We start from the raw sequence: 230686 nt of genomic DNA, 5'->3' as shown, positions 1-230686 counted from the left end.
GAAATCGTTGGTGGCGCAGATGGTCTTAAACTATTTAAATCAATTGTGAAGCAGTGGAGGGAACAGCATGTTAACAACTAATTTCGAACCAACACCAGAGCAAATTAAGGAAAAACGTCTCTATGCAGACATGGGGATGTCAGATGCGGAATTTGACTTAGCAATTGAAAAATTAGGTCGTATTCCAAACTGGACGGAAACAGGTCTTTTCTCGGTAATGTGGTCTGAGCACTGCTCTTATAAAAAATCGAAGCCAGTACTTCGTAAATTCCCGACAAAAGGTCCTCAAGTACTGCAAGGCCCTGGTGAAGGTGCCGGCATTGTTGACATCGGTGATGAACAGGCAGTTGTTTTCAAAATGGAATCCCATAACCATCCATCTGCAATTGAACCATACCAAGGTGCTGCAACAGGTGTAGGGGGAATTATCCGTGACGTTTTCTCTATGGGTGCCCGCCCGATTGCGATGCTGAACTCTTTACGTTTTGGAGAATTAAAATCAGCGCGCGGCAAATATTTATTTGAAGAAGTCGTAGCCGGTATTGCAGGGTACGGTAACTGTATTGGTATTCCGACAGTAGGCGGAGAAATTGCTTTTGATCCTTGCTATGAAGGGAATCCGCTTGTAAATGCAATGTGTGTCGGATTAATCGATCATAAGGATATTCAAAAAGGCGTTGCTGCAGGTGTTGGAAATACTGTTATGTACGTTGGTGCGAAAACAGGTCGTGACGGAATTCATGGTGCAACATTCTCATCTGAAGAATTGACAGAAGATACTGAAGAAAGTCGCTCGGCAGTACAAGTTGGTGACCCATTCATGGAAAAATTACTTCTTGAAGCTTGTCTGGAAGTTGTAAAATCAGATGCATTAGTTGGTATTCAGGATATGGGTGCAGCAGGTCTTACTTCATCTTCAGCAGAAATGGCTTCTAAAGCCGGTACCGGTGTAGAGATGAACTTGGACTTAGTTCCTCAACGTGAGACAAATATGTCAGCTTATGAAATGATGTTATCTGAATCTCAAGAGCGTATGCTGATCGTTGTAAAAGCAGGCCGTGAAGATGAAATTAAAGCGATTTTCGATAAATATGATCTTGATGCAGTAGCAGTAGGGAAAGTAACAGAAGATAAAATGCTTCGTTTACTTCACAAAGGTGAAGTGGTAGCAGAAGTACCTGCAGATGCATTAGCTGAAGATGCACCAGTTTATAATATGCCGGATGCTGAGCCAGCTTACTTTGCACAATATCAGGCAATGGAAAATGCAGAACCAAAAGTAACAGATTACAAAGAAACGTTAACAGCACTTTTAAAAGCACCGACAATCGCTTCTAAAGAGTGGGTTTACGATCAGTATGACTATCAAGTACGTACGAATACAGTTGTAGCACCAGGTTCGGATGCCGCAGTATTACGTGTACGTGGTACAAATAAAGGTTTGGCGATGACGACAGACTGTAATGCTCGCTATATTTATCTTGATCCGACAACTGGCGGAAAAATTGCTGTTGCTGAAGCAGCACGTAACATCGTATGTTCTGGTGGACAACCACTTGCAATTACAGACTGTCTAAACTTCGGGAACCCGGAAAAACCGGAAATCTTCTGGCAAATTCAAAAATCAGCAGACGGTATTGCGGAAGCTTGTTTAGCACTGGACGCACCAGTAATTGGCGGTAACGTATCCATGTACAATGAGCGTTCAGGCGAAGCGGTTTACCCAACACCAACAATCGGTATGGTTGGATTAGTAAAAGATTTAGCGCATGTTACAACACAGGAAGTTAAAGCTGCCGGTGATGTTGTGTACGTAATCGGTGATACAAAAACAGAATTCGGTGGTTCTGAATTACAAAAGTTAATTGAAGGCGGCATTTCAGGTAAAGCACCTTCAATCGATTTAACAGTCGAAGCGGCACGTCAACAATCGATTTTGGAAGCAATTCAGGCAGGACTAGTTCAGTCAGCGCATGATGTTTCTGAAGGTGGAGTTGCGGTTGCATTGGCGGAGAAAACATTCGCTGCAAAAGGTTTAGGTTTAGACGTAGCATTAACAGGTTCTGCAACGACGGCTCTATTCTCAGAGTCACAATCACGCTTTGTAGTAACAGTGAAAGCTGAACATGCAGCAGGCTTTGAAACAATCGTAAAAGACGCACAAAAAATCGGTACAGTAACAGACGACGCGAACATTAAAATTAGCGGAGAAACTGGTGTACTTGTTGAAGGTACTGTGGAGGAATTCCGTTCTGCCTGGAAAGGAGCAATTCCATGCTTGCTGAAATCAGAGGCTTAAATGAGGAATGCGGCGTATTTGGCATTTGGGGCAACCAAGATGCAGCGCACTTAAGTTATTACGGTTTACACGCATTACAGCATCGCGGACAGGAAGGAGCTGGTATCGTCACAACTGACGGTAATCAGCTTCAGGCTGTACGCGGCGAAGGTCTTGTAAATGACGTGTTCAATGAAGATAAATTACGTAAAGTAGTAGGGCACGCAGCAATTGCGCATGTACGATACGCAACAGCAGGCGGCAAGGGGCTGGAGAATGTTCAGCCATTGTTATTCCGTTCTTCAACTGGTTCATTGGCAATTGCCCATAATGGGAATTTGGTGAATGCTACACATTTAAAACAGTTTTTAGAACGCTCTGGCAGCATTTTTAACTCGACTTCCGATACAGAGGTTGTTATCCATCTCATAAAAAAATCAAAACACTCACCATTTCGTTCAAAAGTGAAAGAAGCATTGTCTCTATTAAAAGGTGCCTTCTCTATTATTTTACTGACGAATGACCAAATGATTGTTGCGCGTGACCGAAATGGGTTGCGTCCGCTTTCACTCGGTAAGCTAGGGGATTCTTATGTAGTTGCATCTGAAACATGTGCATTTGATTTAATCGGTGCAGAATACGTACGTGAAGTGGAACCTGGGGAGTTATTGATCATTTCAAATAATGGCCTTGAAATCGACAGCTATGTTGAAAGGGACAAACGTACGATGTGCGCAATGGAATATGTATACCTTGCACGTCCTGATTCGAATATTGATGAAGTGAATATCCATATGGCACGTAAACGTATGGGGAAAGAACTTGCAAAAGAATGTGCCCATATTGAAGCGGATGTCGTTACAGGAGTTCCAGACTCATCTATTTCTGCGGCAATCGGATTTTCTGAAGCGAGTGGTATTCCATACGAGCTTGGTTTAATTAAAAACCGCTATGTTGGGCGTACTTTTATCCAGCCGACACAAGAACTTCGCGAACGCGGTGTAAAAATGAAGCTTTCACCTGTCGTACAAGTCGTAAAAGGAAAACGTGTTGTAATGGTGGATGATTCAATCGTACGCGGTACAACATCGAGACGTATTGTACGCATGCTGAAAGAAGCAGGTGCGGCAGAAGTGCATGTAGTCATTTCTTCACCGCCAATGACAGACCCTTGTTATTACGGAATCGATACATCGACACATGAAGAGCTGATTGCATCAAGCCACAGTGTGGAAGATATACGGGTAGCAATTGAAGCGGACACGCTGACATTTTTATCGCTGGAAGGTATGGTCCGTGCAACGAACCGACCGTTTGAAGATGAAAATGGCGGACTATGTGTGGCATGCTTTACAGGTAAATACCCGACAGAAATTTTCCCGGACACAGTGTTACCACATGAAAAAGACTGTTAGAAATTAAGGAGGAGCAAGTACATTATGTCAAAAGCATATGAACAGGCAGGCGTAAATATTGAGGCAGGTTATGAAGCAGTAAAACGTATGAAATCACATGTTGAGCGTACAAACCGTTTAGGTGTGATGGGAACGTTTGGCGGCTTTGGAGGCATGTTTGATTTGTCTGCACTGAACTTAAAGGAACCAGTTCTTATTTCAGGTACTGACGGTGTCGGAACGAAACTGAAGCTTGCATTTATGGTTGATAAACACGATACAATCGGAGTGGACTGTGTTGCAATGTGTGTAAATGATATCGTTGCACAGGGTGCTGAGCCACTTTACTTCCTTGATTATGTTGCGGTAGGAAAAGCCGAGCCTGCAAAAATTGAGCAGATTGTAAAAGGTGTTGCGGACGGTTGTGTACAGTCCGGTGCAGCATTAATCGGTGGAGAAACAGCTGAAATGCCAGGGCTTTACGAAGAGGATGAGTATGATTTAGCTGGTTTTGCTGTAGGTGCTTGTGAAAAATCGGACATCATTACAGGGGAAAAGATTGTGGAAGGCGACGTTTTAATCGGTCTTGCTTCTAGTGGTGTACATTCAAACGGCTATTCATTAGTACGTAAAATTGTGTTCGCGGACAATAAAATTGCGGTTGATGCAGTAGTAGAAGGCTATGAAGATCTTGGCCCAATCGGCGAAGCACTTCTTGTTCCTACAAAGCTTTATGCAAAACCTGTTTTAGCAGCACTTAAAGCTGCAGATGTACACGGTTGCGCACACGTAACAGGCGGGGGTTTCTATGAAAACTTGCCACGTATGATGCCACAAGGTTTGGCAACGGAAATTGAATTAGGGTCTTGGCCGGTGCTGCGCATCTTTGAATTTTTAAAAGAAAAAGGTGCATTAGCGGACAAAGATTTATATAACGTATTCAACATGGGAATCGGCTTTGTTATTGCAGTTCCAGCAAGTGAAGCAGATAAAGTGATCGCAGCAGTGGAAGCTGAAGGTGAAAAAGCTTACACAATCGGTCGCGTTGTAAACGGTGAAGGTGTTATATTCAACGGCGAACATGATGGGAGCTTAGTGTAATGGGTACGAAAATTGCCGTATTCGCATCTGGAAGCGGTAGTAACTTTCAGGCCATCCAGGAAGCGATTAGTCGCGGTGAACTTAATGCGACGATCGAACTGGTAGTTACGGATAAGCCAGGTGCTTTTGTTGTAACACGTGCACAAAAATTCGGTATACCTGTTACGGAGCTTGCACCGAAAACCTTTGCCGACAAGGCATCTTATGAATCAAAACTTGTTGAACTGTTAAAAGAACGAGAGATTGAATGGATTATATTAGCAGGTTATATGCGCCTTGTAGGGGAAACATTGTTATCGGCTTATGAGCATCGGATTATCAATATTCATCCGTCGCTGCTGCCATCATTTCCCGGGAAAGATGCCATTGGTCAGGCAATGACTCATGGCGTAAAAGTTACGGGTGTGACGGTTCACTTTGTTGATGCGGGAATGGATACGGGAAAGATTATCTCGCAAGGAGCAGTTGACGTTGTCGATGGTAACCGTGAAGCGACAGAAGAGCGTATACATAAATTAGAACATGCGCTATATACGAAAACATTACAGCAATTATTCAACACAAATAAGTAAATTCGCATGAGCCGCTCCTGTGAGGGCATTGCTCACCGAAAAGATGAAAAAATTTACCAACGAATTCTATTATTTTAAGGATAGTATTTTGACTGGATATTGTTGTTTGGAGTGAAGGCGGCGACTCCTGGGGGACAAGCACGACGCCTGAGACTAGGAACAAAAGCTAAGAACGCCACGTCCTGTGGCAACGCTTTTGTGACCAACATCCTGTTGGCCTCGTGCCCCCGGAAAGCGTCCGCCGTAACGGAAAACAACATTTATAATAACAAAATTGGAGGACCTAATCGTGACGAAACGTGCACTTATTAGTGTTTCAGATAAAAATGGTATTTTAGAATTTGCAAAAGAATTAGTAGCTCTTGGCTATGAAGTACTTTCTACAGGTGGAACAAAAAGTTTATTACAACAAAACAACGTTCCGGTAACAGCAGTAGATGAAGTAACAAACTTCCCGGAAATTTTGGATGGCCGTGTAAAAACATTAAATCCGATGATCCATGGCGGTCTATTAGGTAAGTTTGATGAGCCAAGCCATGTTGCGCAAATGAACGAACATGGCATCCGCCCAATCGAAATTGTATGTGTCAACTTATATCCGTTCGTCGAAACGATTTCAAAACCGGATGTATCTTGGGATGATGCAATTGAAAACATCGATATTGGCGGTCCGACAATGCTACGTTCGGCAGCAAAAAACCATGATTATGTAACGGTAATTGTTGATGCAAATGACTATTCTGCTGTATTGGAAGAATTAAAGGCAGATGGAAAAACGACATTAACAACACGTCGTCGTTTAGCAGCAAAAGTATTCCGCCATACAGCTGCATATGATTCGTACATTTCCAATCATTTATCAAATGCAATTGGCGAAGAGTTCCCGGAAAATATGACGTTAACATATGAACTGAAGCAAACATTACGCTATGGTGAAAACCCTCACCAAAAAGCGGCATTTTATGCAAAACGTTTAGGTTCGGATTTCTCGATTGCCTATGCAACTCAATTACACGGTAAAGAATTATCGTACAACAATATCCAGGATGCAAATGCAGCATTGCAAATCGTGAAAGAATTTGAAATGCCTGCAGCGGTTGCCGTGAAGCATATGAACCCATGTGGTGTCGGTACTGGTGAAACTATCGAAGAAGCATTCAACAAGGCTTACGAAGCAGATTCAACATCGATTTTCGGCGGTATCATCGCATTAAACAAAGAAGTGGACAAAGCAACTGCAGAAAAATTATCAGGTATTTTCCTTGAAATCATTATTGCGCCAAGCTTTACTGCAGAGGCATTAGAGATTTTAACGCAAAAGAAAAATATTCGCTTGTTAACAATCGACTTCACACAGGAAAAGCAGGATCAATTCAATGTTGTTGCTGTTGAAGGTGGATTACTTGTACAGGAGCCGGACCGTTTCGGCTTTAAAGATGCCAACATTCAAGTTGTGACAGACCGTGAACCGACTGAAGAAGAGTGGGAAGCATTAAAACTGGGCTGGGCAGTTGTGAAGCATGTAAAATCAAACGCCATTGTTGTTACGGATAAACAAATGACATTAGGTGTTGGTGCTGGTCAAATGAACCGTGTTGGCGCAGCAAAAATTGCCTTTGAACAAGCCGGGGAAAAAGCACAGGGCGCGGCATTGGCTTCGGATGCATTCTTCCCAATGGGCGACACAGTGGAAGCAGCGGCTAAAGCCGGTATTAAAGCGATCATTCAACCAGGCGGCTCAATTAAAGATCAGGAATCAATCGATGCAGCAAACAAGTACGGTATTGCAATGGTATTTACAGGAGTTCGTCACTTTAAACATTAATTAATAAGTTAGCAGTAGAGAAATTATTAAATTTACGTTATAATAGAATAAAGTTTCGCTAATGTTCTGGCCGGACGTTAGCAGAAGCGTTTGCAAATGCTTTATTTATTCTTCTTTCTGGCCGGGAGAGGGGTAAATAAGACGATTGGGTGATTCTTGGCCGGGTCCCCATCGTAACCTAATTTTATTAACAACTGTATCGACTTTGGCCGGGAGATACGCTGTTAATAATAAAATAATCATTGATTGTAAGATGCACAGCACTACTTTTGGTCGGGTAGCGCAGTGTAAACGACCATTAATGAAAAACGCTCGCCTAAAATTTGGCGGGCGTTTTTTTTATCCAAATTTCTATAAAAGGGGAAGCTAATATGAACATTCTTGTAATCGGTAGTGGTGGTCGTGAACATGCGATCGCGAAGCAATTCAACAATGCACCATCTGTACAAAAGGTATTCGTAGCACCAGGAAATGACGGAATGAAGCAGGATGCACAAGTTGTTGCAATCGATGCACTGGATTTCGCAGCACTTGCACAGTTTGCAAAAGAAAATGATGTGGCTTTAACATTTGTAGGTCCCGAGCAGCCATTAGCAGAAGGAATCGTTGACTACTTCAATGAGCAGGGCTTGGTTATTTTCGGTCCAACAAAAGCGGCGGCAAAAATTGAAGGGTCGAAATCTTATGCAAAAGAGATTATGAACAAATATAATATTCCGACTGCAGCGCACGAAACATTTACAGAAGCAGATAAAGCAGTAGCTTATATTAAAGCGCAAGGTGCTCCAATTGTTATTAAAGCGGACGGATTAGCTGCCGGAAAAGGTGTAATTGTAGCCATGACGGAACAAGAGGCAATTGAAGCGGTGGAAGATATGATCGGTAACCAGCGTTTTGGCGATTCTTCTTCACGTGTTGTTGTAGAAGAATTCCTGGATGGCGAAGAATTCAGCTTCATGAGTTTTGTACATAAAGGGCAAATTTATCCAATGGTCATTGCACAAGATCATAAACGTGCATATGACGGCGATAAAGGACCAAATACAGGAGGAATGGGTGCTTATTCACCAGTACCGCAAATTTCTGAAGACATTGTAAAAGTAGCATACGACACAATCGTTGAGCCAACTGTAAAAGCAATGGATGCAGAAGGTGTCTCATTCACTGGTATCCTGTATGCTGGCTTAATTTTAACGTCTAAAGGTCCGAAAGTAATCGAGTTTAACGCACGTTTCGGTGACCCGGAAACACAAGTTGTATTACCACGTATGGCATCTGACTTCGGTGAATTTATGATTAGCTTAATGGAAGTAAAACCATTTGATCTACAATGGAAAGATGAGGCAATGCTAGGTGTTGTAGTAGCAGCTGAAGGCTATCCAGGTGATGTCGTAAAAGGCAATGCTCTTCCTAGCTTAAATGACATCGAACTACCAGTATTCCATGCAGGTACAAAGCTGGTAGATGGCCAGTTCGTTGGGAACGGCGGCCGTGTGCTACTAGTCGCAGCAGAAGCAGCGGATTTAAAGGAAGCACAGGAAAAAGTATATGCTGAGCTTGCGAAAAAAGAGTGGACGAACTTCTTCTTCCGTGGGGATATTGGGTGGAGAACGTTTAAATAAAAGAAAGGCGATACGTTTTGACGTGTCGCCTTTTCTACTCTCTCAGTTGTCTACTAAATATCGCCTTTTTTATGTTTCTCAATTTCCATGGCGAGTAATAGTAATTTATCATCAAATTCATCCAGAATACGTAATTTTTCATCAAGCTCAGTTTCAAAACTGGTTGCTTGAATGAATAAATTTTGGAGCTGGTTTTCAAGATTGATGCGGGTTATGGATTGTTCATCGGTTGGCGAATAATTACTATGTTCAGGCTCTTTGATTTGTGCCATTTCTTCAAGGGTAAATTGAATTTCATCATTCTTATTTTTAATATCCTTTAATAGATCGTGCTGTTGATGGATCGTTTCACGCAGAGAAATTAATTGTTCATTGTTATTGTTCATGAATGAACGCAGCAAATGATCCAGTTCTTCTACGGCCTGGATATAGTTTTCTGAACGGGCCTCAGGAATTTCGGCTTTAGCTGTTTTTTCGATTGTTTCTTTTAATTGTTTGTTTTCTTTCTGTAAGTTTTCTTTTTTTTCCACCAGTGATTCAATGGAAGAAATCAATTTTATTCTTTGCTCTTCGCGTAACTGAATATTTTCATGCAGCTCACTCAGCTCTTTTTCAAAGCTTTTTCTCATCATCATTAGTTCCATTGAAAGTTCTTTTTTCTCGTTTACTAACTGACTGAGTTCCTGCTCTAGACTATTTACCATTGAATAATAGTCCATACTTTGTAGGGTGGATATCTCGTTTTGATATTTCGCGATTTCTGATTTTAAAAAGATGATAGTTTGCTGCAGTTGTAGTACGTCCTTATTTTTCACACTTTCAATATCCACATGAATCCCTCCTATCATGTCATATCTTTCAGTAAGCCTATAATCTCCTGAAATTCTTTTTCATTTTCATTGATGAGCTGATTTATTTTTTCCACAGCTTTTTTTTCATCTTCTTCATTCACAGGGGATGAAGTTTCATATTTATTGTTTGATAATAAATAGGCCAATAATAAATTGAGTGAACTTTTTTCAAGAAAAATGAAGCTATTATTATTTTCCTGAAGCTCATCTTTTATCGATGAAAAATGTTCTTTCATGAATTGCTTTAATATCTTTTCAATTGTTAGTACTTCAGATTGTTCTTGTTTATCTTCAAATTCGTTTATGTTGTTTCCTCCTGTTCCAAATGAATGACACTTAAATTAATAGGGTTTACAACAGCAACCCCATCTTGAAACTGGTCACAATAAGTAAAGCCTGTAATACTTCCAGCATAAGATTTATTTGGAGACCATCTTATCTGGAAATTTGTAAAAGAAATGATTTCATTCGGTTCGATTGATGTTTTGCTCACTGGTTTAAGCCAGTACTCGTTTTTGTTTGGTGTTTTTGAAAATCGCAACCATTCATTCTGCCCTGTTAGCCGTTGTTGAAGCTTTTCGTGTACATACCGGCCACTAAATGAAAAAGGGGATGATTCAGGCAATGTTATACAAATAGAAGGGTTTAGTAATGGTTCATTACCGATATTGTAAATATGATAAGAGCCTAAACATAAACTCTCCTGATCTAATTGATGGGATATATTAAAAGTGGAAGTAAAATAACTAATAACCTTGGTATTGTTGGAGTTAGGAAGTTTTCCGATGAGTTCTTTTATTTCGTGGAGATAAGTTTGGGTTTGATTTTGCAGCGCATTTAACTTTATTTCGAAAGGGTGGGAGCTTTTGGGCACTGGAAATGCCTCCTCCTTACGGTTAAATTTTATTTGCTTATGTAAGCAAAATAAAGAAAGGGTTTTTCTCCCTTTCTTTATTATATGACGATGAAGTTGGTGATAACACTGATTCATAATATTATGGGAAAACAACAGCACAGTTGTTAGGGCGAGATGCTGGTGCACAAGCAAATGGTAAATCTGCTCGTGGTTCACAGTAGTCTGCCAAAAATTCTACTGTTACTGGGAATGTTGATTGAATGCTTTGGCAAACTGCGATTGAAAGTGATAGATTTTCGAATGTAATTGTACCGTCCCCGTTGTTGAAGAATGGACCAGTTGAGCATACGAAGCAATCAAGATCTGTATATGTTACATCAACATTTGTCCCTTTAGGTGCACACATTACAACATGTTCGCAGCGTGAAATTTCAAAGCCGTTACTTGTGTAAGTTGTTCCATTCGCTAATGTGATGCAAATTGTCACAGTGAAGTTCTTTTGAATCATAAGTTGTTGTAAATAAACAGATGTTCCGTCAATCGTAAATGTACGGTTTTCACGGCTCATAATAACAACAGGGTTAACTGCTGCTGGTACTACTTGGCATGTAACTTGAGCTCCTCCGACAACTGCATCTACTGGTAAGCCAGGAAACGTGATTGGGCTTGTTGGAGTGAATTCAAAAGACATATCTTTCACAACCCAGTCATACACCTTTTCCACATTAATACAGATAAGTTCTTGTTGCGTTGGCATTTTTTCCTTCATTGTTCTTGTCACCTCCTTCTATATTTTTATCTTTCGTTTGTATTTTATGACGCTTAAATAGAAGTGCATAGGCAAAGAAATAGTTTAGCTGATGGGAATTCCAGAATTAGGCGATGTTCAGCCGATAGTTGATCATAGCCTATTTTTGTGACTTTTTAATTAAAAACAACAGCAAAGGTGAAGTGTTTGTCACATACATGAGTTAACGTCAATAAAATATGAGGAGATGCGGATTGAAAGGTGGTGAATGAAATGGAAGAATCCACAACCTATACTCTCCAGGAAATTGAAAAGTTGAAATTAAAAATCTCTGGGTACAGAAATACATTGATGACATTGAAAATGGGGACATCGTTTGAAGATTTCCAAGTAATGAAAAATGAATTTGAAGCATTAAAAAGCCAATTAACCTATATTGAAGAATTAACGAAAACAATGGAAGAAAAACAACAAACACAAACGGTTATTTATGAAGAGCAAGCGAAACAATTTGAAATGCAGATTGCTGCATTGACTAAGACGGTTGAAAAAATGGGGAAAGAAATTATTTTAATATCGAAGAAGTTAAATGGTGTAAAAGAGGAAAAGGCGGAAGCGGAAATTAAAGTGCAGCCGTTAGTAGAAGAAACTAGTGCTCCAAAGCTTGATAGTACGATGAGATATCTTCAGAACGGGACTAAGGAAAGCGCACCTGCACCTGCTTTACCAAATCAGCCTTCATATATGCAGTTGAGAAACTTAACAAATCAAGTAATCCAACTGCAAAAAGAGGAAGAAAAACCGAAAGCGGAAGAACAGATTGAATATAAAGCAGATCAAGTTGATGAACGCTATTTTAACCAGCATTATTTCCAAAAAAATTACCATCCACCACATCAAAGTGTAAGTAGGACTTCTTTAAATAAAGCTTCGCTCAAACCAACTAAATCATCAAAAGGTGATGCAGCCTTTTTACCGACTTTAAATAAAGTTTCAGACGACTCTGAGTCAGCGAATGATCCTGAAGAAACGCCTCCAGCTCTCATTAAGAACGTAACTGAAAGTAGTATCGTAAGTCCTCAACTTCTTGAAGTTGAGTCTGTTGTAATTGAAGAGTTACAAACAGTTGATTTAGATGAAACAAACGAAGGTAGTTCAGTATGGGATGAAGAGCAGCTGGAAAGTATGGAATTAACGTTTGAAGAAAGTACGGATAATTCAGATTCTGGGGAAGAAAAGACAAAGAAACAATGGAATTCCTCGTTCTTTAATATTTTCCGAAAATAAATAGAAAAGCTTTTTAAAATCATCCTTTCACTAGGATGGTTTTTTTTTGCCCGAACAAGCTGTCGATTCGCCAATGCAAAAAACTAAAATACAAAATTTGATTACTAGTTAATTGCCCTTTGATTCTATTGATTGGTGAATAGAATAATTGCGAAGGAGGTGAAAAATATGTGTATGTGTTCTAAAAGTATGAACATGAGTAATTTACATCCGTGTGGATCAAATTGCGTAAACTTAGGACCTTTCAGAGCTGTAAGACCAGGCTGTACACCACCAAATACAGGGTCAATCATTCCATTCTCTTCCGGTATTACACCAGCTGTTTTAACTACGCTTGCCGGGGGACTAGTTGGTACAACGAGTTTGATTGGATTCGGTACTGCGATTCCTGGAGTTACAATTGTAGGGAATACAATTGACTTGTCTGGTGTTGTTACTGAAGCATTCGCGGTTCCACGTAATGGTAGTATTACAGCAATCTCTGCATCATTCACTGCATTAGCTGCCCTTGACCTTGGTTTAGGATCGGTATCGGTTACAGCTCAAATTTACCGTGCACCTGCAGGAAGTTCAGTATTCACTGCTACAAATGCTAGAGTTACGTTGACACCACCATATGAAGGGCTTATCTCTATTGGTCAAACATCTTACGGATCAGCAAATGTGCCACCGGTTCCTGTTGCACAAGGCGACCGTTTATTAATGGTTTACTCAATTACTGGAACAGGAGTTACATTAGCTGCTGCATTAACAGGTACGGCAAGTGCTGGTATTACAATTTCATAAACGCATATAAGTTATTACTGAAACCTACAAACCCGAAAGCGCTATATTCTTTCAATCGATATAGCGCTTTTTTAATTTATTGCTACTTTACTTACATAAAATTATTCCATATACCTTAGATCCACCTCTTAATCATTGACGGGCATCATTTCGTTCATCTGCTCTGATTTGGCCATTGCAACGACTGGGCAATATTGATAATATCCTTCCGCCACTTTCATCGAACCGGCAACAATCATCATTTTGCCAACCGTACATTGTGGTTTATGAGCGATTCTCCCGACACCGAATGCGGTCATGGCAACACCGCACATCATACGGATAAAAGCGTTTGTTTCGGAAATGTTAGGGGTTAGCAATTGTCGTTCACTCCTTTTTTTAGAAAATTTCAAAATTATTTTGGAAACACTTTGCTTTATGAAAGTGCTATGTTACGATTAATTCACCAAAAGGAATATTGTAGCAATTGCCTACATAAAGCAAAATATATTGAATTAAGTATGTGTTCTTCTTTTAAATCGATACGCATTAATCTAGCTTCAGCAGCTGTTAACGACAATTGCTGAAGCTACTTGAATCGCAGCAGTATATTTTTTAGAGCTGGTATAAGCATCTTGGAAAAGTTATGAGCGTCCTTATATTATGGTGAGAAAGTTGAAAGGAGTGCAGAATATGCCGGAAATTAGTTGGAAGTTAAATAGTATTAGAGAGCAAGTTAGTATCATTGATGGGCATGCTGCTCCGAGTCTAGTTTTAAAAAATGCAAAGTACTTACATAGTATGATGAAAAGTTGGGCAACGGGAAACATCTGGATATCCAATGACCGCATCGTTTATGTAGGGAAGGAACTGCCTGCAAATATTGAAGGAACAGAGGTTGTTGATCTCGCTGGAAAAGTAGTGGTACCAGGCTATATTGAGCCGCATGTGCATCCATTCCAATTGTACAACCCTCACAGTTTCGCAGAATTTAGTGCACAGACCGGCACAACCACATTCATTTCAGACAATATGACACTTGTTTCTTTAATGAAAAATAAGAAAGCGTTTTCTTTTATGGACGAGCTTGCCAAATTGCCGTTTTCATTTTACTGGTGGAGTCGCTTTGATTCGCAAACAGAGCTTGAAAATGAAAGGGAACTATACTCAAATGCCTCAGTATTGGAATGGCTTGACCGTCATGACGTACTGCTTGGCGGAGAGCTGACAGGATGGCCTCGTCTAATGCGTGGGGATGACCAAATGCTTTACTGGATTCAGGCAGCTAAGCATAAAGGGAAAAAAATCGAAGGACATTTACCGGGAGCATCTGAAAAAACATTAGCTAAAATGCGTTTACTTGGAGTCGATGGTGATCATGAATCCATGACGATTGAAGATATTGAAGCGCGCTTGCAGCATGGTTATGCTGTTACTCTCCGCTACTCTTCTATTCGCCCGGATTTACCGCTATTATTAAAAGCGGTGGTCGATAAAGGCTACGAAATATTTGATCAGTTGATGATGACGACAGATGGATCCACACCAAGTTTCCATGAAGATGGTGTGATGGATAAATGTATACGTGCAGCCCTTGAAGCTGGTGTGCGTCCGGTTGATGCCTATAATATGGCAAGTTATAATGTTGCGCGCTATTATAATATGACAAATCTGCACGGACTGCTTGCTACAGGACGATATGCAAATATTAATATTTTGGCGGACGAATATTCGCCGACACCTGAAGCAGTCATTTCAAAAGGTGTATGGCTTAAGAGAGACAATAAGGATTTGAAAGCATTTCCGGCTGTGGACCTATCACTATTTGGTGATTTGAAAATCGATTTTGATTTGCATGATGGAGATTTTCAATTCTCGATGCCGATTGGCGTTGAAATGGTGAATGATGTGATCACAAAGCCGTATAGTATAAAAAATCTCGGATATCATCATACATTATCTACAGCACATGATGAGAGCTATTTAATGCTTGTCGACCGCAATGGAAAATGGCGTATCAACTCGATGATCAAAGGATTTGCGACACATGTAAAAGGATTTGCTTCATCGTATTCCAATACTGGAGATATTATTTTAATCGGAAAATCGGTACAGGATATGCAGCATGCATTCCAGGAACTGAAGAAAATGAATGGCGGGATTGTACTTGTTGAAGACAATCAAATTGTAACAAGTATTCCATTAACATTGGCTGGTTCTATATATGATGGGTCAGTGGATGAAGTAATACCGCTGGAACTTGCATTAAAGAGTACTTTGAAAAAACGTGGTTATCACCATACAGATGCAATTTATACATTGCTGTTTTTACAATCGACACATTTACCATATATTCGAATTACGACACGTGGGATTTTTGATGTCATGAAAAATAAGGTTATGCTACCTGCTGTAATGCGATAAACCGAAAAAAATGAGAGGAGTAGCACGATGAAACGCAGTATATTTATGTTAGCGCTATTAGGCATAACCTTAACGGCAGGTTGTTCCGATAAAGAACAAACAGAGGAGCCTGTTGTAGAGATAGAAGAAACAGAGGTAGAGAAAGATATTATCGTAGCGGGGGCGGAAGAAATTTTGCCATTTGTTACACCGTTTACAGGGGAACGTGTGGCAGAAGAAGTGACGATGCGTCCAATACTTGCAACGATAAATAATCATCCGCAAGCACGTCCGCAATCTGGACTTGCACAGGCGGATGTTGTATATGAAATGCTGGCGGAAGGTGATGTGACACGCTTTTTAGCCCTTTACCAGTCTGAACTTCCTGAATCTATCGGACCGATTCGCAGTGCGCGATCGTACTTCGTTGATATTGCAAAAGGACTGGACGCATTTTATATTGCTCACGGATACAGTCCTGAAGCGAAATCGATGCTTGAACGAAGAGTTGTCGATAATATTAATGGAATGCACTATGATGGTACTTACTTCAAGCGTTCATCAACACGGGTGGCTCCGCACAATTCCTATATTTCGGGTGAAAATGTCATGGCCGGTGCCGAAAAGACGGGGACTTCACTACTTTATCAGAAAAAAGTGTCCTACCCATTCTATGAAGCCGAAGATAGTGTTAAAATAGGAACAACGGCTAATGAAGTATCGATGAAATATAATAATAGCGGTTCATTTAACAGTCAGTATGTTTACAATGCCGAAACGAATCAGTACAAGCGTTATTCTGCAAATGTAGAAACAGTCGATTACGAAACAAATGAATCCATCGAATTAGCTAATATTTTATTTTTTGAAATGCCTCATCGAATTGTAGATAGCGCGGGTCGACGCGAGATTACGATTACAGGTGGCGGCAACGCGTATGTAGCCCAGGCTGGGACGATACGTGAAGTAAAATGGAAAAATGCAGATGGCCTGCTCGTGGCAGTTGAAGAAGATGGATCGGAAGTAAAGTTAGTTCAAGGAAAGACATGGATACATTTCGTACCAACATCTCCCGGTTTAGCGGCATCTGTTATATATTCAGAGTAGAGAGGAAATGGTGGGCACATGCAAATTGAAAAAATTCGCGGTCATCAAACAGATCAGTTATTTAAAGCTGTTCTAGAGTTAAAAGATATTGAGGAATGCTATAAATTTTTTGATGACTTGTGCACGATTAGTGAAATCCAATCATTGGCACAGCGATTTGAAGTTGCACATTTATTACGTTTGAAAAAAACGTATGAAACAATTAAAAAGGAAACTGGTGCTTCAACAGCAACAATTTCCCGTGTACGTCGTTGCTTTGATTACGGAAATGACACTTATGATGAAATGCTGGGCCGTCTTTATCCGGACGAAAAGCCATTTACGTCAAAGTAAAGAAGCGCCCAATCATAAATATATGAGCAAGCTTAAAAGACTGAGCAGATTCACCCGCTCAGTCTTTTAATATTTCATCGATTTTCGTTATACTAAGAGATGGTCAATAAAAACTAAGATAATGAAAAGTTCTATATAAAATTTTTGAGAATAGGTGGATATATTCATGGAATATTTAAACTGGAGACATGTATTTAAACTGGACCCTGCAAAGGAAATCTCGGACGAAGCATTAGAGCAGATTTGCGAATCGGGTACGGATGTTATATTAGTTGGCGGGACAGATGATGTGACATTGGATGGCGTTTTGGATTTGCTCGTTCGTGTACGTCGTTTTTCAGTACCGATTGCGCTTGAAATTTCAAATGTAGATAGCATTACACCGGGGTATGACTATTATTTCATTCCATCCGTATTGAATAGCCGTGATACAAAATGGGTGAAAGATCTGCACCATGAAGCGATTAAAGAATACGGCGATGTACTGATTTGGGAAGAGCTTGTAGCAGAGGGCTACTGTGTACTGAATCCGGATTGTAAAGTGGCACAGGTGACAGATGCAAAAACGGATTTGACGGTGGAAGATGTAGTGGCCTATGCACGAATGGCCGAAAATTACTTTAAATTGCCGATCTTTTATTTAGAGTACAGCGGGGCTTATGGCGATATCGAAATGGTGAAAGCAACAGCTGAAGTTTTAAATGAAACAAAGCTCTTTTATGGAGGCGGCATTACGTCGGTAGAACAAGCGAAGGAAATGGCAGCACATGCCAATACTATAGTTGTTGGAAATATTATTTATGATGATTTAAAAGCGGCATTAAAAACCGTACAAGCAGTAAAAAGTGTTATATAATAGGAACAAATGTTCTTTAGATAGGAAGGTGCAATATGGAGCATATAGCAAAAAATTTAGTAGCGGGAATGAACCCACAGCAAGCTGAAGCGGTGAAAACAACGGAAGGCCCGCTTCTGATCATGGCGGGTGCCGGTTCTGGAAAAACACGGGTGCTGACTCACCGTATCGCCTATTTAGTCGTTGAGCGCGAAGTGTATCCTTCTAAAATTCTGGCCATTACGTTTACAAATAAAGCTGCCCGCGAAATGCGTGAACGAATTGACGGGATTTTAGGAAACGGAACAACGGAAAGCATGTGGGTATCTACATTCCACTCAATGTGTGTACGCATTTTGCGACGTAATATTAACCGTATCGGCTATTCGAAAAGCTTCTCAATTCTAGACAGTTCAGATCAGCTGACGGTTATAAAAAATATATTGAAACAGGATAATATCGATCCGAAAAAATATGATCCGCGTGCTATTTTAAATACGATCAGTTCGGCAAAAAACGAATGCATTACTGTAGACGGCTTTGAAGCGAATATGAATCCGCATAACCCATTCGAAAAGATTGTCGCGCAAGTATATAAAGGTTATCAGAAACGATTAAGACAAAATCAAAGTCTCGATTTTGACGATTTAATTATGCTGACAATAAGTCTATTCAATGAAGCGCCGGACGTACTGGAATTTTACCAAAACAAATTCCAGTATATTCACGTTGATGAGTATCAGGATACGAATAAATCGCAATATTTGCTCGTGCAATTACTGGCGAAGAAATTCCGCAATATTTGTGTTGTAGGGGATTCGGACCAATCGATCTATCGTTGGCGCGGTGCCGATATTTCGAATATATTATCGTTTGAAAAAGATTACAAAGAAGCAAAGGTTATTATGCTTGAGCAAAACTACCGTTCAACAAAGCGTATTTTACAAGCAGCAAACAGCGTCATTGAAAAGAATAAAGACCGCTATAAAAAAGTACTGCGAACAGAAAATCCGGAAGGCGAAAAGATCCAGCTTTATAAAGCTGGCAATGAGCAGGACGAAGCGCAGTATGTGGTACGCACGATTCAAAAACTCATGAAGGATGAAGATTACAAACTGGATGATTTTGCTATTTTATATCGTACGAACGCACAGTCACGTGTAATCGAGGATGTGCTCGTAAAATCGAATATGAACTACCAAATCGTTGGCGGTACAAAGTTCTATGACCGAAAAGAGATTAAAGATTTGCTTGCTTACTTACGTTTAATTGCAAACAATGATGATGACTTGTCGCTTGCTCGAATTATCAATGAACCTAAACGTGCGATCGGTGCGACTTCATTTGATAAAATGCTTGTTTATGCGATGGAACGCGACCGCTCAATTTTCGATGCGATGGGTGAGCTTGTATTTATGGGGCTTTCAGGGAAAGCAGCCAATTCCGCTGAAAATTTTTATAATATGATTCGTTCATTGAGCGAACGTCAGCATGAACTATCGGTAACAGAGATTGTGGAAGAAGTGCTTGAAAAATCAGGATACCGTCAAATGCTGAAAGCGGAAAAATCGATTGAAGCGGAAAGCCGACTTGAAAATATCGAAGAGTTTTTAACAGTAACCCAGGCTTTTGAAGAGCGCAGTGAAGACCAGTCATTAGTGGCATTTTTAACAGATCTTGCACTCATTGCTGATATTGATTCTTTAGATGAAGAGGAAAAAGCGAAAGGTACGATCATTTTAATGACGATGCATGCCGCAAAAGGGCTGGAGTTCCCTGTTGTGTTCATTATCGGGATGGAGGAAAATATTTTCCCGCATTCACGTTCATTGGAAAGTGAAGATGAAATGGCCGAAGAACGCCGCTTGATGTATGTCGGTGCAACTCGGGCAGAACAGCGTCTTTACTTATCTTGTGCGGGCTCCCGTACAATATTTGGCCGTACAGGCTACAATGCCCCATCACGTTTTTTACGTGAAATTGATGAAAATGTGTTAGAGCAAGTTTCAAAAGCAAATACTACATCTTATCGTGATGATTCATTACCATTTAAATCGAACCGTTATGACCGTATGCCGAAGCGTTCATTAGGAGGTGTGCAGGCACCTGCTTCCCAGACATCACGTCTGAATTCAACAGGCGGCGATAAGTTTGACTGGAAAGTAGGCGACAAAGCTGCCCATGGTAAATGGGGTGTCGGTATGGTCGTAAGCGTAAAAGGTGAAGGGGATGGTATGGAACTGGATATCGCTTTCCCATCTCCAACTGGAATAAAACGTCTATTAGCAAAATTTGCGCCGATTACGAAAGCTTAGGAGGAACATTGGATGAATGAAATAGAACAAAGAATTGCGGAATTGAACAAGCTTCTTCATGAGTATGGCTATGCGTATTACGTACTGGATAAACCGATAGTAGAAGATAGTGTATATGATCAGCTTTTACATGAGCTTATCGCATTGGAAGAAGCAAATCCGGAATTTATTTATCCTGATTCTCCTACTCAGCGTGTCGGTGGCACGGTGTTGGAAGGCTTTAAAAAGGTAACGCATGAAACAGCGATGCTCAGTTTGTCGAATGCTTTCAATGAAGAAGATTTGCGTGATTTTGACCGGAAAATCGAGCAGGCAATCGGCAAAAATTACTCATATGTATGTGAACTGAAAATTGATGGCTTAGCCATATCTTTGCGCTATGAAAACGGGGTATTTGTACAAGGCGCTACACGTGGTGACGGAACAGTAGGGGAAGACATTACAGCAAACCTGAAAACAATTAGGGCCATCCCATTGCGTCTAAAAGAACCCGTAACATTGGAAGTACGCGGTGAAGCTTATATGCCGAAAAAATCTTTTGAGAAACTGAATGAACGCCGTGCGGAAAACGGAGAAGAGCTATTTGCAAATCCTCGAAACGCGGCAGCAGGATCATTGCGTCAATTAGATCCGAAAATCGCAGCAAGCCGAAATTTATCGACATTTATTTATGCAGTCGGCGGAGACGGAGAAAGCTATGGAATCGATGGGCATTGGGAAATGCTCAAGTATTTGGAGGAGCTAGGTTTTCCATCAAATAAAGAACGCGAGTATTGCGAAACAATTGAGGACGTTTTGGCGTTTATAGAGAAGTGGACAGAAGCGCGCCCAAATTTATCATATGAAATTGATGGAATCGTTATCAAAGTAAATCGCTATGCCCATCAAGATGAGCTTGGCTTTACAGCAAAATCGCCTCGCTGGGCAATTGCCTACAAGTTCCCGGCTGAAGAAGTTATCACAAAATTATTGGATATCGAACTGACGGTAGGTCGCACGGGTGTTATTACTCCAACAGCGATTTTAACACCGGTACTTGTTGCGGGAACTACTGTAAGCCGTGCATCATTGCACAATGAGGACCTGATCCGTGAAAAGGATATTCGAATTGATGATACGGTCATCGTACGAAAAGCAGGGGATATTATTCCGCAAATCGTCGGAGTCGTTCTGGAACAACGCCCTGATGACGCTGTACCATATAAGATGCCGACACATTGTCCTGCATGTGATGAAGAAGTTGTACGTATCGATACTGATGTAGCACTGCGTTGCGTGAATCCTCAATGTCCTGCACAAATTGCGGAAGGTGTGAAACATTTCGTATCACGTAATGCGATGAATATCGACGGTCTTGGTGAGAAGGTAGTCGAACAGCTGCTGCGCGAAGACTATATTCAAGATGTAGCGGGACTATATGAGCTTACAGTAGAGCAACTGATTAATCTGGAGCGAATGGGACAGAAATCGGCGACCAATTTAGTTGAAGCGCTGATTCAGTCCAAGGAAAATTCGCTGGAACGATTACTATTCGGTCTTGGTATCCGTCATGTTGGGGAAAAAGCAGCCAAGATTTTGGCAGCTCATTTTGAAACAATCGATGCACTAATGGTCGCTACAGAAGAGGAATTGAAAGATATTCATGAAATTGGCGATAAAATGGCTGAATCGATCGTAGCGTATTTTGCAAACGAGCAAGTACAGCAATTAATCGAACGCCTAAAAGGATTTGGCTTAAATATGTCCTATAAAGGCAAGAAAGTTGTCGTGGAAGCAGGGGCAAATCCTTTTGCAGGAAAAACAATTGTACTGACAGGTAAATTGCAGCAATTGACACGTAACGAAGCAAAGGCGAAAATAGAACAGTTAGGTGGTACGGTTGCAGGGAGTGTAAGTAAAAAAACAGACCTTGTAATTGTCGGAGAAGATGCTGGCTCGAAGCTTGAAAAAGCCCAAAGCTTAGGCATTGAAATTTGGGATGAAGTGCGCCTAATCGAACAATTAATATAGTAAAGGGGACTTGCTCTCATGAAACGTTATCGCTGGATACCTGCGATAATTGTAGCGGCGATGTTGTCAGCGTGTGCGCCAAACCTTACACCTGATACAGAACTGACGCAAGAATCAGATACAGAACAAGCTGTGGAAACAACTATTATCCCGAACATGCAAATAAACGATAAATTTTATCGCACATTGATTCCTTATAAGGAAAGTGCAAGCCGTGGTTTAGTTGTTTCCAATATTTATACGAAGTACGATATGAAAGAAGTCGAAACAGGCTTAATGCGTATTTCGCAAAATCATTTTGATACGGAAAACTATTATTTCCAGGAAGGTCAGTATTTAGATGAAAATACATTGAAATACTGGTTAGCCCGTCCAAACCAAACAGAAGACAAAGGACCCGAGTACCAAGGTCTAAACCCATCAAGCATTGATGAGGCAACAGGCAAGGAAATGGATCCGACTGTTAAAGCGACAGAAGCACCGGTTTATTTGGCCCATATTGTGGAGCAAAATTATTTAACAAAAACCGATGAGAACAAAGTAAAGCTGGCAGGTGTTTCAATCGGTCTAGCGTTAAATTCAGTTTACTATTATCAAAAAGAGCAGTATGGCGAGTTTTTTGAACAAAAAATTCCCGATGCAAAAATAGAAGCAGAAGGTAAGAAAATTGCACAGGAAGTTATCAATCGATTGCGTGCCCGTCCGGAACTGGCAGATGTTCCGATCGTCATTGGTTTATTTAAACAAGCAGAAAGAAATGCGATTGTACCAGGAACATATACTGACTATAATTTCGCGGATAAAGGGAAAACAGAATTGGGTGAGTGGAAAGCAATCGATGAAAAATACGTTACTTTCCCTATGAGTTCGCCGGATGATGTCTACCGTGATTTGAATACGAACTTCCAAAACTTCAAACAGGATGTCGACAAATACTTCTCGAACTTCACGAGTGTGTTTGCGACTGGATTTTATCAAAATAAAAAAGTTCAGAAGCTTGATATCGAAATCCCAATCCAGTTTTACGGAACAGCTGAAATTACAGGATTTACACAGTATTTGACGGGCCTAATGCTTAATCATTTACCGCTTGACCTGTATATTTCGGTGAGTATTACTTCTGTGAACGGACCGGAAGTGCTAATTATTAAAGAACCGAATGACGATAAACCTTTTGTTCATATTTATGAGTAAAATCTTCCGAAAAATACCATACTTTTACGAGTGTGGTATTTTCTTTTTACACAGAATTTCTACTTCACCGCGTTAATGCGTTAATTTGGCGAAAAATCGTCATAAGTGGAGGATTGTTTGCTGGATTTTTTCCTAAAGCGGAGATTTTTACAAGGAAAAATGTTATCATTATGGGCATGGTTTATGTAGAATCAGCGGGTATCCAAAACAATCACTGACTCCACATATAGCCCCGGCAGATGATACGGATTTTGCTGAGGGATATTTGATTCGATAACTTGGAGGTGTAACAAATGGCAAACATTTCAAAAGAAGAAGTAAAACACGTAGCACACTTAGCTCGCCTTGCTATTACAGAAGAGGAAGCAGAGAAATTTGCTGAACAACTAGGGAAAATTACAGATTTCGCAGAGCAATTAAATGAGTTAGATACAACAAATGTAGAACCGACTTCTCATGTTTTACCTTTAGTGAACGTACTTCGTGAGGACGTAGCAAAAGAAGGCTTACCTCTTGAAAAAGTAATGCTGAACGTAAAAGAACAAGAAGCAGGTCAAATTAAAGTACCATCAATTATGGAGTAATAGGAGGAACCACTCGCATGACAGTATTTGAGCGCACATCAGCACAATTGCAAGAGAGCTTAAAGTCGGGTGAACTGACAATTGCGGATTTAACAAAAGAAGCATTTGACCGCATTGAAAAGTTGGACGGCGATGTACAAGCTTTCTTAGCATTAAATAAAGAACAAGCAACTGCAAAAGCAGCTGAATTAGATCAAGTTCCTTTTGAGGAGCGCGGTCCATTATTCGGTATGCCGATTGGCGTAAAGGACAACATCGTAACAGAAGGATTGGAAACAACTTGTGCTTCTAAAATTCTGGAAGGCTTTATGCCAATTTACGATGCAACAATCGTAAAAAAATTACGTGATGCAGGCATGATCACAGTCGGTAAGTTGAACATGGATGAATTCGCAATGGGTTCTTCAAACGAAAACTCGGCTTATAAAACTACTAAAAACCCATGGAACCTTTCACATGTACCAGGTGGTTCTTCAGGTGCATCTGCAGCAGCGGTTGCAGCGGGTGAAGTACCATTTTCATTAGGTTCTGACACGGGTGGTTCAATCCGTCAACCAGCAGCCTACTGTGGTGTTGTAGGAATGAAACCTACATACGGTCGTGTATCTCGTTTTGGTTTAGTTGCATTCGCATCTTCTTTAGATCAAATCGGACCAATTACACGCAATGTAAAAGACAATGCGTTATTACTTGAAGCAATCTCAGGTGTAGATGAAATGGATTCTACTTCTGCAGATGTGCCGGTACCAAACTATGCGGCTGCTTTAGATGGTAATATTAAAGGCTTAAAAATTGCTGTTCCAAAAGAATTCCTAGGTGAAGGCGTTGGGGAAGCAGCGAAACAGTCAGTGCTTGATGCATTGGAAGTATTAAAAGGCTTGGGTGCTACAGTAGAAGAAGTATCTTTACCGCATTCTAAATATGCATTAGCAGCGTATTACATCCTTTCTTCATCAGAAGCATCTTCAAACCTTTCTCGTTTTGATGGTATTCGCTACGGCTACCGTTCAGAAAACGCGAAAAACTTATTGGAGCTGTACAAACAATCTCGTGCTGAAGGTTTTGGCGATGAAGTAAAACGTCGTATCATGCTTGGAACATATTCATTATCTGCTGGTACGTATGATGCTTACTACAAAAAAGCACAACAAGCACGTACTTTAATTAAAGCCGATTACGACAAAGTGTTCGAAAACTATGATGTAATCATCGGGCCAACTGCACCAACACCAGCATTCGCTATTGGTGCAAACATTGATGATCCATTGACAATGTACGCAAACGACATTTTAACAATTCCAATTAACTTAGCAGGTGTACCGGCAATTTCAGTTCCATGCGGTTTTGAGAATGGATTACCACTAGGTTTACAAATTATCGGTAAGCATTTCGATGAAGAAACACTTTACCGTGTGGCATATGCGTATGAGCAACAAACAGATTTCGCAAAACAAACTCCAGCATTATGGGAGGTAAAATAAGATGAACTTTGAAACAGTCATTGGTTTAGAGATTCACGTTGAGTTAAAAACAAACTCAAAAATCTTCTCTAGCAGTCCAAACAGTTTTGGTGCGGAACCAAACACAAATACAACAGTAATCGACCTAGGCTATCCAGGTGTTTTACCAGTATTGAATAAACAAGTAGTAGATTACGCGATGCGTGCTTCATTAGCATTAAACATGGAAATCGAACAAGAAACTAAGTTCGACCGTAAAAACTACTTCTACCCGGACAATCCGAAAGCTTACCAAATTTCACAATTTGATAAGCCAATCGGTAAAAACGGTTGGGTAGAAATCGAAATTCCAGCTAAAGGTGATACACCAGGCTACAAAAAGAAAATCGGTATTACACGTCTTCACATGGAAGAAGATGCTGGTAAATTAACACATGCTGACGGCTATTCTTTAGTGGACTTAAACCGTCAAGGTACACCACTAGTAGAAATCGTTTCTGAGCCGGATATCCGTACACCGGACGAAGCATATGCCTACCTTGAAAAAGTAAAATCGATCATCCAATATACAGGCGTTTCTGACGTACGTATGGAGGAAGGTTCACTTCGTTGTGATGCAAACATTTCAATCCGTCCATACGGTCAGGAAGAGTTCGGTACAAAAACGGAGCTTAAAAACTTAAACTCATTCAACTTTGTACGTCGTGGTTTAGAGCATGAAGAAATCCGCCAAGCAGAAGTATTAATGGCTGGTGGCGTTATTGAGCAGGAAACACGTCGTTTTGATGAGAAAACAGGTAAAACAATTCTTATGCGTGTTAAAGAAGGAACAGATGATTACCGTTACTTCCCAGAGCCAGACTTAGTGCGTCTTTCAATTTCCGATGAATGGGTGGAGCGCGTACGCAACGAAATTCCTGAATTACCGGATGCGCGTAAAGCACGCTATGTTTCTGAATTAGGTTTAAATGATTATGATGCAAACGTACTTGTAGTAAACAAGGAGATTTCAGATTTCTTTGATGCAACTGTAAATGCAGGGGCTGATGCGAAATTAACAGCTAACTGGTTAATGGGAGATATTTCTGCATACTTAAACGCTGAGCAAAAAGAGTTGAAAAATACAGCTCTAACACCTGAAAACTTGGCGGGTATGGTGAAATTAATTACGGACGGTACAATTTCTTCTAAAATCGCGAAAAAAGTATTCACTGAGTTAGTAACAAACGGTGGAGACGCAGCGAAAATCGTGAAGGAAAAAGGCTTAGTTCAAATTTCTGATCCAGAAGTAATCCGTGGTTTCGTAACAACTGTTCTTGATAATGATGCAAAATCAGTGGAAGACTTCAAAGCTGGTAAAGACCGTGCGATTAAAGCGCTTCTTGGCCAAATTATGAAAGCCTCTAAAGGTCAAGCAAACCCACAATTAACAAACCAAATCTTAATGGAAGAAATTAATAAACGTTAATTTTTTTCTTATAAACGGCAGTCCATTTTCTAATTGGGCTGCCGTTTTATTTCGTTATAAAAGGAATTTTCTTGAAAAATGTCAAGCATAGGCTAATAATGGGGAATGTATAAGATGTGGTAGAGGAGGGAAATGTTCATGGAAAGTACATGGTGTATTGGACCGCTTCAAATTGTCCGGGAACAGCGGATAGAGGAGAATTGTTTTGGGGTTATTGAAGGCAAAAAAATCGTCCGGTTTTGTAAAAAAGACGAATTACCTGAACAAATCGATATTGTGGAAACAAAGTCGGCATATAAAATGATGCCGGGAATGATTGATCAGCATATTCACGGGATATCCGGTGCTGATGTGATGGACGGAACGGAAAGCAGTCTGAACACAATCAGTACAGCGCTTGCGAAATTTGGAGTGACAACCTTTTTAGCAACAACGATGACGGCAGCAGAAACCCAAATCGAGCGCGTTGTAAAATTGATTGCCGATGCGAAGAACAATGTAAAAGGTGCCAAAATTGCCGGCATCCATTTAGAAGGACCTTTCATTAATCCGATTCAAAAAGGGGCACAGTCCGATCAGTTTATAATAAAGCCTTCAGTAGAGATTTTCGATCATTTAAACGATTCTTCCCAAAACGAAATTAAACTTATTACACTTGCATCAGAGTTAGATGAAGGCCATAAGCTTACGACCTATTTAAAAAATAAAGGGATTGTAGCATCGATCGGTCATTCTGATGCCAAGTATACGGAGACAAAGGCATTATTGGAACAGCAGCTTATTCAGAATGCCACTCATTTTTGCAATGGGATGAGATCTATTCATCATCGTGAGCCGGGCTTGCAGGTTGCGTTACTGCAAAGTGAATGTATGCTGGAGATTATTGCTGACGGATTTCATATTCACCCGGACATGATTCGTTTTATTTACGACACGGTTGGTGAAGACCGAATGATATTAATATCTGACAGTATGCGGGCAACCGAATTAGCTGACGGTATTTATGATTTAGGTGGACAGGAAGTTCGTGTAGAAGACGGCTTGTGTAAATTGGTTGGAAGTGATGCGCTTGCAGGAAGTACGCTCAATTTAAATAAGTCCAGAAAAAATATGAAAGAGTGGCTCGGACTTTCAGATTTGACACTGGCCAAACTGAGTTCAACAAACAGTGCAAAACTGTTAGGATTATATGAAAATAAAGGGTCAATTGAAGTCGGTAAAGATGCTGATTTTTACATCGTAAATGAAAATGAGGATGTTATATTAACTGTTTCAGAAGGAGAGATTATTTATGGAAATAATAAGCTCTAAAAAAGAGGGATGGAAATGAATTTTGTTAAAGGAGAGGCTGTGCGCCTTAACCCCCAGCTGAAAAAAAGTTTCTTTCAACTGGCAAACGATACTTTTGGGCTGGATTTCGAACAATGGGATGAGCAAGGGTATTGGAATGATACATACTGTCCCTATACATTTGAAGTAGATGGCGAAATAGTAGCGAATGTTTCTACAAGTAGCGGAACAATGATTTTGGATGGCAGGCAGTATGAAGCTGTTCAGATTGGGACTGTTATGACAAATCCAAAATTCCAAGGAAAAGGATTATCCCGTCAGCTTATGGAAAAGGTGATGGAAGATCATGTGAATGCACATATCATATACTTATTTGCAAATAAGACAGTGCTGGACTTTTATCCGAAATTTGGTTTTGAAACGCGTATACAGTCTACTTTTACCGTGGATAAAAAGGATATTGGGCCAGTTCATACGGAAGTAAAGAAAGTGAATCTGGATGATAAGCCTACAAGAAATGTATTTTATGAAACAACGGTATTTAGAAAACCTGTCAGTCAGAAAATGAGTATGGTTCAGAATGAAAATATCGTGATGTTCCATGCATTGACGCAATACCGGGACTGCATTTACTATGTACCTAAGTTTCAGGCATTTGCCATCTTGAATGAAACTGCCGAGTATACAGAGTTAATCGACGTCATATCTAAAGAGCAGGTGGATTTACAGGAAATACTCGGTTGCTTACCTATTCGTTCTGAAAAAATCAGACTGTGCTTTACTCCCGATAATTTACAGATTCCTGTTATGCAAGATGTATTCATCGATGAGGGAGCAATGTTTGTTAAAAATCAAAAAGATATTATGTATCCGAATAATGTGCTTTTTCCATACAGTGGTCTGGCATAAAAAATGGAGACCCGCTACACTGGTGCGGGTCTCCATTTTACGGTTACTTCAATAATTTCGATGTCATGTCCAAAAGTCGCTTTTTTGCTTGGCGGGCAATTGGTATTTCTTCCAAGTCGAATCCATGTGTACATCCTTCATAAATATCAAATTGGACTTGTACACCGGACTGCTGTAGCTTATCTAGAAATTCACATACTTCCTCATAAAATATGTCATGCGTTCCGATAAACGTATAAACCGGTGGAAGTCCTTCAACATTTGCATAAAAAGGCGATGCATAAGGCGGAATCTTTTCATTATCCGGTAAATAAGCATGCCAACTTTTTTTATTTTTTTCGGCATTCCAAATAGCGGGTGAAGTAAATTTTTTGTGGAATGGCCTTTCTTTTGCATCAAGCATCGGATACAACGGTAACACCGCCGCTATTTTTGGTCCTTTTTCATCCCGTGCTTTTAGAGCAACGGCCAATGCCAAGTTCCCACCTGCACTGCCACCGCTTACAATAATTTTCGTTCGGTCTATATTCAAATCACCTGCATGCTCACTTATCCACTCTAATAATGTATAGCCGTCGTTTAAAGCAGCAGGATAAGGCTTTTCAGGAGCGAGGCGGTATTGCGGAATGAATACTACCGCTTGGAAGTTATGTACAAAATCCGTTACATAAGGTACGCTGTCATCCGGACTGCCGAACACCATCCCTCCACCATGAAACCAAATAAAGCCCGGCATATTTTGTACTGCATGTGCCGGCTGTATACGAACGACTCGTAGATTGCCTAGCATCATTTCTTCGATTAAACAATTTTCAAGCTGGTAGTTCTGCTCGGAATAATGGACAAAAGTTCTGTTTAGGATCAGTTCCTCAAATGTACGAGAATTTTTTAATTTACGTTCAATTGGTTCGACGAGTTCAGGATGCAGTCCGTTCATCATGTTGCAGCCTCCGATACTTTCCGCTGTTCAATTTTACTGAAGGAACGCAGAGAGAATTTCATAACGAACCAACTCAGTACACTCCCGGCAAATAAAGGGATTGCACCAGGCATAATATTGAAAATGCCATAGATCAATAAAACACTTAACGCATTTAAAATGACCGTGAATGGTGAAGTGATCGTAAATAAAAAAGCTTGTTTGATCATTGCCAAAAACGACAGGTCAAAATGTACATATACTGGAAAGAAGAAAAACAACGTCCCTAAAATTAAAAAGGCGATAATAAAAGTTGGTATGAGAAGGAAAGATAAGGAGTCAACCATATAAATTGCATAAAAGTCGATTGCTAAAATCAGCACGATAATATAACTAATTCCCGCATACCCATTTCCTCTAAGCCACTCGGTTTTATACACTTCCCAAAATGTTTTCGTAATTGGCTTATCAATATCAAGGTGAAACTGTCTTACTATTGTAAATAAAGCAATTGTCGCCGGAAATATACCGAAAATAAAAAGGCCAATCGCTGAGAAAAACAGCCAAAGAAAGTTTAAGTAAATAATTTTTAATAGCTTTACACCGAAACTGTAAAACCCATCCCAAAATGTCATAACAATATCCCCCTTAACTTTATTATAAAATAAAAAGTCTGAAAAATTGAGCTATTTAAATTAAGGACTTTTAATGGACTTGAGTTCCTCCTAATTTTTTTGTAGTCTGGAAAAAATAGCTATTTTGCTATTTTATACAAAGGAAAAATAAAAAGGGGGATGGGTTATGAGTAATACAATTTTTAAAAGATTAGGACTGCTCTTTTTAGTATTAGTGCTTTCTGTTGTAATGGCTGCATGCAGCGAAGATGAAACAACATCAACAAATGCGGATACAGATACGGATAGCGGAAGTGCTAGCACAGATACAGACTCTTCAGGATTGTCAGGCGAAATCACAGTTTGGGCGCACCCTTATACAGATGGCTCAACAGGTGAAGGGGATATGTGGAAAACATTTGCATCGGATTTTGAAGCTGAAACAGGGGTAAAAGTAAACTTCGAACAAATTCCATGGGCAAATCGAGACCAAAAAATCTTAACAGCATTAGCTGCTGGTCAAGGTCCGGATGTATTCTATGTAATTCCTGACCAAATGCCACAATACGCAGAACAACAATTAATTTTAGATATATCTCAATACGTTACGGATGAAGAATTAAGCGGTTTTGTACCAACTGCTATCGAAGCAACGAGTTGGAAAGGCAAACAATACGGGATGCCAATTTTACAAACAGCGGAGTCTTTAATTTATAACAAAGACATTTTAACGGAATTAGGCGTAGATGAAAACAGCCTACCGACAACATGGGATGAATTCAAAGCTTTAGCAGAAAAAGCAAAAGCAGCTGGTTATTATGCATTCTCATATGCAGGTGGCGGTTCTTTAAACAACACACTTTATCCGTTTTTATGGCAAGCTGGCGGTAATGTAATTGATGAAGATAACAACATCTTAATTAACAAGCCAGAAGCAGTTAAGTCATTTGAATTAATCAACGAAATGTATACAAAGGGCTGGATTCCGCAAGATTCAGTTACAGCGCTTGATCATGACTCGCTTTACTTGGGCGGGAAATTATTAGCTATAAACGGCTCTGGTATTTCGGTAAACCGTTTATTAGATGAGAAGCCATTTGAGTTTGTTATTGCGCCACCATTAAAAGATGCAGAGCAGTTAACTTACGGTACTGTTGGTATGTTTGTAGGTTCGGCGATTTCTAAAAATCCTGAAGCTGCAGCAGAGTTCATGAAGTACGTTACAAACACAGAAAACCAACGTACATTCAACAACATTACACAATATATCCCGACTCGTGATGAAGCGAAGGATATTTTTGATTCACAACAATATATGGCTCAATTAGCAGGCTACACAGAATTTGCGAAACCAGGTGTGATTCATCCGGAAGGACGTAATATTATGCCTTTAGTTCAAGCAGAGATTCAAGCAATGCTAGAAGGTAAACAATCTCCTCAGGAAGCTGCAGATAAAGCGGCAGAAGCAATTGATAAGTTAATTAACAAATAGTTCAAAAGGAGAGTTTGGTCGTGAAGATCAAACTCTCTCATTACTTAAAGTACAGAAAGGGTGAGGCATGTGACCTCTACAACTTCTAAACAATCATTTAGTGCACGAATCAAGAGGGAGTTAAACAAAAATTTATTAGTCTATGTCGTGCTCATTCCAGTAATCATTCATTTTCTTATCTTTCAAATCTATCCATTTGCTTTAAGTTTCTATTTAACGTTTCATGACTGGAAAATTATCGGAGACCCTGAATTTGTCGGGTTAAAACATTGGAAAAATTTATTTGATGATGAAATCGCTTGGAAAGCAATATGGAATACAGTTAAGTTTTCCATCTATTATATAGTTCCGACAATGGCACTTGGTCTAATTTTAGCAGTGATCATTAATTCGGGAGTTAAATATTCAGGATTTTTTAAAGGATTGTTCTTCCTGCCTGTAGTTACATCATTCGTAATTATCGCAGGGATTTGGGGATGGTTATTCCGCGGTACAGAAGATGGTTTTATCAACTATTTAATCGGTTTTGTCGGAATCGATCCACAGCTGTTTTTATCCAGTTCATCGCAGGCGCTTCTTGTCCTGGCAGGATTAAGTATTTTTAAAGTAGCGGGAACGACGATGATTTACTATTATGCGGGATTACAATCCATCGACCGTCAATTGTATGAAGCGGCACGGATTGATGGTGCAAGTCCGTGGAAAATCTTCTGGAAAGTTACATTCCCGATGTTAAAGCCGATCCATTTTTACGTAGCGATTACAACGACAATCGGGTCATTTCAGATTTTCGATTCGGCATTCCTGTTAACGAATGGCGGACCGAACTACTCGACAACGACAATCGTGTATTACTTATATCATCAAGGATTCACAAGCTTGAACTTAAGCTATGCAGCAGTTTTATCATATGTATTGTTCTTTATCATTCTTATTATTGCGTTAATCCAACGTAAATATATTGGGAAAGATCCAAATTATTATTAAGCTGGTGCGGGAAGGAGCAGATAAATGAAAAAAGTAATCTCTTATACAGCATTAGCAATATTAGCAATCATTTTTATAATGCCATTCATCATCATGGTGTTCGGTTCATTAAAAGAAGTGAAACAGGCACAGATTGATCCGCTGTTTTGGCTGCCGACCAATCCATCAATTCAAAACTATATCAACATATTCTCAAATGGGATTTTTATACGATGGATCTGGAACTCTATCGTTATAACTGTCATTCCGGTTATAACTCAAATGCTTTTTGCGGCATTGCTCGGTTATATTTTTGCGAAAAAGCAATTCTGGGGTAAAGAGGCGATTTTCTGGATTTTCATGGCCGTTATCATGATACCTCAACAGTTATTTATTATTCCCAAATATATTATGTTCGCCGATTTTGGATGGATAAATACATATTGGGCATTAATTGTACCTGAATTATGGGCAATCATGGGCGTATTTTTAGTACGACAATTTTTACAGGGAATACCGAAAGATTTGGAAGAAGCCGCCTATATTGACGGAGCGAACGATTGGCAAATCTTCTTCAAGATTATTTTACCATTATCATTCCCGGTAATTGCGACAGTAGGAACTTTTGCCTTTATTTCAAACTGGAATGACTTATTCCAGCCGTTAATTTACTTAACAAATGAAAAAATGTTCCCTGTTACAGTTGGTCTTGCCTCGATGCTTGGAAAAGAGGGGAACTTCGGTGTCGAAATGGCAGGTGCAACAATTTCATTTATCCCGACATTTTTAATCTTTATTTTCTTCCAACGTTATTTCACAGAAGGGATTACAATGTCAGGTATTAAATAGGGGGCTTCTATGAAAATAGGGATAATCGGAACGGATTCAACCCATGCAATCGCGTTCAGTGAAAGGCTGCAGAAAAAAGGTCACAAGCTATTCGCTTATCGGGGAGGCTCTGCAATTGATTTGAGCAGAAACCGGATTGAACGAATCTCTGCGGAGTTGAATGATAGTGGAATTCCTTTTATGACAACACTACAGGAACTGTCAGATATTTGCGATGCGTTTATCATTACATCGGCTGATGCATCACAACATTTCGGGCAATTTGCAGATTTGGCTGCTTTGGAAAAACCTATTTTTATCGATAAACCACTGGCACTAAATTATGAGCAGGCGAGTTCTATTGTAGAACTTGCCAATGAAAAGGGAACGCCCTTGATGAGCTGCTCGGCTTTGCGATTTGCTGATGAAATTCAATTGGCAAAATCTAAAGAGAGCATCGAGGCAGTGGATATCATCTCACCACTGCCGATGCTGCAGGAATTTGACTATTTCTATTATGGAATCCATGCAGTGGAAATGATCAGTGCGTTAAAAGGCACATCTGTCAAAGACATAGCCGTTACCTTTAATGAGCAGCAACACTTTATCACGTTCACCTTTCAGGATGGGACGGTCTCTTCAATTAGAGGGTACTTACAGCATCGTCAAAGTTTTCAATTTGTAGCACATACACAGCAGCAAAGTGAATGGTTTGAAATTGCTGAAGGCGATCTCCGATTTTATGATCGACTGATTGATATGATAGAACAATTTTTTATTGAGAAAAAAAGCCCTATTGATCAAACCGATATGTTGCAAACAATAAAGCTGCTGGAACGAATAACGAATATTGCCGGAGCTCACTGATTCTTTATATCTTCTAAAAACTGAATATAATAGATGCGTTTAGGACGACCGCGGTGGGCTACCTTTTCCTCGCCGATAATATCGACAAGCCCCGCATCCAGCCACTTTAACAGGATGCGATTGGCGCTGCGTAAAGTAATGTTCAATGTTTGGGCAAGTTCTTCAGCCGTATAAATAAACTTTTGATGTTTCATAATACGGCCCATTAATTTGGATATATACGAAGCAGACATCCCGGCTTTTTCAGCCCGCTCCAATAACTTCACATCTGTTATGACTAGCGGGTACTGTTCATAGTTAATAAAAACGGTCGTATCAATCGGACCGATCACACTATTATCTTCTCGCACGATATAGCATAGGTTTGGTCCATTTTCATTTGCCTGGTAGAGAGCCTGTTTGGCATGACGGCCGGAATCATTTGCATTGATTCCAAAGCCGATACCGATTGTGCAATTGATTTTCAGCTCTTCTTTGAAACGGGAAAGCAGCGGCAAATGCTTGTAACCTAATGTTTCACGCTCAAATTGCCCACGGGTCGTAATAAAACTGTATTGCAGCGGATTCAGCATAATTAAATGACCATCCATTTGCTGCGTGAACTGCTTTAGTATTTGCTCCACTTTCGACTGATCCTGGTTGGCAATCGCTTCAAATTGAATCAAACCGTATACGATTTGGCTTTCCTTGTTTTGTCGCCCTTTAGAAGCCAATAAGACCCGCTCAAAAGCGACGATCAGTTCCTGCTTTGTTGGAATTAAATAGCGACATTCGATATTACGTTCACTTAATGATTCATAGACAGAGGCAATTGTGGTAACCGGGAAATAGCCTTGTTCAGCATGCTTTATATGATTTTCCAGTATGGCATCAACCGTTTCACCTTCAGAAAACACATAGTCAATTTTATGGTGCAACTGATGTGTAATCGACAATATGGTGCTTTGTTGCAGCAGGTCAAAACAATACTGTTTCTGTTCATTCTGTATTTTATGGGTTAACAGCAATTCGTATAGCTGAAGCGCTCTGCTATTAATTTGATAAAGCTGCAAAGATGAATCATAGAATTTCAACTGCTGAAAAATATAAGGATCTGCAGCGACAAGCATTTCATATTCATAGATGAACCGCTGTAACTCGTCCGTCATTATAAAGTCCTGTGTTAAATAATAATGTGGTTGGATATTAGGGAATCCACGTAATGCTTCTTTAATTGTATCCTGCAAAATTTCAGGGACAATAATTCCTATTAAACTTTGCGAGGTATACGGAATGGCCTTATTCATTATGTCTGTGCCTCCAAAAATCCATATTAATATAATTTTACAGAAAGATTTAAGAATATTCAATTTATAAAGGGGTGACCACTATGCAAACGGTACAACAATTAGAAGAATTCATGACAAAACCATCCGAAGCATTAGTAGAGGATATTAAAAAAATAGATGGTGACATTTTGATTTTAGGAATTGCAGGGAAGATGGGGCCTACTTTAGCGAAGATGGCGAAACGTGCTGCTGAAGAGGCGGGAATCGAGAAACGGATTATCGGTGTTGCTCGATTTTCAAATAAAGAAATGAAAGAAGAGCTGGAATCCGCGGGGATTGAAACCATTACATGTGATTTACTGGATGAAGCGCAGCTTGCGCAGTTGCCGGATATTCCGAATATCATTTTCATGGCGGGCAATAAGTTCGGCACAGTTAATAACGAACACTTCACATGGGCGATGAATACATACGTACCAGGTCGTGTAGCAGATAAGTTTAAAAACTCAAATATCGTCGTATTTTCTTCAGGCAATATTTATCCATTTACACCTGTAGCAGCGGGTAACTGCGGAGAAGATGTAACGCCGGTACCTGTTGGTGAATATGCCATGTCCACATTGGGAAGAGAACGTATTTTCACGAATTTCTCCAATCGTTTTCAGACAAAAATGCTTATGTTCCGATTAAATTATGCGATTGATTTACGATACGGGGTTTTATTGGAAATTGCTAAATCTGTTTACAATAATGAGCCGGTTGATGTCACGATGGGGAGTGTCAATGTCATCTGGCAAGGGGATGCAAACGAATACGCAATTCGCTCGCTATTACATTGTGATTCACCTGTAAAAATTCTGAATGTCACAGGACCGGAGACGTTATCTGTTCGCTGGCTGGCGAAGGAGTTTGCGAAACGCTTTAATAAGGAAGCTATAATTATAGGGGTCGAACAGGAAACAGCATTATTAAATACAGCGGCCCATGCCCATAAATTATTTGGCTATCCTCGTGTATCCATTGAGCAAATGCTTGATATGGTTGCAAATTGGGTGGAATTAGATGGTGCCACATTAAATAAACCAACGCATTTCCAGGAACGGAAAGGGGCGTTTTAAATGAATGAAGCGGTAAAAAAAGCATTGTTTGACGGTGCATTTATTCCGGCACATCCATTAGCGTTAAACGAAGACAAATCATTGGATGAAGTAAGTCAGCGTGCTTTGACGAGATATTATATTGATGCGGGTGTCGGAGGCTTGGCAGTTGGTGTTCATACGACACAATTTGAGATCCGCGATCCCCAATTCAACTTGTATGAACGTGTTCTTTCAATTGCAATCGATGAAATGAAGAAGGCGCATGTACCGGAATCCTTCATTAAAATAGGTGGTGTTTGCGGTCCGGTAGAGCAGGCAAAACATGAAGCGACAATTTTAAAAACGCTTGGTTATGATCTAGCTTTACTAAGTATGGGAGGACTGCAGCATTTGTCGGAGGCGCAGCTATTGGAGCGTACGAAAGAAATCGCCAAAATCATTCCGGTAGTTGGCTTCTATTTACAGCCATCAGTTGGCGGGCGTGTATTCACTTATCAATTTTGGCGGGAGTTTGCCAATATAGAAAATGTATATGCGATTAAAATGGCGCCATTTAACCGTTATGAAACATTAGATGTAGTTCGTGCAGTATGCAATAGCGACCGCCGGGATGAAATCGCTCTTTATACAGGAAATGACGATAATATTGTCATTGATCTATTAACTGAATATGCATTTGCGATTAATGGTGAAACCGTTAAAAAGAAAGTAGTAGGCGGGCTGTTAGGGCATTGGTCGGTATGGGCGAAAACTGCCGTTCAATATTTTGAAGAGATTAAGATTATTAGAGATAAAGAGCAAATTGATGCAAGCTGGTTAACAAGAGCCATTGAAGTGACAGATGCGAATGCGGCTTTCTTTGATCCGGCCCATTCCTTTAAAGGAAGCATTGCAGGAATTAATGAAGTATTGACAAGACAAGGATTGCTGAAAGGAAACTGGTGTCTGGCAGATCATGAAGTATTAAGTGAAGGCCAAGCTGATGAAATTACGCGTGTCTATAACATGTATCCGCATTTGAATGATGATGCATTTGTTAAACAAAATTTAGCAAAGTGGAAATCAGGTGAAAAGAGTGAAAGCTTTACAAGCACATGATGGTGTCGTGAAAATAGCTGAGATTGATCAACCGGAGCTTTTTGAAACGGGAGTATTAATAGAAACCTATTATACTGCTGTATCGCCAGGGACTGAAAGGTTATTAATTGAGGGAAGCAAACAAGGTGTACGTCAGCTTGGATATAGCGCTGTCGGGAAAGTGAAGGACGTTGGGGTTAATGTCACAACTGTTCAAGTAGACGATATTGTTGCCTGCTATGGTGCCCCTTATGTCGGGCATATGGAGCAGCTTGTTGTACCGGAAACATTAGTAGCGAAATGCTCTGCCGACGTATTGCCAAAGCATGCGGCATTTGCAGCACACGGTACGATTGCCATTCACGCGATACGCCAAGGACAGCTGCAGTTTGGTGAAACGGTTGTAGTTATCGGATTAGGTGTACTTGGCCAAATGATTGCAAAGATTTGTGCAGCAGCAAGTTATGACGTCATCTGCTATGAACCTAATGAAAAAAGAGCTGAAATGCTGAAAGGTACACCAGGCATTGAAATTTTTTCGGATTTAAATGAAATGGAACAGCATATTTTGGATTATACGAAAGGGCATGGTGTAGATGCTGTACTGCTATGTGCTGGAGGAAAACATTCTGAAACTACCCCGCGCAGTCTTGAATGGGTTCGGAAGCAGGGAAGAATCGTTATTGTCGGAGATGTAGAACCACAGTTTAATCGAGAACAATTATTTATAAAGGAAGCGGTCATTACGATTTCAAGAGCAGGCGGACCAGGCCGTTATGATGCTCGCTATGAAAGAGAAGCGATTGACTATCCGTATCATTATGTTCGCTGGACAGAAGGGCGAAATTTGGCGGCCTATATTCGTTTACTGGAACGAAAGGCGATCGATGTTTCTGATTTTGTGCAACTGGAAATTCCTTTTGAACATTCAGCCGGTGTGTATGACAGATTAGAGAGCAGTGAGGCATTGACCGCCATCATTGAATATTCGGGAGGGAATTAACATGTTAAAGGTTGGCGTAATTGGAGGAGGATCTATTTCCGAGTACCATTTAAAACCTTATTTTGAAAATCCCAATGTAGAGATTGTTGCGATTTGTGATAGTGATGAACGAAGACTGCATGCATTAGGCAAAAAATACTGTGTAGAGAACTTATATTTAAAAGTGAGTGAGTTTCTTGCAAACGAGGAAATTGATGCAATCAGTATTTGTACGTGGAATAACTCCCATGCTGAAATTGCAATTCAGGCACTCCAAATGAACAAGCATGTTCTGCTTGAGAAGCCATTAAGTTTATCGCTTGATGAAGCCTATGCAGTCGAAGCGGCGGTAAAAGAGTCGGGTAAGATATTACAAGTTGGCTATGTACGCCGATTTGCAACAAATGTAGGTGTTCTTAAAAAATTTATTGATGCAGGTGAACTGGGAGAAATTTATTATGCGAAAGCTTCATGCATACGCCGATTAGGAAATCCAGGCGGCTGGTTCAGCGATATTAAGAAATCTGGAGGCGGGCCTTTAATTGATTTAGGGACGCATATGATCGATCTTTGCTGGTATTTAATGGGGAAACCAAAGCCGATTTCTGTTTCAGGTAATACGTACAAAAAATTAGGGAATCGCGCCCATATTGAAAACTTATCTTTCTATAAGGCGGCTGATTATGATGCCGAGCATAATGATGTGGAAGATCTTGCGAATGCGCTCATCCGTTTTGAAAACGGTGCTTCTTTATATGTGGATGTAAGTTTTACACTACATGCTAAACAAGACGAAGTATCTGTAAAACTATATGGTGAAAATGGCGGTGCCGAAGTAGAACCTGAACTTGCTATTGTAAAAGAGCAGCATGAAACGATTTTAAATATTACACCCCAGATCGATTTGTTAAGCTTCGATTTTGCAGGTTCATTCATCAATGAAATCAATCATTTCGTGGACTGCTGTATTAATAATGTGCAGCCTATTTCTACAGTAGAAGACGGGGTTGAAGTGACAAAAATGTTGGCGGCGATTTATGAATCGGCTGCAACAAATCAAGAAAAAAATTGTAGGTGATTCTAATGAAAATCGTATTGGAAAAAGAACAGCAGCTACTTATGCACTCCCCATTGTACCAATTTACAAATGAGAACAGTGGTGAGCCTAATACCGTAACAATTTTGCAACAGCCTGAAGCAGACGCCTATAAGCCATTTTCAACGGTAGAAAAACAGGGTTGGATATACTTCGATTTATGGTCGTATTCATTTGCGATTCCATTACATGAAGTGTTGAAAGCACATGATACGGTTAAAGGTGTCCTTCGACTAAGAAGAACGACAAATAATTTCTCGTATATAGAAGAAGATATCCTTGCTTTATCGGAATGGTTTGGAAAAGTCCGGAACGTATCGGTACGCTCGAATGAAATCGGAGAAAATCATTATACGATTGTTTTGTGTGAATTCGGTGAATCGATGATGGCCCATTTAGAATACCGGACAGGTCAGGACCGGATTGAATTTGAATGGAGCAGCCATCTGCATATTGCAGAGTTTGATAGTTTACAAATGACGGGCGACAGTGACAACAATCGAAACTTGTTCAAAAATATAGATGCAGTCCAGCAGTATGCGGTGCAATGGGATGAAGCCTATGATGAAAATCTGAATGCTGTACGACTGCTCCTGCAAAGAGGTGAACTGCGATGAACATTGGCATTATGAGTTTTGCACATATTCATGCAACGAGCTATGCAACGGCAATTCAGCGTATACCCGGTACGAAACTAACCGCTATTTATGATACGGATACAAATAGAGGTATGGATGCGAGTAAGCAATATGATGTGCCATTTTTTGCGGATATGAATGGGTTTTTAGCTGAGGATCTCGATGTTGTGCTCATTTGCAGTGAAAATGTATTGCATAAAGAGATGGTAATTGCGGCAGCGAAGGCAAAGAAACATATTTTATGTGAAAAACCGATTGCTACGAATATCGAGGATGCAAAAGAGATGATCGATGTATGTAAAGAAAACGGTGTGCATCTGTCAATCGCTTATCCAGTACGATACAGTGCGCCCATCCGGGACTTGAAAGCGGCTATTGATGCAGGCGAACTTGGCGAAATCGTGGCAATCCGTTCCACTAACCGTGGGCAGAACCCGGGCGGATGGTTTGTCGATGAGGAGTTGGCAGGCGGCGGTGCGGTATTGGATCATACCGTCCATATGGTAGATATTATGCGCTGGTACATGAACAGCGAAGCAAAAGAAATTACCGCATTTGCGAATAACTATTTCACTGATCTTGATACGGATGATGCAGGAATCATGACAATTGTATTTGATAATGGAGTGGTTGCCTCACATGATGCAAGCTGGTCAAGATTTCCGGAATTTCCGACATGGGGTGATGCGATGATTGAAGTAATCGGAACGAAAGCATCACGCAAAGTCGATGTGTTCAACGAGAAGCTTAACCTGTACGGGAAAGGCAGTAAATCACTCACACATTTATATAGCGGAAATGATACCGACTTCGATTTAATTGTCGACTTTCTAAATTCAATTCAACAACAAAAGCAACCGCTTATTTCAGGTTATGACGGACTGAAATCATTAGAAATCGCATTGGCAGCATATGAATCAAACAACAGAAAGCAAGCAGTAAAACTATAGGACAATTCAAAGGATACTCGCAGCGGGTATCCTTTTCTTTCAACAGAAGCTGCTAAGGAAAGGAATCGATGCAGATGAACAAACTAAAAAATTATAAAAATGAAATTGAACAGTTTGCATTTGAGGAACTAGAACGCTTTTATACGGGAGATAAACCAGTCGTTTTTGAACGGTTGAATACTTCTGGCACTGGTGATGAATTTGTAATTGATCACACGGAAAAAAGCTATGTGATTCGCGGGAATACAAGTCGTGCCTTGTTGTACGGAGTATATAAACTGATTGAAAAGGTAGAAGGGCTTGTTTTTCTGGACTTGGAGAAGGAGAAAAAAATCGGTATTCAAGGGCTGGCAAATACGTATGAAGGAATACCGAAATTCAGTCGTCGTGGGAATGTGTTTGAAACAATCGATGACATCCCTTTTTTAAAGAGGATGCTCGATGTCGGAACAAAGAACGGGCTAAATGAAGTGTTCTTTACATTTTTCCTATGGGATGAAGTAAAAGAGGCGCTTTTGCCGGAAATAAAAAAACGCGGGATTGATGTTACGTTAGGCGGACATAGTTTACGTTATTTATTGGCAAAGGCAAATGGAGTTAGTGTTTCCGGAAAGGCTGCTGCTGATGGGGCGGTAAATGATTTAGTTGGCGAGGAAACAGAATTTACAGCGGCCAATGCGCTAAAAAATCAGGATTTTTTACAGGATGAAAAAGCACAACAATCCGTCATCGAAGTAATCGTATCCTGTTGTGAAGCAGAGCCTGTTATTTCTCGAATCTCTCTTTGGCCGGAAGATGTAGGAGCAAAAGGTGAAGAAGCAAAGCTCTTTTTAACTCAATATATGGCTTTTACCGAAAAGCTTCAGCAAGCATTAGCCGCTGCAGGTCTACAAGTGGAAGTGGAGCATATCGTCTATAACGCCGGACTAAGTTGGGAAATGCTTGAGCGCAAAGAACAGCCGGTGAGCTCGGCCGATGTTTTATATGCTTATTGGGGTCGAAATTATGCACATAGTTATGAATCACAACGTGATGAGCGAGCTTGGGAAAGTCTAATGGATTGGCGCAGGTCAACTGATAAACAGATTACTGTTTTTGAGTATTACAGTGACCACTTTATGCTAAGTGAACTTTTCCCGCTATTATTTAAACGAATCGCGACAGATATTGAAAAGTATAAAGAAGCCGGGTGTGATGGAATGGTCAATTTAGTTGTTCCACTTCATAAAATCGCAAAGGCCCAGCCACATATGGAGCAATACGATTATCAGAAGTACCAGCAATTAAATAATGTCGTATTTGCACGATCGCTATGGGAAGGTGTAGAAACTGTCCCGTATTTACTGTCACCGCCAATGCAGCAACTAGCCGAGGAATTGGAACATACTTTTGCTCAAAACAGCCAATATAACTCCATATTTTTCCCTAGCCGTGTTGTAGAGGCCAAGAATCCGGAAGCAAAAAATGTAGTACTGGAATTATTAAATAAGATGGGGCAGTTGCTGCAACAGGGGCAAATAGAGGAACCGCTTCAACAATATGTGGAGTCATTACAGCGAGTCGTTCAGACAACGAAATTACGTTGGGAGGCTTTATAAATGTGGGAAACGGTTTATTATTACCGTAAAAGAGATAAAAGACAGCAACATTACAAGCAGGATGTTTTAATATACGGAGCGACGCCGGCAGGCATTACAGCAGCGATTACCCTGAAAAAGAAAGGATATGATGTGCGTATTGCTGAATGCAGCCGTTTTGTCGGCGGGATGACGACAAGTGGACTTGGGGCAACGGACTTAGGTGCTGAGCAGGCGATTGGCGGTTTAGCACAGCAATTTTATGACGAAATCGCACACCACTATCGTATCGAAAAATGTGTACGTTTCGAACCACATGTAGCAGAATGTATATTCAAAACATGGTTGGATGATCATAGAATTGATGTCCAGACGGAGCAATTTATTGAATCAGCTCTTATTGAAAACCGTCAAATTCAGCAAATCGTTATGACAGACGGTACCACCTATGAAGCGAGGCAATTTATTGATGCCAGCTATGAAGGTGACTTGCTGGCACATGCAGGGGTTGAATATATTGTAGGAAGAGAAGCAAGCACAGTTTATAAGGAAATTTATAATGGAGTTCAATTTGGTACACAGCATCACAAATTTGAAAGTTTTATCGATCCGTATATAGAAGAAGGCAATCCGGCAAGCGGACTATTGTATGGAATTTCAGATGAGGTTGTGAAAGAGCACAATGGTGAGGGTGATCATCGAATCCAAGCTTATAATTTCCGGATGTGTTTAACAAAGGAACAAAAAGTGCCGTTCCCAAAACCAAATGGATATGAGCGTAATCATTATGCACTGCTGTTACGCTATATAAAGGCAGGGCATTGGGACGCGATGAAGTTACATACCTCTTTGATGAATGGAAAAACCGATTTAAATAATCATGGGGCATTTTCGACGGATTTTATCGGAATGAATTATGCATTTCCTGATGCGGACTATGAAATAAGAGAAAAAATATATCAGCAGCATGTAACGTATGTTGCAGGGTTACTGTACTTTTTAGCCAACGATGAAGAAGTGCCGCTTGTTATCCGTGAGGAAGTGAGCCAATGGGGATTGGCGGCAGATGAGTTTACCGATACAGGCAATTGGCCGCGCCAGCTGTATATAAGGGAAGCAAGGAGAATGTTAGGCGAGTATGTCATGACAGAACACAATGCATTACAGCGGGTGATTTGCGAACAACCTATTGCAATCGCATCTTTTCATATGGATTCACATAATTGCCGTCGCGTCGTCGTTAATGGGCGAGTAATGAATGAAGGCGATATCCAAGTACCGGTAAAACCATTTATGATCGATTTGCGTTCGCTGTTACCGAAGAAGGAGCATTGTACAAACTTAATTGTTCCTGTATGCCTAAGTGCTTCTCATATTGCATATGGTTCAATTCGGATGGAACCAGTATTTATGATGCTCGGGCAAGGGGCCGGTACTGTAGCGTCAGTTGCACTGCAGAAAGGGAAACCAGTTCAGGATATTTCATATGAACAAGTAAAACAACAATTAATAGAACAAGGGCAAGTTGTTGAATGGGATGAAAACTTTATCGATGATCCGTTACGTCGCATGGAAGAAACGTTTGGGGGGAAATAGATGCTAAAGCCAGTAACAAAAGAATCTCACAAGGACATAGTAGACTTATGGAATATTTGTTTGCCTGACTTTAAGTTGTCGGATCGCTTGCTTGAACAAAATACTTGGCAATCACCTTATGTTTTAGATGAGGGAAGTGCGATAAAGGAACTAGACGGGAAAATTGTCGGAGTTGTCGTTGCAAAAGTTTGGCATGATACTCACGGCGTTTCTTTAAATAAAGAACATGGCTGGATTCAAATGCTGCTTGTGCACCCGGATTACCGTCAGCAAAAAATTGCGACAGAGCTTTATCAATATGCAGAAAAGGCTCTTCTTAATAATGGCATAAAGAAAATTCAGCTTGGCGGGGATTTAGGCCACTTAATATGCGGAGTCCCTCTTGGTGAGCGGGAAGGTGTTGCATTCGCCGAAAAGTTTGGCTTTAAAAGAGTTGTCGAAAGTGTAGATTTTACAAAAACGATAACAGAACCATTGTCACTGCCTGAAAAAAATAATGTTCAATTTGTTTTATTAGTAAAAGAGGAACAACAACAACTCATTGATTTTATGACCCAGTCTTTTCCCGGGCGTTGGACTTTTGAAGCTCAGGACTATTTCGCTCACGGAGGTACAGGAAGAGATTATGTCGTTGTGAAATGGGAAGGTAAGATAGTTGGCTTCTGTCGTATAAATGATGAGCATAGTGCCTGGAAAGGGCCGAACTATAATTGGGCGGAGCAGTTTGACCGATTAGGTGGCATTGGTCCACTAGGGGTAAATGAAGACTATAGAAAGTATGGCTTAGGGCGTGCGGTTATTGAAGCTGCAGAATATTATTTGCAGCAACGTGGTAAAGAAACGCTCTTTATCGATTGGACAGATTTAATCGCCTTTTATGAAAAGCTTGGCTATACGATTTGGAAAGACTACGGAATTTTTGTAAAGCAGGTGGACTAAATGTGGATTTTAAGTGCTGATATCGGAGGGACAAAATTAGCACTTGCTTTATCGAAGCAAGAACAGCCGGAAAAATTAATAAAGCAAATTGAAGTAAAGAGTCCCCAGCAATCGGAGGCATTATTTGAGGCAATTATTGCGGGTTTTCATAAGCTTCTGGAAGATGAAGAGGGGGACGTTATAAAAGTTGCGGTCGGTTTACCGGGAATATTGGATTTACAACAAGGGCTTGTAGTTTTTCAGCAAAACTTGCCATGGCGTAATTTTCCGCTCGTCCAAAGACTTAAAAAGGCATTTCCGAAAGCTCAAGTTTTTATGGAAACAGATATGATGACTGCGGCAAATGGAGAATATAAAATCCGTCATTTTGAAAAAGAGACATTCATTTATGTCACGATCAGTACAGGAATTGCATGCTGTATTATTCATGAAGGAAGGTTTTTAAGAGGTGCCGGAGTTCCCGGAGAAATCGGTTTTTCGTTAACAAGCGCAGGTGCCTATTTTGAAGAAGTATGTGCTGGACCTGGATTATTGAAGAAGTTGCAGCAGGATACAAATGCAGAAGGAACCTTACAGCAATTCTTTGACCGCTATTATGAAAAGGATGAGCGTATTGTGCCACTTATACATGAATGGCAGCAGGAAATTGCTCAGAAGATTCATAGTTTCATGCTGCTAATAGATCCGCACGTTGTGGTACTGGGCGGAGGCGTTATGAATCATCATCCGCAAATTGTGGATGAAATTTCCCGTTTAGTTGATCAGTATTTCAGCCTGCCATTCTTTGAACATAAAAAAGGCAGAGTACAAGCAAGCATAAATAAAGGCAATGCAGGACTGATAGGCGCAGCGATGCTATAAAATTAAGAAAAGAAATTGGGACCTTCATAGAATTACCGTTGAATAAGAAGAAAGCTATTATTAAGAAACGGATACTTTGAAAAATTGATTGGAATGCAGGGCGACTCCTGCGGGAAAAGCGTGACGCCTGAGACTACAGGCTCAGGCCACGCCCGCGGAAAGCGTCCCGGAATGGAAATCAATTTTAACGCACAGCAAAAAAAGCTATTTTTCTCTCAGAGAAAAATAGCTTTTTTGGATTATGTCCGAGCCTTTTCATCTAATTATTCATTAATCAGCGAATACGCATTTCAGTTGCCGGATCAAAGAAGTGTGCTTTCGCTAAGTTGAAGTTCAGTGAAAGCTCTTCGCCCATAGCAACATCTGCATCCGGATGTATTTTACCTACAAATTGCTGGTCATCAATTGACGCATAAACAATCATTTCTGCACCGGTTAATTCACTTACTTGCACTATAGTTTTAACGACACTGCTTGTGTCCTGTTTATTGCCGTCGTTAATATCTTCAGGACGGATACCTAAAATGATTTCTCGATTTGTATAGTTTTGTTCTTTTAATACTTTTAGTTTTTCATCTGGAATGCGAACTTTTTCGCCGCCGATTTCAAAATATTCCCCAACAACATTCCCACGAAGGAAGTTCATCGCCGGTGAACCAATAAACCCGCCAACAAATACATTTTCAGGTGTATCGTATACTTCACGCGGTGTTCCGATTTGCTGAATGACACCGTCTTTCATTACAACAATACGTGAAGCCATCGTCATCGCTTCCGTCTGATCGTGCGTAACATAAATAGTTGTAGTATTTAAACGATAATGGAGCTTCGTAATTTCAGAGCGCATTTGTACACGAAGTTTTGCATCCAAGTTCGATAATGGCTCGTCCATTAAAAACAGTTTCGCATCACGAACAATGGCACGTCCTAATGCAACACGCTGGCGTTGACCACCTGAAAGGGATTTCGGCTTCTTGTCCAATAAATCCGATAAACCTAAAATTGCAGCAGCTTCACGTACTTTTTTATCAATCTGGTCTTTTGAGAATTTACGCAGTTTCAACCCAAAAGCCATATTATCATATACATTCATATGCGGATAAAGAGCGTAGTTTTGGAATACCATTGCAATGTCACGGTCTTTCGGTTCCACTTCATTCACTCGTTTACCTTCGATACGAAGTTCCCCTTCCGAAATGGATTCCAGTCCTGCTACCATACGTAAAGTAGTGGACTTCCCGCAACCAGAAGGACCAACAAGTACAAGAAATTCACCCGGCTCAACCTTTAAATGGAAATTTTCAACAGCTACATAGCCGTCAGGATAACGCTTTACAATATGATCAAAATCTAACATAAAAAACCAGTCCTCCTTTTTTCATATTATAAAAGATTAAGAGGGAAAATCCTTTGTGCAATGTGCTTAAAATTTTCAGATTTCTTTTGTTAATTTATTTAATTGTGCTGCTAAATAGGCTAATAACAGGTCATCACTACGCTTTAAATCCAAAGAAGTTTCTTCAAAATACCGTTGTGTACGATACAACAATGTATTGCGATGTATATGTAATTCCTTTGCGGCAGAGGACATATTTCCATTGTGAGAAAATAGGGTTGTAATGGTGGTAATCATTTCATCATTTAAATTATTAAACAATGTATGCTGCAAGTATTGCTGTAATGGAACATTTAATTGTAATGGCAATAAAGTTAAGAAGCTTTCAGAAAAAGTATAGATTCTTTCATGTTGCCGTTCTAAGATGGCCTGAAATATTTTTTGCTCCGATGTGAAAGAGTGGTGGAGCATTTCACAAACCGGCAGCATTTGACCTATAAAAAGTTGTCCATGCAAATAAAAGTCATTTTCCAGTATGGCGATGAAACCCTCCAGTTCCTCCCGTGAATAATCTTTAAACAATATAATCCAGAAAGTATTTGGAGAAATTTCAAGAAGGTAAGCATCATCTATAAAGAAAAGTTCGATCGCATACTTTAATTGCTCGGCATCTTTATTGATATGATATTGTAAAATCCGAATAGAAGTATAAGTAAGCGGCTTTCGTACAACACCTTGCGTTAATAATAATAACCACGGATCGGTTTGCTCACTGCATTCATAGTAAAAATGTTTTAACAAAAGAGCATCTCGTTCCGTAATTTCGCTTTTGGCAATCTCATACCAGCACGCATTAGGTGAATCATAAAAAACGACAGTTGCAGAATTTTGGATTGCCGGGTATGTATGATGTTTCTTAAGGGAAGGGAATAGTTGTGCAAGTTGCATAAAGTACCTCCATTAAAAGTTTTTCCGGATATTGAAAAAACGGTATATCTTATAAAAGATCATACCGTTTTATTGATACTATTGCTCTTCTTTTAAAATACGCTGTGTTTCATTGAATTCTTCTTCGATTTCCGCATTTGGTTTATACGTCACAATACTTACTACAACTGCAACGACTAAACACGCGATGAAGCCAGGTACAATCTCATAAAGCATACTTGTTAAACTTTCCGTACGTCCCCAAACGAATGCAACTGCCGCACCGGCAACCATTCCGGCAAGTGCTCCGTAGTTTGTAAGCTTACGCCAGAACAGAGAAAGTAAAATGATTGGACCGAATGCAGCACCGAAACCGGCCCATGCGAATGCTACAAGACCTAAAATTGTACTTTCAGGATTCCATGCAACAATTGCCGCAATAATAGATACGAATAGTACTGCGACACGACCTAAAAATACATAATGTTTATCTGTCGCAGTCTTGTTGAATAAAGCTTTATAAATATCTTCAATAAGTGCTGAAGAAGTAACGATTAATTGGGAAGAAATTGTACTCATTACTGCTGCTAAAATTGCTGCAAGTATAATTCCTGCAATGAACGGGTGGAATAAAATTTGCCCTAGTACGATAAATACCGTTTCAGCATCCTTTAATTCCGTACCTTGCTGCTGGAAGTAAGCTACACCAACCAATGCTGTTGCAAGGGCACCTATTAAACTGAAAATCATCCAGCCAATACCAATACGTCGTGCGCTTTTCGTTTCTTTAACAGATGAAATCGCCATAAAGCGTACGATGATATGCGGCTGACCAAAATAGCCAAGTCCCCATGCAAGAGAAGAGATAATAGCCGCTGCAGTAACAGTAGATGGCAGAAGGCTGAACATTTCCGGATCTACCGCTTTAATAGAATCGACCGTTTCTCCAATACCACCAGTTAAGAAAATTCCGAAAACTGGAACCGCAATTAAAGTAACAAGCATAATAATACCTTGAATTACATCCGTATAACTAACAGCCAGGAATCCGCCAAATAATGTGTAGGCAACAACTACCGCAGATACGAATAAAAGACCTGTATGATAATCCATTCCGAATGAGCTTTCGAAAAACTTGCCGCCTGATACCATTCCGGAAGATACATAGAATGTAAAGAATACTAAAATGATAATCCCTGATGCGATACGTAATAGTTTTGTGTTGTCACGCAAACGATTATCCAAATAACTTGGAATTGTGATGGAATCCTTTGTTACATGTGTATAAATACGTAATCGAGGTGCTACAAGTAACCAGTTTAAATAGGCACCGACTGTCAATCCGATTGCAATCCAAGCTTCCACTAGTCCTGATAAATAGATTGCACCAGGAAGCCCCATTAATAGCCAGCCCGACATATCCGATGCTCCGGCACTTAATGCTGTTACCGCTGCACCTAGACCGCGCCCGCCTAGCATATAGTCTGTCAGGTTACTAGTTTTTCGGAAGGCATACCAACCGATACCAAGCATTGCAATCATGTAAAGAATAATGGCTAACAACTGATAGCTATAATCCGACATAAAGACAACTCCTTTATTGATAATTTTTGACTAGTTTAACATGCTTCGATAGATGGTCGTCAACGCAATAAAATATGGCGCATCTGAACTTATCTGTACTTTTTAGACATACGTCCAGCTAAAAACGCACCTGCTGCAACCGCTAAAATTGTATTTGTTTTTTTCGTAAATACTTGTTTTGTGACAAGTGTCAGGTTTTGCGGGCGTTCAGCTAAGCGACGCATAAAGTAACCATACCAATCATTACCAAACGGTACATACGTACAGAAGTTGTATCCTTCTTTAGCAAGACTCAACTGCATCTCTTTTCGGAAGCCGTAAAGCATTTGGAACTCAAATTTATCATTAGGAATATTATGCTTTTGGACAAATTGTTTAACATGATTAATGACATTGTGATCATGTGTCGCAATTGAAGTGAATTTGCCATGTAGTAAATGGTATTCAATTTGCTCGATAAACTTGCGGTCAATATCGGCTTTATTTTGATAAGCGACAGATTCATCTTCTTTGTAAGCACCTTTTACGATACGTAAGCGGTAATCTTTAAAGCGTTCGACATTTTCATCCGATTCGAAAAAGTATGCTTGAATTACTGTTCCGACATTATTGTATTCAGCGTGGATCTTTTCCAATAGCTCAAATGAAGGATGTAGACGAGCATAGTTTTCCATATCGAAGTTAACAAAAATTTGATATTCATTTGCTAATGCAACGATCTCTTTTAAATTTTCAAAGCAGAATTCAAAGTCAATATCCAACCCTAATTGTGAAGGTTTTAGTGAAATATGTGCATCAAGGTTTTCACTGTGAATGCGTTCGATTACGGCCAAAATTTGCTCTTTTGCAGCAAGTGCAGCAGACTTTTCAAACACAAATTCCCCTAGATTATCAACCGTGCAAGAAATACCTTGTGCATTTAAATGTTTGATGCTTTCTATCACTTCATCGATATTTGTACCTGCAACGACACTTTGCGCCCCCAGCTTAAATCCGTACTTTTGAGCTGCAGAATTTAATGTTTGATTCTCTGAAAGTGCGATAAAAAAATCTTTTAATGACATTTTAATCAATCCCCCTGCGTTGAAAAAAGTATTTTATTGTTATTGAGGTGAGTATAAAACAAAAAATTTAAAAAAGGAAACAAATTTTGAGAGGTTCAGGGTTTGCTAGAAGGGAAATCGAGGAATACCAACGATTTTTAACGCAAAAAAATTTTGCTGAAATACTTTATTAAAACGTTTACATTCTCTTAAATACGCAATTTATATAACATGCAATGAAATGTTGCACAAATGGAAATGAAAAAGAGACCCCTGTGTCAGGCGCCTCTTTAATGGCAAATTATAGAATATATTACCATTTCATTTGCGTTTTAAACGGTATTGTAAACCTTGCCGGTGGATGCCGAGTGCTTTAGCTGTTTGTGAAATATTTCCATCGTTTAGCTGTAAGGCATGCGAAATATAATAATCTTCAACTTTACGCATATATTCATCAAGAGGCTGCAATGTTTGTCCGGAGAAGTCGAACAATTTTTGCTCCTCGGTAGTATGCGGCACGGCTTGCTGGAGCTTCCACTTGAAATATGCTGGTATATGTATAAGTTCGACATACTCTTCCGTTGTGAGTAGTGAGCTGATATCATCCAGTAATACTTCAAGTTCTTTTAAATTTCCTGGCCAGTCATAGTTCATAAATATTTCCTCGATATCAGGTGCCAAACCTTTCACAGGGCTGCCATACGCAATACGTCGGCGAGCGAAATAATCATCCACGAAAGGTTTGATGTCTTCACGACGCTCACGTAAAGCCGGCACTTGAATAGTCAGGTTGGAGAATAAGTAGTACAGATTTTTGGAAAGGTGACCTTTTTGTATTAAGTCAATCGGGTCTTCACCAATACTTGCTATAAATACATGGTTTCGTTCGGAATGTTGCTCCAGAAGCTCCACGATACGGTTCTGTGCTTCATCTGATAAAAACTCAATCCGCTCAGCAAAAAACGTATAGTTTTTTTCTTCGGCAATATATTTTTCAATTTGAGTGAGCAATGTTTCTTCATTGCGGCGGCAAATAAGTGTAATAAAGCGTTCGTTTTTTTCTGCCAGCTCATGATGAATCCCTTCTGCTATCATATCTTTCCCTGTTCCTGATTCACCGACAAGCATGACCGGAATACGTCCCAGCGCAGCAATTTTGGCTTGCTGGATTACTTGCTTCATCGATTTTGAGACAGCAGTAATGATATCAAAAGTTAATGGAGCGCCGTAACGGCTTAAAGGACGGTCCATTAAAAATTCCTGCTGTGTAATATCGCGGGAAAATTGGATAGCGATTTTTGTCCCATCATTTAGGGTATATGGATAATAGTCATTCATCAGTGCCACTTCTTCACCACGGGCATTCCAGAACGTTTGCTTAATATGTTTGAAACTTTGACCCGAAGCTAAAACTTTTTGCAGCATATTTTGCTCCAAGTTGAAGTCTAGCGACTGTGATAAAAAGCGCTGTGTAATTTGTTCAAGTGATTCACCGGTAAGTTCGCGCATTTTTTTGTTGTAAACGATGACTCGTCCATTTTCATCAATAGCGCAAATTCCGGTTTCTATTTTTTCAATCAAAAACTCAAAAACACTAGAGCGATCTAGTTGATTCATGCGGTGTAACCCCCTCCATTTCATTTTAGCATGGGAATGTCGTATTGAGATAATTTGCGTAATTTAGAAAAAATAATTGCTTTAAGCATTATTATATTGCATAATTCAAATTAAGTAACATAATATGATGCAAAAATATATTGCACTTAATATCGGAGGTAATGATAAATGATTAACTATAAACATGAACCATTTACAGATTTCTCGGTAGAAGAAAACAAGCAAGCTTATTTGGAAGCGCTTAAAAAAGTAGAATCACAGCTTGGTGCCGACTATCCTCTAATTATCGGTGGCGAACGTATTACGACAGAAGAAAAAATTGTATCATATAACCCGGCAAAGAAAACAGAAGTGATCGGCTCTGTTTCAAAAGCTTCAAAAGACTTGGCTGAAAAAGCGATGCAAGAAGCGGATAAAGCATTCAAGTCATGGAAAAAAGTTAAACCTGAAATCCGTGCAGACGTTTTGTTCAAGGCAGCGACAATTATCCGCCGCCGCAAGCATGAATTTTCTGCCTGGTTAACGAAAGAAGCAGGTAAGCCATGGAATGAAGCGGATGCAGATACTGCAGAAGCAATCGACTTTTTAGAATATTATGGCCGTCAAATGCTTGAAATGAAAGATGGTCGTAAAGTAGAAAGCCGTCCGAATGAATACAACCGTTATGATTATATCCCTCTAGGAATCGGGATTGTTATTTCACCTTGGAACTTCCCGTTTGCTATTATGGCAGGTACAACAGTAGCGGCTGTAGTTACTGGTAACACAGTACTATTAAAACCAGCATCAACAACACCGGTTGTCGCGTATAAATTTATTGAAGTGCTTGAAGAAGCAGGTTTACCGAAAGGTGTAGTAAACTTCGTACCTGGTAGCGGAGCGGAAGTAGGGGACTACCTAGTAGACCACCCGAAAACACGTTTCATCAGCTTTACAGGTTCTCGTGATGTCGGCTTACGTATTAACGAACGCGCATCAAAATTAAGCCCAGGTCAAATCTGGATTAAACGTGTTATCGCTGAAATGGGCGGTAAAGATACTATCGTTGTTGATAAAGATGCAGATTTAGAGTTAGCTGCACAGTCCATTGTTAAATCAGCTTTCGGTTTTTCTGGACAAAAATGTTCAGCATGTTCACGTGTCGTAATCGTAAAAGATGTATATGATCAAGTTGTAAAACGTGTGGAAGAGTTAACGAACTCATTAACAATCGGTGACCCTTCAGACAACAACAACTTTATGGCTACAGTAATCGATTCGGCTGCATTCAAAAAAATCAGCGAATATATTGAAATCGGTAAAACAGAAGGCCGTTTAGTTGCTGGCGGTACTGCAGATGATTCAGTTGGTTACTTCGTACATCCGACAGTATTTGCCGATGTGGATCCGGAAGCACGTATTATGAAAGAAGAAATCTTCGGTCCAGTAGTAGCGATTACAAAAGCAGATTCATTCGAAGAAGCGATTGATATTGCAAACAATACGGAATACGGTTTAACAGGTGCAGTAATTACAAACGACCGTATGAACTTAGAGTATGCTCGTGAAGAGTTCCATGTTGGAAACCTTTATTTCAACCGTGGCTGTACAGGTGCAATCGTTGGTTACCAACCATTTGGTGGCTTCAACATGTCAGGTACTGACTCTAAAGCAGGCGGACCGGATTATTTAACATTGCATATGCAAGCAAAAACAACATCAGAAGCATTTTAATTATTAAGTTATAGTCATTGGAAATTTCCTTATTATATAGAAAGAACTCCTTCACATTGCCTCGTGAAGGAGTTTTTTATTGTTCTTTTATTTAGCCCAGTCTTTTACTTGTGATTCTGTACCAAATACGAAATGGCCAGGGCGGGCTTCGATAACTTTAGCTGCTGGATCATGTTCAACATGTTTGTACGGGATACGTGTACGATTGCGTTCGTAAGCCGGATCTGGCTGAGGAACTGCTGATAATAGAGACTTCGTATAAGGGTGGATTGGATTGTTGTAAATCTCATCCGCGCTTCCAAGTTCTAATATTTTTCCGCGATACATAACCGCAATTCGGTCTGATATATATTTTACCATCGATAAATCATGGGCGATGAATAAATAAGTTAATCCGCGTTCTTTTTGAAGCTGCTTCAATAAGTTTACTACCTGTGCTTGGATAGAAACATCAAGCGCAGAAATCGGTTCGTCTGCAATGATGAAGCTTGGGTCTAAACTAAGTGCACGGGCAATGCCGATACGTTGACGCTGACCACCAGAAAACTCGTGGGCATAACGGTTGGCATGCTCGCGTGTCAGTCCGACTGCTTCCAGCAATTCACCGATACGGGCTTGGCGTTCTTTTTTATTCTTATAAAGACCATGGATTTCAAAGCCTTCTGCAATTAATTCACCGGCCGTCATACGAGGGTTTAAACTCGCATAAGGGTCTTGGAAAATCATTTGCATTTCACGGTTGAATTGCATCAATTCTTTACGTGATTTCATTTCTGAGATGTTTTTGCCTTTGAAGGTGATTTGGCCTTCTGTAATATCGTAAAGGCGGATAATCGAGCGTCCAGTCGTTGATTTACCACAGCCTGACTCTCCAACTAAGCCTAATGTTTCGCCTTCATACACATCAAAGGAGATGCCATCGATCGCTTTGATCGGCTGTTTGGCAGTGCCAAAATATTGTTTTAAGCCTTTTACTTCTAATATTTTATTTGCCATAATTACATGCCCTCCTGTTGATAGCCTTTAATACGGCGTGCTACCGCATCAGGTACAGGCATTTTTGGTGCATCAGGATGCAGTAGCCAAGTTTTCGCGTAATGTGAATCCGATACTTTAAACATTGGAGGTTCCACTTCAAAATCGATTTTCATTGCAAACTCATTACGAGGTGCAAATGCATCACCTTTAGGCGGATCGATCAAGTTTGGCGGTGAACCCGGAATCGCCATCAACAGCTCATCCGTAGAGTTGTTCAAGTCCGGCATAGAGCCAAGCAGCCCCCAAGTATACGGGTGCTGAGGGTTGTAGAAAATATCTTCGACAGTACCGTACTCAACGATTTGACCGGCGTACATTACCGCAACTCGGTCTGCAACATTTGCTACAACACCTAAGTCATGTGTAATGAAAATAATCGACGTATTTGATTTCTTTTGAAGTTCTTTCATCAGCTCTAAAATTTGAGCCTGAATCGTTACATCAAGTGCTGTTGTTGGCTCATCGGCAATTAACAGCTTCGGATCTGCTGCAAGTGCGATAGCGATAACAACACGTTGACGCATCCCGCCAGACAGTTCGTGAGGATAAGACTTATAACGTTTTTCAGGGAAAGGGATACCTACTTGATCAAGCAGCTCAACCGCACGTTTTTTTGCTTCGTCCTTACTCGTAACTTTTTTATGCTTCAGAAGCACTTCGGTAATTTGCGTACCGATACGCATTGTTGGATTTAATGCAGTCATTGGATCCTGGAAAATCATTGAAATATCATTTCCTCGAACTTGCATCATTTCTTTTTCAGATAAAGGAATAATATTGCGGCCATTGAAGTTGATTTCACCACCGGCATAAATACCAGGTGGCTGTGGAATTAACTTCATCAGTGCATTACTCGTTACGGATTTTCCGGAACCGGATTCACCAACGATCGCTAATGTTTCGCCTTCGTATAATTCAAAGCTTACTCCGCGTACGGCTTGTACGACACCAGCGTACGTTTTGAAATTAATACGTAAGTCGTTTACTTCTAATACTTTTTTCTTCATTGCGTACACTCTCCTTATTTACGTAATTTCGGATCAAGTGCGTCACGTAAGCCGTCTCCAACTGCGTTAAATGCGAAAATTGTAATCGAGATTAAAGCTGCAGGGAACAATAATCGCCATGGTGCAGATTGAAGTGCTTTGAAACCTTCAGAGGCCATCGTACCCCAGCTGGCTAAAGGAGCCTGAACCCCTAAACCTAAGTAGCTTAAGAAACTCTCTGTGAAAATTGCACTTGGAATAGTCATTGTCATTGTTACTAAAATAGCACCCATTGCATTTGGGATTAAGTGACGTTTAATGATGTGCCATTGATTTGCGCCTAATGTACGAGCAGCAAGTACGTACTCCTGATTTTTAATTTTCAGTACTTCACTTCGTACAATTCGCGCCATGTTTACCCAACCGGTAATGGAAAGGGCGATAATCATAGGAACTAAACCAGGCTCCATAATTACCAATAAAATAATTACTACTAATAAATAAGGGATTGCCGTTAATACGTCTGCGATACGCATCATAATGTTATCGACACGGCCGCCTGCCAAACCTGCAATACTTCCCCATAAAACCCCGATAATCAAATCAATGACAGCGGCAGTAATACCGATGAATAATGAAATTCGGGCACCTTCCCATGCACGGACGAAAATATCACGCGCAAGGTCATCCGTTCCGAACCAATGTGTTGCAGAAGGAGCGGTATTGTATAATCCGACATTCTGTTCATATGTATAAGAAGAGAATATCGGCGCAAAAATTGCAAAACCTGCAATGATAATAAGAAGGGCTAATCCAACTACAGCTAACTTGTTATGAGAGAAACGATAAAATACTTCCTTCCAATAAGATACTTGCTTTTTAGAAAGGGCATCTGTATTTTCTGAACGACCGACAACATCGAACATGTCAGCTGATACTTTTGGTATTTGCTGTTCGTTTTGAGCCATTATTTTTTCGCTCCTTTCAATTTAATACGTGGATCGATGACACTGTATAAAATGTCTACGATTAATACAGCCAGCAATAAAATTAATGAATAGAACACAGTCGTACCCATAATTACCGTATAGTCACGGTTTGTAATACTTGTTACGAAATGGCGGCCAAGTCCCGGTACCGCAAAAATCTGTTCAATAACGAACGAACCAGTAATAACACCGGCAAATAGTGGACCTAAATACGTTACAACCGGTAATAATGCATTACGTAAAGAGTGCTTGAAAACAATTGTCCATTTTCCTAAACCTTTTGCACGAGCAAGCTTTACATACTCACTATTGTTTTGCTCCAACATACTAGAACGTGTAAGTTTAGCAATAAATCCGGCATGGGTAACAGCAATCGCCAATGAAGGTAAAATTGTATAGGCGAATCCTTTCCAGCCACTAACCGGGAACCAGCCGGCTTCAAATGCCAGGTAATACTGTAACAGTCCGGCCAAAATGAATGAAGGAACCGAAATCCCCAAAATTGCGAAAATTGTTGCGGCATAATCTCCAAAGCGATTATGATACAGTGCAGAAACAACGCCTAGTAAAACACCAAGGCCAATTGCCAATACCATCGCCTGAAGACCTAAAGCAAGGGATACAGGGAAGCTCTCTGCGATAATGTCATTTGTGGAACGGCCTTTATATTTCATCGACTCCCCAAAATCAAATGTCATCGTGTCTACTAAATAGTCTTTATATTGGATATACCAAGGATTATCCAATCCGTATTTCGCGTTTAACTGTTCTTCGATTGCAGGTGGCAATTCACGTTCGCTCGTAAACGGGCTACCGGGAGCAAGCTGCATTAAGAAAAACGTCGCTGTAATAATTAAGTACATTGCAAGTACGATATAAAGTAATCGTTTAATAATGAAGTTAAGCAATGTCCGTACCTCCTTTTTATACTATTTTGAAAATTTGATAAAACTATGAAAGGGAGTGCCCGAAATATCATTTCGAGGCACTCCCTATTTACGATGATTTTTTGAAAATGATTTCGACCATCGCAGGAGTAAATACTAAATAGTAAAAATTACTTCACTTTAACATATTTAAGGTTAACGTTACCTAAAGCATCTGGAACCATGTTTTCTACTTCGTCAGATACAACGTTTAAGTTCGTGTTGTAGTAAATTGGCGCTACTGGCATTTCTTCCATAATTACTGCTTCAGCAGCGAGTAATTTTTCCGTACGTTTTGCCGGATCTGTTTCAGTGATTGACTCATTTAATAATGCAGTGTACTCTTCGTTTGACCAGCCAGTTTGGTTATTGCCGTTATCGGCAGAGTTATACATTTCAAGGAATGTATACGCATCATTGTAGTCAGCGCCCCAACCAAGACGACCAATTTGGTAATCGCCATTTCCAATTTTATCTAAGTAAACTTGCCATTCCGAGTTATCAAGTTTAACAGTAATACCTAAATTCGATGACCAGCCTTGTTGAATGAATTGTGCGATAGCAGAGTGTGCTTCAGAAGTGTTGTATGAAACTTTTACTTCTAAGTCCGCAGCGCTAGCTAAGCCTAATTCTTTCAAACCAGCTTCTAAATATTTTTTCGCTTCATCGAAATTAGCATCTTTGAAGTAACCTTCGTCATCGCCGAAGCCCTCAACAGAGTTTGGCACGATACCTAATGCAGGTTCTTGTTCACCTTTTACTACATTACTAATTAAGCTTTCACGGTCGATCGCCAATGCTAATGCTTTACGAATGTTTTCGTTTTGCATTACTGGATCTTCTGTATTGAACTTGTACCAGTAAATAGATGACATATCAGAAACGTTTAATTTGTCTTCTGATTTTAAGCGGTCGATTGCATCAAGAGAAATTGTCCCATAAGGAGCTCCTAGGAAATCGACTTCTCCAGCATCGAACATTGTCATTTGAGTTGTTTCAGACTCAACCATTGCAATGTTTACCGTATCGATATCTACATTTTTTGTATCCCAGTAAGTATCGCTTTTCTCTAATACGATATCGCCTGAATGGTTCCAAGTAGTTAAATTGAATGCACCGTTCGATACATATGTATCTGCTTCTGTATACCATTTTGGATCCGCTTCAGCTGTTGCTTTATGAATTGGGTAGAACGTTTTGAATGCTGTCAATTCCAAGAAATATGGAGTTGGAGCGTTTAATGTTACTTCTAATGTTTTTTCATCGATTACGTTAATCGCCACATCTTCAGCAGTGCCTTTACCAGTATTGTAAGCCTCTGCTCCTTTAATAGGGTAAAGGATTGAAGAATATTCAGACGCATTTTCCGGGTTTAATGCCCATTTCCAAGCGTAAGCGAAATCTTCAGCTGTTACTTTTTCACCGTTTGACCATTGTGCGTCACGTAAAGTGAAAGTATAAGTTAAAAGATCATCAGATACTTTATAGTCTTCGGCAGCAGCTAAAACTGGCTCGCCATCCACCATTGTTGTTAAACCTTCAAAAGTGTTTTCTAAAATCGCACCAGAAGTTGTATCTGAAGCCAATTGTGGATGTAATGAAGGCGGCTCCGAAGTGATTAGTAAATCTAATTCTTTTTCACCATCTCCAGATGATGTAGATTTTGATTCTTCTCCACCACCACAAGCTGCAAGTAATGCAGATAATGAAAGTGCTGTAGCAGTCAATGCGACCTTTTTATTGCGTTTCATAAATAAACCCTCCTAGAAAATCATGTAAATTAAATTTTCTGATAATTTTTTGATGCGTTATTTTAATATATCAGAATATTTATAAGAAATATATACTACATTAAAAATATTTTATAGATACTAATAAATAAAATAATTAAGAAAATTTTTAATTATTTTACTATAAGGTATTATTATTTGAAAAAAACTTTAATTGATTTTTATATTCTCGAAAATATTAAATATTTGCTGTTTCGTACAACTGGTTTTGAAAATTTAGAATTGTATTATTGTGTAACAATTTTGACACATAAAACTTTCTTTTTTTCTTTAAAACGTGCAAAATAGAATAGAGAATTTGAAAGGTGGTATATATATGAAAACAGAACAACAATACTTCGAAGAGAGCACATCAATGAAGGAATATATGGATGCAATGTCCCAACTGAAAGAACAAAGCTTTGCAATTTATGAGCGCTTTGAACTTCCGGAAAATGCAGCTTTCATTGAAAAATTGAAAAATGCAAATGTCCATATTTTAGCGATTACGGAAGACTGGTGCGGGGATGCGATGATTAACAACCCGATCATCCGTAAAGTAGCGGAAGCGGCAGATGTGGAAATTCGTACAGCATTACGCGATGCGGATACAGATTTAATCGATCGTTATTTAACAAACGGCGGACGAGCTATTCCAATGTATTTAATTTTAAATGAAGCCGGGGAAGTAATTACTACATGGGGACCACGTGCACCACAACTACAGCAGCTAGTTACAGATTTACGTGCGACTTTACCGGACAAAGAGGATCCTTCATTTGAAGAAGCTCAAAAAGCGGTATATGAAAATATGCGCGGACAATATGTAAACGATTCAAAGCTGTGGAGCTACGTATATGAAGACTTTAAAAATAAAGTAAACGCAGCGATATAATTTTACTTATTCTGTTACTTTTACGAGTTCTTACTATATAATATAGTAGGAACTTTTTTCTATTTTAAACGTATTATTGAAGAGAATATCCCAGGTGCAATTGTTGCTTTTCTAAATCAGACAGCAGTATACTTTTGACAGAATGAAAAATATAATTAATCAGGATGAGATCAAAATGAAAAGAGCGAGAATTATATATAACCCGACTTCGGGTCGTGAGGCATTTAAGAGGCATCTTCCAGAAGTACTGGAGAAGCTGGAAATAGCCGGATACGAAACTTCGTGCCATGCAACGACTTGTGAAGGTGATGCGACAAAAGCGGCAATCGAGGCTGTTCGTCGTGAATTTGATGTCGTAATTGCAGTAGGTGGAGATGGTACGTTAAATGAGGTAGTAGCAGGTATTAGTCAATGTGAAAAACGTCCGAAGCTTGGTTTGATTCCAATGGGCACGACAAATGACTTTGCACGGGCTGTTCGGATTCCCCGAAATGTCGAGGAAGCACTGAACATTATTGTTGCAGGGGATACGATACCTGTAGATGTCGGCATTTTAAATGAAAACCGCTACTTTATCAACATTGCTGCAGGCGGGCGAATCACTGAGCTGACATATGAAGTTCCAAGCAGAATGAAAACGGTACTTGGACAGATGGCGTATTACTTGAAGGCGATTGAAATGATTCCTTCCATTAAAGCGACACATATGAAAATTCAAATGGATGATGAAGAGTTTGACGGGAAAGCGATGATGTTCTTATGTGGTTTAACTAACTCAGTAGGCGGCTTTGAAAAAATTGCACCGGATGCATCGATCAATGACGGACTGTTTACCGTTATGATTTTAAAGGAATGCAATATTGCGGATTTCATTCGTATTGCTTCACTTGCATTACGTGGTGAGCATTTATCCGACGAGCGTGTTATTTACCGAAAAGCAAGCCGTGTTGTCGTATCATCCGATCAGGAAGTTCATTTAAACCTGGACGGGGAGTACGGCGGCGATGCACCAGCTATTTTCCAAAATTTAAAACGACATATTGAAGTATTCGTGCCAATCAATCGAATTCGTGAAATTGAAACGGATGAAGAAGTAATTTAACTAAGGCTTGCAAGGGTAGTGGAATGCCCTTGTGAGTTTTTTGTTTTATGGGGGAGCGGGAGCGGGTGAGCTTGCGGCGGAGTTTGTTCTAATATATCGCTTAAATGTTCTAATAAAATAAATTAAGTTCTAATATATCTGCTGGATCTTCTAATATCGGGCCGAGATGTTCAAATAAACCGGCCAAATGTTCTAATATCCTTTCACCATCTTCTAATAAAGCTCCCCATTGTTCTAATATCCGCCCACCCCTATAAAAAGAGCAAACTAAACACTCTGCAGAAAGCCTATTTTCTAATTTCCCGCTCAACTTTTCTAATAAACGAAAATTTCTTCTAATATCCAACGAGAAACTTCTAAAAAACCCTCACTTCAACAATTAGAAACCGTTAAAGTGAAGGTGATTAAAAGCAATTCATTTTATAATGTAAATTTCTCCATACTTTGTTGGAGCTGTTTTGCCTGATCGGCTAAACGTTTAGACAGCTCTTCCATTTCAACAACAATTTCAGTTTGAAGTTGAGTCGCATTGGCTACTTGCTCAACATCGGTCATCGTTTTTTCAGTACCTTGCGAAATTTCGATGACAGAAGCGGCAACTTCTTCAGAGCTTGCTGAAATTTGCTGTGATGTAGCAGAAATATGTTCTACACGCTCCGTTATACTGTAAATATTGTCGGTAATCGTATGGAATGATTGACCGGCACGATCGATGACAACAACGCCATCCGTTGCACACTTGAGACTGTTTTCCACCGCTTCGCCAACATTTTGGGAATTGTGCTGAATCGTTTCGGTTAAATGCACAATTTCGTTTGCCGATTTTTTCGACTGCTCTGCAAGTTTGCGAACTTCATCTGCGACTACAGCAAAGCCTTTCCCGTGTTCACCAGCTCTAGCCGCTTCAATGGCAGCATTCAAGGCGAGCAGATTTGTCTGATCTGCGATATCGGTAATAGCTTTCGTTATTGTACTGATCTGCCCCGACTGTTCGATTAACACATTTGATAGGTTGGATATTGATTGAGTCGATGTATGCACTGTTTCCATTTGCTGCATCGCTTCATCAATAATTTTCACACCATCATTGGCAAACTGCGTTAATGTGACAGCACCGCTATGCAGGTCCTGTGTTGCACGTGCGATCGAGTTAATTCCCTGAGCTGTTTCATCTACAGCAAGTGCACTTTCATTTGCTCCAATGGTCATCGTTGAGGCTGTTTGTGCAGTATGCTCGATCAGTTCTTTAATATGAGCCGTTTCCGAAGAAATCGACCCACTGTTTCTCATAAGTGCATCCGCCGAATTGCTAAGCTGATTCGCATTTTGCTGAATACTTAACAACAACTCCTCAAAGTTACGCTGCAATGAAATAAAAGCATTCGACAGCAACCCGAATTCATCTTTTGTGTGAACCGGTTTATGTTCAACTTTAATATTTCCGTCTGCGATTTGTTCCAGATCATTTGTAATGGATTGAAGACGCTGTGTAATACCGTATTTCGTATAGACCATATAAAATCCGATGACGATAAGCGTAATAATAATGAAAACAATAGACAAAATCGTAGAAAGTGAGATCATGTCTTTCGTATTGTTTACGACTTTATCAAGCTCTTTGTTTTCGACCTGTTCTACTTTCTCCGCAAGTTCACTAGTGAATACACTCGTATATGTATAATCGCCATTTACCATAGACAAAGCGGACGAAATATCACGTGCCTGTACAGAGGAGATCACCTTATCCATTTGCCCGGCAATTATTTCCGACTGATCTTTTAAGTTTGTAATAATCGGTTTAGCTTCTGCTAAAATATTTTCTTCTTGTACTTCCTCAATTAATTGAACGAGGCTTGTTGTATGGTTGTTTAGTAAATCCAGGTTATTTTGAGAAGGGTCTACTGCATAGGCACGTGCATAAATCCCCTGCGACAATATGTGCTGCTGGATATCATTAATACGCGTAACCTGCGCCATTTGTACATCAACGGCTTTAGAAACTTCATCACCAATACGGAAAAACTGAACGGTTGCAAATCCGATTGAAAGTAGAAGAATTATTCCGATTAAAATGAAGCCTATATTAAGTTTTTTGCGAACTGACATGGTTTTCTTCTCCTTAAAATAGAATTATTAGAGCTATAAATTGAATTATATAGGTAAAACTTACTGAATACTAGAAAAAAAGGAGTAATTGGAATTAGTAAAGATATGTGAAGGAAAGTATAATAAGTGCAAAATATATGGAGCATGGTACAATAAAGTGATTGAAATGAGAGGAAGAAATGAACATGTCTGCACCAATTAAAAAAAATGATCGTCAAACAGTTTATATAGAAGATTTAACACATGATGGCAATGGCGTCGCAAAAATTGATGGCTATCCATTATTTATACAAGGGGCACTTCCTGGAGAAACTGCCGAAATTCATGTCATGAAAACATTAAAGAATTATGGCTTTGCTAAAGTAGTGAATATACTGGAAAAGTCGCCTGATCGTGTAGAAGCGCCATGTGTCTATTTCTCGCAATGTGGAGGATGCCAGTTACAGCATCTTTCATATGAGGGGCAATTGAAATGGAAGCAAAATATGGTTTCAAACGTGATGAAGCGTCTTGGTAAAATCGATGCACCTGTCCATCCGGTAAAAGGGATGGAAGAACCTTGGCATTACCGCAACAAATCACAAATACCTTTCGCACAAAACGAAGCAGGGCAGATGGTGGCAGGCTTCTATAAAACGAAGTCACACTCAATCGTTGATATGGAACGTTGTTTAATTCAAACAGGGGAAGCCGATGTTGTCATGGCAGACTTGAAACGTGAATTAGAAATTTTAGGTGTGCGTCCATATGATGAAAAATCCCATCAAGGCATGCTGCGTCACGTTGTCGTTCGTAAAGGGCGTGCGACAGGCGAAGTAATGGTCGTACTTGTTACAAAGTCCAAGAAGTTCCCGCAGGCGAGCGCGGCAATCGAAAAAATCCGTGCGCTTATCCCTAATGTCACATCGATTGTGCAAAATATAAATGGTGAGAAAACAAATGTTATATTCGGCAATGATACATTCACGCTTTGGGGCAAGGATACAATTGAAGATACAATCGGCAATGTCCGCTTTGAAATTTCGGCACGCTCGTTTTATCAAGTCAACCCTGTTCAAACAGAAGTTCTCTATAAACAGGCACTTGATTATGCACAACTTACAGGCAATGAACGCGTAATCGACGCATACTGCGGTATCGGATCCATTTCACTGTTTTTAGCCCAGAAGGCTGGTCATGTAATGGGTGTTGAAATTGTCGAGCAGGCAATCGAAGACGCGAAACGCAATGCAGCGCTAAACGGTTTTACAAACACCTATTTCGAAGCAGGCCCGGCAGAAGAAGTCATTCCACGCTGGTACAAAGAAGGTAAAGAAGCAGATGTATTAGTAGTCGATCCACCGCGTAAAGGCTGTGATGAAGCGTTACTGAATACAATTATCGAGCAAAAACCGAAGCGTGTCGTGTATGTATCATGCAACCCTGCAACCCTTGCACGCGATCTCCGCATTTTAGAAGATGGCGGATATAAAACAAAAGAAGTGCAGCCAGTTGATATGTTCCCGCACACGACACACTGTGAAGCGGTGGCGTGGCTAGAATTGTCCTAATGGGTGTTATTTAAAATCTGAAAAGCAGACGGTTTAAAATGCGGGAAAGCGCTTTTAAACCGTCTGCTTTTACTTTTAACTCATTAATAAAGTAGCGATACTTATGCAAGGCTGTTAATGGGAAAATGTTTATAGAAAGAAGTACCTAGAGCTTATCACTTTCTACATCATTTACGATAAACCCCTTTGCCATCGTTCTTAAAATACTGATAAGACGTTGTGTTATTTCACCAGGTGTTGCATCGAAGTCTTTTGCGATCCAGTCTGTTATTAAACCTGCCGTTCCGTAGGCCATATAGCGCTTTTGCGAATAATCATCTACTGAAGGTATGCCGTACAGTATATCAAATTTCGATGTCAGCAAACTAAATATTGCTTCCGGGAGTTGCTGATGCATATATGGAAGCGTGTCTTCTAAAAGTAGTAAAGTAAAGTAATTCCGGTGATCATAAATATAATAAAGCAGATCAAAGGAATTTGTCGTCATGGATTTTACATCTACACGACTTTTACTTCCATACTTAGACATACTGTAATGCTGTATGTCTTCAAATTTTTCTGCCATCAATTCTTCAACTAGGTCGTATATGTTTTTATAATATAAATAAAAAGTAGTTCGATTATATTGGGCATATCCAACGATGTCTGTCACCGTAACTGAGCTAAAACCTTTTTTATGTACCATTTCGATAAAAGCATTTTTTAAGAAGCTTTTTGTTCTTAACGCTTGGGCGGAATTGGATTTCATAATACTCTTCTCCTACTTATCAACAGATTGAATATAAGTGTTGCTTTCCTCGACATTATAGCAAATATTACGGATGGTATACAAAAATGTAGCTTAGTACACTATAGATGTTAGTAAAGTTAATTGAGGAGGTAATCATATGAAATTTGAAAATAAAGCAATTATTATTACTGGTGCAGCAGGCGGTATCGGAAGAGAAATCGCACGCAAACTTGCAGGCGAGGGCGCAAAGTTAACTTTAGTCGATCTAAATGAAGCAGCTGTGAAAGCGGTTGCAGAGGAGTTAGGGTTAGGTGAAGATCGCGTACTAACGTTAAAAGCGGATGTCTCTAAAGAAGCAGACGTAAAAAACTATGTGGATCAAACAGTAGAGAAATTCGGTCGCATTGATGGTTTTGTGAATAATGCGGGTGTTGAAGGTCCGGCAAAAGCTCTCGAAGACATCACAGAAGCAGATTTCGATTTCGTATATGGCATTAACGTAAAAGGTGCATTCTATGGCTTAAAATATGTACTACCAGTTATGAAAAAGCAAGAAACAGGTTCAATTGTAAATATGGCTTCAGTAGCCGGTCTAATCGGTTCTCCACAAATGATGCTTTATAATTCATCAAAACATGCATTAATGGGGATTAATAAAGTAGCTGCTTTAGAAGCTGCACCTTTTAATGTACGTGTAAACACAGTAAATCCAGGCGTAATTAATACGCAGATGATGCGTCAGATTGAGTCGAAGGTTGCTCCAGGTGCTGCAGATGCTGCTCAATCAGCATACGCAGAAGCAGTTCCAATGAAGCGCTATGGTGAAGCTCATGAGGTAGCAAATTTAACGGCATTCCTATTATCTGATGAAGCGTCTTATATCAACTCTTCATCATACACAATTGATGGTGCATTATATAACGTATAATCAGAAGCATTATTGAGGAATGAATATGTAAAATAACAAGCACTCTTGGAGGAGAAAAGTATGAAACGTTTTGAAGATAAAGTAGTAATCGTTACAGGTGCAGGTTCAGGTCTTGGACAATCGGCAACACTTCAATTGGCAGAAGAAGGAGCTAAGCTTGTATTGGTAGACCTTAATGAAGCAGGCTTAAAAGAAACTGAAGAAAAAGTTTTGGCAATTGCTCCTCAAGCGGAAACATTATTAATTACAGCTAACGTAGCAGATGAAAATACTGTAAAAAGTTTTGTCGATGCAACGGTTGAGAAGTTTGGAAAAATCGATGGATTCTTCAACAATGCAGGAATCGAAGGAAAGCAAAACTTAACAGAAGACTTCGAGATAGATGAATTCCAAAAGGTTGTTTCAATTAACTTAAATGGCGTATTTTATGGCATGAAATACGTATTAAAAGTGATGAAAGAGCAAGGCTATGGGTCAATTGTAAATACGGCTTCCGTTGGAGGAATTCGTGGTGTTGGCAATCAATCCGGTTATGCTGCATCGAAGCACGGCGTTGTCGGTTTAACACGCAACTCAGCAATCGAATATGGTCAATATGGCGTTTCTATTAAAGCAATTGCTCCAGGTGCAATCATGACACCAATGGTTGAGGGCTCACTTCGTCAAATGGGTGGCGAAAATTGGGAAGAAGTAGGGAAAGAATTTGTTAAACCAAACCCAATGCGCCGCTTCGGTAAACCAGAAGAAGTTGGCTACTTAGTGGCATTCCTGCTTTCAAACCATGCAGACTTCATCAATGGTGTTGTAGTACCGATTGATGGCGGTCAATCATATAAATATTAATTGTAAATTTTCAGGTATCAAATATTCAATAAAGGATGGAATTGAGTTTATTCAATTCCATCTTTTTTAGTAGGAAATGCAGTTGATTAGCGTGGTGACTATACATAGTGCACAAGGTATTGGAGAAACACTTTAATACATGCTTACGGATTTCATGTGAGTAAATGAATATATACGTTTTTGCTACAAGAAGTTTCAAAAATTATGACGCTGAAACAGAAACAATGACCTTATTAGCAGGGTTGGGCTCATGGTTGGTAATTCATTTGGAAATTTTCTTGTATATTCTATACTTAATAAAAGTATATCTTTTAAATTATTTGGTATGGATTCAAAATAATTACCAAACAGTTCTATAATCGAATTAATATACCATCTAAAAAAATCGTTTGCATTAAATATTGATGATGATAGAAATGGGTATGATAGACAATTTTTATTATTAGAAGTTTATTTATTTCTGATAATTGAATGGTCTATCAGAAGCGGCTGAAAGTGAAGCGGTGGCTTGGTTGGGGTTAGAATAAGGTGAAAAAGCAGACGGTTTAGAAGTATTGGTATCAAACTTCTAAACCGTCTGCTTTTACTTATTAATTTGTATGAAGGTAGCGGTATACCAAGATATTATGATATAGTTATAGATTAAGTTAGAAAAAGGAAAATTTAATAGGAGAGAGGGAATTTTTATTATTATGAAGCATTCTAAAAAACAAATTATTAATGGTCTTATTGTAGCAATGTTGGCGCTTTTACTTGTAGCTTGTGGAGATACCGATGATAAAAACGAGGGGACAGCAAATGATACAAGTGGAACAGGAGAAAAAACTAAGTTGTCAATTGGGTTAGACCCATATGATTATTCGACGGTACCAGCTTATTTATCACAAGTTATTTTGGAGCAAGAAGGTTTTGAAGTAGAGATTGAGGAAGCGGAAATCGGAATCTTATATGAAGCGCTTTCTAATCAGACGATAGATGCGTTTGTCGATGTTTGGAGTCCGAATTTACATAAAGATTATTTGGAGAAATATAGTGAATCATTTGAAATAGCGGGTACTTTATATTCAGATATGCCATTTGGAATGGCAGTGCCACAGTATTTAGAGGATATTAATACAATTCAAGATGTTGCAGATCATCCAGAGCTTTTTAATAATAAAGTTTATGCCATTGAGCCAGGAAGCGGTATGGCTATGACGACTGAAGAAATGATAAAAACATATGGCATGGACGACTTTAAAGTACAAAATAGTAGTGTTGCTGCAATGCTTGCCCAAGTAGATACCATGTTTGAAAAGGAAGAGGCCATTGTATTTAATGCTTGGCGCCCGCATCCTATGTTTGTTCGTTTTGACATTAAATTTTTAGAGGATCCACTTAATACATGGAAGAGCGATGATGTTCAAATTGCAGTCACGCCGAATCTTAAGGAAGAATCACCGACAGCCTATAAGTTATTTTCCAACATGGAGCTGACGTTGGATATGGTAGAAGAATGGATTATGCAATTGGATGAAGGGAAGCCGCTGAGAGAGTTAGCGGAAGTATGGGTGGAAGAAAATCAAGAAACAGTAGATAAGTGGCTAGAAAAATAAGTGCGATTATTAATCAATCCAGGTGAACATTAGCAGGATGAAATTCCGTACAATTTAAATTATATTTAGTACCGGAAGCGGATTCAGTTTATTCCTAAATATCAAGAATTACCACATCGTTCTTCATGAAGCTATCGCCCGGCCATAGTTGGTGTAATTTAAAAAGACCTAGAGGTGTAGTCTCTAGGTCTTTCTGATTGCGGGGCAGGAAATTGGCAATAAAGGAACAAGCGGTCGCCTGATTTAGGTTAGTATTGAAAAAGGACGGGATTATGGTCAATTCGTTCTTTTTCTTTCTTTTGCCCATTGTGATTTTTTGGGAATACAGTTGTTCAAACTACAGTTTCAGGCGAAAAAAATTTAGCTAATTGTCGTTCACGTTTATCAAGGACAATTTGTTCCGGTTTAATGCCTTGTTCGCGCAACACGTCGATGTTTTGCAAAATAAACTCATCACTGCCGACAACGTAGAATAGACCGTCCTGATCTGCAGCAAGTTTTTTCACTTCTTCATAGTAATCATTTCGATTATTGACATACTGTGCTGTGAAATTTTTACCTGGAGCAGATTCAAAAACATCTGTAAATAAATAGTCTTGTGTTGAATCGATTGTAAGAGAATGAATGCGGTTGATGTGATCAGGTCGTTCCATATAAGTAAGTACAAGCGGTCTGAACGTTGCGAGACCTACCCCGGAAGATAAAAGGTAAATATTTTTATCTTCTCTTTTTAGCGGTACGTTGGAATGGATTTTAAATAGTGCCACTTTATCGCCGACTTCCAGATTTCTTAAAATCGATTTAAACTCAGAGCACAGTTCTCTTATGCGAGTTGTAATCCCGACAGTCTGCTCATTTGGTAGTGTTGAGATGGACATATGACGAACTAAGCTTTTATTTGGCTGATCCCCGGCATTGAACCCTTCTAAAGCAAGGTGTGTATGTGCACCTTCTTCCCACGTGAAGCCTTCAGGGAGATCCAGCAAAAACGTTTTCACTGCTGGCGTTTCTTCAATGATTTTATTTATTTTCGTCCAGTATATTTGCATAATACATTCTCCTTAAGTAATGCTTATTTTCTTATAGTTATAGTATAACATAGATGATAAACATTCTCATTTAATTTATTTCCAGTATATTAAAGCAACAAAAAAGAAGAACGATATCCTCAATAAGGGGAAATCGTTCTTCTTAGTTTATTATTATACACCGGTTAAAGATTATCTACATTATCATTTAAGCGTGTAAGAAAATGCTTGAGTTGCTGTAATTCGCTATCCGAAAAATCTTCATAAAGATCATTCAGAAACTGATCTTTAAACATTGTACAACCTTCAAGTAATGCTCGTCCTTTATCGGAAATCGTTACAAGTACTTCCCGGTTGTTTTTCTCGTTGCGTTTACGTTCGACATATTGCTGTTCTTCAAGCAGCTTCAAATGACGTGTGATTGCCGCTTGGTCGATAGCTAAGGATTGTTGCAGGACCTTTTGAGTAACGCTTCCTTTTTTAATTAAAGAAACTAAAATTTCGTATCGCGTCAAACTGACTTCTGTTCTTTTTTCAAAAATTTGCGTTACATGACGATCTAATCTTTTTAACATCATAATCATCTGTTTTTTATCATCCAAACAAACTTCCATACTAACCCTCCCTACATTGATTGTTTTTCGTTCTAGGTATCTATCCCTATATGGTAGCATTTCCGTTTATTCGGATAAAGCATAAAAAAATTCAAACTATATGATTTGAATTACACCTGTCAGGTAAAGGAACCTGTAATCCCATTAGCTGGAGAAACGAATAATTTGTTCGAATGGCAGGCGAGATGAATTACGTGCCGGCATAGCAGCCTTTCCGATAGCGATTAAGATCATCGGCACCTCATTTGCAGGCAGTTCATATTTTTTAGCGAATGCAGCTTTATCGAAGCCGCCCATGATTACGGTATCATAGCCCATATCCTTCGCTAAAAGTACTATTTGCATAGAAATTAAACCTGAATCTAAATGGGCAATATTACTGCGTTCAGCATCGGAAAAACTGCTGTACGCCGCTTCGGAATTAGAAATCATCATATCAGCAATCTCGCGTGGCATATAGCCCAGCTCTACATTTAAATCGTTAATTTGCTTGGCATTTTTATACATTTCAATATCGCCGATTACCGCAATAATCGCTGATGATGTTTCGATTTGTTCCTGATTAAATCCGGCAATGCGCAACTCTTTCTTCTGTTCAGCATCGTCAATAATAAGGAAGCGCCAAGGCTGCAGGTTACTAGATGATGGAGCTGTTGTTGCCTGTTGAAGTATATGTTGAATTGTCTCGCGAGGAATCGCAACACCTGGTTCATATTTACGAACTGATTTACGTTCTTCCATTAATTTTTCTAAAGCTGATTTTTGTTGTAACATTTTTTTCACCCTTCTTTATCGAAATTGGAATAGGTTTTTATTTTAGTTGATGAGTCAATGATTGACAAGTCATATGTCTTATACATAAATTTCACTAGGGAAAGGTATAAAAAAATTAGCTCGCAGCACAAGAAGACCGATTATAAAATTATATCAATAATAAATTAACCCTAGTAGAAGGGGGAACCCTGCGCTTCACTGTGTTTGTATCTCCTTTGACAGCGGCTGTTACAAGTTCCGCAGCAATGACTAGGTGATCTTGAATAAGCTTAGCGTAGTAATCCGCAATCTGGTCTCCATAAAACGGGCGCAGACAATTGCCCAAGTCAGTTGCGTTTTGCAGGAGGCGCTTTTGTACAAATGGTAAATCAGGCAATTGGAACACAATGCTAATAATCGTCATCCGCGTCCAATTGACATGCTCCATCCAAAGTAATCGATTCATCGCCATATAATCGGCCTCTGTTTTACTTATACAACGCTGATCAAGAGTGCTCAGTTGCCGAATTAAAAAATGCCGAAGCGGTGCAGTGTATTGGGAAAAGGGTTGCGCATAGGAAGCGCTAAGCGGATAGGTGAAACCATTTGTATAATAAGGATACACTCATACCATTCCTCTCTACTTTTTAGTCTATAGTAAGATGAAAATTGGGCTCTTTTAATAACATACTCAAACGTATTGAGGTGTGTGAAAGTGTTCACGGGGATTTCATGGCATTTACTACAATAAATTTATAAATACTAGTCGAAGTCGAATTGCACAAAAATTTACAGCATAGCTATTGGTGAAACATTGGGATAGAAAAGTACTTTCCACACACACTGTTAGTGGAGGTGAGTTGGAATGGGGAACAATAAACATAAAAACAATAAAACTCAGGATAACAAAAAACAGCAAAATCAAAACCAAAATGCTAACAGACCACGAGCAAACAGAGAAGAATTTGCTCAGGAAGTAAACTTTGATCAAAACCAGAACCAGAACCAGAACCAAAATCGCAATAAAAACCAAAAACAGAATAAGAAGGATTGTTAAGTTTTTCATAAGAAGAAACTGGGACATAAGTAGAATAACCGATAAATAACAGGAAATCCTTTATTAAGAAACGGATATTTTGCAAAATTGATTGGAATGTAGGGCGAGTGTAGCTGACGGCTACGCCTTTCGCTACAAGCAAAGCTTCCTGCGGGAATAGCGTGACGCCTGAGACTAGGAACAAAAGCTAAGAGCGCCACGTCCTATGGCAACGCTTTTGTGACCAACATCGTGTTGGCCTCACGCCCGCGGAAAGCGTCCCGGAATGGAAATCAATTTTTAACACTCAGCAAAAAAACGCTATTTTTCTAAGAGAAAAATAGCGTTTTTGGGTTATGTCCCTGCCTCAATTTAATTTCCTATAGCTTAAATTTCGAAACAGAGTCAGTTAATTTTTCAACTTGTTTATTTAAGTGCGTAGCATGCATCGTCACTTCAGAAGTAGCGGATGTTTGTTCTTCGATTGAACTCGCAATTTCTTGCGTCTCTGCTGTAACTTCTGTTGTCATTTCATTAACAACTGCTATTGAAGAGACAACGACATTTTTTTGCTGTTGCATTGTTGATACATTATCCATCGTGTTTGAAATCGACACTTTCATATTTTTCAATGTATCAGAAAGTTGTTTAATTGCATTATCTACAGTATTAACGGCTAATTTCTGATCTTCGCTAATCTCGTTTGTCTGATTCATCACTTGAACGAGTTGCTTCGTGTCCTCTAAAATACTTAGAATGATTTGCTGAATATTCGTTGTTGCCGCTTTTGAGCTTTCTGCCAAGCTTCTTACTTCATCTGCTACAACTGCAAATCCTTTTCCGTGCTCACCTGCTCGAGCAGCTTCAATAGAAGCATTGAGTGCTAGTAAATTAGTTTGTTCAGTAATTTGGGCGATCACATCGGTTACTTTCGAAATGGATTTCGTTTTTCCATCTAACTGTTCGGTTACGACCGTCACTTCATTAAATGCGCGTTCTAAATTCGCATAGGATGTTTCCAATTGTTGTACTTTATCAATACTTGTATGCACTTCTACCAATGCTTCGTCAGCATCATTAACCATTTGCTGAGTTTTGAGCTCAATAGATTCTATCTCATCGGCCAATACGTGGATAGCTGTAGAACCATCATGCATTTTTTCAGCCTGTGTACTTGTATTCATAGCAATTTCTTCGATGCTGTTCGAGACATTATTTAATGCCTGCTCATTTTCCTTGGCAATAATAGATAAACTGTTTGAAGAATGTTGGATTTCCATTGAATTTTCATTTACTTGGTTAATTAAATTGCGAACCTCGTCTAGCATATGGTTGTATTGATTGGCTAAGTCTGCAATTTCATCATTTGACTTTGTTTCAAAACGTGAAATAAAGTCACCGCTTGCTGTTTTTTCAAATACATCATTAAAGCTATTTAAAATATCGACTAATTTTCGTGCCATGAAATAGGCGAATAAACATCCGATTATTAAACCGATCAATATTGAAATCCAACCGACAATCGATAACTTATTTAACTGTTGTGCATAACTATCTTCATCTACTAAAGAAACAATCTGCCAGTTATTCTTCTCGATAACTTGAATTTCACCTGTATAATTCACGTCATCCCATTTAAACTGTTCAATTTGGTTAGTGCCATTTTTAGCATCTGACAGCCAGTTAAACTTTTTCTCTAATTCGGAAGTATTTAATAAATCGGTAACACCAGCAATCTTGCCTGAATTATCGGCATTGATATTTGTTCCGTCCCCATCTTCGATAAATGAAGATACAATCAATCCATTTGGATCGACAATCATTAATTTTGAAGATGATTTTGCTTCAATGCCTTCGCGAATCTTACCAATTGTAGAGAAATCGATATCATAGCCGACTGCACCGACTAGCTCGTCCTCTTTAAATACCGGGGCAATAACAGAAGTCATTAACTTGTTAATACCAGTATCCAAATAGACATCCATCCATTGTAAGTTTGGGTTTGCATTCAATTTTGCAAAAGTTTGAGATTCACGTACATCCCACTCATAATCAATTGCAGGTGTTGAATGAAGTTTGCCCGATTTAAAGTCCATGAAGTAGACGGACAAATAATTTTCGTTATTTTCTTTTAAAGTGCTTGTAATTTCATCAATATGTAAATAGTCGACTTCATCTTTTTGTACGATCGTTTCGATAACCTGCTCGAATTGTAGAAGGTTTGTTTCGTAAGTTTCCAAACCTAATGACACCTGATCAACAGCATTTTCAGCATTGTTAGAAGAAGTCTGTTCATTTTCTTCTGTTAAAATATTTCGTACTGTCCACTGACTAAATAACACAGTAATGACGACCGCTGCAATAACTGCCAGTGATATCAGTACCATCCACTTAGTTTTTATCTTTAAATTTTTGAGTATATTCATTTTCATCTACCTTTTACCTATATATTGACTTTCATTCCCAAAATGAGGGTTGCAAAGACGAGTAATAGAATATATGATTGCAGGACTTTTGTCTATCTAAATTTATCGATTTTACTATATATATATATTAAAAAGTTATAATTTTTTGATTTTTGAGACGTCTTTTATACAAAAATTATTGACTAAAGGATACTTGTGGATTTTTGGTTCAAAATATCCAAGATGGGGCATAAGGAATTATTGAGGTTTTTTCTATAAAGATACTGGGAATTTAAAGAAATTAGAAACAACTATGAGTGGGTGATAAAAATGGATATATTGGATTGTATTATTATCGGCGGAGGACCGTCTGGATTAAGTGCCAGTTTAGTTTTAGGCAGAGCTAGAAGAGAGATTGTTTTATTCGACGATAATACGAATCGTAATCGTGTGACTGCAGAGGCGCGCGGATTTATTACTCGTGATCGGACAAACCCTCAGGAGTTTAGAGAAATAGGTTTGAAGGAACTCGAGAACTATCCAACAGTATCGTACGTAAACGCAACTGTTACGGAAATTACTAAGGATAAAGATAGTGACAGGTATATTGTTAAAGCTTCTAATGAGAAGGAGTATATAACGGAAAAAGTTATATTGGCTACAGGCATTCAAGAAGTTTTTTTCATACCGAGTATAAGGAATTATTACGGGAAGAGTTTATTCAGTTGTCCCTATTGTGATGGCTGGGAACAGCGGGATAAGCCTTTAGTGGTCATCGCTGAAAAAGAAGAGCATGTGCTGCATTTGACTAAGTTGATTTATAACTGGTCGCAGGATTTAGTTGTTCTGACAAATGGCCTTGAACTTTCGGAAGAGGCGACTTCGCTGTTAGAAAAACGGAATATCAAAATAATAGAGGATCAGATAAAAGCATTAATTGGTAATGACGGGTTTTTAGAAAAAATCGAGTTTGAATCGGGAGATACGCTAGAACGATCTTTTGGTTTTGTAGCACCAACGTATTACCGTCCGAATAAGCTTGTGGAAATGTTAGGTTGTGAAGTACATGAAAACGGGAAAGTCATAACTGACGGTGTTGGCAGAACATCTGAGAAAAATGTCTACATTGCAGGAGAAACCGAAACAGCACGACCTTCATCGTTAATGATTTCGGCTGCAAGAGGAAATAAAGCAGCAGTTTCGGTAAATGTAGATCTTACTGAGGAACGATTTTGAAATAGGGAGAAAAAGATTAAGCTCAATAGATTACAAAACGGATTTGAAAAAAATTCGTTTTTTTCTATTGGGGATGTCTAAACAGGTTATGCAATCTCAACTCTTACATATAAATATAGTAGAGGTTTAACAAAATAATATAGTGGCATCTATAGGTTCACTATTGATAAAAATATAAGTACGCAGAAATAGCTGCGTTAATTGGAAGGTGTATAGGATGAGTAAGATTATATTATCGACTGACAGTGGGGCAGATTTACCGCAAGAATTGGTTGAGAAATATCAAATTCAAGTGGCTCCAATGCATATCATTATGGATGGAAAAGATTATTTGGACGGGGAACTTTCTGTAGAGGAAGTCTTTGATTATTACAATCGCACGAAGAAGATCCCGTCTACTTCAGCTACTAACGTTCAGGAATATCATGATTTATTTTCAAAAATCAGAGCAGATTTTCCGGATAGTATTATTATTCATATTGGATGTACATCGAAAGCATCTGTCACTTTTCAAAGCGCGGTCATAGCAGCAGAAGACTTTGATGATCTGTATTTAATCGACTCATTAAATATAACTGGAGGACTTGCAGCAATCGTTATGCATGCAGCATTATTAATTGAAAACGAACCTTCCATTGACCATGTTCGTTTAATAAAGGAAATAGAATCCTTTGTTCCCAAAACTAGGCTTTCAATTCTACCAGGCAGTCTCGAATTTTTGAAAGCTGGAGGAAGAGTAAGCAATCTTGTATATATTGGTGGTGCACTGTTGAAAATAAAACCTTGCATTGAATTGAAAGAAGGTAAACTAGTTTCAACAAGAAACTATCGCGGGAAGATGAGTATGGTAGCAGAGAAGTTTATGCGTGATTTTTTAAATGAATATAATATTGATAAAAAACTGCTATTTTTGATTTACTCAATCGGACTTGATGAAGGTATTAAAAATCGGATGGTTGAAATTGCAAAGGGGAAGGGATTCGAAAATGTGAAATGGATGCAGGCTGGAGCTGGGATATCTGCGCATGCTGGTCCAGGGGGCGTCGGGATTGCCGGATTAGAATGTTAGCTGGCAAACCGTTGAAGCGTCGGCTTGTAACAATTTTTTTATTTTTATTTGCACTGACTATGTTATTTCGTTCGAAGAAGCTTAATTAAATAAATAAAAGAACGAATCTCACGATGGATTCGTTCTTTTTTATAGCACTATAATAGCAATGATTTATGTTGGAAAGGGCATTTCCCTTGGATCGGTACAATATCGTCGCCGATAAAGGATTGTTTCCATTCGTTATGTGTCGGATCTCCAAAGTGGCCGATATCCGGGTGCTTCGGAAGTTGATCCCAAACCTCTACACGCTTCCGTACTTTATCCCTGGACATAATACCGCCTTTTTCGGTACCTTCTAAACCTTGGAAGATTTTACGTGGCTGGAATCCGAGCACCATCGCATTTCCTAAATGGCGGGTTTTGCGCTTCTTATATGCAGGAGCATTTCCAAATACAAATATTGGTTCTCCGGCGAAGTGGAAATCCCATAAATAATGATCTGGATCACGAGGGCTGTTTTCTGGCCATTCTACTTTATCGGCTGTATGTAGATACTGGAGAATATCCCAAAACTGTTGACGGTAATCATCGAGTGCCCCTTCTTGTTCGAAAGGTTCAACAAATACAAATAGACCGTGTCTTTTATAATTGGGCTGTTTAAATAATTCTAAAAATCCTTCTACTGCTTGAGGTAAATTACTCCAGTCGTCCTGTGTAATATATGCATACCGAAGTTCGCCTTTAAGCTCGCCACTCATCCCAAAAAAACAAGGAAATGTTTTATCCGTTACTGTTTTATGAAACGTTTCGTATTCTTTATAGAGCCAACTTGGTAAATCCGTTCGATTGTGGAAATCTTCTTTCGTTAATAGAGCCTGACCCTTCGTAATCATAAAATCTCCTCCGTTAATGTTCTTCAGTTTATTCTTATTGCATTTCCATACCCTAATGAAAATTACTTGAAACAACAGTATTCACCTTATATTGATTAAAAATTGTTTATGGAAACGTAAAAATAGGGAATGGTAAAAAGGTGAATTAAGAATCTGGAGGATGACTTATGGTAAATACATTTTCAAAGCAATCCCAAATAGCATGTCAAAGCGAATATGGAACTTTAAAAAAAGTTGTATTATGTGAACCTAAATATATGGAAATTAAAGAAGTAATCAATGATGTTCAAAAAAAATATAAGCATGATAATATCGATCAGAATCTTGCACTAGCCCAGCATCAAAAGTTTGAACAAACGCTACTTAATGCTGGTGTGGAAGTAATTAAACTCCCTCCTAGTAAAGAGCACCCGGAACAAGTATTTACAAGAGATATTGGTTTTACTATTGGAGATCAGTTGTTTGTTTCGCAGATGGCAAATCCTATCCGTCAAGGTGAAGATGAAGTACTGGCACAATGGCTAAAGGAGAATAAAATTTCGTATCATAACCTTTCTAAATATTCAATTGAAGGTGGCGATGTGATTATTGACGGTCCTCGGGTTTTTGTCGGAATCAGTGATCGCACATGCGAGAAGGCTATTCAAAATTTACAAAAACAACTGCCTGATTTTGAAGTCCTTCCAATCCCGTTTAACCCAAAATATTTACATTTAGACTGTGTATTCAATATTCTTTCATCAAAAGATGCACTTGTTTTTCCGGATGCATTCGAACCGGAAGTAGTTAAACATTTATCGAGTATGTATGACTTAATCGAAGTAAGCGAAAACGAGCAGTTTACAATGGGGACAAATGTGCTTTCGATTGGACAAAATCGTGTGCTGAGCTTGCCGGTTAACAGTGATGTGAATTATCAAATGAGACAGCATGGTTATGAAGTGCTGGAAGTCGACTTTTCAGAAATCATTAAGTCGGGCGGCTCATTCAGATGCTGTTCGATGCCAATAGTAAGGCAGTAAATTAGATACCTAATAATAATGGTGCAAATTTCTGAACTGCATTTGAATTTACTATATGTATTTTATACAACACTCATTCTAAATGTTGTGCATCCCGCATTTCCTTTATAGTGTATATTTAAGGGAGATATGCAAAAAAGATGGCAGCAATGTCTGCGTTTTTGAAAGGAAGGTACAATGAAAAGAATTATTTTATCGACTGAGAGTGGTGCGGATTTACCGAAGGACCTGGTTGAAAAACATCAAATTCAAGTAGTACCGATGCACGTTATTATGGATGGGAAAGATTATTTGGATGGTGAGCTGTCAGTAGAAGAAGTTTTTGATTTTTATGATCGAACAAAGTCAATACCGTCTACGGCAGCGACGAATGTCCATGAATATGAAGAGTTGTTTACAAAGGTTCGATTGAAATTTCCTGAAAGTATCATTATTCACATTGGCTATACGTCAAAAGCATCTGCTTCCTTTCAAAGTGCGGTAATTGCAGCAGAAGATTTTGATGATCTTTTTCTGATTGATGCGTTAAATGTAACTGGTGGATTGGGGGCAGTAGTGATGTATGCAGCTCGCTTGCTTGAAGAAGAGCCTAAGATTAGCCCTGAGCATTTAATTGCAAAAATTGAATCAATCGTTCCTAAAACAAGGCTAGCGTTCCTGCCAGGAAGTTTAGACTTTTTAAAAGCAGGTGGACGGGTGAGCAATATTGCCTACATCGGTGGTGCATTGCTTAAAATCAAGCCATGTATTGAGTTGAAAGAAGGAAAGCTTGTTTCAACTAGAAAATACCGTGGCAAGATGGAAATTGTTGCAGAAAAGATGATGAGGGATTATTTAGATGAATACAATATCGATCGGGAACAATTGTATTTAATCTACTCGGTCGGACTGGATGAACAAATTAAAAAACGTCTGGAAGCAATCGCGAAGGAAGCCGGTTTTAAAAACGTAAGATGGATGCAGGCTGGTGCGATGATCTCGACTCATGCGGGTCCTGGAGGATTTGGGATTGCCGGTATAGAATCATAAAAATAAGAAAGAACCTGGATTTTTAATTCCAGGTTCTTTTTTTGATTATCACTTTTGCTCCTCCATGACACACTGCCTCGCTTTCAGATTAAATTTTAGATTGCTCCAAAATATTCTGTTTAAGCTCATTCAGTTTTTGTTGGTCCTTTTGAGATTGATCTTTCGCACTCATCGGGTTAACCCTCCAGTCACTTAGATTTGAAGTGAAATCTTTAATAGTATAGGCTGTATTTCGTTTTTTAAACGTTGATTATGAAAAATTTTTAATTTATTTTAAATTGTATTGTCTAATGATTTTAACAATAAGAAAGAACCTGGAGTTTTTAATTCCAGGTTCTTATTTTGATTACCACTTATGATCCTCCATGACACACTGCCTCGCTTTCAGATTAATTTTAGATTGCTCCAAAAATATTCTGTGTAAGCTTATTCAGTTTTTGTTGGTCCTTTTGAGATTGATCATTCGCACTCATCGGGTTAACCCTCCAGTCATTTAGATTGAAGTGAAATCTTTAATAGTATAGGTAAGATCTTATTTTTTATACAAAAAGTTTTAAAATTTCTACGGAAAATGATTTGGTTTCATAACTCTAAAAATTGTCTTCATACATTCATCAATTTTACGCAAAATAAATAAGAATCCAATTCGTTTTTAGGAGGTGAAAAAGTATGGCGAAAAAAAGTAAAACAAGCTTCACTAAGAATAAAAAGGAAAAAAAGGATACGAATCGTCGTGAAGAGTATTCAAAAGAGTTTAATCAGGTAATTCATAATAACCCACCGCAAGAAGTTACAAAGCATAGAGGAACATAAGGCTGCCATGCACCGGGATATCTTTTTGACACCCGGTGCATGTGATTTACACAACTTATTGTTATAATATGTGTAAGAAATATGAATACATAAAGGAAGATGAAAATGACATTTGAAGAAATTTTGCCTCGTTTAAAAAATGGAGAGAAGATAATCCGTAAAGGCTGGGGCGGTGCTGAACTATATGTAAAGTATGTGCCTGCAACTACATTGGATGACTTGGACATGAATCCGTATTTTGTTATTAATGTAACTGGTGAAGGGTATACGATGTTTACACCGACAGTTTGTGATATTTTAGCGGATGATTGGGAAATCGTTCTATAAGTAATTAATGCTGGCTTGTTTATTGCAAGTCAGTTATTTTTTTGGAGGGAAAACAGTGGGAAAGCAATTTGAAAATAAAGTCGTCGTCATTACGGGTGCCGCATCCGGAATCGGACGAGCACAAGCAGCAGCTTTTTTAAAAGAAGGGGCTACTGTTATTGGGATCGATATTGAAAAAGCAGTAATAACGGATGACAAGTACTATCACTATGCAGGAAGTGTAACGGATCATCAGTTTATTGAAGAAACGATTGGACAATTAGAAGTAATCGATATTTTATGTAATACAGCCGGTATCCTTGATGGTTATGTCCCGTCACTTGAAACAGAAGAATCATTATGGGACAAAATCTTTAACGTGAATGTAAAAGGGATGTTCTTTGTAACGAATGCGGTATTAAAGAAAATGCTTAAGCAAAAGCGCGGTGTTATTGTAAATATGGCATCGATTGCTGGAATGATTGCAGGTGGCGGTGGTGCAGCATATACCGCGTCCAAACATGCCGTAATCGGTTATACAAAACAGCTTTCCTATGATTATTGCAAGGAAGGGATACGTATCAACGGGATTGCACCGGGTGCAATTGAAACACCGATGAATGCGGCCGATTTTGAAGGGGCAGGTGAAATGGCGAAGTTAGTGGCAGAGCAAACACCTGCTGGCAGATGGGCGAAGCCTGAAGAGGTTGCAAACGTGACATTATTTTTAGCGAGTGAAGCAAGCGATTATATGCATGCAACAATTATACCGGTTGATGGTGGATGGATGAATAAATAAAGTATTGCCATTATTTAATATTTACTCCATAATGAATGGGTGCAAAATCACACTATGACACTTTGACAGGGTACTAGCACCCATGCTCCTTTGGTCATAGTTATCAGTAAAATAGCAACTTCATGCTATTTTATAAAGGAGGAAATTAAATAATGGAAAATTCTGTTTCATCTTCACGTGTCAACGTGCATGAAACGGCTAAAGTTGCGATCGTTGCTTCTCTTTATGTAGCAGTGACGCTTGTTTTGGCTGTCATTAGTTTCGGAGCCGTCCAATTAAGGCTGTCGGAAATGTTTAACTATTTAGTGCTATTCCATAAACGATACATAGTAGGAGTAACATTAGGTGTCGTCATTGCGAATCTCTTTTCACCAATGTGGTGGATTGATGTACCGGTAGGCGGGATTGCTACACTGATTGTCTTGATTATTTGCCGAATCGTTACAAAAAATATGAAAAACTTAGTGCTAAAAATTATTGTAACCGGTATTATTTTTACGGCATCCATGTTTACAGTTGCAGCTCAGCTGATGATCGTTTTTGATCTGCCATTTTGGCCAACGTACGGAATGGTAGCAGTGGGAGAGGCCTTTTCAATGCTAGTAGGCGGCGTCACAATTTATTTATTGCAAAAGAAAATTGATTTTACAAAATAAAAATTAACAATCCGTTAAATATAAGAAGCAGACCGTTCATTTTGAACGTGTCTGCTTTTACTTTTATGTGAAATACTCAAGTTTGGCATTCGGAAAAAATTTTTCCATGTAACTGTAAAGCTTTTCTTTCATTTCGTCCTCTTCGTTCTTTTGATAAATATACTTACTGATTCCGTATTTACCCCATTTTACACGTCTTACAGATTCATCCAGTTTCAGCTTTGTCTTCGGATAGTTTTTATTAATCACGTTTTTAGCGGCCTTTGTAAAACGGTGCTGAATAAATTCAAATGTAATATCTTCGCGGACGTCTTGGGGGAGTTCAGCATCAAGTCGTTCAAACATATGATAATAGCCATCCTGCCATCCATCATGAAGGTAAATTGGCGCTACGATAAATCCAAGAGGATAACCGGCTCTCGCTACTTTGCCGGCTGCTTCGATCCGCTGAGCGAGCGAGGAGGTACCGGGTTCAAAGTTTTTTATGACATAATCCGCATTAATACTAAAACGAAATCTTGTATGGCCATTATGTTTTGCATCGAGTAAATGATCAACATGATGGAATTTTGTAACGAACCTTAATCTGCCCAACTCGGTTTCGCCGAAATGCTCTATCGCTTTCTTTAAAGAATGTGTTAAGTGATCCAGCCCTACAATATCGGAAGTACAGGCCGCTTCAAACCGTGTGATTTCAGGTGCACGTTCTTCAATATACCGATTAGCTGCTTCAAATATTTCCTCGACATTCACATATGTCCGAATGTACGGTTTGCTTCCCATTGTTGTTTGTAAGTAGCAATAATGGCAGTGACCCATACATCCTGTAGCAAGTGGAATAGCATATTCAGCAGATGGCTTGGACGTATCGAATTTCAGAGTTTTGCGAATACCAACGACAAGTGTAGATTTTGCGATTCGATATTTTTGCAAATCATTGTCTCCGGGGAAGTTACGTATTTGGTTATGGGAGGTTGTATAACGTATCTCAATACCTAAAGCTTCAAATTTTTCTTTTAGTTCTTTGCCGAGCGGATAGTCCAATGCTTTCGGTTCGAAATATACAAGCTGCGGTACGAAAGGTTTATTCATGTTTTTTGCACAACACCTTCCTTTTATATTTGCTTTAGTTTGCCTTAAGAAAGAAACAAATATGAGGTGGTAATTATTGCAGTAGTAACGTTATTTTTCACTTCCATATGTAATTTCCAAAAAAAAAAAAGACTCCTTGTAATTCGCTAATCAGTCTTAAACCAACCAGTATCCTAAGTCCGAGTGTCGAGTGGAGTCTTGTTGATAATATATAAAATTAAAAATAATGATGATTGAATGGTAATTCTAAAAAAGGGGTACATGTTTGCTTTGTCATATTGTATTGCTTAACTGGCATCAATTCATTTTTCTCAATCATCGCGATACGATCTAATATGTCATCCGTTAACTGCTTTGAACTTGTAGAAACGACTAGATTCAGCAATCCGAGCAGTGCTGCAAAATCGAAAACTTTAAAGCGGTATCCTAGTGGAATCGCTGGGACACCTGCAGCCATTGAAAGCATGTTAGCATGGAGTTTAAAGTTTATCGTTGCAGTACACGTTGATAATTTATGAATCATTTGTTGTTCGGTATAAAGGTTTTTATCTAACTGAACATTTTCTGAGTCGCCAATTTTATTATAAAGTCTTTCGCAATGGGATCGATCGTCTGACCACATCGTATAAATCAGTATTTTATAACCCTTTTCAATTAGTCTTTTCACTGCTGCGACTAATTGTTCTTCTACTAAACTTTCATTGGCACCGTACAGACGGTTAAAAGTCGTTCCCCAATTGATTCCGATTAGTTTGTCTTGGATATGAGGTTTTATTGTGTCTTTATTTTGTAATAGTAAAGCAGGATCTCCGATAATTTTAACTTTTTCCGATTTTTCTTTCCCAACCATAATTTCGATCGCTTTTTTTGTTAAGGGACCTCGGACGCCTACAAAAAGTGCATGCTCCAAAACTTCATCCAGTACATCGATATCTTTTTGTTTAAAGTTTTGTTCCAAAGAAGTCAGCTGATCATTTATCAATAAATTCAGGTTTGACTCTTCAATCCAGTCTAACCCTGATCCCCAGATGAGTACGGACTTTCCTTTATGAATAGCGTTTTGAAGAATTTGAAGGTAGCCAGGCAATAATAAGGAGCCTCCGCCTAGTATAACCGTATCAAACTCATCGAGATTTTTTAAATCCGTTCCGGGCATAGATGGCTTAACGGTAATTTTTTCCATATCTAAATATTTGGTACATGTATCTCTGAAAATATGCCATAACAGTTCATCACCCAGGTTATTAAATCCGATCCAGCCTATATATAATACCTTTTTCATTTTTTCATCCCACCTTTTCTCGTTTTGGAATAGACCGTCAACGTTTCTTTTACTACATTATTAATATTAAATTTTTCCTCAGCTATTTCTCTGGCTGTAATTCCGTTTAGTTTCAAGCGATGTTGATCCTTCAAGACTTTTTTCAAATCATCACGTAATAAATGTCTGCTGCAAGTTGTTTTAGAACCATGATCTCCAAAATAATGGTTCCATGCATCTTCAAAATTGTTCACATCTACAATCCCGAAATATCCATGGTTGCCGACAGCAACTACTTGCTTTTCTGAAGCCATAGCCTCTAAAGCTACACGGCCTGTGCCTATAACGCAATCTGATGCAGAGTAATAGGGATGCAGATTTTTTTGTTCTCCAACGATATGAATAAAAGCTCCATCACACATTTCTTCAATCGTTCGAGCCAATGTTTTTATCTCGTTCAATTTATTGCCATCACCAACTACAATGACATGAAGATTAGGGATCGTATTTAATTTAAGATCTTTGCATGCTCTTAAAAAAATAGAACAAACTTGTGCTTTTGCCCATGTGATTCTGCTCGCATAGAGAAGAACGGGCGCATCTTTAGGTATTTGTAATTCACTTCTTATATCTTTTACTTGGGAATTTCTTGGGTAATCGTTTAAATTGATTCCATTTGGTATTAAATAAGGGTTTTCTATTTCAAATGTTTTTACATAATTGCATAAAGGAGGGCTTACACAGATGACTGCATCGGATAATTTAAGGAGTTCCTGTATTTCGTGATTTGGATAATATGTTCCGTGTATCGTGATGATCGTAGGGATATTTTTATTTTCAGCCGCTCTTCCTGCTAAATATCCGGAAGGTGTCTGATGAATATGAACATGGGTAATATTTTCGTTCTCCATAATTTTTTCAAGTTCCTTCACTAATGCCAATTCATGATTTTTTTCTAAAGGAATCGATTTTGGAAACTCGATTGAGTAAATAGGGCAATTTAATGCTTCAAATGCCTCAACTAAACTACCGGTTTTATTTGCAGCAATCGCCACAAAGACATTATTTTTAACTAGTTCTTTTGCCAAGGCTAATACATGGGTTTCGGTTCCTCCGATATATAAAGCATCTATCACTAGTAAGATCCTTTCATCAGCCACTCTTATCACCTCCATAAAAAGTTTTGGAACGTTGTTGCTCATGTTTCCGATAGAAATATAAAATTTCCTTCAGATTCTCGATTTTTAATTTTGCATTTAAAAATTTAACGATGAATTCATAGTCTTCTGCACCTACAATTCTTCGAGTGGGGCCGCCAAGCAAATCAAAAACTTTTCCGCGAAATAAAATTGTTCCGTGACAGACACAGTGACCGCCTGCTTCGTAACATTTCCGTATTGACTCGCCATACTTCAACCAGTCGGCAACTTTACCGAGTGATTCCAAGTTCCCGTCATAAAATACTTGGTAATTTGATCCGACTAAATCGTAATCGGGATTGTTTAACAAAAAATCCACTTGCTTTTCTAAACGCAGAGGGTGCGAAATGTCATCTGCATCATTAACGGCAATATACTCGCCGGAGCTCATAAAATAGCCGATTGTCAGAGCCCCTGCAAAGCCTGTATTTACAGGTAAATTACATACAATAACCGGAAAAGGGGGGGGTGTATTTTCCAGCCAGTCTTCAACTATTTTTGATGTATTGTCAGTTGAAGCATCATTTACAAGAATAACCTCCATTTTTTTGTATTTTTGTGACATAAGACCGTCTAGGCAATCTACTATAAATGGCGCGGCATTATAGCATGGAATAACTACACTTACTAAACCTTCATGTCTTTCCTTCATACTTCTCACCTCAGTAGTATGATATGAATCTTATTTCACAATAATTGTGCGACATAATTAGATTTTTTTGGGAATCTTGAAAAATAGAATAATTACCCAAACAAGTTTCTCCGGCAAACATATCCTTTTAACATAACATCATAAAGGGGGGTAAATATGTGGCAATTACGTAATATTCTCGAAACTTTAAAAGGATCGAGTCTCACAGTTGCAACGGAGTATGGAAAAGTCACGGGTACTTTATTAGAAGTAAACTTTGACTATATAACACTTTCTTCAGGCACGAATTTTCTGTATATTCCGGTAACGAGTATTAAAAATATAGCTTACTAAAAAAGGAGGGGATTAGATTGAATAGCATTTTGTATATTCAGCTTTTGAGGTTATTAAACCAAGAAATAACTGTTGCAGTTGGTGAGGAACTTATTACCGGAACACTGGAATCGGTAAATCAAGATTTACTGACTTTAATAGAATCTACAGACACGTATGAAAGAGAAACTACAACAAGAATTATCGTTTTAGAGCAAATCAGTTATATTCAAGTACCGATGTTTGGTTAAGCGCGTAAGTGATGAGGCAATGGACGAAGTAGACTATGAAGAAAAATACAATCAGAATTGGGACAAGCACCCTAAAGGGATAGCTTTGAAAAACGCAAAAAATATCACTTTTTTCCTTAGAGAAAAGTGATATTTTTTATATTAAATTGTCTTTGCATTCGGAAGTATCATTATATAGCAATAAGTCAAATTAATTAAAGAGGTCTGCCGCCTTCATTTTCCCAGCGGTTCATATCGCTGCTTTCATCAATTGCATCTTCGTCAAATGGATGGGAATTTGTACATGCCACAATAGAGCTCACCATTTTCAGCAATGTCATTTTAATATCATCCTTTTTGATTATCGTTCTACTCTAGTATATGCGGCAGTGAAAGATTAGTGCGGTTCCCAATGAGGCATAAAGCGTCAACGTTCTTAATTTTTCTTGAGGAAAGTATAGATTGCCTCTACAAATTCTTTTTTAGGATACGTAAAATATAATTCGGTCGCTAACCGAACCGTATCACCGAAGAAGAAACGTTCGTATTGTGTTTGCCTCGTACCAAATGAACTCATCGTCAAATCCCAAGCTAACCGGAATATTTTCACCCGTTCTTCAGCAGGTTTAGTTGCGGCTTGAAGATATTGATCCAAATCGGCTCTGATGGGGGAGTGAAATGCCTTTTCTGTTGGTAGTGTTATTATTCCGCTTGCACCGATAAGCTGGATAATTTCAGTGAGCCGTGGATAAATCTTCGAAAACGTATAACCGGCAACTTTTAATGGGAAAATTGCTGGTCGCAAATAGCCATATTCATCAAGTGCTGCATCATTCTCCGATTTCTCCAATAATGCCTTCATTGTTTCCAATCCTGCAATAATTTCTGTCATCTTTTCATGGATATGCTGATATTCATATACTTTGATCGTTTCGATGAGAAGTTCGGCAATTCCTAATATAAATTCCGTTTTCACAATTTGCCTGATTAAAACTTGATACTTGGCAAAATGATTAAAGGCACTGTGAATAAGGAATTTTTCTGCAACCTCCACATTGTTATAAAAAAAGACCCGTTCCCATGGCACTAAAACATTGTCAAACACAACGATGGAATCCATTTCTTCATATTTTGAACTTAAAGGATGGTCAAATGCAGACTCTCCGCCTATAAAGGAATCTCTGCAAATGAATTTTAATCCTTTCGTATTCGATGGGACCGCAAATGAAAAAGTTTCATCTTCGCCGAATACAAGCTTACCGACATTAAATACAAACACTTCATCAGTTAAACCGCCTTGTGTCGCTAACAGACGTGCACCTTTTATAATAAGGCCATCTTCAGTCTCCGCGACAACCTTTGCAGAAATCGGTTCATTCGTATTTTCAATATAACTTTGAGAACGATTAACTTGAGGTGTAATAAATGTATGGGTAAGAGATAGATCATTTTCCCTGACCATTTCAAAAAATGTCCGGAGATTATCTGGGAAACAGTTTTCCTCGTCTTCAAGAAGTGCTGCAGATGAGGTGAACCCCATTAAGACAGAATTCAAATAATCGGGACTTCTACCTAGAATTCCATGTGTATGTTTCGCCCAATGCTCCATCATTTTTCGCCGTTTTATTAAATCCTCTTTCGTTTTAGGCATCAAATATGAAAGGCCGACACGTTTTCCTGAAAGGGGGGATACGAAAGTCATTTCATCAATTATTGTAGGGTCATGCTGTAAATCGTAGAGGGAAGCTTTCGTCTGAATAAGACCTTTAAATACGGGATGTTCAGATAACGGCCCTTCCACCTTTTCTCCGTCCAGCCATATTTCATTATTCAACGAATTTAATCGGTTAATATAACTTTCACCATTAATTGCACCCATTCATCCACTCCTTAAGATTCATGATGATCGTCCAGCCATTTACTTACTTATATGCAAGTACAGGATTGAACTAAAACAAGGCATGTTTATATATACGCAACATATGTGAAGTCTGACAGTAAAGTGCTTTGTGACGAGTAAATTTTAAAAAGGAGGCTAAGAGGGGTGGGTCATTCTTTTTGTGAAGAAACAAAAAAACACCCATTTCGGACGTGTATTTACACAGTCAAAACGGATGTCTACTATAATTTTAATGGATAAATATTTTAGTTGACTTAGAGCAAAATTTCATTTTAACCTAACGGAAAATAAAATGTCAATAAATTTTTTGTATTTTTTGATAAAAAATGTTATAATGGTCTTACAATTGTTTTCGGTGCGTATTATGTATTTCTTTGTACTTTTTTATTCACTATAAAGGATGCGTTTATATGTACTTTTTTTATTCAAGAGAGCAAAAATTTTAACAGTTGTCAAAGCTCTAAACGGGGTTAATTATTGACCGGCAATTGAACGTAACTGTGTTTTTATTTTACAAGGAGGATTTAAATAATGAATCTAATCAATAAAAAAGTTACACATAAGCATTTCGGAATGGGTAGTATCGTTAAACAGAATGAATCTAGTATTGAAATACATTTTGCATCGGAAAGTAAAAAATTCGTTTTCCCTGATGTATTTGGAAAGCACTTAGTACTTCACGATAAAGATGATGTGCAAACACTCGAAAAAATTATTCAGAAAAAAGAATTAGAACGAAGAGAAGAAGAGTGGCAAAAAGAAGAGAATTTAAAACTCCAACGTAAAAACCAGGAAATTCGTTTAATACATGAAAAACATATGAAAAATTTCAAGCTTCACCCAGAGTCACAATTAGTTTTTTGGTGTGATGATGAAGAAAAACGAACTGCCTTTTCAGATTGGAAGGTTTTTTCGGGATTAACGAAAAGCGGTGTAAATAAAGGGAAGCCTGTAAAACCGATTCGCCTGCATTTAAACAGTGCTGTTTTGTTAACGGCAGTAGATGAAAATTCTTCTGAAAAAGAACGACGTATTTTAGGTATGTATATGGTAGAGGAGAACTTTATCGGGAAATTGAGTGAAGATGGCTATATTCCGGCACATTCAAAGTACCGAATTGAACTGACTGAAGAGGAAGCAGAGAAGATGCTGTTCTGGAACTATTACGTAAACGAAAAGTTCACTCATAAAATGACATGGAATACTGGTAAACATCGCTATTTCAACAATTTATGGATGGCTCAAATTTTACGTGATATCATCTCCTTGAAAACAGATCCTCAGGAAAAAGAGCTTGCTCAGCAATTCTTCACACATTTCTGTAAAATGAATGATATAACAGCAAGTGAATTGCCACAGCCTAATGGTGCCTTGAAGCGTATATAAATTATATAAAAAGAACGAATTCCAAGGGATTCGTTCTTTTTTGTCGTGTACATTGCTATTGCTTTAATCAAATATATAGCGGATAACTTCCATTGCCTGATCAACAGTTTCCACCGTTACATTTGCTTTATTGGATAGCTCTTTTAAAGGGTGAATTAAAGACTCGGGACGGATGATGATTGTCGGTTTGTCCATTGCAATTGCTGTACTTACATCCATAGCGGTATTCCATTGTTTATATTTCTCTCCGAATAATGCAATGACGATATCCGCTTTCTGCATTAATACCTGAGTCCGGAAATTATTAATATCAGAAGCAGCATTGTCCTTATAATATGCTGATGGCTGGATTCCTAAAATTTCCTCGCCGATATTGTCTGAACGGTCATGGTCTGTCTGCGGTGCTACAAAGTGTAAAGGCAGATTTTTTTCCTTAGCCTTTTGTGCAACTTCTTCCCGCCAATTATCATGAATTTGTCCTGCTAAATAAACTGTTAGTTCCATACGAATGCCTCCTCTTATTTTTGCCTTATATTCATACTAACGAATTCACTTATATAATTGAAGTAAACCCTCTGATAAAAGGATGGGAGAATGCATTGCTGAAATTATGATATGGTTGTAGAAGAGTGCAATAGAAAATAAATAATGATTTATAGGAGGTACATATGAAAGTCGGTTTAATTGGCGCGGGTGCAATAGCTCATTTTCTTTTGGAAGAAATTAATGAAAAGCAGCTAGAAAACTTGCGGATCACAAGCGTCTTTGTAAGAGATAAGGAAAAGCATCAATTGCTAGAATCCAATTATGGTGTAAAGCTGTACACGGAAATAGATGCATTTTTAGAATCGGAAATTGATATAGTTGTGGAGGCCGCAAATATTGAAGCGGTGCATACATTGCTTCCGGCTGCAATCAGAAAAATAGATGTTGTCGTGATTAGTATTGGTGCATTAGCGGATGAAGAGCTGTTGACATCGCTAAACAACTTAGCGAATGAATACAACAGGAAACTTTACTTGCCATCAGGTGCAGTCGGCGGATTGGATTTACTGCAAAATGCACATGCGCTTGGTACAGTTACATCCGTTGAGCTAACAACACGCAAACCAGCGAGTTCTTTAGTTGATGAAACACTCGAGGAAGCGAAAGTAATCTTTAAAGGGAATGCGGCAGAAGCGATTAGACGTTATCCGAAAAATATGAATGTATCGATTGTGCTTGCAATGGCGAGTATTGGGTTTGACGAAACGAAAGTAACATTAGTGGCGGATCCGGAAATTGATAAAAATATTCACCAAATTGAAGTGACAGGGGACTTTGGAGAGGCAACATTTACTATTACGAATAATCCGCTTCCAGCAAATCCGAAAACGAGTTACTTAGCAGCGATGAGTATTTTAGGAACGCTAAAAAGGATAAACTGCAAGCTGCTAATCGGTTGATGGAACAAATAATTATTCTATTTATTAAAAGACTGCTTTTTAAATCATCTGCTTTTACTTTTCTGCACTATTTACGCTAATATTGTTAGAGGAAATTTAAAAGTAATAACGATGATTGTTTGTAATGAGAGGAATTGAACTTAACATATGAAAGAGAATTTTTGGCAGGAGCTACCGAAACCATTTTTTGTACTCGCGCCGATGGAAGATGTAACAGATTTAGTATTTCGCCATGTAGTAGCTGAAGCAGGAAGACCGGATGTATTCTTTACGGAGTTTACTAACTCTGAAAGTTACTGTCATCCTGATGGAATCAAAAGTGTCCGCGGTCGTTTAACATTTACAGAAGATGAACAGCCGATCGTTGCACATATTTGGGGAGACAACCCTGAAAACTTCCGCAAGATGAGCATTGGTATGGCAGAATTAGGCTTCAAGGGAATTGATATTAATATGGGTTGCCCGGTACCGAATGTTGCAGGCCGAGGCAAAGGCAGCGGTCTGATTTTGCGTCCGGATGTGGCAGCAGAGTTAATAGAAGCTGCTAAAGCAGGTGGTTTGCCAGTCAGCGTGAAAACACGACTTGGTTATAAAGAAATCGACGAGTGGAAAGAGTGGCTTACTCATATTTTAAAACAGGATATTGCAAACCTTTCCATTCATTTACGCACACGAAAAGAAATGAGTGCCGTTGATGCACATTGGGAGCTTATCCCGGAAATTAAAGCGTTGCGTGATGAGATTGCTCCAAATACACTGTTAACAATTAACGGTGATATTCCGGACCGTCAAGTTGGTTTAGAGCTTGCAGAAAAGTACGGAATTGACGGAGTAATGATTGGACGCGGTATTTTCAAAAATCCGTTCGCTTTTGAAAAGGAGCCAAAGGAGCACAGTCCTGAGGAGTATCTTGACCTTCTGAAACTGCAGCTTGATCTGCAGGACAAGTATGCCGAAGAACTTCCGCGTTCAATGTCAGGACTACACCGCTTTTTCAAAATTTATGTAAAAGGCTTCCGAGGTGCCGGCGAACTGAGAAACCAGTTGATGAATACAAAATCTACCGACGAAGTGCGTGCATTGCTTAATAGCTTTGAATTAAATAAAGAAGAATAAAAGGCAGGCATGATTCCGATAGATGGAATCATGCCTTTTTGCTAGTATTGAAGGTTTTTACCAAATGGGTGACCATGTTTTTAAAAATTGAGTAGTCCGCTCTTTTCCGATGCCCATCAATTTATTTTTAGTCGCCTCATCTAAATCAAATTGGGTTGCACTATATTCTTCAACCGGTATAAAGATAATATCTTTCTCGTGTCTACGGGAAATATAACGGTTATCATGTGCAGTTTGCATTGTACTAAATAGCGCTTCAAAAAGTTGAATCCCATTATTAATATCATGAGGCTTCATATCCTCGCTTGAACTACTAAGTTTCATACCAAGAACTGGCCGCTCTTTATTTCCATTATCGTAAATCCACATTGGAAAATTACTCAAAACCCCACCATCTACAATAACAGACTCGCTTTTCCCGTTTTTTAGATAGACAGGCTCAAAGAAAAATGGAAGACCGCAGCTCATCCGTAATGCGCGGGAAACCGGAAAAGTATTTGGATCGATATTATAGTGATGCAAATCATCGGGGAGTACTAAAATCTTGCCGTTCGTTAAATCGGAAGCAACTAGTTTTAAAATACCTTTTGGTAAATCTCCGAATGTGTAGATACCTTTTGTCGCCAGTTTCTCGAGAAACCAGTTTTCCAGAGATTTACCGCGATACAATCCCAATCTTTTATATAAATTAAGCCATTTTAAAAATGGAAGTTCGATTATAAATTTCGGGGGATCGAGTAAAACTTTTAAATTCAGTTCGTCAAAAATTTCCTCCAGTTCTTTCGTGTTAAATCCTGCCGCGATAAAGGTGGCTAATATAGCACCCGCACTCGTGCCGGCAACACGCTCGAATTTAACGCCCCTTTCTTCAAGCACCTGAATGGCCCCTACATATGCAAAACCTTTAATACCGCCGCCTGAAAAAACCCCGTCTACAATCATCCGTTCTCTCCTTTCTTTTATAATAATTCCGTCAAATACAATGAACAGGTAGAATTTGAAAGTTTAGTACACTGAAACGATACTTAAATTTGTCGTTATAACAGTATATGTTGGTAAAAATAAAATGGGTTTATTAATTAAGGAAGAAAGTGAAGGAATACTTTATTTATTGGTGTAATTCTTATTTGGGGATAAATGGTTTGTTGTTAACAGATGATGGACATCAGCGTTTCGGGGGCGTGAAGAGTATGGCGACAATATATATTCGTTATTTTTGACTAGCGCATGTCCGAAACTTTATTTCGGACATGCTTTTTACTGTTCCTGTATAAACAGGACCCGCTCAAAGCTGCACTCTTTGCAAACGAGTATATGCGGGCATATCTCGTCTTTAGCGGTATTTGGATAGCCGTCAAAAAGCTTAATAGTATTTTCATCATTATAATGTCCGTATGGATCTGAATAATCGGCTACCTTTCCTCCATCCTGCAGCGGACTGTTACAAGTCGGACAATCCATACTGACTTTTTCTAATGCATTGCATAACGGGCAAATCGCCATAAGTACACCTCTATTTTTATTGTTTATATGTAATATGTCTCTTTCCTGCCCATAAATAAACGTAAATGATCAATGAAGTTATTTTTAGAATGGGCTTACTAACATTGGGCCATGATTTATAGAATCTAGGCGAATAACATAAAAACTAAAAAAATATATATTGTTACTAGGCGCTCACAACCTCTCTTTTCTCCCCATATGCTAAGTAAAAAGGAAAAGAGGTAGAGTATGGGGATTGAAATAACAGCTCTCCACTGGATCTATGTTGTTTTCATCATGCTGATCATTATCTTTATGGTGAGGCGTCTGGATACAACATTGATTAGTATTGTCGGGATTTTCGTTATTGCTTTCGTCGCGACAGGGGATTTTGTTTCTTCAATTGGCGGGGTTTTTAATAGCTTTATTTATGCAATAACCGAACTTTTATCTACTATTTTAATTATTTCAATTATCGTTGCGATGAGCCGGGTACTAACTAAAACGGGAATAAATGAAGTAATGATCGCCCCTTTTACAAAGATTATTAAAAACCCGACACTAGGATTTTGGACAATCGGGATATTAATGATGATTATTTCCTGGTTTTTCTGGCCATCACCTGCAGTAGCGCTGCTTGGAGCTGTTTTATTACCTGTAGCAATAAGGGCAGGGCTGCCGGCATTAGGTGTGGCTATGGCAATGAACTTATTCGGTCACGGGATTGCGTTATCCAGTGATTTTATTATTCAAGGTGCACCGAAGCTAACGGCTGATGCCGCCGGACTTCCTGTAGGAGATGTCATATCGGCAAGTATTCCTCTTGTCATAACGATGGGGGTTGTGACGACAGCTGTAGCATTTTACTTTTTGAAACGCGATATGAAGCGCGGCACTATTCCTTTAGTCGGAACGTATGATAATAGTACAGAGCAAGAGCTGGAGCAAACGGAAAATCTATTATCGATGACTCAGAAAAAAATTTTCGCCATTTTAATTCCGGTCGCCTTTGTACTGGATGTAGTTGCAATGGCTATTTTCGACCTCCAAGGGGGAGACGCAACAGCGCTAGTAGGAGGCACTTCTGTATTTATCCTGCTGATTCTTTGCGTGATTGCTTATAAAAAGAAAGGTCTCGACGAAACGACAAGCTATTTTATTAAAGGGTTCCAGTTTGCTTTTAAAGTATTTGGGCCGGTTATCCCGATTGCGGCATTTTTCTATTTAGGGGACGCGGGTTTCCTTACAATTCTCGGTAATCATCTGCCTGAAACGTCACATGGTATTGTGAATGACCTTGGTATGGGACTTGCGGCGCTTGTCCCGTTAACAACGGAAATTGCAGTCGTGACATTGACAGGTGTTGGGGCAATTACAGGACTGGACGGATCCGGATTTTCAGGGATTTCTCTAGTCGGATCACTAGGAAATTTATTTGGTACTGCAATTGGGGAAGGGACGGCTACATTGACTGCTCTTGGTCAAATTGCGGCCATTTGGGTAGGTGGCGGGACACTTGTTCCATGGGCGCTAATTCCTGCGGCAGCCATTTGTAATGTTAGCCCGTTTGAGCTTGCACGAAGAAATCTTGTACCGGTAATCATCGGTTTAATCGTGACGACGATTGTAGCGCTTTTCATTATTTAACATTGGAAAGGGACGTATAAAATATTCACTTGGCAATCCATTACAAGTATGAAAAAGAATGTACTATATTTTGAACTGAAAAATATAGTACATTTTCAATTAACATTAACCGTTAGTCGCCAATCTGCCGAGCGGCCCGGATTCATCAATAATATCTGCCAAATCAAAAACAGAAATCGGAAACATTGGAAGACCTACAACATATGGAGTAATCTCGTATAACTGAAAATAAATTACGAGTGTTTTATCTGCAATATAGAAATCCTGATCCGGACTTATACCCGGAAAATCACCTAATGTAGGGAGATCCCGCTCTTGTATTTGAATATCGACAAGCGCAGAAAGTCTTCTTACATAATTGGCGCCAGGTTTAAATAAATCCTTGAGTGTACATAGCTTCTTTTTTTCTATATCAAATGTCAGTGATTCAATTGTCGTCATCCCGTGTGCGGCCTTTTCATGATACGTATAATTGGATAGGCTCAAGCTTAATACTTGCCGCTGATTATTTTTTATTTCATATAGCCCGAGCATTTCTTCTACAGTTGTCGGCATATCGCCAACTTGCTGTGCAATCTGTTTTTTTACTAGCTCCTTAATCGCCTCATTCATCTCATTTTCCCATGAATGATCCCACTTGTAAGTAACATGGGGATAATATACCAACTGATTCGGTCCATAATCTAATCGAACAGTACTAACCGGCATTGGACCAATTTGAAGAATAGTTTCACTTCCTTCACCGTTTTTTTGTTGAATAAAAACATGCAACTAACCCTGCATACTGTTATTTATATGTAGGGTATATAACTTTATGAAAGTGTTGGTCTCAAAAGATAAGGAGTAGAGTAATTTCATAAAATGAATATGAAATCCAAATGGTTAAAGAAAAACTTTTATGGGAGTAGTGATGATTGGAAAAACAAAATAGTAAGTACAGGTGGATAGTATTTGTTTCAGTATTGCTTACGTATTTATTGATGGCCAGTCAGCGGACAGCACCCGGTTTGATTACGGATCAGCTGATGCACGACTTTAATATTACTGCTACGACAATCGGTTTAATAACAGGGGTGCAGTTTTTTGTCTATACCAGTCTGCAAATACCAATGGGAATTTTGGCGGATCGGTTCGGTCCTAATTTCTTTCTTATTTGTGGTGCGGTCCTTACCGGAGTCGGGACAATAATTTACAGTGTTGGAACGCATGAGTCGGTATTATTTATTTCAAGGATTTTTACCGGAATAGGGGATGCGACAATTTGGGTCAATATGATGCTTATATTAGGCCAATGGTTTTATAAGAAGGAATTTGTCCGTTTAGTCGGTTTCGCCGGGATGACAGGCAGCTTAGGGTTCTTATTGGCAACTGTTCCATTTTCGGCTTGGATTGGACTTTTGGGATGGAGATGGGCATTTTTCTCGTTAGGACTTCTTGTAAGCATGTGCGGGATACTGCTATATATGATACTCATAAAACAGGCAAAAAGGATTTTTCCTCAAACTATGCCAGTAGTAACGGAGCCCGTTCAACGTGAAAAAACAGCTGGTATCGTGAAAAGGGTTTTTTCAAGCCGGCAAGCGTGGGCATTATTTTTATGCCACTTTGGAGTAGTTGGTGGATATGTCGGTTTTATCAGTTCATGGGCTGTGCCATATGGAATGGATCTTTACGAAATGAGCCGTTCCCAGGCGAGTCAGTTAATTATGGTTGGTCTAGTCGGAGCTATTATCGGAGCACCAGTTATAAGCTGGATTGCGAGTATGTATGAATCGATTAAAAAACCTTATATTGCGGTGCAATTGATTGTTTTTTCCAGCTGGTGTATGTTCCTTTTATTTCAAGGGTATCCATCTTTAGTTGGGCTCATCGTTCTTTTCTTCTTGATTGGTTTCGGATATGGGGCGAGTGCATTGACATTTGCTGCTGTGCGTCAGTCGTTCCCGATGACAGAATCCGGCATTGTATCGGGATTTGCCAATACAGGAGGTTTTTTAAGTGCTGTATTATTGCCGATTTTTTTAGGCGCAATTTTGGACTATGTTCAGGCAAGCTCATTAAATATACAGTCTGGTTATTTTTACGGCTTCATCATTCCGGTTCTGTTTTCTATAGTCGGTTTAATTGGAATTATGCTATACAAAGAAGTACGTGTTCCGGAAACATTGTAGATCTGATTAACTAATAGTTACATAAACAATTATTCATCGTACATCCTAATAGTTGAGGAGGTGGATGAATGAGCGAAAAAAATTTCACACAAGCAGGAACAGATGTTAATGAAGTCAAGCGTTTGAATGCCGCTTCAGGTCCTTCGTATAATGAAACACTTGCTATGCTTGCCAAAGAACAGGAAGTAAAGACGACTGATGAAATGCCGCTTCGCCCTTTAACGGAAAATCTGGAAGTCGACAGTGGTACTTACAAGGTTAATGAAGTGCCTGGCAATGGACAGTTAGGTGGTAACGGCCCGCATTAAATCATTAATAAAAAGGAAGCTGTCTAAATAAGTGGTATACACTTTCTAGACAGCTTCTTCAAAATTACTTAGTGACGCTTTTCTGCATCTTTTTTACAAATAAAGGTTTTGCAGCAAGTGTCGCTAGAAGACTTGGCTTCTTTTTGTTTAGGGGCTTGCAAATCAAAGTCAGAAGCAAATTCCGACCGCTCTTTTTTGTTGGTTATACTTTCCATATCGATTTCAATTTTTTCGGCCCCACAAAAATTCCCCTTAGCATGGAAAAAGCAATCTGATACAGTACATTTCACCTCTAAAGCTGGCATAGTTTTTCCTCCTCTTTGATTTAGCAATTGTGAAGTAAAAGGCGCATGATTGCTTTCCTTTTGTGTCTTCATCATTAATTTGTCCACTCTGAATGTTTTTATGTTCAAATAAAATGGATCAATTAGCTTTATTTGACAACTAGCTTATCCAAAATAAACCTTTATCATTCGCGGATTTTAAAATTTTCAAATAGGTGCTAAAAAATAAACAACAGAAAATATTGCATTAAGCAGCTTGAAATTGTTAAAATTTAGAATATTAAGATATTTGTATAATGAGGGGGATTTTAAATGACAGTTTTACAGGCATTAGTTGAACAAGCTCTGAAGACACCGAATGCAACGGCTATTCAATTTGAAAATGAAGTATGGTCATATGAAGAGCTTTTGAGTAACTCGCGAAAAATTGCTGGTTATCTGATCGTCAAAGGTTTTCAAAAAGATGATATAGTAGCAGAGTTTGCGCTCAATTCCCATTTATTTATGGCTGTCTATTATGGTGTGCAGCTCGCAGGCTTAACCGTAATGCCTGTAAATACAAAGCTGGCTCCTCCTGAAGTGGACTTTATTTTTAAGCATTCAGAGGCAAAAATTTTAGTATATGATGAAAAACTGCAAGCGACGATTGATCTTACGACACATGGTTTTCAGGAAATCCTTTCGCTTTCAAAAATTAAAGAAATTATTAATGGAAGTAGCGTTTCTTCAACATTGCCGCAGTTAGAGCTAGAAGACACGTCCGTTGTGATGTATACATCCGGAACGACAGGAAAACCAAAAGGGGTTATGCTTAGTCACCGGAATATTTTGGAGACAGCGCAAATCTGGTCAGACTCAATGAATATGACGAATGAGGACCGCATGTTTATTTGTACACCTTTATTCCACTGTGCAGGGAGCCATGTATTTGCGGTGCCGACAATTTATAAAGGGGGAGCAGTTCTTATAGAAGAAGCTTTTTCACCGGATCAGACATTGAAAAATCTAGTTGAAACAAAGGCTACTATTTTCTTTGGTGTGCCGGCGATGTATACAATTTTATTGAACAAACCTGAGCTGCAGTCCTATGATTTTAGTCAATTGCGACTGTTCTGCTATGGGGCGGCACCGATGCCGTATGAGCTTGTTAAGCGTCTGAAGGATACATTCCCGAATGTAAAAGTACAGAATTTGTACGGGCAAACGGAAAATACACCTGCAGCGAGTTCTTTGCTCGATGATGCAGCACTATTTAAGATCGGTTCAGTAGGTAAACCGTTAGCGCGGACTGAAATTCAGCTGCGTGATGCAAATGGAGATCTTGTGCCATTAGGAGAAGTCGGTGAAATTTGCGTAAAAGGTCCTCAAGTAATGAAGGGATATTTGCGCGCACCGGAGGAAACTGCAAAGTCGATTCAAGATGGCTGGCTGTATACAGGAGATTTAGGCCGTTTTGATGAGGAAGGCTATTTATATATTGTAGACCGTAAAAAGGATATGATTATCCGCGGCGGTGAAAACATTTACCCGATCGAAGTGGAGGCGGTACTTTACCAAATGCCTCAAATTCTAGAGGCTGCGGTCGTAGGAATCCCTCATGAAGTGTATGGTGAAGTTCCAAAGGCGTTTGTTGTATTGAAAGAAGGCCAACATTTAATAGAGCAGGACGTGCTGGACTATTGTATGACACAGCTTGCGAAGTATAAAGTTCCGTTTGAAGTCGACTTTATCGATCAATTGCCACGTAATGCTTCCGGCAAAGTACTGAAACATACGCTAAGACCAAAACAGACAATTTAAAATACGCGAGCCTCGTTTTTTTGTCGAGGCTTTTTTCATGATTAAAATAGGAGCCATTTTCCTATCCTTTATAAAAACGAGTCCTTAAAGAGTCCAGCTAACAAACCTGCCCTGTCGTCTGGTATAATAGGCGTTAGCAAAACATGATGGAGGCAATTATGGATAATAATGATATTTTAATCCGTGTACGATATGCATTGGATTTGAAAAATAGAGAAATGATCGAAATTTTTAAATTAGGCGGCGTTACGGTTTCACCGGAGGATATGCCGAAAATTTTAACGAAGTCTTTGGAAAAAGATGAGGAAGCACCTGCTGATTATGATCAGATGAAGGTGAATCATAAAAACTTAGAAGCGTTCTTTAATGGATTAATTACTTATAAACGTGGACCGATGCCGAAAAAAGAAGGGCAGCCAGCGCCAGTGCAGGAAAAACCGGACCATGTGAACAACATGTTGCTGAAAAAGCTGAAAGTGGCGTGCCAGCTGACAACAGAAGAGATGCTGGATGTGCTTGATGACGGTGGCATTGCTGTATCAAAAGGCGAGCTTGGTGCCATTATGCGTAAACCGGGTCACCGTAACTACAAAGAATGCGGCGACAACTTTGCCCGTAAATTCCTTAAAGGCCTATCTGTAAGGTACCGCGGATAAAAATACGAACTGCCTAGAATTTTTCATTTTCTAGGCGGTTTTTGTTTACTGCTGCTATGCGGCTCCCGCCAAAACCCACCGGTATCTCATAAGTACGTAAATAAGAAGGGTTGCTTAGTGAATTATCTTAAGTATACAAACACACAGCTTCCTTTTTACATAAGAAATTTGTTACAATGAGAAGTATTGTTTAGGATCAAAAAAAGGAATGGTGAACGAGCGTTGAAAACTTTTAAGAAAGTGTATATCGAAATTACAAGTGTATGTAATTTAGCATGCAGCTTTTGTCCACCTACAGAGCGAGCAAAAGGATTAATAAAGGTAGAGCAATTTGCTCATATTTTAGATGAAATTAGCGGCTATACAAAATATATATACCTACACGTAAAAGGGGAGCCATTATTGCATCCGCGCATCGGGCAGTTACTCGATATTGCCCATGAAAAAGGCTTTAAAGTGAATATTACGACAAACGGGACATTAATTAAAAAGAACCGTGAAAAGCTGCTGGGCAAACCGGCACTTAGACAAATAAATTTTTCACTTCATAGCTTTGATGGCCATGAAGGTTCTGAAAACCGTGAAAAGTACTTAGGTGATATTTTGGAATTTGTACGGGATGTACGAAAACATAATGTCATTATTTCTTACCGCTTATGGAATTTGCAGCGTAATAATGTTTCCGAGCTGGCAAACCGCAGAAACCGTGAAACACTTGAAATTCTTGAAAAAGAATATGGGCTTGACTATGAAATTCAAGAGCGCGTAGAAATGGGCTCAGGCGTAAAAATTGCGAAAAATATTTATTTAAACCAAGACCATGAATTCCGTTGGCCGAGCCTGCTTGAAAAAGCGGATGAGGGTAAAGGTTTCTGTCATGCATTGCGTACACATGCAGCTATTTTAGTAGACGGCTCTGTTGTACCTTGCTGTTTGGATGGCGAGGGTGTCATTAATTTAGGAAATGTCCACGATCAGAAGTTCGGCGACATTATTACTACAGACCGTGCGCAAAACTTAGTTGATGGTTTTTCGCGTCGTGAAGCAATTGAAGAGCTATGTAAAAAATGCGGTTTCCGCCAAAAGTTCGGCATGGATTCCGAGCTACCGGATGTTTTATAGTCCGTTATAATGAAAGATTAAAAAGGCTGTCCTGATTTGGGACAGCCTTTTCCTATTGTGCTTGCATAAATGTAACCGTCATTTCCTCGCTGTCATATAAACACCATTCTTTATTATCTACAACAGGACCGACATTAATCTGATATTGATTTTTTCCGACTGCCAATGGAATATCGTAAGGGACGGAGTGACGTAGCCCATCTTTATAGATCGCTGCTTCATGACTATGTCCAAAAAACAGTAATGGCGTTTCAATGTTCGGGAAGGTAGGATTGAATGTTTCATCCCATTCGAATTGGTGCCCATGAATTAAAGTGGCATGCTCAATTACAAGCGCATTTTCGTATTGCAGAAATCGCTCATCCCCTGTAACTAAAGCAATACGTTCTTCCTGATTCCCGATAATTGAAGGGAATGTTAAGAGGCTCATAAACCTTTCATCAATGATCGCAGCATCCTTTAGCTGTGCATGCCGAACCGTTTGAGCCTTTTTCTTGCCGATTTTACATTCAAACAAATCTCCTAATCCAATAATCTCTGCATTGGGCGCTACTTGTTGTATATGGTTTAATACCTTTTTCGTATTTTTATAATGCGAATGTAAGTCGCTCAAAATTGCGTATTTCATAAAGATTCACCACCGTATAATTGAATTTCTACAATATTATAGCAATAGTCAATTTACCAATAAAATAAAACATTTATCCCCTTTGATTTTCAGAAAATTTAAATAAAATCTTGACGACTAGCAAAATAGGTTTTATTATGAAGTTAAATTTCATATATTTTACATTAAAAAGGAAGTTTTACAACATTTTATCTGAGAGTAGGTTATAAACTTGGAAAATAGTATTGAAAGAATACGATCGGGGATGGAGTTGCTGAAACCTGCTGAAAGGAACGTGGCTTTATATATTTTAAATCATTTAGACGATGTCATTCGCATGCCGATTGCTGTGCTGGCTGAAAAAGCTAAAACAAGCGAAGCAACCATTGTGAGGATGTGCCGGGCATTAAACTTTTCCGGTTTCAAAGATTTAAAACTAAGTATTGCTTCAGCGCCTACTCTGGAAATTCCACACAACCACAACTTTGAATTAGAAAAAGATTCAACGATACTCCAAATGATACAGACGATTCAAATGCACAATATCGATGCAATCAAAAAAACGCTCATGATTAATGGCGAAAGAGAATTTGAAAAGATCATCCACAAAATTAACGATGCAAGAAAGATCATCTTTATTGGTATCGGCGCTTCAGCAATCGTTGCACAGGATTTCGAGCACAAATTGAAGCGGATCAATAAAAACTGCGAAACGATTTTTGATAGTCATGGTCAGCTTATTGCCGCAACTCACGCGACGAGTGAGGATGTTGTATTCGCAATCTCGTACTCGGGTGAAACGAAGGAAATTATAAACGCCCTTACAGTTGCAAAAGAAAATCAAGCAACGATTATTACAATGACACAAAATAAGCGAAATACAATAAAGAGCTTGGCAGACTATGCTCTTTACGTTGTCTCTAATGAAGCGGATATTCGTAGTTCGGCAACCGCATCACGCATCGCCCAACTGACATTAATTGATATTTTATATACAGGAATAGCAACACTAAACTATGATAACTCGATTATTGCGCTGAATCGCACACTCGAGGTAATTAAAGGTTTCTCTCGTTAATATCGGTGCTGACTATATTCATATAGTTAACATAATGAAAATGAAGGGGTGTAATGTATGTTTGTTATCAAAAACAGAAAGCAGACTTGGTTTTTAGTAGCATTAATGAGTTTAATGTTATTGCTCGTTGCGTGTTCGAATGACGAGGAATCAAACAGTGACAATGAAGGAAACAGCACTACTGAACAATCAACAGCGCCATCGGATAATACTTCTGGAGAAAATACAGGGGATGGTTTGTCAGGTACACTGGAAATTCAATATTTTGTTGGAGGATATGGTGATGGATGGTGGAAGCAGGTTATAGGAGACTTCCAAAAACAGAACCCGGATTTGGAAATTATAGAACATGCAGGTCCAAATATTAATACAGAGATGAACACACGCTGGATTTCCGAAACACCACCTGATGTCGTATACATCGATGGTGCTGGAGCTAGTGAAACACAAATGATCGCTGAAGGTCAGTTAATGGATATTAGTGAATTTGCAAAAGGAATTACACTTGAAAATGGTACACCATTATTAGATAGCTTTATTTCGCCAGCAGAAGAAGTAGATGGCGGGAAAATCTATAGTTTACCATTAGTATTCGATACTTGGGGAACTTGGTATGACACGAAGTGGTTCGAAGAAAACGGATGGGAAGTACCAACTGACTTTGACAGCTGGATCAGTTCTATGGAAAAAATTAAAGCCGATACAAAAATTGCGCCATTTGTAACGACTGGTCAACATACACAATACTTCCACCGTGGCGTATTGAATCCTGCATTTGCTGCAGCAGGCGGTGAAGAGTTATTAAATGATTTAAACAACGGTGTTATTGAAGCTTGGAAAAAACCTGAAACGCTTGAAGTGTTGAAGAAGGTAGAGAAAATTGCAAAAGCAGGCGTAATCGATAGCGGTTTTGCAGCTTACAATCATACGCAATCACAAATGAACTTCTTAATGCATAAAAATGCTTACATTCCAGTAGGTTTCTGGTTACCGAACGAAATGAAAAATGATACACCGGACAGTTTTGAGTTTGGTTTTACACCAACACCGATGAATGATCCAGGTCAGCCATTAGCGCTTGTACCGGATATTCGTACAATTGCAATTGCCGAAAAAGCGAAAAATCCGGAAGCTGCGAAAGCATTTTTAGAATTCATCTTTACGGAAGAATATGCACAGGCATTTGCTGAATCAACAGGTGCGATTATGAACATGAAAGACGTTGATTTATCTTCAAATACAAATGTTCAGGATTTCTTGAAAAATATTAATGAAATGATCAATAATCCAGGTGCTGTTCATACGTATAAACGTTATACACCAGATGCTGAACAGCAAAAAATTGCAGTTGAAATTACAAATGAAATTAAATTATTAATAATTGATATCTTACTTGGTGATATAACTGCTGAAGAATTCGTCGATAAGATGGTGAAAAAAGCAGAGGAACTAAACTAAGAAAATTAGGGGAAGAAAATGGGGTTGCTAAAAGCTTTTTAGCAACCTTATTTAATCAATAGAGAAAGGAGTATCGACAATGACATTTTCATCAAAAAGCAAATATTTGTTTTTAGCATTTTGTTTACTGCCGACGTTTCTGCTCTTTTTAATTTTTACTGTATATCCTATGTTAGGCGGTTTGTATTACTCATTTTTTGATTGGTCCGGAACAAGTGCCAATAAAACATTTGTCGGCTTAGATAATTATATTCGTCTATGGAATGACTCCATTATTGTGAAGGCGATCGTAAATGACTTTTTCTTCGTATTTGTAAAAGTCATTGGAATTATGACACTAGCTCTATTTTTTGCAGTGGCATTAACGCAGTTGAAAATTAAAGAAGCGCCATTTTACCGGATTGTATTTTTCTTTCCGAATATTATGTCCGTAGTAGTGATCGGGATTTTATGGCAGTTTATTTATGATCCGAACATGGGGATTGTAAACAGCCTATTAAATCAGGTCGGATTGACAGAATGGGCCCGCCCTTGGTTAGGGGATAAAACATGGGTGCTGCCTAGTATAGCGATTCCGGCAATTTGGGCAGGGATTGGATTATTTATGCTTCTTATTATGGGTGGTATTTCGAATGTACCGAAAAGTTTGTATGAAGCTGCAGATATTGATGGCGCATCCGAATGGCAGCAATTTTGGCATATTACGGTTCCGCTAGTTTGGCCGCAAATTAAAACATCGATTCTTTATATTATTATTACGTCTCTTAACGGTTCGTTTGTACTTGTGCAAGTAATGACAGGTGGTGGACCGGGTAGTGCTTCAGAAGTAATGGGGTCTTATTTATACCAGCGCGCATTTGAAGACTTCCAATTTGGCTATGGTGCAGCAATTGGTGTTCTCATCCTGGTCGTATCGCTCATTACTGTTCTTGTGTCACAGTTTATTTTGAAAAAAGAAAAAGTCGAATATTAACGGGGGGATTTAGATGAAAGTAGTTTCACAAATATTAGTACGTATCCCGTTAATCCTATGGGCGTTTATCGTAATCTTCCCATTAATATGGATGTTTATGGGTGCGTTTAAATCGAATGCAGAAATTTTCACGTCACCATGGTCAATGCCGACTGATTTTAGTTTTACAAATTTTGAACGCGCATGGAATGACTACAATATCGGGCGAGCATTTTTAAACAGTTTCTTTGTTACAGTACTTGGTTCTTTTTTAACACTTTTATTATCGATTCCAACAGCTTACGCATTGGAGCGTGTGCGTTCAAAATTTGGTGAAGTGCTGATCAATGTTTATTTGGCGTCAATGATGATTCCATCCGTTTTAGGTTGGATCCCGCTATTTTTCTTATTAATGAAGTTTAATTTACTGGATAACTTGTGGGCGTTATCACTTGTTTATGCGATTTCACATGTACCGTTTACGATTTTCATTCTCGTCGGGTTCATTGGAAATATTCCTAAAGAGCTGGAAGAAGCAGCGGTCGTCGATGGTATGAGTCCATATGGAATTCTATTTAAAATTGTGACACCACTCATCAAGTCGGGAATTATAACAGTTACAATTTTGAATGCCATTTCTTATTGGAATGAATTTTTCATGGCGTTAATCTTACTGCAAACAGAAAGTAAAAATACGTTAGGTGTTGCGATGAATTTACTGAAAATAGACGCACAGTATGATAGTGCATGGGGCGTACTATTTGCCGGGCTATGTATCGCTGTTATTCCAGTCATCATTTTCTATTCGATTTTCCAACGCCATATCGTAAAAGGTATGACAGAAGGGGCAATCAAATAGGAGGGGAATTATGTCTTTTTCACGAGTAGAAGAGTTTATTGAAACAGCGATCCAAAACAAAGAACTGCCTGGTGCAGTACTGGCTGTAGCAAATGCAAAAGATATTCTTTACTGCAAAGCATTCGGTGTGGCCCATACGGAACCAGAAATTCCAATGACGGAACAGACGATGTTTGATTGTGCTTCATTAACGAAGGTGACGGCAACGGCAAGCGCAGTTTTATTGTTGCTTGAGCAGGGTTTGATTGATTTGGATGATTCGATTGGCTACTACTTTCCGGAACTTAAGCTCATGCATGAAGAAGTCAGGGTTCGTCACTTATTAACACATACGAGCGGCTTTCAGGCTGAAATCAAGTTTTATAAAGAAGAAGTCGCATACGCGGATGTCATTGAACGAATAGCTCAGGAAACAGAACGGAAAAATGTTGAGCAGCAGGTGATCTATAGTGATGTGAACTATATTTTACTAGGAATGCTCATCGAAAAGGTTACAGGAATGTCATTAGCGGACTATGCCGGTAAAAATATTTTTCAGCCGCTACATATGCACAATACCGGATTTAATCCGTCTGCCCAGTTACAGGGAAAAATCGCTGCAACTGAATATCGTACTTATTTAAACAAACATCAGTGGGGTGAAGTGCATGATGAAAATGCACTGCATTTTGGCGGAGTAAGCGGACACGCCGGATTGTTTTCGACTGCTGAAGACTTGGCGAAGTTTGCTCAAGCTTTTATGAAAGATACCGATTCTATTTTTTACGAGCAGACTAAACAATTAGCGAAACAAAGTTTTACTAGGCAGCATGAGGAACAGCGTGGATTAGGGTGGCAATTATATTCAGCACCTTCATTTTCCGGTCAATACTTAAGGGATGGTTTTGGACATACCGGTTTCACAGGCACTTCAATTTGGATATCGGATGAGAAGCAATTAGCAATTATATTGTTAACAAATCGCGTTCATTTTGGACGCAGTTGTGAAATTCAACGGTTTCGGCGAATTGTGCATAACTTAATTGCACTTGAAAATGAATAGATAAGGTGAGTATATGTCAGGGAAACTATGGATTGGTATAGACGGTGGCGGCACGAAAACAACCGCCGTAATCGGTGATGAAAGTGGCCATTTGCTTGCAGTTGCCAAAGGAAGTTCAGGCAATTTAACAGCGATTTCAACAGAGCAGCTGTACACACTTATAAATGAATTAATCGACCAGTTGTTAATAAAGACAGGGGCAGCATTAACCGATGTGGAAATGGTGTTTGCTGCAATGGCAGGTGCAGATCGACAAGCTGAACAACAGAAAATATATGATGCATTTAAGCATTCACCAGTTCTTGAGAAACTTAAAATCCAGAGTGATATCCATGCCGCATTGGCAGCGGGATCGTGGGGCAGGGAAGGTACTTTACTTATTGCCGGAACCGGAGCAATTATATTCGGTTATGAGCAGCAAAAAACATTTCGTGTTGGTGGCTGGGGCTATTTACTGGGTGATGAAGGAAGCGGCTATCATTTAGGTAAGCTTGCCATTCGTTCCGTATTGGATGCACAAGATGGCAAAGTCCCTTTGAAACCTTTTCAGGAAAACATATTGACCCATTTTAATGTGCTGTCACCAGACCAGCTCATTACAGTAATTTATGGCAGCCCAAATCCCGTCACAGCTATTTCTTCTGTGAGCAGAATCGTGCTGGAAGCTATTGAAGAAGATCAATTAGCAAAATCCATTGTCGATAAAGTTCAAGAAGCATTAATGGAACTTATTGAGAGTGCGTATTCGCGAATCGATCGGACGAAACCGGTTGTATTACACGGGGGATTATTTTCGAATGATTCATTTTATGAAAAGTTTACCGTCCGTTTTTCATCACGGTTTCCTGATTTGGTCGCTTTAAAGCCAACAATTTCGGGGACAGTTGGAGCATACTTATTAGCTTTACACGAAAATAATATTGAAGTAAGTGATCAAGTTAAACAAACGATTCAACAAACATGGCGTCTATTGGAAGGTGAGATAACATGAATTACGATCAATTAACGACTGAAAAACGAAATGATAAGACAATGGATTTGGATGTAATGCCTGTCTCGGACATACTTCAAATCATGAATAAAGAAGATATGCTCGTTGTGAAAAGTGTTGAACAAGTTTTACCTACCATTGAAAAAGTAATTAAAAGAGTGGTTGAAAACATTTATAACGGTGGCCGCCTTTTTTATATCGGAGCGGGTACTAGTGGTCGTTTAGGAATGCTTGATGCATCTGAATGTCCTCCTACTTTTATGACTGACCCGGAGCTGGTGCAGACGATTATGGCAGGAGGAAAGGAAGCATTTTTCCAGGCAGTTGAAAATGCGGAAGATCGTTTGGAAGATGGCTTCAACAAATTAAAGGAAAAAAACATAACGCGGTTCGATTCTGTTATCGGTATAACGGCAAGCGGGACGACGCCTTTTGTAATGGGTGCTTTAGAGTACGCCCAATCTGTCGGTGCCTACACGGTAAGTTTGACGAGCAATATTAATTCTGAAGTAAGCCGTTATGCGGATGAAGCGATCGAAGTTGTCGTAGGGCCGGAAATATTAACAGGATCAACGCGGTTAAAAGCAGCTACATCACATAAAATGATTTTAAATATGATTAGTACATCAACGATGGTGCAATTAGGGAAAGCATACGAAAATTTAATGGTCGATGTACATGCAAGCAATAAAAAATTAATAGAGCGGGCAAAAAGAATTGTCATCGATGCGACGGACTGCAAATATGAGGAAGCGGAAGCGGTACTTGAAAAAACGAAATTCGCGGTGAAGCCGGCAATTGTCATGCTAAAAACAAACGAAAATTATGAGCGAGTAAAACTTGCGTTAGAACAAGTAAATGGCCATACAAGGAAAGCAATTTTACTTTTAAACAATAGTTAATACCGGGAGTTGTCATGAAGTATTCTGGCAACTCTTTTTTGTTTTTTACAAGAATTTCTGTATAGTGCAATAATATTTCTTAGAAAACCATTGTTTCCATATTTTGTGCCTGTTAAAATTGAAATGTAATAATATTCAGAAAAAACAAAGGGGGCGGGAAAATGAACATTTATACAGAAGAGCATGAAATGTTCAGAAAAGCATTACGTAAAATGCTGGATAAAGAGGCCTATCCGTATTTTGAACAATGGGAAAAGGAACGCGATATTCCACGTGAGTTTTGGCTGAAGCTTGGGGAGAATGGTTTTTTATGTCCAATGGTGAGTGAAGAATATGGGGGACTTGCACTGGATTTTGGCTATTCTGCTATATTAACGGAAGAACTTGAACGTGTCGGTGCGGGGTTAGCAAGCGGGATATCACTTCATTCCGATATTGTGACACCTTATATTGAAGCTTACGGGACAGCTGCACAAAAGGAAAAATGGCTACCGAAAAGTGTAACAGGTGAGTATATCTCTGCTATCGCTATGACGGAACCGGGTGCTGGCTCTGATCTCGCTGGCATTCAGACGACAGCGAAAAAAGATGGGGACTTTTACATTTTAAACGGGGAAAAAACGTTTATTACAAATGGCATTCATGCAGATTATGTTGTTGTCGTTTGTAAAACAGACCCGCAGGCAATTCCCGCGTATAAAGGGGTTAGTCTGCTTATTGTGGAAAGTGGGACACCTGGGTTCAAGCGCGGAAAAAAACTCGATAAAATCGGGATGCACAGTGCAGATACAGGCGAGCTTATTTTTGAAGATGCACGTGTACCGGCAGAAAACTTATTAGGAGAAGAGAACCGAGGCTTCTATTATTTAATGGAAAAACTGCAGCAGGAACGACTTATTGTTGCAATCGAAACACAGATTGAGGCGGAATGCTGCTTAAAACTGACAGTAGACTATGTAAAAGAACGGAAAGCATTCGGCAGCCGCATCGCCGATTTCCAGAATACTCAATTCAAGTTGGCAGAAATGGCTACTGAAATTGACCTTGGCCGTACATATGTCGATAGTTTAATTGGCAAACATATTGCAGGACAAGATATCGTGAAGGAAGTATCGATGGCCAAATGGTGGATTAGCGAAATGGCCAAGCGTGTCGTATCGGATTGTCTGCAGCTGCACGGTGGTTATGGTTATATGGAGGAATATGAAATCGCAAGACGATACCGCGATATTCCGGTAGCAGCAATTTACGCAGGGACAACCGAAATCATGAAGGGGATTATCGCAAAACAAATTATAAAATAGTACTGACAAAGGGGATGGAATAATGAAAAACGTATATATCGTAGACGGGGCACGTACAGCATTTACAGCTTTTGGGGGTTCTTTTGCAACAACAGATGCAGTCCAGCTTGGTACAAAAACAGCAGTCGAAGCGTTAAAGCGCGCAAACGTACAGCCTGAGCAAGTCGACCATGTCATTTACGGGGGTGTAATTACAACTGGTGCGAACTCGGCATATTTAGCCCGTCACATCGGCCTTTATGCAGGGGTGCCAAAGGAAGTGCCGGCATTAACGTTAAACCGTCTTTGCGGATCGGGCATGCAATCAGTCGTATCGGCGGCTCAGATGATTCAGCTAGGTGAAGGGGATGTTGTACTCGCTGGGGGAGCGGAAAATATGTCCCAATCGCCATATTCGAATTTTGAGCAGCGTTTCAGTGGATCGAAACTAGGTAACCTGGAGTTTACAGATATGCTTCAAGCGACATTAACTGACCAGTATACAGGTTCAGGAATGGGATTGACGGCAGAAAAACTTGCGGAACAATATACGATTTCCCGCGAGGAACAAGATGCATTCGCACTTCTTTCAAACGAACGTGCCGCAAAAGCGCGCGAGAATGGGACTTTTGCGAAAGAGATCGTGCCGGTTGCTGTTGCTACGAGAAAAGGCGAGATTTTAATAGATCAGGATGAACATATTAAAGAAGGCGGTACACTGGAGAGCTTGGCAAAATTACGTCCGGCATTTAAAAAGGATGGTTCAGTTACTGCAGCGAATGCTTCGGGAATTAACGACGGGGCAGCATCGGTCGTTGTCGCAAGCGAAGACTTTGTAAATGAACAAGGATTAAAGCCATTAGCCCGCATTGTATCATGGGGAATCACTGGTGTGGACCCGACAATCATGGGTATCGGCCCGGCTCCAGCGATTCGTCAAGCTTTGGAGCGTGCGAATTTAACAATTGAGGATATGGACTTAGTGGAAATTAATGAAGCATTTGCAGCTCAGTATCTCGCGGTAGAAAAGGAGCTTGGTCTGAACCGTGAGAAAACGAATGTAAATGGCGGGGCAATTGCACTCGGTCACCCGGTCGGTGCAAGTGGAACTAGAATTATCTTATCTGCTGTATATGAACTTCAACGACGCAACGGGAAGTATGCGGTTGCCAGTCTTTGTATCGGTGGCGGACAAGGTATTGCTTTAATTATTGAAAGAGTGTAGAAACTAGGCGTGCTGGAAGGTAGTTTCCGGCATGCCTTTTTTTGCTGTGGGCCGGGTGGGGTTTTATTGGAAGATTGAGGAGTGTTATTAGAAGAAATAAAGGGGATATTAGAAAAAACGGTGAGGTTATTAGAACTTCGGTTGATGTTGAAGGTTATGGCTGCGCTTTTTACTCTAAATCGTATAGAAAAGCATCCGGTTTGAATTTTATTAGAACATTGCTGAGGGATATTAGAAAATGTCACGACGTTATTAGAAAAAGTTAAGGTGATATTAGAACAAAGCGGACCGATATTAGCACAATTACCGGATATATTAGAACATCGCCATTTTATTAGAACAATTTAAAATATATTAGATGATCTCAGAATTTATTAGAAAATCTCCCAGCTTCAACAAGCCATTTTTCAATTGACACATAACTTCCTTTTTCTCATGTCAAACACTGACTGAAATTCCGCCAAATTTCCGCATTAATAATGGAATATGGTACACTAAAGCCAACGAATAAAAGGTGGTAAAACAATATGTCAGCAATTAGCTTATTAAACGAAACACTTCAAAATAAATGGTCGTTTGAAACGACAATGAAAATACAAGAGGAAATGATTCCTGCGATGGTCGAGGGAAAAGATATCGTAGCAGAATCTCCGACAGGCTCAGGAAAAACACTAGCCTACACTTTACCGATTTTAAATAAAGTAGACGGTAATAAGAAACAAACTCAAGCATTGATCGTTGCACCTTCACAAGAGCTTGCGATGCAGATCGTTGAAGTAATCCGTGACTGGACAGCAGGAACAGATATCACTGTGCAGCAACTAATCGGCGGTGCGAACTCGGCACGCCAAATCGAAAAATTAAAGAAAAAGCCAACGATTGTTGTCGGGACGCCAGGTCGTCTGAATGAATTGGCACGCCAAGGTAAATTAAAACTTAAAGAAATCGAGACAATCGTTTTGGATGAATGCGATCAGCTGCTTAGCCGCGAGTACCGTGTTGTCGTAAAATCGTTTATCGAGAATGCTGCATTCGGACGTCAAGTCGTTGTCGTATCGGCTACGATTACTGAAGAAATCAAATTAGTAGCAGAGCGCTTAATGTTCGAGCCGATCAGCATCGAAATAAAGCCGGAAGATATGGTGAAGTTCGGTAAAGTTGTCCACTCTTTTGTGAAAGTAGAAGAGCGTGACAAAACTGATATGCTTCGTCGTTTAGCTAATATTGAAGGATTGCGCGGATTGGCATTTGTTAATAACATCGACCAAGTATTAATGAAACAGAACAAGCTGGAATATCGTGATGCCCCGATTGTAGCACTTCATTCGGATATGAAAAAAGATGAGCGTAAAAAAGCGCTGGATGCGTTCCGAAAAGGGGAAGCACGCATTTTAATTGCGACGGATATTGCTGCACGAGGTTTAGATATTTCAGGTTTAACACATGTTATTCATGTTGATGTACCAAGAACAATCGAGCAGTATACACACCGTTCCGGGCGTACAGGACGTGCCGGTGCAGACGGAGAAGTACTGACATTATTATCGTACAAAGACGAAAAGACATTCAAAAAATGGTTGCGCGATCTTTCCTTAAAAGGTGTTCAAAAAGTATGGACTCAAGGACAGCTAATCGAGGGGAATGCAAAGACAGTAACATCGAAAGCGGCACCTGTTGCAGCAAGCAAAGCAGCAGTGAAAAAGCCGTATCAACCAAAGTCCAATAAAAAAGGTATGACTTTCAGTAAGAAAAAGGAGAAATAATTTATGACATTCCAAGAGAAGTTAGAGCAATTTGCAGATTTAGCCGTTCGTATCGGTGTAAATATTCAAAAAGGGCAATATTTATTAATCAACACATCTACGGATACGCTTGAATTTACACGCATAGTCGTTAAAAAAGCATATGAAGCCGGTGCAAGCCGTGTTCATGTAAACTTAACGGATGCCAGCTTTGAGCGTTCTTATTATGAAAATGTTACGGTGGAAGAAACAGCTAATTTTCCGAAATGGGTTGTTGCACAACGTGAAGAATTAATTGAACGTAAAGGTGCGCTTCTTTGGATCGATGCGGAAAATCCGGATTTACTGGCAGGTATTGATTCTGCGAAAATCGGCGCACAGCAAAAAGCAGCCGGGGCAGCATTAGTGAACTACCGTAAAGCTGTTATGAATGATGATATTGCATGGTCAATTATCGCTGTTCCTTCGCCGAAATGGGCGGCAAAAGTATTCCCGGATTTACCGGAACAGGAGCAAGTTCCAGCATTGTGGGATGCTATCTTCAAAACAGTGCGTATTGGTGAAGGGGATGCCGTAGCGAACTGGCAAACTCATATTGAAAATTTACACACACGTGCAGATATGCTGAATAAGAAAAAATATGCGAAGCTCCATTATACGGCACCTGGGACAGACTTGACGATTGAACTTCCGGACAAACATTTATGGAAAAGCGGAAGCAGCGAAGCACCTGATGGTACGACATTCATCGCGAATATGCCGACAGAAGAAGTCTTTACGCTGCCTGCAAAATATGGTGTGAACGGCTATGTATCAAATACAAAACCGCTCGTCTATAAAGGAAATATTATTGATGATTTCAAACTGACTTTTGAAAAAGGTAAGATCGTGAATGTTGAGGCAAAGGTAGGCCAGGACTTATTACAGCAGTTAGTTGCTTCAGATGAAGGATCTTCATATTTAGGTGAAGTAGCATTAGTGCCGCATGAATCACCTATTTCTTCATCAAATATTTTATATTACAACACATTATTCGATGAAAATGCCTCTAACCATTTAGCAATCGGAGAAGCATATCCGACATGCTATGAAGGGGGCAAGGAACTCGAAAAGGGTCAACTGGAAGCATTGGGGATTAATACATCGATCACACATGAAGATTTCATGATCGGCAGTGCTGACATGGATATTGACGGGATTTTGGCAGATGGTACAACAGAACCGATTTTCAGAAAAGGTAATTGGGCATTCTAGCAATTGAAGTGGGGTGAATAAATGCGGAAAATAATATACAGTCTTATTTTTTGTATTGCTCTGTTTCCAACGGGAGCATTAGCCGATGAAAGGGAAGTTTATATTGCACTTGGCGACTCTTTGGCGGCAGGGCAAACACCTTACAGTCAAATTGATGCAGGTTATACCGATTACATTGCTTTGCAGCTGGAGCGCAATGGCAAGCTCGGACATTTTTCAAAAGAACTTACTTTCCCGGGTTACCGTGTTGGAAATGTCATTGAAACTGTTCAGTCTGAAAAAGCTGCACCATTACTAAGTGAAGCTACATTAATCACACTGTCAGCCGGAGCGAATAATCTTTTGCCGCTTATTACCCATAACCCGCAACAGGGGACAATCGCTTTTAATCAGCTTAACGCGAATTTCGCATTAAATGAAGTGCGTACCCAAATGGGGGAGCTGCTTTCGCTAATTATTGAAAAGGCACCGAAAGCGACAGTTTATGTACTTGGCTATTATTTTCCTTATGTAAGTGTTCATAATGAACAGGCAGAGGGAGCGGTAGAGGCGGTACAGCTTTTAAATACGATATTGAAGCAGGAAACGGAAAGAGCAGGCTATATATTTGTGGATGTATATGAACCATTTGAACCGCAGCGTGCAACATATTTGCCGAATGTGGCGGATGTGCATCCAAACCAGCTAGGCTATCGGATTATGGCTAATGAAATGTTGAAAAGCTATGCCGGGAATGAGGGACTCATTTTACCAATCGATGCAATGCCAGCCCCAAACCCGAAAACATTTGAAGAAATACTGCAGCTGCAAAGGGATTCAGCTGTAGAAGAAGTACCACAACCACATATCGCACTGCATACGCTGGATCAACCGAGACCGATAGTCGCATAAAAAAAGCATTCCATCAAGAATTTCTTGAAGGAATGCTTTTTTATGTTCAATTACTCGCTAATTTTAACGTCACGTAATTGATAGATGCTGTCAGTACCAACGTTGAAGCCAGAAACTTGATCAGATACACCAGTTAAAGTATATGGGTGTAATACGAATGCCATTGGCGACTCGTCTGAGATAAGTTGTAAAGCTTCTTTGTAGATTGCTTCACGTGCAGTTGGATCTGCTTCACGACGACCATTTTCTAATAATTCATCTACTTTTTCGCTTGTGTAGAATGAACGGTTACCTGGGTCACCATGTTGTGAAGAGTGGAATAATGCATATAGACCGTAGTCCGCATCACCAGTTGGGTTAGACCAGCCTAAGATGAACATATCGTGCTCACCAGCAGCAGTTTTTTCCAAGTATGAACCGAACTCCATTACTTCGATTTCAGCTTGAATGTTTAATTTTTTCAAGTTTTCTTGTAAAACAATGGCAACTTGTTGACGAGCTGGATTATCATTCGTCCAAATTGTTGTTTCGAAGCCGTCCGCATAGCCTGCTTCTGCAAGTAATGCTTTCGCTTCATCCATGTTGTAAGCCATAGAAGTCACATCTTCTGTGTATCCGAAAATACCAGGAGCTAATGGTGAAATCGCAGGAATACCGTAGCCTTCATAAATACCTTCGATTAAAGTCGGGCGGTCGATTGCTTTAGAAATTGCCTGACGTACTTTTGGATCGTTGAAAGGTTCTTTTTCAGTATTGAAACCAAGGTATGTTAAAGATGAAGAAGCAGTTTCCAATACAGAAGCGCCGTCAAAACTATTAACATTTGCTACTTGACCAGGCTCAACTGCACCGATAATGTGTGCATAACCTGATTGTAATTCCGCAACACGAGTAGCACTTTCTGGTACTACTTTGAATGTTACAGAATCAATGTGTGCTGGAGTGCCAGCATATTCTTCGAACTTAACTAATTTAATTTCAGTACCTGGAGTCCAGCTCTCAAATTTGAATGGACCAGTACCGACAGGGTTTGTTCCGATTACAGAACCAGCTTTAACTGATGAATCAGCTTCCATTGCAGCGTAATCTTCTTCAATTGATTTTGGTGAAATAATACTACCACCATTATGCGTTAAGTGAGCAAGTAATGGTGAGAACGGGTATTCAGTTATAAATTGAACAGTAGATTCATCTACTACTTTAACTTCTGTTACCATCTCAAATAAGAAAGCTCGTGGAGATGCAACTTCTGGGTCTAATAAACGGTCGAATGATGCTTTTACTGCTTCTGCATTAAATTCTTCACCGTCATGGAAAGTAACACCTTGTTTAAGTTTGAATTCCCAAGTTACATCGTCTACTTGAGTCCAAGATTCTGCAAGACCAGGTACTAATTCCCCGTCTGCATCACGGTTTACTAATGTTTCATAAAGGTTTGATTGGATGTTGGATGATGGTACGTCATTTGAACCATGTGGATCCAATGAGCTTGCATCAGATAACTCGGCGATAATTAAGTCGCCGCCAGCCGCAGCCTCCTCTGTAGTACCAGAGTCAGAATTTGTTTCAGTTCCAGTATCTCCGCTATCTGATGATGTGTCTTCTGAATCATCTCCGCCGGCACATGCAGCTAGCACAAGTGCAAGTGTAAATGTAAGAAGCAGCATCCATAGCGACTTTTTAGAAAATGACATGTTGGAAGTCCCCCCAATTAATTGATTTTAGAATATTACAAAAATGTAATTTCTGTTAATAGAATAGCACATGATTACAAAGCATCAAATACAAAAAAGAAAAAAACTTTTTTAAGTAGAAAAATTATGTATTTTATAGTATCTTATTATAATGTTATTAAATTCAGAAAAATGATAAAAATATAACGAAATCAAGTTTTTAGTTTTATTTCCAAATAAAAGTATATTATGTGAGTATAACTTTTGTACTAAAAAATATAAAAATATTAAAATATTCTGAATTTTAGTAAAAAAATATTATGTTGAAATGTTCAGATTTCACTCTATATACTAATGCTTATACAAATTTAATATTGTTGTAAGAAGGAAAATAAATTTTGAAAGGGTGAATTATATTGAGTACAACACAAACAGAGCAAAATCCTTCTACTGTGAGAAAAAGCAATCCCCGGGCAGAAGCTTTTAAAACGTTTATGAAGCGTTTATTAAAGAATAAAGCGGCAGTAGTCGGTGGATTGATCATTCTTTTTATCATTTTAGTAGGGATATTTGGACCATTTTTAGTAAAGACAGATCCAAATGCTCAAAATATTTTAAACAAATTACAACCACCTTCAAAGGAGCATTGGTTCGGTACGGATAACTTTGGGCGAGACATTTTTTCCCGTATTGTTAACGGAACAAAGCTTACGTTGACTGTTGGATTTTTATCCGTATTTATTGGTGGAATTATCGGAGTCGTAATAGGAATTGTAGCCGGGTACTATGGAGGGGCAATTGATACAATTACGATGCGTCTTATGGATATTTTGCTAGCATTCCCTGGTATTTTACTAGCACTTGCGATTGTATCAGTATTAGGCGGTAGCTTAATCAACGTAATTATTGCGGTAGGGATATTCTCGATACCAGCATTTGCCCGTATTGTCCGAGGGTCAACATTACAAGTGAAAAAACTCGAATACATAGATGCAGTTAAAGCACTCGGTGCATCAGATATTCGTATAATCTTTAAGCATATTTTACCGAATATTATGTCACCGATTATCGTACAAGCAACGATGCGTATTGCAACAGCGATCCTGACAGCTTCCGGTTTAGCATTCCTAGGTTTAGGCGCACAGCCGCCAGCAGCGGAATGGGGAGCAATGTTAAGTGATGGTCGTGCGTTTATGCACAATGCGGGACATATGGTATTAATTCCTGGAATGATGATTGTTATCGTAGTATTGGCATTTAACATTTTTGGTGACGGGTTACGTGATGCACTTGATCCGAAGATGAAACAATAGGAGGTGGAACAGTAAATGACTAAATATATTATTCGTCGTTTATTACAAACGATTCCCGTATTGCTTGGGGTTTCCATTTTAGTATTTTCATTGATGTTCCTAATTCCTGGAGATCCTGCACAAGTAATGGCAGGGGAAGGTGCATCTGAACAAACGGTAGAAAATTTACGTGAAAAGCTGGGTCTGAATGATCCGCCATATGTGCAGTACGGCCGATTTTTAGGGAATGCCCTGCAAGGTGATTTAGGAAACTCTATTCGCAGCGGACGCCCGGTAATGGATGAGATACAGGCAAGGTTTTGGATTACAGTAGAAGTGTCTGTATATGCAACAATTGTTGCTGTATTTATCGGTTTAATTGCCGGCATCATTTCGGCAGTCCGTCATTATACGCTTACTGATGTATCGATTATGATCGTCGCACTTTTCGGTCTATCAATGCCGAACTTCTGGTTAGGTTTACTGCTGATCCAATGGTTTGCATTAGGAAATCTGCCATTCGGTTTGGACTTGCCGGAATTTCTAAAAATGCGCCCATCCGGATGGGGAGATTCATGGCGCCAAATTATTTTACCTGTCATAACACTAGGTACAGGAGGGGCAGCGATCATTGCTCGTATGACACGTTCGTCAATGCTTGAAGTAATCGGTCAGGACTATATCCGTACTGCGCGTGCAAAAGGTGTATCGGAGCGTATCGTTATTTATCGCCATGCATTGAAAAATGCGCTAATTCCTGTTGTAACAGTTATTGGTCTGGAGTTTGGTGGCTTCTTAGGCGGTGCAGTATTAACTGAGACAATTTTTGCGATCAATGGTATGGGACGTCTGACAATTGATGCCATCAGGCAAAGGGATTTCCCGATTGTTCAAGGAACTGTACTTGTAATTTCACTGTTATTCGTAATTGTAAACCTGCTTGTTGATATTTCTTACAAGTTCTTAAATAAACGAATTGACTTGAACTAAACATGAAAAGAGGTGTGGCAAATGAATGAAACGGAAAACATTTTAGTCGTAAATAATTTACAAACATCGTTCGGCACAGATGCTGGAGAAGTACGTGCTGTTGATGGTGTAAGCTTTACTGTTCCGAAAGGTAAAACAATCGGGATTGTAGGGGAATCAGGTTCTGGTAAAAGTATCACATCACTATCGATCCTGCGCTTACTTGCATCGAACGGTAAAACGAAAGGAGGCGAAGTTCTTTTTAAAGGGAAGGACTTGCTGAAGCTTTCGGAAAAAGCGATGCGTGATATTCGAGGAAACCAGATTTCTATGATTTTCCAAGAGCCGATGACATCGTTAAACCCGGTTTATACAGTAGGCCAACAGATTAGTGAAACAATCCGTATCCATAAAAAATTGGACAAAAAAGCAGCGATGCAGCAATCCGTAGAGATGCTGAAGCTTGTAGGTATTCCATCACCCGAAAAACGTGTGAAGCAATACCCGCACGAACTTTCAGGAGGAATGCGTCAACGTGTAATGATTGCGATGGCACTGGCATGTGACCCGGAAATTTTAATTGCGGATGAGCCTACAACAGCACTGGACGTAACGATTCAAGCGCAAATTCTAGAACTGATAAAGGATCTGCAAAATCGTTTAGGCATGTCTGTTATTATGATTACCCATGATTTAGGGGTAGTAGCGGAAACATGTGATTATGTGGCAGTAATGTATGCAGGACAAGTAGTAGAATACTCAGATGTCCGTTCATTATTCAAAAATCCGAAGCACCCATATACTCTAGGATTACTTAATTCCTTGCCACGTCACGATGTGGAACAGGAAAAACTGATTCCGATTAAAGGAATGGTGCCAAGCCCGCATGAAATGCCGGTAGGATGCCGTTTTGCTCCACGTTGTCCTGTTGCAATCGAGCTTTGCCATAAAAAGCAGCCGGATTTACTGAATACAGATGATAACAGTTCAGAGCAAATCCGCTGTTGGATGTATTCGGAAGAATGGGATGGAGAATCGGAGGTGACGCTATATGGCGAAAAAAGAACTGTTAAAGGTTGAGGGACTAAAACAGTACTTCCCGATTAAGGGAGGATTTTTAGGTCGAACAGTCAACCACGTAAAAGCGGTAGATGATATTTCCTTTACGATTTATGAAGGGGAGACTGTCAGTATTGTAGGGGAATCGGGTTGTGGTAAATCTACGACAGGCCGTGCAATTTTACGATTGGAAGAGCCGACAGAGGGTTCCGTAGTATTTCAGGGAACGGATATTACGAAAATCCCGAAAGGCGAAATGCGTAAATTCCGCAAAGATCTGCAAATCATCTTCCAGGACCCGTATGCGTCGATCAATCCTCGTCAGACAGTTGCAAGTGTGTTGAACGAAGCGATGCATATTCAAAATGTACTACCGCCAAATCAGCGACGTGCACGGATTGAACAACTGCTTGAAACGGTTGGTTTACGACCATATCAGGCAGACCGTTACCCGCATGAATTCTCTGGTGGTCAACGTCAGCGTATCGGTATTGCCCGTGCGTTATCGGTTGATCCAAAACTGATTATTTGTGACGAAGCTGTATCGGCACTGGACGTATCGATTCAGGCACAAGTACTGAACTTGCTGGAAGAGCTGCAAAATGAATATGGATTAACTTATTTATTCATCTCACATGACCTGGGGGTAGTACGACATATTTCGGATCGTATTATTGTAATGTACTTAGGGAAAATTGTAGAGATTGCAGATAAAACAAGCCTGTTCGAAAACCCGCAGCATCCTTATACGAAAGCATTATTATCAGCAATTCCAGTACCTGATCCGGATGCTGTGAAAAATCGTATTGTTTTAAAAGGTGATGTACCGTCACCTATCGATCCACCACAGGGCTGCCGATTCCATACACGCTGTCCATTTGCGACAGATAAGTGTAGAACGGAAGAACCTGCTTTGCGTACTTCTTCTATTATGAAGGACATGCATGAAGCGGCATGCCACTACATGGAAGAAATTTCAGCTGGTAAAATGGCTGTAAAGCAGTAATAATAGACCGCATCGTACGAACGAATATTCGCACGATGTGGTTTTTTTATTTTCCCTCATGTACACTTATAGTTATAAGATAGGAGGCGGTATTCATGAAAATTTTCCACACAGCAGATTGGCATTTAGGAAAAATAGTACAAGGTGTATCAATGACGAAAGACCAGCAATTTGTGCTTGAACAGTTTATCGAAGAAATTAGAAAAGAAAAGCCGGATGTCATCATTATTGCCGGGGATTTATATGATCGATCTGTACCACCGACAGATGCGATCCAACTTTTAAATAAAACATTGAAAGAAATATTAGTCGATGAAAAAACACCGATTTTAGCAATCGCTGGAAATCATGATAGCGCTACACGTTTAAATTTTGGCAGTGAATTTATGAAGGCGAGCGGTTTACATATCGTCGGACATTTAGAACAGAATATCGATCCGGTCATCATGCATGATGAATATGGGGAAGTTCATTTTTATTTAGTTCCTTTTTCAGAGCCGTCAATTGTTCGGGCTTTATTTGATGATCAATCCATTACATCGCATGAAGCGGCAATGGCGAAAATCATTGAACAGATTCAGCAGTCAATGGATGATACAAAACGCAATATTATCATCGGTCATGCCTTCATTACAAAAGACGGGACGCCTGAGCCAAATACGAGTGATTCTGAACGTAAATTGACAATTGGCGGTACGGAATGTATTAGCTCAGCATTATTCGAACCATTTTGTTATACAGCGTTAGGACATTTACATCAGGCCCATTTTGTTGCAAACGAGAAAATTCAATATTCCGGATCACCCCTTAAATATTCGGAATCGGAAGTGACACATAATAAAGGATTTTTAATTGTTGATTTAAAAGAAGACGGAACAGTGCAGATCGAAAAAAGAAAACTTACACCAGTTCGGGACATGCGTGTCGTGACAGGGCTGCTTGAGGATATATTGCAGCATAAAGTAAACGAGGACTATGTATTTGTTAAACTGCAGGATGAACATTATGTGAAAGGTGCTGCCGAACTTGTCCGCACGGTTTATCCGAATGCTTTGCATATTGAACGGACGGTTGTTTATGAACAGCTGGAACAGCATGCGACAACAATGAACCGGGTTCAGATGGATGATTCGGAGCTGTTTGAACTATTTTACACGGAAATGACAGGCAAGCCTCTAACTGATGAAATTAAAGAGATTTATACAGATGTTTTAGAGCAGCTAATCGAAAATGAACGTGAAAAACAGGAGGTGCTGTAACGATGAAACCAATCAAATTATCGATGACAGCATTTGGACCATATCATCAAAAAGAAATCATTGATTTTACTAAACTCCATGAACATGGAATTTTTGTTGTTTCCGGTGCAACTGGAGCGGGAAAAACGACTATTTTTGATGCGATTACGTTTGCACTTTATGATTCGGGCAGTGGGGAGGATCGTGAAAAATCACTATTTTTACGCAGTGATTTTGCGGATGAATCGGTAGATACGGAAGTCGAGCTAGAATTTGAAGTGCGTGGTCGCCTTTACCGTATTTGGCGGAAATTTGGTCATGATGGTGCAAGTGCAAAGCGCGAGTTTTTTGAGATTACGGATGGGGTTATTGTACCCGCTGTTGAAAAGTTTCAAGTAAAGCTCATTCAATCAAAAGTTGAAGAACTGATCGGTCTGACACAGTCCCAATTCAATCAAATCGTCATGCTGCCACAAGGGGAATTTCAAAAGCTTCTCACATCGGAATCTAAGCATAAAGAAGAGATTTTCCGGAAGATTTTCAAAACGGAACGCTTCACGAAAATGGTGGAACTGCTGAAAGAGAAAAAGAATATTGCCGAAAAGCATTATGAACAAGCAAAGATGCAGCAGGACAATACAATCCATGAAATCCGGTCCCGACTACCGCATCGAGAATCGGAACTGTTTTCTTCGCTGAACAATGATGTCATTAATCTGTATCAAGTAAAGAGTGCTTTGCAGACAGAACAGCAATACTATGAAGATCAGTGTACCACATTAAAAGGGGAATATGATGCTTCAAAGAAGGAATTGCAAAAATTAGTTAAAACATTAAATGAACAAAGATTGTTAAATGAACGGATTGAAAAGTTTTTAATACGGAAAGAGCGCCTTGAAGAATTATTGCACCAAAAGGATAAAATACAAGCAGAACAACAGAAGCTTGTCCTTGCCAAAAAGGCGAATCAGATCGAACCGTTAGAACGTGAATATGAGAAGGTAAAACGACAGCTTGAACAAGCGGAAGTCACCTTACAAAAAGCAAAGACGGACTATGAACGTGCACAGGCACAACTTCAGCAGGCGACAAATCATTATCAGGAGCAAAAGCAGCAAGAACCATTGCTGGACAACTATACGAAATCGATTTCACAGCTCGAACAGCTTGTTCCAATTTATCAGTCGATTAATACACAACGTGAAAATGTGTCTAAGCTTGCAGAAAACCAAAAAAACGCCAAGCAGTTATTTGATAAGCTGCAAAACGAAGCATTGTCTTTGAAAGCAAAACAACAACAGCAGCAAGCCATTATAAATGAGCTGGAAGATGCGACAGTGACATACCATGAAACATATGAAACACATGCTGTATTAACACGAAAAATTGAAATGGCTAAAGAAGTAGCTGCAATACAAATGAATGTCGATTCTCTAGTAAATCAGCTTGCCGGTAAGAACCAAATTGCTGATGAAGCACAGCAAAAGCTGAAAAATATGGAGCAGCAAATACGCAGCAATCATGCAGCCTTTCTAGCAGCATCATTACACCAGGGGGAAGCCTGTCCTGTATGTGGAAGTACTGAACATCCAGCTATTCATAACAGTGAAGCGGTTGTCATTGATGAAGCTGCACTGGCACAACTGCGTCAAGAGGCCGACCGAACGATGCAAAGCTTTTACCAGGTTACTTCAAAGCTGGATGTTGAAAAGGCAACATTGGATCAGAAAATAAGTGCGCTTCAGTTACTTGATGCCCAGCTTTCAAAACTACATGAGTATGAACAGCATTTAGCAGAACTGACAGCGAAATTATCAAAGCAGAAACAGCAGCAGGCACAGCTTGTCACTGAAAAGAAAATGATGGCCCAGCTTTTGGAAAGTAAAGAAGTACTGCAAGGCCGTATTGAAAAAGGTCAGCAATACGTAATCGATATTGATAAGCAATATGCGCAGGAAAAAGGGAAGCTTGAGCAAAGTGAACAGTCATTATTGCCACAGTTTTCTACATTGGATGAAGTAACGCAAGAATTGGCAAACCACCAGCAAAAACATCACCAGTTAAAAGCTGCGATTCAAAATGCCCTTGAAGCGATGCAAAAAATCCAATTGGATGAGAAATCTTGTGAAGTGAACTATCACCATGCCAAAAATCTTGTAACAGAAAAGCAGCAGGAATCTCTTTTAGCGCAAAAAGAATTTGAATCCGCATTACAGCAGGAAGGATTCGATTTGGAAACGTATAAAAATGCATTACTGCCATTAAATATACAGCAGCAAATTCAGGATGCGGTTGAAGCATATAAGCAAAATGTCCACACATTATCTGTTCAAATTGCTGAGGAAGAACCTTTGCTCGAAGGAAAAGAACAAGCCGATTTAACGGCAAGTGAGCAACAGATTCATGAGTTGAATGAGCAGATCGAGGCACATTACTCAAAAATGACATTGATCCAGTCCTATGTTGAACAATGTAAGGAGACGCGCGATAAACTCGACCAATCTGCGCAACAGATCGAAAGCTATAAAGAGAAACTAATGCAAGTCGAACATGTTTACAATTTAATTCGTGGTCAAAATGATGCGAAAATTTCATTTGAGCGTTTTGTTCAAATTGGTTATTTGGAAAAAGTGACACATGCGGCAAATGAACGTTTGCGTGTCTTATCAAATGGCCAATACTTCCTTAAATCTACAGGTAGAAAAGAAGGAAATGCGCAAAGCGGACTCAGCATTGATGTATATGACAGCCATACAGGGCAAACGCGGGATGTAAAAACACTGTCCGGCGGTGAAAAATTCAATGCCTCCCTTTCATTGGCATTAGGAATGGCCGATGTTATTCAAAGTGTTCAAGGAAGCGTGCATATCGATACGATGTTTATCGATGAAGGCTTCGGTACTTTGGATGAAGAGGCGTTAAGAAGAGCAATCGATATATTGATCGATCTTCAGCAAACAGGCCGCTTAATTGGCGTCATTTCCCATGTAGCCGAACTAAAAGCAGCAATGCCTGCCATCTTGCAAGTGCAAAAACTCAAAGAAGGCTACAGTAAAACAGAGATTATTATTAAATAAAATAAAAACACATTTCCCTCACGCAAAAGTGGGAAATGTGTTTTTGTTAGCGTTTTGGAGTTCGTCGTGTAGTTGCAGGTTGCGGTGTTGATTTTTTGTTGTCCATCATTTTTTTTATGATTGGGTACACGATTGGTCCATATTTAATTGCTGTTTTAATAAGCTTATTTAATTTCATTAGTAAACACTCCTTAACGAATACATTTCGTATAAAAAATATACCCAAAATAGGAGCTTTCATAAACATTAACGTAAAACTTTAATCGCTAGAACTAAATTCCAAATCGCCAGGATGAACGTAATAACGACTAAAAGAATAAATCCGATAAAATGCGAACTAAAGAAAAAATCCTGGAAACTTAAGGTCAACGTATCATTTAAGGAAAGAACGGAAGTGAAAAGGTAAATAATATACAGAATCCCTAACAGTATCGGTATGAGTTGGGAAATGAATGCTTTTTTAGAATGGCCTTTAACGGCATCATCTTTCGTAACAATAAATATAATTAACGGTAAAATAAACGGTGCAAAATAAAAACTTAAATAGCTTAATGCACTTAAACCTTTCGATTGATCCACTATTCATCACTCCTTCGTATCTATTATATGTAATTCTAGTACGTTTCAAAATAATAGCTGTTGAAAGTTGTAAAAATATTCGTTACAATGAGCATGTTCAAACAATAAAAATTAGATGTACCACAAGGGGTGCCGAGAAAGTCGGCTGAGATTGTGCACGGGATTGCACTGACTCTTTGAACCTGTAAGTTAGCACTTGCGTAGGGATGTGGATAGAATCCGACTGTTCAAACGATAGTCAGGCTTTTGTCCTGATTATCGTTTTTTTACTTTTTCTATCCCTCTTCACTTTTGTTACATCGGATAAAAAGAAAGGGGAATTGTTATGGACAGAAAGAAATTATTAATGATGGTGGAAATTGCAATATTTGCTGCCATCGGACTTGTATTGGATCAAGTATCCTTTAAGATGTGGGCACAAGGCGGATCGATCAGTTTTGTTATGGTACCGATTATGTTAATGGCCATTCGTTGGGGATTAACGGCAGGACTGACAACTGGCTTGCTGATCGGTGTCATGCAAATGATGTTCGGTGCGTACATTGTCCACTGGTTACAGGCAATATTAGATTACGGGCTTGCGTTTACAGTAGTAGGGTTAGCGGCAATTGTAAGAAAGCCGTTATTAGAGGCTACACAATCGCTCAATAAAGTAAAAATGGCACTTTATATTGTCATTGGAGCACTTGTTGGCGGAGCTTTAAGATTTGTTTCGCACTTGCTCGCAGGTGTCGTGTTCTTTAAAGAATATGCAGGCGATGATAATGTATGGGCCTACTCAATTATTTACAACAGTACTTATATGGTACCTGCTACTATACTTACGGCAATCATCGCAGTTATTTTATTCACATCTGCCCCTCGTTTGCTGCAAAAAGTAAAAACAACATAATATATAGAAAATACAAGGCTTGCAGCAAGGGATACTTCGCCCGCTGCAAGCTTTTTCTCCATTTAATAGTAGAAAGTCGTACTAAATTAGTAATAAAACGGCAAATTTTAAAATCCTTGAACAATTACAACCGATTTTAAGTATGCTATAGTTAAGGATAGACATTGTTTAAGAGGAAGGAAGTTACACATGATTGTTACTACTCAAGAAGAAATCCAGGCGTTTAAAAAAATCGGACGCGTTTGTGCTGAAATTCGTGAGGCGATGAAAGCTGCGACAGTACCTGGCGTGACAACGAAAGAATTAGATGAGATTGCAGGCCGTATGTTTGCAGAAGCAGGCGCGGTTTCCGGTCCTAAAGGCGAATACGATTTTCCGGGATATACATGCATTTCAGTAAATCACGAAGTTGCACATGGTATTCCAGGGAACAAGGTCATTAAAGAAGGCGATATTGTAAACATAGATGTTTCGGGCTCTTTAAACGGTTATTTTGCAGATACAGGTATTTCATTTGTCGTTGGTGAAGGTTATGAAGATAAAGAAAAACTTTGTACTGTAGCAAAATCGGCATTTGATCGTGCGATGACAAAGGTTAAAGCAGGTTCGAAATTAAATCAAATCGGTAAAGCGGTAGAGCGTGAAGCACGTGATCACGGTTTAACAGTAATTATGAACTTAACAGGTCATGGTTTAGGGAAATCATTACACGAAGAGCCAAACCATGTATTGAATTATTACGATGCTTGGGATACAACAATCATGAAAGAAGGTATGGTGTTGGCAGTAGAGCCGTTTATTTCGGCGAAGGCTGAGCATATCGTAGAATCAGGTGACGGCTGGACATTCATTACACCGGACAAATCATTAGTTGCCCAAATTGAACACTCGATTATTGTAACAAAAGATAAACCAATCATTTTAACAACTTTGGAAGACTAAGTTATAAACGTGGGAGCACTCAGTGCACCCGCGTTTTTTGTTCTATAAAAACTAGGTATAAACATAAAATAATCAAATGATTCAAATAAATGACTGCAACAATTACCAATTCCATATACTTTCAAGTAAAATATACATAAATAAATGGAGTAGGGGAGGCAGCGCTATTTGAAAAAGCTAAGAGATGTGGATTTATCGCAAAAATTGGAGAAGGAAATCTATAAGAAACATTTGAAAGCTTTACAATACGAAATGCTAAACGCCCAGCAATTTTTATTCAACAATAAAATCGGCCTAATTATTGCATTTGAAGGAATGGATGCAGCAGGCAAAGGGGGAGCGATCAAGCGCCTGACAGAACGTATCGATCCGCGCGGGTTATTGGTATGGCCGATCTCCGCCCCACAGCCTCATGAGATGCGGTATCATTATATGCAACGTTTCTGGAGGAAGTTGCCGCAGCATGGACAAATCGCAATTTTCGACCGTTCGTGGTATGGGCGGGTCCTTGTAGAGCGTATCGAAGGCTTTGCGGAAGAAGCGGAATGGAAACGGGCTTATGAAGAAATCAATAGCTTCGAGAAGCAATTGACAGATGAAGATTATATAATGATTAAATTTTGGATCCATATCGATTCGGATGAACAGCTTAAACGATTTAATGAAAGAGCAGCCGATCCATATAAGTCGTGGAAATTAACAGATGAAGATTGGCGGAACCGTGAGAAATTTGATTTATACTGTGAGGCAGCCGATGAAATGTTTGAGAAAACCGATTCGGAAAATGCGCCTTGGCACTTAATACCAGGGAACAATAAAAACTACGCGCGTGTTCAAGTACTAAAAGAAACAGTTGCCCATATCGAAAAAGAAATTACAAAACGGGGCATGAAACTTACAAACATTTTCGAAAAGGGTAATAAAAAAACAACAGACAAAGAAAAAACGGAATCTATAGATATAAAGCCAAAGCCTGTAAAATCCAAAAAGAAGAAGTTGAAAAAACAGTAGGCAAGCTTTTGAAATGAAATGAAGGTGGTTCAATGAAAAGCTTATTCAAGCTATTTCACAAGAAGGAGGGTCCAATGGTTCGACTAATTGGGCAACAATGTTCGCTTCGCACATTTACCCCGTCCGATGCGAAAGGGTTGGCAAAATTATTAAGAGACAATAAATTGTATTGGTCCGAATTTGAGCCATTACATCGTGATGAATTTTACACTGAACAAGTACAGTATAATAAAATTTTAGAAAGCATTCATTTGCTGCAGTCAAACCGGGAGTTTTCCTTCGGCATTTTTTATAATGCGACTGGTCAGTTAATCGGACACATTTCACTTTATTCAATTAAACGTTTACCGTACTCGAGCGGTTTTATCGGCTATTCGATGGATGAGAATTTCACAGGCAGGGGGATTGTCACTGAGGCGGTACGTATAGTGATGGATTTCGCTTTTAACACATTGAATCTTCACAGAATAGAGGCCTATGTTGCACCACCAAATTCAGCTTCCATTCGTGTATTGGAAAAGTCCGGATTTACAAGAGAAGGGTTATTGCGGGAGCTGTTATATATAAACGGAAAATGGGTCGACCATTATATGTACGCTATTTTGCAGCGGGAATACAGAGGAACTATATCATAAAAAAGCGGGAGTACTCATTCATTCGGATGATGAGGGCTCCCGCTTATTGTTTATTATTTATTTTTGATCGACTGTGCCGTCAGTAACTAAATCCAGCTTTCCTGTTGCAGGGTCGATAATAAGACCATGTACCGGAACACCTTTTGGCATTAATGGATGTGTTCTGACTAAGTCAACACTTTTTAGTACACTTGTTTCAACATCCCCAAAACCGCATAACCATTCTTTTAAATCAAAACGAGCGTAATTGATAACATCGATCGTTTCCTGTTTAACCCCGCGTTCAAGCATATGACCAATCATGACATTCGGATCAACTGCACTCATCCCGCAGTCATAGTGGCCGATAATGTAAACTTCATCCGCCTGTAACTCATAAACTGCTACAAGTAAACTACGCATAATCCCGCCGAATGGGTGATTTACGATAGCACCTGCACTTTTTACAACTTTGACATCCCCGTTGCGCAAGTTCATTGCTTTAGGCAGTAATTCAACTAAACGCGTATCCATACATGTTAAAACAACAATTTTTTTATCAGGATATTTTGTTGTAGCGTACTGCTCGTATTGTTTTTCATCTACGAATTTTCCGTTAAACTCTAAAATTGTTTGTAATGCAGACATTTGTTCTTCAAACCCCTTTCGATTCTTTTATATTTTAAAATATTTTTTAGATAATTCAAATAAATGCGCACTATTAAGGCTAAATTTCTACTAAAAAGAGAGAAGTATCGCAAAAATCCGCTATCAAAAAAACAACCACTCAATCGAGTGGTTGTAAAAATATTAATGATGATGGTGACCATCCAATGATTTTTCGTTTGGCGCAAATGTGTTTGCCTTTGAATCTACTATAACAGAGTCGTGTGATTGTAAACCAATACGTAAGTACATAATAAACATAAATAAGAATACAAGAAGTATTACCGTAAATCCTAACACTATCGTATAGAAGTCAGATAAGAACGGATAATGGTGATCGAACATTATAAAAACTCCTCTCTATTTTAGTGATAACAATCATTAACCAATTATAACCTAATAAATTGGAACATTGTAGGGGAATTTAGTTAGTTAATGTAGAAAAAATTGTAAATATGACAACATCTTGAAAATTAATTATTTGGCAATAATACTGAAACAGCTGTTAAAATGCCCAGTTTCCATTACGGAAAACTGGTTCAGCTTGTCCGTCTGCTGTAATTCCATCAATATTCATCTGTTCAGAACCGATCATGAAGTCAACATGTGTAATGCTTTCGTTTAGACCGTTAGCTTTTAACTCGTCACGTGACATTGTCTTTCCGCCTTCAATACAAAATGCATAGGCACTGCCGATTGCCAAGTGGTTTGATGCGTTTTCATCGAATAATGTATTGTAGAATAAAATATTCGACTGTGAAATTGGAGAATGGAATGGAACAAGCGCCACTTCTCCTAAATAATGCGAGCCTTCATCTGTAGCAACAAGATTTTTTAACACTTCTTCACCTTGCTCGGCCTCAACTTTAACAATGCGCCCGTTTTCAAATGTTAGCTTGAAGTTGTCGATAATATTACCGCCATAGCTTAATGGCTTTGTACTAGACACATACCCGTTTACACCATCTTTATGCGGTACTGTGAAAACTTCTTCAGTCGGCATATTTGCCATGAACTCATCGCCTTTTTCATTGACACTGCCTGCACCACACCATAAATGACCTTTAGGCAGTTCGATCGTCAAGTCCGTCCCGGGAGCTGTATAGTGTAATTTCGCATAGTTTTTATTGTTTAAGTAATCAACCTTTTCATGCAGGTTATCATTATGCTGTGCCCAAGCTTCAACCGGGTTGTCCAGATCCGCACGTGTCGCTTTAAAGATGGCATCCCATAATGCATCTGCTTGCTTTTCTTCCGGTAACTCAGGGAATACTTTGCTAGCCCATTGTTTTGATGGAGCAGCGATTACCGTCCAGCTGATTTTGTCTGACTGAACATATTGACGGTACTTGTTTAATGCAGTACCAGAAGCTTTCTGGAATGCTGCAATTCGTTTTGAATCGATCCCTGACAGCAAATCAGGACTTTGAGATACGATGCTCATAAATGCCGCACCTTGTTCAGCAAGCCATTCACGTTCCTGCACTTTCCAAGGAGGGAAGAAATCGAAAGAATCTTCCGGTGCCAACTCATATCGAGCACGTGTAATTTGATCATCTGTATAATCTACAAATACTTGTTTTGCTCCAACTTCATAAGCGATTTTTGTCACTGCCTGTACAAAAGGTGCCGATTCGATGGAAGCCGCAATATACAAATATTGATTCGGCTGAATATTGACACCGATTTTTACTGCCAGTTCTGCGTATTTCGTTAAATTTACTTCAAACATAGAATTCATTGATTCATTCCTCCAATAATTATCTTAAAAATTAGTTAATTCCCAACACAATAATAGTCATATTCCAGCTTAGAAAAGAACAATAATGTGTCAAAAACAAAAAAATCTTCTTACAACTAGTGTAAAGGAAGTTAATAAAAATTTAAATATACCGAAATAAAGAAAAGACATCGTAATTTGGAGGTACTACATATGGATATATCATCAGTTGTTGGGATTATCATCGCCTTTATCGCCCTGTTAGTAGGGATGTTCTTAAAGGGCGTTACACCGGAAGTGTTAATAAACCCTGCTGCGATTTTAATTATTATTTTCGGTACGATTGCTGCAGTAACAATCGCTTTCCCGATGAAGGAACTAAAAAGAGTTCCAAAGCTGTTCAAAATCTTATTTTCTGAAACAAAACTCGCAAGTGATATCGACTTGATCAAAATGTTTTCGCAATGGGCTGACTTAGCTCGTCGTGAAGGACTATTGGCGTTAGAAAGCAAAGCTGCTGAAATTGAAGATCCGTTTTTAAAAAATGGTCTGACATTAGCGATCGATGGTCAAAACGCTGACTATATTCGCGATGTGTTAACAGAGGAAGTTGAAGCGCTTGAAGATCGCCATGCAAGTGGAGCAGGTATTTTCTCGCAAGCAGGTACATATGCACCGACACTTGGGGTACTGGGTGCTGTAGTCGGTCTTATTGCCGCATTAAAAGATATGTCTGATATTGATAATTTAGGTACGGCTATATCAGCTGCTTTTGTTGCAACATTATTAGGGATTTTCACAGGTTATGTTTTATGGCATCCATTTGCCAACAAGCTAAAACGTAAGTCTGCTGTAGAAGTGAAGCAAAAGATGATGATGATTGAAGGAATTTTATCCGTACTTGAAGGTGAAGCACCTCGTGTAATCGAGCAGAAACTGGCTTCATATTTAACGATGGAAGAACGTAAGCAAATTACCGAAAGCGGGGCGGGTGGCCTTGGCAAAGAAGCGTAAAAGACATAAAAAGCATGAGGAGCATATTGACGAGTCCTGGTTAGTACCTTATGCAGATATTTTAACTCTGTTATTAGCATTATTTATCGTACTATTTGCATCAAGCTCAGTGGATGAGCAGAAATTAGAGCAAATGTCAGCAGTATTTAATAATATTTTTACTGGTGGTACAGGAGTAATGGATAACCCAGCTATTATTCAATCACCGGATAGTACGCCACCAACAGGAATATCCAAATATATGGAGGATCAGGAACGCCTCCATGAAACGCAAAACCGTGTGGACGAGTTTATTGCGATTAATGAGCTCGAAGATCAGTTTGAAACGAAAATGACAGATGAAGGATTATTGATTACAATCCGGGACAGTATTTTATTTGATATGGGGCGAGCGGATGTAAAGGCGGAATACAATTCCATTGCCGATGAGCTTGCTCAATTATTAATGTTTGATCCACCGCGTAATATTGTTATTACAGGTCATACAGATAATGTACCGATTAAGACACCGGAATTTGATTCTAACTGGGATCTGTCGGTTATGCGTGCGGTAAACTTCATGAAGGAAATTGTTTCGGGCAATGAAAGACTGGATTCCAAATACTTCAGTGTTAAAGGCTTTGGAGAATTCCAGCCGATTGCTACAAATGATACAGCAGAAGGCAGAGCTAAAAACCGTCGTGTTGAAGTGCTCGTACAGCCGCGTATAGCAGAAAATGGCGATATAATCGTTGAATAATGAGAAAGCTGTTTGGAAGGGTAAACCTTCTGAACAGCTTTTTTTGTTGATTCATAACTCATAATAGAAGAAAGTACTTCCATACTACTTGGAAGGAAAAATTAATGTTAATTTGACATTTTTTGAACAAAAGTTTATAATTAGAAACAAATGTTTGATTCGAGGTGATAAAGTTGAATGAAAAGGAAAAATTAATTTTTCAATTAATAAAAAGAAATCCCTACTTATCACAACAGGAAATGGCAGAACAACTTGGTATGTCCAGGCCGGCGCTTGCCAACATGATTTCATCGCTCATAAAACGTGGAGAAATTTTAGGACGTGCCTATGTTTTGCCGGAAAAAAATCAAATCATTGCAATTGGTGGTGCCAATATCGATCGTAAATTCACTATTGAGCAAAATGTCCAGCTGGGGACTTCCAATCCTGCTGCGGTTACAGAATCTGTAGGCGGTGTAGCCCGTAATATCGCAGAAAACTTAGGACGTTTAGGCAACCGTGTTTCCCTTATTACTGTAATGGGTGAAGATCATGATAGTGCATTTATTGAACAAAATTGTAAAAGTATGATGAATGTGGATTTAGTAGAGAAATTAAGCGATTATAATACAGGTTCCTATACAGCAGTACTTGATAATACGGGCGAACTTGTAATATCAATGGCAAATATGGAGATTTATGATCAGCTGTTGCCGAGTATTTTAAAGAAGCACGAAGCAATATTACAAAATGCCAGCTGTATTGTCATTGATTTAAACAGTCCACTGGAGACAGTAGAATATATTAGGAAATTTGCAATAGAGCGTAATATCGCATTGGCGGTTATCCCTGTTTCTTCACCTAAAATGAAGCATATGCCGCAAGATCTGAACGGTATACGCTACTTTATTTGCAACCGTGATGAAGGGGAAAGCTATTTAAATGTGAAGCTGGATACATTCAGCCATTATGACAAGGCTGTTAATATGTTGATGCAAAAAGGAGCGGAACATGTTGTTCTCACTTTAGGCGAGCACGGAGTTATGGTAGGTAATGAAGGCAAGGTAGTACATTACAAGGCCATTGCAACGAGAAATATAGTAGATGTTACCGGTGCCGGGGACGCATTTGTCAGTGCATTTTTACACGGTGTATTAAACGATGAGGTGCTTGAAGAGGCAATCCAGCTCGGGTTGATAAATGCATCGAAAACTTTACAATCAGATAAAACAGTTCGTGAAGATTTAACAAAAGATAACTTACTTGAATGGAGGAATTTATAATGGAACAATATTTATCATATTCACAAGAGGTATTAGAAGCTAAAGAGAAAGGCTTACCGATCGTCGCATTGGAATCAACAATTATTTCACACGGTATGCCGTATCCACAAAATGTACAAACAGCTCGCGAAGTGGAACAAATCATTCGTGATGGCGGTGCAGTGCCGGCAACAATCGCATTAATCGATGGAAAAATTAAAATCGGTTTATCTGATGAAGAATTAGAAATGTTCGGTAATGCTCAAGGTGTAGCAAAAACAAGCCGTCGTGATATCGGCTATTTACTTGCAACAAAAAAAATCGGTGCAACGACTGTAGCAGCAACAATGATCTGTGCTGAACTTGCTGGCATTGAATTATTCGTAACAGGCGGTATTGGTGGAGTTCACCGCGGTGCTGAAACAACAATGGATATTTCTGCAGACTTGGAAGAGCTGGCAATGACAAATGTTGCTGTAGTATGTGCAGGTGCAAAATCAATTTTAGATATCGGCTTAACATTGGAATACCTTGAAACAAAAGGTGTACCGGTAATCGGTTACGGAACAGATAAATTGCCTGCATTCTACGCACGTGAAAGTGAATTCGATGTAAATATCCGTGTTGATTCTGCAGAAGAAACTGCCGCAATTTTACGCGCAAAATGGGATTTAGGTCTACGTGGCGGTGCATTGATCGCTAACCCAATTCCAGTAGAAGATGCTATGGAATCAAGTGTAATCGACGGAATTATTGAAAATGCATTAAATGAAGCAAAAGAACAAGGTATTGCTGGTAAAAATGTAACGCCATTCCTACTAGGTAAAGTGAAAGAACTGACAGAAGGCAAATCACTTGATGCAAATATTGCCCTTGTAAAACATAATGCCCGAGTAGGCGCAAAAATTGCTGTCGAATTAAATAAATAATTATTATTTCCTGGGGAATAAGAAATGAAAAAAAGAAGCTTGTCGAATTAATCGATAAGCTTCTTTTTCACATTATACAGCTGAGGTTATTTACGAAGGGCGCCTAGTTCTGCTACGATGGCATTCATTTCACTTGGGCTGAATGAATCGCGTTTCATAACCATTTCATATAAATATTGTAGATCTTCGTATTTTTCTTCATCAAATGAAGAAGACTGCATAGCATCAACATTTACCATACGAAGTTTTTCTTTAATCTGCTCAATCATATAGACGACATTTTGCTGCGACGGATTTGATAAGTCCATAATTTGTGTGCCCTACCTTTCAATGTTTACAAAAATATCATTTCATGCAACCATCATATTGTCAACAGGTTAAAGTTTACTGAATACTTTTAATAATATCGAACATTCGTTAAAATACAAATAGAGAAGTTTTATGAAAAATTATTAGGGGAATACGAAAGCATATATAGGAGGAGAAAAATTAATGAAAAGTAAACTATTACCTTTTATAGCGATTGGAGCTGTAACTGGAGCAGCAATTAGTATGTTGGATAAACAAACTAGAGAGCATACTGTTGAAACAGCCAAAAAAGCGAAGGATACAGTAGCGTATTATTCCGAAAACCGCGATGAATTAATGGCATTGGTAGAAACAAAAATGGAACAAGCGCAATCATTGTATGGAACAGTAAATAATGGTGTCCAAACAATTATGCAAAATCAAAATGATATTAAAGAGTTACCAGCTACAATTCAAAGTATGGTTTCTGAAACGATTCAGGCTTTCTCGAAAAAGGATGATCAAATCGGGTAACCGGATGTCCATGATATCCACTGAATCAACATAATGTGAACAGGTGGTGGCAGCATGGAAGAAAAAGAAGAACTAAAAGAAAAGATCTCACTAGTTAAATCATATGTTTCGCCCGAGCGCAGCCAAATAAATGTATTGACGACAAAAGGGTTCATCCAGGATTTAATTTATCGAATTAAGAATGTGGACATGTCAGGCATGGGGGCACAGCTGGCCTATTTTTTCCTGTTATCATTTTTCCCGATGCTTATTTTTATGGTAACGCTTTTACCGTATTTAAATTTGGAACAAGGGCAAATATTCGACTTTTTAAGTGATGTAATGCCTGACGAAGTATATGGACTGATTGAAACTACGCTAGCTGATGTTTTAAATAATCAAAACGGCGGACTGCTTTCAATCGGTATTATTGGTACGCTCTGGTCTGCCTCAAGAGGTGTTGATGCACTGATGAAAGCATTAAACCGTGCGTACGATGTTGAAGGCAGAGCAGGGTTTTTAAACCGTTTATGGTCACTTGTTTTTACAGTTGCATTAGTGGCAGTTATTTTAATCGCCCTGTTATTCCCGGTGTTTGGTCAGCAAATCGGTAATATCGTTTTCGGCTATTTTGGTGTAGAGGAATCATTCACAACCATTTGGACCTTTGTGCGCTGGATTATGCCGCCAACACTTATTTTCATCGTAATCTCAATCATGTATTGGATTGTTCCGAATACCGACCCGCGATTAACGATGTTTAGTGTTATTCCAGGAGCTGTATTTGCGACATTGGGCTGGCTTGTATTAACTTACGGATTCTCATTCTATATTAACAATTTCGGAAATTACAGCTCAACATACGGAAGTATCGGCGGGGTCATTATATTAATGCTTTGGCTCTATTTCACAGGAATGATTCTCATCCTTGGCGGATTACTAAACGCATCATTCCAAAAAAGACAGCTTGCAAAGGAAAGCAAAAAGCAAGCTAAATCACCTGTTTTTTAAGGTGTACCCGTGGAAAGCTTCCCTTGATGGAAATCAATTTTAACGCTCAGCAAAAAGCTATTTTTCTTTAGAGGAAAATAGCTTTTTTTATGTCCAAACTTTTTATTGATTTAGTCCTTCACGGTGCCATAGGGCGATTTGAAGTTTTAGTGCATCGTGAAACTCCGTAGGATTCAAATTCGTGTACTCTCTAATTTGAGATAGCCGGTAAGTTAATGTATGTCGGTGTATTTGCAGTTCATCGGCAGTTGCTGAAAAGGATTTATTATTATTAAAAAAACTTTGCAAAGTAATTAATAATTTATCATCCAGCCCATTTAATGTTTTTATACTGTAGTGCTGGGCAGCTTCCGGATTAAACAGCGTGAAAACTTCAACTTCCTTATGGTAAATTACTTTCGATCCGGTATTGTGATGTCTTAAAGCGAGTTGTGCTGTTCTATAGGAATGCGGTAAACGTTCGAGAGTATCTGCTTGTTCACCGACAGCAATTTTTATACTGAATTTGCTTTTAATATATGTATTAAAAGCTTCTACTAATTTAACGAGAGTAGGCTGATCCATTTCAGTCGTTAATATAAAATATTCGTCCAACTGAAAATGTCCAAATATGACGGGTTTGTTATAAAAGAAATCCTCGATATATTGAATAAGTGTCCGGTGGGAACCAGTCTTTTGCTCGGCCTTCAATAATATGATGCAATATGGAGCAATAAAAGGAATAGCCAGTTTTTTTATCCGTTCTTTTATAACACGATTAATGGATGTACCGCTAGTCAGTTCTTCAAAAATATGTACACTCATTTTCCGCTGCCACTCGCTTTTAGATTCGATAAGCGCCTGATGAACTAAAACTTCTGCTGTTAGCTGAACTAGTGAAGAAATATTTAGCAGCTCCTCATCGACCACACCGGTAATTCCAATAATACAAACGATTTCCTCCTGAAAGAAGATCGGCAAATTAATCCCATGTTTTGTTTGGGGGAATTCATGTAGATTGTCATCTGAAATTATGAGTGTTTTCTTCGTTTCCGCTACATACTTTGCACCTTCGTGAAACTTTTCCACCCGTTCCTTATCACCGGAAGCCAATATAATACCGTCAATGTTCATCACATTTACATTACGCTTTAATCGAAGCATTGTTTGCTCTACAATTTCGTTTGCCAGCCTTAACGTTAACAATTTATACACCTCGTACAAAAATAAAGTAATATTTATAAAAAAAATTATACAATAAGTATAAAGTAAATTCAGAATTTTATCACTATAATCTTTGTAAGCGCTTTATTCATGTAAAGGAGGAATCATATGAAGATTATTATAAGCCCGGATTCCTTTAAAGGAACATTGACTTCAGGAGAAGTTACAACAGTTATTAAGGAAGCGATTAAAAGGGTGGACAGTAACATTGAAACGATATGTTTACCGATTGCGGATGGCGGTGAAGGAACACTTGATGCATTAGTCAAAGCGACAAAAGGTAAGTATTTGACAGCAACTGTTCAAAATCCTTTAGGGAAACTGATTGAAGCTAAATATGGAGTACTCGGTGACGGAATAACTTGTGTAATAGAAATGGCTCAAGCTTCAGGCTTAACGCTTATCGATGAAAAAGAAAAAAATCCCCGTTTTGCGACAACCTATGGAACGGGTCAACTTATACAGCATGCAATGGAATCAGGATATCGTCACTTCATAATTGGCATCGGGGGTAGCGCTACAAATGATGGTGGCCAAGGAATGCTAAGGGCACTTGGTATGAAGTTCATTGGGAAAGATGGTAAGGAAATTTTAAACGATGTTTTTCAATTTAAGGAACTCGAGAAAATTGATCTGTCTAGTTTCGATACAAGAATTTCTGAAAGTACATTCATGATTGCCTGTGATGTAGATAATCCGTTAATCGGTTCAAATGGGGCTACTTCTGTATTCGGACCACAAAAAGGAGTAAAACCGAGTGATATTAATATATTTGATCAAAATCTAAAACATTATATTACGATAATCGAGTCACAGCAAAACGTAACAGTTCGGCATTGTGCAGGAGCTGGTGCGGCGGGAGGAATTGGATCAGCGTTTATGGCATTTTTTCCGCACCAATTTAAGCCTGGAGTAGATATTGTGCTGGAAGCAGTGCAGTTTTCAAATCATCTGGAATATGCGGATTACGTCATAACAGGTGAAGGGAAATCGGATGAACAGACACTTTCCGGAAAAGCTCCAATAGGGGTTGCTAAGCTGGCTCAAGAACAAGGTGTGCCTACTATTTTGCTTTCAGGAATGGTGGAAAATTCCCATATACTAAAAACCTATTTTCATCAGGTTGAAAGCATTGTGAGTGAAGAAATTTCAGTGGAGCAATCATTGAATAATCCAAGCTTCTATTTGAATCAAAAAGTTATGGATTTAATAAAAAGATTACTATAAAGGAGTGGGGAAGAAATGTTGTTTCTAATTATTCTGATTGGTGTGTTGTTCATTGTCTTTGCAACCGCAAAACTAAAGCTGCATCCTTTTCTTGCATTATTAATTAGTTCATTCTTTGTCGGTATTGCAGCAGGTATGCCTTTATTGACAGTTGTAGAGAGTATTAACACAGGTTTTGGAGGCTTGATGACGAGTATCGGTATCGTTATCGTAGCAGGTACGATTATCGGAGTTATATTAGAACGATCCGGTGCTGCATTTCGTATGGCCGAAGTCGTATTAAGGGTGATCGGACCGAAACGTCCGCAATTAGCGATGTCGATCATTGGCTATATTGTATCTATCCCGGTATTTTGCGATTCGGGTTATATTATTTTAACGAGCTTAAAGAAAGCACTCGCTAAACGTGCGGGCGTAACAATTGCTTCAATGGCAGTTGCTTTAGCTACTGGTTTATATGCAACACACGTGCTTGTACCGCCTACACCAGGCCCGATTGCGGCTGCAGGTAATATTGGTGCGACAGATTATTTAGGGACAATTATTTTAATGGGATTAATCGTTGCCATACCAGCAACAATTGTAGGTTATATTTGGGCAACGAAAGTAGCCTCAAAAATCCGGGTTGATGCAGATGATGAACCGGCATTAGATTATGAGGATATTATAAAATCGTTTGGTAAAATGCCTTCTACATTTAAATCATTCTTACCGATTGTGTTACCGATTGTGTTGATCGGTGCTGGTTCAATTGCTGCATTAGTTGGCGATCCGGAAGCAGGGGTTAATATGTTCTTCAGATTCCTCGGTTCACCTACAGTAGCACTTATACTAGGGGTATTTGCTGCATTTTTACTATTGCCTGAACTGAGTGAAGAAACATTATCAAACTGGATTGGTGAAGCATTAAAAGAAGCAGCACCAATTTTATTAATAACAGGTGCCGGTGGGGCATTTGGTACGGTTATAAAAAATACAGGTGTCGGTGATAAATTGCAGGAAATGGATTTAGGTGCATTGGCAACAGGTGCATTATTTTTATTAATTCCGTTTTTAATTGCCGCAGCGTTAAAGACAGCGCAAGGTTCTTCAACAGCAGCAATTGTTATTACATCTTCTTTAATTGCACCGATGCTACCGACTTTAGGAATCGAAGGGGCAGTACCGCTAGCTTTAGTTGTCATGGCGATCGGTGCAGGAGCAATGACAGTAAGCCATGTAAACGACAGTTTCTTCTGGGTCATTACACAATACAGCGGAATGAAAGTAACGGATGCCTATAAAGCACAAACGATGGCAACATTGCTGATGGGATTGACGACAATTATTGTAACAATGGCTTTATGGTTTGTATTGGTTTAATAGAAAAAGCAAAAAGGTGCATCCTGTGAATGGGATGCACCTTTTAATGTTGGATTAAACATTTTTACTCAGCATACGTAATCCATTTAAAATAACTAAAATCGTACTGCCTTCATGGCCGATAACGCCTATCGGAAGGCTGATCGCTTGGAAAAAGTTCGAAATGATCAGCAGTGCAATTACTGTTAATGAAAAAATAATGTTTTGTTTTACGATACGCTGCATTTTTCGAGAAAGCTTAACCGCATGGGCAATTTTAGATAAGTCATTTTTCATTAAAATGACATCCGCTGTTTCGAGTGCCACATCTGTACCGCCGCCCATTGCTATACCGATGGAGGCAGTTGCCAGAGCAGGGGCATCATTAATACCATCGCCAACCATTCCGACATGGCCGGAAGTTTTTTGATATTGTTTAATATGCTCGACTTTCGTTTCCGGCAAGCACTCCGCTACATAAGTGGAAACGCCTGCTTCTTTTGCGATCGCTTTTGCGGTTGTTTCATTGTCCCCAGTCAGCATCGCGACATTAATTCCAAGTTCTTGCAGTGCGGCTACCGCTTTTTTCGCCTCGTCCCGAACGACATCTTTTAGGGCGATCAGTGCTGCGATGCCCTGATGATCTTTCAGGAAGACAACTGTTTTACCTTCATTCGCTAATTGTTCGAGTGCTCCATCCGCAAATTGATTTGCCAAACCGGCTCCTACGAAATCAGGTTTCCCGATTATATAGGACTGTTCATTAAACTGCGCTTTCATCCCGTAACCCGGAATATCTTCAATAGTAATATTGTGCGGTGGGATAACATTCTGCTTTTTGGCAAATGCGTTGATTGCCTGTGCAAGGGGGTGGTTTGATTGTCCCTCGATGCCTGCAATTAAAGCCAACGTCTGTTGTGTGTCTAACTCATCACGTACGATAAAATCTGTCACAACAGGTGTTCCTTGTGTTAATGTACCGGTCTTATCGACAGCTAATACACGGATAGCACTTAAATGTTCTAAATGCACACCGCCTTTAACAAGAATCCCGTTTCTTGCCCCATTAGAAATTGCTGAAAGGGTAGCGGGCATAATAGAAGCAACTAACGCACAAGGAGATGCAACAACTAGCAGCACCATCGCGCGGTATAGAGTTGTCGTCCAGTCCCAGCCTAGTAAATAGTGCGGTAAAAACATCATCAGTGCTACGGCCAATAATACCGCCTTTACATAAACACTTTCAAAACGTTCAATAAACTGTTGTGAAGGTGATTTTTCACTATGTGCAGATTGAACAAGTGTAATGATTTTTTGGAATACCGTTTCGGTGCTAGGTTTCGTTACTTTTACAGTTAATACACTGTTTAAATTTACTGTCCCTGCAAAAACTTCATTCCCTACATTTTTTGTGATCGGCATTGATTCACCGGTAATCGCTGCCTCATCGACCGTTGAGACACCTTTGAAAATTTCGCCATCTGCCGGAATACGTTCGCCGGGCTTTACTAGAATATGGTCGTTCACCTTTAGGTCTTTTACAGAAACTTTAATCGGTTCAAATCCGCCTCGTACAAGCCATGCTTCTTCTGGCTGTAACTCCATTAATGAAGAAATTTCACGATTATTTTTATTCATTGCATATGTTTCAAGTGCACCACTTAAGGCAAAAATAAAGATTAATACGGCACCTTCCATCCAGTAACCGATAATGGCTGAACCAATGGCAGCGATAATCATTAAAATTTCGACATTTAAAGACTTATCTTCAATTGTATCTTCAATACCTTCTTTTGCTTTTGCATAGCCACCGATAAAAAATGCTGTTAAATAGGCTATTACGGCAGCTGTCGTCTGTTCTGTAGATTCCATTCGCCACGCGAGCAAAATGATAAAACCTGATACTAATGCAGCAATTAATTCTTTATGTTCTAAGATTTTCTCATTTAATGATAAGTTTTCTCGATTAGAATTATTCATAAATACCTCCTTGATAATGATTATTAATATTGATAAGGACTGATAATGAATTTCAATTAGTTTAGAATGATTTCTTATTTAGAATAATTATAATATAGGAAACTTATTTTGTAAATAACATACAATAGAGAATTAAAAAAAATAATGCCAACTTGACTTATAAGGATTATAGAGTAATATAGTGAAGTACATTTATTAAATAGGAGGAGTTTACTTTGGATTTATACGTATTGCTTAATATTGCTTTGCTATTAGTCGTAATTGCGTTTTTATACTTCCTTAAAACGAAGCATGTTAAGTTTTCAAATCGTGTTTTTGTCGCCTTAGGATTAGGTATTTTGCTTGGGGCCGTTTTACAAATTGCTTATGGGGCGGGAGCAGATGCCATTAATGAAACTGTTCCATGGTATAACATCGTCGGTACCGGCTATGTAAAATTACTTCAGATGATTGCGATGCCTTTAGTATTCATCTCAATATTAGCGGCATTTACAAAAGTTACATTTGGTAAAAACTTAGGGAAGTCAGCAGCAGTTATTTTATCGGTATTGATCGGTACGACTGCTGTTGCAGCTGGTTTAGGTATTACATCAACAGTTCTGTTTGATTTAGATGCATCTCAAATTATGCAAGGTGAGGCCGAAATAGCTCGTGGGGAGTCATTGGTTGAGCGTTCGGCGGAAGTGACACCTTTACCGGAACAGATCTTATCGATGTTTCCTGCGAATCCATTTGCAGATTTAACAGGATCACGTGCAACATCAACAATTGGGGTTGTAATTTTTGCGGCATTTTTAGGATTTAGTTATTTAACACTCCGTCGAAAAGAAGAAGAAACGGCGGCAAATGTTAAAAAAGGTGTCGATGCACTTTACGGTTTAATTATGGGTGTTGTCCGTATTATTTTACGTTTGACTCCATATGGTGTAGCTGCCATTATGGCACGTACAGTTGCAACAAGTGATTTTGGGGCGATAATGGATTTAGGTAAATTCATCCTTGCTTCATATGTGGCATTGATCGCTATGTTCATCCTGCATTTAATCATTGTTTCATTAACAGGTTTAAGCCCATTGACTTATGTGAAGAAAACAGCAGAAGTATTACTGTTTGCCTTTACTTCACGTTCAAGTGCAGGGGCATTACCGTTAAATATTCAAACACAGACTAAGCGTCTTGGTGTTCCAGATGGTATTGCCAACTTTGCTGCCTCATTTGGTCTTTCAATCGGGCAAAACGGTTGTGCGGGTGTATATCCGGCAATGTTGGCCGTAATGATTGCACCGACAGTTGGTATCGATCCGTTAACACCTGGCTTTATCGCAACATTGATTTTAATTGTGGCGATTAGTTCGTTTGGTGTAGCAGGTGTAGGTGGTGGTGCGACATTCGCAGCCATTATCGTATTATCTGCAATGGACTTACCGATTGCTTTAGCAGGTGTTTTAATTTCGGTAGAACCTTTGATCGACATGGGTCGTACAGCGCTTAATGTAAGCGGGTCAATGGTTTCGGGTGTCGTATCAAGCCGTGCAACAAAAGAGCTCGATACAACAATCTACAATGAATCAGCCGATAAACAATTAGTTCAATAATAGTTAAAAGCAGCACAGATCAATTTCTGTGCTGCTTTTTATAATCAAACAGTCGATCTCGCATAAAAAAACATGCGAAGAAAAATAGCCAAAGCATTACTGAAAGATAGATATATATAAATCCAAAAGTTACATAAGGAAAAATAATACTAACGTAAACCGTATATAAAAGAGCAACGAGTAAACTACGCCTATACTGATATTTTTTGCTCACGTGTATTTGAGCAGCTATAAATATTGCATTGATCAGTATCATAATATAGAACATAAAACACCACCTATACCTTATATAAAAAATAGTATAACATGCCAATAAAAAGAATAGTTAGAATAATATGTAATTTGAAACGAGATAAAAAAACGGCTTCAACCTTTAGCAGTTGAAGCCGTTTTTTCTTATCTATTAGAATACACGCTCTGCATGCATCGCTAGTTTATCTAAAGAAGATTTCTCAACATCAGCATGTAATGAGTTTCCATGAGAGTCCATCGTTACAACTGCTGTAAAGTCTTTTACTGTTAAATGCCACATTGCTTCTGGAATACCGAATTCCATTAAGTCTACGCCGTCAACTGATTTAATGCAGTCTGCATAGTACTGAGCAGCACCACCGATTGCGTTTAAGTAAACGCCACCGTGTTCTGATAAAGCTTTAAGTGTTTTTGGACCCATACCGCCTTTACCCATAACAGCGCGGATACCGAATTTTTTCATGATATCGCCTTGGTATGGCTCCTCACGAATTGAAGTTGTTGGACCGGCAGCTTTAACAACCCAGTTGCCTGCTTCGTCTTTAGCCATTACTGGACCGCAGTGGTAAATAATTTGACCATCTAAGTCTACTGGCGCTTCTACACCTTCACCGATTAAGTGGTGGTGGATTGCGTCGCGACCAGTGTACATACGGCCTGAAATTTTTACTACATCGCCAACTTTAAGTGAACGAATTTTATCTTCAGTAATTGGTGCAACTAATTCAACTACTTTGTTGTCTGAGTTGTCTTGTTTTTCTTCATCGCGGAAAGTGATTTTCTCACCTTCTTGGTAGTGCCAGTTAGTGATTTCACCAGTCGCTGGATCGATATCGATTGCCATACGACGGTAAGCCCAACAGTTGTACGCTACAGATACGAAGAATGAAGCCGGTAAACGGTCCATTACCCCGATTTTACATCCTAATAATGTCGCTTCACCGCCGAAGCCCATTGTACCAACACCGAATGTATTTGATTTTTCTACAATATACTTTTCTAGTTTTGCTAAGTCTTCGATTGGATTCACATCATCAACGTGACGGAACAATTGCTCTTTTGCAAGATCATAACCTGAAGAGCGGTCACCACCGATACCAACACCGATGAAACCAGCAGAACAGCCTTGCCCTTGTGCTTGCCATACAGAGTGTAAAATACATTTACGGATACCGTCTAAGTCACGACCGGCACGACCTAAACCTTCTAATTCTGTAGGTAAAGAATATTGGATATTTTTGTTTTCACAGCCGCCGCCTTTTAAAATAAGCTTCACTGTAATATAATCATTTTCCCATTGTTCAAACTTGATTACCGGAAGACCAGCACCAATGTTTGTTCCAGAGTTTTTACCAGTTAATGAATCAACTGAGTTTGGACGTAATTTTGCATCACCTGTAGCTGCAGCAATTGCAGTTTGGATTGCTTTTTTAATTTCGATTTGGTTTACGCCAACTGGAGTATATACTTTAAATGTTGGTAGACCTGTATCTTGACAAATTGGAGATACATTGTCTTCTGCCATTACAATATTTGTAGTGATTGTGTCTAAAGACATCGCTGCACGAGTACCAGCATTTTCTGCTTCTTTTGCAGCTTTAATAGCACGACGAACGTCTTTTGGTAAGTTAGTAGATGTTTCAGTTACTAAAGAATAAAGACTTTTTTCTAAAGTTTCTAAGTATGCCATCTTATTTTTCCCCCCAGAAAAATATGTGTATTTTAATTAATGAAAAGCTTGATATAAATGTAGAACAAAACTTCCATGTAAAAGTGAATGTGTTGTCCTTCTTAATAAACCATCTTACATTATAACTCTTTTAAAGTGGAAAAAAAAGAGCGCTTACATGAATGTTGTCAGATTGAAAGAAATAACAGCGAATAATAGCAGAATTGGTCAAAAAAACGAAAAAAGCAATACCTATTGTACAGGCATTGCTGAATTTTCTATTTTTCTTCGCGAGATTGGAATTGGTCCATTTTTTCTTCTAAATCATCCATCATTTGAATTAAGCGATCAATATCTTCAAGTTCCGTTGTTTCAGGATCGATTGCATCAAGCACTTCAAGGAAAATTTCCAGACGTTCTTTTAAATAGGTTACTTGTTGTTCTTTATTTGTAATTGGCTTCATAATGTATGATGCTCCTTTTGCATTGACTTATTAATATTATACTACGCTATTTTCTAAAAGTTAAACAACAACTTGTAGAATATATCGGACCATTCTATTAATCTAACTTTAAAAAATAGGAAATTGTATAGTACTTGTTAATTATTTTAACATTCTGTTAATTTTGAATATTTACATTATTGAAGTGTTATGATAAAGTAAATTCATACTTAAATACGAAGGAGATGGTCGGAAAAAGAATGTATAGACAAACTCAGGAAAAGGAGGACGTTTAAACATATACGGCTATTAATTGCCGATACGATTGTTTACGCAACGCAGAAATGGAATATAGTGATATTTAAAACCCTAGTTGACTTTTAGAGATAAAGTTGGCTAGGGTTTTTGAGTTTACTTTTATTTCTTCCAAAAGCTGTGATACGATATTTTGTATGAACTAAGGGAGAAAAATTGAAATGAGTTATGAACAGCGCAGATTTGCTATTTTAGTAATTATTGTATCAATATCAGGTTTTTCACAAGGAATGCTTTTACCTCTGATTTCAGTAATTTTTGAAGGGGATGGCGTATCGTCAACGCTCAATGGATTTAATGCAACAGGGTTATACATAGGAACACTATTAATTTCACCATTTATCGAGCAGCCATTACGAAAATATGGCTACAAACCAATTATTTTATTAGGTGGGGCACTCGTTTTCATATCACTGTTTTTATTCCTGTTATGGAAAAGTGTGATGTTTTGGTTTATTCTTCGTCTGTTAATTGGCATCGGGGATCATGCACTGCATTTTTCAACGCAAACTTGGATTACTTCAACAACAGCTGCACATAAACTAGGTAAAAGCATGTCAATATACGGCATATCTTTTGGTGTAGGCTTTGCTGTCGGACCGTTGTTTGTCCCGCTAATTAAAATTTCGGAAAGCTTTCCGTTTATTATTTCTTCGGCCTTATGTTTATTGGCATGGTCTTTAATATTTTTCGTGAAAAATGAAAAACCGGAAGCGTTGGCAGGAGATGCGAATGAATCTGGTTTCAAGCGTTACAGTCTCGCTGTAAAATATGGCTGGATTGCCTTTTTACCACCGTTTGTTTATGGATTTTTAGAGTCTTCTTTAAATGCTTTATTCCCGGTATATGCGTTACGAAAAGATTTTGATGTAGCTTATGTATCGATAATTTTGGCAGGCTTTTCAATCGGTGCGATTGTTATGCAATTTCCGCTTGGTGCATTAGGTGATAAAATTGGTCGCCATAAAGTCATTGTTTCAGGATTGCTCGCCGGAAGTATATTTTTCTTAATAGGAAACTTCTTGGAGTATTCCGAAATGTATGTAGCGGCAATGTTCTTTTTGGCAGGTATGTGTGTAGGATCGATGTTCTCGCTCGGTATCACATATATGACCGATTTGACTCCGAAAGAGCTGTTGCCGACAGGGAACTTGCTTTGTGGAATTTTCTTCAGCTTAGGCAGTTTAACCGGCCCGCTATTGGGCGGATTATATTTGGAGATTTTCCCGAGCAGCGGGTTTTTATTTGTGATTTCGCTCATGCTTCTGACAGTAGCCGTTATTATCCAGTTTTTTGGCAAGTCGAAAAAAACAGCTATATAAAAAGCAGACGTTCTCTTAATTGGAACGTCTGCTTTTTACTGAAAAGAAGACTATTGCTGTAGTAATCATTGCTAAAATTATGTAGATAAACACATTTAAATAATTTACACCACCAAATGTCACAGCAGCTTGAAGTGAGCTTGCTGAAGTTGCGGAGTTTTCATCATTGCTCGGAAAGATAAAGCCAGCAAAAGATGAAATCGCCCAATAAGAAATTATAAAAGTGATCACGACAAATAGAAATTTTTTCATATTAATACCTCCTGGCGAATTCTATTTTACATGAAAAGTAAAGATGAGGGGAGGTTCTGCTAAAATGATTATGGAAAAAAGCGGCGCAACCCTATTAAATAAGGTTCGCCGCTTTCATGTTATTTTGCTTCGGGATCTGGTTGGTGAAAACATAGATTTTACTATTTTTTTAAAGTCAATTTCACAACACATTCTACCTGTGCTGTTTGCGGGAACATATCAACCGGTTGAATATATTCTACGTTGTAAGCCTTTGATAATTCTTTTAAATCACGCGCTAGTGTTGATGGGTTACAAGATGTGTAGACAAAGCGCTTTGGTTTGATTTTTAATACAGTTCGAATAAAGCCCGGCTCTAAACCTGTACGAGGCGGATCCACACAAATGACATCCGGACGATAATCTTCTTTTGACCAGCGGAACAGCCATTTATCTGCAGAGCCTGGGAAGAAACGTACATGCTGCAGGTTATCGTTTGTACGTGCATTGTACTTCGCATCAGCAATTGCTTCATCGACATTATCCATACCACGCACTTCACGGGCACCTTCTGCCAGCCACATACCGATAGTCCCAACACCGCAGTATGCATCGACAACATTTTCTTTTCCTGTTAGTGCCGCGGCTTTTTTAATTTCATTGTATAAATGTACTGTTTGTTCAGGGTTAAGCTGGAAAAATGCACGAGTTGATAAATCAAATGCAAATTCGCCCAACTTTTCATGGATTGCGTCTTTTCCATCTAAAATATAAGTGTCCGGACCAAATATTAACGATGTTTTCTCGCGGTTGACGTTTTGGGTAATAGAGACGATTGAAGGATCAATCTTTTTAATACGTTCAATCAATTCTTCTTTATGTGGCAGTTCACGGCGTGTTGTGACAAGACATACTTGTGTTTCGCCAGAGCGCATACCTGTACGTACAACAATTGTACGAACTAAGCCGTTTAACGTTTTCCCATCATAAATCGGAATATTTAGCTTTTGTAAAATTTTACGAGTAGCAACGGTAATCTTTGAAGTTACAGGGTGCTGTACAAGACAGTCGTTTATATTTAGTAGCTGGTTTGTTCCTTCTGCAAATAGACCTGCATATACACGCTTACCTTCTTTGCGTACTTGGAACTGAGATTTGTTACGGTAATGCCAAGGATTATCCATTCCGATTGTTGGGCGGATTTCAGCAGTTTGACCGATTTCTTTCGCATATTTTTCGAATGCTTGTACGACAATATCACGCTTATTCATTAACTGCGCATCATAAGTCATATGCTGTAATTGACAGCCACCACATTCAGAATACACAGGGCAAGGTGCTTCTTGACGGAATTCGCTTTCTTTACGTATTGCTAAAATTTCCGCTTCAGCAAATTTTGGTGATACTTTTGTTAATTTTACTGTTACTTCTTCTCCAGGAATCGCACCTTTTACGAATACGACATTGCGTTTATAAAAACCTACGCCTTCACCATTAATACCGAGGCGCTTTATTGTTAACGGGAACTTTTGCCCGACTTCCATTTTTATTTCACTCAAGTTTACACGTCCTTTAAATAGAGTAACTCGCACCAAAATTTAGTGCGAGTCACTTCCTTTTCTTCATCATTACAGTATAGCGGAAAGTACAATGAAAAGAAAGGAACGCTACTTTTCTAATACGGGGAAATGTTTTCGTATTCAAGCACCAAATCATCCAAAGAGCCGAATGTATAGCCTTGTGCTTTCGCATCTTTTATAAATTGAGGTAACGCTTCGGCATTATCCTGCGCTACTGTATGCATTAATATAATCGCGCCTGGGTGAAGCTGGTTCATCAATGCATCATATGCATATTTAGCACCGCGACGTTCATCCTTCAGCCAGTCTTTAAAAGCGATTGACCAGAACATATGGCGATAGCCCGCTTCATTTCCGACTTTCAGTACTTCTTCATTAAATATACCTTCCGGCGGTCGGGCATAGTAAGTCCGTTTGACACCAGTCAGTTCATTTAATTTATCATCAAACTGTTTCCATTCCTTCTTCATGCCTTCAGGGGTCAAGCGCGCCATATTCGGATGACCATATGAATGGTTTCCGATAATATGACCATCTTTCACCATTGTTTTTACTAAGTCGGTCGCGCTCGTTAAATAGTGGCCGGTCAAGAAGAAAGTGGCTGGAGCTTTTTCTTCCCGCAAAGTATTTAAAATACTCTCGGTATAGCCGTTTTCATAGCCGTTATCGAATGTTAAGTAAACAATTTTCTTTTCTTCATTCCCCTTATAAATCGCACCATATTTACTTAACATAGACTCAAGCGGTTCACCTATTTCTACAGGTGCACCATTACGGCTTGGCTTAAAGCCCCAATGAAATTCCTCTGCTTTTGCAACAGATACAGATATAAAGGAAATAAATGTGGCGATTAACACGAAGCTAATCCCTAAAATATGTTTTTTCAATGAAAAAGCAACCTCCTTTTACAAGGTAGGTTGCGTGAAAAGCATTGTTTTATTCATATAGATCACGAATTGCATTTTCTACAGAAACAAACTTAAATTCAAAATTGGCGTTTAGTAATTTTTCGGGTACGACATGCTGACCTTCCAGTACGAGCATACTTTTTTCGCCAAGAGCAAGTTTTAAAGCAATGCTTGGGACCGGAAACCAATGCGGACGATTCAGTGCTTTGCTAATTGAATGCCCAAATTGCTTCATTCGTTTTACATTCGGTGTCGTAAAATTAATCGGCCCTGATAAGGCATCATTTTCTATTGCATAAAGTATGGCACGTGCCACATCTTCTACATGAATCCAGCTAAGCCACTGTTTACCTGAGCCAATTGTTCCGCCGACACCAAGTTTATAAGGAAGTACCATCATCGGCAATGCACCTTCGCCTTTTTCCAAAATAACGCCAAAACGGGTTAAACAAGTACGAATGCCCATTTGTTGGGCCTGCATTGCTTTTTCTTCCCACTGTGCGACAACGCTTCCTAAAAAATCAGATGCTTTTTCGGTCGCTTGTTCCGTATAAACAGCTGTTTCGGAAACAGGATAAATACCAACAGCGCTTGCATTAATGAGTACTTTCGGTTTTTGCTTCACATTTTGAATAATACGGATGATTTCATCGGTAGACTCCAAACGGCTTGAGAGGATTTTTTGTTTTTGATCATCTGTCCACCGACCCTCATTTAGCGAGACCCCAGCTAAATTTACGAATGCATCCGTATTTTCAATATGATGCTCCGGTGTTGCACCATCATTTAGCCATTGCACATAATGGATACTATTTTCTGTTTTCGGCTTTCCCCGTGTCAAAACGATGACTTCGTGACCCTGTTCAAGTAATAGTTTGCTCAATCTCCTGCCAACCATTCCTGTACCGCCTGCAATTGCAACTTTTATAACAAACACCGCCTTTATGTCTTTTTGTTTCTATTAGTATACCGTTCCATGAAACTATAAGTAAAAAGATGTATACTAGAATGTACATTGTTATTGTGAGGTGTACACGGTGCAAGTCCAAATCATTACAAAAATTGGTCGTCAAAAAAACAATCAAGAGCGCTACAATATATACTTAAATGAAAAATATGCTTTTGCGGTAGATGAAGGCACACTTATTAAGTTCGGTCTGCAAAAAGGCAAAGTACTTGAGCAGATGGAAATAGATGAAATACAATATGAAGATGAAATTGCAAAAGCGTTTAACAAAGCACTTAACTTTTTAAGCTTCCAAATGCGCAGTGAACATGAAGTGAAAACCAAGCTTCTGAAAGCAGGGCATGGGGAAGCTGTTGTACAGGAAGCCATTCATAAATTAACCGGCTTAGGCTTTTTAAATGATGAAAGTTATTCAAAAGCACTGCTTGAAACGAGAAAGCGTACGACGAAAAAAGGGCCTGCTGCAATTCGTCAGGATCTGATGCAAAAAGGGATTGATAAAAATTTGCAGCAGAAAGTATTGGCGACATTTGAACATGATGAACAGGTAAAGCTTGCAATGGAATTGGCGGAAAAAGCCGTACGTTCCAATACAAACAAAACGCCGACACAAGTGAAGCAGAAAATTCAGGATGTGTTGTTGCGTAAAGGATATTCCTATGAGATTGTTAAAGAAATACTCGAGCAGATTACATTAGAGCGCGACGAAGACGAATGGTCCGAGCTAATAGAAGCTCAAGGCGAAAAAATTTGGCGCAAATATGCAGCCAAACTGACAGGGTCTGATCTTCGGCAAAAAGTTAAGCAGGCACTTTATCAAAAGGGCTTTCCAATAGAGAAAATCAATGAATATATAGAACAGAAGGAGCAACAACAAAATGAATGAATTAACATATAGTTCAATGTCTGAACAGGAATTACGTCAGGAAATTGCAAATTTACGAGAACGTGCAAGAAAAGCAGAACAGTTAGGGATTGTAAATGAATACGCTGTTTATGAGCGTAAAGCATTGATGGCTGAGGCATATTTAGTGGATCTATCCACTATTATTCCAGGTGAAATCTATCGTTTGAACGGATCGCCAGGTGAGTTTTTCCAAGTGGATTATTTAAAAGGCCGCTTTGCATGGGGACACCGATTAGGATCGGAACGTTTTGAAGAAGCATTACCAGTTTCTATTTTACGTCCAATGAAAGAAGGGAAGTAGCATGGAAGATTTATATCAAAGACTGACAGAACAATTATTAGAGAAAAACCCTGAATTACCGGCAGGTCGTGCCCGTACATGGGTGGAGTTATTGTGCAGCGATTTCGAGTCGACATCTGCCAAAGCCGGTGCGAATTACCGAGGCTCGGAATACACGGCTAAATTGGTGAGCCAGTTAATTGAAAGTTATGGTGATAAGCTTCATTTATTTGCGGCAAAAAATCCGAAATATGCGCAACTTTTAAATGACAGTGATGATACGTTGAATTAAAATTATTCAGCGATAATTTAGCTTCAACGGCAATTGCAATATAAAAAAAACCACCAGTTGGGGCTGGTGGTTTTCCGTTTTTTTAGTCATTGCCGGCTCCTATTTGCAGTCGTTTCTGTAATTTTTCTTCTGTGAAAATCCAGCCGGTATAAGAATTGACAATGTTAAGCTCTTTATCTAAGTGGGCGACAGCAACGAAAGGGTAACGATCATTACTGCGATAGCGTAAATCGATTAAACGCAGTTCTGTTACGCCGCTTTCAAGCTCTGAAATTTCCCAGCGGTAAAGTGGTGAAAACGATAAGAAGGCAGCTAAGTTTGGATCTTTTATCGCTTTTTCGACGAGCTCAGTTTTCGGAATCGGTTCAATTTTGAACTTATCGTAAATATTGACCGATCTGCGATAGGCACGGCCGACATAGAAGTGCGTTTTAGATTTAGCGGCAACTTTCCAATGGAAAAAGCGCATTGTCGGAGCGACAATTACAAATTCTTCGTCCTGCAGTTCATGATGAACCGCATTTTTGACCGCCTTTTGAAGAGCAAAACGTAAAATATAATAGAAGAAAATAATGATATACATGACCGTAAATGTGAGCACAGGCTCTGTCCCTAATAACCAAAGTAAAATACCGATACAATGCAACGTAAATATAATCGGATCGAATGTATTAATAACACCGAGTGCAACCCACTTTTTTGAAAACGGACGCAATGCCTGTGTGCCGTATGCGTTGAAAATATCTACAAACACATGTAAAAATACGGCGATTTGTGTCCATAGCCATACATTGAACAGATGGACATCAGGCAAAATAAGAGCGAGTACACCTGTTATTAAGAGAGGCCATAGTAAAACGGCCGGTATTGAATGTGTAATCCCGCGATGATGGCGTATATAAACCGCATTATTCCGAAGTTTTAAAACCGTATCAATATCCGGTGCCTGTTGTCCGATAATCGTTCCAGCCATTACAGCTGTAAAGGTCATGGAATGACTTGCGACAGTCGGGTCTACAAGTGCTAGGCCTCCGATAGCAATGCCCATGACGAGATGTGTGCCTGAATCCAAATGTATCAACCCCTCGATCTTAAAACCGTTCGAGAACGGAAAAATTTAGCAATAGTATCCACATTATAATATACCCTTTTTAAAGGAAATAAAATCGAATTTTTGGAGGACAATGTGAACTATCCATATACAAAACAATTTCGCCAGGCTTTAGTGCAATGGTTTTTGGAAGAACAACGAGATTTGCCTTGGCGCCGTACGAAAGAGCCCTATCATATCTGGGTGTCTGAAGTAATGCTGCAGCAAACAAGAGTCGATACAGTCATTCCATATTACAACCGTTTTATAGAAAAATACCCGACAGCGGAAAGCTTAGCCTATTCCCCGGAAGAAGAGCTGCTTAAAATGTGGGAAGGACTAGGGTATTATTCCCGTGTCCGGAATTTGCAAGCAGGTGTCAGGGAAGTAGTCGAAGTGTACGGCGGGAAAGTACCGGATAACCGCATCGATATATCAAAGCTTAAAGGTGTTGGACCTTATACAGCAGGAGCAATATTAAGTATTGCTTACGGAAAGCCGGAGCACGCTGTAGATGGAAATGTTATGCGTGTACTTAGTCGTGTATTAAATATAGATGCAGATATTGCTTTGCCGAAAACAAAGAAAATTTTTGAACAGGCAGTAACGGAACTGATTGATCCTGAAAATACATCTGCTTTTAATCAAGGACTGATGGAGCTCGGGGCACTAATTTGTACCCCAACTTCACCAAAATGCTTATTATGCCCGGTACGTGATTATTGCACAGCATTCCATGAAGGTGATCCTTCCAGCTTGCCGGTTAAATCCAAAAAGCTGAAAACAAAAAATATTGATTATGATGTATATATTATCCGTGATCAGGAAGGACGCTTTTTAATGGAGAAACGTCCGGAAAATGGCCTCCTTGCAAACATGTGGCAGTTTGTAATGATAGAACGCCAGACAGATGAAAGTAGTTTAACCAAAGTGGAAAAACAATATAACGTCACTTTGGAGCACAATTTTAAGGAACCGATTTTAAGTTTCAAACATGTGTTTTCTCATTTGAAATGGCAAATTGAAAGCTATTTAGTGGATGCAGTTGAAGTGAATGGCAATACGGAAAATACAGCATTCTTTACTAAAGAGCAAATTGCCAAATTACCAATGCCTGTACCGATGTTGAAAATCTGGGAAAAAATCAATGCATAATTCTTTTATCACCAGACCACAATAATGGTCATGGAGGTGACAAAGATGAGTCGCAATGAACAAAACCGTAATAAACAAAACCAACGTAATAATAACAATAACCAGCAAAACAACTTTGAGGAGTTTGGTCAAGAACTAAACTTCAACGAATTTGATCAGCAAAACCAAAACCAAAAGCAAAATCAAAACCAAAACCAAAAACAAAATAACCGTCAAAACAACCGACAAAACAACCGACAAAACAATATCCTTGAAGAGTTCGGCCTAGACGAAGACTTCAATGAAGTTCAACAACAAAACCAAAAACAGCAACGCGAGCAAGAGCAGCGTAACGCACAATTCGCGAAACGTAACAACAACAACTTCTAAGGAAGTGCAGAAAGATGTTCTGAAGGTATAAACTTTCAGAGCATCTTTTTTGTTTTAAAACGAAGGAGTAGGGAAATCATAAAACAACTGGCTTAGTTTTAATATGTGCAACTATAAAGGATACGCGATAATTTTCACGCAAAATTGAAAATAATTGCATTCGAACTACAAGTTTTGCCAAAGCATTGTTATAATACAATAAAGACTGCTAGAATTTTTAGCTAAGACGAAAAGGTGGGCTTTATGATGGCATTACCGGTTGAAGGAGAAAAAATCCAAATACATAGTTATAAGCACAATGGTAATATCCACCGTGTCTGGCAAGAAACGATGGTATTAAAAGCAACAAAAAATATTATTATCGGTGCAAATGAAAAAACACTCGTTACGGAATCGGATGGTCGCACCTGGCTGACACGTGAGCCCTCGATTTGTTACTTTCATGCAGAGCATTGGTTCAATATTATTTGTATGTTGCGTGATGACGGTGTGTATTACTATTGCAACATCAGTTCACCGTTTGTGTTTGATAACAACTGCTTAAAGTATATTGACTATGATTTGGACGTAAAAGTGTTTCCGGATATGACTCATGCCTTATTGGATGAAGATGAGTATGAGCAGCACAGATTGGAAATGAACTACCCTGAAGTCATAGATAAAATTTTACAGCGGAATGTTAAAACATTGGTAAGCTGGATTGAACAACGCCGTGGACCATTTGCTCCGGATTTCATAGAATCCTGGACAAATCGGTATCTCTTATTAAGTGAAATTCAGGCAAATAAAGAGTAAATGAGACACAAGTAACTTTTTTATGTTGCTTGTGTTTTTCTTTTGGGTAAAGTACATGAGTAAATGTTTAATGGGGAATTATGTTATGATAATTGCTGTTGCAAAATTTCTGGAGGGAAGTGTTTTTTGCATTGGATAGTATTAAACGTTATATGCGGTTCGTTAAGCCGTATAAACTGCTTTTATTTTTAACAATCGTAATCGGCATACTAAAATTTGCGATTCCGCTATTTTTACCGTGGCTCCTGCAAATAATTATCGATGATATATTGTTAAATGATGGTATGTCTACAGAAGAAAAAACAAGCCAGTTGTTTACATGGATCGGCATTGCACTCGTCTTGTTTTTTGTTATTCGACCACCAATCGAATATTACCGCCAATACTTTGCGCAAAACTTGAGTAATAATATTTTATTTGATATACGTAAAGAATTGTATGGCCATTTACAGAAGCTAAGCTTAAAGTATTATGCGAATACGCGAGCCGGAGAAGTTATTTCGCGTGTCATTAATGATGTTGAGCAAACAAAAAACTTTGTTATGACCGGATTGATGAACTTATGGCTCGATTTGGCGACCATTTTAATCGTAATCGGTGTCATGTTTGCAATGGATGTAAAGTTGACGCTTGTATCGCTTATCGCACTGCCGTTTTACGCATTTAGTGTTAAGTATTTCTTCGGAAGACTTCGCAGCTTAACGAAGGAACGCTCACAGGCTCTAGCGGGTGTTCAAAGTTATTTACATGAACGTGTTGCCGGGATGAGCATCATCAAAAGTTTTACATTGGAAAAGCACGAACAGAAGATTTTCGATGAAACGAACGGAGAGTTCCTTAATAAAGCGCTTGACCATTCACGCTGGAACGCCAAATCTTTTGCTGTCGTTAATACCATTACAGATATGGCACCGCTGATCGTAATTGGCTATGCAGGTTATCAGTATTTGCAAGGCGACTTATCTATCGGTGTACTTGTTGCGTTTTATGCCTATATTGAACGCTTGTATGGACCGCTTCGCCGATTGGTGAGTTCATCGACAACATTGACTCAGTCAATTGCCTCGATGGACCGTATGTTTGAACTGATGGATGAGAAATATGAAGTTCAAAATAAGGCTAACGCGATGGTGTTACCCGCAGCAAAAGGGAAGCTTCAATTTGATCGAGTTACATTCAAGTATGATAAAGGTGGCAACACAATTTTAAATGAAGTGGACTTCACAATTGAACCTGGACAAACTGTTGCTTTCGTAGGTATGAGCGGCGGGGGGAAATCGACAATCGTCAGCTTAATCCCGCGCTTCTATGATGTAACGGAGGGAGCGATAAAAATTGATGATCAAAACGTTAAAGATGTAACGATTGAATCATTACGCTCACAAATTGGAATAGTATTGCAGGATAATATTTTGTTTAGTGATTCAGTGAAACAGAATATTTTAATGGGAAATCCGCATGCGACAGATGAGGAAATCGTTGCTGCTGCCAAAGCGGCGAATGCCCATGACTTTATTATGGGATTACCGGAAGGCTATGACACGAAAGTAGGAGAACGTGGTGTCAAACTTTCAGGCGGGCAGAAGCAGCGTGTAGCAATTGCACGAGTATTTCTAAAAAATCCGCCAATTCTAGTATTGGATGAGGCGACTTCTGCACTCGATCTGGAAAGTGAAGCACTAATTCAAGATTCCCTCGACCGTTTAGCACATGAGCGGACGACGATCATTATTGCTCACCGCCTGTCTACAATTACCCATGCCGACAACATTTTCGTCATCGAACACGGAGAAGTTGTAGAATCCGGCACCCATCAACTACTAATGGAGCAACAAGGAGCATATTATAACTTATTCCAAGTACAAAAATTAGATTAAATTTAAGTGACTATGTTGAAATAAATCAGCATGGTCACTTTTTTTATGCATAATTGAAAATACATTTTTTTACGATAATGTTGTAAATTAGTAGATGTTATAATATCATATTTTCAAATACTTTTAATCTTCAGAAAATTGGGGTGGTTAAATGAGTCGAAAAGCTGTGCTTGAAGTGAGAGAGTTAGAAACGACATTTTTTTCAGACAGTGGAAAGGTTGCAGCTGTCGATCGAATAAGCTTTTCAATTCATGAAGGGGAAATTCTCGCCATCGTAGGGGAGTCCGGCTGTGGTAAAAGTGTTACTTCCCTCTCTATTATGGGCCTTGTACCGAGTCCTCCCGGAAAAATAACAAATGGAGAAATTTTATTGAAAGGGCAAGATATTTCGAAACTATCTGATAAGCAAATGCGCAAAATCCGAGGCAATGAAATCGCGATGATTTTCCAGGAGCCGATGACTTCGCTGAATCCGTTGTTTACAATCGGAAATCAATTGATCGAAGCAATCCGAATCCACCATCCGAAATGGTCAAAAAAAGAAGCGAGTGCCCGGGCGGTGGAAATCATGAAGCTGGTCGGTTTGCCGCGCGCGGAACAGTTGCTTAAAGACTATCCACATCAGCTGTCGGGAGGGATGCGGCAACGTGTAATGATTGCGATGGCCCTTGTATGTAATCCGAAAGTACTTATTGCCGACGAACCGACAACAGCCCTCGATGTAACAATCCAAGCCCAAATTTTAAAGTTAATGAGAGATTTAAATGAACGGCTGAACACTGCTGTTTTACTCATTACACATGATTTAGGTGTTGTTGCGGAAACTTGTGAGCGCGTCATTGTTATGTATGCAGGGCAAATCGTAGAAGAAGCTCCGGTTAATGAAATATTTAGAAACCCGCAGCATCCTTATACGAAAGGGCTTATCCAATCGGTACCGGATATGCGTTATAAAAAGGATACGCTTTATTCGATACCTGGCAATGTTCCGAAACCGGGTTCCATTTTGGAAGGCTGCCGTTTTGCAGCACGTTGTGAATATGCATTCGATCGTTGTTTAACAAATAACCCTCCGCTATATGAATCATCGGGTACACATAAAGCAAGATGCTTCTTATTGGATATGGAAGAAGGGGGAGTTACACATGTCGAAAGTGCTGCTGAAAGTTGACAATTTAAAAAAGTATTTCCCAATCCGGCATGGGATGTTTGCACGTCATGTCGGTGATGTGAAGGCTGTGGATGACGTTTCGTTTGAGCTTTATGAAGGTGAAACATTAGGCATTGTTGGAGAATCCGGTTGCGGGAAATCTACTACTGGTCGAGCGATTATGCGTTTGCATGAACCGACAGACGGCCAGGTGACATTTGATGGCGTGGAGCTTACAAAGTTAAACAGCGAACAAATGCGGAAAGTCCGGAGAGAAATTCAAATGGTGTTTCAGGATCCTTATGCTTCATTAAATCCAAGACATACGGTTGAAAAAATTTTAGAGGAACCGTTAATTGTCCACGGAATCGGGAATGCGAAGGAACGCAAAAGGAAAGTCCATGAATACTTGGAAATCGTCGGTTTAAGCTCCTATCATGCAAAGCGCTATCCTCACCAGTTTAGCGGCGGACAAAGACAGCGTATTGGTATCGCCAGAGCCTTAATGACAAATCCGAAACTGATTATTGCAGATGAACCGGTATCTGCCCTGGACGTATCGATTCAAGCACAAGTTTTAAATTTAATGCAGCGATTGCAGGAAGATTTGAAACTGACATATATATTTATTGCCCATGATTTAGGGGTTGTGCGACATATTAGTGACCGGGTAGGCGTGATGTACTTAGGCAGGCTAGTCGAAATTGCGGAAAGTGAATCGTTGTATCATGAGCCATTACATCCTTATACACAAGCGCTTTTATCGGCTGTACCAATTCCGGATCCGCAGTTTGAGCGGGAACAGCTATTGCTGAAAGGTGATATACCGAGTCCGTCAAACCCGCCGACAGGATGCACATTCCATACACGCTGTCCTTTTGCGATGGATAAGTGCAAACAGGTAATTCCGATGCTCCAGCAAGTTAAACCAGGTCATTCTGTTGCGTGTCATTTATATGAAACGCCACAATGATAATAGATTAAAAAGTCTAGGGGGTTTTTTTATTGAGGAAAGGTAAATTGTATTTAGTAAGTCTTATGATGCTATTAATAATGTCATTATTTTTAGCTGCTTGTGGTGCTGACGATGCAGAAACATCATCCTCAGAATCAGGCAACGATTCAAGTACAAGTACAGACAGCAGTACGACAGACGATTCAAGTTCTTCAACACCTCAAGTTTTAGTATTTGGTCGTGGAGCAGATTCAGTTTCACTTGATCCAGGTATCGTAACAGATGGCGAATCATTCAAAGTAACACAAAACCTATTTGAAACATTACTGAACTTCGGGGAGCAAGATACAACGATCAACCCTGGACTAGCAAAAGAATGGGAAGTAAGTGAAGACGGTTTAACTTACACATTCCAGCTTCAAGAAGGTGTAAAATTCCATGACGGCACAGACTTCAATGCAGAAGCGGTTATTAAAAATATCAATCGCTGGAAAGGTGGAAAAGAGGAAGATTTCTACTATTTCAACTCTATGTTTAAAGCAGAGGGCGAAGATATTATTAAAGATGTAACGGCAGAAGGAGACTACACAGTTGTATTCACACTTTCTCGTCCACAGGCACCATTCCTTAAAAACTTGGCCATGAGCCCGTTCGGAATTGGTTCACCAACTGCATTTGAAGCAGCAGGCGATAAATTCGGCGATAACCCTGTAGGTACAGGTCCATTTAAATTTACAGAATGGAAACGTAATGACTCAATCACGATTGAGAAATTTGAAGATTACTGGCAAGATGGTTTCCCGAAATTAGATAAAGTTATCTTCCGTTCAATTCCGGATAACTCTGCACGTTTAAATGAATTAATGGCAGGCAATATCGATTTAGCTGATGGCGTTAACCCTTCAGACGGTAAAACAGTGGAAGGCGATTCTACGTTACAACTGATTGAACGTCCATCGATGAACATTGGCTATTTAGGTTTAACGAATACACGCGCACCATTTGATAACAAACTGGTACGTCAAGCGGTGAACTATGCAATCGATAAACAGGCGATTGTCGATGCGTTCTTTGAAGGACGTGCAGAAGTGGCGGCAAATCCGATGCCACCATCAATTAGCGGTTACAATGATGCAATTTCCCCATATCCGTATGATCCTGAAAAAGCGAAATCTTTATTAGCTGAAGCTGGCTATGACGGAAAGGAAATTGAGTTATGGGCAATGCCGGTACCTCGTCCATATATGCCGGACGGAGCGAAAGTGGCGGAAGTTATTCAGAAAAACTTAGAAGATGTCGGTATCCCATCGAAAATCGTAACATTTGAATGGGCAACATATTTAGAAAAAGCGAAAAATGGTGAAGCCGATGCATTCATGCTTGGCTGGACTGGTGATAATGGGGATGCAGACAACTTCATCTACACATTATTAGACAAAGACAATATCGGTTCAAACAACTATGCGTACTATACTAACGAAGAAGTTCATAGTCTATTAATTCAGGCACAGTCTGAAACAGATGAAAATGTGCGTAATGAATTATACAAAAAAGCACAGGAAATCATTCATGACGATGCGCCATGGGTTCCGCTTGCACACTCTACACCATTACTTGCAGCAAAAGCAGGTGTGAATGGGTTCTTGCCACACCCGACAGGCTCTGATAAACTGCATAACGTTTCAATGGAGTAATAGAAAGTTAAGTGAAAGGGGAGGAATATTCCTCTCCTTTTTTTCAACTAGTAGAAACATACATTCATAAAAGGGGTGAAGAGCATGCTTCACTACATTGGCAAACGTCTACTGCATTTAATACCTGTATTACTCGGGATGACCTTTTTAGTATTTCTGATTATTCGTGCCATTCCCGGTGATCCGGCACAAGTCATTTTAGGACAGCAAGCTACTGCAGATGCAATCGCGGCACTTCGCCTGAAACTGGGCCTCGATAATCCGTGGTATGTTCAATATTTCGACTACTTAAAAGGGATTGTAACGGGAGATTTGGGGGAGTCATTAAGAACGAGGCAGCCGATTTCTTCTGAAATGTGGCCCTATTTGGCAGCTACATTTGAACTGGCATTTTTCGCGATGATTATTGCAATTATCGTCGGGGTAAATGCAGGGATTGTCTCGGCATGGTTTCAAAATTCATGGTTTGATTACTTAGCGATGGTGATTGCTTTAATCGGTGTTTCGATGCCGATTTTCTGGTTAGGTTTAATGGAACAATGGGCATTCGGTATTCAGCTGGGCTGGTTGCCGACATCGGGACGGGAAGAAGTGCGGGATCCGGTTACGGCCATTACCCACTTTTACTTAATTGATACATTATGGCAAGGCCGGTTTGATCAATTTATTGTTGTGTTAAAGCACTTATTATTACCTGGCATTGCACTTGCAACGATTCCGACGGCGATTATTGCACGTATGACAAGAGCCTCGATGTTGGAAGTAATGCGTTCGGATTTTGTTCGTACAGCTCGGGCAAAAGGTCAAAAAATGTTCGTTGTTGTTTATAAGCATGCACTGAAAAATGCGTTGATTCCTGTTTTGACAGTAGTCGGCTTGCAAACGGGTATGCTTTTAGGCGGCGCCATCTTAACGGAAACAATATTTAGTTGGCCGGGAATTGGGCGCTATATATATGAAGCGATAGGATTCCGCGATTATCCTGTTATCCAGTCAGGTATTTTAATCGTTGCCTTTTTATTCGTAATGATTAACCTGATTGTTGACCTTTTATATACAGTGATTGATTCGCGCATTAAATACAACTAGAGAGGAGGCGCATAGCATGGCTGAAATTATACAAAATCAAGTTCAGAGAATTGAAGAAGAACGAGTAAAGGGACCGTGGCAAGAGGCGTGGACGAATTTCAAGAAAAGTAAGTCTGCGCTGTTCGGCAGTGCAATTGTGTTATTCTTTGTGCTTCTGGCAATACTTGGCCCTTTGTTTGCACCACAAGGTATAAACGAGCAAAATTTAAGTATGCGTCTGCAGCCTCCATCTGCTGATTTCTGGTTTGGAACAGACGATCTCGGTCGTGATATCTTTTCGCGAATTTTACATGGGGCCCGCATCTCGTTGACGGTTGGTTTATCGGCTGTATTAATCTCAGCAGTTGCCGGCAGTTTTTTGGGGATTATCGCAGGTTACTATGGTCGTTGGGTTGATACGATTATTTCGAGGATTTTTGATATTATGCTTGCGTTTCCAAGTATATTATTGGCAATCGCCATTGTATCGATCTTAGGCCCGTCATTACAAAACGCATTAATTGCGATTGCGGTTATTAATATACCGAACTTCGGCCGACTGATCCGGTCACGGGTGCTTAGTATAAAAGAGGAAGAGTATATTCATGCTGCAAGAGCAATCGGTATGAAAAACTCCCGGATATTATGGAAGCATATTTTGCCGAACTCGATGACCCCCGTAATCGTACAGGGGACACTGGCGATTGCGACAGCGATTATCGAAGCGGCAGCACTAGGGTTTTTAGGACTTGGTGCAGAAGCGCCTCAGCCGGAATGGGGGAAAATGCTTGCGGATGCGCGGATGTTTTTACTAAACGCACCATGGGCTATGATTTTCCCTGGACTTGCAATTATGCTGACTGTAATCGGATTTAACCTGATGGGAGACGGATTGCGGGATGCACTTGATCCGAAGATGAAAAGTTAAAAGAGGCTGGGACATAAGTATAATTATTGCTAAATAAAAGGAAAGCCTTTATTAAGAAATGGATATATTGCAAAATTGATTGGAATGGAGGGCGACTCCTGCGGGGAATAGCGTGACGCCTGAGACTACAGGCTCAGGCCACGCCCGCGGAAAGCGTCCCGGAATGGAAATCAATTTTAACGCTCAGCAAAAAAATGCTATTTTTCTCTCAGAGAAAAATAGCATTTTTGGGTTATGTCCCAACCTCTTTTATTTAGTAAAACTCCGATTCCAGGTCGAGGTTTTTTTCCTCACTGTGGAAGCTGCGATAGGAAACGATCAGTGTATCAAGATGCTCCAGGTTTTCCTCGTAATCTAATATCCGCGATAAAATATAAAGCAGATGGTAGCTTGAAAACTGTTCATCTTCTTCTGCCTCTTCCTGAGCAAGGGCAATCTGCTTGATAAACTGCTCCATTAGCTCACTGCCTTGCAAATATTCATCGTGACGTGTCCACTTAGAATGTTCCGGCCTAAGCTTTCCGGTATATTTCAATAATAGTTGTTCATGATAGGTTAACAGGAAGTCTAAGCGTTCCTGAATAATTACTTGAAATTTACTCGGTAACTTCCCGAGCTCATTTTCATGTTTGTGTAGACGAACAAGCAACTCATAGCTTTTTTTAGATGTTAATAACATTTGACGGTAAATAACAAGCTTTCGGGCTTTCACATACTTCCGGTTTTTGAAATAGCTGCGTTCTTCTTTGAAAAAACCATACATTGTATCAATTTCATTTAGTCGGGACTGCAATTTATTTACCGCCATTTTCGTGGATGTATGTTCACTAGCTTGGCGAACGGCCAAACGTGTCCAGCGAATGATATCGTCCTGGACAGAGTTGATCATTTTAAATAATTTTATTTCGTATTTAGGCGGTATAAATAACATATTGACAACGAAAGCAGCAAAAACACCCAGCATGACAGTACTGAATCGGATTAAACCAAACATTAGAAAATCATCGCCCGGTACTTCCATAATGGCAATCATCGTTACGAGTGCCAGTGAAATGGATTTTTCGAGCTTTAGCTTCATCATAATGCCAAGGACGACAATAGCGGCAATACCGACAGCCACGATATGATGTCCAAAGATGAGCCCGAAGAGGACAGCAACGGTAGCGCCGATTATATTACCCTGTATTTGCTCTAAAATTGTAAGATAAGAGCGGTAAATAGAAGGCTGGATTGCGAATACAGCAGCAATTGCAGCAAACACAGGTGACGGTACATTTAGTATTTGAGCCAAAAATAAAGCAAAAACGATTGCAACACCCGTTTTTAATACGCGTGCACCTAATTTCATATTCTTTTCCTCCTTTCCGGGGGAGTCAATGAAGAGAAGCCGCTATAAAATATATAGCGGCAATTGTTATTATAGTTGAGAAAATGCGCAATCTACTGCTTTTAACGTTTCTTCCACGTCTGCTTCTGTATGTTCTGTCGTCAAGAACCATGCCTCATATTTTGAAGGGGCTAAGTTGATGCCTTGGGATAACATTAATTTAAAGAAGCGACCGAACTTTTCGCCATCCGTATTTTCCGCCTGCTCATAGTTTTCCACTTTTACATCTGTAAAGTAAATTGCGAACGCGCCTTTTAAACGGTTTAATGTAATCGTCACATTATGTTTTTTGGCAGCTGCTAAAATACCTTCTTCAAGAAGAGCACCTAAGCGATCCATTTCTTCATAGATCCCCGGTTGCTGCAATACTTCAAGACATGCAATACCTGCTTGCATACTTGCAGGGTTTCCGGCCATTGTACCAGCCTGATATGCAGGGCCAAGAGGAGCAACTGTTTCCATAACTTCTTTACGACCACCGTATGCACCGATTGGCAGACCGCCGCCGATTACTTTCCCCATTGCGACTAAGTCCGGAGTTAAGCCGAGCATAGTATGTGCTGCACCGTAGTGGAAACGGAAAGCGGTAATAACTTCATCATGGATTGTTAATGCACCGTATTCTTTTGCGAGTGCATGTACATGTTCCAAAAATCCTTTATCCGGTTCTACAATCCCGAAGTTCCCGACGATTGGCTCAATTAAAATCCCGGCAACATCATTGCCCCATTTTTCCATTGCCAATGTAAATTCTTCTTTATTGTTGAAAGGTACGGTAATGACCTCTGTTGCGACTGCATGAGGAACACCGGCAGAGTCAGGTGAACCTAATGTTGCTGGACCTGATCCCGCTGCAACAAGTACTTGGTCGAAGTGACCGTGGTAGCAGCCGGCGAATTTAATAATTTTCGTACGCCCTGTAAATGCACGTGCAACACGTACACATGTCATCACAGCTTCTGTACCGGAGTTGTTAAAACGTACTTTATCCAATGTAGGAATGGCTTCTTTCAGCATTTTAGCGAATTTAATTTCATGCTCTGTCGGTGTACCGAATAATACGCCTGTTTCTGCAGCATGTGCGATGGCTTTTGCAATATGCGGATGGCCATGACCTGTAACGATCGGTCCGTAGGCTGCTAAATAATCGATGTAACGATTACCGTCCACATCCCAAAAGTATGCTCCTTTACCGCGGACCATGACAACAGGTGCTCCGCCGCCTACTGCTTTATAAGAACGGGATGGACTGTTTACCCCGCCGACGATATGTTCGAGTGCTTCTGCATGAAGCTGTTCAGATTTAGTATGATTCATAATTTATTCCTCCAAAATAGGTTACATGAAATGATTTCATATCTATTGTAGTATGTAATGAAAGGGAACGCCAAAGAAATTGAAGCATCGGGCATTGTTTTGTATCATAGAAGAAAATTTTGGAGGAATGGACATGACATTAGAAAATTTACAAGCACCGGGATTTGCATTGCAAAATGAAGAGGGGAAAACGGTTACGCTCGAAGAATATAAAGGCAAAAACGTTATTCTCTACTTCTACCCGAAAGATTTAACGCCTGGCTGTACAACACAGGCTTGCGACTTCCGCGATAAATATGAGGATTTCTCAGATTTGAATGCTGTAATTTTAGGTGTGAGTCTGGATGATGCAGCGAAACATACAAAGTTTATTGAAAAGCACGGATTGCCTTTTTCATTATTAGTCGATGAAAATCATGAAGTTGCTGAGAAATATGGTGTCTGGACATTAAAGAAAAATTTCGGAAAAGAGTATATGGGAATTGAACGTTCGACGTTCTTGATCAATGAAAAGGGGATCGTTGAAAAAGAGTGGCGTAAAGTCCGGGTGAAAAATCATATTGAAGATGTGTTAAACTATTTAAAAAATCGCACAAATTAATAGGTGCACAAAGGGGAATTATGATGGTAACGATTTATTTTACATTTGAACTACGCGACGATTTAAAGCAGCCGCTTTTGGCACAGTTTCCTCAAGTAGATTTTTTATTTGATAAGAAACTGGATGTGGAGAAACTGGCTCAAACAAATGTTTTAGTAACATATGGGGAAGATTTAAAGGAAGAGCACTTACAGCATGCAGACAAACTGCAATGGATTTTCGTTGCATCTGCAGGAATTGAAAAGATGCCGGCAGAAGCGATCGCGAAACGTAATATACTCGTTTCGAATGTGCGCGGGATACATAAGAAGCCGATGACTGAATCAATTTTAGCGCATATTTTAGCATTAAAACGAGTATTGCCGTTTATTTATGAACAGCAACAGAAGAAAGAATGGAATAAAAAGGCGCGTCCGACAGAGTTGAACGGTAGTACAGCGCTAATCATCGGCCCGGGTGCAATCGGCAGCGAAGTAGGACGGATTCTGCAGGCTTTTGATGTTCATACAATTGGCTGCAACCGCTCAGGCAACGAGGCTCCTTATATGAATGAGACATATAAGCTCGATGATTTAAAAGAGCAGTTACCGAAAGCGGATATTATTCTTTCAATGCTGCCATCTACTAAGGAAACGAAACATATGCTGACTCGAGAGCATTTTGAACTGATGAAGAGTTCAGCCATCTTTATGAATTTCGGGCGCGGGGACTTAGTGGAAACAGATACTCTTGTTGGCGTTTTACAGGACAAACTAATTGAACATGCTGTTTTGGATGTCTATGAAATTGAGCCATTACCGGCAGAAAGTCCATTATGGGATTTGAACAATGTTACACTTTCACCACATTTTTCAAGCCATTCTTCACGTTATTTAGAGCGCAGTTTGGATATTTTCAAACCTAGTCTGGAGAAATGGCTGAACGGGGAACGTGATTTAGAAAATAAAATGAATATTTTAAGAGGATACTAATTGAGAATGCTATATGGAAGAATAGGCATTTAACCGTTTACATTTTCATTTAGCTTTTTTATCCTATACTTTTGTTTCAACCGACATAAGCAATTGTTGACAACGCATGGACAAATTCGCTACACTAATTATAACGATTACAAATTAATAATATGTATGAAAAGGGGTGCATGACGATGTCTGAATTGCATTTAAAGGATGCGCTGGACACGTTAAAGACTACTGGTGTACGAATTACTCCTCAGCGTCATGCGATTTTGGAATATTTAATTCAAAGTATGATTCACCCAACAGCTGATGATATATACAAGGCGCTTTGCGATAAGTTTCCTAATATGAGTGTAGCAACAGTTTATAATAACTTACGTGTCTTTCGTGAGGTGGGCTTAGTAAAAGAGCTTACTTATGGAGATGCAGCAAGTCGCTTCGATTTTGTAACGGGCGACCATTATCACATGATTTGTGATGGCTGCGGTAAAATTGTAGACTTCCACTATCCCGGTTTAAATGAAGTGGAGCAATTTGCTTCGCAAGTAACGGGTTTTCAAGTTAATTCACACCGTTTAGAAGTCTATGGTACATGTCCTGACTGTTTAGCAGTCGGTGCAACAAAAGTTCAATAATAATCTAACCTAGTAACGGTTGTTGCTGGGTTTTTTTTATACAAAAAACTGGAGTGAAAGTTTGTTACCTTTACTCCAGCTTTGTTGAACATTTAATTTTTATTGTATTCTTGATTGAATTCTTTTCCTTCTAATGTAGGATCTAAAGTTAACGGTTCATTGCAGTACATGCAAATATCCACACGACCTAACACTTTTGTCCATTTCCCGCATTCCGGACAAACGACTTGAACAGCTTTTGTAGACAATAATCCTACCCAGGCGTATACAGCAGTACTGCCGATAATACAAAGAAGTCCAATTGTCATGAAGATTAATACAAGTATTTGATTATTTTTGAAGAAGATTGCACCATACATAATAACGAAGCCGATGAAAATAAGGGATAATGCAAAAGAGCGGATTTTATTAATTTTACTATTATATTTTTTCATTTCAATTGCCTCCTAATCTAAAATATACTATAACATGAATTGGATATAAATTAGTAGACAGGAAAGAATTAGGCGGCTCGTTAACAACTCTTAATACTATTTAAAAATGTTTAAATGAAGGGTTTTTATAAATGAATGGCGAAAGAAAAAATAATGGCATTTCTATTATTTATTTTTAAGAAATGATGGACTTTCAGCATGGTTAAAGTTTATCGTCGTAATATTAGTTAATTTATCTTATAGCATCTACAAGGACATTATATAGAAGGTAAACTTTATAGGGGGATAACAATGGAACATATTTTAAGACCGATATATCAGGAACGTGCAAGTCAGCCGGAAACGCTTGGAGTAATATTGATAAACAAGCGTGAAGGTGCCGAGAATATGACCGATACATTTGATTCGGTTCTTTTAATTATTGTAAAAGAAAGTGATAAGCCTATTTATTCGAAACACTATTCATATGGTGAAGCGAAAATGGTGATGCATATTTTAACGGAGGAACGGTTGCGTAAATGGATTTTCATTGGCTCGCACAGGCGGTTAGTTGATTGGCTTTTCCACGGGAAGGTTATGTTTGACCGCAATGAGTTTCTATATAAACTGCGTTCTGAATTGCAAGAGTTCCCATTCTTCGGTCGAAAATTAAAAACAGGTATACAGTTTGCCAAGTTAATCCGCCGTTATAAAGAAGGAAAAGAATTATTTGAGGATGGTCATTATTTAGATGCGTACAATCATGTGGTTGCTTCATTGCATCATTTAGGGAGACTATCGATTATCGATAGCGGGCATTACCCGGAAGTAACAGTGTGGGCCCAGGTGAAACGCAATGATCCTGCAATATATAAATTATATGAAGAATTGATTATGAGCAATGAAAGTCTTGAAAAGCGTCTGGAGTTATTATTTTTAGCAGGTGAGTTTTTAATCAATTCCAGAACGACAGATGGGGCACAGCATATTTTAGAAACAATGCTTGCACAACCTTCGTGGACAATTCAGCAATTGCATGATTATCCTGAGTTGAGTTATTACTCTGTTGACCTGGAAGTGTTTGTTGAATACTTAATTGAAAAAGAGTTAATTTTAGTGGAAGCGGTTATCGCTAAAAACGAAGCGATCTTCCACAGAAACTATTATGTAGACAGACATTATATTGAATCCGAGTATGGGTTATAGTATATTAATCAGAGCGTTTAAAAACGCTCTGAAATTATTTTTAAAAAAGTATTGACGAAAACATTGAAAGTATTGTAATATATTAAATGTCGCTAAGACGTACTTGAAAACAACTAAATTACACACTCGATTTTCTTCAAAAAAACTTTTTCAAAAAAGTTGTTGACAAAAAGAAACAGAGATGTTAAATTAGAGAAGTCGCTAAAACGACAAACGAAACACAATGAACCTTGAAAACTGAACAAGCAACGTTAATGAAACAAGCTTCTTAAATGAAGCGAACAATAGATTACAACTTCTAACGAAGTTGGATCGCTAGCAAAGCAAATGAGCTTTCAAACTACTTTTATGGAGAGTTTGATCCTGGCTCAGGACGAACGCTGGCGGCGTGCCTAATACATGCAAGTCGAGCGGAAATTTTATTGGTGCTTGCACCTTTAAAATTTTAGCGGCGGACGGGTGAGTAACACGTGGGTAACCTACCTTATAGATTGGGATAACTCCGGGAAACCGGGGCTAATACCGAATAATACTTTTTAACACATGTTTTGAAGTTGAAAGACGGCATCTCGCTGTCACTATAAGATGGACCCGCGGCGCATTAGCTAGTTGGTGAGGTAACGGCTCACCAAGGCAACGATGCGTAGCCGACCTGAGAGGGTGATCGGCCACACTGGGACTGAGACACGGCCCAGACTCCTACGGGAGGCAGCAGTAGGGAATCTTCCACAATGGACGAAAGTCTGATGGAGCAACGCCGCGTGAGTGAAGAAGGATTTCGGTTCGTAAAACTCTGTTGCAAGGGAAGAACAAGTAGCGTAGTAACTGGCGCTACCTTGACGGTACCTTGTTAGAAAGCCACGGCTAACTACGTGCCAGCAGCCGCGGTAATACGTAGGTGGCAAGCGTTGTCCGGAATTATTGGGCGTAAAGCGCGCGCAGGTGGTTCCTTAAGTCTGATGTGAAAGCCCCCGGCTCAACCGGGGAGGGTCATTGGAAACTGGGGAACTTGAGTGCAGAAGAGGATAGTGGAATTCCAAGTGTAGCGGTGAAATGCGTAGAGATTTGGAGGAACACCAGTGGCGAAGGCGACTGTCTGGTCTGTAACTGACACTGAGGCGCGAAAGCGTGGGGAGCAAACAGGATTAGATACCCTGGTAGTCCACGCCGTAAACGATGAGTGCTAAGTGTTGGGGGGTTTCCGCCCCTCAGTGCTGCAGCTAACGCATTAAGCACTCCGCCTGGGGAGTACGGTCGCAAGACTGAAACTCAAAGGAATTGACGGGGGCCCGCACAAGCGGTGGAGCATGTGGTTTAATTCGAAGCAACGCGAAGAACCTTACCAGGTCTTGACATCCCGGTGACCACTATGGAGACATAGTTTCCCCTTCGGGGGCAACGGTGACAGGTGGTGCATGGTTGTCGTCAGCTCGTGTCGTGAGATGTTGGGTTAAGTCCCGCAACGAGCGCAACCCTTATTCTTAGTTGCCATCATTCAGTTGGGCACTCTAAGGAGACTGCCGGTGATAAACCGGAGGAAGGTGGGGATGACGTCAAATCATCATGCCCCTTATGACCTGGGCTACACACGTGCTACAATGGACGGTACAAACGGTTGCCAACCCGCGAGGGGGAGCTAATCCGATAAAACCGTTCTCAGTTCGGATTGTAGGCTGCAACTCGCCTACATGAAGCCGGAATCGCTAGTAATCGCGGATCAGCATGCCGCGGTGAATACGTTCCCGGGCCTTGTACACACCGCCCGTCACACCACGAGAGTTTGTAACACCCGAAGTCGGTGAGGTAACCTTTTGGAGCCAGCCGCCGAAGGTGGGATAGATGATTGGGGTGAAGTCGTAACAAGGTAGCCGTATCGGAAGGTGCGGCTGGATCACCTCCTTTCTAAGGATTTTTCGGAATCATTCCCTTGGGGAATGAAACATTAACGGTTGCTGTTCAGTTTTGAAGGTTCATTCTTAATTGAATGGAATACTTCAAAACACTCGTTCTTTGAAAACTGGATAAAACGACATTGAAAGCAATAAATCAAATTTCTATTTTATAGATTTTTAAACAAGTCAAGCAATTGACGTGTAAACTTAAATCTTGGATCTAAACTTCATTTTATGAAGTTAGGCCTCTGGCAGATGTTACAGATTTTTTAAAGGAAACTTTTTGAGTAAACTCAAAAAAATCTGAACGCAATTACGCCAAGGTGAAATTGATCTAAGTGTTAACTTTTGGTTAAGTTAATAAGGGCGCACGGTGGATGCCTTGGCACTAGGAGTCGATGAAGGACGGCACTAACACCGATATGCCTCGGGGAGCTGTAAGTAAGCTTTGATCCGGGGATTTCCGAATGGGGGAACCCACTATCTTTAATCGGATAGTATCTTCACGTGAATTCATAGCGTGTCGAAGACAGACGCAGAGAACTGAAACATCTAAGTACCTGCAGGAACAGAAAGAAAATTCGATTCCCTGAGTAGCGGCGAGCGAAACGGGAAGAGCCCAAACCAAAGAGCTTGCTCTTTGGGGTTGTAGGACACTCTATACGGAGTTACAAAAGAATGAACTAGACGAAGCGACTTGGAAAGGTCCGCGAAACGAGGTAAAAGCCCTGTAGTCAAAAGTTCATTCCCTCCAGAGTGGATCCTGAGTACGGCGGAACACGTGAAATTCCGTCGGAATCCGGGAGGACCATCTCCCAAGGCTAAATACTACCTAGTGACCGATAGTGAACCAGTACCGTGAGGGAAAGGTGAAAAGCACCCCGGAAGGGGAGTGAAATAGATCCTGAAACCGTGTGCCTACAAGTAGTTAGAGCCCGTTAATGGGTGATAGCGTGCCTTTTGTAGAATGAACCGGCGAGTTACGATTACGTGCGAGGTTAAGTTGAGAAGACGGAGCCGCAGCGAAAGCGAGTCTGAATAGGGCGAATTAGTACGTGGTCGTAGACCCGAAACCAGGTGATCTACCCATGTCCAGGGTGAAGGTGAGGTAACACTCACTGGAGGCCCGAACCCACGCACGTTGAAAAGTGCGGGGATGAGGTGTGGGTAGCGGAGAAATTCCAATCGAACCTGGAGATAGCTGGTTCTCTCCGAAATAGCTTTAGGGCTAGCCTCGTGATTGAGAATACCGGAGGTAGAGCACTGTTTGGACTAGGGGGGCATCTCGCTTTACCGAATTCAGACAAACTCCGAATGCCGGATATTTATACACGGGAGTCAGACTGCGAGTGATAAGATCCGTAGTCAAGAGGGAAACAGCCCAGACCACCAGCTAAGGTCCCCAAGTAATCGTTAAGTGGAAAAGGATGTGGCGTTGCTTAGACAACCAGGATGTTGGCTTAGAAGCAGCCATCATTTAAAGAGTGCGTAATAGCTCACTGGTCGAGTGACGCTGCGCCGAAAATGTATCGGGGCTAAACGATTCACCGAAGCTGTGGATGCATACTTTGAGTATGCGTGGTAGGAGAGCGTTCTAACAGCGTTGAAGTCAGACCGGAAGGACTGGTGGAGCGGTTAGAAGTGAGAATGCCGGTATGAGTAGCGAAACATGGGTGAGAATCCCATGCACCGTATGACTAAGGTTTCCTGAGGAAGGCTCGTCCGCTCAGGGTTAGTCGGGACCTAAGCCGAGGCCGATAGGCGTAGGCGATGGACAACAGGTTGATATTCCTGTACCACCTCCTCACCGTTTGAGAAATGGGGGGACGCAGTAGGATAGGGTAAGCACGCCGTTGGTTGCGCGTGTTCAAGCAGTAAGGCGTGTATGTAGGCAAATCCGCATACTTTAACGTTGAGCTGTGATGACGAGCTCGTATGAGCGAAGTTCCTGATTTCACACTGCCAAGAAAAGCCTCTATCGAGGTGAGAGGTGCCCGTACCGCAAACCGACACAGGTAGTCGAGGAGAGAATCCTAAGGTGTGCGAGAGAACTCTCGTTAAGGAACTCGGCAAAATGACCCCGTAACTTCGGGAGAAGGGGTGCTTCTTTGGGTGCATAGCCTAGAGAAGCCGCAGTGAATAGGCCCAGGCGACTGTTTAGCAAAAACACAGGTCTCTGCAAAACCGTAAGGTGACGTATAGGGGCTGACGCCTGCCCGGTGCTGGAAGGTTAAGAGGAGCGGTTAGCGCAAGCGAAGCTGTGAATTGAAGCCCCAGTAAACGGCGGCCGTAACTATAACGGTCCTAAGGTAGCGAAATTCCTTGTCGGGTAAGTTCCGACCCGCACGAAAGGCGTAACGATCTGGGCACTGTCTCAACGAGAGACTCGGTGAAATTATAGTACCTGTGAAGATGCAGGTTACCCGCGACAGGACGGAAAGACCCCGTGGAGCTTTACTGTAGCCTGATATTGAATTTTGGTACAACTTGTACAGGATAGGTAGGAGCCAGAGATCTCGGAGCGCCAGCTTCGAAGGAGGCGTCGGTGGGATACTACCCTGGTTGTATTGAACTTCTAACCCATGCCCCTTAGCGGGGTAGGAGACAGTGTCAGGCGGACAGTTTGACTGGGGCGGTCGCCTCCTAAAGAGTAACGGAGGCGCCCAAAGGTTCCCTCAGAATGGTTGGAAATCATTCGTAGAGTGTAAAGGCATAAGGGAGCTTGACTGCGAGACCTACAAGTCGAGCAGGGTCGAAAGACGGGCTTAGTGATCCGGTGGTTCCGCATGGAAGGGCCATCGCTCAACGGATAAAAGCTACCCCGGGGATAACAGGCTTATCTCCCCCAAGAGTCCACATCGACGGGGAGGTTTGGCACCTCGATGTCGGCTCATCGCATCCTGGGGCTGTAGTCGGTCCCAAGGGTTGGGCTGTTCGCCCATTAAAGCGGTACGCGAGCTGGGTTCAGAACGTCGTGAGACAGTTCGGTCCCTATCCGTCGTGGGCGTAGGAAATTTGAGAGGAGCTGTCCTTAGTACGAGAGGACCGGGATGGACATACCGCTGGTGTACCAGTTGTCTTGCCAAAGGCATCGCTGGGTAGCTATGTATGGACGGGATAAGTGCTGAAAGCATCTAAGCATGAAGCCCCCCTCAAGATGAGATTTCCCATTACGCAAGTAAGTAAGACCCCTGAAAGACGATCAGGTAGATAGGTTCGAGGTGGAAGTGCGGTGACGCATGCAGCTGACGAATACTAATCGGTCGAGGACTTAACCACATTTTATTGCACAAACTCAATGAAACGTTTATCCAGTTTTGAAAGAATGAAAAATTATTATAAAAATACTTGACAAAATCGAAAAGTATGGTATAATAATTAATGTCTTTCTAAATAGTCTAGTGATGATGGCAAAGAGGACACACCCGTTCCCATACCGAACACGGAAGTTAAGCTCTTTAGCGCCGATGGTAGTTGGGGGCTTCCCCCTGTGAGAGTAGGACGTCGCTAGGCTGTTATAGAATTATTCCGAAGTAGCTCAGTTGGTAGAGCATCCGGCTGTTAACCGGCAGGTCGCAGGTTCGAGTCCTGCCTTCGGAGCCATCAAATCTTGGAGAGTTGTCCGAGTGGCCGAAGGAGCACGATTGGAAATCGTGTATGCGGGTAACCCTGCATCAAGGGTTCAAATCCCTTACTCTCCGCCAGGCTTATTTATAAAGAGGCCCGTTGGTCAAGTGGTTAAGACACCGCCCTTTCACGGCGGTAACACGGGTTCGAATCCCGTACGGGTCACCAAAAAGATACATAAGAAAGTATCCAGCGTTGGAGGATTAGCTCAGCTGGGAGAGCACCTGCCTTACAAGCAGGGGGTCGGCGGTTCGAGCCCGTCATCCTCCACCATTAAACAAATAATATTATCGCGGGGTGGAGCAGTGGTAGCTCGTCGGGCTCATAACCCGAAGGTCGCAGGTTCAAGTCCTGCCCCCGCAACCAATTGGTCCCGTGGTGTAGCGGTTAACATGCCTGCCTGTCACGCAGGAGATCGCCGGTTCGATCCCGGTCGGGACCGCCATTTTTTTAAAATTAAATTGTGGGTTTGTAGCTCAGTTGGTAGAGCATTAGATTGAAGCTCTAAGTGTCGGCGGTTCGATTCCGTCCAAACCCACCATATTTTTTGCCGGTGTAGCTCAGTTGGTAGAGCAACTGACTTGTAATCAGTAGGTCGAGGGTTCGACTCCTTTCGCCGGCACCATTACCTGGAGGGGTAGCGAAGTGGCTAAACGCGGCGGACTGTAAATCCGCTCCTTAGGGTTCGGCGGTTCGAATCCGTCCCCCTCCACCATCCTTTTGATAGGGGCATAGTTTAAAGGTAGAACTACGGTCTCCAAAACCGTCAGTGTGGGTTCGATTCCTACTGCCCCTGCCAAATAAATTCTCAAAAATACTTAAAATAATATAGTGGCGGTTGTGGCGAAGTGGTTAACGCACCTGATTGTGGTTCAGGCATTCGTGGGTTCGATTCCCATCAGTCGCCCCATCTTTTATTTAGGTTTAAGTATTAAAATTATATTATAGTGGCGGTTGTGGCGAAGTGGTTAACGCACCTGATTGTGGTTCAGGCATTCGTGGGTTCGATTCCCATCAGTCGCCCCATTTTATATATTAATTTAAATATTGGGGTATAGCCAAGCGGTAAGGCAACGGATTTTGATTCCGTCATGCCCTGGTTCGAATCCAGGTACCCCAGCCATTTTTTAATTTGCGGAAGTAGTTCAGTGGTAGAACACCACCTTGCCAAGGTGGGGGTCGCGAGTTCGAACCTCGTCTTCCGCTCCAAATATGGCGGCATAGCCAAGTGGTAAGGCACAGGTCTGCAACACCTTTATCACCGGTTCAAATCCGGTTGCCGCCTCCATATTTCATTGAATCGGAATTCCGATTTTTTTTTACCTTAATTTGCCGAGTTGGTGGAATGGCAGACACGACGGACTCAAAATCCGTTGCCGCGAGGCGTGTGGGTTCAAGTCCCACACTCGGTATCAGTTCAATACAACAGATAAAACTCTTCAAAGCCTAACATAAAAGCTTTGAAGAGTTTTTTAGTTTTAAATTAAATATTTTAGATGGAATCAAGAATCAATATTTACATCTTATATTTACATCTTACTTCACCTTAGAATTATTTGCAGCATACTATTATTTGATTATCACTGAAGTAAATTATTCTTTAAATAGAAGTATTGTAAAAGGAACTTTCTAAATATTAAAGCGAAATAAAGTGATTCATTTTATGGTTTTGAAAGGTACAAAATTATATATATTTTGCGTCAGTACATGCTCTTTATATAGAAAATATGACGTTTTTTTCTAGCTTCTTAAAAATATTTGCTATAGAATGAACATTATAATGCTAGAAAATCAAAAAGCCGTAAATATTATTTAGACAATAACAAATATGTATTTCAGTGAGGAAGTAGGGAAATAAAAAAATGAATGTAGTAACAAACTTTAAATGGATTGAAGCAGCAAACTATGATGAGATGAGTAAAATTGCCGCAACAATTTTTATAGATCAATTGAAAAAAAATAGTGAAACAGTACTTGGTTTAGCTACAGGGGGGACTCCGGAAGGCTTTTATAAAGAACTGGTTGCAGCCTACAAAGCAGGTGAGGTCTCTTTTGCTCAGGCCAAGTCCTTTAACCTGGATGAATATGTTGGAATTGATCCGGCAAATGAATCGAGCTACCATTATTATATGGATCATCATCTGTTTAATCATGTCGATATGAAACGTGATAATATCAATTTACCGGCTGGCATTCAATCGAATTTAGAAAAGGCTGCAGCTGAATATGAAGCGATGATTAAAGAAGCAGGAAATATTGATATTCAGCTTTTAGGAATCGGTGGGAATGGACATATTGGTTTTAATGAACCGGGAACTCCTTTCGATGTAGGTACACATATCATAGAACTTGCGCAGTCTACACGTGAAGCAAACAAAGTTTATTTTGATTCAATTGAGGATGTGCCGACCCATGCCATTACAATGGGAATTAAAACCATTTTAAGTTCTAAAAAGATTGTATTATTAATTGCTAGTGCTTCAAAACAAGAGGCCTTTGATCGTTTGCGCAGCAGAATAGTTACAGAAGATTTCCCTGCAAGCGCTCTTCACAACCATCCGGATGTTACTGTTATTTATACTGATATGAAATAAACTAAAGGAGTGCATACAATGTGCACTCCTTTTTATTATTTCATCGCTGATATAACGACTCCTGCAATAATAGCGATCCCACCGATTACTTGAGCAAGTAGGAGTTGCTCATTTAAAAACAATACAGCAAAGATTGTTGCAAAGAGGGGAATGAAGTTCAGGTAGATACTTGCTTTGTTTGCACCTAATGAGACAACGCCGGTATTCCAGCTTAAAAAGGCAACAATTGAAGCAATGATGCCTACATAAATAATTGCCCCGATTGTCGAAGTGTTCCATACGATTGTCTGTGATGTTGTCAGTAGTTCATATGTTGCGAATGGGAGTAACATAATGGCTCCGATTGCGATTGTTACTAAAAAAGTAGAGTAGCCAGGCAATTTGCCAGCGTACTTTTTAATGAGTAATGAATAGATACTCCAGCACACTACGGCAATTAATACGATTAAGTCCCCTTTGTTGAATGAATATGAAAAGAGGCTTTTTAACGAACCTCCAGATATAATAAAGAGCACGCCGACTAAAGATAGCATCGTGCCGAACATCTGGAATTTTGTTAAACGTTCTTTTAAAAAGATGAAGCTCAGTATGTATATAATGATCGGTGTCGATGAATTCATTAATGATGCATTGATGGACGTTGTATAATGCAATCCGATGTATACGAGCGTATTGAATGCAGCAACTCCTGTAAGTGCTAAAATAATGACTGCACCCCAATGCTGTCTCAGGGCAGGCCATTCTTTTTTCGTTCGTTGGTAAGCGATAGGGAAAAATACGAGAAAGGCGACAATCCATCGTAAAAAGGCAAGAGTTATCGGAGGAATATCCCCGGAAACAGCCCGTCCAATTACAAAGTTACCACCCCATAATAAAGTAGCTAAAATGAGCAGTAGCTGTGGTGGAAATTTCATACTTGTACATCTCCTTATATTGGAAAAATGATTTTATCTATTATAGGGACAACCACATGGAATTTGCAATGCGCTTTACATAAAACGCTATGATACAATAGCCACAGAAGTAAAAGGAGGTCATTAACATGAAAATACGACCAGCAAGATTACAGCAAGGCGATACTGTAGGATTAGTAAATTTAAGCAGTCCGCTTAAGACAGAATCATTAGGTGATAAATTAGCGTTATTAGATGAGCTCGGTTTAAAGTATAAGCTTGGTAATACGGTACAGGATTATGAAGGCTATTTGGCAGGTACTGATGAAGAGCGAATTAAAGATTTCCACCAGATGATTGTCGATCCTGAAGTGAAGGCCGTCTTTTTAGTGACGGGCGGCTATGGGGTTTCTAGAATTATCGATAAAATAAGCTATCCATTAATCGAGGACAATCCGAAAATTATTTGGGGCTTTTCCGATGTGACGGCTCTACACACTCAAGTAAACGAGTTTGCAAATTTAGTGACGTTCCATGGCCCGATGATGTCCAGTCCAAAAGGGGAGCTGGACACTCTTTCTAAAAAGATGTATCAGCAGCTGTTCCAACCGATTGAAATTCAGTATACGGAAAGCATTTCTCCTCTTACAACAGTTATACCGGGAGTGGTACGCGGCGAGTTGACAGGCGGAAATTTAAACCGTATTGTCAGTACGCTAGGTACGAAATTTGAAATTGATGTACGCGATAAAATTTTACTACTTGAAGACATAGGGGAAACAATTGAGCAAATTGATTTAATGATGAACCAGTTGCGCCTATCAAGAAAGCTGGAGCTTGCAGCAGGCTTTGTTATAGCGGATTTTAATATGCCGGATGATACATACAGCTATGAGGATGTATTGAAGGTAATTGAAGGGTATTTGAAGCCGTTTAACAAACCTGTGTTAGCTGGGTTTAAAATTGGCCACTGTGCCCCTAATATCGCGATTCCATTAGGTGTGGACGTAATTTTGGATGCAGATGAAAAGGCATTAAGAATTTTACCGGGTGTAGAATAGAGAATAAATTATTAGTAAAGAGTAGACAGATAATTATCGTTATCTGTCTTTTTTTATATTTATAGGTAGAAAATACTTCTATTTATTATTTCTGATAAGACTTTAATATGAATTTTATAAAGTAAAAATAGGAATAAAATTGGATTTTGTGTTAAATTATAGTAATATGGTTTTTATAGGGAGATTTCAGAAAATATACATAAATTTCATATCATTATATAAATAGAGGGATGGTGTCTGTATTATGTATAAAAACAAAAATATAGTAATGATTTTATTTTCAATTATTATGATTAGTATTACTGTATCCGTATTTCTTTTACATCGGGTTTTTGGATGGATAGAACCGTATACTTTGCTGGAACAATCACGTGGAGCATCTTTAACTCCAATGAATGCAACGATCATCTTTTCTCTAATTTCATTATCAGTTGGTCTTATTATTGCATCCTACATATTATTTAGAAAAAACAGTTCACATACATATATCCCGATGTTCACAGCAATATCAGCTACAATCGGAAGCATAGCACTCATTGCTAGCGGACATGGAATGGTTGAATACCACTTTTCTGTATTTTTGGTAGTGGCAGCATTAGGTTATTATGAGAGTGTGAAAATTGTTGTTGTATCAACGATGATTTTCGTTTCCCAGCATTTAATAGGCTATTTCTTTGTACCGGAATTATTGTGCGGTTTGACCGAGTACCCGTTTAAGTTACTGTTGATCCATGCCTTCTTCTTATTGTTAACAAGCGCTGTCGTCATCACACAAATCCTTGTTCGCAAGCATACGATTCAGCAGTACCAACAAGAAAAAGACCACGCTGACATTATTAAAAATATGATGAAAAACGTTAATGGTATGTCTCATCAAGTATTGGAGAATATCAGTACTTTGGAGTCGAGTGCCACAACGAGTAAAGAATCATCGCACCAAACTCAATTGGCAATCCAGCAATTAGCTGCAGCTGCAGATGTGCAGATGGGCTATACAGAAAAAAGCCGTGCAATGCTTGAATTGGTAAATGAGAGTACACAGACGGTCCTTAATCACTTGACCATTTCAAAAAAAGCATCATTGGAGACATCGGAAGAGGCGATACATGGGATGGCCGTTATGTCAGATACAGTAGAACAGATGAGCAGTGTCGTAAAAAGTGCAGAGCAAATGCAATTGGTTGTAAAGCAGTTAGAGAACCGATCAATTGAAATTGAAAAAACATTGCAGCTTATTACGGAAATTGCCGCACAAACGAATTTGCTTGCTTTAAATGCTGCGATTGAAGCAGCCCGTGCTGGAGAAGCGGGGAAAGGGTTTGCTGTAGTAGCAGATGAAGTAAGAAAACTGGCGGACTTATCAAACCAGTATGCAGTTCAAATTTCTAAAGTTATTTCCGGATTACGTCAAGATACTGCAAGTTTAACAAATGAAATGCAGATAACAGAGAAGAACGTTTTAACAGGGGTAGATAAAGTACATGACTCCAATACTCTATTTCAAAACATTTCAGAAAAAGTTGAGAAAATAGAGGAGTTGCTTAACCACTCATTTGATAGAGCTACACAGATCGAAAAGGATGTAGACAATGTGAATGACTTCCTTTCAGAGATGACCTCGACTGTAGAAGGTTACAAAATCAAGACAGAAAATATAGCAACAGATGCACAGCATCAACTTGATACTGCCCAGGAATTTAATCAAATCACTGTTAAAATACGTTCATTAACGGAAGATTTAAATGGGCGAATAAACGAAATTCATATATAAAGCAAAGACACCTTTTCACAAATGTGAGCAGGTGTCTTTTAATAACGAGCGAGCAAAAATACTCTATAGTTTGTGTTAGCTTTTACTATGGTTGGTTATGAGTGAAAGGTAACATTGTAAACGGTAAAGAGTTATTGGTTTCACCAGTTGTTGGGAATGCCGAAGCATAATCGCTCGTTATTACCTAGTTTGGAGTCTCACCGCCCCAGGTTTAGAAATAATTGCTGTCATCAAATTCAATTTCTACTTGATAGTTTTTCGCATTGATTAAATTGGACAGGCGATGTGCTTCTTTTTCCAGCTCATTTGCACGATTTCGATATGTCATTGGGTCGTACAATGCTACGCGGTAAAGCATGGCATCACCGGAATTATGGTAAAAAGCTTCTTTTTCTTCTGAGCCAAGGTTTTTACAAAATTGGGCTTCTGCTCGTAATTGGCTCGCCAGTTCAATTGCTTCGACAATAGGCATTTCCTCATCTTTAAAGACAACCGTATTGTCGATGTTAGCTCGGTAGATTAGAGCATCAAGCTTACGAGAATCATAACGAAGCTCTTTTAGCTCTGCTTCAAGCATCTCTAAAGAATAATCAGGTGTTTTTGGCTGTTCACCTTTTTCAATGATGACATGTGTTAATGAATGTACTTGCATTGTCCGTTCCTGAATTCTCTTCGTAATGATACTTTTTAGTTTTACTGCCTCAGCTAGGTTAATACTCAAATCATTCCACTCCTTAAAATTGAACTTTTGAATTTTCCTTTGATAGAATATGTACTTCATATTCGCCACCGCTAACTTGTGTAAACATGTTTCCTGCACTGCTCAATAGTTTAGTTGCTTCTTCTTCACTTAAGGAAGGGCGTAAATAAAAGATTTGCAGGGCATTTGTCGTAGCCTCTGTTACGGCCGTTCTTTTTGAATCAACAAAGGGGCTGCCGAATGGGCCAAGCGCATCTTTTGAATGGATGATATTCTCTAGTGAATTAAAGCGTCCGTTGATTCCTTCATAGCCTGTCTTCTCATTGCCTACTTCGATTTTCACGTCGCCTTCAATAGCATCTAAATCATATATGCCAACAGGGATCTCGAATTGTAGTGAGAAGAAGTTGTTTAAATCAACAGCAGAATGGAACGGGGCTAAATACTGCTGCTTAGCGATACGTCGCATTAAACTTTCCGCTGAGTGACGGTATCGGTTCGGATCGCCGCCGAAAGCCTTCCAAAGCTGGCGCCACTCTTTAATGCCAGGTCGTTCTGTCACAGGTGTTTCCTGTAGTTCCAAATACAGATTTTCCTGATAAAGTTGTGTGCGTCCTTTAATCATTTGAGGAGATTCTTCAACGATAATTTTGCTATAATGGATAAGGCCAATTTTTAATTGTTCATTTACAGAAAAAAGAGCTTCATTAATGGAAAGATTCATGTAGAACACCTTCTTACATTGTTTTTAATGGGAAAAATACTAAATTATGTAATACGAAATAAATTTATATTTATTGTATCATTTGAAAGGAGCATGTGAAATGAAAGTACATCAACTTCAAGAAGATTTAGTGAAATATGCAGCATCTATTGGTGTTGATAAAATCGGATTTACAACCGCTGCTCCGTTTCATGAATTGAAGAATCGTCTACGTCGTCAGCAACAATTAGCATACCAATCAGGCTTTGAAGAAGCAAATATAGAGCTGCGCACAGAGCCTTTAAAACTATTAGATGAAGCAGAAAGTATTATTGCGATTGCCATTGCATATCCTTCACGCATGCAAGATGCCCCACAAGGAAAAAAAGGGGAGCGTCGCGGCATCTTTTGCCGTGCTTCATGGGGGATTGATTATCATACAGCAGTTCGTGAACGTCTGCAGCTTATTGAAGCTTGGCTGCAAGAACGGGTACCGAATGTAAAGGTGAAATCGATGGTCGATACCGGGGAACTGGTGGATCGTGCGGTTGCAGAACGAGCAGGCATCGGCTGGAGCGCCAAAAATTGCTCTATTATTACACCTGAATTTGGTTCGTACGTCTATTTAGGAGAAATTATCACAAACATCCCGTTTGCACCAGATACACCGATGGAAGATGAATGCGGTGACTGTACATTATGTATCGATGTATGTCCTACAGGAGCGATTGTTGCACCTGGGCAGCTGAATTCACAGCGTTGCATAGCTTTTTTAACACAGACGAAAGGATTTTTGCCTGATGAATTTCGTGCCAAAATCGGAAACCGTCTGTATGGCTGTGATACATGTCAGACGGTCTGTCCGAAAAATAAAGGGAAGCTCAACTGGATTCATGAGGAATTCACGCCGGATCCTGAAATCGCGAAACCGTTGCTTCAACCGCTTTTATCGATTTCCAATAAGGAATTTAAAGCAAAGTTTGGCCATGTATCCGGCTCATGGCGCGGCAAAAAGCCGATTCAGCGCAATGCTATTTTAGCGCTTGCCCACTTTAAAGAAGAAGCGGCAATGCCTGACTTAGTTCAAGTATTGCAAAAAGATGAACGTCCTGTATTGAGAGGGACGGCTGCATGGGCAATCGGAAAAATCGGGACGGATGGGGCAGAGGATATTTTAATGGCTGCAAGAAAAACAGAGCAGGATGAAGAAGTGCTGGCCGAAATTGAAAAAGGACTGGCCATGTTAAATCATTAAGAGAGAAGGATCGTAAAGTGCCAAACCATATCGTATTATATCAACCAGAAATCCCAGCAAATACAGGCAACATTGCCCGCACTTGTGCTGGAACGAATACATCATTACATTTAATCCGCCCTTTAGGCTTTTCAACAGATGATAAAATGCTGAAACGTGCGGGGCTGGATTATTGGGAACATGTGAATGTTGTTTACCATGATTCATTAGAGGATTTTATCGAGTACAGTAAGGATGGCGATGTGTACTTAATTGAGACATATAGTGATGAGCCATTTACGACGCATGATTTCAGTAGCTCAGAGCGAGATCTATACTTTATGTTCGGAAGAGAAACGACAGGCTTGCCAAAGGAATTTGCAAAAGAGCGTGCCGATATGTGTCTGCGCATTCCGCAAAGTGACCATATCCGCTCACTGAATTTATCAAACACAGCGGCAATCGTTATTTACGAAGTGCTAAGACAACAAAACTATCCGGGGTTAAAATAAAAAAAGGCAAGAAGCGCCTGATGCTTCTTGCCTTTTTCTTATTTCATCTTCGCCTTAATCACTTGCTCAAGCTTTGCCTGGATATTGTCGTGTTCGGATAATGTGAGGCGGATGAAGCTTTCATCCATATCAAATGCTTCAGATAATAAACCTCCAAGTCCGCGCGCACGGCGGTCCACCTGCAATAAAATTTCGGTTGAGTTTGGTGTTTGCTGTAAAAAGATAACTTCAAGTTCGTCTAGATACCGGCGATATGTGCTGTTTGTCGGTGTAAATTCAAATTCCTGAACAATCGGTGTTTGACGGCGCAAATAAGAAGGGGCTTGCTCATTATCCACTTTACGCAACCGGAAGCCCATATTTTGAATGGCTGTTAACACACCATTCGCCAGACGAGTCGGCTTAATCTCGATAAAGTCCCTATCTGTAGGATCTACCGCATTTTTAATATCTAAGCCCGTTTGTATCCATACACGCGAGTTGCCTGTCGTTACCGGAACAACAGGGGGCAGTGCGAATGAAAATGGGATTTGATGTTTTTCGTTTGGCTGAATTGTAAATGGCTCATTTAATTTGTATTTGTGCAGCACCGCTTCATCTTTAACCTTTTTATCATCGATTTCGCGGATAAAGTTTGTATGGAGTGTTAGATAGATTGCGTCAATCTGCTGGTTTGTGCTGCCCCCGATGATTTCGACAACCCCTGAAATATTTTCATTTAATGTATAAGTTGACTTGTGCAATTTTGTATCAACTTTTGCAGCTCCTATCCCGACACTTGCTAAAACCTTATTAAATAATGACAAATGAATTCCTCCGTTAATTGTAATTATCTATGTATACGTAGGATAAAAAAGAAAGTTTCAAAAAAGAGCCCGAAAAGTTTTCGGGCTCTTGCTTTAGGTTTCTGCTGATTATTCACCATCTAATGTAAACACGATGCGTAAACCGTTTGGATCGACTGTTGAGAATAACTGAGTACCACCATGAGCTGGCGCTTCTGCAAAGTTTTCAACGATGAAGCCGTTATTTGTCAGGCTTTGTTTTACTTCTTCAGCATACTCTGCATCCTTTAACACGACTGTAAAGGATTTTAAGCCGACCATATCATTGGTTGGAGCATGGCCGTTATTGCTGTTCCAAGTGTTTAATCCGAAATGGTGATGGTATTTCCCTGTTGATACGAACAATGCCTGTGCACCGTAACGAGTCACAACATTATAATCCAATACATTTGTATAAAACTGCTCCGATTTGTCCAGATTTACTACGGATAAGTGGACATGGCCCATAACAGTGTCAGCAGGCAAACCGTTCCAGTTGCCGTCTGCAGCTGCTAAAATCGGCTGGAAATTCAGCTGTTCTGTCACCATATGCACTTGTTCATCCTGATTCCAAGTCCATTCGGATTCATGACGGTCGATATAAATTTCGATTCCGTTACCATCCGGATCATTCAAGTAAAGTGCTTCTGAAACATCATGGTCTGCCGCACCGAGACGAATATTCATGTTAACAAAATGCTGTACGATGTTTCCTAAGTCCTTGCGAGAGGGTAATAGTAATGCTAAGTGGTATAAACCTGCAAAGCCTTGTTTAAGCGGCTGAGCATTTTGTACTTCGACTAGTGATACTAAGCTTGTTTGTCCGTCTGCTGTTAAGTATGCTTCCGTTTCTGTTTGCTGTAATACTTTAAAGCCGATAATCGTTGTATAGTATTCAATCGAACGTACTAAGTTAGAAACCTTTAATTGAACATGAGCTGGGTAGAGGTTTGGTTTTTTATGAAAATGTGTAGCCATAATATGTGAACTCCCTTAATGGTTATTTTTTATAATCAACTTACTTTATGTAACTAATATAAAATATAGAATAATAAAAGTCAAATGAAAAAGACAATCGCTACTTGACGATTGTCCTTTACTGGAAAGCTAGTGGAATTATCTTTCTTTTGGGAATGGTTTGCTATCATAGCCAGCTGTGAAAATAGCTACCAAAAATGATATGCTGACACCAAGAATTAAAAGTAATTTCATGGAAGTATCCTCCTCATGTTTTAATTATCTCTGTTTTCAGTATAGCATAAATTATTTGAATGAATACTTTATTTATGACAGAAATCAGTCAAAATTGGAAAAAAATAATACTAAATTAATTTGGAGGGATTGTTATGAAAAGAGAAGAAATCGTTAACGGGAACATGGCGAATACTATGGATGAGCTGAAAATTCTCGGAAAGCAAATGGAGAACTTAAGAGACGGCGGACAACTGGAAGAAGCGGAACGCATTTCAGATCCGCAGCAGTTTGATGATGAAGAGGAAGAAGATTAATAAATAAATGTGCACTGAAATTTGCGTTTCAGTGCACATTTTCTTTCATTAAATCTGAACTTTATAGTCTTTTAATTGTTCTCGCAGGGTTGCTTTTAAAAATTTGCCGACTGAAGTTTTTGGGATTTCATTTAAAAATACGACATCGTCCGGAAGCCACCATTTTGCAAAGTCCAGTTCGATTGACTCAATAAGCTCTTCTTTAGTCGCCGTTGCACCTTCTTTTAAAACGACACATGCCAATGGGCGCTCCTGCCACTTCGGATGCGGAACCGCAATTACGGCTGCCTCGAAAACAGCCGGATGTGACATGAGGGCATTTTCCAGATCAACAGATGAAATCCATTCTCCACCTGATTTGATAAGGTCCTTCGTTCGATCGGTAAGTTTGATATAGCCTTCTTTTGTATAGACCGCAATATCACCTGTATAAAGCCAGCCGTCACGGAATGCTTCATTCGTCCGTTCATCATTATAGTATTCAGAGGCAATCCATGGACCGCGGACACGCAGTTCACCCATTGTTTTTCCATCCCACGGAACCGGGCCATTTTCATTAACAACTTCTGTTTCAATTAGTGAAACCGTTAAACCTTGAGAAACACGGATATTCAACTGTTCATCTTCTGTATAGTCGTTCATATCGCTTGTTAGATGCGACATACTTACTAGCGGTGATGTTTCCGTCATACCGTAGGCGTTGATGTACGGAACACCAAGTTTTTCGTTGTAAGCCTGAATTAATCCTTTCGGTGATGCAGACCCACCTGAAATAATTAAACGGACAGAAGAAAGGTCACGGGGATTTTTTTCCTGCTCAACGAGTGCGCCAAGCCAAATAGTTGGAACACCTGCTGTAATTGTTACCTTTTCTTGTTCAACCAAATCCAGTATTAAACTTGGTGTCATTATTGGTCCTGGTAATACGATACTAGAGCCGAAATTCAATGCGGCAAACGGGAAGCCCCAAGCATTTGCATGGAACATCGGCACAACAGGAAGGGCAGTGTCGCTTTCTTTAATTGCGAAAGATTCAGCAAGACCAAGTGCCAGGCTGTGAAGCACGATGCTTCGGTGTGTATAGACGACACCCTTTGGCATCCCTGTCGTTGCAGAAGTGTAGCACATTCCAGCTGGCAGGTTTTCATCCAGATCTGTCGGGAACCCGAAATTTTCATCCGCTTCCTGAAGCAGCTGTTCGTAGCTGTACACATTCGGGAAACTGGATTGTGGAGCACTTAGTTCATCGCCCATAACGATAATATGCTTAACCGTTTTCAAGTGGCCAAGTGCCGGCTCGACTAACGGGAATAAATCGCTATCAATCAATAAAATTTCATCTTCGGCATGATTGATAATATAAACAATATGTTCAGGGGCAAGGCGGATATTAATCGTGTGTAAAATTGCACCGCTGCATGGAATCGCAAAATACGCTTCCAGATGACGGTGATGATTCCAGGCAAATGTGCCGACCTTTGTACCACGCTTCATTCCGAGCTTTGTCAGGGCATCTGCCAATAGGTGCGTTCTTTTTACATAGTCATTGAATGTGATGCGATGTGTTTTAGTGGGGCTTGTGCGAGAGATAATTTGCTTGTTCGGGAAGTACCGTTGTGCACGCTTTAAAAATCCAGTCAAAACTAGTTGTGTATCCATCATAGTTTTTCAGCTCCTCAACGAGAATATATTAATATATACTCCTGAAACCGGAAAATTATTCTGTAAATAGTAATATGCTAGACAATAAGTTTACAAAATAAAATGTTTTTACAAATAATAGCAATTAGTAAACGACAAATAATTAGAATGTTATAATAAACACAATCAAATGTGAGAGGTGAACAATATGAATTTACAATCAACAAAAAAATTAACAAATGGCGTAGAAATGCCTTATTTAGGTTTAGGGGTTTATAAAATGACGAACCGTGATGAAACCCTTCAGGCGATTGAAACAGCGCTTGATTTAGGCTATCGTGCAATTGATACTGCCGCACTTTATTACAATGAAGAAGAAGTAGGGGAAGCAATTCGCCATTCTTCTGTACCGCGCGAGGACATCTTTGTAACAACAAAAGTTTGGAATAGCGACCAAGGGTATGACAATACATTGCGTGCCTTTGAAACATCACTGAAAAAGCTTGATATGGATTATGTGGATCTTTATTTAACACATTGGCCGGTCGAAGATAAATTTGTAGATACGTATCGTGCAATTGAGCGTTTATATGATGAGAAGCTGATCCGTGTACCTGGAGTATCCAACCATCATGAACATCATCTAAAAGAAATTATGGCAACTCGCAATATCGCCCCAATGGTGAACCAGATTGAAGCGCATCCGTATTTGTCCCAAGAACCGCTGCGCGCATTTTGTGAACAGCAGCAGATTGCAGTAACAGCGTGGTCACCGCTAGGCCGTGGAAATGTTTTAAATGACGAAACGATTATTCGTATTGCAAATGAATATAATGTATCACCGGCTCAAATCATCTTACGTTGGCATTTACAAAACGATGTCATCATCATTCCGAAGTCAGTAACAGCTTCACGCATCAAAGAAAATAGTGAGCTCTATCATTTCGAATTAACAACTGAAACAATGCAGCAGTTAAATGCATTGAATCGTAATGAACGATTTGGGAAAGATCCGGATAATTTTAATTTTGATTTCTAACATCGTTTTAACTTAGGGGGAGTGAAACTGTGTTAAAAAATTTTTCGCCGAGTTTGTTTTTCTCAATGTCGGCAGTGACGGTTGTAGTTGTCGCACCTATAATTATGATTTTCCATCCGATTTTTCAGAATGAATTTTTCCTGTACAACAATTCGTCCGTAACATTCATTCCAAACCCGCTTAATTTTAGACTTGTACTTATAACAGGTTTGGTTTTGATTGTGATGTTTTGGCTTTTAGCGTATAAGCGTAATATGAAAGTTTATGTGATCGGTCTATTACTTTTTATATTGAGTATTGGCCTCGGTTATTTATCGACTCAAAATTATATATTGATCAGTCAGGAAGAATTGGAACGACACTATTTATTTGAGGAACACCAATATCGGTGGGAAGAACTCGACGAAGTTGTTTATGAATATGTAGTAGGCAGTAACAAGGGAGATATCACGTTTACGACAAAAACAGGGGATCAGTTTGTCGTTAAAGAAAAAGAATTACACTCAACCGGTAGAAGTCTAATTTATCAGCTTTCGAGAGCGAATGAAGTAACTTATATCGAGCGTGAAAAAAGATAAGAAAGGGCGTCCGTAGTTTAGTTACGGACGCCTGTTTTTCAGTTATCTTTAACGATGATCTGCTCGTCTAAAAACGGGTGCATAAATGCTAGCTGAATGGCGTGCAATGCATAATCGCCGGATGCAGTTTCACGAGCACCGTACATTGTATCGCCGACGATCGGGTGGCCTAAGTGCGCCATATGCACGCGAATTTGGTGTGTGCGTCCTGTCTCCAGAACAACATGGACAACACATGTGCCTTTATAGCGATTCACTACTTCATAATGTGTCACTGCATGCTGGCCAGTAGGTGATACGACACGGCGCGTATTGTGATGACGGTCTTTACCGATGGCAGCATTGATCGTACCGCTGTCCGTACGAAGATTGCCCTGAACTTCAGCTGCATACGTACGAACGATTGTTTTTTCCTCGATCATCCGGTCAAAAATAGACTTTGCAATCGGATGCTTTGCAACAAGCAGCAACCCGTTTGTCCCTTGATCCAAACGGTGTACATGTTCTGCATAATGTCCGCCGTTGTCCACAATATGACGCATTACATGATTCATGCATGTGTCACGGTCTGTTGGTTCGTTTGGATGTGTTGCCATACCTTTAGGTTTTGAAACAATTAGGCAGTGTTCGTCTTCATAGCGGATGTTTACATCACAGCTGTCTGTGGGAATATAATTTGAAGCAGGAATATCAAAGGCAAATTCGATTTTCGTCCCTTTATCAAAGGGCTCTTTCCACATAATTGGCTCCCCGTCGATTGTGACTGCTTTAGCCATACGTAATTCATGAACAAGCTTTTTGCCCAAGCGCCACTTATCGCGGAGCAGGTCTTCAACGGTTTGACCGTTTTCGTGAATGATATATGTGAACATTAATTTTCCTCCAAATGAAAAATCGTGCTCGTAAAGAACACGATTTTGAATATAATCTTATTTTAACACAACATCGTTAAAGAATTGGCGCGTTGTTTCATCTGGTGCGTCACCTTCTAAACGGGCAACTTCCTCACCGTTTTCAAAATAGATAAGTGTTGGTGTTGCTTGAATATTATAAGTAGTCCACTCATCCGTAAACTCAAGAATGTTTAATTGATCCACTTGAACATCCAGTTCATCGGCAATCGGCATAAGTTTTGGCGTGTAGTTTTGGCAGTGAGAACATTCCGGACTAAAGAAATAGCCGACAACGCCGTCACCTGACTCGATTTTCTCTGCCAATGCATCCGGTAAGATGATATTTTGATAGTTTTCATTGTCCAATAAGTCGATCGTTGATTGTTTTAAGTTGTCAGTACCGTATGGATTGTTTTCTAGTTTTGCACTGTTTTTCATGTTTGTAAGTACAATAATTGCTGCGAATAATACGACAATAATTGCACCGACAATCGCTAACTTCTTCAAATTATTTCTCCCCCTTTAAAACCTTTAACATATAAAAACTAACTGCTGCTATAATAACAAAAGCAGTAAGTGCCAAAAATGGAATCGTAATGAAGCCCAGCCAGTTAATATACTGACCGGTACATGCTACACGACCACAGGCAGGTGCTGCATCCTGCATAAAAACTAGCTTCTGCAGGCTATAATGATAAAGAGATGTTGCCGCTCCAATTGTAGAGAATACGGCTGTTGTTAATGCAATTTTCGCATTTTTCTGGATGTAGGCAATCGTTGAAATCAGCACGATAGGGTACATAATAATGCGCTGATACCAGCATAATGTACATGGTTCGTAATTTCGTACTTCAGAAAAATACAATGATCCGAGCATTGCTGTCAACGATACAACCCAAATAATGAGCAAGGCATTTTCAAGTTTTTTGGACATAGTGCTACCTCGATATTCAAAATTTAACTTCTATACTAAAGAAGTTTTTTCCTATTTATTCTCATTGATTATAGTTTGAATTCGAGAAAAAGTAAATTACTACGTTTATTAAAGGCTATTAAAAGGAAAGTTAAATACGGAGGGGGAGTTAAGTATGACAGATTCATTAGATATGTCCAAATTTGAAAAACCAATGATTATCCGAAATATGACACTAGAGGATATTGACTCGATATTAGAAATTCAGCGTATATGTTTTCCGGGCATGGAGCCTTGGGAACGAGCGCATTTATACAGCCATTTATCCATTTTTCCAGAAGGACAAATGGTAGCGGAGCTTGATGGAAAAGTAATTGGTTCCTGCTCGAGCCTGCGCATAAACTTTGATGAATACGATGACCGCCATACATGGAACGATATTACCGACAACGGCTTTATTACTAACCATAATCCGGATGGTTATAATCTGTACGGAATTGAAGTAATGGTGCACCCGGCTTATCGTCGTATGAAAGTCGGTCAAAGGCTATATGAAGCGCGGAAAGATCTCGCACGAACACTTAATCTGAAATCGATCATTATTGGCGGCCGTATTCCAAACTATCATGTCCATTCGGATGAAATGAGTCCACGTGATTATGTGGATGCGGTAAGTCGCCATAAAATATATGACCCGGTGCTGACATTCCAAATGATGAACGGCTTTATTTTAATGCGTATTAATCCAAACTATTTACCGGATGATACAGCTTCAGGCAAATATGCGACATTAATGGAATGGAACAACGTGGATTATAGACCGCTGACAAAGCGTCACTTCAAGACGAGCTATCCAGTGCGTATTTGTGTTGTGCAATATATGATGCGTGCAATCGATTCCTTCGAGGATTTTGCGAAGCAGTGTGAATACTTTGTGGATGTCGGATCTGATGCAGGATCGGATTTTGTTGTCTTTCCGGAAATTTTCACAACCCAGCTGATGAGTTTCCTAAATGAGAAATCTCCGTCACAGGCTGTTCGTAAATTGACGAAATATACACCGGAATATATCGAACTGTTTACGAGTCTGGCGGTCCGCTATAATGTCAACATTATCGGCGGTTCGCATTTTGTTGAGGAAGAAGACGAGGAAATCTACAATATCGCTTACTTATTCAGACGTGACGGGACAATTGAAAAACAATATAAAATTCACATTACACCAAACGAACGTTTATGGTGGGGCATCAGTAACGGAGATAAAGTCCGCGTATTCGATACGGACTGCGGCAAGATTGCCATTCAGATTTGCTATGATATCGAGTTTCCTGAACTTGCACGCATTGCGACAGATATGGGAGCGAATATTATTTTCACACCGTTTTGTACAGAAGACCGCCAAGGCTATTTACGTGTGCGCTATTGTGCACAGGCACGTGCGGTTGAAAACCAGATTTATACGGTCATTTCCGGAACGGTCGGTAACTTGCCTGAAACGGAAAATATGGATATCCAGTATGCGCAATCAGGCATCTTCGCACCAAGCGATTTTGAGTTTGCAAGGGATGGCATCGTAGGAGAAACGAGCCCGAACCTGGAGATGGTATTGATCGGGGATGTCGATCTTGAAATATTGAGAAGACAACGCCAAGACGGTACCGTAAAGCATCTTAAAGACAGACGCCATGACGTATACCGCGTGGAATATTTAAAATAATTTACACCGAAATTCTGCTATTGTAAAAAATAGCAGGATTTTTTTCATTCAAAAGTATGAGAGGGATAGCGGTGCGCTCTATTTAATTGAAATGGTATGATAGAGAAAAGTGAAGTTGCAAAGGAAGAGCCAGTATGACAAAAGACCAATCTAATATTGCCATATTAAAAGAAATTGCGGAGCTGTTAAACGAGGAAACAGAAATGATTCCGATGCTGAATGGGGCACTGTCCAAATTTTTAAGCGGTACGAAATTTGAGACAGGCTGGATTTTCTTTATCGATGAAAAAGGGAAATCGGAGCTTGTCGTGAAACAGGACTTGCCGGATGCGCTGAGCCATAACAATTGCCACTATTTAAAGAAGGGCGGTTGCTGGTGTGTATCCCGTTTCCGTAATGAAGAATTAAAAAAAGCTTCGAATATTATTGAATGCCAGCGCATAGAAAGTGCCATCGCCGCAAATGTAGGCGACCATAACGAAATTACCCACCATGCGACAGTACCGTTGCAGTCGGGGCAGGAGCGCTTCGGCTTGCTGAATGTTGCTTCCAGAAATACGGTACGCTTTTCCGATGAAGAGCTGGATTTACTTGAATCGGTTGCTTTTCAGATGGGTTCTGCGATTAAACGTATTTACTTAACGAATGAACAGCAGGAAATCGCGCTTGTTCAAGAACGTAACCGTTTAGCACGTGATTTACATGATTCTGTCAATCAGCTGCTTTTTTCAGTGACACTGACGGCCCGTGCTGGAGTAGAGATGAGCAACGAGCAGGACATTAAAGAAACATTTAAGGATATTCAGCAGCTTACACAGGAGGCTTTGACGGAAATGCGTGCACTCATTTGGCAGCTCCGTCCGAAAGGTTTGGAAAGCGGACTCATTGAAGCGATTAAAGTGTATGCAGAAATGCTGAGCCTTAAATTAACGGTCAATGTTACCGGTGTTATTCAATTTCCTTCCAGAATAGAGGAAACGCTTTTCCGAATTACTCAGGAAGCATTGAACAATGTACGAAAACATGCGGGTGTAAAGAGTGTGGAAATATATATCAACGTGACTCCTACCGATGTATTACTTGTTGTTAATGATTCAGGCCATGGCTTTAATGTGGAGGCGCATCGTCGTATACCGTCAATCGGCATGCAATCGATTATCGACAGAGCGCATTCTGTTGGAGGAACGGCAGATTGGGTAAGTGAAATTGGAAAAGGGACAGAATTGCTTGTCCGTTTACCATACTAGGGGGGATTTGATGATACGGGTACTAATAGCAGATGACCATCATGTAGTAAGACGAGGCTTGTTATTCTTTTTAAAAACTCAAAAGGATATTGAAGTTGTAGGAGAAGCGAAAAACGGATTAGAAGCAGTAGAGCTTGTTGAACAACTTTCTCCTGATATTGTTTTAATGGACCTCGTCATGCCTGAGATGGATGGTATTCAGGCGACAAAGAAAATAAAAAACAGCTGGCCGGATATTAAAATCCTGATGCTGACAAGTTTTTCGGATAAAGACCATGTGCTGCCGGCAATGGATGCCGGGGCTTCAGGCTATCAGCTAAAAGATATTGAACCGGATGATTTGGTCGAATCAATCCGTCAGATTATGCGCGGCGAAAATACGATCCATCCGGAAGCGACTACGCAATTAGAAGAAGGGCTGCGTGAAGATGAAAACAAGCCCCATATTTTAAATCCACTGACACCGAGAGAACAGGACGTATTGGCAGAACTGACAAAGGGCAAAAGTAACAGGGAAATCGCATCTTCATTATATGTAACGGAAAAAACGGTTAAAACCCATATATCGAATATTTTTGCGAAGCTTCATGTACAGGATCGTACGCAGGCTGCTTTATATGCAGTAAAACATAATTTAACCGAATCGAATGAAAGCTAAATGAGGATGAAGCTGTTTCTGTTGAACCAGGTCATTTCATCCGGTAAATTAAAAACCTCACTTTTTCTCCGTTGAAGGAAAAAAGGTGAGGTTTTTGTATTGATTATAGAATTTCCTCGTCTGTCTTTTCAGACGGCGGAAGTTTTGTTACTTCAATATACAAAATGTGGTGACCGTCCAGTTCGGTTACTTTGAACCTGTAACCTTCTGATTCAATGATATCGCCTTCTTGAACATCAAAGCGTTGTGTCATGAACCAGCCGCCGATTGTATCGATATCTTCATCTTCAATCGTTGTACCTAAAATATCATTCATTTCCTGCAATAACATTTTAGCGTCAAAGATGTAGTGGTCTTCAGCGATTTCCTGAATTTCCGGAATTTCATCTTCATCGAATTCATCTTGAATATCACCGATAATTTCTTCGATAATATCTTCAATTGTTACTAAACCGGAAGTACCACCGTATTCATCCATTAAAATTGCCATGTGAATACGTTCGTTTTGAATTTTTAATAATAAGTCACTGATAGGTATTGTTTCGATTACTCGAATCACTGGTTGCATATAATCATCAACAAGCTTGTCGCCATTTGCGGCATCTTTAATATAGGCTGTTAATAAATGCTTCATGTTAACAAGACCGATGACATGGTCTTTGTCCCCATCTGTAACAGGGTATCGTGTATATTGTTCAATACCCATTACTTCAAATACTTCGCGAATCGTTTGACCTCTTTCAATACTGGTAATTTCAGTACGAGGTACCATTATCTCCTTCGCAATTCGATCAGAAAACTCAAAAATACTATTAACATATTCGTATTCCGAGTGGTTAATTTCCCCACCTTTAAAGCTGTCTGATAAAATCATGCGAAGCTCTTCTTCAGAGTGTGCTTCTTCAGATTCAGAAACCATTTTCAAGCCGAATGCTCCTGTTAATGCACGTGCCGAACCATTTAAGGCGCGGATGAAAGGATACATAATGTTATGGAACAGAATTAAAAAACCGGAAAGCTTTAATGTTACGGCTTCTGCTTTTTGAATAGCGAGAGTTTTTGGTGCTAATTCCCCTACGACAACGTGGATAAATGTTACGAGTGAGAAGGCAACAATAAATGAAAGAACAGTTGTGACATTACCACTTAAGTTAAAAAACTCAAATACTGGATGAAGAATTATTTCGAAAGTCGGTTCTCCGAGCCATCCGAGTCCTAATGCCGTAATCGTAATTCCGAGCTGACAAGCAGATAAATACTCATCGAGGTTTGAAATTACCTTTTTTGCCCGTATCGCAGATTTATTTCCTTCTGCAACGAGCTGATCGATTTTTGTCGTTCTTACTTTAACTATTGCAAACTCAGTTGCAACAAAAAATGCCGTAGCGGCAATTAAGATAGCAAATGCTATCAACCTAATGGTTAGTTCGATTCCTATGTCTACGTCCAACTATATTCCCTATTTGCGGCGCAAATGAGCGTGGCAAATAAAGAGTACACCTCCTAAAAAAATTTTAATACTACAATCATAAAATATTTACGTAAAAAAAACAATTTATGAATTTGAAAATTGAGGAAAAAATTTGGAAGTGGGATTTGATGTCTACAGGCAGAAAAATGAATGGTTTACCAGATGTGGATAAATTGATAGAAAATTGAAATTTCAATAGATTTATGCTACTGTAAAATGGTAGATAATGATAATTTAGTAGGCAGATTAATTAGCAAACGCCAGCAACTATAATTTTCTGCAGCCAGCTATTAAATTATGATTAACTCGAAACGCGCATAAAAATGGGAGCATCGAAAATTCGACTGCTCCCATTTCTTTTTTATTCGTAAACGTGAAAGAGCATTAACTCGTGAATCATTTTCTCAAGCTGCTCTTTCTGTTCTTCAGCAGGACTTTCCCCGATGAATTTGATGCTTCCATCTTTATAATATTCCGCAACATAACGTTTCTGCTCATAGAAAAAACGGATGGACCACCCCGGTATTTGACTGTTTTCAAATAATGGCTTATAGCTAAAATGTTGAATCATGAAACTTCCCTCCCATTTTTATCGTACAAGAAAGTAGTACATTGTTGCAATTTTTCTTTTTTGAATTTAATAATAGAACATACACATGATGAAGAAAGAGTGAGCAAAATGGGAGAATTTATTTCGCTAATATTCCTGCTTGGTGTTGTAGGTGCTGTCGTTGGTGCGGCGACAAACTATATGGCAATCAAAATGCTGTTCAGACCATATAAGCCGATCTATTTTAAAAAATGGAAACTGCCGCTAACGCCTGGTCTGATTCCGAAACGCCGTGAGGATTTAGCGATTCAGTTAGGAAAAACCGTTTCGGAATATTTACTGACACCCGAAACAATTAAGAAAAAGTTTTTATCAAAGGAAATACGTGAAAATGTATTAACCTTTGCACAAAATAAAGTGACGCAAGAAATATTTACTAACGAAAAAACGATAAATGATTGGATTCATTTGGCGGGCTTCACACAATTACCGCAAACAGTGGAAGGAAAAGTGGATGAACTTATTCACGTACAATTCCATAATGTAAAAAATACGTTATCAACAAAATCGATTCGTGAATTGTTACCGGACGATTTGGAGCCTGTGCTGGACCAGAAAATCGGTGAGGCTGTCGTACAGATACTGCAAAAAGGCGAAGATTATTTTATGTCGCCGGAAGGTACGATGACAATCAAAAACATGCTGGATGACTTTTTATCGACAAAAGGTTCATTTGGCGGAATGATTCAAATGTTTTTAGGAGACTCGACATCACTCGTTGATAAAGTACAGCGCGAGCTTATAAAGTTTTTAAAAGCGCCAGGAACAGCTGCACTTTTGCATCGGATTTTTACAACCGAATGGGAAAAAATTAAAAATCGTCCGGCAATGGACTTTATGAATGATGTAAACTTTGATACGATTGAAACGAGTATCCAAAGCTATGCAAAAAATGCACTGGCATTGGAGGCACGCCTGGATAAAACGGTTAATGACTATTGGCCACAAGGAAAAGACTGGGCTACAAATGATCTGCTACCTAAAATGATGGATAAAACATTTATCGCAGCAGAAGGAAAAATCGAAGATGTACTGAAGCGATTGAATTTAGCCGAAGTCGTTCGAGAGCAGGTAGATTCTTTCCCTATCGCCAAATTAGAAGAGCTTGTATTAGGTATTATTAGTAAAGAGCTGAAATTAATCACATGGCTGGGCGGCATTATTGGTGGTCTTGTCGGGATCATTCAAGCGTTAATCGTCTTTTTGACGAACTAAAAAGAGAAAGTAGGAATATTACATGATTAATATTTACGAAGATATTAATAAACTTGAAGCAACATTCCGCAAGACTGATGAGTTTCAAAATTTAAAGAATGCAGTGGAAACTGTACGTGCAGACGAGGAAGCGAAAGTATTATTCACAAACTTCCGCGATGTTCAGTTAAAAATGCAGGCAAAACAAAATGCTGGTGAAGATATTACAGAAGAAGAATATGTATTCTTGCAAAAAACAGCACAGCTGGCACAGCAAAATGCTAAAATTATTGGTATGCTGGAAGCGGAAATGGCATTAAGTGAGGTCATTCAAGAAGTAAACCGCATCATTACACAACCAATCCAGGCTTTATATGACGGACTATAAGGTTCAGGGGGTCACACGATTGTGTGGCTCTTTTTTTATTTTGATAATATGGAGGGCAGTTTTCCGAAGTAAATTTACTAACATTAAACATGTTTTTTTTCTTCTACCTTAATATTTGTTACAATGAGATAGATTTTTTATTTATTACAATAAGAAGGTAGAGAATAACATGAAAACGATTCATATTAATGAGCAATTCAAGGAAGACTGGACACGTGTTCTTAATCATATAGCCAATTTATTTTACGAGGATTCCGTTATCCAAATCGATCAGGACGGTTCGGATATGTCGATTGAATTCAATAAATCGATTGCTGAAAATTTTACGATTGCCACATTTGCCAAGCTGAAAGTCGATGGGCATGAATATACGAGCGACTATTCGATTAAGTATGCAACAGAAGGAACGGAAAAAGAGCAAAATATCCGAATGAAGCGTGCATTGTCACATGTCATGCTGGATGTACTTGAACAATATTCCGGTATGACTCAGCAGTGGGGGATTTTAACAGGAGTCCGTCCGACAAAGCTATATCATAAATACCGTAAAGCCGGTATGAACGATGAGCAAATTGCCGCGGTACTAAAAGAGGATTACCGGATTTCGGATCAGAAAATCGCATTGATGAAAGCGATTGTTGAGCGACAACTTACTGTGATTCCGGATCTGGACGAGCTTGGAAAGGAAATTTCAATTTATATTGGGGTTCCGTTTTGTCCGACAATGTGTGCGTATTGTACATTCCCGGCCTATGCGATCCAATCAAATCGTAAAGCAGGGCGCGTAGAGAAATTTATCGATGGTCTGCATATTGAACTGCGTGAAATGGGCAAATGGCTGACAGAAAAAAATATGCGTATTACTTCGATCTACTGGGGCGGGGGCACACCGACTTCAATCGAGGCACATGAAATGGATGCATTATATAAAACGATGTTCGATGCTTTCCCGAACCCGGAGTCCATTCGTGAAATTACGGTAGAAGCAGGGCGTCCGGATACAATTACTCCCGAGAAAATCGAAGTGTTGAAAAAATGGGGCATTGACCGTATTTCAGTTAACCCGCAAAGCTATACGCAAGAAACATTAAAAGCAATTGGGCGCCACCATACTGTTGAAGAAACAGTAGAGAAGTTTTGGCTTTCACGCAATTCCGGTATGAATAATATCAATATGGATTTGATTATCGGCTTGCCGAATGAAGGTATTGAAGAATTCGAGCATTCATTGGCGGAATCCGCAAAAATGCAGCCTGAAAGTTTAACGGTGCATACACTCAGCTTCAAGCGCGCATCGGAAATGACACGAAACAAAGATAAGTATAAAGTAGCCGACCGTGATACGGTAGGGAAAATGATGCAGATGGCAACAGAATGGACAGCTGAAAACGGCTATGTTCCATATTACTTATACCGCCAGAAAAATATTTTAGGAAACTTGGAAAACGTCGGTTATTGTAAACCGGAAGAAGAGTCGATCTACAATATTGTCATTATGGAAGAAGTGCAAACAATTTTAGGTATCGGCTGCGGAGCTTCCTCGAAGTTCGTGCATCCAACGACCGGCAAAATTACACAGTTCCACAACCCGAAAGATCCGGCAGCATATATCCTGACATTTGAAGAATCAATCGCCAAGAAAATCGCCATTTTAGATGAGCTATATTCTTAATTTGATGACCTTTAAATATCGACAAATAGCACAGCCAAACTATTGGCATGTGCTATTTGGTTTTTCTGCGAAGGGGAGATTTTTATAATGAGATCAACTTGTGTAAACTAGTAAGAGAGTAAAAGAAAAGGATTTGTTGCAATGAAAAAATTAATAGGACTGTTTATGTTCACGTTGCTGTTCGTGGCAGGATGTACAGAAACAGCCGAAGAAACATACGAAGAAACATACGAAGAACCACTAAAAGAAATGGCCGTCCACTTTATTGATGTAGGACAGGGGGATTCCATTTTCATCGAAGCACCAAACGGGAAAACGATGCTGATTGACGGAGGCGTAAAGGGTGCCGGTAAGGAAGTTGTCGCCTATTTAAAAGCACAGGGAGTCAACCGGCTGGATTATGTAGTCGCTACACACCCGGATGCCGATCATATCGGCGGACTGATTTCAGTGCTGAATTCCATTTCCATAAAGGAATTTATCGATTCCGGAAAAGTACATACGTCTCAAACATATGAAGAAATGCTAAGCCTCATTCAAGCGAAAAATATTAAGTTTACGATCCCTGAAGCAGGCGATGAAATTCAGCTTGAAGACAATCTTACTGTAGATGTACTTGCTGCAGACGAATCGGCTTCTGATAATAATGACGCTTCCATCGTACTGCGCGCGGAGTACCAAAATATTTCGTTTTTACTTATGGGAGATGCCGATCACGGGGTAGAGCAGGAGCTTTTACAAAAAGGAACCGATGTACAGGCAACTATTTTAAAAGCAGGCCATCACGGATCGAATACGAGCAGTTCGCCAAAATTTGTAGAAGCGGTGAGTCCGCTAGTTACTATATTAAGCTATGGTCAGGACAATAAATACGGTCACCCGCATGCAGAAGTAATTGATATACTGAAAAACGTAAACAGTGAAATATATAGTACTGCAGAAGCCGGAACGATTGTAATTACTACAGATGGGGTAATATATGACATAGATGCACAGCAGTGGACAGGTATCGGGGCAACGAATTCGATACCGTTACCAGCCTCAACAAAGAGCAGTAAAGTCGAACTGATCAGTAAAGATGTGCATGAAGAAATTGTTGTCATCCAGAACAATAGTAATCAAGCGGTTAATTTGGAAGGCTGGGAATTAATATCCGTTGAAGGTGATCAAGTATTTAGTTTCCCGGATATTATTTTAACACCAGGTAAAAAGCTTTCGATTACAAGTGGTCCCAATGCAAAAACAGGTGCGGGGACACTCGAATGGACAAAAAGACAGATCTGGCTGAACAGCGGTGATGCAGCTCAATTAGTCAATGCGAAAGGGGAAGTTGTAAGTGAACTACAATAAATATACACTAGACCGATTTGATGGAGATTATGCGATTTTTTTAAAACGCCCGGAAGAAACGGAGCAACTTCTGATCCATCATACTGAAATTCCATCAGAACTTAAAGAAGGCGATATCGTAAATATTATGGATGATGGTTTTGATTATAAGATTGAGTTGCTGAAAGAAGAAACTGAAAATCAAAAAGCGCGTGTCAACAATCTGTTACAGCAATTAAGAAACAAGGAATAACAGGCGTTTATCTCGAAAATGCATCTATACTGGAAAATTTAGAAAAATCAAAAAGTATCAGAAATTGTACGCTTTAGTATGGTAAAATATATGGGTACATATATTAATTTTAGGAGCGTAACAATGGCTATCAAAACAATAATTTTCGATTTAGATGATACTTTATTATTCGATCAACATTCAGTGAAAACGGCATTTGAAAAGACATGTGACTATGCAGCGACTAAAAAAAGCGTCGACGCAAAAGATTTGGAAGAAGCGGTAAGATCTGCAGCGCGAAGTCTTTATGAAAGTTATCCTACATATGACTACACGGTCTTAATCGGCATTAACCCGTTTGAAGGTCTTTGGGGAACATTTGATGATCCGACACCACAATTTCAGCAGATGAAAGAAATTGTCCCTGCATACCGTACTGAAGCTTGGACAAAAGGGTTGGCGGCTGTCGGGATTGAAGATGCCGCATTAGGCGCAGAACTTGGGGAGCGTTTCGTAGAAGAGCGTAAAAAAGCACCATTTTTCTATGAGGATACATTTGCTGTATTAGATGAATTAAAAGGGAAATACGAGCTTGTGCTATTAACGAATGGTGCACCAAGTTTACAAAATTTAAAGTTGGAGATAACTCCGGAGATTGTCCCGTATTTTGACCATATTGTGATTTCGGGTGATTTCGGTAAAGGGAAACCGGATGCTTCCATTTTCGAGTATGTTATGGAAAAAGCGCAGGTTACGAAAGATGAAGCCATCATGGTCGGCGATAATTTAATGACCGATATTTTAGGCTCTTCGCGTGTCGGTATGCGCAACGTTTGGATTAACCGCGAAAGCAAACCGTATAATCCGGAAATTGTACCAACATATGAAGTAACATCTCTTACAGAATTTTTACAGTTAGTGAAAACATTATAAACTAGTAGACGCACTTTACTTTAAGTAAGTGCGTTTTTGATTTAAAAGAATGAATTTTCTAAAAATTCATGTTATAATAGTTGTATGAAGGGATGAAAGAGGTTTTTCTATGGTAACTAATAATGGATGTCGCTGTGAAAACTGCGGCCGCACAAACAATTCAGTTCAGATCAATCCGGTAACGGTTGACCATCATACAGCATACCTTTGTTTGGCATGTGAACATGTGCTACATTTACCTGAAAACAAAAATCGATTTTTCAGCCTTGTACGCAGCAAAAACAGAAGACAGGCCAATCCGGAAATGCAAGGAGCACACCGTATCCTGTCTGCATTTATTGCGGTTGGAGTCTTATTTTTCGTTGCGATTGCAGCATTCGGAGTTGCGCAAAGTACGGATATTGTGACATTGCCACAATTTGAAGCTGAATCTATTTTAATAAATGAGCAATTAACGTTTTTACAATTAAGAGCATTTAATTAAGGACCTGGAGAAACATTCACAGGTCCTTTTATTTATTTTCCCAACAGTTCGGAAACAGTCACAAATTCATACCCCTGTTTTTGAAGTGTAGCCAACACCTCATCCAATGCATCGGCAGTTGTTTGGTGAATGTCATGCATCAATATGATACTCCCATTTTTTGCATGTTCTTTTACTGCTTGCACCGTTTTCTTCGGATCACGGTGCTTCCAGTCAAGTGTATCTATTGTCCACAGTACGTTCGGGACATTTAATTGGTCAGTAATCGTTTTATCATAGCTTCCATACGGCGGGCGGAAAACGGTTGCCCGTTGACCGATCGTCGATTTTATAAGTGTATCGGTTGCCTGGATTTGCTGCTTTATTTCCTTAGTGGATAATGCTGTCAGTTTTTCATGATTAAATGTATGGTTGCCTATCTCATGGCCCGCATTATACACGGCCTTTAAAATTTCAGGATGTTCCTTCACCTCTTGCCCCACAACAAAAAATGTCGCTTTTGCCTCATACTTCTCCAAAGTTTTTAAAATTTGTTTTGTCACTTTCGGATGGGGACCATCATCGAATGTTAAGGCAATTTTCTTATCTTTTGCTGGTTTTGGGTTGGCGGGTTTTTCTTTTACAACAGGGGGTGTAACGAGTCCATTCGTCAGTACATAGCCTGATAATTTATCTGTTGTTACAAACGCCCAACCTTTTAAATTTGTCAGCATTTTAACAGGGCTGTTTTTGCGTAACACACCAATTTCCGTACTCGAGGAGCTGGCAATCTCTCTTACAACTAAATCGTTTGAATTTTTGACAATCATTGCTTTCGAAACAGGTTTTACAATTGCCTGCTTATTGACAAAACCGGCAATACGTCCGTATTTTACAAAAACAAAGTCGGCAGTTGCAGATCCGTAAAGCTCTACTATTGTATTTAAATGAAGTTTTCCTTTAATATCGCTCTCTTCGTTATTCGTCACATGTACAAGCGGCTCTTCTTTTGCTTGTACAAGCATATATTGAGGGGGTGCAGACTTTAAATATTCACTTGGAATATAGCCTATCACTGTTTTATATTGAATTTCAGCCCATCCATCGGCTTCTGAAAGTACGATAACGGGTGATGCTTTTGACAGTGTTATCATTTTTTGCTCTAAAGTTTCATCAAATACCCCGGTCTCTAAAGTTGTAATTTTAATTGTGGCTGAAGGGGCAGCTGCATGGACACGCTCGTTATTAACTACGGAAACACCAACGATACAGAAAACAGTTAATAAGAAATAAAGTATTTTTTTCAACTAAACTCTCCTTTTAGTAAAAAGTGAGCGAATAGAGTGAATGGCTGGTGGGAATCGGGTAGAGGTTTTCACTTTCGCCAAGTAGTATGTAAGATTTTATCCACTCGAAGTTTCCGATGATAACAGATAAAATCGTCCTTTCAACTTATGTATGCGAAGGGGAAATATGTTAAAACAAAAAACTACTGATGAACGAAATTTTCTATCATCAGTAGTTGGAAGAATTAAAGTGTAATGGCTTTTACTTCATCAATATTTTCAAGTTGTGCTACATAAATTAAATCTTCTGTTGTTACTTCATTATCAACGACAAGCATCATGACTGCAGAGCCGCCGATTTGATCGCGACCAACCTGCATTGTTGCGATATTAATGTCTTTTTCTGCAAGCTTAGTCGCAACACGGCCGATTGAACCTGGTTTATCCTGGTTTTTAATGTAAAGCAGGTTGCCGTTAGGAATAACATCTACTACGAAACCTTCCACTTTAACGATGCGGGCACCAAGACCATTTAATAATGTACCGGCTACCGTATGTTTTTCAGTTTCCGTCACGATTTCAACCGTAATTAAATTTGTGAAGCCTTTAGCCGTTGTTGTTTTGTGTTCGTTAATTTGAATGCCGATACGCTCTGCCAGGTAACGTGCGTTCACATCATTTACGTGAGAGCCGTGGTTTGTTGAAAGCAGACCTTTAATAGCATTTGCTGTTAATGGACGTACATCAAAGTTAGCAACTTCACCAGCATAAGAAATGTTCAATTGTTTGATGCTTTCTTCTGTAACCTGGATTAAAAACTTACCAAGCTTTTCAGCTAATGCGAAGAACGGTTCTACTTCCGCAAGCTTTTCTTTTGGAATAGATGGCATGTTAACCGGATTTGTGACAGTACCTGTTTTAAAGAATTTAATAATATCGTTTGATACATCGACTGCAACTGACTCCTGTGCTTCCACAGTAGATGCACCTAAGTGAGGTGTTGCAATCACTTGCGGCAATGTTAACAGTTTATGGTCTGTTGCAGGCTCTTGTACGAATACATCCAGAGCAGCACCTGCTACTTTACCTTCAACAATCGCATCATATAAATCATCTTCGTTAATAATCCCGCCGCGTGCACAGTTGATAATGCGGACACCGTCTTTCATAATCGCAAAACGTTCTTTGTTGATGAGGTTGCGAGTTTCAGGTAAAAGTGGTGTATGAACCGTTACAAAATCTGCTGCTGCACATACTTCGTCAACAGTACCTTTTGTAATCCCCAACTCTTTTGCGCGATCTTCAGTTAAAAATGGGTCGTAGGCGATTACGTCCATACGTTGACCTTTTGCACGGTAAGCTACTTCAGCACCGATACGGCCCATTCCGATTACACCTAGAGTTTTGTTTTTGAGTTCAACCCCAACATATGATTTACGATCCCATTTGCCGTTCTTTAATGTATTGAATGCTTGTGGAATATAACGGGCAAGAGATGTCATCATTGCGATGGTATGCTCAGCTGCAGAGTTTGTGTTCCCGTCCGGAGCGTTTACGACAATAATTCCATACTCTGTTGCGGCATTTAAATCGATGTTGTCAACACCTACACCGGCACGTCCGATTAACTTCAAGTTTTTCGCTGCTTCAATTACTTCTCGTGTAACCGTTGTTTGAGAGCGAACAAGTAATACATCTACATCGGCAATTCGAGCTATTAATTGTTCTGGTGTTAACCCTGTATCAACAATGATATTTAAGTTTAATTCTGTTTCCTGACGTAGCGGGAAAATCCCATCATCACTTAATGGATCTGCAATAAATACGTTGATTGTTTTTGTTTTCTTTTCGATTAATTGTGTAGCTGTCATCATAATCTCTCCTTAAAATTCACTATTATTTTTAATTAACCAACAAAAAAAGCCTTCCGTCCCTTACGAATTACGTAAGGGGCGAAAGGCATTCATTAAACAAATCGCGGTACCACCCTTATTCGTTGCCGACTATTTGAAAATAATAGTCATACAACCTTATCAATATGCGTAACGTGCATGGGACGGAATAACTTACTTTGGATGTTCGGCTATTCTATTCAAGAGTGGAACTAATTTAGCGTATACACTGGTTTACACCGACCACCAGTTCTCTTTGCTATACAAAACTAAATCGTATGTCTCTATCACAATAGTTTGTCGTTTTTAAATTTGATAACATCATAAACCCGATTGTTCACCTTTGTCAACAGAATTTTCAAAATTAATAAATAATTAATGATTTAAATAGCAAATATTCGGTTATTTCACGAACGATATTTAGGGATACTAAATTAAATATTCGTGTTTTTAGAAATGTATGAAAGCGCTAACGATATTGATTTATAGGGATTTGTTTGAATTTACTGAAAAATTGTGATTCAGAGTATTTATCGGAAAAATAACGATTTTACTATTTCACAAAAATTTTATTTTTATTTAAATTTTAATGCTTGAAAGAAAACCAATTAAAGAAGGGGAAATAAAAAATACCACGAAATTGTATAACAGATGCACTGACAAAGGGGGAGTAGAAAATGCATTATGATGCAATCGTAATTGGAGCGGGTTTAGCAGGATTAACTGCGGTTTGTCAGCTTATAGATGCGCAAAAAAAGGTATTACTTGTTGATCAGGAACCCGAAAATTCAATCGGGGGTCAGGCATTTTGGTCATTTGGAGGACTGTTTTTAGTAGATACACCTGAACAGAGAAGGTTAGGTATAAAAGACAGTAAGGAGCTTGCTTGGCAGGATTGGCGCGGCTCTGCAGGATTTGACCGATTAGAGGATGAGGATTACTGGGCATATGAATGGGCAAAGGCCTATGTAGATTTTGCTGCGGGGGAAAAATATGAGTGGCTGAAATCACAGGGCATTCAATTTTTCCCGGTTGTCGGCTGGGCAGAGCGTGGGGGTGCTTTAGCAGGCGGACACGGGAATTCAGTTCCGCGCTTTCATATCGTTTGGGGAACTGGTCCTGCGATTGTAGAAGCTTTTTCAAGTAAAGTACTGCAAGCTGTGGAAAGTGGTTTGATCGATTATTTGCCGCGCCATCAAGTAACGGATTTAATGACTGAAGATGGCGCTGTTACGGGCATTCAAGGGAATATTTTAGAAAATAGTATTATTCGCCGCGGTGAAGAAAGTTCAAGAGAAGTTATCGGAACATTTGAGTATACGGCAGATGCAGTCGTCGTAGCGAGCGGTGGCATCGGGGCAAATATAGAGCTTATTAAAGAAAATTGGCCGTCACGACTTGGATTGCCGCCGGAAAATATGGTATCCGGCGTTCCTGCATTTGTTGATGGAAAAATGCTCGAAATTACGGAGCGTGCTGGTGGGCGAATCGTCAATCGAGACCGGATGTGGCATTATACGGAAGGCTTGAAAAACTGGGATCCAATTTGGAAAAACCACGGAATTCGTATACTGCCAGGACCGTCCTCGATGTGGTTTGATGCAACAGGAAACCGTTTCAAAGCACCGAACTTTCCCGGTTTTGATACACTCAGCACACTTGAAGCCATTCAAAAAACAGGCTATGACTACTCCTGGTTCATATTGACAGAAAAAATAATCGAAAAGGAATTTGCATTATCCGGTTCTGAGCAAAATATGGATTTAACAAATAAAAGTATAATGGACGTGCTGAAGCGGGTTTTACCAGGGCCGCCCAAAGCCGTTCAGGCATTTAAAGAAAACGGGGAAGACTTTGTCATTGCGGATAGTTTAAAAGATTTAGTCGATGGGATGAACAAACTGGCAGGCAATGACTTGCTTGATTTCATGCATATAAAAGAGCAGATTTTAGCGCGTGACCGTGAAATTGAAAATATCTTTTCAAAGGATGCGCAAATCAATGCATTGCACGGAGCAAGAAACTATATCGGGGATAAATTAATTCGTGCAGCGAAACCCCATAAAATTTTGGATCCGAAAGCCGGACCGTTAATTGCGGTACGTTTAAATATACTCACAAGAAAGACATTAGGGGGATTACAAACCAATTTAAACGGGCAAGTACTAAATGACGAGGGAAATCCTGTTCAAGGACTCTTTGCGGCAGGGGAAGTCAGCGGCTTTGGCGGCGGTGGTGTACATGGCTACCGTTCATTGGAAGGCACATTTTTAGGCGGGTGCCTATTTACGGGCTTGCAGGTCGGTAAATATTTAGCCACTTTTAAGCCTTTACCAAGCAAGGCCAAAGCATTGGAAGTGTGAAAATAAAGGAGTTATGAAATCATTTGTCGAAATGAATGATTATTCATAAATAAGGGGTGCATACAATTGAATTTTGAAACTATTAATCTGGAAATTGCGGAGCGAAAAGCAACATTAACATTAAATCGCCCGACTGCTATGAATGCAATGGATTTTACAATGATGCGCGAATTGGCGGATTGCTTTGAAGCGCTACATAATGAAAAGGATGTTCAAATTCTTATCATTAGAGGGGAAGGGAGAGTCTTCTCTGCTGGCGGCGATGTAAAAATGATGGTTTCGTCAGATGATTTTTCTGATTTTGGAACGATTATGGATGATATTTCACGTTTAGTGAAGGCGTATTATACACTTCCGATGATTACGATTGCACAAATTCATGGCGCTGCGGCCGGCTTAGGATTTAGCCTGGCGTTAGGAAGTGATATCATTGTCGCAGAGCAATCGAGTAAATTAGCGATGAACTTTATCGGCATCGGTTTAGTTCCTGACGGTGCAGGACACTTCTTTATGAAGGAACGTCTAGGAACACCAAAAGCGAAGCAAATGATATGGGAAGGAAAAGTGCTAAGCGGCGATGAAGCGTTAGCATTAGGACTCATTGATTATAATGTAGAAGATGGTCAGGCATTAGTAACCGTAGACCAGCTTGTCGGCAAGCTGTTGGCATCACCGATCTTGGCGAAGATTGAAACAAAGCTGATCTTGCATAACGCGAACTTGCCTGTATTAGAGCAAATATTGGAAGGCGAATCGGCCGGACAAGTGAAAATGCGTCAAACACAGGATCATTTAGAAGGGATTCAGGCTTTCGTCGGAAAGAGAATGCCGCAATTTGAAGGGAAGTAAATAATATCGGGGGATGCTGGTGAAACAATGCCGGCTCCTCTTTTTTATTAGGTAATAAATTATTACTGTACATCATTACCGAATGCTTATATGATAGTGAAAGACTAAAAATGGAGGTAACTTCATGGACCAAATTTGGCTATCAGACAACCGGCGACAAATTGTACACAATGTGTATTGTCCCAATGTAAATGATGCGATTGCAATTTGCGAAATTGAATTAAAACAGCTGGATCAGGAACTGAGTAATTACTTGGAAGTACCGTTCGAGCAATATCATGAAATACATGCGCATTTTAATAATAGCGATATTATTAAGCAAGGTGCATTCACATATGAGCAAGTTCGTCACATATTAGATGCTGGAAATATCCATAATCTAGTGATTGATGAAAGAGGGTGTATCGATTTTAAGAAAGAAACGATCGGAATGAGTACCGCGATTTCTTTCGCCCAAAGTAAGTGGAATGGTGCAGATCGGGCTACCGCGGTTGAAAATGCTGTGCTGACAGGTTTAACAGTAATAGGGGAACCATTTGCCGAAGAAATAATCGAAAAGCAAATCGATAACCTGAATATTGTGGACCATATTGAACTGGATGATGGCATTGCAAGTGCTGTTAAAAAAAACGGTGCAAAAGCAGTTGTGAAGAGGATGGCTAGTACGGCTACAAAAAAGGCGATGTACAGTTCTGTTATTGCTAAAAAAGCGATCACATTACTCAATGCAAATGTTGTAACAGGAGCAATCGTAACAGGTGTCTTGTCGAGCGTCGATATTGTTCGCACGATCAAAAAACAGATGTCTCCTGCACAACTATTTAAAAACATTTCCAAAACAGCAGCAAGTGTTGCAGGGAGTATCGCGGGGTTAATCATCGGCGGGGGAGTCGGTCTTTCCATACCGAATGTCAGTACAGCGGTCATCAGTTTAATCGGCGGGATCATCGGTCTTATTATAGGGAGTATATTGACGACGACGCTTGTCAAAAAAGTGCTGGATCTATTTATAAAAGATGACTCGGTGAAAATGCTGGAAATTTTTAATGAAGAGCTTGTTCGTTTAGTAGAGCAGTATTTATTAAATGAAAAAGAGCTTGAACTCGTGTTAAGCGATTTTAATGAAATGTATAATATGCCGGAAGAGTTCCGGAATATGTATGCAGCAGAAGATCGTGTTGCGTATGCAAGGGATATGATTGAAAAAGAATTGAATCGTATTGTCAGGCTGCGCATGTATTTACAAGTCCCGACAAATGAAGAGTTATATGGGGCAATTAAACGTTTAGCAAAATAAAGAAGGTGCCCTAAAATTTCAGGGCACCTTCTTGTTTATCCCGCAGGCGCGGAAGTTAACTACCGGTAAAAGCCGGATTGAAGTTTCACTATGTACGTTTCATCTAAACGTGGAATAAAATTAATTTACCCGACGAGTTTACTAATCGATGAGTTTTCTCGGCAATACCTTTTTCTTCGATTTGCTTTTGTCCTTCGATTTTTGCAGCATCATCGTTTGCGAAATTCCACACTTCATCAAATAATGTTTCCCCAGTTTTTTCAAATGCAGTAAAACGATAATTCTCCATTTAAACCACCCTTTATAAGCAAGATAATATAATTATACTAGAAATTTTTCGAAAATTCACGAATCAGCCATCATTATTCGAGAAATATTTGCATTTTATGAACTGTTCATGAACAATTTAATCCACAAATATTTACCCGGTTTCTAAAATGAGTAAACGCATTTTGTGAAGAAAATTCTCTTTCTTGAACCGACAAGCAATTGATTGTCTTTTAATCGATAAATCACGCATATACATGTTACAATAAATTGTAATAGAGTTATAAAGGGGCGATTGCTTGTGAATGGAATTACAAAACTCCAACCTGGTGAACAAGTGGACCAATATTTATTGATCAAAGAAGCAAAAAAAGGCGTGACGACTGTCGGTAAGCCTTTTATGTCACTAATTTTACAGGATCGTAGCGGCGATATTGAAGCGAAGCTATGGGATACAAACGAAGAACATGAAAATTTATACCGTGCACAGGTAATTGTAAAAGTTGGGGGAGAGATTCACGACTATCGTGGAAAAAACCAACTGCGTGTGAAACAAATCCGACCTGCACGTGATGAGGAAGGCGTTCAAATCAGCGATCTTTTGCCGACATCTGCGGTGCCAAAAGAACAGTTATTTGAAGAGCTTACACAGTACTTCTTTCAAATTCAAAATCCGAACATCTCGCGTATTACACGCAATCTTACAAAAAAATACCAAGATCAATTACTGATCTATCCTGCCGCAACTAAAAATCATCATGACTATGCATCCGGTTTACTTGACCATGTTGTATCGATGCTGAAATTAAGTGAGGCGATTTGTGATCTATATCCGACGCTGAACCGTGATTTATTGTATGCGGGGGTTATTTTACATGATATCGGTAAGGTCATTGAGCTAAGCGGTCCAGTAGGTACAATGTATACGGTGGAAGGCAACTTGCTTGGTCATATTTCAATTATGGTCAATGAAATTGGTCAAGCTGCCAATGAACTGAAAATCGAAGGTGAAGAAGTGATGCTGCTTCAACATCTTGTATTGTCACATCACGGAAAAGAAGAGTGGGGCAGCCCGAAAAAGCCTATGATTCAGGAAGCGGAAATTTTACACTATATTGATAATATTGACGCGAAGATGAATATGCTGACACGTGCCCTTGATAAAACGAAGCCTGGTGAATTTACAGAGCGTCTATTCCCATTAGATAACCGTTCATTCTACAAGCCGATGATTTAAGGTATTAAGAAATTTCTAAATTCAATAAGAAAAGCAGTTCAAATTTTGTAATTTAAAATTTGAACTGCTTATTTTTTGTCAGCTACTTAGCCGCCTTCACTCCGTTCAACTAAATACCCTGATATCATAAATTATCTATATTTCGTATTTTCTTTATTGGTTATCCTGCTGGAATTTCACCATGAATTCAGCAAGGGCTTTGCATGTTTCGACTGGGACAGCGTTGTAAGCAGACGCGCGGCAGCCTCCTACAGAACGGTGACCGTTTAAACCGACAAATCCGGCTGTTTTTGCTTCAGCAAGGAATTTTTTCTCCAGCTCTTCATCAGCGACACGGAATGTAATGTTCATCAATGAACGAGAATCTTCAGTGGCATGCCCGAAGTAGAAGCCGTTCGAATTGTCGATGACATCATAAATATACTTCGCCTTTTCTTCATTGCGCTGTTCGATCGCTTCTAAGCCACCTTCAGCTTTCACCCATTTCAATACTTCGCCCAGCATATAAATACCGAATGTAGGAGGTGTATTGTACAACGAGTTATTTTTAGAATGTGTAGAGTACTTCAGCATTGTCGGGATAGTTGACTTCGCTTTTTCAAGGAAATCTTTACGGATGATGACAACCGTTACACCTGAAGGGCCTAAATTCTTCTGTGCGCCCGCATAAATCATGGCAAATTTCGATACATCAATTTTCTTTGATAAAATATCTGAAGACATGTCCGCGATTAGAGGGACGTCACCAGTAGTCGGGAACGTTTTCCACTGAGTACCGAAAATTGTATTGTTTGATGTTAAGTGAAGATATGCTGAATCTTCATCGATTTGGATATCTGAAAGAGCCGGGATATTTTTGTAGTTATTGCTTTTTGAGCTAGCTGCTTCCACAGGTGTTCCGAATAACTTCGCTTCGGCAAAGGCTTTTTCTGACCAAGCACCTGTTTGGATATAGCTTGCCTTTTGTCCTTCATTTAAGAAGTTCATTGGAATCATTGAAAATTGAAGGCTTGCTCCGCCTTGTAAAAACAGTACTTCATAGTTTTCAGGGATTTCATATAACTGGCGTAAATTTGCAATCGCTTCATTATGGACCTCTTCAAATGCCCCACTTCGGTGGCTTAATTCCATTACCGACATACCAGTACCTTTAAAATCCACTAGCTCCGCCTGTGCTTTTTGTAAAACCTCTAATGGTAATGCCGATGGACCAGCATTAAAGTTAAACGCGCGTTTTGTTGTTACTGTCAATGCAATCACTCCTGAATTATTTATTAGAATATATAAGTTGATAATATACTCTTTCCGAACAAATATGTGAAAATTCTTGAAATTATTTTTTTTATAAACATAAATGAGAAGAACTTATAGAAAATTTATAGATTTTTGTCACAAAGGAAAAGGGAATGTTCGTGTTTTGGGCATAGTTACTTTTATAGCCTTGTTTATAAACAGGAACTATGCGAGTATAGAGGGGATGAAATACAGGAGGTATGTGAAAAATGGAACAATTACCCAAGTGTCCGGAATGCGGATCAGAGTATACGTATGAAGATGGACAAAATTATGTGTGCCCGGAATGTGCGCATGAATGGTCTCAATCAGCTGAAACAGTGCAAGAAGAAGGTTTAGTCGTTCGTGATGCAAATGGCAACCTGTTAGCTGATGGCGATACTGTAACAGTTGTAAAAGATTTAAAGGTAAAGGGAAGCTCCTCTACATTAAAAATCGGTACACGTGTAAAAAATATTCGACTAGTGGAAGGCGACCACAATATCGATTGTAAAATTGATGGTTTTGGTGCAATGAAGCTGAAATCGGAATTTGTGAAGAAAAACTAAAAAAATGCGAGACCCGATTATGGGCCTCGCACTTTATATTTCAACGATTATTCAGCTTTGAAGCCTGAAAAAGCGTCTTTTAAATCTTTGTCTTTTACTTTTACGTCAGCTTCGTTAATTAACTCTGCCATTTTTGCGTTCCAATCCGCTTTTGTAGCAGCAATTGATTCACGGATTTCTTCTTTTTTGTCTTCAAGTTTCCCGTAATCTTTGACATCACGTTTTTCAGTTACTTGAATGATGTGGAAGCCATGTTCAGATTGTACAGGCTCACTGATTTCGTCTACTTCCAATGCATATGCAGCATCGTTGAATTCAGGCACCATTGTACCTACTGTAAACCAGCCTAAATCTCCGCCTTGTGCGCCAGAACCTGGATCAGTTGAGAATTCTTTCGCTAATTCAGCAAAATCTTCCCCAGCATCTAATTTAGCTTTAATTTCTTTTGCAGTCTCTTCATCTTCCACTAAAATGTGGCGAGCGTTTAATTCCTGAGATGCTTGGTTGTAGTACTTTTCGATTTCCTCGTCAGTTACTTCAACATCTTTTAAAGCTTTCTCTTGTAACAGTGTGAAACGAATATTTGTTTTTAACGTTTCTTCCGTTAAATTGCTTTGTGCTAAAATCGACTCGTAGCTATCGCCATACTGCTCTTTAACACCCTTCAATTCTTCTTCGATTTCCTCATCTGTTACTTTATATTTATCGTTTAAAATCTGCTCAACTACTACTTGCTGTAATAATTGATCTCCAGCGATGTCCTTCATTGAATTATAAAATTCTTCTTGAGTGATATCGCCTACGCTTGTTGATACAACAACTTCATCTCCAGGATTACTGCATGCAGCTAAACCGATTGAAGCAGCAACTGTTAATGCAAAAATGGTCTTTTTCATTTGAATACGCTCCTAACTTAACTTTAATGCAATTGTAACTATAACATAAACGATTTAAAAACAAAATGGTTGCATGTGAAGAGCGCCTAAGTTTTGTAACAACAGGCGCATACGATATTGAGAGAAAGAGAGAAGGGAGGTGTCAATATGGGTGGCGGAGGTTACAACGGCGGCGGCTACGGCTCTGGCTTTGCTCTTTTAGTTGTATTGTTTATCTTGTTGATTATTGTAGGTGCAGCTTTCATCTACTAAGAAAGAAAGGTGTGTTAAAAGTCTTTACGACTTTTAACACACCTTTTCCAATTATTAAAGTATGGACCAAAAAATTTATTACATAAAAAATTTTTTAAACGGCTAGCAGTACTTCAACATACATGCTTACAAGTAAAATCGTAATCAGTACATTAATCGTACGGAAAATTTTTGGCTGTTTTTCTTCTGGAATTTCACGTCGACTGCATAATGCGGCAGTCATTCGATTTATTTGGAATAAGTATATTACTGAGAATAAGATCACAACAAGTAGTAACAAATTTATTCCTCCCCTCTAAAGCATCAATAAAAAACCTAAATATCAAGCGGAACTAAAATTTCATAACCTCTTGGCGTTTCTTCAATTATAGCATTGTTTGGTGCATACATTAAATTTTTCACATATAAAAAATCCATGAGACAAATACAGCAGTGAAATGCGAGTAAACCGCTAAAATAATGCGCATATTCCGGGAAGTTAATGCCCCCGGCGATTATTGCTGCATTAATCACGATAAAAGGTGTGACGAGTGCAAAAAGGTACGACTTTTTCGGAATACCATGCTGCAGACGCATCCGGACAACCGGCAAAAGGTGTTGAATCTTAAAGCGAATAACGAGTGATTTTCTATGTTGAAACAGAGCGAAATAATGTAATAATTTATGCATAGGATAAATAAATGGTAATACTAATAAAACTAACCATAAATGGCGATCGATATGCTTACCGTTAAAATTAAAACTGAATGCAATGTATGAAAAGCAGAATACAAGGATGAAAAGGGTGATTGCCAATAATACAAGTCTTCCCGTACCGTATTCACGCTCAATATTGATTGTTTTCCAACAATGCATGTGAGCCCCCCTAAAATATTATGGAAAAGGACGTATTATGCTTTTCCATTAACGAAACATTATTAAACATAAAACTAACTATAATAAATAAAAAAAGAAATGTCATCAATTTAAATTGTCGACATTTCTTACTAGAAATTTTATGAAGTTGTAGTGATGGACGGTTTACCTTTGTCGTCAATCGTTTCTTTAAAGTTGAAGAAAGAACGTTCGAATATTTCGATGAAGTCATCCCCGTAAATATTACGGATAACAGCCATTACATCCAAAAACTCTGGGAAACGCCCGTAAAGTTCTTTTAATGGTAATGCACCAATTAAAATCGTATGTTCTGTATCGTGATAATGATCATACATACGTAGGATGAGTTCTGCACCTTTATCAGTCAACTCAACATATGTATTACGTTTGTCTTCATCACGTTTTGAGAAAGTAAGTAATCCACGTTCTTCTAATTTTTTTGAAAAGTTGAAAGCGGTAGATACATGCATGACACCAAATTTAGCTACATCTGAAATGGATGCACCTTTCAAATGATATGAAATCCATAAAATATGATGTTCATTAATATTTAAATCAAAAGGTTTAATCCATGTTTGCCAATCTTTTTCGATAGCTTTCCATAGTGCTTTCGAAAGTTGTGCGACTCTTTGGCTAAATAACATAGCCTCTCGTTGTGAGTATAAATCTTCTGTCAAAGCAATCACCTTCTTCTTTCATTTACGTTTTAAAAATATTATAGCAATAAAAGAAAAGACTTTAAAGTTAGAAAAATGGAATAATTCAACATTGGTTGATTTATGCTATAAAAAAGTAAATTTGGGATTATTTTGACTGTTTTTAAAGATTATTTTGGTTCGAAAGTTATAGTGATGAATGAGTGTTCATTACTCGTTATTTCTATTTGAAGGAATATTTTTCTCGATTTCACTTATAGAATTCTGTAATTTCTCTATTTCTTGTTTGAGATTTACTGTTTCCGGCTCAATCTGAGTTTTGAAATTTGCGAAATTATCCTTTAATTCATTTACTATACTAGGCATACTATTTTGTACTTCTGCTTTTAATGTTGTAATCGATTGCTTTACATTATTTAATTCATGTTGAACGTCTTGGAGTTTTGATTTGGCGATTTTTGTGTTTTCCAATAAGTTTTGACGTAAAGCTGTACCTGATTGTGGTGCTGTAAATAAAATAACAGCCGCACCGCTAACAATGCCTGTTGTAATTCCTAGTAAAAATGATTTTGCTTTCATATTGTTAACCTCGCTTTTTTTATTTGTTATCCAAATCTTTTTCCAAATCCATCTTCCGATAAACATTGAAAAGATTAGGCGGGAAAGTATTAAAAGAAAAACCAGCATTTTCACTTATGAGAAAGATGCTGGCCATAGTCTCCTTGTAGGAGCAATTATAAGTGGGATTTAATTTCCTCAGAAAGTGTCGACAGTACATCTGGAGGGAATTCCTGTGAACGACCATTCCAGTTGACAACTAGTCCGTCTTTTTCATCATATCGAGGAACAAGATGCAAGTGGTAATGGAAAACAGTTTGACCTGCTTCAGCACCGTTATTATTGATCGTATTCATACCAGCCGGATTAAAAGCAGCTTTAATGGCATTCGCAACTTTCGGGGCAGCAGCATATAAGTTACGTGCTACATCTTCTGGCATTTCAAACAGATCTTTGCAATGTGTTTTCGGGATTAACAATGTATGGCCTTTTGTTAACGGGGCAATATCCATGAAGGCAAAAGTATGCTCATCCTCATAAACTTTAACACTTGGAATTTCACCGGCAATAATTTTGCAAAATAAGCAATCACTCATCTTTTTTATCGCTCCTTTTTTATTTTTGATTTTCACCATTAGAAGTTCGAAAAAAATGTTATTGTAAATTGAGAGGAATCGAGGACGGTAAACTCACTTGGAAAACATCCGCCTACAATAAAAATCAATTGTACAACCCCAATTTATGGTGAAGATACTATTATTTTTCTTTATTCTATCATAGATTATTCGGAAAACTACTTTCTTATATGAAGGATTTATTTTTTGTTCTCTGAATTGAGTGTTGCATTCAGTGTTCAATTTTATTCGCTTTTGATAAACTAAATTTTAGAAAAGAGGAGTGACGACTGTGACAATTTTACAACTGCAAAATGTAACAGGTGGTTATACGAGAAAGCCTGTGATTCAAGATTTATCATTTGAAATTAACAAAGGAGAGCTCGTTGGATTAATCGGTCTTAACGGTGCCGGGAAAAGTACGACGATCAAGCATATTATTGGCACGCTCTTACCGCGCTCTGGAGAAATTCGTTTAAACGGTGTGACGTTGAAGGAGAATTTGGACAAGTATCGGTCAAGCTTCTCGTACATTCCGGAAACACCCGTACTGTATGAAGAATTAACATTAAAAGAACATTTACAATTAACGGCAATGGCCTATGGTTTAGATGAAAAAACGCTGGATGCGCGCTCGGAAGTTTTATTGAAGGAATTCCGTATGGAAAAGCGATTAAATTGGTTCCCGTCGCACTTTTCAAAAGGAATGCGCCAGAAGGTAATGATTATGTGCGCATTTTTAGTCGATCCAAGTCTGTATATTATCGATGAGCCGTTTGTCGGGTTAGATCCGCTCGGCATTCAGTCATTGCTAGACCAAATGGATGATAAAAAACGTGCAGGGGCATCGATTTTAATGTCTACACATATTTTATCGACTGCTGAAAAACATTGTGACCGTATCATTCTTCTTCATGAAGGACGCGTACGTGCACAAGGGACAATGAATGATTTGCGCAAAGCGTTCAATATGCCGACTGCGACACTCGATGATTTGTATATTGCGATGACAAAGGAGCAAGACAATGAACAGCATGCATAGTGTATGGGCTAAGCGCTTCGAGCATTACATCGGCGAAGTGATGAAGTATATGCGCTTCGTCTTTACAGGGCATATTGCGATTGTCCTTGTCTTTATCGCAGGGGCGGGGGGATATCAGTACAGCGAATGGCTGAAGGTCGTGCAGCCGGATTTCCCGGCAGAGTGGCTCATTGCCGTTATCGCAGGGGGCTTAGTCGCATTCAGTAGACCTGTCACTTTATTGAAAGAACCGGATCAGGTGTACTTATTGCCGCTTGAGAGCCAAATGCCGAACTATTTCAAAAAGGCGCTGAACTGGACATTTTGGTCACAGGTGCTAGTTCCGGTCGTTCTTTATATAATAGCGATTCCGTTGTTGAAAGAGGTTACGCCACTTAGCGTAGGTGAAATTTGGCTGACTGCCGCATTTATCGCAGTATTGAAATATATTAATGTTCGCGCCGAATTCAACTACCGCTATGCAAACCGTGGCAATGCCATCGGATTCGACCGATTTGTACGGGCAGTCGTATCGATTATCGGAATCCAAATGACTTTGACAGACGGCTTGCTAGGCATAGTATTTCTAATTATGATGGCTTATTATGCATTTACATTGAAGAAGAAAGTTCAGGATAACCCAGTGCCTTACGAGCATTTTATTAAACTTGAGCAAAACAGGATGATGCGTTTTTACCGTTTTGCCAACTACTTTACAGATGTCCCGCATTTAAAGGGCTCTGTCAAACGTCGTGCATGGCTTGATACAGCGTATAAAGCCATCAGCTATAAAAAGGAAAATACACAGGCGTATTTGATTTACCGTACGTTTATCCGTACAGATGACCATTTTTACTTATGGGTACGGTTAACGGCGATTTCAGCTGTTATTGCGATGTTTATTACGATTCCGTTTGTTACGTGGATCGTTGCAGGTGCATTGGCATTTGCGACAACACTTCAGCTTAAGTATGCGCTCATGTCAGCAGGGGATTTCCGAATGGACATGCTTTACCCGATTCCGCGCGATACGAGAAAACAGGCTGTCGCAAAACTGCTTCGTCAACTAAGCATTGTACAGGCTATTATCGTGACACTATGTGCAGTAATGCAGCCGCAGTTTTACATCATCCCGGTTGTCATTATCGCAGTGAGCGAACTGACGATGAGAATGTCAAAATAATAAATGGAATATTAATAAATAAGGCACCCATTTTCTAGAGTGAAAATGGGTGCCTATTATGTTTATAACAAGAAGCCGCCGATTAATAACCCGACGACGATTACTATAATAGAAGGAACTTTAAATTTTTCCAATGCAAGATAGCTGCCGACGATCATTAAAATCGTTGGAATCAGTTTATTTGATTCATAGGAAGACTTTGCGAAATCGAATGTTAATGTAATTAATAATACGGCAATTGCAGGTAGTACAAAGCTTGATAACCGGATTACTTTAGGTGAATCTCTATATTTATGTAGAAGATTTAAAAGTGTAATCATCAAAATCAGGGTAGGGGCAACTGTCGCGAATAACGCGATAATACTCCCTAAAATTCCACCGACTTCAAAGCCGATATAACCCGCCATCTTCGTTGCAATAGGGCCTGGCAGTGAATTGGCCAAAGCTAGAAACTCACTGAATTCACTTTGCGTCATCCACGCATACCTGTCTACTACTTCATGTTCGATTAACGGGATGGAAGCAGGTCCGCCACCGTATGCCAAAAGGTTCGGTATTAAAAATGCAATGAAAATCTCCCAAAATATCATTGTTCTTTTCCTCCTTTAGCCGGCAGTGCAAGCGCCAATATTAAGAGGGAAGCAATGATGATCCCAGGGTGAAGATCAAATACAACAATCGTTATAAAACTATATAAGAAAATAATTGCACTGATTTTCAAACCTAAAGACTTATGCGATTTTTTTAGGAAATCGAATGCATAGAGCCCCATCATCACTGTCACAATGGGGATAACCCCTTTAGACATGTTATTGATGAAATCGGAGTTGCTAAATTGCTTCAATGAATTTAATAATATGATGATTAATAGTACGGTAGGTATGACCGAGGCAAACAGGGCATTGATTAACCCGAGCATTCCGCCTATACGGTAGCCTATATAGCCTGCCATTTTTGTCGCAATCGGCCCAGGCAATGTATTACCAATTGATAAAACATCCGAAAAATCATCGTCTGTCATAAGTTTATACTTTTCCACCACTTCTTTATGTAGTAATGGAATGATTGTCGGACCTCCGCCGAAGCCAAGAATTCCGGACACAAAAAAAGCTTTAAACAACTGAATTTGAATTTTCACATCATAACCGCCTTTTATTTAGTTGGAAGCAAAATAGTTCGGAAAACGAAAGAATTTCTAAATATGTATTATTTTATATAAAAATGCTACGAAATACAATCGTAGCATTTTTGATAGAAGCATTATTCTTTTGAAGCTGCACTATATGTCGTAATATAAGAGGATGAGTTAAACATCGACTGTAGCACTTGTGTCGTACCTTCAAAAACAGGGGCAAATGAAGTTTTATACTCATCGCTTGCTTTCCAGACTTCGTAGGAAGCAGGTCCGCCCCATTGAATAATAAATAAATAGGTTTCTGCTTTAACCGGGCGCAATAAACGGTAGGCAATGACAGCATCATTGGAATTCAGTGCAGGGATGACGTCGAGAGCTTTTTTCTCGAAAACCGGGCGTTCATCTGACATAATGGGCATATTGAAAAAAGTAAAATAACCCTTTTGCGTAAACTGCCCATCCTGTGCAATGACTTCAAACTTGCGAGGTACTGCGAAAATTGATTTTTTGTCTGTTTCATGCAACACCACCGAATTGCCATTTCCGTGCAATAAAACTAAAGGGTGCTGCGGATTTTTTGCGATTAGTTTTTCCATATAGTCAGGTGTTCCTGAAGTTACATAAAAATTCATAAGACCGACCTCCTTTACACTATTATTTCCATTTATAAAGATGTTCAAGCCATTTGTCAAAAAGTTCTATAGCAGAAGAGACAATTTTATGACATTTATTGAAGAAATCTATACAATTATTAATGAAAAGTTTATAGTCGATCATGGATATCAATGACGTTTTTGAGGTATAGAATAAAAAAGAATTTATTTTAAGGGGTAGAAATCAAAAATGATGAAATTTAATGACACATTATTACGTGCTGCTCGCGGTGAGCAAGTAGAACATACGCCGGTTTGGTTTATGCGCCAGGCAGGCCGTTCACAGCCAGAATATCGTGAAATAAAAGAAAAATATTCATTAGAAGAGATTACAATGCAGCCGGAGTTATGTGCATATGTGACGCGTTTACCTGTTGAACAATACAATGTAGATGCTGCGATTCTTTATAAAGATATCGTTACCCCTTTACCAGGAATGGGAATTGATGTGAAAATAAAAGCGGGAATCGGTCCGGTTATTTCAAACCCTATCCGTTCAGCTGCTGATGTAGAAAAATTACGTGATTTTAATGCACAAGAGCATACACCTTACGTGCTTGAAACAATTAAAATGTTAACGACAGAACAGTTAAATGTTCCGTTAATCGGTTTTGGCGGTGCTCCGTTTACGCTTGCAAGCTATATGATCGAAGGCGGCCCGAGCAAAAACTACGCTAAAACAAAGTCATTCATGGTTTCGCAGCCAAAAGCATGGTTTGCGTTAATGGACAAACTGGCTGATATGATTATTGTGGATATTACAGCACAAGTAGAAGCTGGTGCAAAGGCAATCCAAATTTTCGATTCTTGGGTTGGTGCATTAAATGTAGAAGATTACCGTATTTTCATTAAACCGACGATGACACGCATTTTTGCTGAATTGCGCGCATTGAATGTGCCGTTAATCCAATTCGGTGTAGGTGCATCGCATTTAGTAAAAGAATGGCATGACCTGCCTGTTGATGTCGTAGGTTTGGACTGGCGTTTACCAATCCGTGAAGCAGAAGCGCGCGGCGTAACAAAAGCGGTACAAGGGAACTTGGATCCTACATTATTACTGGCAGACTGGAACGTAATCGAAGCAAGAGCGAAAGATATCGTTGATCAAGGTTTAGCACATACAGGCGGACATATTTTCAACTTAGGCCACGGTGTCTTCCCAGAAGTAGATCCAGCTGTCTTAAAACGACTAACAACATTTGTACATGAATACAGCCGCGAACAAATCGCAAAACGTTCATAATACAACAATAAATTCAAATTTGATTATTCACCGGTATAGGTGAGAAAACTATATAAGATGAAGGTTGACTGGAGAACCCAAAAACTAAATGGGATGTAAAACCTTTAAAACTAACAAAAAAGAAACGTGTTTAAAAACATGCAGAGGTGACTTACATGAAAGAAGTACGCGGGTTATTAGTAATGGCTTATGGTACGCCATATAAAGAAGAAGATATCGAACGTTATTACACACATATTCGTCACGGCCGTAAACCGAGCCAGGAACATTTGGACGACTTAACAGAACGCTACCGTGCAATCGGCGGTATTTCTCCGCTTGCGAAAATGACGGAAGCACAGGCTCATGCATTATGTGCACGTTTGAACGAAGTACAGGACGAAGTGGAATATAAAGTATTTATCGGCTTGAAGCATATCGAACCATTTGTAGAAGATGCAGTAGAAGCAATGGTGAAAGAAGGAATCACGGAAGCGGTATCGATTGTTTTAGCACCACACTTCTCAACATTCTCGATTAAATCTTACAATGGACGAGCGAAAGAAGCTGCAGAAAAATTAGGCGGTACATTAAATATCACTTCTGTTGAAGCGTGGTATGACGAGCCTAAATTCATTGAGTTCTGGAAAAATGCCGTAAATGGCGAGTTGGCAAAAATGACAGAAGAAGAACGCGCAAATGCTTGCTTAATCGTGTCTAACCACTCATTACCGGAAAAAATTAAACTTGCAGGCGACCCGTATGAAGAGCAGTTAATCGAAACAGCACGTTTAATTGAAGAGGCTTCTGATATTGTGAATGTTGAAGTAGGCTGGCAGTCAGCCGGACAAACACCGGAGCCATGGCTAGGACCGGACGTACAGGATTTAACAAAGGAATTATTTGAGCAAAAAGGTTATAAAGCTTTCATCTATACACCAGTAGGATTTGTTACAGAGCATTTAGAAGTGTTATATGATAATGACATTGAGTGTAAAGTTGTTTGTGACGAAATCGGTGCAAGCTACTATCGCCCGACAATGCCAAATACACATCCTTTATTCA

Annotated in this window: 218 protein-coding genes, 16 tRNA genes, 3 rRNA genes, 1 pseudogene and 1 riboswitch (2 of these 239 cut by a window edge); of the genes and pseudogenes, 157 read left to right on the top strand and 81 right to left on the bottom strand. The window is 39.5% G+C overall.

Annotated elements, in window-relative coordinates; genetic code table 11:
* The 7 genes from purQ to purD form a co-directional block, all read left to right on the top strand.
* On the top strand, nucleotides 1-81 hold the end of the coding sequence (gene purQ, locus MKY27_RS15930; RefSeq protein ID WP_339196270.1) for a phosphoribosylformylglycinamidine synthase subunit PurQ. It extends 603 nt beyond the left edge of the window; the window shows 81 of its 684 coding nt (coding positions 604-684); the start codon falls outside the window, past its left edge; it ends in the stop codon at nucleotides 79-81.
* Nucleotides 68-2299, top strand: coding sequence for a phosphoribosylformylglycinamidine synthase subunit PurL (gene purL, locus MKY27_RS15925; protein ID WP_339196268.1), 2232 nt, complete (start codon nucleotides 68-70; stop codon nucleotides 2297-2299). Before purQ ends, purL begins: the two co-directional genes overlap by 14 nt.
* Nucleotides 2275-3693, top strand: a complete 1419-nt coding sequence (gene purF / locus MKY27_RS15920) for an amidophosphoribosyltransferase (protein ID WP_339196266.1) — start codon at nucleotides 2275-2277, stop codon at nucleotides 3691-3693. The genes purL and purF overlap by 25 nt, the downstream gene beginning before the upstream one ends.
* 24 nt (nucleotides 3694-3717) lie before the next feature.
* A complete protein-coding gene (gene purM / locus MKY27_RS15915; protein ID WP_339173894.1) occupies nucleotides 3718-4773 on the top strand; it encodes a phosphoribosylformylglycinamidine cyclo-ligase in 1056 nt (351 codons plus the stop codon).
* A complete protein-coding gene (purN, locus tag MKY27_RS15910; protein WP_339173892.1) occupies nucleotides 4773-5345 on the top strand; it encodes a phosphoribosylglycinamide formyltransferase in 573 nt (190 codons plus the stop codon). Before purM ends, purN begins: the two co-directional genes overlap by 1 nt.
* A gap of 289 nt (nucleotides 5346-5634) precedes the next feature.
* Nucleotides 5635-7170 (top strand): bifunctional phosphoribosylaminoimidazolecarboxamide formyltransferase/IMP cyclohydrolase, encoded by a 1536-nt coding sequence (gene purH, locus MKY27_RS15905; RefSeq protein ID WP_339173890.1) that lies wholly within the window; start codon nucleotides 5635-5637, stop codon nucleotides 7168-7170.
* Between the two features lie 371 nt (nucleotides 7171-7541).
* Nucleotides 7542-8792 (top strand): phosphoribosylamine--glycine ligase, encoded by a 1251-nt coding sequence (purD, locus tag MKY27_RS15900; RefSeq protein WP_339196264.1) that lies wholly within the window; start codon nucleotides 7542-7544, stop codon nucleotides 8790-8792.
* 53 nt (nucleotides 8793-8845) lie between these two features.
* On the opposite strand, the gene MKY27_RS15895 is transcribed toward purD, so the two are convergent.
* The 4 genes from MKY27_RS15895 to MKY27_RS15880 all read right to left on the bottom strand — a co-directional run bounded on the left by MKY27_RS15895 (nucleotide 8846) and on the right by MKY27_RS15880 (nucleotide 11268).
* Nucleotides 8846-9622, bottom strand: coding sequence for a multidrug ABC transporter ATPase (locus MKY27_RS15895; protein ID WP_339196263.1), 777 nt, complete (start codon nucleotides 9620-9622; stop codon nucleotides 8846-8848).
* Nucleotides 9623-9636: 14 nt separating this feature from the next.
* Nucleotides 9637-9879 (bottom strand): hypothetical protein, encoded by a 243-nt coding sequence (locus tag MKY27_RS15890; protein WP_339173883.1) that lies wholly within the window; start codon nucleotides 9877-9879, stop codon nucleotides 9637-9639.
* Nucleotides 9880-9944: 65 nt separating this feature from the next.
* Nucleotides 9945-10517 carry a hypothetical protein gene (locus tag MKY27_RS15885; protein ID WP_339196260.1) on the bottom strand — a complete coding sequence of 191 codons (573 nt, stop codon included), beginning with the start codon at nucleotides 10515-10517 and terminating at the stop codon, nucleotides 9945-9947.
* A gap of 121 nt (nucleotides 10518-10638) precedes the next feature.
* Nucleotides 10639-11268, bottom strand: a complete 630-nt coding sequence (locus tag MKY27_RS15880; protein ID WP_339173879.1) for a hypothetical protein — start codon at nucleotides 11266-11268, stop codon at nucleotides 10639-10641.
* A 252-nt stretch (nucleotides 11269-11520) separates the two neighbouring features.
* Here MKY27_RS15880 and MKY27_RS15875 point away from each other — a divergent pair, with 252 nt between their 5' ends.
* Both MKY27_RS15875 and MKY27_RS15870 read left to right on the top strand, forming a co-directional pair.
* Nucleotides 11521-12534: a hypothetical protein gene (locus MKY27_RS15875; protein ID WP_339196257.1), complete on the top strand. Its 1014-nt coding sequence runs from the start codon at nucleotides 11521-11523 to the stop codon at nucleotides 12532-12534.
* A gap of 168 nt (nucleotides 12535-12702) precedes the next feature.
* Nucleotides 12703-13320 carry an exosporium glycoprotein BclB-related protein gene (locus tag MKY27_RS15870; protein WP_339196254.1) on the top strand — a complete coding sequence of 206 codons (618 nt, stop codon included), beginning with the start codon at nucleotides 12703-12705 and terminating at the stop codon, nucleotides 13318-13320.
* Nucleotides 13321-13448: 128 nt separating this feature from the next.
* Here MKY27_RS15870 and MKY27_RS15865 read toward each other — a convergent pair whose 3' ends face one another.
* Nucleotides 13449-13679: a DUF2892 domain-containing protein gene (locus tag MKY27_RS15865; RefSeq protein WP_339173874.1), complete on the bottom strand. Its 231-nt coding sequence runs from the start codon at nucleotides 13677-13679 to the stop codon at nucleotides 13449-13451.
* A gap of 313 nt (nucleotides 13680-13992) precedes the next feature.
* On the opposite strand from MKY27_RS15865, the gene MKY27_RS15860 reads away from it, so the two are divergent.
* The 12 genes from MKY27_RS15860 to MKY27_RS15805 all read left to right on the top strand — a co-directional run bounded on the left by MKY27_RS15860 (nucleotide 13993) and on the right by MKY27_RS15805 (nucleotide 29207).
* On the top strand, nucleotides 13993-15723 hold the full coding sequence (locus MKY27_RS15860; protein WP_339196251.1) for an adenine deaminase C-terminal domain-containing protein: 1731 nt from the start codon (nucleotides 13993-13995) through the stop codon (nucleotides 15721-15723).
* Between the two features lie 27 nt (nucleotides 15724-15750).
* Complete coding sequence (locus tag MKY27_RS15855) at nucleotides 15751-16809, top strand: DUF3048 domain-containing protein (protein WP_339196249.1); 1059 nt, start codon at nucleotides 15751-15753, stop codon at nucleotides 16807-16809.
* 18 nt (nucleotides 16810-16827) lie between these two features.
* The gene (locus MKY27_RS15850; RefSeq protein WP_008408714.1) at nucleotides 16828-17142 is read left to right on the top strand and encodes a YerC/YecD family TrpR-related protein; all 315 of its coding nucleotides are present in this window, start codon (nucleotides 16828-16830) and stop codon (nucleotides 17140-17142) included.
* 166 nt (nucleotides 17143-17308) lie between these two features.
* A complete protein-coding gene (locus MKY27_RS15845; protein ID WP_339173864.1) occupies nucleotides 17309-17998 on the top strand; it encodes a heptaprenylglyceryl phosphate synthase in 690 nt (229 codons plus the stop codon).
* 35 nt (nucleotides 17999-18033) lie between these two features.
* Entirely contained in the window at nucleotides 18034-20292 is a 2259-nt protein-coding gene (pcrA, locus tag MKY27_RS15840; RefSeq protein ID WP_339196247.1) for a DNA helicase PcrA, read from the top strand.
* A 12-nt stretch (nucleotides 20293-20304) separates the two neighbouring features.
* The gene (ligA, locus tag MKY27_RS15835; RefSeq protein ID WP_339173858.1) at nucleotides 20305-22302 is read left to right on the top strand and encodes an NAD-dependent DNA ligase LigA; all 1998 of its coding nucleotides are present in this window, start codon (nucleotides 20305-20307) and stop codon (nucleotides 22300-22302) included.
* Between the two features lie 18 nt (nucleotides 22303-22320).
* The gene (locus MKY27_RS15830; protein ID WP_339196245.1) at nucleotides 22321-23496 is read left to right on the top strand and encodes a CamS family sex pheromone protein; all 1176 of its coding nucleotides are present in this window, start codon (nucleotides 22321-22323) and stop codon (nucleotides 23494-23496) included.
* Between the two features lie 293 nt (nucleotides 23497-23789).
* Nucleotides 23790-24080 (top strand): Asp-tRNA(Asn)/Glu-tRNA(Gln) amidotransferase subunit GatC, encoded by a 291-nt coding sequence (gatC, locus tag MKY27_RS15825; protein WP_079523753.1) that lies wholly within the window; start codon nucleotides 23790-23792, stop codon nucleotides 24078-24080.
* Nucleotides 24081-24097: 17 nt separating this feature from the next.
* Complete coding sequence (gatA, locus tag MKY27_RS15820) at nucleotides 24098-25561, top strand: Asp-tRNA(Asn)/Glu-tRNA(Gln) amidotransferase subunit GatA (protein ID WP_339196243.1); 1464 nt, start codon at nucleotides 24098-24100, stop codon at nucleotides 25559-25561.
* A 1-nt stretch (nucleotide 25562) separates the two neighbouring features.
* Nucleotides 25563-27008: an Asp-tRNA(Asn)/Glu-tRNA(Gln) amidotransferase subunit GatB gene (gatB, locus tag MKY27_RS15815; RefSeq protein ID WP_339173851.1), complete on the top strand. Its 1446-nt coding sequence runs from the start codon at nucleotides 25563-25565 to the stop codon at nucleotides 27006-27008.
* A gap of 138 nt (nucleotides 27009-27146) precedes the next feature.
* Nucleotides 27147-28319 carry an N-acetylglucosamine-6-phosphate deacetylase gene (gene nagA / locus MKY27_RS15810; protein WP_339196241.1) on the top strand — a complete coding sequence of 391 codons (1173 nt, stop codon included), beginning with the start codon at nucleotides 27147-27149 and terminating at the stop codon, nucleotides 28317-28319.
* A 15-nt stretch (nucleotides 28320-28334) separates the two neighbouring features.
* Nucleotides 28335-29207 carry a GNAT family N-acetyltransferase gene (locus MKY27_RS15805; RefSeq protein WP_339196237.1) on the top strand — a complete coding sequence of 291 codons (873 nt, stop codon included), beginning with the start codon at nucleotides 28335-28337 and terminating at the stop codon, nucleotides 29205-29207.
* Nucleotides 29208-29250: 43 nt separating this feature from the next.
* Here MKY27_RS15805 and MKY27_RS15800 read toward each other — a convergent pair whose 3' ends face one another.
* Together MKY27_RS15800 and MKY27_RS15795 are read right to left on the bottom strand one after the other, a co-directional pair.
* Nucleotides 29251-30147, bottom strand: a complete 897-nt coding sequence (locus MKY27_RS15800) for an alpha/beta hydrolase (RefSeq protein WP_339196235.1) — start codon at nucleotides 30145-30147, stop codon at nucleotides 29251-29253.
* Entirely contained in the window at nucleotides 30144-30761 is a 618-nt protein-coding gene (locus tag MKY27_RS15795; protein ID WP_339196233.1) for a DUF624 domain-containing protein, read from the bottom strand. The genes MKY27_RS15800 and MKY27_RS15795 overlap by 4 nt, the downstream gene beginning before the upstream one ends.
* A 166-nt stretch (nucleotides 30762-30927) precedes the next feature.
* On the opposite strand from MKY27_RS15795, the gene MKY27_RS15790 reads away from it, so the two are divergent.
* The 4 genes from MKY27_RS15790 (at nucleotide 30928) to MKY27_RS15775 (ending at nucleotide 34893) form a co-directional block, all read left to right on the top strand.
* On the top strand, nucleotides 30928-32232 hold the full coding sequence (locus tag MKY27_RS15790; protein ID WP_339196231.1) for a sugar ABC transporter substrate-binding protein: 1305 nt from the start codon (nucleotides 30928-30930) through the stop codon (nucleotides 32230-32232).
* 69 nt (nucleotides 32233-32301) lie between these two features.
* Nucleotides 32302-33219, top strand: coding sequence for a sugar ABC transporter permease (locus tag MKY27_RS15785; protein WP_339173841.1), 918 nt, complete (start codon nucleotides 32302-32304; stop codon nucleotides 33217-33219).
* 24 nt (nucleotides 33220-33243) lie between these two features.
* Nucleotides 33244-34047 carry a carbohydrate ABC transporter permease gene (locus MKY27_RS15780; RefSeq protein WP_339173840.1) on the top strand — a complete coding sequence of 268 codons (804 nt, stop codon included), beginning with the start codon at nucleotides 33244-33246 and terminating at the stop codon, nucleotides 34045-34047.
* A 9-nt stretch (nucleotides 34048-34056) separates the two neighbouring features.
* The gene (locus MKY27_RS15775) at nucleotides 34057-34893 is read left to right on the top strand and encodes a Gfo/Idh/MocA family oxidoreductase (RefSeq protein ID WP_339196230.1); all 837 of its coding nucleotides are present in this window, start codon (nucleotides 34057-34059) and stop codon (nucleotides 34891-34893) included.
* Here the strand turns inward: MKY27_RS15775 and MKY27_RS15770 are convergent.
* Nucleotides 34887-36179, bottom strand: coding sequence for a transcriptional regulator (locus MKY27_RS15770; RefSeq protein ID WP_339196229.1), 1293 nt, complete (start codon nucleotides 36177-36179; stop codon nucleotides 34887-34889). The two genes, MKY27_RS15775 and MKY27_RS15770, sit on opposite strands and share 7 nt — an antisense overlap.
* Nucleotides 36180-36262: 83 nt before the next feature.
* Between MKY27_RS15770 and MKY27_RS15765 the strand changes: the two genes are divergently transcribed.
* The 10 genes from MKY27_RS15765 to MKY27_RS15720 all read left to right on the top strand — a co-directional run bounded on the left by MKY27_RS15765 (nucleotide 36263) and on the right by MKY27_RS15720 (nucleotide 46977).
* Nucleotides 36263-37279 (top strand): NAD-dependent epimerase/dehydratase family protein, encoded by a 1017-nt coding sequence (locus MKY27_RS15765; RefSeq protein WP_339196228.1) that lies wholly within the window; start codon nucleotides 36263-36265, stop codon nucleotides 37277-37279.
* Complete coding sequence (locus MKY27_RS15760; protein ID WP_339173833.1) at nucleotides 37280-38359, top strand: dihydrodipicolinate synthase family protein; 1080 nt, start codon at nucleotides 37280-37282, stop codon at nucleotides 38357-38359.
* The gene (locus MKY27_RS15755; protein ID WP_339196227.1) at nucleotides 38328-39341 is read left to right on the top strand and encodes a zinc-binding alcohol dehydrogenase; all 1014 of its coding nucleotides are present in this window, start codon (nucleotides 38328-38330) and stop codon (nucleotides 39339-39341) included. Before MKY27_RS15760 ends, MKY27_RS15755 begins: the two co-directional genes overlap by 32 nt.
* A 1-nt stretch (nucleotide 39342) precedes the next feature.
* Nucleotides 39343-40398 (top strand): Gfo/Idh/MocA family oxidoreductase, encoded by a 1056-nt coding sequence (locus tag MKY27_RS15750; RefSeq protein ID WP_339196226.1) that lies wholly within the window; start codon nucleotides 39343-39345, stop codon nucleotides 40396-40398.
* 5 nt (nucleotides 40399-40403) lie between these two features.
* A complete protein-coding gene (locus tag MKY27_RS15745) occupies nucleotides 40404-41033 on the top strand; it encodes a peptide ABC transporter substrate-binding protein (protein ID WP_339196224.1) in 630 nt (209 codons plus the stop codon).
* Complete coding sequence (locus tag MKY27_RS15740; RefSeq protein WP_339196222.1) at nucleotides 41030-42004, top strand: Gfo/Idh/MocA family oxidoreductase; 975 nt, start codon at nucleotides 41030-41032, stop codon at nucleotides 42002-42004. The genes MKY27_RS15745 and MKY27_RS15740 overlap by 4 nt, the downstream gene beginning before the upstream one ends.
* Nucleotides 42005-42078: 74 nt before the next feature.
* Nucleotides 42079-43602 carry a hypothetical protein gene (locus MKY27_RS15735; RefSeq protein WP_339196220.1) on the top strand — a complete coding sequence of 508 codons (1524 nt, stop codon included), beginning with the start codon at nucleotides 42079-42081 and terminating at the stop codon, nucleotides 43600-43602.
* Nucleotides 43603-45177, top strand: a complete 1575-nt coding sequence (locus MKY27_RS15730; protein WP_339196218.1) for an FAD-dependent oxidoreductase — start codon at nucleotides 43603-43605, stop codon at nucleotides 45175-45177.
* Entirely contained in the window at nucleotides 45178-46116 is a 939-nt protein-coding gene (locus tag MKY27_RS15725) for a GNAT family N-acetyltransferase (protein ID WP_339196216.1), read from the top strand. It begins immediately after the preceding gene.
* Entirely contained in the window at nucleotides 46117-46977 is an 861-nt protein-coding gene (locus tag MKY27_RS15720; protein WP_339196214.1) for an ROK family protein, read from the top strand.
* 274 nt (nucleotides 46978-47251) lie between these two features.
* On the opposite strand, the gene ugpC is transcribed toward MKY27_RS15720, so the two are convergent.
* From ugpC to MKY27_RS15695, 5 genes are all read right to left on the bottom strand, one after another.
* The gene (gene ugpC, locus MKY27_RS15715; protein ID WP_339196212.1) at nucleotides 47252-48334 is read right to left on the bottom strand and encodes a sn-glycerol-3-phosphate ABC transporter ATP-binding protein UgpC; all 1083 of its coding nucleotides are present in this window, start codon (nucleotides 48332-48334) and stop codon (nucleotides 47252-47254) included.
* A 75-nt stretch (nucleotides 48335-48409) separates the two neighbouring features.
* A complete protein-coding gene (locus MKY27_RS15710; protein ID WP_339196211.1) occupies nucleotides 48410-49261 on the bottom strand; it encodes a helix-turn-helix domain-containing protein in 852 nt (283 codons plus the stop codon).
* A 78-nt stretch (nucleotides 49262-49339) separates the two neighbouring features.
* Nucleotides 49340-50824: a sodium/proline symporter PutP gene (gene putP, locus MKY27_RS15705; RefSeq protein WP_339173820.1), complete on the bottom strand. Its 1485-nt coding sequence runs from the start codon at nucleotides 50822-50824 to the stop codon at nucleotides 49340-49342.
* 89 nt (nucleotides 50825-50913) lie between these two features.
* Complete coding sequence (locus MKY27_RS15700) at nucleotides 50914-51888, bottom strand: proline dehydrogenase family protein (protein ID WP_339196209.1); 975 nt, start codon at nucleotides 51886-51888, stop codon at nucleotides 50914-50916.
* 300 nt (nucleotides 51889-52188) lie between these two features.
* Complete coding sequence (locus MKY27_RS15695; RefSeq protein WP_339196208.1) at nucleotides 52189-53484, bottom strand: sigma 54-interacting transcriptional regulator; 1296 nt, start codon at nucleotides 53482-53484, stop codon at nucleotides 52189-52191.
* 168 nt (nucleotides 53485-53652) lie between these two features.
* On the opposite strand from MKY27_RS15695, the gene pruA reads away from it, so the two are divergent.
* A complete protein-coding gene (gene pruA, locus MKY27_RS15690; RefSeq protein ID WP_339173815.1) occupies nucleotides 53653-55197 on the top strand; it encodes an L-glutamate gamma-semialdehyde dehydrogenase in 1545 nt (514 codons plus the stop codon).
* 87 nt (nucleotides 55198-55284) lie between these two features.
* Here the strand turns inward: pruA and MKY27_RS15685 are convergent, their stop codons facing one another.
* The 5 genes from MKY27_RS15685 to MKY27_RS15665 all read right to left on the bottom strand — a co-directional run bounded on the left by MKY27_RS15685 (nucleotide 55285) and on the right by MKY27_RS15665 (nucleotide 60887).
* Nucleotides 55285-56193 carry an ATP-binding cassette domain-containing protein gene (locus MKY27_RS15685; RefSeq protein ID WP_339173813.1) on the bottom strand — a complete coding sequence of 303 codons (909 nt, stop codon included), beginning with the start codon at nucleotides 56191-56193 and terminating at the stop codon, nucleotides 55285-55287.
* A 2-nt stretch (nucleotides 56194-56195) separates the two neighbouring features.
* Complete coding sequence (locus MKY27_RS15680; RefSeq protein WP_339196206.1) at nucleotides 56196-57242, bottom strand: ABC transporter ATP-binding protein; 1047 nt, start codon at nucleotides 57240-57242, stop codon at nucleotides 56196-56198.
* A gap of 14 nt (nucleotides 57243-57256) precedes the next feature.
* Complete coding sequence (locus tag MKY27_RS15675; protein ID WP_339173811.1) at nucleotides 57257-58189, bottom strand: ABC transporter permease; 933 nt, start codon at nucleotides 58187-58189, stop codon at nucleotides 57257-57259.
* Nucleotides 58189-59118, bottom strand: a complete 930-nt coding sequence (locus MKY27_RS15670; protein WP_008405519.1) for an ABC transporter permease — start codon at nucleotides 59116-59118, stop codon at nucleotides 58189-58191. The genes MKY27_RS15675 and MKY27_RS15670 overlap by 1 nt, the downstream gene beginning before the upstream one ends.
* A 149-nt stretch (nucleotides 59119-59267) precedes the next feature.
* Nucleotides 59268-60887 (bottom strand): peptide ABC transporter substrate-binding protein, encoded by a 1620-nt coding sequence (locus MKY27_RS15665; protein ID WP_339196204.1) that lies wholly within the window; start codon nucleotides 60885-60887, stop codon nucleotides 59268-59270.
* 355 nt (nucleotides 60888-61242) lie between these two features.
* Between MKY27_RS15665 and MKY27_RS15660 the strand changes: the two genes are divergently transcribed.
* Both MKY27_RS15660 and MKY27_RS15655 read left to right on the top strand, forming a co-directional pair.
* Nucleotides 61243-61800, top strand: a complete 558-nt coding sequence (locus MKY27_RS15660) for a thioredoxin family protein (protein ID WP_339196202.1) — start codon at nucleotides 61243-61245, stop codon at nucleotides 61798-61800.
* A gap of 175 nt (nucleotides 61801-61975) precedes the next feature.
* A complete protein-coding gene (locus tag MKY27_RS15655; RefSeq protein ID WP_339173807.1) occupies nucleotides 61976-62902 on the top strand; it encodes a diacylglycerol kinase in 927 nt (308 codons plus the stop codon).
* 109 nt (nucleotides 62903-63011) lie between these two features.
* Here the strand turns inward: MKY27_RS15655 and MKY27_RS15650 are convergent, their stop codons facing one another.
* On the bottom strand, nucleotides 63012-63248 hold the full coding sequence (locus MKY27_RS15650) for a hypothetical protein (RefSeq protein ID WP_339196200.1): 237 nt from the start codon (nucleotides 63246-63248) through the stop codon (nucleotides 63012-63014).
* Nucleotides 63249-63322: 74 nt separating this feature from the next.
* Nucleotides 63323-65008, bottom strand: a complete 1686-nt coding sequence (locus tag MKY27_RS15645; RefSeq protein ID WP_339196198.1) for a HAMP domain-containing methyl-accepting chemotaxis protein — start codon at nucleotides 65006-65008, stop codon at nucleotides 63323-63325.
* A gap of 185 nt (nucleotides 65009-65193) precedes the next feature.
* Between MKY27_RS15645 and rlmD (MKY27_RS15640) the strand changes: the two genes are divergently transcribed.
* A complete protein-coding gene (gene rlmD / locus MKY27_RS15640; protein ID WP_339196196.1) occupies nucleotides 65194-66558 on the top strand; it encodes a 23S rRNA (uracil(1939)-C(5))-methyltransferase RlmD in 1365 nt (454 codons plus the stop codon).
* A 145-nt stretch (nucleotides 66559-66703) separates the two neighbouring features.
* Here rlmD (MKY27_RS15640) and MKY27_RS15635 read toward each other — a convergent pair whose 3' ends face one another.
* Nucleotides 66704-67306, bottom strand: coding sequence for a TetR/AcrR family transcriptional regulator (locus tag MKY27_RS15635; RefSeq protein ID WP_339196194.1), 603 nt, complete (start codon nucleotides 67304-67306; stop codon nucleotides 66704-66706).
* A 139-nt stretch (nucleotides 67307-67445) separates the two neighbouring features.
* Between MKY27_RS15635 and MKY27_RS15630 the strand changes: the two genes are divergently transcribed.
* The 3 genes from MKY27_RS15630 (at nucleotide 67446) to MKY27_RS15620 (ending at nucleotide 70654) form a co-directional block, all read left to right on the top strand.
* Nucleotides 67446-68216 carry an SDR family NAD(P)-dependent oxidoreductase gene (locus MKY27_RS15630; protein ID WP_339196192.1) on the top strand — a complete coding sequence of 257 codons (771 nt, stop codon included), beginning with the start codon at nucleotides 67446-67448 and terminating at the stop codon, nucleotides 68214-68216.
* Between the two features lie 60 nt (nucleotides 68217-68276).
* Nucleotides 68277-69059: a glucose 1-dehydrogenase gene (locus MKY27_RS15625; RefSeq protein WP_339196190.1), complete on the top strand. Its 783-nt coding sequence runs from the start codon at nucleotides 68277-68279 to the stop codon at nucleotides 69057-69059.
* A gap of 692 nt (nucleotides 69060-69751) precedes the next feature.
* Entirely contained in the window at nucleotides 69752-70654 is a 903-nt protein-coding gene (locus MKY27_RS15620; RefSeq protein WP_339196188.1) for a glycine betaine ABC transporter substrate-binding protein, read from the top strand.
* A 332-nt stretch (nucleotides 70655-70986) separates the two neighbouring features.
* Here the strand turns inward: MKY27_RS15620 and MKY27_RS15615 are convergent, their stop codons facing one another.
* The 4 genes and pseudogenes from MKY27_RS15615 to MKY27_RS15600 form a co-directional block, all read right to left on the bottom strand.
* A complete protein-coding gene (locus MKY27_RS15615; RefSeq protein ID WP_339196186.1) occupies nucleotides 70987-71703 on the bottom strand; it encodes a dihydropteridine reductase in 717 nt (238 codons plus the stop codon).
* Between the two features lie 164 nt (nucleotides 71704-71867).
* On the bottom strand, nucleotides 71868-72296 hold the full coding sequence (locus tag MKY27_RS15610; protein WP_339173769.1) for a MarR family transcriptional regulator: 429 nt from the start codon (nucleotides 72294-72296) through the stop codon (nucleotides 71868-71870).
* A 144-nt stretch (nucleotides 72297-72440) separates the two neighbouring features.
* Entirely contained in the window at nucleotides 72441-73070 is a 630-nt protein-coding gene (locus tag MKY27_RS15605; RefSeq protein WP_339196184.1) for a nitroreductase family protein, read from the bottom strand.
* A 202-nt stretch (nucleotides 73071-73272) separates the two neighbouring features.
* Nucleotides 73273-73569 (bottom strand): annotated as a pseudogene (locus tag MKY27_RS15600) (hypothetical protein); the annotation flags it as partial.
* A 345-nt stretch (nucleotides 73570-73914) separates the two neighbouring features.
* On the opposite strand from MKY27_RS15600, the gene MKY27_RS15595 reads away from it, so the two are divergent.
* Nucleotides 73915-74106 carry a hypothetical protein gene (locus MKY27_RS15595; RefSeq protein ID WP_339196183.1) on the top strand — a complete coding sequence of 64 codons (192 nt, stop codon included), beginning with the start codon at nucleotides 73915-73917 and terminating at the stop codon, nucleotides 74104-74106.
* A 359-nt stretch (nucleotides 74107-74465) separates the two neighbouring features.
* Here the strand turns inward: MKY27_RS15595 and MKY27_RS15590 are convergent, their stop codons facing one another.
* Nucleotides 74466-76511 (bottom strand): methyl-accepting chemotaxis protein, encoded by a 2046-nt coding sequence (locus tag MKY27_RS15590; protein WP_339196182.1) that lies wholly within the window; start codon nucleotides 76509-76511, stop codon nucleotides 74466-74468.
* Between the two features lie 309 nt (nucleotides 76512-76820).
* Between MKY27_RS15590 and MKY27_RS15585 the strand changes: the two genes are divergently transcribed.
* Nucleotides 76821-77726, top strand: coding sequence for an NAD(P)/FAD-dependent oxidoreductase (locus tag MKY27_RS15585; protein WP_339196180.1), 906 nt, complete (start codon nucleotides 76821-76823; stop codon nucleotides 77724-77726).
* Nucleotides 77727-77943: 217 nt separating this feature from the next.
* Nucleotides 77944-78795 (top strand): DegV family protein, encoded by an 852-nt coding sequence (locus tag MKY27_RS15580; RefSeq protein WP_339196178.1) that lies wholly within the window; start codon nucleotides 77944-77946, stop codon nucleotides 78793-78795.
* 137 nt (nucleotides 78796-78932) lie between these two features.
* Here the strand turns inward: MKY27_RS15580 and MKY27_RS15575 are convergent, their stop codons facing one another.
* On the bottom strand, nucleotides 78933-79670 hold the full coding sequence (locus MKY27_RS15575) for a YqcI/YcgG family protein (RefSeq protein ID WP_339173751.1): 738 nt from the start codon (nucleotides 79668-79670) through the stop codon (nucleotides 78933-78935).
* Between the two features lie 167 nt (nucleotides 79671-79837).
* Here MKY27_RS15575 and MKY27_RS15570 point away from each other — a divergent pair, with 167 nt between their 5' ends.
* From MKY27_RS15570 to MKY27_RS15545, 6 genes are all read left to right on the top strand, one after another.
* Nucleotides 79838-80692, top strand: a complete 855-nt coding sequence (locus MKY27_RS15570; protein ID WP_339196176.1) for a dimethylarginine dimethylaminohydrolase family protein — start codon at nucleotides 79838-79840, stop codon at nucleotides 80690-80692.
* A 177-nt stretch (nucleotides 80693-80869) separates the two neighbouring features.
* A complete protein-coding gene (locus tag MKY27_RS15565; RefSeq protein ID WP_339196174.1) occupies nucleotides 80870-81721 on the top strand; it encodes a DegV family protein in 852 nt (283 codons plus the stop codon).
* Between the two features lie 669 nt (nucleotides 81722-82390).
* Nucleotides 82391-82534 (top strand): hypothetical protein, encoded by a 144-nt coding sequence (locus tag MKY27_RS15560; RefSeq protein WP_014822645.1) that lies wholly within the window; start codon nucleotides 82391-82393, stop codon nucleotides 82532-82534.
* Nucleotides 82535-82639: 105 nt separating this feature from the next.
* On the top strand, nucleotides 82640-82861 hold the full coding sequence (locus tag MKY27_RS15555) for a DUF2829 domain-containing protein (protein WP_008405570.1): 222 nt from the start codon (nucleotides 82640-82642) through the stop codon (nucleotides 82859-82861).
* 55 nt (nucleotides 82862-82916) lie between these two features.
* Nucleotides 82917-83639 (top strand): 3-oxoacyl-ACP reductase, encoded by a 723-nt coding sequence (locus MKY27_RS15550; protein WP_339196172.1) that lies wholly within the window; start codon nucleotides 82917-82919, stop codon nucleotides 83637-83639.
* 152 nt (nucleotides 83640-83791) lie between these two features.
* A complete protein-coding gene (locus MKY27_RS15545; RefSeq protein ID WP_339196170.1) occupies nucleotides 83792-84295 on the top strand; it encodes a QueT transporter family protein in 504 nt (167 codons plus the stop codon).
* Between the two features lie 63 nt (nucleotides 84296-84358).
* Here MKY27_RS15545 and splB read toward each other — a convergent pair whose 3' ends face one another.
* The 4 genes from splB to MKY27_RS15525 form a co-directional block, all read right to left on the bottom strand.
* Entirely contained in the window at nucleotides 84359-85387 is a 1029-nt protein-coding gene (gene splB / locus MKY27_RS15540) for a spore photoproduct lyase (RefSeq protein ID WP_339196168.1), read from the bottom strand.
* Between the two features lie 217 nt (nucleotides 85388-85604).
* A complete protein-coding gene (locus MKY27_RS15535) occupies nucleotides 85605-86669 on the bottom strand; it encodes a polysaccharide pyruvyl transferase family protein (RefSeq protein WP_339196167.1) in 1065 nt (354 codons plus the stop codon).
* Nucleotides 86666-87808 carry a glycosyltransferase gene (locus MKY27_RS15530; protein ID WP_339196165.1) on the bottom strand — a complete coding sequence of 381 codons (1143 nt, stop codon included), beginning with the start codon at nucleotides 87806-87808 and terminating at the stop codon, nucleotides 86666-86668. Before MKY27_RS15530 ends, MKY27_RS15535 begins: the two co-directional genes overlap by 4 nt.
* A complete protein-coding gene (locus MKY27_RS15525; RefSeq protein ID WP_339196164.1) occupies nucleotides 87801-88499 on the bottom strand; it encodes a glycosyltransferase family 2 protein in 699 nt (232 codons plus the stop codon). Before MKY27_RS15525 ends, MKY27_RS15530 begins: the two co-directional genes overlap by 8 nt.
* Nucleotides 88500-88655: 156 nt before the next feature.
* Between MKY27_RS15525 and MKY27_RS15520 the strand changes: the two genes are divergently transcribed.
* Nucleotides 88656-88832, top strand: coding sequence for a DUF2642 domain-containing protein (locus MKY27_RS15520; RefSeq protein WP_339196162.1), 177 nt, complete (start codon nucleotides 88656-88658; stop codon nucleotides 88830-88832).
* A gap of 17 nt (nucleotides 88833-88849) precedes the next feature.
* The gene (locus MKY27_RS15515) at nucleotides 88850-89062 is read left to right on the top strand and encodes a hypothetical protein (RefSeq protein WP_339196160.1); all 213 of its coding nucleotides are present in this window, start codon (nucleotides 88850-88852) and stop codon (nucleotides 89060-89062) included.
* A gap of 194 nt (nucleotides 89063-89256) precedes the next feature.
* Here the strand turns inward: MKY27_RS15515 and MKY27_RS15510 are convergent, their stop codons facing one another.
* Nucleotides 89257-89382 (bottom strand): hypothetical protein, encoded by a 126-nt coding sequence (locus tag MKY27_RS15510; protein ID WP_285848938.1) that lies wholly within the window; start codon nucleotides 89380-89382, stop codon nucleotides 89257-89259.
* A gap of 95 nt (nucleotides 89383-89477) precedes the next feature.
* A complete protein-coding gene (gene hpaB / locus MKY27_RS15505; protein WP_339196158.1) occupies nucleotides 89478-90920 on the bottom strand; it encodes a 4-hydroxyphenylacetate 3-monooxygenase, oxygenase component in 1443 nt (480 codons plus the stop codon).
* Nucleotides 90921-91472: 552 nt separating this feature from the next.
* Between hpaB and MKY27_RS15500 the strand changes: the two genes are divergently transcribed.
* Complete coding sequence (locus MKY27_RS15500; RefSeq protein WP_339173719.1) at nucleotides 91473-92327, top strand: malate synthase; 855 nt, start codon at nucleotides 91473-91475, stop codon at nucleotides 92325-92327.
* Nucleotides 92328-92390: 63 nt separating this feature from the next.
* Here MKY27_RS15500 and MKY27_RS15495 read toward each other — a convergent pair whose 3' ends face one another.
* Nucleotides 92391-92831: a YtoQ family protein gene (locus MKY27_RS15495; protein ID WP_339196156.1), complete on the bottom strand. Its 441-nt coding sequence runs from the start codon at nucleotides 92829-92831 to the stop codon at nucleotides 92391-92393.
* 164 nt (nucleotides 92832-92995) lie between these two features.
* On the opposite strand from MKY27_RS15495, the gene nadX reads away from it, so the two are divergent.
* Together nadX and MKY27_RS15485 are read left to right on the top strand one after the other, a co-directional pair.
* Complete coding sequence (nadX, locus tag MKY27_RS15490) at nucleotides 92996-93772, top strand: aspartate dehydrogenase (protein ID WP_339196154.1); 777 nt, start codon at nucleotides 92996-92998, stop codon at nucleotides 93770-93772.
* Nucleotides 93773-93919: 147 nt separating this feature from the next.
* The gene (locus MKY27_RS15485; protein ID WP_339196152.1) at nucleotides 93920-94888 is read left to right on the top strand and encodes a tRNA-dihydrouridine synthase; all 969 of its coding nucleotides are present in this window, start codon (nucleotides 93920-93922) and stop codon (nucleotides 94886-94888) included.
* A 57-nt stretch (nucleotides 94889-94945) separates the two neighbouring features.
* Here MKY27_RS15485 and MKY27_RS15480 read toward each other — a convergent pair whose 3' ends face one another.
* Nucleotides 94946-95830 carry a patatin-like phospholipase family protein gene (locus tag MKY27_RS15480; RefSeq protein ID WP_339196150.1) on the bottom strand — a complete coding sequence of 295 codons (885 nt, stop codon included), beginning with the start codon at nucleotides 95828-95830 and terminating at the stop codon, nucleotides 94946-94948.
* 315 nt (nucleotides 95831-96145) lie between these two features.
* Nucleotides 96146-96391: a hypothetical protein gene (locus MKY27_RS15475; RefSeq protein WP_339196148.1), complete on the bottom strand. Its 246-nt coding sequence runs from the start codon at nucleotides 96389-96391 to the stop codon at nucleotides 96146-96148.
* 228 nt (nucleotides 96392-96619) lie between these two features.
* Between MKY27_RS15475 and MKY27_RS15470 the strand changes: the two genes are divergently transcribed.
* On the top strand, nucleotides 96620-98017 hold the full coding sequence (locus MKY27_RS15470; protein ID WP_339196146.1) for a hypothetical protein: 1398 nt from the start codon (nucleotides 96620-96622) through the stop codon (nucleotides 98015-98017).
* Between the two features lie 105 nt (nucleotides 98018-98122).
* Here MKY27_RS15470 and MKY27_RS15465 read toward each other — a convergent pair whose 3' ends face one another.
* A complete protein-coding gene (locus tag MKY27_RS15465) occupies nucleotides 98123-98683 on the bottom strand; it encodes a DUF3298 and DUF4163 domain-containing protein (protein WP_079523782.1) in 561 nt (186 codons plus the stop codon).
* Nucleotides 98684-98931: 248 nt separating this feature from the next.
* Here MKY27_RS15465 and MKY27_RS15460 point away from each other — a divergent pair, with 248 nt between their 5' ends.
* The gene (locus tag MKY27_RS15460; RefSeq protein WP_339173700.1) at nucleotides 98932-100188 is read left to right on the top strand and encodes an MFS transporter; all 1257 of its coding nucleotides are present in this window, start codon (nucleotides 98932-98934) and stop codon (nucleotides 100186-100188) included.
* Between the two features lie 68 nt (nucleotides 100189-100256).
* Nucleotides 100257-100496 (top strand): hypothetical protein, encoded by a 240-nt coding sequence (locus MKY27_RS15455; RefSeq protein WP_339176681.1) that lies wholly within the window; start codon nucleotides 100257-100259, stop codon nucleotides 100494-100496.
* A 68-nt stretch (nucleotides 100497-100564) separates the two neighbouring features.
* On the opposite strand, the gene MKY27_RS15450 is transcribed toward MKY27_RS15455, so the two are convergent.
* Complete coding sequence (locus tag MKY27_RS15450; protein ID WP_339196145.1) at nucleotides 100565-100876, bottom strand: DUF1540 domain-containing protein; 312 nt, start codon at nucleotides 100874-100876, stop codon at nucleotides 100565-100567.
* Nucleotides 100877-101092: 216 nt separating this feature from the next.
* Between MKY27_RS15450 and MKY27_RS15445 the strand changes: the two genes are divergently transcribed.
* The 3 genes from MKY27_RS15445 to MKY27_RS15435 all read left to right on the top strand — a co-directional run bounded on the left by MKY27_RS15445 (nucleotide 101093) and on the right by MKY27_RS15435 (nucleotide 104358).
* A complete protein-coding gene (locus tag MKY27_RS15445) occupies nucleotides 101093-102580 on the top strand; it encodes a long-chain fatty acid--CoA ligase (protein WP_339196143.1) in 1488 nt (495 codons plus the stop codon).
* 158 nt (nucleotides 102581-102738) lie between these two features.
* Nucleotides 102739-103236 (top strand): DUF1456 family protein, encoded by a 498-nt coding sequence (locus MKY27_RS15440; RefSeq protein WP_339173694.1) that lies wholly within the window; start codon nucleotides 102739-102741, stop codon nucleotides 103234-103236.
* 222 nt (nucleotides 103237-103458) lie between these two features.
* The gene (locus MKY27_RS15435) at nucleotides 103459-104358 is read left to right on the top strand and encodes a radical SAM/SPASM domain-containing protein (RefSeq protein WP_339196141.1); all 900 of its coding nucleotides are present in this window, start codon (nucleotides 103459-103461) and stop codon (nucleotides 104356-104358) included.
* Nucleotides 104359-104410: 52 nt separating this feature from the next.
* On the opposite strand, the gene MKY27_RS15430 is transcribed toward MKY27_RS15435, so the two are convergent.
* Entirely contained in the window at nucleotides 104411-104986 is a 576-nt protein-coding gene (locus tag MKY27_RS15430) for a metallophosphoesterase family protein (RefSeq protein ID WP_339173692.1), read from the bottom strand.
* Between the two features lie 211 nt (nucleotides 104987-105197).
* Between MKY27_RS15430 and MKY27_RS15425 the strand changes: the two genes are divergently transcribed.
* The 12 genes from MKY27_RS15425 to MKY27_RS15370 all read left to right on the top strand — a co-directional run bounded on the left by MKY27_RS15425 (nucleotide 105198) and on the right by MKY27_RS15370 (nucleotide 118642).
* The gene (locus MKY27_RS15425; protein WP_339173691.1) at nucleotides 105198-106043 is read left to right on the top strand and encodes a MurR/RpiR family transcriptional regulator; all 846 of its coding nucleotides are present in this window, start codon (nucleotides 105198-105200) and stop codon (nucleotides 106041-106043) included.
* 57 nt (nucleotides 106044-106100) lie between these two features.
* Nucleotides 106101-107501, top strand: coding sequence for an extracellular solute-binding protein (locus tag MKY27_RS15420; RefSeq protein WP_339196139.1), 1401 nt, complete (start codon nucleotides 106101-106103; stop codon nucleotides 107499-107501).
* 79 nt (nucleotides 107502-107580) lie between these two features.
* A complete protein-coding gene (locus tag MKY27_RS15415; protein WP_339173689.1) occupies nucleotides 107581-108474 on the top strand; it encodes a sugar ABC transporter permease in 894 nt (297 codons plus the stop codon).
* A 13-nt stretch (nucleotides 108475-108487) separates the two neighbouring features.
* Nucleotides 108488-109312: a carbohydrate ABC transporter permease gene (locus MKY27_RS15410; protein WP_339173688.1), complete on the top strand. Its 825-nt coding sequence runs from the start codon at nucleotides 108488-108490 to the stop codon at nucleotides 109310-109312.
* Between the two features lie 10 nt (nucleotides 109313-109322).
* On the top strand, nucleotides 109323-110354 hold the full coding sequence (locus tag MKY27_RS15405; RefSeq protein ID WP_339196138.1) for a serine hydrolase domain-containing protein: 1032 nt from the start codon (nucleotides 109323-109325) through the stop codon (nucleotides 110352-110354).
* A gap of 13 nt (nucleotides 110355-110367) precedes the next feature.
* Nucleotides 110368-111345: a BadF/BadG/BcrA/BcrD ATPase family protein gene (locus MKY27_RS15400; protein ID WP_339196136.1), complete on the top strand. Its 978-nt coding sequence runs from the start codon at nucleotides 110368-110370 to the stop codon at nucleotides 111343-111345.
* On the top strand, nucleotides 111342-112247 hold the full coding sequence (gene murQ / locus MKY27_RS15395; protein ID WP_339196135.1) for an N-acetylmuramic acid 6-phosphate etherase: 906 nt from the start codon (nucleotides 111342-111344) through the stop codon (nucleotides 112245-112247). The genes MKY27_RS15400 and murQ overlap by 4 nt, the downstream gene beginning before the upstream one ends.
* Before the next feature lie 161 nt (nucleotides 112248-112408).
* On the top strand, nucleotides 112409-113551 hold the full coding sequence (locus MKY27_RS15390) for an acyl-CoA dehydrogenase family protein (RefSeq protein ID WP_339173683.1): 1143 nt from the start codon (nucleotides 112409-112411) through the stop codon (nucleotides 113549-113551).
* 22 nt (nucleotides 113552-113573) lie between these two features.
* Nucleotides 113574-114755: an acetyl-CoA C-acetyltransferase gene (locus MKY27_RS15385; protein WP_339196133.1), complete on the top strand. Its 1182-nt coding sequence runs from the start codon at nucleotides 113574-113576 to the stop codon at nucleotides 114753-114755.
* Nucleotides 114756-115282: 527 nt separating this feature from the next.
* The gene (locus MKY27_RS15380; RefSeq protein WP_339173678.1) at nucleotides 115283-116518 is read left to right on the top strand and encodes a DEAD/DEAH box helicase; all 1236 of its coding nucleotides are present in this window, start codon (nucleotides 115283-115285) and stop codon (nucleotides 116516-116518) included.
* A 3-nt stretch (nucleotides 116519-116521) separates the two neighbouring features.
* A complete protein-coding gene (locus tag MKY27_RS15375; protein WP_339196131.1) occupies nucleotides 116522-117751 on the top strand; it encodes an aminopeptidase in 1230 nt (409 codons plus the stop codon).
* A 21-nt stretch (nucleotides 117752-117772) separates the two neighbouring features.
* On the top strand, nucleotides 117773-118642 hold the full coding sequence (locus tag MKY27_RS15370) for an SGNH/GDSL hydrolase family protein (RefSeq protein ID WP_339196129.1): 870 nt from the start codon (nucleotides 117773-117775) through the stop codon (nucleotides 118640-118642).
* 50 nt (nucleotides 118643-118692) lie between these two features.
* Here the strand turns inward: MKY27_RS15370 and MKY27_RS15365 are convergent, their stop codons facing one another.
* Nucleotides 118693-120336 (bottom strand): glutathione ABC transporter substrate-binding protein, encoded by a 1644-nt coding sequence (locus tag MKY27_RS15365; protein WP_339196127.1) that lies wholly within the window; start codon nucleotides 120334-120336, stop codon nucleotides 118693-118695.
* 395 nt (nucleotides 120337-120731) lie between these two features.
* On the opposite strand from MKY27_RS15365, the gene nikC (MKY27_RS15360) reads away from it, so the two are divergent.
* From nikC (MKY27_RS15360) to MKY27_RS15335, 6 genes are all read left to right on the top strand, one after another.
* Entirely contained in the window at nucleotides 120732-121628 is an 897-nt protein-coding gene (gene nikC / locus MKY27_RS15360; protein ID WP_339196126.1) for a nickel transporter permease, read from the top strand.
* Nucleotides 121629-121643: 15 nt separating this feature from the next.
* Nucleotides 121644-122597, top strand: a complete 954-nt coding sequence (locus MKY27_RS15355) for an ABC transporter permease (protein WP_339196124.1) — start codon at nucleotides 121644-121646, stop codon at nucleotides 122595-122597.
* A gap of 21 nt (nucleotides 122598-122618) precedes the next feature.
* The gene (locus MKY27_RS15350) at nucleotides 122619-123656 is read left to right on the top strand and encodes an ABC transporter ATP-binding protein (RefSeq protein WP_339196122.1); all 1038 of its coding nucleotides are present in this window, start codon (nucleotides 122619-122621) and stop codon (nucleotides 123654-123656) included.
* Nucleotides 123628-124641, top strand: a complete 1014-nt coding sequence (locus tag MKY27_RS15345; RefSeq protein WP_339196121.1) for a dipeptide ABC transporter ATP-binding protein — start codon at nucleotides 123628-123630, stop codon at nucleotides 124639-124641. Before MKY27_RS15350 ends, MKY27_RS15345 begins: the two co-directional genes overlap by 29 nt.
* 95 nt (nucleotides 124642-124736) lie before the next feature.
* Nucleotides 124737-125900, top strand: coding sequence for an exonuclease SbcCD subunit D (locus MKY27_RS15340; protein ID WP_339196119.1), 1164 nt, complete (start codon nucleotides 124737-124739; stop codon nucleotides 125898-125900).
* Nucleotides 125901-125902: 2 nt separating this feature from the next.
* Nucleotides 125903-128956 (top strand): SMC family ATPase, encoded by a 3054-nt coding sequence (locus MKY27_RS15335; protein WP_339196117.1) that lies wholly within the window; start codon nucleotides 125903-125905, stop codon nucleotides 128954-128956.
* 246 nt (nucleotides 128957-129202) lie between these two features.
* Here the strand turns inward: MKY27_RS15335 and MKY27_RS15330 are convergent, their stop codons facing one another.
* Complete coding sequence (locus tag MKY27_RS15330) at nucleotides 129203-129535, bottom strand: DUF4870 domain-containing protein (RefSeq protein ID WP_339173660.1); 333 nt, start codon at nucleotides 129533-129535, stop codon at nucleotides 129203-129205.
* Between the two features lie 115 nt (nucleotides 129536-129650).
* Nucleotides 129651-129759, top strand: a riboswitch (TPP riboswitch).
* Nucleotides 129760-129860: 101 nt separating this feature from the next.
* Here MKY27_RS15330 and thiT point away from each other — a divergent pair.
* The 4 genes from thiT to MKY27_RS15310 all read left to right on the top strand — a co-directional run bounded on the left by thiT (nucleotide 129861) and on the right by MKY27_RS15310 (nucleotide 133015).
* Nucleotides 129861-130427, top strand: coding sequence for an energy-coupled thiamine transporter ThiT (thiT, locus tag MKY27_RS15325; protein WP_339196115.1), 567 nt, complete (start codon nucleotides 129861-129863; stop codon nucleotides 130425-130427).
* Nucleotides 130428-130616: 189 nt separating this feature from the next.
* A complete protein-coding gene (gene map / locus MKY27_RS15320; RefSeq protein WP_339196114.1) occupies nucleotides 130617-131369 on the top strand; it encodes a type I methionyl aminopeptidase in 753 nt (250 codons plus the stop codon).
* Between the two features lie 168 nt (nucleotides 131370-131537).
* Nucleotides 131538-132380 carry a polyphosphate kinase gene (locus MKY27_RS15315; protein ID WP_339196112.1) on the top strand — a complete coding sequence of 281 codons (843 nt, stop codon included), beginning with the start codon at nucleotides 131538-131540 and terminating at the stop codon, nucleotides 132378-132380.
* Nucleotides 132381-132454: 74 nt separating this feature from the next.
* Entirely contained in the window at nucleotides 132455-133015 is a 561-nt protein-coding gene (locus MKY27_RS15310) for a GNAT family protein (protein WP_339173650.1), read from the top strand.
* 57 nt (nucleotides 133016-133072) lie between these two features.
* Here the strand turns inward: MKY27_RS15310 and MKY27_RS15305 are convergent, their stop codons facing one another.
* From MKY27_RS15305 to MKY27_RS15295, 3 genes are all read right to left on the bottom strand, one after another.
* Nucleotides 133073-133642, bottom strand: coding sequence for a carbonic anhydrase (locus MKY27_RS15305; RefSeq protein ID WP_251690696.1), 570 nt, complete (start codon nucleotides 133640-133642; stop codon nucleotides 133073-133075).
* Nucleotides 133643-133804: 162 nt separating this feature from the next.
* Nucleotides 133805-134005, bottom strand: coding sequence for a hypothetical protein (locus MKY27_RS15300; RefSeq protein WP_339173645.1), 201 nt, complete (start codon nucleotides 134003-134005; stop codon nucleotides 133805-133807).
* A gap of 160 nt (nucleotides 134006-134165) precedes the next feature.
* A complete protein-coding gene (locus MKY27_RS15295; protein ID WP_339196111.1) occupies nucleotides 134166-135401 on the bottom strand; it encodes an aminopeptidase in 1236 nt (411 codons plus the stop codon).
* Nucleotides 135402-135593: 192 nt separating this feature from the next.
* Between MKY27_RS15295 and motA the strand changes: the two genes are divergently transcribed.
* From motA to MKY27_RS15275, 4 genes are all read left to right on the top strand, one after another.
* The gene (gene motA / locus MKY27_RS15290; RefSeq protein ID WP_339196109.1) at nucleotides 135594-136394 is read left to right on the top strand and encodes a flagellar motor stator protein MotA; all 801 of its coding nucleotides are present in this window, start codon (nucleotides 135594-135596) and stop codon (nucleotides 136392-136394) included.
* Nucleotides 136378-137133, top strand: a complete 756-nt coding sequence (gene motB / locus MKY27_RS15285) for a flagellar motor protein MotB (protein WP_339196108.1) — start codon at nucleotides 136378-136380, stop codon at nucleotides 137131-137133. The genes motA and motB overlap by 17 nt, the downstream gene beginning before the upstream one ends.
* A 173-nt stretch (nucleotides 137134-137306) precedes the next feature.
* Nucleotides 137307-138395, top strand: coding sequence for a carbohydrate kinase (locus tag MKY27_RS15280; RefSeq protein WP_339196106.1), 1089 nt, complete (start codon nucleotides 137307-137309; stop codon nucleotides 138393-138395).
* Nucleotides 138395-139303, top strand: a complete 909-nt coding sequence (locus MKY27_RS15275) for a pseudouridine-5'-phosphate glycosidase (RefSeq protein ID WP_079523642.1) — start codon at nucleotides 138395-138397, stop codon at nucleotides 139301-139303. Before MKY27_RS15280 ends, MKY27_RS15275 begins: the two co-directional genes overlap by 1 nt.
* Before the next feature lie 86 nt (nucleotides 139304-139389).
* On the opposite strand, the gene MKY27_RS15270 is transcribed toward MKY27_RS15275, so the two are convergent.
* A complete protein-coding gene (locus tag MKY27_RS15270; RefSeq protein WP_339173631.1) occupies nucleotides 139390-139611 on the bottom strand; it encodes a DUF1128 domain-containing protein in 222 nt (73 codons plus the stop codon).
* A gap of 184 nt (nucleotides 139612-139795) precedes the next feature.
* On the opposite strand from MKY27_RS15270, the gene MKY27_RS15265 reads away from it, so the two are divergent.
* Both MKY27_RS15265 and MKY27_RS15260 read left to right on the top strand, forming a co-directional pair.
* On the top strand, nucleotides 139796-140125 hold the full coding sequence (locus MKY27_RS15265) for a YtxH domain-containing protein (protein WP_339173629.1): 330 nt from the start codon (nucleotides 139796-139798) through the stop codon (nucleotides 140123-140125).
* Between the two features lie 54 nt (nucleotides 140126-140179).
* Nucleotides 140180-141115 (top strand): YihY/virulence factor BrkB family protein, encoded by a 936-nt coding sequence (locus MKY27_RS15260; RefSeq protein ID WP_339173626.1) that lies wholly within the window; start codon nucleotides 140180-140182, stop codon nucleotides 141113-141115.
* A gap of 102 nt (nucleotides 141116-141217) precedes the next feature.
* Here MKY27_RS15260 and MKY27_RS15255 read toward each other — a convergent pair whose 3' ends face one another.
* Complete coding sequence (locus MKY27_RS15255; protein WP_339196103.1) at nucleotides 141218-142309, bottom strand: sugar diacid recognition domain-containing protein; 1092 nt, start codon at nucleotides 142307-142309, stop codon at nucleotides 141218-141220.
* Between the two features lie 117 nt (nucleotides 142310-142426).
* Between MKY27_RS15255 and MKY27_RS15250 the strand changes: the two genes are divergently transcribed.
* Nucleotides 142427-143545, top strand: coding sequence for a glycerate kinase (locus MKY27_RS15250; protein ID WP_339196102.1), 1119 nt, complete (start codon nucleotides 142427-142429; stop codon nucleotides 143543-143545).
* A gap of 15 nt (nucleotides 143546-143560) precedes the next feature.
* Nucleotides 143561-144907 carry a GntP family permease gene (locus MKY27_RS15245; protein WP_339173620.1) on the top strand — a complete coding sequence of 449 codons (1347 nt, stop codon included), beginning with the start codon at nucleotides 143561-143563 and terminating at the stop codon, nucleotides 144905-144907.
* 54 nt (nucleotides 144908-144961) lie between these two features.
* Here the strand turns inward: MKY27_RS15245 and MKY27_RS15240 are convergent, their stop codons facing one another.
* The gene (locus tag MKY27_RS15240; protein WP_339196100.1) at nucleotides 144962-146866 is read right to left on the bottom strand and encodes a heavy metal translocating P-type ATPase; all 1905 of its coding nucleotides are present in this window, start codon (nucleotides 146864-146866) and stop codon (nucleotides 144962-144964) included.
* A 215-nt stretch (nucleotides 146867-147081) separates the two neighbouring features.
* Between MKY27_RS15240 and MKY27_RS15235 the strand changes: the two genes are divergently transcribed.
* The gene (locus MKY27_RS15235) at nucleotides 147082-148461 is read left to right on the top strand and encodes an L-cystine transporter (protein WP_339196099.1); all 1380 of its coding nucleotides are present in this window, start codon (nucleotides 147082-147084) and stop codon (nucleotides 148459-148461) included.
* A gap of 403 nt (nucleotides 148462-148864) precedes the next feature.
* Here the strand turns inward: MKY27_RS15235 and MKY27_RS15230 are convergent, their stop codons facing one another.
* Together MKY27_RS15230 and MKY27_RS15225 are read right to left on the bottom strand one after the other, a co-directional pair.
* Nucleotides 148865-150403, bottom strand: a complete 1539-nt coding sequence (locus MKY27_RS15230; RefSeq protein WP_339196097.1) for a fumarate hydratase — start codon at nucleotides 150401-150403, stop codon at nucleotides 148865-148867.
* 257 nt (nucleotides 150404-150660) lie between these two features.
* Nucleotides 150661-150849: an SE1561 family protein gene (locus tag MKY27_RS15225; protein WP_339176658.1), complete on the bottom strand. Its 189-nt coding sequence runs from the start codon at nucleotides 150847-150849 to the stop codon at nucleotides 150661-150663.
* Nucleotides 150850-151301: 452 nt separating this feature from the next.
* On the opposite strand from MKY27_RS15225, the gene MKY27_RS15220 reads away from it, so the two are divergent.
* Nucleotides 151302-152462, top strand: coding sequence for an MFS transporter (locus tag MKY27_RS15220; protein ID WP_339196095.1), 1161 nt, complete (start codon nucleotides 151302-151304; stop codon nucleotides 152460-152462).
* 15 nt (nucleotides 152463-152477) lie between these two features.
* Here the strand turns inward: MKY27_RS15220 and MKY27_RS15215 are convergent, their stop codons facing one another.
* The 4 genes from MKY27_RS15215 to MKY27_RS15200 all read right to left on the bottom strand — a co-directional run bounded on the left by MKY27_RS15215 (nucleotide 152478) and on the right by MKY27_RS15200 (nucleotide 156109).
* Nucleotides 152478-152714: a carboxypeptidase gene (locus MKY27_RS15215; protein WP_339196093.1), complete on the bottom strand. Its 237-nt coding sequence runs from the start codon at nucleotides 152712-152714 to the stop codon at nucleotides 152478-152480.
* 161 nt (nucleotides 152715-152875) lie between these two features.
* Entirely contained in the window at nucleotides 152876-154237 is a 1362-nt protein-coding gene (rlmD, locus tag MKY27_RS15210) for a 23S rRNA (uracil(1939)-C(5))-methyltransferase RlmD (RefSeq protein WP_339199762.1), read from the bottom strand.
* A gap of 131 nt (nucleotides 154238-154368) precedes the next feature.
* A complete protein-coding gene (locus tag MKY27_RS15205) occupies nucleotides 154369-155160 on the bottom strand; it encodes a polysaccharide deacetylase family protein (protein ID WP_339196092.1) in 792 nt (263 codons plus the stop codon).
* 49 nt (nucleotides 155161-155209) lie between these two features.
* Nucleotides 155210-156109, bottom strand: a complete 900-nt coding sequence (locus tag MKY27_RS15200) for a TIGR01777 family oxidoreductase (protein ID WP_339199759.1) — start codon at nucleotides 156107-156109, stop codon at nucleotides 155210-155212.
* A gap of 109 nt (nucleotides 156110-156218) precedes the next feature.
* Between MKY27_RS15200 and recX the strand changes: the two genes are divergently transcribed.
* From recX to MKY27_RS15185, 3 genes are read left to right on the top strand one after another with little or no spacing between them, the layout of a single operon-like run.
* Nucleotides 156219-157034 carry a recombination regulator RecX gene (gene recX / locus MKY27_RS15195; protein WP_339196091.1) on the top strand — a complete coding sequence of 272 codons (816 nt, stop codon included), beginning with the start codon at nucleotides 156219-156221 and terminating at the stop codon, nucleotides 157032-157034.
* Nucleotides 157027-157356 (top strand): YfhH family protein, encoded by a 330-nt coding sequence (locus tag MKY27_RS15190; RefSeq protein WP_079523624.1) that lies wholly within the window; start codon nucleotides 157027-157029, stop codon nucleotides 157354-157356. Before recX ends, MKY27_RS15190 begins: the two co-directional genes overlap by 8 nt.
* Before the next feature lies 1 nt (nucleotide 157357).
* Nucleotides 157358-157627, top strand: a complete 270-nt coding sequence (locus MKY27_RS15185; protein ID WP_339196090.1) for a YfhJ family protein — start codon at nucleotides 157358-157360, stop codon at nucleotides 157625-157627.
* A gap of 82 nt (nucleotides 157628-157709) precedes the next feature.
* Here MKY27_RS15185 and MKY27_RS15180 read toward each other — a convergent pair whose 3' ends face one another.
* Nucleotides 157710-158699 (bottom strand): metal-dependent hydrolase, encoded by a 990-nt coding sequence (locus MKY27_RS15180; protein ID WP_339173597.1) that lies wholly within the window; start codon nucleotides 158697-158699, stop codon nucleotides 157710-157712.
* Between the two features lie 114 nt (nucleotides 158700-158813).
* Between MKY27_RS15180 and mutY the strand changes: the two genes are divergently transcribed.
* The 9 genes from mutY to nikC (MKY27_RS15135) all read left to right on the top strand — a co-directional run bounded on the left by mutY (nucleotide 158814) and on the right by nikC (MKY27_RS15135) (nucleotide 168708).
* On the top strand, nucleotides 158814-159872 hold the full coding sequence (mutY, locus tag MKY27_RS15175; protein ID WP_339173595.1) for an A/G-specific adenine glycosylase: 1059 nt from the start codon (nucleotides 158814-158816) through the stop codon (nucleotides 159870-159872).
* A gap of 45 nt (nucleotides 159873-159917) precedes the next feature.
* Complete coding sequence (locus MKY27_RS15170) at nucleotides 159918-160241, top strand: hypothetical protein (RefSeq protein WP_339196089.1); 324 nt, start codon at nucleotides 159918-159920, stop codon at nucleotides 160239-160241.
* Nucleotides 160242-160487: 246 nt separating this feature from the next.
* Entirely contained in the window at nucleotides 160488-161036 is a 549-nt protein-coding gene (locus tag MKY27_RS15165) for a DUF402 domain-containing protein (protein WP_339199757.1), read from the top strand.
* 152 nt (nucleotides 161037-161188) lie between these two features.
* Nucleotides 161189-162913: an ABC transporter ATP-binding protein gene (locus MKY27_RS15160; RefSeq protein WP_339199755.1), complete on the top strand. Its 1725-nt coding sequence runs from the start codon at nucleotides 161189-161191 to the stop codon at nucleotides 162911-162913.
* A 151-nt stretch (nucleotides 162914-163064) separates the two neighbouring features.
* Complete coding sequence (locus MKY27_RS15155; RefSeq protein ID WP_079523618.1) at nucleotides 163065-164084, top strand: ABC transporter ATP-binding protein; 1020 nt, start codon at nucleotides 163065-163067, stop codon at nucleotides 164082-164084.
* The gene (locus MKY27_RS15150) at nucleotides 164059-165036 is read left to right on the top strand and encodes a dipeptide ABC transporter ATP-binding protein (RefSeq protein ID WP_339196088.1); all 978 of its coding nucleotides are present in this window, start codon (nucleotides 164059-164061) and stop codon (nucleotides 165034-165036) included. The genes MKY27_RS15155 and MKY27_RS15150 overlap by 26 nt, the downstream gene beginning before the upstream one ends.
* A 32-nt stretch (nucleotides 165037-165068) precedes the next feature.
* A complete protein-coding gene (locus tag MKY27_RS15145) occupies nucleotides 165069-166712 on the top strand; it encodes an ABC transporter substrate-binding protein (RefSeq protein WP_339196087.1) in 1644 nt (547 codons plus the stop codon).
* Nucleotides 166713-166796: 84 nt separating this feature from the next.
* The gene (locus MKY27_RS15140) at nucleotides 166797-167801 is read left to right on the top strand and encodes an ABC transporter permease (protein ID WP_339196086.1); all 1005 of its coding nucleotides are present in this window, start codon (nucleotides 166797-166799) and stop codon (nucleotides 167799-167801) included.
* 16 nt (nucleotides 167802-167817) lie between these two features.
* Nucleotides 167818-168708, top strand: a complete 891-nt coding sequence (nikC, locus tag MKY27_RS15135) for a nickel transporter permease (protein ID WP_339196084.1) — start codon at nucleotides 167818-167820, stop codon at nucleotides 168706-168708.
* Between the two features lie 253 nt (nucleotides 168709-168961).
* Here nikC (MKY27_RS15135) and MKY27_RS15130 read toward each other — a convergent pair whose 3' ends face one another.
* Both MKY27_RS15130 and MKY27_RS15125 read right to left on the bottom strand, forming a co-directional pair.
* A complete protein-coding gene (locus tag MKY27_RS15130; RefSeq protein WP_339196082.1) occupies nucleotides 168962-170056 on the bottom strand; it encodes an aromatic acid exporter family protein in 1095 nt (364 codons plus the stop codon).
* A gap of 69 nt (nucleotides 170057-170125) precedes the next feature.
* Nucleotides 170126-171412: a glutamate-1-semialdehyde 2,1-aminomutase gene (locus MKY27_RS15125; protein ID WP_339196080.1), complete on the bottom strand. Its 1287-nt coding sequence runs from the start codon at nucleotides 171410-171412 to the stop codon at nucleotides 170126-170128.
* Between the two features lie 133 nt (nucleotides 171413-171545).
* Here MKY27_RS15125 and bcp point away from each other — a divergent pair, with 133 nt between their 5' ends.
* From bcp to perR, 3 genes are all read left to right on the top strand, one after another.
* Nucleotides 171546-172013 (top strand): thioredoxin-dependent thiol peroxidase, encoded by a 468-nt coding sequence (gene bcp / locus MKY27_RS15120; RefSeq protein ID WP_339196079.1) that lies wholly within the window; start codon nucleotides 171546-171548, stop codon nucleotides 172011-172013.
* Nucleotides 172014-172036: 23 nt separating this feature from the next.
* Nucleotides 172037-172984: a D-2-hydroxyacid dehydrogenase gene (locus MKY27_RS15115; RefSeq protein ID WP_339199752.1), complete on the top strand. Its 948-nt coding sequence runs from the start codon at nucleotides 172037-172039 to the stop codon at nucleotides 172982-172984.
* A 176-nt stretch (nucleotides 172985-173160) separates the two neighbouring features.
* A complete protein-coding gene (perR, locus tag MKY27_RS15110; protein WP_339173572.1) occupies nucleotides 173161-173607 on the top strand; it encodes a peroxide-responsive transcriptional repressor PerR in 447 nt (148 codons plus the stop codon).
* Nucleotides 173608-173699: 92 nt separating this feature from the next.
* Here perR and MKY27_RS15105 read toward each other — a convergent pair whose 3' ends face one another.
* A complete protein-coding gene (locus tag MKY27_RS15105) occupies nucleotides 173700-174041 on the bottom strand; it encodes a YgzB family protein (RefSeq protein WP_339173570.1) in 342 nt (113 codons plus the stop codon).
* A 291-nt stretch (nucleotides 174042-174332) separates the two neighbouring features.
* Between MKY27_RS15105 and MKY27_RS15100 the strand changes: the two genes are divergently transcribed.
* The 21 genes from MKY27_RS15100 (at nucleotide 174333) to nagB (ending at nucleotide 183339) form a co-directional block, all read left to right on the top strand.
* Nucleotides 174333-175226, top strand: a complete 894-nt coding sequence (locus MKY27_RS15100) for a nucleotidyltransferase-like protein (RefSeq protein WP_339196077.1) — start codon at nucleotides 174333-174335, stop codon at nucleotides 175224-175226.
* Between the two features lie 345 nt (nucleotides 175227-175571).
* Nucleotides 175572-177128: ribosomal RNA gene (locus MKY27_RS15095) — 16S ribosomal RNA — on the top strand.
* A gap of 340 nt (nucleotides 177129-177468) precedes the next feature.
* A 23S ribosomal RNA gene (locus tag MKY27_RS15090) occupies nucleotides 177469-180397 on the top strand.
* A gap of 118 nt (nucleotides 180398-180515) precedes the next feature.
* Nucleotides 180516-180631 (top strand): 5S ribosomal RNA (gene rrf / locus MKY27_RS15085).
* Together the 16S, 23S and 5S rRNA genes with 16 tRNA genes alongside form the textbook arrangement of a ribosomal RNA operon.
* Before the next feature lie 14 nt (nucleotides 180632-180645).
* Nucleotides 180646-180721 (top strand) — tRNA-Asn (locus MKY27_RS15080).
* 9 nt (nucleotides 180722-180730) lie between these two features.
* Nucleotides 180731-180822, top strand: a tRNA-Ser gene (locus MKY27_RS15075).
* A 16-nt stretch (nucleotides 180823-180838) separates the two neighbouring features.
* Nucleotides 180839-180913, top strand: a tRNA-Glu gene (locus MKY27_RS15070).
* A gap of 29 nt (nucleotides 180914-180942) precedes the next feature.
* Nucleotides 180943-181018: transfer RNA gene (locus tag MKY27_RS15065), tRNA-Val, on the top strand.
* An 18-nt stretch (nucleotides 181019-181036) separates the two neighbouring features.
* Nucleotides 181037-181111: transfer RNA gene (locus MKY27_RS15060), tRNA-Met, on the top strand.
* Between the two features lie 3 nt (nucleotides 181112-181114).
* Nucleotides 181115-181190, top strand: a tRNA-Asp gene (locus MKY27_RS15055).
* Between the two features lie 20 nt (nucleotides 181191-181210).
* A tRNA-Phe gene (locus MKY27_RS15050) sits at nucleotides 181211-181286 on the top strand.
* Nucleotides 181287-181294: 8 nt separating this feature from the next.
* Nucleotides 181295-181370 (top strand) — tRNA-Thr (locus tag MKY27_RS15045).
* 6 nt (nucleotides 181371-181376) lie between these two features.
* Nucleotides 181377-181460, top strand: a tRNA-Tyr gene (locus tag MKY27_RS15040).
* A 10-nt stretch (nucleotides 181461-181470) separates the two neighbouring features.
* A tRNA-Trp gene (locus MKY27_RS15035) sits at nucleotides 181471-181544 on the top strand.
* A gap of 35 nt (nucleotides 181545-181579) precedes the next feature.
* Nucleotides 181580-181655: transfer RNA gene (locus tag MKY27_RS15030), tRNA-His, on the top strand.
* A 40-nt stretch (nucleotides 181656-181695) separates the two neighbouring features.
* Nucleotides 181696-181771: transfer RNA gene (locus tag MKY27_RS15025), tRNA-His, on the top strand.
* A gap of 22 nt (nucleotides 181772-181793) precedes the next feature.
* Nucleotides 181794-181868: transfer RNA gene (locus MKY27_RS15020), tRNA-Gln, on the top strand.
* 11 nt (nucleotides 181869-181879) lie between these two features.
* A tRNA-Gly gene (locus MKY27_RS15015) sits at nucleotides 181880-181954 on the top strand.
* Between the two features lie 5 nt (nucleotides 181955-181959).
* A tRNA-Cys gene (locus tag MKY27_RS15010) sits at nucleotides 181960-182033 on the top strand.
* A gap of 43 nt (nucleotides 182034-182076) precedes the next feature.
* A tRNA-Leu gene (locus MKY27_RS15005) sits at nucleotides 182077-182157 on the top strand.
* A gap of 450 nt (nucleotides 182158-182607) precedes the next feature.
* Nucleotides 182608-183339, top strand: a complete 732-nt coding sequence (nagB, locus tag MKY27_RS15000; RefSeq protein ID WP_339196076.1) for a glucosamine-6-phosphate deaminase — start codon at nucleotides 182608-182610, stop codon at nucleotides 183337-183339.
* 35 nt (nucleotides 183340-183374) lie between these two features.
* On the opposite strand, the gene MKY27_RS14995 is transcribed toward nagB, so the two are convergent.
* The gene (locus MKY27_RS14995) at nucleotides 183375-184253 is read right to left on the bottom strand and encodes a DMT family transporter (RefSeq protein ID WP_339196074.1); all 879 of its coding nucleotides are present in this window, start codon (nucleotides 184251-184253) and stop codon (nucleotides 183375-183377) included.
* A gap of 128 nt (nucleotides 184254-184381) precedes the next feature.
* On the opposite strand from MKY27_RS14995, the gene MKY27_RS14990 reads away from it, so the two are divergent.
* Both MKY27_RS14990 and MKY27_RS14985 read left to right on the top strand, forming a co-directional pair.
* Nucleotides 184382-185293, top strand: coding sequence for an LD-carboxypeptidase (locus MKY27_RS14990; protein WP_339196073.1), 912 nt, complete (start codon nucleotides 184382-184384; stop codon nucleotides 185291-185293).
* Between the two features lie 244 nt (nucleotides 185294-185537).
* Nucleotides 185538-187064 carry a methyl-accepting chemotaxis protein gene (locus tag MKY27_RS14985; RefSeq protein ID WP_339196071.1) on the top strand — a complete coding sequence of 509 codons (1527 nt, stop codon included), beginning with the start codon at nucleotides 185538-185540 and terminating at the stop codon, nucleotides 187062-187064.
* A 211-nt stretch (nucleotides 187065-187275) separates the two neighbouring features.
* On the opposite strand, the gene MKY27_RS14980 is transcribed toward MKY27_RS14985, so the two are convergent.
* Both MKY27_RS14980 and MKY27_RS14975 read right to left on the bottom strand, forming a co-directional pair.
* The gene (locus tag MKY27_RS14980) at nucleotides 187276-187785 is read right to left on the bottom strand and encodes a hypothetical protein (RefSeq protein ID WP_339196069.1); all 510 of its coding nucleotides are present in this window, start codon (nucleotides 187783-187785) and stop codon (nucleotides 187276-187278) included.
* Between the two features lie 13 nt (nucleotides 187786-187798).
* Entirely contained in the window at nucleotides 187799-188488 is a 690-nt protein-coding gene (locus tag MKY27_RS14975; RefSeq protein ID WP_339196068.1) for a phenylalanine--tRNA ligase beta subunit-related protein, read from the bottom strand.
* A gap of 100 nt (nucleotides 188489-188588) precedes the next feature.
* On the opposite strand from MKY27_RS14975, the gene queG reads away from it, so the two are divergent.
* Together queG and trmL are read left to right on the top strand one after the other, a co-directional pair.
* Entirely contained in the window at nucleotides 188589-189722 is a 1134-nt protein-coding gene (gene queG / locus MKY27_RS14970) for a tRNA epoxyqueuosine(34) reductase QueG (RefSeq protein ID WP_339196067.1), read from the top strand.
* 17 nt (nucleotides 189723-189739) lie between these two features.
* Nucleotides 189740-190213 (top strand): tRNA (uridine(34)/cytosine(34)/5-carboxymethylaminomethyluridine(34)-2'-O)-methyltransferase TrmL, encoded by a 474-nt coding sequence (trmL, locus tag MKY27_RS14965; protein WP_339196065.1) that lies wholly within the window; start codon nucleotides 189740-189742, stop codon nucleotides 190211-190213.
* Nucleotides 190214-190251: 38 nt separating this feature from the next.
* On the opposite strand, the gene MKY27_RS14960 is transcribed toward trmL, so the two are convergent.
* Nucleotides 190252-191019 carry a sporulation protein gene (locus MKY27_RS14960; protein ID WP_339196063.1) on the bottom strand — a complete coding sequence of 256 codons (768 nt, stop codon included), beginning with the start codon at nucleotides 191017-191019 and terminating at the stop codon, nucleotides 190252-190254.
* A gap of 108 nt (nucleotides 191020-191127) precedes the next feature.
* A complete protein-coding gene (locus MKY27_RS14955) occupies nucleotides 191128-192015 on the bottom strand; it encodes a VOC family protein (RefSeq protein ID WP_339196062.1) in 888 nt (295 codons plus the stop codon).
* Between the two features lie 368 nt (nucleotides 192016-192383).
* Between MKY27_RS14955 and MKY27_RS14950 the strand changes: the two genes are divergently transcribed.
* On the top strand, nucleotides 192384-192545 hold the full coding sequence (locus tag MKY27_RS14950) for a multidrug ABC transporter ATPase (RefSeq protein WP_339196060.1): 162 nt from the start codon (nucleotides 192384-192386) through the stop codon (nucleotides 192543-192545).
* 48 nt (nucleotides 192546-192593) lie between these two features.
* Here the strand turns inward: MKY27_RS14950 and MKY27_RS14945 are convergent, their stop codons facing one another.
* Entirely contained in the window at nucleotides 192594-194207 is a 1614-nt protein-coding gene (locus tag MKY27_RS14945) for a long-chain fatty acid--CoA ligase (RefSeq protein ID WP_339196058.1), read from the bottom strand.
* 187 nt (nucleotides 194208-194394) lie between these two features.
* On the opposite strand from MKY27_RS14945, the gene MKY27_RS14940 reads away from it, so the two are divergent.
* Nucleotides 194395-195225 carry an aldo/keto reductase gene (locus MKY27_RS14940; protein WP_339173542.1) on the top strand — a complete coding sequence of 277 codons (831 nt, stop codon included), beginning with the start codon at nucleotides 194395-194397 and terminating at the stop codon, nucleotides 195223-195225.
* Nucleotides 195226-195254: 29 nt separating this feature from the next.
* Nucleotides 195255-195803, top strand: a complete 549-nt coding sequence (locus tag MKY27_RS14935; protein ID WP_339196057.1) for an acyl dehydratase — start codon at nucleotides 195255-195257, stop codon at nucleotides 195801-195803.
* A gap of 38 nt (nucleotides 195804-195841) precedes the next feature.
* Here MKY27_RS14935 and MKY27_RS14930 read toward each other — a convergent pair whose 3' ends face one another.
* Genes MKY27_RS14930 through MKY27_RS14920 form a run of 3 tightly spaced genes read right to left on the bottom strand, consistent with a single transcriptional unit; the run spans nucleotide 195842 to nucleotide 197630 of the window.
* On the bottom strand, nucleotides 195842-196675 hold the full coding sequence (locus MKY27_RS14930; protein ID WP_339196056.1) for an RluA family pseudouridine synthase: 834 nt from the start codon (nucleotides 196673-196675) through the stop codon (nucleotides 195842-195844).
* A gap of 57 nt (nucleotides 196676-196732) precedes the next feature.
* Nucleotides 196733-197203, bottom strand: coding sequence for a thioredoxin family protein (locus MKY27_RS14925; RefSeq protein WP_339173537.1), 471 nt, complete (start codon nucleotides 197201-197203; stop codon nucleotides 196733-196735).
* 1 nt (nucleotide 197204) lies between these two features.
* Nucleotides 197205-197630: a disulfide oxidoreductase gene (locus tag MKY27_RS14920; protein WP_339173534.1), complete on the bottom strand. Its 426-nt coding sequence runs from the start codon at nucleotides 197628-197630 to the stop codon at nucleotides 197205-197207.
* Between the two features lie 154 nt (nucleotides 197631-197784).
* Between MKY27_RS14920 and MKY27_RS14915 the strand changes: the two genes are divergently transcribed.
* The 3 genes from MKY27_RS14915 to MKY27_RS14905 all read left to right on the top strand — a co-directional run bounded on the left by MKY27_RS14915 (nucleotide 197785) and on the right by MKY27_RS14905 (nucleotide 201231).
* The gene (locus tag MKY27_RS14915) at nucleotides 197785-199326 is read left to right on the top strand and encodes a GNAT family N-acetyltransferase (RefSeq protein WP_339196054.1); all 1542 of its coding nucleotides are present in this window, start codon (nucleotides 197785-197787) and stop codon (nucleotides 199324-199326) included.
* A gap of 134 nt (nucleotides 199327-199460) precedes the next feature.
* Entirely contained in the window at nucleotides 199461-200573 is a 1113-nt protein-coding gene (locus tag MKY27_RS14910; RefSeq protein ID WP_339173530.1) for a GAF domain-containing sensor histidine kinase, read from the top strand.
* Between the two features lie 10 nt (nucleotides 200574-200583).
* Nucleotides 200584-201231 carry a response regulator transcription factor gene (locus MKY27_RS14905; RefSeq protein ID WP_339173527.1) on the top strand — a complete coding sequence of 216 codons (648 nt, stop codon included), beginning with the start codon at nucleotides 200584-200586 and terminating at the stop codon, nucleotides 201229-201231.
* A 103-nt stretch (nucleotides 201232-201334) separates the two neighbouring features.
* Here the strand turns inward: MKY27_RS14905 and MKY27_RS14900 are convergent, their stop codons facing one another.
* Together MKY27_RS14900 and MKY27_RS14895 are read right to left on the bottom strand one after the other, a co-directional pair.
* Nucleotides 201335-202645 (bottom strand): hemolysin family protein, encoded by a 1311-nt coding sequence (locus MKY27_RS14900; protein WP_339199749.1) that lies wholly within the window; start codon nucleotides 202643-202645, stop codon nucleotides 201335-201337.
* A 418-nt stretch (nucleotides 202646-203063) separates the two neighbouring features.
* On the bottom strand, nucleotides 203064-203273 hold the full coding sequence (locus tag MKY27_RS14895; RefSeq protein WP_339173522.1) for a YheE family protein: 210 nt from the start codon (nucleotides 203271-203273) through the stop codon (nucleotides 203064-203066).
* Nucleotides 203274-203381: 108 nt separating this feature from the next.
* Between MKY27_RS14895 and MKY27_RS14890 the strand changes: the two genes are divergently transcribed.
* The 7 genes from MKY27_RS14890 (at nucleotide 203382) to MKY27_RS14860 (ending at nucleotide 209544) form a co-directional block, all read left to right on the top strand.
* Complete coding sequence (locus MKY27_RS14890; protein WP_339196052.1) at nucleotides 203382-204527, top strand: DUF445 family protein; 1146 nt, start codon at nucleotides 203382-203384, stop codon at nucleotides 204525-204527.
* A gap of 22 nt (nucleotides 204528-204549) precedes the next feature.
* Nucleotides 204550-204894 carry a YlbF family regulator gene (locus MKY27_RS14885; RefSeq protein WP_339196051.1) on the top strand — a complete coding sequence of 115 codons (345 nt, stop codon included), beginning with the start codon at nucleotides 204550-204552 and terminating at the stop codon, nucleotides 204892-204894.
* 169 nt (nucleotides 204895-205063) lie between these two features.
* On the top strand, nucleotides 205064-206566 hold the full coding sequence (locus tag MKY27_RS14880; protein WP_339196050.1) for a coproporphyrinogen III oxidase: 1503 nt from the start codon (nucleotides 205064-205066) through the stop codon (nucleotides 206564-206566).
* Between the two features lie 141 nt (nucleotides 206567-206707).
* On the top strand, nucleotides 206708-207916 hold the full coding sequence (locus MKY27_RS14875; protein WP_339196048.1) for an MBL fold metallo-hydrolase: 1209 nt from the start codon (nucleotides 206708-206710) through the stop codon (nucleotides 207914-207916).
* On the top strand, nucleotides 207903-208148 hold the full coding sequence (locus tag MKY27_RS14870) for a DUF3006 domain-containing protein (RefSeq protein ID WP_339173512.1): 246 nt from the start codon (nucleotides 207903-207905) through the stop codon (nucleotides 208146-208148). The genes MKY27_RS14875 and MKY27_RS14870 overlap by 14 nt, the downstream gene beginning before the upstream one ends.
* 123 nt (nucleotides 208149-208271) lie before the next feature.
* The gene (locus tag MKY27_RS14865; RefSeq protein ID WP_339196046.1) at nucleotides 208272-209060 is read left to right on the top strand and encodes an HAD family hydrolase; all 789 of its coding nucleotides are present in this window, start codon (nucleotides 208272-208274) and stop codon (nucleotides 209058-209060) included.
* 109 nt (nucleotides 209061-209169) lie between these two features.
* Nucleotides 209170-209544, top strand: coding sequence for a DNA polymerase III subunit delta (locus MKY27_RS14860; protein ID WP_339196044.1), 375 nt, complete (start codon nucleotides 209170-209172; stop codon nucleotides 209542-209544).
* 32 nt (nucleotides 209545-209576) lie between these two features.
* Here MKY27_RS14860 and MKY27_RS14855 read toward each other — a convergent pair whose 3' ends face one another.
* Together MKY27_RS14855 and serA are read right to left on the bottom strand one after the other, a co-directional pair.
* The gene (locus MKY27_RS14855) at nucleotides 209577-210830 is read right to left on the bottom strand and encodes a polysaccharide deacetylase family protein (protein ID WP_339196042.1); all 1254 of its coding nucleotides are present in this window, start codon (nucleotides 210828-210830) and stop codon (nucleotides 209577-209579) included.
* Nucleotides 210831-211054: 224 nt separating this feature from the next.
* The gene (gene serA, locus MKY27_RS14850; protein WP_339173503.1) at nucleotides 211055-212683 is read right to left on the bottom strand and encodes a phosphoglycerate dehydrogenase; all 1629 of its coding nucleotides are present in this window, start codon (nucleotides 212681-212683) and stop codon (nucleotides 211055-211057) included.
* A gap of 695 nt (nucleotides 212684-213378) precedes the next feature.
* On the opposite strand from serA, the gene MKY27_RS14845 reads away from it, so the two are divergent.
* From MKY27_RS14845 to MKY27_RS14835, 3 genes are all read left to right on the top strand, one after another.
* A complete protein-coding gene (locus MKY27_RS14845; protein WP_339196041.1) occupies nucleotides 213379-215064 on the top strand; it encodes an FAD-binding dehydrogenase in 1686 nt (561 codons plus the stop codon).
* A 66-nt stretch (nucleotides 215065-215130) separates the two neighbouring features.
* On the top strand, nucleotides 215131-215913 hold the full coding sequence (locus tag MKY27_RS14840) for an enoyl-CoA hydratase (RefSeq protein ID WP_339173498.1): 783 nt from the start codon (nucleotides 215131-215133) through the stop codon (nucleotides 215911-215913).
* A gap of 124 nt (nucleotides 215914-216037) precedes the next feature.
* Nucleotides 216038-217210, top strand: coding sequence for a hypothetical protein (locus tag MKY27_RS14835; protein ID WP_339196040.1), 1173 nt, complete (start codon nucleotides 216038-216040; stop codon nucleotides 217208-217210).
* Nucleotides 217211-217313: 103 nt separating this feature from the next.
* Here MKY27_RS14835 and MKY27_RS14830 read toward each other — a convergent pair whose 3' ends face one another.
* Nucleotides 217314-217499 (bottom strand): YhzD family protein, encoded by a 186-nt coding sequence (locus MKY27_RS14830; RefSeq protein WP_008406474.1) that lies wholly within the window; start codon nucleotides 217497-217499, stop codon nucleotides 217314-217316.
* 279 nt (nucleotides 217500-217778) lie between these two features.
* On the opposite strand from MKY27_RS14830, the gene yhaM reads away from it, so the two are divergent.
* Nucleotides 217779-218714, top strand: coding sequence for a 3'-5' exoribonuclease YhaM (gene yhaM / locus MKY27_RS14825; protein ID WP_079524479.1), 936 nt, complete (start codon nucleotides 217779-217781; stop codon nucleotides 218712-218714).
* Nucleotides 218715-218867: 153 nt separating this feature from the next.
* Here the strand turns inward: yhaM and serC are convergent, their stop codons facing one another.
* Entirely contained in the window at nucleotides 218868-219965 is a 1098-nt protein-coding gene (gene serC, locus MKY27_RS14820) for a 3-phosphoserine/phosphohydroxythreonine transaminase (RefSeq protein WP_339196038.1), read from the bottom strand.
* Between the two features lie 251 nt (nucleotides 219966-220216).
* Here serC and MKY27_RS14815 point away from each other — a divergent pair, with 251 nt between their 5' ends.
* Nucleotides 220217-220555 carry a zinc ribbon domain-containing protein YjdM gene (locus tag MKY27_RS14815; RefSeq protein ID WP_079524477.1) on the top strand — a complete coding sequence of 113 codons (339 nt, stop codon included), beginning with the start codon at nucleotides 220217-220219 and terminating at the stop codon, nucleotides 220553-220555.
* A 47-nt stretch (nucleotides 220556-220602) separates the two neighbouring features.
* On the opposite strand, the gene MKY27_RS14810 is transcribed toward MKY27_RS14815, so the two are convergent.
* Nucleotides 220603-221451, bottom strand: a complete 849-nt coding sequence (locus MKY27_RS14810; protein WP_339196036.1) for a peptidylprolyl isomerase — start codon at nucleotides 221449-221451, stop codon at nucleotides 220603-220605.
* A gap of 147 nt (nucleotides 221452-221598) precedes the next feature.
* On the opposite strand from MKY27_RS14810, the gene MKY27_RS14805 reads away from it, so the two are divergent.
* Nucleotides 221599-221703 carry a YjcZ family sporulation protein gene (locus MKY27_RS14805; protein WP_081483416.1) on the top strand — a complete coding sequence of 35 codons (105 nt, stop codon included), beginning with the start codon at nucleotides 221599-221601 and terminating at the stop codon, nucleotides 221701-221703.
* Nucleotides 221704-221797: 94 nt separating this feature from the next.
* On the opposite strand, the gene MKY27_RS14800 is transcribed toward MKY27_RS14805, so the two are convergent.
* From MKY27_RS14800 to MKY27_RS14780, 5 genes are all read right to left on the bottom strand, one after another.
* Nucleotides 221798-221983, bottom strand: coding sequence for a hypothetical protein (locus tag MKY27_RS14800; RefSeq protein WP_079524475.1), 186 nt, complete (start codon nucleotides 221981-221983; stop codon nucleotides 221798-221800).
* 35 nt (nucleotides 221984-222018) lie between these two features.
* Entirely contained in the window at nucleotides 222019-222558 is a 540-nt protein-coding gene (locus MKY27_RS14795; RefSeq protein ID WP_339173483.1) for a DUF3267 domain-containing protein, read from the bottom strand.
* A gap of 140 nt (nucleotides 222559-222698) precedes the next feature.
* On the bottom strand, nucleotides 222699-223262 hold the full coding sequence (locus MKY27_RS14790) for an HTH-type transcriptional regulator Hpr (RefSeq protein WP_339176652.1): 564 nt from the start codon (nucleotides 223260-223262) through the stop codon (nucleotides 222699-222701).
* 183 nt (nucleotides 223263-223445) lie between these two features.
* Nucleotides 223446-223814, bottom strand: a complete 369-nt coding sequence (locus tag MKY27_RS14785; protein WP_339196034.1) for a YtxH domain-containing protein — start codon at nucleotides 223812-223814, stop codon at nucleotides 223446-223448.
* Between the two features lie 155 nt (nucleotides 223815-223969).
* The gene (locus tag MKY27_RS14780; protein ID WP_339173478.1) at nucleotides 223970-224389 is read right to left on the bottom strand and encodes an HIT family protein; all 420 of its coding nucleotides are present in this window, start codon (nucleotides 224387-224389) and stop codon (nucleotides 223970-223972) included.
* Nucleotides 224390-224699: 310 nt separating this feature from the next.
* Between MKY27_RS14780 and MKY27_RS14775 the strand changes: the two genes are divergently transcribed.
* Nucleotides 224700-225449, top strand: coding sequence for an ABC transporter ATP-binding protein (locus MKY27_RS14775; RefSeq protein ID WP_339173477.1), 750 nt, complete (start codon nucleotides 224700-224702; stop codon nucleotides 225447-225449).
* Complete coding sequence (locus MKY27_RS14770) at nucleotides 225433-226611, top strand: ABC transporter permease (protein ID WP_339196033.1); 1179 nt, start codon at nucleotides 225433-225435, stop codon at nucleotides 226609-226611. The genes MKY27_RS14775 and MKY27_RS14770 overlap by 17 nt, the downstream gene beginning before the upstream one ends.
* 62 nt (nucleotides 226612-226673) lie before the next feature.
* On the opposite strand, the gene MKY27_RS14765 is transcribed toward MKY27_RS14770, so the two are convergent.
* From MKY27_RS14765 to MKY27_RS14755, 3 genes are all read right to left on the bottom strand, one after another.
* Nucleotides 226674-227201 (bottom strand): chromate transporter, encoded by a 528-nt coding sequence (locus tag MKY27_RS14765; protein WP_339196032.1) that lies wholly within the window; start codon nucleotides 227199-227201, stop codon nucleotides 226674-226676.
* Nucleotides 227198-227749, bottom strand: a complete 552-nt coding sequence (locus tag MKY27_RS14760; RefSeq protein ID WP_339173472.1) for a chromate transporter — start codon at nucleotides 227747-227749, stop codon at nucleotides 227198-227200. The genes MKY27_RS14765 and MKY27_RS14760 overlap by 4 nt, the downstream gene beginning before the upstream one ends.
* Before the next feature lie 122 nt (nucleotides 227750-227871).
* Nucleotides 227872-228378, bottom strand: coding sequence for a Target of RNAIII-activating protein (locus tag MKY27_RS14755; protein ID WP_339173470.1), 507 nt, complete (start codon nucleotides 228376-228378; stop codon nucleotides 227872-227874).
* Nucleotides 228379-228589: 211 nt separating this feature from the next.
* Between MKY27_RS14755 and hemE the strand changes: the two genes are divergently transcribed.
* The gene (hemE, locus tag MKY27_RS14750) at nucleotides 228590-229642 is read left to right on the top strand and encodes a uroporphyrinogen decarboxylase (RefSeq protein ID WP_339196030.1); all 1053 of its coding nucleotides are present in this window, start codon (nucleotides 228590-228592) and stop codon (nucleotides 229640-229642) included.
* Between the two features lie 155 nt (nucleotides 229643-229797).
* Nucleotides 229798-230686, top strand: partial view of a ferrochelatase gene (hemH, locus tag MKY27_RS14745; RefSeq protein WP_251690373.1) — the 5' portion only. The gene runs 44 nt beyond the window's last position; only the first 889 of its 933 coding nucleotides appear in the window; it begins with the start codon at nucleotides 229798-229800; the stop codon falls past the right edge of the window.

Source organism: Solibacillus sp. FSL R5-0449 (assembly GCF_037975215.1).
Lineage (GTDB): Bacteria > Bacillota > Bacilli > Bacillales_A > Planococcaceae > Solibacillus.
Note: the sequence above shows the minus strand (reverse complement) of the source record. Positions and strands in the feature narration are given on the sequence as shown.

Excerpts from the sequence above, each read along its gene's own strand:
- MKY27_RS15580 (WP_339196178.1), top strand. The coding sequence starts at position 77,944 with ATGAGTAAGATTATATTATCGACTGACAGTGGGGCAGATTTACCGCAA.
- MKY27_RS15845 (WP_339173864.1), top strand. The coding sequence starts at position 17,309 with ATGGAATATTTAAACTGGAGACATGTATTTAAACTGGACCCTGCAAAG.
- MKY27_RS15265 (WP_339173629.1), top strand. The coding sequence starts at position 139,796 with ATGAAAAGTAAACTATTACCTTTTATAGCGATTGGAGCTGTAACTGGA.
- MKY27_RS15390 (WP_339173683.1), top strand. The coding sequence starts at position 112,409 with ATGAACATTTATACAGAAGAGCATGAAATGTTCAGAAAAGCATTACGT.
- MKY27_RS14830 (WP_008406474.1), bottom strand. The coding sequence starts at position 217,499 with ATGGAGAATTATCGTTTTACTGCATTTGAAAAAACTGGGGAAACATTA.
- MKY27_RS14815 (WP_079524477.1), top strand. The coding sequence starts at position 220,217 with ATGGAACAATTACCCAAGTGTCCGGAATGCGGATCAGAGTATACGTAT.
- MKY27_RS15525 (WP_339196164.1), bottom strand. The coding sequence starts at position 88,499 with ATGAAGGAAAGACATGAAGGTTTAGTAAGTGTAGTTATTCCATGCTAT.
- MKY27_RS15240 (WP_339196100.1), bottom strand. The coding sequence starts at position 146,866 with ATGAATAATTCTAATCGAGAAAACTTATCATTAAATGAGAAAATCTTA.
- MKY27_RS15400 (WP_339196136.1), top strand. The coding sequence starts at position 110,368 with ATGTCAGGGAAACTATGGATTGGTATAGACGGTGGCGGCACGAAAACA.
- MKY27_RS15410 (WP_339173688.1), top strand. The coding sequence starts at position 108,488 with ATGAAAGTAGTTTCACAAATATTAGTACGTATCCCGTTAATCCTATGG.
- MKY27_RS15590 (WP_339196182.1), bottom strand. The coding sequence starts at position 76,511 with ATGAATATACTCAAAAATTTAAAGATAAAAACTAAGTGGATGGTACTG.
- pcrA (WP_339196247.1), top strand. The coding sequence starts at position 18,034 with ATGGAGCATATAGCAAAAAATTTAGTAGCGGGAATGAACCCACAGCAA.
- MKY27_RS15710 (WP_339196211.1), bottom strand. The coding sequence starts at position 49,261 with ATGCAACTTGCACAACTATTCCCTTCCCTTAAGAAACATCATACATAC.
- MKY27_RS15370 (WP_339196129.1), top strand. The coding sequence starts at position 117,773 with ATGCGGAAAATAATATACAGTCTTATTTTTTGTATTGCTCTGTTTCCA.
- MKY27_RS15160 (WP_339199755.1), top strand. The coding sequence starts at position 161,189 with ATGCGGTTCGTTAAGCCGTATAAACTGCTTTTATTTTTAACAATCGTA.
- MKY27_RS15105 (WP_339173570.1), bottom strand. The coding sequence starts at position 174,041 with ATGAAAAAATATAATAGTAAAATTAATAAAATCCGCTCTTTTGCATTA.
- MKY27_RS15725 (WP_339196216.1), top strand. The coding sequence starts at position 45,178 with ATGCTAAAGCCAGTAACAAAAGAATCTCACAAGGACATAGTAGACTTA.
- putP (WP_339173820.1), bottom strand. The coding sequence starts at position 50,824 with ATGTCGGATTATAGCTATCAGTTGTTAGCCATTATTCTTTACATGATT.
- MKY27_RS15245 (WP_339173620.1), top strand. The coding sequence starts at position 143,561 with ATGTTGTTTCTAATTATTCTGATTGGTGTGTTGTTCATTGTCTTTGCA.
- MKY27_RS15220 (WP_339196095.1), top strand. The coding sequence starts at position 151,302 with ATGAGTTATGAACAGCGCAGATTTGCTATTTTAGTAATTATTGTATCA.
- MKY27_RS15855 (WP_339196249.1), top strand. The coding sequence starts at position 15,751 with ATGAAACGCAGTATATTTATGTTAGCGCTATTAGGCATAACCTTAACG.
- MKY27_RS15805 (WP_339196237.1), top strand. The coding sequence starts at position 28,335 with ATGAATTTTGTTAAAGGAGAGGCTGTGCGCCTTAACCCCCAGCTGAAA.
- MKY27_RS15880 (WP_339173879.1), bottom strand. The coding sequence starts at position 11,268 with ATGAAGGAAAAAATGCCAACGCAACAAGAACTTATCTGTATTAATGTG.
- MKY27_RS15495 (WP_339196156.1), bottom strand. The coding sequence starts at position 92,831 with ATGGAACTAACAGTTTATTTAGCAGGACAAATTCATGATAATTGGCGG.
- MKY27_RS15740 (WP_339196222.1), top strand. The coding sequence starts at position 41,030 with ATGAACATTGGCATTATGAGTTTTGCACATATTCATGCAACGAGCTAT.
- MKY27_RS14975 (WP_339196068.1), bottom strand. The coding sequence starts at position 188,488 with ATGAATCTTTCCATTAATGAAGCTCTTTTTTCTGTAAATGAACAATTA.
- MKY27_RS15150 (WP_339196088.1), top strand. The coding sequence starts at position 164,059 with ATGTCGAAAGTGCTGCTGAAAGTTGACAATTTAAAAAAGTATTTCCCA.
- MKY27_RS15645 (WP_339196198.1), bottom strand. The coding sequence starts at position 65,008 with ATGTCAGTTCGCAAAAAACTTAATATAGGCTTCATTTTAATCGGAATA.
- MKY27_RS15555 (WP_008405570.1), top strand. The coding sequence starts at position 82,640 with ATGACATTTGAAGAAATTTTGCCTCGTTTAAAAAATGGAGAGAAGATA.
- MKY27_RS15215 (WP_339196093.1), bottom strand. The coding sequence starts at position 152,714 with ATGAAAAAATTTCTATTTGTCGTGATCACTTTTATAATTTCTTATTGG.
- MKY27_RS14865 (WP_339196046.1), top strand. The coding sequence starts at position 208,272 with ATGGCTATCAAAACAATAATTTTCGATTTAGATGATACTTTATTATTC.
- MKY27_RS15615 (WP_339196186.1), bottom strand. The coding sequence starts at position 71,703 with ATGCAAATATACTGGACGAAAATAAATAAAATCATTGAAGAAACGCCA.
- hpaB (WP_339196158.1), bottom strand. The coding sequence starts at position 90,920 with ATGGGTGCAATTAATGGTGAAAGTTATATTAACCGATTAAATTCGTTG.
- nikC (WP_339196084.1), top strand. The coding sequence starts at position 167,818 with ATGGCTGAAATTATACAAAATCAAGTTCAGAGAATTGAAGAAGAACGA.
- MKY27_RS15485 (WP_339196152.1), top strand. The coding sequence starts at position 93,920 with ATGAAAGAGAATTTTTGGCAGGAGCTACCGAAACCATTTTTTGTACTC.
- motA (WP_339196109.1), top strand. The coding sequence starts at position 135,594 with ATGGATATATCATCAGTTGTTGGGATTATCATCGCCTTTATCGCCCTG.
- MKY27_RS14780 (WP_339173478.1), bottom strand. The coding sequence starts at position 224,389 with ATGAGTGATTGCTTATTTTGCAAAATTATTGCCGGTGAAATTCCAAGT.
- rlmD (WP_339199762.1), bottom strand. The coding sequence starts at position 154,237 with ATGGAAGTCGGGCAAAAGTTCCCGTTAACAATAAAGCGCCTCGGTATT.
- hemE (WP_339196030.1), top strand. The coding sequence starts at position 228,590 with ATGATGAAATTTAATGACACATTATTACGTGCTGCTCGCGGTGAGCAA.
- MKY27_RS14930 (WP_339196056.1), bottom strand. The coding sequence starts at position 196,675 with ATGTTCACATATATCATTCACGAAAACGGTCAAACCGTTGAAGACCTG.
- MKY27_RS14765 (WP_339196032.1), bottom strand. The coding sequence starts at position 227,201 with ATGATATTTTGGGAGATTTTCATTGCATTTTTAATACCGAACCTTTTG.
- MKY27_RS14845 (WP_339196041.1), top strand. The coding sequence starts at position 213,379 with ATGCATTATGATGCAATCGTAATTGGAGCGGGTTTAGCAGGATTAACT.
- MKY27_RS15685 (WP_339173813.1), bottom strand. The coding sequence starts at position 56,193 with ATGGCAAATAAAATATTAGAAGTAAAAGGCTTAAAACAATATTTTGGC.
- MKY27_RS15575 (WP_339173751.1), bottom strand. The coding sequence starts at position 79,670 with ATGATTACGAAGGGTCAGGCTCTATTAACGAAAGAAGATTTCCACAAT.
- thiT (WP_339196115.1), top strand. The coding sequence starts at position 129,861 with ATGGACAGAAAGAAATTATTAATGATGGTGGAAATTGCAATATTTGCT.
- perR (WP_339173572.1), top strand. The coding sequence starts at position 173,161 with ATGTCTGAATTGCATTTAAAGGATGCGCTGGACACGTTAAAGACTACT.
- MKY27_RS15250 (WP_339196102.1), top strand. The coding sequence starts at position 142,427 with ATGAAGATTATTATAAGCCCGGATTCCTTTAAAGGAACATTGACTTCA.
- purN (WP_339173892.1), top strand. The coding sequence starts at position 4,773 with ATGGGTACGAAAATTGCCGTATTCGCATCTGGAAGCGGTAGTAACTTT.
- gatB (WP_339173851.1), top strand. The coding sequence starts at position 25,563 with ATGAACTTTGAAACAGTCATTGGTTTAGAGATTCACGTTGAGTTAAAA.
- MKY27_RS14945 (WP_339196058.1), bottom strand. The coding sequence starts at position 194,207 with ATGATGGATACACAACTAGTTTTGACTGGATTTTTAAAGCGTGCACAA.
- MKY27_RS15665 (WP_339196204.1), bottom strand. The coding sequence starts at position 60,887 with ATGAAACGCAATAAAAAGGTCGCATTGACTGCTACAGCACTTTCATTA.
- MKY27_RS14955 (WP_339196062.1), bottom strand. The coding sequence starts at position 192,015 with ATGGCTACACATTTTCATAAAAAACCAAACCTCTACCCAGCTCATGTT.
- MKY27_RS14755 (WP_339173470.1), bottom strand. The coding sequence starts at position 228,378 with ATGAATTTTTATGTAACTTCAGGAACACCTGACTATATGGAAAAACTA.
- MKY27_RS15870 (WP_339196254.1), top strand. The coding sequence starts at position 12,703 with ATGTGTATGTGTTCTAAAAGTATGAACATGAGTAATTTACATCCGTGT.
- MKY27_RS15680 (WP_339196206.1), bottom strand. The coding sequence starts at position 57,242 with ATGAAGAAAAAAGTATTAGAAGTAAACGACTTACGTATTAATTTCAAA.
- MKY27_RS15415 (WP_339173689.1), top strand. The coding sequence starts at position 107,581 with ATGACATTTTCATCAAAAAGCAAATATTTGTTTTTAGCATTTTGTTTA.
- MKY27_RS15275 (WP_079523642.1), top strand. The coding sequence starts at position 138,395 with ATGGAACAATATTTATCATATTCACAAGAGGTATTAGAAGCTAAAGAG.
- MKY27_RS15675 (WP_339173811.1), bottom strand. The coding sequence starts at position 58,189 with ATGGCTCAAAACGAACAGCAAATACCAAAAGTATCAGCTGACATGTTC.
- MKY27_RS15310 (WP_339173650.1), top strand. The coding sequence starts at position 132,455 with ATGGTTCGACTAATTGGGCAACAATGTTCGCTTCGCACATTTACCCCG.
- gatA (WP_339196243.1), top strand. The coding sequence starts at position 24,098 with ATGACAGTATTTGAGCGCACATCAGCACAATTGCAAGAGAGCTTAAAG.
- queG (WP_339196067.1), top strand. The coding sequence starts at position 188,589 with ATGAAAGTACATCAACTTCAAGAAGATTTAGTGAAATATGCAGCATCT.
- MKY27_RS15230 (WP_339196097.1), bottom strand. The coding sequence starts at position 150,403 with ATGGCATACTTAGAAACTTTAGAAAAAAGTCTTTATTCTTTAGTAACT.
- MKY27_RS15765 (WP_339196228.1), top strand. The coding sequence starts at position 36,263 with ATGCAAACGGTACAACAATTAGAAGAATTCATGACAAAACCATCCGAA.
- MKY27_RS15630 (WP_339196192.1), top strand. The coding sequence starts at position 67,446 with ATGAAATTTGAAAATAAAGCAATTATTATTACTGGTGCAGCAGGCGGT.
- MKY27_RS14835 (WP_339196040.1), top strand. The coding sequence starts at position 216,038 with ATGGACCAAATTTGGCTATCAGACAACCGGCGACAAATTGTACACAAT.
- nagB (WP_339196076.1), top strand. The coding sequence starts at position 182,608 with ATGAATGTAGTAACAAACTTTAAATGGATTGAAGCAGCAAACTATGAT.
- murQ (WP_339196135.1), top strand. The coding sequence starts at position 111,342 with ATGAATTACGATCAATTAACGACTGAAAAACGAAATGATAAGACAATG.
- MKY27_RS15620 (WP_339196188.1), top strand. The coding sequence starts at position 69,752 with ATGAAGCATTCTAAAAAACAAATTATTAATGGTCTTATTGTAGCAATG.
- gatC (WP_079523753.1), top strand. The coding sequence starts at position 23,790 with ATGGCAAACATTTCAAAAGAAGAAGTAAAACACGTAGCACACTTAGCT.
- MKY27_RS14885 (WP_339196051.1), top strand. The coding sequence starts at position 204,550 with ATGATTAATATTTACGAAGATATTAATAAACTTGAAGCAACATTCCGC.
- MKY27_RS15730 (WP_339196218.1), top strand. The coding sequence starts at position 43,603 with ATGTGGGAAACGGTTTATTATTACCGTAAAAGAGATAAAAGACAGCAA.
- MKY27_RS15470 (WP_339196146.1), top strand. The coding sequence starts at position 96,620 with ATGGGGATTGAAATAACAGCTCTCCACTGGATCTATGTTGTTTTCATC.
- MKY27_RS15830 (WP_339196245.1), top strand. The coding sequence starts at position 22,321 with ATGAAACGTTATCGCTGGATACCTGCGATAATTGTAGCGGCGATGTTG.
- MKY27_RS14785 (WP_339196034.1), bottom strand. The coding sequence starts at position 223,814 with ATGAAAGCAAAATCATTTTTACTAGGAATTACAACAGGCATTGTTAGC.
- MKY27_RS14895 (WP_339173522.1), bottom strand. The coding sequence starts at position 203,273 with ATGATTCAACATTTTAGCTATAAGCCATTATTTGAAAACAGTCAAATA.
- MKY27_RS14995 (WP_339196074.1), bottom strand. The coding sequence starts at position 184,253 with ATGAAATTTCCACCACAGCTACTGCTCATTTTAGCTACTTTATTATGG.
- MKY27_RS15475 (WP_339196148.1), bottom strand. The coding sequence starts at position 96,391 with ATGGCGATTTGCCCGTTATGCAATGCATTAGAAAAAGTCAGTATGGAT.
- MKY27_RS15345 (WP_339196121.1), top strand. The coding sequence starts at position 123,628 with ATGGCGAAAAAAGAACTGTTAAAGGTTGAGGGACTAAAACAGTACTTC.
- MKY27_RS14810 (WP_339196036.1), bottom strand. The coding sequence starts at position 221,451 with ATGAAAAAGACCATTTTTGCATTAACAGTTGCTGCTTCAATCGGTTTA.
- MKY27_RS15140 (WP_339196086.1), top strand. The coding sequence starts at position 166,797 with ATGCTTCACTACATTGGCAAACGTCTACTGCATTTAATACCTGTATTA.
- MKY27_RS15375 (WP_339196131.1), top strand. The coding sequence starts at position 116,522 with ATGACATTCCAAGAGAAGTTAGAGCAATTTGCAGATTTAGCCGTTCGT.
- MKY27_RS15565 (WP_339196174.1), top strand. The coding sequence starts at position 80,870 with ATGAAAAGAATTATTTTATCGACTGAGAGTGGTGCGGATTTACCGAAG.
- MKY27_RS14890 (WP_339196052.1), top strand. The coding sequence starts at position 203,382 with ATGGGAGAATTTATTTCGCTAATATTCCTGCTTGGTGTTGTAGGTGCT.
- purD (WP_339196264.1), top strand. The coding sequence starts at position 7,542 with ATGAACATTCTTGTAATCGGTAGTGGTGGTCGTGAACATGCGATCGCG.
- MKY27_RS15155 (WP_079523618.1), top strand. The coding sequence starts at position 163,065 with ATGAGTCGAAAAGCTGTGCTTGAAGTGAGAGAGTTAGAAACGACATTT.
- MKY27_RS15340 (WP_339196119.1), top strand. The coding sequence starts at position 124,737 with ATGAAAATTTTCCACACAGCAGATTGGCATTTAGGAAAAATAGTACAA.
- MKY27_RS15560 (WP_014822645.1), top strand. The coding sequence starts at position 82,391 with ATGGCGAAAAAAAGTAAAACAAGCTTCACTAAGAATAAAAAGGAAAAA.
- MKY27_RS15405 (WP_339196138.1), top strand. The coding sequence starts at position 109,323 with ATGTCTTTTTCACGAGTAGAAGAGTTTATTGAAACAGCGATCCAAAAC.
- MKY27_RS15635 (WP_339196194.1), bottom strand. The coding sequence starts at position 67,306 with ATGAAATCCAATTCCGCCCAAGCGTTAAGAACAAAAAGCTTCTTAAAA.
- purM (WP_339173894.1), top strand. The coding sequence starts at position 3,718 with ATGTCAAAAGCATATGAACAGGCAGGCGTAAATATTGAGGCAGGTTAT.
- MKY27_RS15270 (WP_339173631.1), bottom strand. The coding sequence starts at position 139,611 with ATGGACTTATCAAATCCGTCGCAGCAAAATGTCGTCTATATGATTGAG.
- MKY27_RS15660 (WP_339196202.1), top strand. The coding sequence starts at position 61,243 with ATGAAAACAGAACAACAATACTTCGAAGAGAGCACATCAATGAAGGAA.
- MKY27_RS15695 (WP_339196208.1), bottom strand. The coding sequence starts at position 53,484 with ATGAATCAACTAGATCGCTCTAGTGTTTTTGAGTTTTTGATTGAAAAA.
- MKY27_RS15190 (WP_079523624.1), top strand. The coding sequence starts at position 157,027 with ATGAATGAATTAACATATAGTTCAATGTCTGAACAGGAATTACGTCAG.
- MKY27_RS15365 (WP_339196127.1), bottom strand. The coding sequence starts at position 120,336 with ATGTCATTTTCTAAAAAGTCGCTATGGATGCTGCTTCTTACATTTACA.
- MKY27_RS15890 (WP_339173883.1), bottom strand. The coding sequence starts at position 9,879 with ATGAAAGAACATTTTTCATCGATAAAAGATGAGCTTCAGGAAAATAAT.
- MKY27_RS15850 (WP_008408714.1), top strand. The coding sequence starts at position 16,828 with ATGCAAATTGAAAAAATTCGCGGTCATCAAACAGATCAGTTATTTAAA.
- MKY27_RS14910 (WP_339173530.1), top strand. The coding sequence starts at position 199,461 with ATGACAAAAGACCAATCTAATATTGCCATATTAAAAGAAATTGCGGAG.
- serA (WP_339173503.1), bottom strand. The coding sequence starts at position 212,683 with ATGATGACAGCTACACAATTAATCGAAAAGAAAACAAAAACAATCAAC.
- MKY27_RS14950 (WP_339196060.1), top strand. The coding sequence starts at position 192,384 with ATGAAAAGAGAAGAAATCGTTAACGGGAACATGGCGAATACTATGGAT.
- splB (WP_339196168.1), bottom strand. The coding sequence starts at position 85,387 with ATGAATAAACCTTTCGTACCGCAGCTTGTATATTTCGAACCGAAAGCA.
- MKY27_RS14795 (WP_339173483.1), bottom strand. The coding sequence starts at position 222,558 with ATGCATTGTTGGAAAACAATCAATATTGAGCGTGAATACGGTACGGGA.
- MKY27_RS14915 (WP_339196054.1), top strand. The coding sequence starts at position 197,785 with ATGACAGATTCATTAGATATGTCCAAATTTGAAAAACCAATGATTATC.
- MKY27_RS14880 (WP_339196050.1), top strand. The coding sequence starts at position 205,064 with ATGAAAACGATTCATATTAATGAGCAATTCAAGGAAGACTGGACACGT.
- MKY27_RS15430 (WP_339173692.1), bottom strand. The coding sequence starts at position 104,986 with ATGAAATACGCAATTTTGAGCGACTTACATTCGCATTATAAAAATACG.
- MKY27_RS15570 (WP_339196176.1), top strand. The coding sequence starts at position 79,838 with ATGGTAAATACATTTTCAAAGCAATCCCAAATAGCATGTCAAAGCGAA.
- MKY27_RS15760 (WP_339173833.1), top strand. The coding sequence starts at position 37,280 with ATGAATGAAGCGGTAAAAAAAGCATTGTTTGACGGTGCATTTATTCCG.
- purF (WP_339196266.1), top strand. The coding sequence starts at position 2,275 with ATGCTTGCTGAAATCAGAGGCTTAAATGAGGAATGCGGCGTATTTGGC.
- MKY27_RS15585 (WP_339196180.1), top strand. The coding sequence starts at position 76,821 with ATGGATATATTGGATTGTATTATTATCGGCGGAGGACCGTCTGGATTA.
- MKY27_RS14875 (WP_339196048.1), top strand. The coding sequence starts at position 206,708 with ATGAAAAAATTAATAGGACTGTTTATGTTCACGTTGCTGTTCGTGGCA.
- MKY27_RS14770 (WP_339196033.1), top strand. The coding sequence starts at position 225,433 with ATGAACAGCATGCATAGTGTATGGGCTAAGCGCTTCGAGCATTACATC.
- MKY27_RS15700 (WP_339196209.1), bottom strand. The coding sequence starts at position 51,888 with ATGTCATTAAAAGATTTTTTTATCGCACTTTCAGAGAATCAAACATTA.
- pruA (WP_339173815.1), top strand. The coding sequence starts at position 53,653 with ATGATTAACTATAAACATGAACCATTTACAGATTTCTCGGTAGAAGAA.
- MKY27_RS15875 (WP_339196257.1), top strand. The coding sequence starts at position 11,521 with ATGGAAGAATCCACAACCTATACTCTCCAGGAAATTGAAAAGTTGAAA.
- MKY27_RS15860 (WP_339196251.1), top strand. The coding sequence starts at position 13,993 with ATGCCGGAAATTAGTTGGAAGTTAAATAGTATTAGAGAGCAAGTTAGT.
- MKY27_RS15605 (WP_339196184.1), bottom strand. The coding sequence starts at position 73,070 with ATGTTACAACAAAAATCAGCTTTAGAAAAATTAATGGAAGAACGTAAA.
- MKY27_RS15305 (WP_251690696.1), bottom strand. The coding sequence starts at position 133,642 with ATGTCTGCATTACAAACAATTTTAGAGTTTAACGGAAAATTCGTAGAT.
- MKY27_RS15130 (WP_339196082.1), bottom strand. The coding sequence starts at position 170,056 with ATGAAATTAGGTGCACGCGTATTAAAAACGGGTGTTGCAATCGTTTTT.
- MKY27_RS15545 (WP_339196170.1), top strand. The coding sequence starts at position 83,792 with ATGGAAAATTCTGTTTCATCTTCACGTGTCAACGTGCATGAAACGGCT.
- MKY27_RS15115 (WP_339199752.1), top strand. The coding sequence starts at position 172,037 with ATGGTAACGATTTATTTTACATTTGAACTACGCGACGATTTAAAGCAG.
- MKY27_RS15445 (WP_339196143.1), top strand. The coding sequence starts at position 101,093 with ATGACAGTTTTACAGGCATTAGTTGAACAAGCTCTGAAGACACCGAAT.
- MKY27_RS15520 (WP_339196162.1), top strand. The coding sequence starts at position 88,656 with ATGTGGCAATTACGTAATATTCTCGAAACTTTAAAAGGATCGAGTCTC.
- MKY27_RS15350 (WP_339196122.1), top strand. The coding sequence starts at position 122,619 with ATGAATGAAACGGAAAACATTTTAGTCGTAAATAATTTACAAACATCG.
- MKY27_RS15385 (WP_339196133.1), top strand. The coding sequence starts at position 113,574 with ATGAAAAACGTATATATCGTAGACGGGGCACGTACAGCATTTACAGCT.
- MKY27_RS15535 (WP_339196167.1), bottom strand. The coding sequence starts at position 86,669 with ATGAAAAAGGTATTATATATAGGCTGGATCGGATTTAATAACCTGGGT.
- MKY27_RS15260 (WP_339173626.1), top strand. The coding sequence starts at position 140,180 with ATGGAAGAAAAAGAAGAACTAAAAGAAAAGATCTCACTAGTTAAATCA.
- MKY27_RS15750 (WP_339196226.1), top strand. The coding sequence starts at position 39,343 with ATGTTAAAGGTTGGCGTAATTGGAGGAGGATCTATTTCCGAGTACCAT.
- MKY27_RS15300 (WP_339173645.1), bottom strand. The coding sequence starts at position 134,005 with ATGTTCGATCACCATTATCCGTTCTTATCTGACTTCTATACGATAGTG.
- MKY27_RS14990 (WP_339196073.1), top strand. The coding sequence starts at position 184,382 with ATGAAAATACGACCAGCAAGATTACAGCAAGGCGATACTGTAGGATTA.
- MKY27_RS15165 (WP_339199757.1), top strand. The coding sequence starts at position 160,488 with ATGGCATTACCGGTTGAAGGAGAAAAAATCCAAATACATAGTTATAAG.
- MKY27_RS15295 (WP_339196111.1), bottom strand. The coding sequence starts at position 135,401 with ATGAATTCTATGTTTGAAGTAAATTTAACGAAATACGCAGAACTGGCA.
- MKY27_RS15480 (WP_339196150.1), bottom strand. The coding sequence starts at position 95,830 with ATGATTGTAGACGGGGTTTTTTCAGGCGGCGGTATTAAAGGTTTTGCA.
- MKY27_RS14940 (WP_339173542.1), top strand. The coding sequence starts at position 194,395 with ATGAATTTACAATCAACAAAAAAATTAACAAATGGCGTAGAAATGCCT.
- ugpC (WP_339196212.1), bottom strand. The coding sequence starts at position 48,334 with ATGTTAGATTTTGATCATATTGTAAAGCGTTATCCTGACGGCTATGTA.
- MKY27_RS15775 (WP_339196230.1), top strand. The coding sequence starts at position 34,057 with ATGAAAATAGGGATAATCGGAACGGATTCAACCCATGCAATCGCGTTC.
- MKY27_RS14860 (WP_339196044.1), top strand. The coding sequence starts at position 209,170 with ATGGTAACTAATAATGGATGTCGCTGTGAAAACTGCGGCCGCACAAAC.
- MKY27_RS15125 (WP_339196080.1), bottom strand. The coding sequence starts at position 171,412 with ATGAATCATACTAAATCTGAACAGCTTCATGCAGAAGCACTCGAACAT.
- MKY27_RS15420 (WP_339196139.1), top strand. The coding sequence starts at position 106,101 with ATGTTTGTTATCAAAAACAGAAAGCAGACTTGGTTTTTAGTAGCATTA.
- MKY27_RS15780 (WP_339173840.1), top strand. The coding sequence starts at position 33,244 with ATGAAAAAAGTAATCTCTTATACAGCATTAGCAATATTAGCAATCATT.
- MKY27_RS15440 (WP_339173694.1), top strand. The coding sequence starts at position 102,739 with ATGGATAATAATGATATTTTAATCCGTGTACGATATGCATTGGATTTG.
- MKY27_RS15625 (WP_339196190.1), top strand. The coding sequence starts at position 68,277 with ATGAAACGTTTTGAAGATAAAGTAGTAATCGTTACAGGTGCAGGTTCA.
- MKY27_RS15800 (WP_339196235.1), bottom strand. The coding sequence starts at position 30,147 with ATGATGAACGGACTGCATCCTGAACTCGTCGAACCAATTGAACGTAAA.
- rlmD (WP_339196196.1), top strand. The coding sequence starts at position 65,194 with ATGTCTGCACCAATTAAAAAAAATGATCGTCAAACAGTTTATATAGAA.
- MKY27_RS15500 (WP_339173719.1), top strand. The coding sequence starts at position 91,473 with ATGAATCTAATCAATAAAAAAGTTACACATAAGCATTTCGGAATGGGT.
- MKY27_RS15720 (WP_339196214.1), top strand. The coding sequence starts at position 46,117 with ATGTGGATTTTAAGTGCTGATATCGGAGGGACAAAATTAGCACTTGCT.
- nadX (WP_339196154.1), top strand. The coding sequence starts at position 92,996 with ATGAAAGTCGGTTTAATTGGCGCGGGTGCAATAGCTCATTTTCTTTTG.
- MKY27_RS15170 (WP_339196089.1), top strand. The coding sequence starts at position 159,918 with ATGAGTCGCAATGAACAAAACCGTAATAAACAAAACCAACGTAATAAT.
- bcp (WP_339196079.1), top strand. The coding sequence starts at position 171,546 with ATGACATTAGAAAATTTACAAGCACCGGGATTTGCATTGCAAAATGAA.
- MKY27_RS15790 (WP_339196231.1), top strand. The coding sequence starts at position 30,928 with ATGAGTAATACAATTTTTAAAAGATTAGGACTGCTCTTTTTAGTATTA.
- MKY27_RS15595 (WP_339196183.1), top strand. The coding sequence starts at position 73,915 with ATGGGGAACAATAAACATAAAAACAATAAAACTCAGGATAACAAAAAA.
- MKY27_RS15455 (WP_339176681.1), top strand. The coding sequence starts at position 100,257 with ATGAGCGAAAAAAATTTCACACAAGCAGGAACAGATGTTAATGAAGTC.
- MKY27_RS15380 (WP_339173678.1), top strand. The coding sequence starts at position 115,283 with ATGTCAGCAATTAGCTTATTAAACGAAACACTTCAAAATAAATGGTCG.
- nagA (WP_339196241.1), top strand. The coding sequence starts at position 27,147 with ATGGAAAGTACATGGTGTATTGGACCGCTTCAAATTGTCCGGGAACAG.
- MKY27_RS15735 (WP_339196220.1), top strand. The coding sequence starts at position 42,079 with ATGAACAAACTAAAAAATTATAAAAATGAAATTGAACAGTTTGCATTT.
- purL (WP_339196268.1), top strand. The coding sequence starts at position 68 with ATGTTAACAACTAATTTCGAACCAACACCAGAGCAAATTAAGGAAAAA.
- MKY27_RS15450 (WP_339196145.1), bottom strand. The coding sequence starts at position 100,876 with ATGATGAAGACACAAAAGGAAAGCAATCATGCGCCTTTTACTTCACAA.
- MKY27_RS15745 (WP_339196224.1), top strand. The coding sequence starts at position 40,404 with ATGAAAATCGTATTGGAAAAAGAACAGCAGCTACTTATGCACTCCCCA.
- MKY27_RS15355 (WP_339196124.1), top strand. The coding sequence starts at position 121,644 with ATGACTAAATATATTATTCGTCGTTTATTACAAACGATTCCCGTATTG.
- MKY27_RS14985 (WP_339196071.1), top strand. The coding sequence starts at position 185,538 with ATGTATAAAAACAAAAATATAGTAATGATTTTATTTTCAATTATTATG.
- MKY27_RS15100 (WP_339196077.1), top strand. The coding sequence starts at position 174,333 with ATGGAACATATTTTAAGACCGATATATCAGGAACGTGCAAGTCAGCCG.
- MKY27_RS14920 (WP_339173534.1), bottom strand. The coding sequence starts at position 197,630 with ATGTCCAAAAAACTTGAAAATGCCTTGCTCATTATTTGGGTTGTATCG.
- MKY27_RS15335 (WP_339196117.1), top strand. The coding sequence starts at position 125,903 with ATGAAACCAATCAAATTATCGATGACAGCATTTGGACCATATCATCAA.
- MKY27_RS14805 (WP_081483416.1), top strand. The coding sequence starts at position 221,599 with ATGGGTGGCGGAGGTTACAACGGCGGCGGCTACGGCTCTGGCTTTGCT.
- MKY27_RS15185 (WP_339196090.1), top strand. The coding sequence starts at position 157,358 with ATGGAAGATTTATATCAAAGACTGACAGAACAATTATTAGAGAAAAAC.
- MKY27_RS15655 (WP_339173807.1), top strand. The coding sequence starts at position 61,976 with ATGAAAAGAGCGAGAATTATATATAACCCGACTTCGGGTCGTGAGGCA.
- MKY27_RS15610 (WP_339173769.1), bottom strand. The coding sequence starts at position 72,296 with ATGGAAGTTTGTTTGGATGATAAAAAACAGATGATTATGATGTTAAAA.
- ligA (WP_339173858.1), top strand. The coding sequence starts at position 20,305 with ATGAATGAAATAGAACAAAGAATTGCGGAATTGAACAAGCTTCTTCAT.
- map (WP_339196114.1), top strand. The coding sequence starts at position 130,617 with ATGATTGTTACTACTCAAGAAGAAATCCAGGCGTTTAAAAAAATCGGA.
- MKY27_RS15770 (WP_339196229.1), bottom strand. The coding sequence starts at position 36,179 with ATGAATAAGGCCATTCCGTATACCTCGCAAAGTTTAATAGGAATTATT.
- MKY27_RS15795 (WP_339196233.1), bottom strand. The coding sequence starts at position 30,761 with ATGACATTTTGGGATGGGTTTTACAGTTTCGGTGTAAAGCTATTAAAA.
- MKY27_RS14905 (WP_339173527.1), top strand. The coding sequence starts at position 200,584 with ATGATACGGGTACTAATAGCAGATGACCATCATGTAGTAAGACGAGGC.
- MKY27_RS15510 (WP_285848938.1), bottom strand. The coding sequence starts at position 89,382 with ATGACATTGCTGAAAATGGTGAGCTCTATTGTGGCATGTACAAATTCC.